This is a genomic window from Marinomonas sp. 15G6-16, assembly GCF_055809555.1.
On sequence record NZ_CM147916.1, the window covers coordinates 1,153,431 to 1,384,116 of the forward strand.

Annotated in this window: 218 protein-coding genes, 13 tRNA genes and 1 pseudogene (1 of these 232 running past the window's edge); 85 read left to right on the plus strand and 147 right to left on the minus strand. The window is 42.5% G+C overall.

What is annotated here, in order from left to right; translation table 11 throughout:
- Positions 1–243 carry the 5' portion of an OadG family protein gene (locus tag AC0L46_RS05550; protein ID WP_414681448.1) on the minus strand. 9 nt of this gene lie to the left of the window's left edge, so the window shows 243 of its 252 coding nt (coding positions 1–243); it begins with the start codon at positions 241–243; the stop codon falls past the left edge of the window.
- Between the two features lie 178 nt (positions 244–421).
- Here AC0L46_RS05550 and AC0L46_RS05555 point away from each other — a divergent pair, with 178 nt between their 5' ends.
- On the plus strand, positions 422–1,399 hold the full coding sequence (locus AC0L46_RS05555) for a tRNA dihydrouridine synthase (RefSeq protein ID WP_473506385.1): 978 nt from the start codon (positions 422–424) through the stop codon (positions 1,397–1,399).
- 23 nt (positions 1,400–1,422) lie between these two features.
- On the opposite strand, the gene AC0L46_RS05560 is transcribed toward AC0L46_RS05555, so the two are convergent.
- The 9 genes from AC0L46_RS05560 to AC0L46_RS05600 all read right to left on the minus strand — a co-directional run bounded on the left by AC0L46_RS05560 (position 1,423) and on the right by AC0L46_RS05600 (position 8,802).
- Positions 1,423–1,499, minus strand: a tRNA-Arg gene (locus AC0L46_RS05560).
- A 59-nt stretch (positions 1,500–1,558) separates the two neighbouring features.
- Positions 1,559–1,635 (minus strand) — tRNA-Arg (locus tag AC0L46_RS05565).
- Between the two features lie 52 nt (positions 1,636–1,687).
- Positions 1,688–1,764, minus strand: a tRNA-Arg gene (locus AC0L46_RS05570).
- Positions 1,765–1,827: 63 nt separating this feature from the next.
- Positions 1,828–1,917, minus strand: a tRNA-Ser gene (locus tag AC0L46_RS05575).
- A 70-nt stretch (positions 1,918–1,987) separates the two neighbouring features.
- Positions 1,988–2,176, minus strand: a complete 189-nt coding sequence (csrA, locus tag AC0L46_RS05580; protein ID WP_473506387.1) for a carbon storage regulator CsrA — start codon at positions 2,174–2,176, stop codon at positions 1,988–1,990.
- A gap of 142 nt (positions 2,177–2,318) precedes the next feature.
- On the minus strand, positions 2,319–3,563 hold the full coding sequence (locus AC0L46_RS05585; protein ID WP_473506389.1) for an aspartate kinase: 1,245 nt from the start codon (positions 3,561–3,563) through the stop codon (positions 2,319–2,321).
- Positions 3,564–3,607: 44 nt separating this feature from the next.
- Positions 3,608–6,226: an alanine--tRNA ligase gene (gene alaS, locus AC0L46_RS05590; protein WP_473506391.1), complete on the minus strand. Its 2,619-nt coding sequence runs from the start codon at positions 6,224–6,226 to the stop codon at positions 3,608–3,610.
- Between the two features lie 209 nt (positions 6,227–6,435).
- A complete protein-coding gene (alr, locus tag AC0L46_RS05595; RefSeq protein WP_473506393.1) occupies positions 6,436–7,536 on the minus strand; it encodes an alanine racemase in 1,101 nt (366 codons plus the stop codon).
- Between the two features lie 9 nt (positions 7,537–7,545).
- The gene (locus AC0L46_RS05600; RefSeq protein WP_473506396.1) at positions 7,546–8,802 is read right to left on the minus strand and encodes a D-amino acid dehydrogenase; all 1,257 of its coding nucleotides are present in this window, start codon (positions 8,800–8,802) and stop codon (positions 7,546–7,548) included.
- Positions 8,803–8,997: 195 nt separating this feature from the next.
- Here AC0L46_RS05600 and recX point away from each other — a divergent pair, with 195 nt between their 5' ends.
- Positions 8,998–9,453, plus strand: a complete 456-nt coding sequence (gene recX, locus AC0L46_RS05605) for a recombination regulator RecX (RefSeq protein WP_473506399.1) — start codon at positions 8,998–9,000, stop codon at positions 9,451–9,453.
- Positions 9,454–9,472: 19 nt separating this feature from the next.
- Here recX and AC0L46_RS05610 read toward each other — a convergent pair whose 3' ends face one another.
- The 4 genes from AC0L46_RS05610 to AC0L46_RS05625 form a co-directional block, all read right to left on the minus strand.
- A complete protein-coding gene (locus tag AC0L46_RS05610) occupies positions 9,473–11,029 on the minus strand; it encodes a hypothetical protein (RefSeq protein WP_473506401.1) in 1,557 nt (518 codons plus the stop codon).
- A 42-nt stretch (positions 11,030–11,071) separates the two neighbouring features.
- Positions 11,072–12,469 (minus strand): GGDEF domain-containing protein, encoded by a 1,398-nt coding sequence (locus AC0L46_RS05615; RefSeq protein ID WP_473506403.1) that lies wholly within the window; start codon positions 12,467–12,469, stop codon positions 11,072–11,074.
- 330 nt (positions 12,470–12,799) lie between these two features.
- Entirely contained in the window at positions 12,800–13,852 is a 1,053-nt protein-coding gene (recA, locus tag AC0L46_RS05620; protein ID WP_473506405.1) for a recombinase RecA, read from the minus strand.
- Between the two features lie 94 nt (positions 13,853–13,946).
- Positions 13,947–14,441, minus strand: a complete 495-nt coding sequence (locus AC0L46_RS05625; RefSeq protein ID WP_473506407.1) for a CinA family protein — start codon at positions 14,439–14,441, stop codon at positions 13,947–13,949.
- Between the two features lie 115 nt (positions 14,442–14,556).
- On the opposite strand from AC0L46_RS05625, the pseudogene mutS reads away from it, so the two are divergent.
- Both mutS and fdxA read left to right on the plus strand, forming a co-directional pair.
- Positions 14,557–17,120: pseudogene (gene mutS, locus AC0L46_RS05630) on the plus strand (DNA mismatch repair protein MutS).
- 150 nt (positions 17,121–17,270) lie between these two features.
- Complete coding sequence (gene fdxA / locus AC0L46_RS05635; RefSeq protein ID WP_414681429.1) at positions 17,271–17,594, plus strand: ferredoxin FdxA; 324 nt, start codon at positions 17,271–17,273, stop codon at positions 17,592–17,594.
- Positions 17,595–18,075: 481 nt separating this feature from the next.
- Here fdxA and AC0L46_RS05640 read toward each other — a convergent pair whose 3' ends face one another.
- Positions 18,076–19,296, minus strand: a complete 1,221-nt coding sequence (locus AC0L46_RS05640) for an EAL and HDOD domain-containing protein (RefSeq protein ID WP_473506410.1) — start codon at positions 19,294–19,296, stop codon at positions 18,076–18,078.
- 149 nt (positions 19,297–19,445) lie between these two features.
- Between AC0L46_RS05640 and ilvD the strand changes: the two genes are divergently transcribed.
- The 3 genes from ilvD (at position 19,446) to AC0L46_RS05655 (ending at position 23,481) form a co-directional block, all read left to right on the plus strand.
- A complete protein-coding gene (gene ilvD / locus AC0L46_RS05645; protein ID WP_473506412.1) occupies positions 19,446–21,293 on the plus strand; it encodes a dihydroxy-acid dehydratase in 1,848 nt (615 codons plus the stop codon).
- Between the two features lie 97 nt (positions 21,294–21,390).
- Positions 21,391–22,233 carry a 23S rRNA (adenine(2030)-N(6))-methyltransferase RlmJ gene (locus AC0L46_RS05650; protein WP_414681426.1) on the plus strand — a complete coding sequence of 281 codons (843 nt, stop codon included), beginning with the start codon at positions 21,391–21,393 and terminating at the stop codon, positions 22,231–22,233.
- Between the two features lie 24 nt (positions 22,234–22,257).
- Positions 22,258–23,481: a sensor domain-containing diguanylate cyclase gene (locus tag AC0L46_RS05655; protein WP_473506414.1), complete on the plus strand. Its 1,224-nt coding sequence runs from the start codon at positions 22,258–22,260 to the stop codon at positions 23,479–23,481.
- A 71-nt stretch (positions 23,482–23,552) separates the two neighbouring features.
- On the opposite strand, the gene AC0L46_RS05660 is transcribed toward AC0L46_RS05655, so the two are convergent.
- The gene (locus tag AC0L46_RS05660; protein ID WP_473506416.1) at positions 23,553–23,972 is read right to left on the minus strand and encodes a secondary thiamine-phosphate synthase enzyme YjbQ; all 420 of its coding nucleotides are present in this window, start codon (positions 23,970–23,972) and stop codon (positions 23,553–23,555) included.
- Positions 23,973–23,978: 6 nt separating this feature from the next.
- A complete protein-coding gene (gene folA / locus AC0L46_RS05665) occupies positions 23,979–24,488 on the minus strand; it encodes a type 3 dihydrofolate reductase (RefSeq protein WP_473506418.1) in 510 nt (169 codons plus the stop codon).
- A gap of 117 nt (positions 24,489–24,605) precedes the next feature.
- On the opposite strand from folA, the gene AC0L46_RS05670 reads away from it, so the two are divergent.
- Complete coding sequence (locus tag AC0L46_RS05670; RefSeq protein ID WP_473506420.1) at positions 24,606–25,457, plus strand: thymidylate synthase; 852 nt, start codon at positions 24,606–24,608, stop codon at positions 25,455–25,457.
- 63 nt (positions 25,458–25,520) lie between these two features.
- Here the strand turns inward: AC0L46_RS05670 and AC0L46_RS05675 are convergent, their stop codons facing one another.
- On the minus strand, positions 25,521–25,841 hold the full coding sequence (locus tag AC0L46_RS05675) for a DMT family transporter (protein WP_414681420.1): 321 nt from the start codon (positions 25,839–25,841) through the stop codon (positions 25,521–25,523).
- Positions 25,842–26,211: 370 nt separating this feature from the next.
- Here AC0L46_RS05675 and pseB point away from each other — a divergent pair, with 370 nt between their 5' ends.
- Genes pseB through pseI form a run of 4 tightly spaced genes read left to right on the plus strand, consistent with a single transcriptional unit; the run spans position 26,212 to position 30,168 of the window.
- Positions 26,212–27,225 carry a UDP-N-acetylglucosamine 4,6-dehydratase (inverting) gene (pseB, locus tag AC0L46_RS05680; RefSeq protein ID WP_414681419.1) on the plus strand — a complete coding sequence of 338 codons (1,014 nt, stop codon included), beginning with the start codon at positions 26,212–26,214 and terminating at the stop codon, positions 27,223–27,225.
- Between the two features lie 6 nt (positions 27,226–27,231).
- Positions 27,232–28,395 carry a UDP-4-amino-4,6-dideoxy-N-acetyl-beta-L-altrosamine transaminase gene (gene pseC, locus AC0L46_RS05685; protein WP_473506423.1) on the plus strand — a complete coding sequence of 388 codons (1,164 nt, stop codon included), beginning with the start codon at positions 27,232–27,234 and terminating at the stop codon, positions 28,393–28,395.
- Positions 28,395–29,090: a pseudaminic acid cytidylyltransferase gene (gene pseF, locus AC0L46_RS05690; RefSeq protein WP_473506425.1), complete on the plus strand. Its 696-nt coding sequence runs from the start codon at positions 28,395–28,397 to the stop codon at positions 29,088–29,090. Before pseC ends, pseF begins: the two co-directional genes overlap by 1 nt.
- 25 nt (positions 29,091–29,115) lie before the next feature.
- Positions 29,116–30,168 carry a pseudaminic acid synthase gene (gene pseI / locus AC0L46_RS05695; protein WP_473506427.1) on the plus strand — a complete coding sequence of 351 codons (1,053 nt, stop codon included), beginning with the start codon at positions 29,116–29,118 and terminating at the stop codon, positions 30,166–30,168.
- A gap of 34 nt (positions 30,169–30,202) precedes the next feature.
- On the opposite strand, the gene lgt is transcribed toward pseI, so the two are convergent.
- Genes lgt through AC0L46_RS05710 form a run of 3 tightly spaced genes read right to left on the minus strand, consistent with a single transcriptional unit; the run spans position 30,203 to position 33,842 of the window.
- Positions 30,203–31,000, minus strand: a complete 798-nt coding sequence (gene lgt, locus AC0L46_RS05700) for a prolipoprotein diacylglyceryl transferase (RefSeq protein ID WP_473506429.1) — start codon at positions 30,998–31,000, stop codon at positions 30,203–30,205.
- Between the two features lie 20 nt (positions 31,001–31,020).
- Entirely contained in the window at positions 31,021–33,306 is a 2,286-nt protein-coding gene (gene ptsP / locus AC0L46_RS05705) for a phosphoenolpyruvate--protein phosphotransferase (RefSeq protein ID WP_473506431.1), read from the minus strand.
- A gap of 32 nt (positions 33,307–33,338) precedes the next feature.
- Positions 33,339–33,842 (minus strand): RNA pyrophosphohydrolase, encoded by a 504-nt coding sequence (locus tag AC0L46_RS05710; protein WP_317005042.1) that lies wholly within the window; start codon positions 33,840–33,842, stop codon positions 33,339–33,341.
- A 135-nt stretch (positions 33,843–33,977) separates the two neighbouring features.
- Between AC0L46_RS05710 and AC0L46_RS05715 the strand changes: the two genes are divergently transcribed.
- Positions 33,978–34,634, plus strand: a complete 657-nt coding sequence (locus AC0L46_RS05715) for a histidinol-phosphatase (RefSeq protein ID WP_473506433.1) — start codon at positions 33,978–33,980, stop codon at positions 34,632–34,634.
- Positions 34,635–34,690: 56 nt separating this feature from the next.
- Here the strand turns inward: AC0L46_RS05715 and AC0L46_RS05720 are convergent, their stop codons facing one another.
- Positions 34,691–35,887 (minus strand): class I SAM-dependent rRNA methyltransferase, encoded by a 1,197-nt coding sequence (locus tag AC0L46_RS05720; RefSeq protein ID WP_473506435.1) that lies wholly within the window; start codon positions 35,885–35,887, stop codon positions 34,691–34,693.
- A 122-nt stretch (positions 35,888–36,009) separates the two neighbouring features.
- Here AC0L46_RS05720 and AC0L46_RS05725 point away from each other — a divergent pair, with 122 nt between their 5' ends.
- Positions 36,010–36,876 (plus strand): HDOD domain-containing protein, encoded by an 867-nt coding sequence (locus AC0L46_RS05725; protein WP_473506437.1) that lies wholly within the window; start codon positions 36,010–36,012, stop codon positions 36,874–36,876.
- Positions 36,877–36,898: 22 nt separating this feature from the next.
- Here AC0L46_RS05725 and AC0L46_RS05730 read toward each other — a convergent pair whose 3' ends face one another.
- The 19 genes from AC0L46_RS05730 to ffh all read right to left on the minus strand — a co-directional run bounded on the left by AC0L46_RS05730 (position 36,899) and on the right by ffh (position 57,465).
- The gene (locus tag AC0L46_RS05730; protein ID WP_473506439.1) at positions 36,899–37,966 is read right to left on the minus strand and encodes an ABC transporter ATP-binding protein; all 1,068 of its coding nucleotides are present in this window, start codon (positions 37,964–37,966) and stop codon (positions 36,899–36,901) included.
- A gap of 8 nt (positions 37,967–37,974) precedes the next feature.
- Entirely contained in the window at positions 37,975–39,639 is a 1,665-nt protein-coding gene (locus AC0L46_RS05735) for an ABC transporter permease (protein ID WP_473506441.1), read from the minus strand.
- Positions 39,640–39,669: 30 nt separating this feature from the next.
- Entirely contained in the window at positions 39,670–40,743 is a 1,074-nt protein-coding gene (locus AC0L46_RS05740) for a Fe(3+) ABC transporter substrate-binding protein (RefSeq protein ID WP_473506443.1), read from the minus strand.
- Positions 40,744–41,211: 468 nt separating this feature from the next.
- Positions 41,212–42,039, minus strand: a complete 828-nt coding sequence (locus AC0L46_RS05745; RefSeq protein ID WP_473506445.1) for an HDOD domain-containing protein — start codon at positions 42,037–42,039, stop codon at positions 41,212–41,214.
- A 93-nt stretch (positions 42,040–42,132) separates the two neighbouring features.
- A complete protein-coding gene (locus AC0L46_RS05750) occupies positions 42,133–43,338 on the minus strand; it encodes a UbiH/UbiF/VisC/COQ6 family ubiquinone biosynthesis hydroxylase (RefSeq protein WP_473506447.1) in 1,206 nt (401 codons plus the stop codon).
- 41 nt (positions 43,339–43,379) lie between these two features.
- Positions 43,380–44,684, minus strand: coding sequence for an aminopeptidase P N-terminal domain-containing protein (locus AC0L46_RS05755; RefSeq protein ID WP_473506449.1), 1,305 nt, complete (start codon positions 44,682–44,684; stop codon positions 43,380–43,382).
- A 40-nt stretch (positions 44,685–44,724) separates the two neighbouring features.
- On the minus strand, positions 44,725–45,330 hold the full coding sequence (locus AC0L46_RS05760) for a UPF0149 family protein (protein ID WP_473506451.1): 606 nt from the start codon (positions 45,328–45,330) through the stop codon (positions 44,725–44,727).
- Between the two features lie 83 nt (positions 45,331–45,413).
- On the minus strand, positions 45,414–46,256 hold the full coding sequence (gene folD / locus AC0L46_RS05765) for a bifunctional methylenetetrahydrofolate dehydrogenase/methenyltetrahydrofolate cyclohydrolase FolD (RefSeq protein WP_414681402.1): 843 nt from the start codon (positions 46,254–46,256) through the stop codon (positions 45,414–45,416).
- A 121-nt stretch (positions 46,257–46,377) separates the two neighbouring features.
- The gene (gene recJ / locus AC0L46_RS05770; protein WP_473506453.1) at positions 46,378–48,108 is read right to left on the minus strand and encodes a single-stranded-DNA-specific exonuclease RecJ; all 1,731 of its coding nucleotides are present in this window, start codon (positions 48,106–48,108) and stop codon (positions 46,378–46,380) included.
- A gap of 69 nt (positions 48,109–48,177) precedes the next feature.
- Positions 48,178–49,287: a GGDEF domain-containing protein gene (locus AC0L46_RS05775; protein ID WP_473506455.1), complete on the minus strand. Its 1,110-nt coding sequence runs from the start codon at positions 49,285–49,287 to the stop codon at positions 48,178–48,180.
- Positions 49,288–49,410: 123 nt separating this feature from the next.
- The gene (locus tag AC0L46_RS05780; protein WP_473506457.1) at positions 49,411–50,130 is read right to left on the minus strand and encodes a 16S rRNA (uracil(1498)-N(3))-methyltransferase; all 720 of its coding nucleotides are present in this window, start codon (positions 50,128–50,130) and stop codon (positions 49,411–49,413) included.
- Positions 50,131–50,218: 88 nt separating this feature from the next.
- A complete protein-coding gene (thrC, locus tag AC0L46_RS05785) occupies positions 50,219–51,604 on the minus strand; it encodes a threonine synthase (RefSeq protein ID WP_473506459.1) in 1,386 nt (461 codons plus the stop codon).
- A 13-nt stretch (positions 51,605–51,617) separates the two neighbouring features.
- Complete coding sequence (locus AC0L46_RS05790; RefSeq protein ID WP_473506461.1) at positions 51,618–52,919, minus strand: homoserine dehydrogenase; 1,302 nt, start codon at positions 52,917–52,919, stop codon at positions 51,618–51,620.
- 148 nt (positions 52,920–53,067) lie between these two features.
- Positions 53,068–53,787 carry a thioredoxin fold domain-containing protein gene (locus AC0L46_RS05795; protein ID WP_473506463.1) on the minus strand — a complete coding sequence of 240 codons (720 nt, stop codon included), beginning with the start codon at positions 53,785–53,787 and terminating at the stop codon, positions 53,068–53,070.
- Between the two features lie 101 nt (positions 53,788–53,888).
- Complete coding sequence (gene rplS / locus AC0L46_RS05800; RefSeq protein ID WP_414681395.1) at positions 53,889–54,251, minus strand: 50S ribosomal protein L19; 363 nt, start codon at positions 54,249–54,251, stop codon at positions 53,889–53,891.
- Between the two features lie 69 nt (positions 54,252–54,320).
- On the minus strand, positions 54,321–55,073 hold the full coding sequence (trmD, locus tag AC0L46_RS05805; protein ID WP_473506465.1) for a tRNA (guanosine(37)-N1)-methyltransferase TrmD: 753 nt from the start codon (positions 55,071–55,073) through the stop codon (positions 54,321–54,323).
- A gap of 22 nt (positions 55,074–55,095) precedes the next feature.
- Positions 55,096–55,641 carry a ribosome maturation factor RimM gene (gene rimM, locus AC0L46_RS05810; RefSeq protein ID WP_414681393.1) on the minus strand — a complete coding sequence of 182 codons (546 nt, stop codon included), beginning with the start codon at positions 55,639–55,641 and terminating at the stop codon, positions 55,096–55,098.
- Positions 55,642–55,656: 15 nt separating this feature from the next.
- Positions 55,657–55,905 carry a 30S ribosomal protein S16 gene (rpsP, locus tag AC0L46_RS05815; protein ID WP_191595974.1) on the minus strand — a complete coding sequence of 83 codons (249 nt, stop codon included), beginning with the start codon at positions 55,903–55,905 and terminating at the stop codon, positions 55,657–55,659.
- Between the two features lie 177 nt (positions 55,906–56,082).
- The gene (gene ffh, locus AC0L46_RS05820; RefSeq protein ID WP_473506467.1) at positions 56,083–57,465 is read right to left on the minus strand and encodes a signal recognition particle protein; all 1,383 of its coding nucleotides are present in this window, start codon (positions 57,463–57,465) and stop codon (positions 56,083–56,085) included.
- A 128-nt stretch (positions 57,466–57,593) separates the two neighbouring features.
- Between ffh and AC0L46_RS05825 the strand changes: the two genes are divergently transcribed.
- From AC0L46_RS05825 to AC0L46_RS05835, 3 genes are all read left to right on the plus strand, one after another.
- Positions 57,594–58,361, plus strand: a complete 768-nt coding sequence (locus AC0L46_RS05825; RefSeq protein ID WP_473506469.1) for a cytochrome C assembly family protein — start codon at positions 57,594–57,596, stop codon at positions 58,359–58,361.
- Between the two features lie 82 nt (positions 58,362–58,443).
- A complete protein-coding gene (locus AC0L46_RS05830) occupies positions 58,444–59,700 on the plus strand; it encodes an HlyC/CorC family transporter (RefSeq protein WP_473506471.1) in 1,257 nt (418 codons plus the stop codon).
- 9 nt (positions 59,701–59,709) lie between these two features.
- A complete protein-coding gene (locus tag AC0L46_RS05835) occupies positions 59,710–60,258 on the plus strand; it encodes an NUDIX hydrolase (protein ID WP_473506473.1) in 549 nt (182 codons plus the stop codon).
- Positions 60,259–60,272: 14 nt separating this feature from the next.
- Here the strand turns inward: AC0L46_RS05835 and AC0L46_RS05840 are convergent, their stop codons facing one another.
- The 9 genes from AC0L46_RS05840 to dinB all read right to left on the minus strand — a co-directional run bounded on the left by AC0L46_RS05840 (position 60,273) and on the right by dinB (position 67,496).
- On the minus strand, positions 60,273–61,118 hold the full coding sequence (locus tag AC0L46_RS05840; RefSeq protein WP_473506475.1) for a DUF72 domain-containing protein: 846 nt from the start codon (positions 61,116–61,118) through the stop codon (positions 60,273–60,275).
- A gap of 14 nt (positions 61,119–61,132) precedes the next feature.
- Positions 61,133–61,642, minus strand: a complete 510-nt coding sequence (greB, locus tag AC0L46_RS05845; RefSeq protein WP_473506477.1) for a transcription elongation factor GreB — start codon at positions 61,640–61,642, stop codon at positions 61,133–61,135.
- Positions 61,643–61,762: 120 nt separating this feature from the next.
- Entirely contained in the window at positions 61,763–62,593 is an 831-nt protein-coding gene (locus AC0L46_RS05850) for a mechanosensitive ion channel family protein (RefSeq protein ID WP_473506479.1), read from the minus strand.
- 30 nt (positions 62,594–62,623) lie between these two features.
- Positions 62,624–62,935, minus strand: a complete 312-nt coding sequence (locus AC0L46_RS05855; RefSeq protein ID WP_473506481.1) for a hypothetical protein — start codon at positions 62,933–62,935, stop codon at positions 62,624–62,626.
- Between the two features lie 56 nt (positions 62,936–62,991).
- Positions 62,992–63,453, minus strand: a complete 462-nt coding sequence (locus AC0L46_RS05860; protein WP_473506483.1) for a DUF2489 domain-containing protein — start codon at positions 63,451–63,453, stop codon at positions 62,992–62,994.
- Positions 63,454–63,530: 77 nt separating this feature from the next.
- Complete coding sequence (locus AC0L46_RS05865; protein ID WP_473506485.1) at positions 63,531–64,346, minus strand: inositol monophosphatase family protein; 816 nt, start codon at positions 64,344–64,346, stop codon at positions 63,531–63,533.
- Positions 64,347–64,369: 23 nt separating this feature from the next.
- On the minus strand, positions 64,370–65,038 hold the full coding sequence (locus AC0L46_RS05870; protein WP_473506487.1) for an alpha/beta hydrolase: 669 nt from the start codon (positions 65,036–65,038) through the stop codon (positions 64,370–64,372).
- A gap of 348 nt (positions 65,039–65,386) precedes the next feature.
- Complete coding sequence (locus AC0L46_RS05875) at positions 65,387–66,367, minus strand: hypothetical protein (RefSeq protein ID WP_473506489.1); 981 nt, start codon at positions 66,365–66,367, stop codon at positions 65,387–65,389.
- 76 nt (positions 66,368–66,443) lie between these two features.
- Entirely contained in the window at positions 66,444–67,496 is a 1,053-nt protein-coding gene (dinB, locus tag AC0L46_RS05880) for a DNA polymerase IV (protein WP_473506491.1), read from the minus strand.
- Positions 67,497–67,846: 350 nt separating this feature from the next.
- Between dinB and AC0L46_RS05885 the strand changes: the two genes are divergently transcribed.
- From AC0L46_RS05885 to AC0L46_RS05915, 7 genes are all read left to right on the plus strand, one after another.
- A complete protein-coding gene (locus AC0L46_RS05885; protein ID WP_473506493.1) occupies positions 67,847–68,500 on the plus strand; it encodes an LPP20 family lipoprotein in 654 nt (217 codons plus the stop codon).
- 11 nt (positions 68,501–68,511) lie between these two features.
- On the plus strand, positions 68,512–69,696 hold the full coding sequence (locus AC0L46_RS05890) for a flagellar assembly protein T N-terminal domain-containing protein (RefSeq protein WP_473506495.1): 1,185 nt from the start codon (positions 68,512–68,514) through the stop codon (positions 69,694–69,696).
- A 55-nt stretch (positions 69,697–69,751) separates the two neighbouring features.
- Complete coding sequence (locus tag AC0L46_RS05895; RefSeq protein WP_473506497.1) at positions 69,752–69,982, plus strand: cell division protein ZapB; 231 nt, start codon at positions 69,752–69,754, stop codon at positions 69,980–69,982.
- Between the two features lie 3 nt (positions 69,983–69,985).
- On the plus strand, positions 69,986–70,456 hold the full coding sequence (locus AC0L46_RS05900; RefSeq protein WP_473506499.1) for a hypothetical protein: 471 nt from the start codon (positions 69,986–69,988) through the stop codon (positions 70,454–70,456).
- Positions 70,457–70,461: 5 nt separating this feature from the next.
- Positions 70,462–70,629, plus strand: coding sequence for a hypothetical protein (locus tag AC0L46_RS05905; RefSeq protein ID WP_473506501.1), 168 nt, complete (start codon positions 70,462–70,464; stop codon positions 70,627–70,629).
- A 12-nt stretch (positions 70,630–70,641) separates the two neighbouring features.
- Positions 70,642–71,601, plus strand: a complete 960-nt coding sequence (locus AC0L46_RS05910; RefSeq protein WP_473506503.1) for a ProQ/FINO family protein — start codon at positions 70,642–70,644, stop codon at positions 71,599–71,601.
- A gap of 51 nt (positions 71,602–71,652) precedes the next feature.
- Positions 71,653–71,736: transfer RNA gene (locus AC0L46_RS05915), tRNA-Tyr, on the plus strand.
- Positions 71,737–72,175: 439 nt separating this feature from the next.
- Here the strand turns inward: AC0L46_RS05915 and AC0L46_RS05920 are convergent.
- The 9 genes from AC0L46_RS05920 to AC0L46_RS05960 form a co-directional block, all read right to left on the minus strand.
- Positions 72,176–72,251: transfer RNA gene (locus AC0L46_RS05920), tRNA-Lys, on the minus strand.
- A 27-nt stretch (positions 72,252–72,278) separates the two neighbouring features.
- Positions 72,279–72,355, minus strand: a tRNA-Pro gene (locus AC0L46_RS05925).
- A 1-nt stretch (position 72,356) separates the two neighbouring features.
- Positions 72,357–72,432, minus strand: a tRNA-Asn gene (locus tag AC0L46_RS05930).
- Between the two features lie 35 nt (positions 72,433–72,467).
- A tRNA-Lys gene (locus tag AC0L46_RS05935) sits at positions 72,468–72,543 on the minus strand.
- A gap of 14 nt (positions 72,544–72,557) precedes the next feature.
- Positions 72,558–72,633: transfer RNA gene (locus AC0L46_RS05940), tRNA-His, on the minus strand.
- A 23-nt stretch (positions 72,634–72,656) separates the two neighbouring features.
- Positions 72,657–72,733, minus strand: a tRNA-Pro gene (locus tag AC0L46_RS05945).
- A gap of 1 nt (position 72,734) precedes the next feature.
- A tRNA-Asn gene (locus tag AC0L46_RS05950) sits at positions 72,735–72,810 on the minus strand.
- A 42-nt stretch (positions 72,811–72,852) separates the two neighbouring features.
- Positions 72,853–72,943: transfer RNA gene (locus AC0L46_RS05955), tRNA-Ser, on the minus strand.
- Positions 72,944–73,005: 62 nt separating this feature from the next.
- Positions 73,006–74,070, minus strand: coding sequence for a polysaccharide deacetylase family protein (locus tag AC0L46_RS05960; RefSeq protein WP_473506505.1), 1,065 nt, complete (start codon positions 74,068–74,070; stop codon positions 73,006–73,008).
- A gap of 169 nt (positions 74,071–74,239) precedes the next feature.
- On the opposite strand from AC0L46_RS05960, the gene nudC reads away from it, so the two are divergent.
- Positions 74,240–75,043: an NAD(+) diphosphatase gene (gene nudC / locus AC0L46_RS05965; RefSeq protein WP_473506507.1), complete on the plus strand. Its 804-nt coding sequence runs from the start codon at positions 74,240–74,242 to the stop codon at positions 75,041–75,043.
- Positions 75,044–75,119: 76 nt separating this feature from the next.
- Positions 75,120–76,031 (plus strand): glutaminase B, encoded by a 912-nt coding sequence (glsB, locus tag AC0L46_RS05970; protein ID WP_473506509.1) that lies wholly within the window; start codon positions 75,120–75,122, stop codon positions 76,029–76,031.
- A 60-nt stretch (positions 76,032–76,091) separates the two neighbouring features.
- On the opposite strand, the gene ppnN is transcribed toward glsB, so the two are convergent.
- The 6 genes from ppnN to AC0L46_RS06000 all read right to left on the minus strand — a co-directional run bounded on the left by ppnN (position 76,092) and on the right by AC0L46_RS06000 (position 85,927).
- Positions 76,092–77,465: a nucleotide 5'-monophosphate nucleosidase PpnN gene (gene ppnN, locus AC0L46_RS05975; protein WP_473506511.1), complete on the minus strand. Its 1,374-nt coding sequence runs from the start codon at positions 77,463–77,465 to the stop codon at positions 76,092–76,094.
- Positions 77,466–77,809: 344 nt separating this feature from the next.
- Positions 77,810–80,707 (minus strand): M16 family metallopeptidase, encoded by a 2,898-nt coding sequence (locus tag AC0L46_RS05980; protein WP_473506513.1) that lies wholly within the window; start codon positions 80,705–80,707, stop codon positions 77,810–77,812.
- Between the two features lie 97 nt (positions 80,708–80,804).
- Positions 80,805–83,513, minus strand: a complete 2,709-nt coding sequence (locus AC0L46_RS05985) for a TonB-dependent receptor plug domain-containing protein (protein WP_473506515.1) — start codon at positions 83,511–83,513, stop codon at positions 80,805–80,807.
- 113 nt (positions 83,514–83,626) lie between these two features.
- Positions 83,627–84,619 (minus strand): FecR domain-containing protein, encoded by a 993-nt coding sequence (locus AC0L46_RS05990; protein WP_473506517.1) that lies wholly within the window; start codon positions 84,617–84,619, stop codon positions 83,627–83,629.
- Positions 84,620–84,636: 17 nt separating this feature from the next.
- On the minus strand, positions 84,637–85,149 hold the full coding sequence (locus AC0L46_RS05995) for a sigma-70 family RNA polymerase sigma factor (protein ID WP_473506519.1): 513 nt from the start codon (positions 85,147–85,149) through the stop codon (positions 84,637–84,639).
- A gap of 112 nt (positions 85,150–85,261) precedes the next feature.
- A complete protein-coding gene (locus tag AC0L46_RS06000) occupies positions 85,262–85,927 on the minus strand; it encodes a glutathione S-transferase (RefSeq protein ID WP_473506521.1) in 666 nt (221 codons plus the stop codon).
- Positions 85,928–86,596: 669 nt separating this feature from the next.
- On the opposite strand from AC0L46_RS06000, the gene AC0L46_RS06005 reads away from it, so the two are divergent.
- Complete coding sequence (locus AC0L46_RS06005) at positions 86,597–88,300, plus strand: purine-cytosine permease family protein (protein ID WP_414681364.1); 1,704 nt, start codon at positions 86,597–86,599, stop codon at positions 88,298–88,300.
- A 17-nt stretch (positions 88,301–88,317) separates the two neighbouring features.
- Complete coding sequence (locus AC0L46_RS06010) at positions 88,318–89,805, plus strand: mannitol dehydrogenase family protein (RefSeq protein WP_473506523.1); 1,488 nt, start codon at positions 88,318–88,320, stop codon at positions 89,803–89,805.
- Between the two features lie 73 nt (positions 89,806–89,878).
- On the opposite strand, the gene AC0L46_RS06015 is transcribed toward AC0L46_RS06010, so the two are convergent.
- The 17 genes from AC0L46_RS06015 to urtA all read right to left on the minus strand — a co-directional run bounded on the left by AC0L46_RS06015 (position 89,879) and on the right by urtA (position 108,186).
- Positions 89,879–91,447: a putative bifunctional diguanylate cyclase/phosphodiesterase gene (locus AC0L46_RS06015; RefSeq protein WP_473506525.1), complete on the minus strand. Its 1,569-nt coding sequence runs from the start codon at positions 91,445–91,447 to the stop codon at positions 89,879–89,881.
- Between the two features lie 261 nt (positions 91,448–91,708).
- Positions 91,709–92,128, minus strand: a complete 420-nt coding sequence (locus AC0L46_RS06020; protein WP_414681358.1) for a hypothetical protein — start codon at positions 92,126–92,128, stop codon at positions 91,709–91,711.
- Positions 92,129–92,384: 256 nt separating this feature from the next.
- The gene (locus tag AC0L46_RS06025; RefSeq protein ID WP_473506527.1) at positions 92,385–93,299 is read right to left on the minus strand and encodes a response regulator; all 915 of its coding nucleotides are present in this window, start codon (positions 93,297–93,299) and stop codon (positions 92,385–92,387) included.
- Between the two features lie 24 nt (positions 93,300–93,323).
- The gene (locus AC0L46_RS06030; protein ID WP_473506529.1) at positions 93,324–96,767 is read right to left on the minus strand and encodes a hybrid sensor histidine kinase/response regulator; all 3,444 of its coding nucleotides are present in this window, start codon (positions 96,765–96,767) and stop codon (positions 93,324–93,326) included.
- A 46-nt stretch (positions 96,768–96,813) separates the two neighbouring features.
- Complete coding sequence (locus AC0L46_RS06035; protein WP_414681355.1) at positions 96,814–97,398, minus strand: HupE/UreJ family protein; 585 nt, start codon at positions 97,396–97,398, stop codon at positions 96,814–96,816.
- Positions 97,399–97,433: 35 nt separating this feature from the next.
- Positions 97,434–98,081 carry an urease accessory protein UreG gene (gene ureG, locus AC0L46_RS06040; RefSeq protein WP_473506531.1) on the minus strand — a complete coding sequence of 216 codons (648 nt, stop codon included), beginning with the start codon at positions 98,079–98,081 and terminating at the stop codon, positions 97,434–97,436.
- A gap of 49 nt (positions 98,082–98,130) precedes the next feature.
- The gene (locus AC0L46_RS06045) at positions 98,131–98,808 is read right to left on the minus strand and encodes an urease accessory protein UreF (RefSeq protein WP_414681353.1); all 678 of its coding nucleotides are present in this window, start codon (positions 98,806–98,808) and stop codon (positions 98,131–98,133) included.
- On the minus strand, positions 98,789–99,232 hold the full coding sequence (gene ureE, locus AC0L46_RS06050; protein ID WP_317005105.1) for an urease accessory protein UreE: 444 nt from the start codon (positions 99,230–99,232) through the stop codon (positions 98,789–98,791). The genes AC0L46_RS06045 and ureE overlap by 20 nt, the downstream gene beginning before the upstream one ends.
- A 35-nt stretch (positions 99,233–99,267) precedes the next feature.
- Positions 99,268–100,980 (minus strand): urease subunit alpha, encoded by a 1,713-nt coding sequence (gene ureC, locus AC0L46_RS06055; RefSeq protein WP_473506533.1) that lies wholly within the window; start codon positions 100,978–100,980, stop codon positions 99,268–99,270.
- Positions 100,977–101,300: an urease subunit beta gene (locus AC0L46_RS06060; RefSeq protein ID WP_317005107.1), complete on the minus strand. Its 324-nt coding sequence runs from the start codon at positions 101,298–101,300 to the stop codon at positions 100,977–100,979. Before AC0L46_RS06060 ends, ureC begins: the two co-directional genes overlap by 4 nt.
- A gap of 38 nt (positions 101,301–101,338) precedes the next feature.
- Positions 101,339–101,641 carry an urease subunit gamma gene (locus AC0L46_RS06065; RefSeq protein WP_067013674.1) on the minus strand — a complete coding sequence of 101 codons (303 nt, stop codon included), beginning with the start codon at positions 101,639–101,641 and terminating at the stop codon, positions 101,339–101,341.
- A 22-nt stretch (positions 101,642–101,663) separates the two neighbouring features.
- Entirely contained in the window at positions 101,664–102,509 is an 846-nt protein-coding gene (locus AC0L46_RS06070; protein WP_473506535.1) for an urease accessory protein UreD, read from the minus strand.
- Between the two features lie 2 nt (positions 102,510–102,511).
- Positions 102,512–103,219 (minus strand): urea ABC transporter ATP-binding subunit UrtE, encoded by a 708-nt coding sequence (urtE, locus tag AC0L46_RS06075; RefSeq protein WP_317005112.1) that lies wholly within the window; start codon positions 103,217–103,219, stop codon positions 102,512–102,514.
- Positions 103,216–104,082 carry an urea ABC transporter ATP-binding protein UrtD gene (gene urtD, locus AC0L46_RS06080; protein WP_473506537.1) on the minus strand — a complete coding sequence of 289 codons (867 nt, stop codon included), beginning with the start codon at positions 104,080–104,082 and terminating at the stop codon, positions 103,216–103,218. The genes urtE and urtD overlap by 4 nt, the downstream gene beginning before the upstream one ends.
- A complete protein-coding gene (gene urtC, locus AC0L46_RS06085) occupies positions 104,079–105,212 on the minus strand; it encodes an urea ABC transporter permease subunit UrtC (protein WP_473506539.1) in 1,134 nt (377 codons plus the stop codon). Before urtC ends, urtD begins: the two co-directional genes overlap by 4 nt.
- Entirely contained in the window at positions 105,209–106,816 is a 1,608-nt protein-coding gene (gene urtB / locus AC0L46_RS06090; RefSeq protein WP_473506541.1) for an urea ABC transporter permease subunit UrtB, read from the minus strand. Before urtB ends, urtC begins: the two co-directional genes overlap by 4 nt.
- An 86-nt stretch (positions 106,817–106,902) precedes the next feature.
- Positions 106,903–108,186, minus strand: a complete 1,284-nt coding sequence (gene urtA, locus AC0L46_RS06095; RefSeq protein ID WP_473506543.1) for an urea ABC transporter substrate-binding protein — start codon at positions 108,184–108,186, stop codon at positions 106,903–106,905.
- Positions 108,187–108,450: 264 nt separating this feature from the next.
- Between urtA and AC0L46_RS06100 the strand changes: the two genes are divergently transcribed.
- From AC0L46_RS06100 to AC0L46_RS06115, 4 genes are all read left to right on the plus strand, one after another.
- Complete coding sequence (locus AC0L46_RS06100; protein ID WP_473506545.1) at positions 108,451–109,329, plus strand: AEC family transporter; 879 nt, start codon at positions 108,451–108,453, stop codon at positions 109,327–109,329.
- A 63-nt stretch (positions 109,330–109,392) separates the two neighbouring features.
- A complete protein-coding gene (locus tag AC0L46_RS06105; protein WP_473506547.1) occupies positions 109,393–109,578 on the plus strand; it encodes a hypothetical protein in 186 nt (61 codons plus the stop codon).
- 81 nt (positions 109,579–109,659) lie between these two features.
- Complete coding sequence (locus tag AC0L46_RS06110) at positions 109,660–109,926, plus strand: hypothetical protein (RefSeq protein ID WP_473506549.1); 267 nt, start codon at positions 109,660–109,662, stop codon at positions 109,924–109,926.
- Between the two features lie 117 nt (positions 109,927–110,043).
- Positions 110,044–110,967, plus strand: coding sequence for a homocysteine S-methyltransferase family protein (locus tag AC0L46_RS06115; protein ID WP_473506551.1), 924 nt, complete (start codon positions 110,044–110,046; stop codon positions 110,965–110,967).
- A 114-nt stretch (positions 110,968–111,081) separates the two neighbouring features.
- Here AC0L46_RS06115 and AC0L46_RS06120 read toward each other — a convergent pair whose 3' ends face one another.
- Together AC0L46_RS06120 and AC0L46_RS06125 are read right to left on the minus strand one after the other, a co-directional pair.
- Positions 111,082–111,597: a hypothetical protein gene (locus AC0L46_RS06120; RefSeq protein ID WP_473506553.1), complete on the minus strand. Its 516-nt coding sequence runs from the start codon at positions 111,595–111,597 to the stop codon at positions 111,082–111,084.
- Between the two features lie 220 nt (positions 111,598–111,817).
- A complete protein-coding gene (locus AC0L46_RS06125) occupies positions 111,818–113,194 on the minus strand; it encodes a glycine--tRNA ligase (protein ID WP_414681327.1) in 1,377 nt (458 codons plus the stop codon).
- Positions 113,195–113,450: 256 nt separating this feature from the next.
- Here AC0L46_RS06125 and AC0L46_RS06130 point away from each other — a divergent pair, with 256 nt between their 5' ends.
- The 3 genes from AC0L46_RS06130 (at position 113,451) to AC0L46_RS06140 (ending at position 115,154) form a co-directional block, all read left to right on the plus strand.
- On the plus strand, positions 113,451–113,897 hold the full coding sequence (locus AC0L46_RS06130) for a DUF3429 domain-containing protein (protein WP_473506555.1): 447 nt from the start codon (positions 113,451–113,453) through the stop codon (positions 113,895–113,897).
- Positions 113,898–113,983: 86 nt separating this feature from the next.
- A complete protein-coding gene (locus AC0L46_RS06135; RefSeq protein ID WP_473506557.1) occupies positions 113,984–114,367 on the plus strand; it encodes a thiol-disulfide oxidoreductase DCC family protein in 384 nt (127 codons plus the stop codon).
- A gap of 1 nt (position 114,368) precedes the next feature.
- Entirely contained in the window at positions 114,369–115,154 is a 786-nt protein-coding gene (locus AC0L46_RS06140; protein ID WP_473506559.1) for an SDR family NAD(P)-dependent oxidoreductase, read from the plus strand.
- 36 nt (positions 115,155–115,190) lie between these two features.
- On the opposite strand, the gene AC0L46_RS06145 is transcribed toward AC0L46_RS06140, so the two are convergent.
- Both AC0L46_RS06145 and AC0L46_RS06150 read right to left on the minus strand, forming a co-directional pair.
- On the minus strand, positions 115,191–115,664 hold the full coding sequence (locus AC0L46_RS06145; protein WP_473506561.1) for a hypothetical protein: 474 nt from the start codon (positions 115,662–115,664) through the stop codon (positions 115,191–115,193).
- A 40-nt stretch (positions 115,665–115,704) separates the two neighbouring features.
- A complete protein-coding gene (locus AC0L46_RS06150; RefSeq protein WP_347983971.1) occupies positions 115,705–115,965 on the minus strand; it encodes a DUF5062 family protein in 261 nt (86 codons plus the stop codon).
- A gap of 330 nt (positions 115,966–116,295) precedes the next feature.
- On the opposite strand from AC0L46_RS06150, the gene AC0L46_RS06155 reads away from it, so the two are divergent.
- From AC0L46_RS06155 to AC0L46_RS06195, 9 genes are all read left to right on the plus strand, one after another.
- Positions 116,296–116,982 carry a GntR family transcriptional regulator gene (locus tag AC0L46_RS06155; RefSeq protein WP_473506563.1) on the plus strand — a complete coding sequence of 229 codons (687 nt, stop codon included), beginning with the start codon at positions 116,296–116,298 and terminating at the stop codon, positions 116,980–116,982.
- A gap of 28 nt (positions 116,983–117,010) precedes the next feature.
- Positions 117,011–117,910, plus strand: a complete 900-nt coding sequence (gene prpB / locus AC0L46_RS06160; RefSeq protein WP_473506565.1) for a methylisocitrate lyase — start codon at positions 117,011–117,013, stop codon at positions 117,908–117,910.
- 77 nt (positions 117,911–117,987) lie between these two features.
- The gene (prpC, locus tag AC0L46_RS06165) at positions 117,988–119,115 is read left to right on the plus strand and encodes a bifunctional 2-methylcitrate synthase/citrate synthase (protein WP_473506567.1); all 1,128 of its coding nucleotides are present in this window, start codon (positions 117,988–117,990) and stop codon (positions 119,113–119,115) included.
- 41 nt (positions 119,116–119,156) lie between these two features.
- Entirely contained in the window at positions 119,157–120,644 is a 1,488-nt protein-coding gene (gene prpD / locus AC0L46_RS06170) for a 2-methylcitrate dehydratase (RefSeq protein WP_473506569.1), read from the plus strand.
- A gap of 105 nt (positions 120,645–120,749) precedes the next feature.
- The gene (locus tag AC0L46_RS06175; protein WP_473506571.1) at positions 120,750–121,784 is read left to right on the plus strand and encodes a tRNA(Met) cytidine acetyltransferase TmcA domain-containing protein; all 1,035 of its coding nucleotides are present in this window, start codon (positions 120,750–120,752) and stop codon (positions 121,782–121,784) included.
- Entirely contained in the window at positions 121,763–122,830 is a 1,068-nt protein-coding gene (locus tag AC0L46_RS06180; protein ID WP_473506573.1) for a GNAT family N-acetyltransferase, read from the plus strand. Before AC0L46_RS06175 ends, AC0L46_RS06180 begins: the two co-directional genes overlap by 22 nt.
- Positions 122,831–123,127: 297 nt before the next feature.
- On the plus strand, positions 123,128–124,120 hold the full coding sequence (locus AC0L46_RS06185; RefSeq protein WP_414681317.1) for a TRAP transporter substrate-binding protein: 993 nt from the start codon (positions 123,128–123,130) through the stop codon (positions 124,118–124,120).
- Positions 124,121–124,290: 170 nt separating this feature from the next.
- Positions 124,291–124,968 (plus strand): TRAP transporter small permease, encoded by a 678-nt coding sequence (locus tag AC0L46_RS06190; RefSeq protein WP_317002726.1) that lies wholly within the window; start codon positions 124,291–124,293, stop codon positions 124,966–124,968.
- A gap of 15 nt (positions 124,969–124,983) precedes the next feature.
- Positions 124,984–126,597 (plus strand): TRAP transporter large permease, encoded by a 1,614-nt coding sequence (locus AC0L46_RS06195; RefSeq protein WP_473506575.1) that lies wholly within the window; start codon positions 124,984–124,986, stop codon positions 126,595–126,597.
- 81 nt (positions 126,598–126,678) lie between these two features.
- On the opposite strand, the gene kduD is transcribed toward AC0L46_RS06195, so the two are convergent.
- From kduD to epmA, 5 genes are all read right to left on the minus strand, one after another.
- Positions 126,679–127,437 (minus strand): 2-dehydro-3-deoxy-D-gluconate 5-dehydrogenase KduD, encoded by a 759-nt coding sequence (gene kduD, locus AC0L46_RS06200; RefSeq protein WP_414681315.1) that lies wholly within the window; start codon positions 127,435–127,437, stop codon positions 126,679–126,681.
- A gap of 78 nt (positions 127,438–127,515) precedes the next feature.
- Positions 127,516–128,250: a GGDEF domain-containing protein gene (locus AC0L46_RS06205; protein WP_473506577.1), complete on the minus strand. Its 735-nt coding sequence runs from the start codon at positions 128,248–128,250 to the stop codon at positions 127,516–127,518.
- Positions 128,251–128,462: 212 nt separating this feature from the next.
- Positions 128,463–129,821 carry a sigma-54-dependent transcriptional regulator gene (locus AC0L46_RS06210; protein ID WP_414681313.1) on the minus strand — a complete coding sequence of 453 codons (1,359 nt, stop codon included), beginning with the start codon at positions 129,819–129,821 and terminating at the stop codon, positions 128,463–128,465.
- Between the two features lie 21 nt (positions 129,822–129,842).
- Entirely contained in the window at positions 129,843–132,122 is a 2,280-nt protein-coding gene (locus AC0L46_RS06215; protein ID WP_473506580.1) for an ATP-binding protein, read from the minus strand.
- 27 nt (positions 132,123–132,149) lie between these two features.
- A complete protein-coding gene (gene epmA, locus AC0L46_RS06220) occupies positions 132,150–133,127 on the minus strand; it encodes an EF-P lysine aminoacylase EpmA (RefSeq protein ID WP_473506582.1) in 978 nt (325 codons plus the stop codon).
- Between the two features lie 211 nt (positions 133,128–133,338).
- Here epmA and AC0L46_RS06225 point away from each other — a divergent pair, with 211 nt between their 5' ends.
- From AC0L46_RS06225 to AC0L46_RS06235, 3 genes are read left to right on the plus strand one after another with little or no spacing between them, the layout of a single operon-like run.
- Complete coding sequence (locus AC0L46_RS06225) at positions 133,339–134,688, plus strand: CobW family GTP-binding protein (RefSeq protein ID WP_473506584.1); 1,350 nt, start codon at positions 133,339–133,341, stop codon at positions 134,686–134,688.
- Positions 134,689–134,724: 36 nt separating this feature from the next.
- Complete coding sequence (locus AC0L46_RS06230) at positions 134,725–135,240, plus strand: hypothetical protein (protein WP_473506586.1); 516 nt, start codon at positions 134,725–134,727, stop codon at positions 135,238–135,240.
- Positions 135,234–135,419, plus strand: a complete 186-nt coding sequence (locus tag AC0L46_RS06235) for a DUF1289 domain-containing protein (RefSeq protein ID WP_414681308.1) — start codon at positions 135,234–135,236, stop codon at positions 135,417–135,419. The genes AC0L46_RS06230 and AC0L46_RS06235 overlap by 7 nt, the downstream gene beginning before the upstream one ends.
- Position 135,420: 1 nt before the next feature.
- Here AC0L46_RS06235 and AC0L46_RS06240 read toward each other — a convergent pair whose 3' ends face one another.
- A complete protein-coding gene (locus tag AC0L46_RS06240; protein ID WP_473506589.1) occupies positions 135,421–136,062 on the minus strand; it encodes a LysE family translocator in 642 nt (213 codons plus the stop codon).
- Positions 136,063–136,090: 28 nt separating this feature from the next.
- Complete coding sequence (locus tag AC0L46_RS06245) at positions 136,091–136,975, minus strand: EamA family transporter (protein WP_473506591.1); 885 nt, start codon at positions 136,973–136,975, stop codon at positions 136,091–136,093.
- A 138-nt stretch (positions 136,976–137,113) separates the two neighbouring features.
- Here AC0L46_RS06245 and AC0L46_RS06250 point away from each other — a divergent pair, with 138 nt between their 5' ends.
- Complete coding sequence (locus AC0L46_RS06250; protein ID WP_473506593.1) at positions 137,114–138,559, plus strand: aminotransferase-like domain-containing protein; 1,446 nt, start codon at positions 137,114–137,116, stop codon at positions 138,557–138,559.
- Here AC0L46_RS06250 and AC0L46_RS06255 read toward each other — a convergent pair.
- The gene (locus tag AC0L46_RS06255) at positions 138,531–139,091 is read right to left on the minus strand and encodes a cysteine hydrolase family protein (protein WP_473506595.1); all 561 of its coding nucleotides are present in this window, start codon (positions 139,089–139,091) and stop codon (positions 138,531–138,533) included. The two genes, AC0L46_RS06250 and AC0L46_RS06255, sit on opposite strands and share 29 nt — an antisense overlap.
- Positions 139,092–139,206: 115 nt before the next feature.
- Between AC0L46_RS06255 and AC0L46_RS06260 the strand changes: the two genes are divergently transcribed.
- Entirely contained in the window at positions 139,207–140,115 is a 909-nt protein-coding gene (locus AC0L46_RS06260) for a GlxA family transcriptional regulator (RefSeq protein ID WP_473506597.1), read from the plus strand.
- Here AC0L46_RS06260 and AC0L46_RS06265 read toward each other — a convergent pair.
- From AC0L46_RS06265 to AC0L46_RS06280, 4 genes are read right to left on the minus strand one after another with little or no spacing between them, the layout of a single operon-like run.
- On the minus strand, positions 140,112–140,327 hold the full coding sequence (locus AC0L46_RS06265) for a permease (RefSeq protein ID WP_473507106.1): 216 nt from the start codon (positions 140,325–140,327) through the stop codon (positions 140,112–140,114). The two genes, AC0L46_RS06260 and AC0L46_RS06265, sit on opposite strands and share 4 nt — an antisense overlap.
- Before the next feature lie 17 nt (positions 140,328–140,344).
- Positions 140,345–140,566: a hypothetical protein gene (locus tag AC0L46_RS06270; RefSeq protein WP_414681301.1), complete on the minus strand. Its 222-nt coding sequence runs from the start codon at positions 140,564–140,566 to the stop codon at positions 140,345–140,347.
- Between the two features lie 3 nt (positions 140,567–140,569).
- A complete protein-coding gene (locus AC0L46_RS06275) occupies positions 140,570–141,319 on the minus strand; it encodes an FRG domain-containing protein (RefSeq protein ID WP_473506600.1) in 750 nt (249 codons plus the stop codon).
- Entirely contained in the window at positions 141,309–142,214 is a 906-nt protein-coding gene (locus tag AC0L46_RS06280; protein ID WP_473506602.1) for a helix-turn-helix domain-containing protein, read from the minus strand. The genes AC0L46_RS06275 and AC0L46_RS06280 overlap by 11 nt, the downstream gene beginning before the upstream one ends.
- A gap of 482 nt (positions 142,215–142,696) precedes the next feature.
- Here AC0L46_RS06280 and AC0L46_RS06285 point away from each other — a divergent pair, with 482 nt between their 5' ends.
- A complete protein-coding gene (locus tag AC0L46_RS06285; protein ID WP_473506605.1) occupies positions 142,697–143,689 on the plus strand; it encodes an NADP-dependent oxidoreductase in 993 nt (330 codons plus the stop codon).
- A 101-nt stretch (positions 143,690–143,790) separates the two neighbouring features.
- Here the strand turns inward: AC0L46_RS06285 and efp are convergent, their stop codons facing one another.
- Positions 143,791–144,366: an elongation factor P gene (efp, locus tag AC0L46_RS06290; protein ID WP_414681297.1), complete on the minus strand. Its 576-nt coding sequence runs from the start codon at positions 144,364–144,366 to the stop codon at positions 143,791–143,793.
- Between the two features lie 158 nt (positions 144,367–144,524).
- Here efp and epmB point away from each other — a divergent pair, with 158 nt between their 5' ends.
- Positions 144,525–145,538 (plus strand): EF-P beta-lysylation protein EpmB, encoded by a 1,014-nt coding sequence (gene epmB / locus AC0L46_RS06295; RefSeq protein WP_473506607.1) that lies wholly within the window; start codon positions 144,525–144,527, stop codon positions 145,536–145,538.
- A gap of 4 nt (positions 145,539–145,542) precedes the next feature.
- On the opposite strand, the gene AC0L46_RS06300 is transcribed toward epmB, so the two are convergent.
- Both AC0L46_RS06300 and AC0L46_RS06305 read right to left on the minus strand, forming a co-directional pair.
- Positions 145,543–146,865 (minus strand): ribonuclease J, encoded by a 1,323-nt coding sequence (locus tag AC0L46_RS06300; protein ID WP_473506609.1) that lies wholly within the window; start codon positions 146,863–146,865, stop codon positions 145,543–145,545.
- Between the two features lie 81 nt (positions 146,866–146,946).
- Positions 146,947–147,312, minus strand: coding sequence for a DUF1304 domain-containing protein (locus tag AC0L46_RS06305; RefSeq protein ID WP_473506611.1), 366 nt, complete (start codon positions 147,310–147,312; stop codon positions 146,947–146,949).
- Between the two features lie 181 nt (positions 147,313–147,493).
- Here AC0L46_RS06305 and AC0L46_RS06310 point away from each other — a divergent pair, with 181 nt between their 5' ends.
- The 3 genes from AC0L46_RS06310 to AC0L46_RS06320 all read left to right on the plus strand — a co-directional run bounded on the left by AC0L46_RS06310 (position 147,494) and on the right by AC0L46_RS06320 (position 150,062).
- Complete coding sequence (locus tag AC0L46_RS06310; protein ID WP_473506613.1) at positions 147,494–148,456, plus strand: hypothetical protein; 963 nt, start codon at positions 147,494–147,496, stop codon at positions 148,454–148,456.
- A gap of 26 nt (positions 148,457–148,482) precedes the next feature.
- A complete protein-coding gene (locus tag AC0L46_RS06315; RefSeq protein WP_473506615.1) occupies positions 148,483–148,959 on the plus strand; it encodes an NYN domain-containing protein in 477 nt (158 codons plus the stop codon).
- A gap of 290 nt (positions 148,960–149,249) precedes the next feature.
- The gene (locus tag AC0L46_RS06320; RefSeq protein WP_473507108.1) at positions 149,250–150,062 is read left to right on the plus strand and encodes a GGDEF domain-containing protein; all 813 of its coding nucleotides are present in this window, start codon (positions 149,250–149,252) and stop codon (positions 150,060–150,062) included.
- Between the two features lie 22 nt (positions 150,063–150,084).
- On the opposite strand, the gene AC0L46_RS06325 is transcribed toward AC0L46_RS06320, so the two are convergent.
- Entirely contained in the window at positions 150,085–150,303 is a 219-nt protein-coding gene (locus AC0L46_RS06325) for a VF530 family protein (protein WP_473506617.1), read from the minus strand.
- A gap of 164 nt (positions 150,304–150,467) precedes the next feature.
- Here AC0L46_RS06325 and AC0L46_RS06330 point away from each other — a divergent pair, with 164 nt between their 5' ends.
- Positions 150,468–150,755 (plus strand): HlyU family transcriptional regulator, encoded by a 288-nt coding sequence (locus AC0L46_RS06330; RefSeq protein ID WP_473506619.1) that lies wholly within the window; start codon positions 150,468–150,470, stop codon positions 150,753–150,755.
- Between the two features lie 31 nt (positions 150,756–150,786).
- Positions 150,787–151,785, plus strand: a complete 999-nt coding sequence (locus AC0L46_RS06335) for an alpha/beta hydrolase (RefSeq protein ID WP_473506621.1) — start codon at positions 150,787–150,789, stop codon at positions 151,783–151,785.
- A gap of 2 nt (positions 151,786–151,787) precedes the next feature.
- On the opposite strand, the gene AC0L46_RS06340 is transcribed toward AC0L46_RS06335, so the two are convergent.
- Both AC0L46_RS06340 and AC0L46_RS06345 read right to left on the minus strand, forming a co-directional pair.
- On the minus strand, positions 151,788–152,621 hold the full coding sequence (locus AC0L46_RS06340; RefSeq protein WP_473506623.1) for an SDR family NAD(P)-dependent oxidoreductase: 834 nt from the start codon (positions 152,619–152,621) through the stop codon (positions 151,788–151,790).
- A gap of 34 nt (positions 152,622–152,655) precedes the next feature.
- Positions 152,656–154,164: an MATE family efflux transporter gene (locus AC0L46_RS06345; RefSeq protein ID WP_473506625.1), complete on the minus strand. Its 1,509-nt coding sequence runs from the start codon at positions 154,162–154,164 to the stop codon at positions 152,656–152,658.
- A gap of 41 nt (positions 154,165–154,205) precedes the next feature.
- Here AC0L46_RS06345 and AC0L46_RS06350 point away from each other — a divergent pair, with 41 nt between their 5' ends.
- From AC0L46_RS06350 to AC0L46_RS06360, 3 genes are all read left to right on the plus strand, one after another.
- Positions 154,206–155,126, plus strand: coding sequence for a LysO family transporter (locus tag AC0L46_RS06350; protein WP_473506627.1), 921 nt, complete (start codon positions 154,206–154,208; stop codon positions 155,124–155,126).
- Between the two features lie 525 nt (positions 155,127–155,651).
- On the plus strand, positions 155,652–156,344 hold the full coding sequence (locus AC0L46_RS06355) for an FKBP-type peptidyl-prolyl cis-trans isomerase (protein ID WP_473506629.1): 693 nt from the start codon (positions 155,652–155,654) through the stop codon (positions 156,342–156,344).
- Positions 156,345–156,510: 166 nt separating this feature from the next.
- A complete protein-coding gene (locus AC0L46_RS06360) occupies positions 156,511–157,332 on the plus strand; it encodes a hypothetical protein (RefSeq protein ID WP_473506631.1) in 822 nt (273 codons plus the stop codon).
- A 469-nt stretch (positions 157,333–157,801) separates the two neighbouring features.
- Here the strand turns inward: AC0L46_RS06360 and AC0L46_RS06365 are convergent, their stop codons facing one another.
- A complete protein-coding gene (locus AC0L46_RS06365; RefSeq protein ID WP_473506633.1) occupies positions 157,802–159,085 on the minus strand; it encodes an O-antigen ligase family protein in 1,284 nt (427 codons plus the stop codon).
- A gap of 678 nt (positions 159,086–159,763) precedes the next feature.
- Here AC0L46_RS06365 and AC0L46_RS06370 point away from each other — a divergent pair.
- Entirely contained in the window at positions 159,764–160,945 is a 1,182-nt protein-coding gene (locus tag AC0L46_RS06370) for a CDP-glycerol glycerophosphotransferase family protein (protein ID WP_473506635.1), read from the plus strand.
- Between the two features lie 68 nt (positions 160,946–161,013).
- On the opposite strand, the gene AC0L46_RS06375 is transcribed toward AC0L46_RS06370, so the two are convergent.
- From AC0L46_RS06375 to AC0L46_RS06440, 14 genes are all read right to left on the minus strand, one after another.
- A complete protein-coding gene (locus AC0L46_RS06375; RefSeq protein ID WP_473506637.1) occupies positions 161,014–162,495 on the minus strand; it encodes a phosphomannomutase in 1,482 nt (493 codons plus the stop codon).
- A gap of 6 nt (positions 162,496–162,501) precedes the next feature.
- Positions 162,502–163,902 carry a mannose-1-phosphate guanylyltransferase/mannose-6-phosphate isomerase gene (locus AC0L46_RS06380; RefSeq protein WP_473506639.1) on the minus strand — a complete coding sequence of 467 codons (1,401 nt, stop codon included), beginning with the start codon at positions 163,900–163,902 and terminating at the stop codon, positions 162,502–162,504.
- Between the two features lie 542 nt (positions 163,903–164,444).
- On the minus strand, positions 164,445–165,461 hold the full coding sequence (gene galE / locus AC0L46_RS06385; protein ID WP_473506641.1) for a UDP-glucose 4-epimerase GalE: 1,017 nt from the start codon (positions 165,459–165,461) through the stop codon (positions 164,445–164,447).
- Between the two features lie 410 nt (positions 165,462–165,871).
- A complete protein-coding gene (locus AC0L46_RS06390; RefSeq protein WP_473506643.1) occupies positions 165,872–167,203 on the minus strand; it encodes a sugar transferase in 1,332 nt (443 codons plus the stop codon).
- Positions 167,204–167,315: 112 nt separating this feature from the next.
- Positions 167,316–167,744: a capsular polysaccharide export protein, LipB/KpsS family gene (locus AC0L46_RS06395; RefSeq protein WP_473506645.1), complete on the minus strand. Its 429-nt coding sequence runs from the start codon at positions 167,742–167,744 to the stop codon at positions 167,316–167,318.
- Positions 167,745–167,788: 44 nt separating this feature from the next.
- Entirely contained in the window at positions 167,789–168,301 is a 513-nt protein-coding gene (locus tag AC0L46_RS06400; protein ID WP_473506647.1) for a hypothetical protein, read from the minus strand.
- A gap of 171 nt (positions 168,302–168,472) precedes the next feature.
- The gene (locus AC0L46_RS06405; protein WP_473506649.1) at positions 168,473–169,330 is read right to left on the minus strand and encodes a glycosyltransferase family 2 protein; all 858 of its coding nucleotides are present in this window, start codon (positions 169,328–169,330) and stop codon (positions 168,473–168,475) included.
- Between the two features lie 157 nt (positions 169,331–169,487).
- Positions 169,488–170,195, minus strand: a complete 708-nt coding sequence (locus AC0L46_RS06410) for a hypothetical protein (RefSeq protein ID WP_473506651.1) — start codon at positions 170,193–170,195, stop codon at positions 169,488–169,490.
- Between the two features lie 282 nt (positions 170,196–170,477).
- Positions 170,478–170,981 carry a polysaccharide pyruvyl transferase family protein gene (locus tag AC0L46_RS06415; protein WP_473506653.1) on the minus strand — a complete coding sequence of 168 codons (504 nt, stop codon included), beginning with the start codon at positions 170,979–170,981 and terminating at the stop codon, positions 170,478–170,480.
- 38 nt (positions 170,982–171,019) lie between these two features.
- Positions 171,020–171,577: a polysaccharide pyruvyl transferase family protein gene (locus AC0L46_RS06420; RefSeq protein WP_473506655.1), complete on the minus strand. Its 558-nt coding sequence runs from the start codon at positions 171,575–171,577 to the stop codon at positions 171,020–171,022.
- A complete protein-coding gene (locus AC0L46_RS06425) occupies positions 171,574–172,965 on the minus strand; it encodes a Coenzyme F420 hydrogenase/dehydrogenase, beta subunit C-terminal domain (protein WP_473506657.1) in 1,392 nt (463 codons plus the stop codon). The genes AC0L46_RS06420 and AC0L46_RS06425 overlap by 4 nt, the downstream gene beginning before the upstream one ends.
- A 1-nt stretch (position 172,966) precedes the next feature.
- Positions 172,967–173,404 carry a hypothetical protein gene (locus tag AC0L46_RS06430; RefSeq protein WP_473506659.1) on the minus strand — a complete coding sequence of 146 codons (438 nt, stop codon included), beginning with the start codon at positions 173,402–173,404 and terminating at the stop codon, positions 172,967–172,969.
- A gap of 19 nt (positions 173,405–173,423) precedes the next feature.
- Complete coding sequence (locus AC0L46_RS06435; RefSeq protein WP_473506661.1) at positions 173,424–174,506, minus strand: MATE family efflux transporter; 1,083 nt, start codon at positions 174,504–174,506, stop codon at positions 173,424–173,426.
- A gap of 166 nt (positions 174,507–174,672) precedes the next feature.
- The gene (locus AC0L46_RS06440) at positions 174,673–174,993 is read right to left on the minus strand and encodes a MarR family EPS-associated transcriptional regulator (RefSeq protein ID WP_473506663.1); all 321 of its coding nucleotides are present in this window, start codon (positions 174,991–174,993) and stop codon (positions 174,673–174,675) included.
- 296 nt (positions 174,994–175,289) lie between these two features.
- Here AC0L46_RS06440 and AC0L46_RS06445 point away from each other — a divergent pair, with 296 nt between their 5' ends.
- Positions 175,290–176,744, plus strand: coding sequence for an MBL fold metallo-hydrolase RNA specificity domain-containing protein (locus AC0L46_RS06445; protein WP_473506665.1), 1,455 nt, complete (start codon positions 175,290–175,292; stop codon positions 176,742–176,744).
- A gap of 101 nt (positions 176,745–176,845) precedes the next feature.
- On the opposite strand, the gene AC0L46_RS06450 is transcribed toward AC0L46_RS06445, so the two are convergent.
- Positions 176,846–177,484 carry an RpiB/LacA/LacB family sugar-phosphate isomerase gene (locus tag AC0L46_RS06450; RefSeq protein WP_473506667.1) on the minus strand — a complete coding sequence of 213 codons (639 nt, stop codon included), beginning with the start codon at positions 177,482–177,484 and terminating at the stop codon, positions 176,846–176,848.
- 96 nt (positions 177,485–177,580) lie between these two features.
- A complete protein-coding gene (locus AC0L46_RS06455; protein WP_347984019.1) occupies positions 177,581–177,916 on the minus strand; it encodes a cupin domain-containing protein in 336 nt (111 codons plus the stop codon).
- Positions 177,917–178,117: 201 nt separating this feature from the next.
- Here AC0L46_RS06455 and AC0L46_RS06460 point away from each other — a divergent pair, with 201 nt between their 5' ends.
- On the plus strand, positions 178,118–178,780 hold the full coding sequence (locus AC0L46_RS06460) for a hypothetical protein (protein ID WP_473506670.1): 663 nt from the start codon (positions 178,118–178,120) through the stop codon (positions 178,778–178,780).
- Between the two features lie 78 nt (positions 178,781–178,858).
- On the opposite strand, the gene hepT is transcribed toward AC0L46_RS06460, so the two are convergent.
- The 5 genes from hepT to AC0L46_RS06485 form a co-directional block, all read right to left on the minus strand.
- The gene (gene hepT, locus AC0L46_RS06465) at positions 178,859–179,287 is read right to left on the minus strand and encodes a type VII toxin-antitoxin system HepT family RNase toxin (RefSeq protein ID WP_473506672.1); all 429 of its coding nucleotides are present in this window, start codon (positions 179,285–179,287) and stop codon (positions 178,859–178,861) included.
- Between the two features lie 10 nt (positions 179,288–179,297).
- Positions 179,298–179,699 carry a type VII toxin-antitoxin system MntA family adenylyltransferase antitoxin gene (gene mntA, locus AC0L46_RS06470; RefSeq protein ID WP_473506674.1) on the minus strand — a complete coding sequence of 134 codons (402 nt, stop codon included), beginning with the start codon at positions 179,697–179,699 and terminating at the stop codon, positions 179,298–179,300.
- A 29-nt stretch (positions 179,700–179,728) separates the two neighbouring features.
- Positions 179,729–181,555 carry a glutamine--fructose-6-phosphate transaminase (isomerizing) gene (glmS, locus tag AC0L46_RS06475; protein ID WP_473506676.1) on the minus strand — a complete coding sequence of 609 codons (1,827 nt, stop codon included), beginning with the start codon at positions 181,553–181,555 and terminating at the stop codon, positions 179,729–179,731.
- Positions 181,556–181,669: 114 nt separating this feature from the next.
- Positions 181,670–183,031 carry a bifunctional UDP-N-acetylglucosamine diphosphorylase/glucosamine-1-phosphate N-acetyltransferase GlmU gene (glmU, locus tag AC0L46_RS06480; RefSeq protein ID WP_473506678.1) on the minus strand — a complete coding sequence of 454 codons (1,362 nt, stop codon included), beginning with the start codon at positions 183,029–183,031 and terminating at the stop codon, positions 181,670–181,672.
- A gap of 188 nt (positions 183,032–183,219) precedes the next feature.
- A complete protein-coding gene (locus AC0L46_RS06485) occupies positions 183,220–184,137 on the minus strand; it encodes a LysR family transcriptional regulator (protein ID WP_473506680.1) in 918 nt (305 codons plus the stop codon).
- Positions 184,138–184,303: 166 nt separating this feature from the next.
- Here AC0L46_RS06485 and AC0L46_RS06490 point away from each other — a divergent pair, with 166 nt between their 5' ends.
- Positions 184,304–184,903 carry an FMN-dependent NADH-azoreductase gene (locus AC0L46_RS06490; protein WP_473506682.1) on the plus strand — a complete coding sequence of 200 codons (600 nt, stop codon included), beginning with the start codon at positions 184,304–184,306 and terminating at the stop codon, positions 184,901–184,903.
- Positions 184,904–184,992: 89 nt separating this feature from the next.
- Here the strand turns inward: AC0L46_RS06490 and AC0L46_RS06495 are convergent, their stop codons facing one another.
- Together AC0L46_RS06495 and AC0L46_RS06500 are read right to left on the minus strand one after the other, a co-directional pair.
- Positions 184,993–186,591: a helix-hairpin-helix domain-containing protein gene (locus AC0L46_RS06495; protein WP_473506684.1), complete on the minus strand. Its 1,599-nt coding sequence runs from the start codon at positions 186,589–186,591 to the stop codon at positions 184,993–184,995.
- Positions 186,489–187,154: a Tex-like N-terminal domain-containing protein gene (locus tag AC0L46_RS06500; protein ID WP_473506686.1), complete on the minus strand. Its 666-nt coding sequence runs from the start codon at positions 187,152–187,154 to the stop codon at positions 186,489–186,491. The genes AC0L46_RS06495 and AC0L46_RS06500 overlap by 103 nt, the downstream gene beginning before the upstream one ends.
- Positions 187,155–187,514: 360 nt before the next feature.
- On the opposite strand from AC0L46_RS06500, the gene AC0L46_RS06505 reads away from it, so the two are divergent.
- The gene (locus AC0L46_RS06505) at positions 187,515–187,922 is read left to right on the plus strand and encodes an H-NS histone family protein (RefSeq protein WP_317002585.1); all 408 of its coding nucleotides are present in this window, start codon (positions 187,515–187,517) and stop codon (positions 187,920–187,922) included.
- A 71-nt stretch (positions 187,923–187,993) separates the two neighbouring features.
- Here AC0L46_RS06505 and trmB read toward each other — a convergent pair whose 3' ends face one another.
- From trmB to AC0L46_RS06530, 5 genes are all read right to left on the minus strand, one after another.
- Positions 187,994–188,722 (minus strand): tRNA (guanosine(46)-N7)-methyltransferase TrmB, encoded by a 729-nt coding sequence (trmB, locus tag AC0L46_RS06510; protein WP_473506688.1) that lies wholly within the window; start codon positions 188,720–188,722, stop codon positions 187,994–187,996.
- A 174-nt stretch (positions 188,723–188,896) separates the two neighbouring features.
- A complete protein-coding gene (locus AC0L46_RS06515) occupies positions 188,897–189,313 on the minus strand; it encodes a DUF423 domain-containing protein (protein ID WP_414681264.1) in 417 nt (138 codons plus the stop codon).
- 3 nt (positions 189,314–189,316) lie between these two features.
- A complete protein-coding gene (locus tag AC0L46_RS06520) occupies positions 189,317–190,300 on the minus strand; it encodes a WD40 repeat domain-containing protein (protein ID WP_473506690.1) in 984 nt (327 codons plus the stop codon).
- Complete coding sequence (gene rsd, locus AC0L46_RS06525) at positions 190,272–190,742, minus strand: sigma D regulator (RefSeq protein WP_317002580.1); 471 nt, start codon at positions 190,740–190,742, stop codon at positions 190,272–190,274. The genes AC0L46_RS06520 and rsd overlap by 29 nt, the downstream gene beginning before the upstream one ends.
- Positions 190,743–190,891: 149 nt before the next feature.
- On the minus strand, positions 190,892–191,404 hold the full coding sequence (locus tag AC0L46_RS06530; RefSeq protein WP_473506692.1) for a disulfide bond formation protein B: 513 nt from the start codon (positions 191,402–191,404) through the stop codon (positions 190,892–190,894).
- 141 nt (positions 191,405–191,545) lie between these two features.
- Between AC0L46_RS06530 and AC0L46_RS06535 the strand changes: the two genes are divergently transcribed.
- The gene (locus AC0L46_RS06535) at positions 191,546–191,968 is read left to right on the plus strand and encodes a flagellar basal body-associated FliL family protein (protein WP_473506694.1); all 423 of its coding nucleotides are present in this window, start codon (positions 191,546–191,548) and stop codon (positions 191,966–191,968) included.
- 64 nt (positions 191,969–192,032) lie between these two features.
- Here the strand turns inward: AC0L46_RS06535 and AC0L46_RS06540 are convergent, their stop codons facing one another.
- From AC0L46_RS06540 to AC0L46_RS06555, 4 genes are read right to left on the minus strand one after another with little or no spacing between them, the layout of a single operon-like run.
- A complete protein-coding gene (locus tag AC0L46_RS06540; protein WP_414681260.1) occupies positions 192,033–192,317 on the minus strand; it encodes an oxidative damage protection protein in 285 nt (94 codons plus the stop codon).
- 60 nt (positions 192,318–192,377) lie between these two features.
- Entirely contained in the window at positions 192,378–193,556 is a 1,179-nt protein-coding gene (gene chrA, locus AC0L46_RS06545; protein WP_473506696.1) for a chromate efflux transporter, read from the minus strand.
- 30 nt (positions 193,557–193,586) lie between these two features.
- On the minus strand, positions 193,587–194,639 hold the full coding sequence (gene mutY / locus AC0L46_RS06550) for an A/G-specific adenine glycosylase (RefSeq protein ID WP_473506698.1): 1,053 nt from the start codon (positions 194,637–194,639) through the stop codon (positions 193,587–193,589).
- 37 nt (positions 194,640–194,676) lie between these two features.
- Positions 194,677–196,923: an AsmA family protein gene (locus AC0L46_RS06555; protein WP_473506700.1), complete on the minus strand. Its 2,247-nt coding sequence runs from the start codon at positions 196,921–196,923 to the stop codon at positions 194,677–194,679.
- Between the two features lie 237 nt (positions 196,924–197,160).
- Here AC0L46_RS06555 and hisB point away from each other — a divergent pair, with 237 nt between their 5' ends.
- From hisB to gshA, 4 genes are all read left to right on the plus strand, one after another.
- The gene (gene hisB, locus AC0L46_RS06560; RefSeq protein ID WP_317002572.1) at positions 197,161–197,754 is read left to right on the plus strand and encodes an imidazoleglycerol-phosphate dehydratase HisB; all 594 of its coding nucleotides are present in this window, start codon (positions 197,161–197,163) and stop codon (positions 197,752–197,754) included.
- A gap of 37 nt (positions 197,755–197,791) precedes the next feature.
- Positions 197,792–198,454, plus strand: coding sequence for an imidazole glycerol phosphate synthase subunit HisH (gene hisH, locus AC0L46_RS06565; protein ID WP_473506702.1), 663 nt, complete (start codon positions 197,792–197,794; stop codon positions 198,452–198,454).
- A 56-nt stretch (positions 198,455–198,510) separates the two neighbouring features.
- Positions 198,511–199,284: an imidazole glycerol phosphate synthase subunit HisF gene (gene hisF, locus AC0L46_RS06570; protein WP_473506704.1), complete on the plus strand. Its 774-nt coding sequence runs from the start codon at positions 198,511–198,513 to the stop codon at positions 199,282–199,284.
- A 207-nt stretch (positions 199,285–199,491) separates the two neighbouring features.
- Complete coding sequence (gshA, locus tag AC0L46_RS06575) at positions 199,492–201,084, plus strand: glutamate--cysteine ligase (RefSeq protein WP_473506706.1); 1,593 nt, start codon at positions 199,492–199,494, stop codon at positions 201,082–201,084.
- 88 nt (positions 201,085–201,172) lie between these two features.
- Here the strand turns inward: gshA and yihA are convergent, their stop codons facing one another.
- Positions 201,173–201,817 (minus strand): ribosome biogenesis GTP-binding protein YihA/YsxC, encoded by a 645-nt coding sequence (gene yihA / locus AC0L46_RS06580; protein WP_473507110.1) that lies wholly within the window; start codon positions 201,815–201,817, stop codon positions 201,173–201,175.
- A gap of 359 nt (positions 201,818–202,176) precedes the next feature.
- On the opposite strand from yihA, the gene AC0L46_RS06585 reads away from it, so the two are divergent.
- The 8 genes from AC0L46_RS06585 to tatC all read left to right on the plus strand — a co-directional run bounded on the left by AC0L46_RS06585 (position 202,177) and on the right by tatC (position 208,684).
- Positions 202,177–202,797: a thiol:disulfide interchange protein DsbA/DsbL gene (locus tag AC0L46_RS06585; RefSeq protein ID WP_317002568.1), complete on the plus strand. Its 621-nt coding sequence runs from the start codon at positions 202,177–202,179 to the stop codon at positions 202,795–202,797.
- Positions 202,798–202,810: 13 nt separating this feature from the next.
- Positions 202,811–204,343: a diguanylate cyclase gene (locus AC0L46_RS06590; protein WP_414681251.1), complete on the plus strand. Its 1,533-nt coding sequence runs from the start codon at positions 202,811–202,813 to the stop codon at positions 204,341–204,343.
- Positions 204,344–204,461: 118 nt separating this feature from the next.
- A complete protein-coding gene (gene ubiE / locus AC0L46_RS06595) occupies positions 204,462–205,217 on the plus strand; it encodes a bifunctional demethylmenaquinone methyltransferase/2-methoxy-6-polyprenyl-1,4-benzoquinol methylase UbiE (protein ID WP_414681250.1) in 756 nt (251 codons plus the stop codon).
- Positions 205,218–205,219: 2 nt separating this feature from the next.
- Positions 205,220–206,863 carry a ubiquinone biosynthesis regulatory protein kinase UbiB gene (gene ubiB, locus AC0L46_RS06600; protein WP_473506709.1) on the plus strand — a complete coding sequence of 548 codons (1,644 nt, stop codon included), beginning with the start codon at positions 205,220–205,222 and terminating at the stop codon, positions 206,861–206,863.
- 16 nt (positions 206,864–206,879) lie between these two features.
- Positions 206,880–207,212, plus strand: a complete 333-nt coding sequence (locus AC0L46_RS06605; protein ID WP_414681248.1) for a phosphoribosyl-ATP diphosphatase — start codon at positions 206,880–206,882, stop codon at positions 207,210–207,212.
- 46 nt (positions 207,213–207,258) lie between these two features.
- Positions 207,259–207,474: a Sec-independent protein translocase subunit TatA gene (gene tatA, locus AC0L46_RS06610; protein WP_414681247.1), complete on the plus strand. Its 216-nt coding sequence runs from the start codon at positions 207,259–207,261 to the stop codon at positions 207,472–207,474.
- A gap of 3 nt (positions 207,475–207,477) precedes the next feature.
- Complete coding sequence (gene tatB / locus AC0L46_RS06615; RefSeq protein WP_473506711.1) at positions 207,478–207,864, plus strand: Sec-independent protein translocase protein TatB; 387 nt, start codon at positions 207,478–207,480, stop codon at positions 207,862–207,864.
- 49 nt (positions 207,865–207,913) lie between these two features.
- Positions 207,914–208,684 carry a twin-arginine translocase subunit TatC gene (gene tatC, locus AC0L46_RS06620; protein WP_473506713.1) on the plus strand — a complete coding sequence of 257 codons (771 nt, stop codon included), beginning with the start codon at positions 207,914–207,916 and terminating at the stop codon, positions 208,682–208,684.
- 34 nt (positions 208,685–208,718) lie between these two features.
- On the opposite strand, the gene AC0L46_RS06625 is transcribed toward tatC, so the two are convergent.
- Positions 208,719–209,642 carry a LysR substrate-binding domain-containing protein gene (locus AC0L46_RS06625; protein WP_473506715.1) on the minus strand — a complete coding sequence of 308 codons (924 nt, stop codon included), beginning with the start codon at positions 209,640–209,642 and terminating at the stop codon, positions 208,719–208,721.
- A gap of 109 nt (positions 209,643–209,751) precedes the next feature.
- Here AC0L46_RS06625 and AC0L46_RS06630 point away from each other — a divergent pair, with 109 nt between their 5' ends.
- Complete coding sequence (locus tag AC0L46_RS06630; protein WP_473506717.1) at positions 209,752–211,746, plus strand: CocE/NonD family hydrolase; 1,995 nt, start codon at positions 209,752–209,754, stop codon at positions 211,744–211,746.
- 27 nt (positions 211,747–211,773) lie between these two features.
- Positions 211,774–213,288, plus strand: coding sequence for a BCCT family transporter (locus AC0L46_RS06635; RefSeq protein ID WP_473506719.1), 1,515 nt, complete (start codon positions 211,774–211,776; stop codon positions 213,286–213,288).
- A 110-nt stretch (positions 213,289–213,398) separates the two neighbouring features.
- Here the strand turns inward: AC0L46_RS06635 and dtd are convergent, their stop codons facing one another.
- The 3 genes from dtd to thiI form a co-directional block, all read right to left on the minus strand.
- Positions 213,399–213,833 carry a D-aminoacyl-tRNA deacylase gene (gene dtd / locus AC0L46_RS06640; protein ID WP_473506721.1) on the minus strand — a complete coding sequence of 145 codons (435 nt, stop codon included), beginning with the start codon at positions 213,831–213,833 and terminating at the stop codon, positions 213,399–213,401.
- A gap of 166 nt (positions 213,834–213,999) precedes the next feature.
- Complete coding sequence (gene typA / locus AC0L46_RS06645) at positions 214,000–215,820, minus strand: translational GTPase TypA (protein WP_414681230.1); 1,821 nt, start codon at positions 215,818–215,820, stop codon at positions 214,000–214,002.
- A 249-nt stretch (positions 215,821–216,069) separates the two neighbouring features.
- The gene (gene thiI / locus AC0L46_RS06650) at positions 216,070–217,524 is read right to left on the minus strand and encodes a tRNA uracil 4-sulfurtransferase ThiI (RefSeq protein WP_473506723.1); all 1,455 of its coding nucleotides are present in this window, start codon (positions 217,522–217,524) and stop codon (positions 216,070–216,072) included.
- A 328-nt stretch (positions 217,525–217,852) separates the two neighbouring features.
- Here thiI and glnA point away from each other — a divergent pair, with 328 nt between their 5' ends.
- The 5 genes from glnA to tsaC all read left to right on the plus strand — a co-directional run bounded on the left by glnA (position 217,853) and on the right by tsaC (position 223,209).
- The gene (glnA, locus tag AC0L46_RS06655; RefSeq protein ID WP_414681228.1) at positions 217,853–219,259 is read left to right on the plus strand and encodes a glutamate--ammonia ligase; all 1,407 of its coding nucleotides are present in this window, start codon (positions 217,853–217,855) and stop codon (positions 219,257–219,259) included.
- A 207-nt stretch (positions 219,260–219,466) separates the two neighbouring features.
- Complete coding sequence (gene glnL, locus AC0L46_RS06660; protein WP_414681227.1) at positions 219,467–220,552, plus strand: nitrogen regulation protein NR(II); 1,086 nt, start codon at positions 219,467–219,469, stop codon at positions 220,550–220,552.
- Complete coding sequence (gene ntrC, locus AC0L46_RS06665) at positions 220,549–221,985, plus strand: nitrogen regulation protein NR(I) (RefSeq protein WP_414681226.1); 1,437 nt, start codon at positions 220,549–220,551, stop codon at positions 221,983–221,985. The genes glnL and ntrC overlap by 4 nt, the downstream gene beginning before the upstream one ends.
- Positions 221,986–222,135: 150 nt before the next feature.
- Positions 222,136–222,513 carry a DUF3461 family protein gene (locus AC0L46_RS06670; RefSeq protein WP_317002523.1) on the plus strand — a complete coding sequence of 126 codons (378 nt, stop codon included), beginning with the start codon at positions 222,136–222,138 and terminating at the stop codon, positions 222,511–222,513.
- Positions 222,514–222,651: 138 nt separating this feature from the next.
- Positions 222,652–223,209 (plus strand): L-threonylcarbamoyladenylate synthase type 1 TsaC, encoded by a 558-nt coding sequence (gene tsaC, locus AC0L46_RS06675; RefSeq protein WP_473506726.1) that lies wholly within the window; start codon positions 222,652–222,654, stop codon positions 223,207–223,209.
- Positions 223,210–223,306: 97 nt separating this feature from the next.
- Here the strand turns inward: tsaC and AC0L46_RS06680 are convergent, their stop codons facing one another.
- The 5 genes from AC0L46_RS06680 to AC0L46_RS06700 form a co-directional block, all read right to left on the minus strand.
- Complete coding sequence (locus tag AC0L46_RS06680; RefSeq protein WP_473506728.1) at positions 223,307–224,335, minus strand: divergent polysaccharide deacetylase family protein; 1,029 nt, start codon at positions 224,333–224,335, stop codon at positions 223,307–223,309.
- Positions 224,336–224,390: 55 nt separating this feature from the next.
- Positions 224,391–225,668, minus strand: a complete 1,278-nt coding sequence (locus tag AC0L46_RS06685; protein ID WP_473506730.1) for a S41 family peptidase — start codon at positions 225,666–225,668, stop codon at positions 224,391–224,393.
- 119 nt (positions 225,669–225,787) lie between these two features.
- Positions 225,788–226,927: a murein hydrolase activator EnvC family protein gene (locus AC0L46_RS06690; RefSeq protein WP_473506732.1), complete on the minus strand. Its 1,140-nt coding sequence runs from the start codon at positions 226,925–226,927 to the stop codon at positions 225,788–225,790.
- Positions 226,928–226,934: 7 nt separating this feature from the next.
- Entirely contained in the window at positions 226,935–228,464 is a 1,530-nt protein-coding gene (gpmI, locus tag AC0L46_RS06695; RefSeq protein ID WP_473506734.1) for a 2,3-bisphosphoglycerate-independent phosphoglycerate mutase, read from the minus strand.
- 101 nt (positions 228,465–228,565) lie between these two features.
- Entirely contained in the window at positions 228,566–229,483 is a 918-nt protein-coding gene (locus tag AC0L46_RS06700) for a LysR substrate-binding domain-containing protein (protein ID WP_414681220.1), read from the minus strand.
- 251 nt (positions 229,484–229,734) lie between these two features.
- Here AC0L46_RS06700 and AC0L46_RS06705 point away from each other — a divergent pair, with 251 nt between their 5' ends.
- Positions 229,735–230,538, plus strand: coding sequence for a 2-oxoadipate dioxygenase/decarboxylase family protein (locus AC0L46_RS06705; protein ID WP_473506736.1), 804 nt, complete (start codon positions 229,735–229,737; stop codon positions 230,536–230,538).
- Positions 230,539–230,686 lie beyond the last annotated feature (148 nt).

The window sequence follows — 230,686 nt, forward strand, 5'->3', positions numbered from 1 at the left end:
CTTATTGTTTCTATGGTGGTGAACTGCTGCCGTAATTGCTTCCGCAATCTTCGGATCAACACTACCTGCTGCAGGTGCAGCAACTGGCTTCGCGCTTGGCGCAGCGACAGAAACATCTGGAAAAAATTGGTTCAGTAGACGAGACATAAAACCCGTCGCAACGATTAATATACACAGGAAGAGAAAGACAAAGCCCATCCCCAATACCATTAACCCAAAGCCATCTCCGAGCAACCCGTTCATAACATCAATACCCTTGCTATTATCTTGTTTGTGCCGATCGAATATGATCAGATGCACCCCAAATAGAATAGTTTCTTTTTAATGGGTAGTTTTTTACCACAAACCAGAACAGTTTCATATTTTTTTGCATAACAGTTATACTTATTTCGTGAACAATTCAGTAGAAAGCACCCTTATTTTGAATAAATTAGTACAGAACAATCCAGTCACTCTTGCCGTCGCACCTATGGAAGGCGTAATGGATCACACCATGCGCGAACTACTTTCAAGTATCGGAGGCATGAACTACCTTGTATCAGAGTTTGTGAGAGTCACTCAGTACCCAATTCCCACCAGCACATTCCAACACCTAGTACCAGAAAATAGAAACAACGCCCAAACTGCATACCAACATCCAGTACACACTCAACTGCTTGGTAGCAATGCGGAGCTTATGGCTGAAAGTGCGATCAATGCGATTGAAGCTGGCGCAACTCATATCGACATTAACTTTGGCTGCCCAGCAAAAAGGGTAAACGGTCATGGAGGCGGCTCTGTCTTACTACAAGACCCAAATACGCTTCACACAATTATGAAGACCATTCGAAACGAATTACCCGAAAACATACCTGTCTCAGCAAAAATACGCTTAGGCTATGAAGATGAAGCCTTACTTTTTGATAATGTTGCCGCGATAGAAGCGGCTGGAACGAACAAACTAACCGTGCATGGCAGAACAAAAAAAGACGGCTATAAGCCACCAGCTCGATGGGAAAAAATAGGCGAAATCCAAGATAGAACAAAAATGTTAGTCGTCGCCAATGGAGACATCACAGACGTAACATCACTATTAAAGTGCCAATCTATTTCGGGATGCAGCCACTTTATGATTGGTAGAGGGTCTTTGAATAACCCCTTTGTATTTCAAGATATATTAGCTGAGCTAAGTGGGGAGACTAGAAACAAGCAAGAACATGAGCTATTTAACCTCTTCTCCATCTACACAATGAAACTACAAGAAAAATACGACGAAGTTGCCACTCTAGGAAGATTAAAGCAATGGTGCGGTCATTTACGATTTGAGCATGCAAGCATAAGAGACAACCTAACAACTCTAAGAAGAAGCAATAGCGTCATTGAGTTTCTAAGAAACATAGAAATAGTTCTGAAAGGGTAAAGCAAGAATTGAGAGGTAGTAAATGGTGCACCCGAGAGGATTCGAACCTCTGACCGCTCGGTTCGTAGCCGAGTACTCTATCCAGCTGAGCTACGGGTGCTCAATAACATTAAGAAATGAAATACTTTTGAAGAAACAATTTGGAATGTGTTTTAGAAATGGTGCACCCGAGAGGATTCGAACCTCTGACCGCTCGGTTCGTAGCCGAGTACTCTATCCAGCTGAGCTACGGGTGCTCACTATAATTTCTTTGCAACACTTAAAGAAGAATCTAAAAGCTTTTATGGATGGTGCACCCGAGAGGATTCGAACCTCTGACCGCTCGGTTCGTAGCCGAGTACTCTATCCAGCTGAGCTACGGGTGCATAATCACATATCACGATGTCTTTTTTTATTAAGAAGGATAGTTCTTAAAAGACATACTTGAATGGCGGAGAGTGAGGGATTCGAACCCTCGATGAGTTTCACCCCATACTCCCTTAGCAGGGGAGCGCCTTCGGCCACTCGGCCAACTCTCCAAACAAGTGCGGCGTAGTATATACTGCCTAAAAAACATGTAAAGACTTTTTGGAAATTTTTTTAAAAAAATTATTCCGCAGTGTCTTGTCCATCTTGTTCCTGTTGAATACGAAGATAAATCTCTTCACGATGTACAGAAACGTCTTTAGGTGCATTGATACCAATACGAACCTGATTTCCTTTAACACCTAATACAGTAACAGAAACCTCATCACCAACCATCAAGGTTTCACCAACACGACGAGTTAAAATAAGCATAAAATTTTTCCCTGAAATTAATTATCACATTCACCAAGATGAATTCCCCGACAACTTTGTAGGGGAAATCCTACAAAACGAATTGTAGCTTTTTGGCAAATATTTAACCATCAAAAATTTTATGACTTTATGTATCCAATTGTTACGCTTCGCTAACCCCTAATGCACCGTCGCTTAACTTGAACGCAGAGTGCAAAGTACGGACAGCTAACTCCATGTATTTCTCGTCAATAATCACTGACACTTTAATTTCTGATGTAGAAATAAGCTGTATATTAATTGACTCTTCCGCCAACGCTCTAAACATACTACTTGCTACACCGGCGTGTGAGCGCATACCCACACCCACGATAGACACCTTCGCAATTTTAGCGTCAGAAAGCACTTCTGTGGCACCTAACTCTTCAGCGATACCATTCAGCGTAGACAATGCCTGATCATACTCATTACGATGCACAGTAAAAGTAAAGTCTGTTGTACCATCTACAGAAGAGATATTCTGAACAATCATATCCACTTCAATATTGGCATCACTGATTGGCCCAAGAATTCGCGAAGCAACACCAGGAATATCAGGCACACCTTTTAATGTTAACTTTGCTTCGTCTCTATTGAACGCAATACCAGAAACCGCTGGCTGCTCCATATTCTCGCTCCCCTCTGTTGTAATCAACGTACCTTCACCTTCAACAAAACTAGACAGTACCCTTAATGGCACTTGATATTTACCAGCAAACTCTACTGAACGAATTTGCAATATTTTTGAGCCCAAGCTCGCCATTTCCAACATTTCTTCAAATGTAATTTTATCCAAACGTCGAGCGCTATCCACAACACGAGGATCCGTTGTATAAACACCATCCACATCAGTATAAATCTGACATTCATCCGCTTTTAAAGCCGCAGCCAAAGCAACACCCGTTGTATCAGAGCCACCTCGACCTAGCGTTGTAATATTGCCGAACTCATCCGCACCCTGAAAACCCGCAGCAACAACAACACGACCTGCATCTAAGTCCGCTCTCATTGCTTCGGTATCTATCTTCTGAATACGAGCTTTACCATGAGCGTTGTCAGTTGTAATACGAATCTGAGAGCCTGTATAAGAACGAGCATCAAGACCACGCTCCATCAATGCCATAGACAACAAAGCGATGGTTACTTGCTCACCAGTTGAAAGCAAAACATCCATCTCACGAGCATTAGGCGAAGGCATGACACTTTTCGCTAACTCAATCAATCTGTTTGTTTCGCCACTCATAGCAGATACAACGACAACAACGTCATCGCCTTTTTGCTTATGCTTATAAACTCTATCTGCAACCGCCTCGATACGTTCAACCGTACCAACAGAAGTGCCACCGTATTTTTGAACTAACAACGCCATAATCTATTTATTACCTACATCAAAGCTCAATAGAGCCGATCAAATTAAACTCTTTCAGCAACCCAACTAGGAACCAAAGCAAGCGCTTCTGGCAATCCATCAGGATTATTACCACCTGCTTGAGCCATATCTGGTCGACCACCGCCTTTACCGTCGACCAAAGGTGCAACCATCTTAATAAGATCGCCCGCTTTTACCTTTTTGGTTAACTCTTTTGTCACACCAGCAATTAAACTCACTTTGCCATCATTAACCGCAGCTAAAAGAATAACGGCTGACTCTAGCTTACTTTTCAGCTCATCTAGCAAATCACGCAATTCTTTTGGATCAGCCACATCAATCTGAGCAACCAATAACTTGCCACCTTCAATCGCAACCGCCTGAGACGCCAAATCAGCACCTGCGAGAGCAGCCATTTTACCTTTAAGAAGGTCTAACTCTTTTTGCAAACTACGAGCGTGGTCATTTAACGCCACAACTTTATCAAAAGCGTTTTCTTTATTGCCTTTTACCAAGCCAGCCACATTGCTAAGCAAAGCTTCAATGTGTCGAGTGCTATCAATCGCGGCTTTACCCGTTAACGCCTCAATTCGACGCACACCAGCTGCGATGCCGCTTTCCGCAACGATTTTGAATAAACCAATATCACCTGTACGCTTAACATGCGTTCCACCACAAAGCTCAATGGAGTAATCCGCACCCATTGTTAGAACACGAACTTCACTGTCGTACTTCTCACCAAACAGCGCCATAGCACCTTTCGCTTTTGCTGATTCAATATCCATCAGATCCGTTTCAACAGGACGATTTAAGCGGATCTGCTCGTTTACCATATCTTCAATCTGCTCAATTTCTGCGGCCGTTACACCCTCAAAGTGAGAGAAATCAAAACGCAAACGCTCTGGATCAACCAAAGAACCTTTCTGAGTAACATGATCACCTAGAACACGACGAAGCGCTTCATGCAATAAATGCGTTGCAGAGTGATTTAATGTGGTCGCCATACGCAAAGAACGATCCACTTCACCTGTTACCAAATCGCCTACAGAAAGACGACCTTCTTTTAATTCACCTTGATGCAAATGGGCTTTTGATTGCTTTGTTGTATTGGACACTTTAAAAGCACCAGCACCACGCAACCAGCCTTTGTCACCAACTTGACCACCGGATTCACCATAGAAAGGCGTGCTTTTTAAAATCACAGCAGCAGATTGACCCGCTTCGATAGAATCAACAGCAACGCCATCAACCAAGATAGATTCCACTTCACATTGGCCATCTAAATTGTCGTAGCCTGTAAATTCAGTAACACTGTCAATTGTTAAGCCACCAGACATATCCATTGAGAAGTTACTAGCAGAACGGGCACGATTACGCTGCTCGTCCATCGCTTTTTCAAAGCCAGCTTCATCAATTTCCAAGCCATTTTCACGGGCAACATCGTTCGTCAAATCCGCAGGAAAACCAAAAGTATCGTAGAGTTTAAAAACGGTTTCGCCTGGAACCACTTTCTTATCGCCAAGCTGAGAAATCGCTTCTTCAAGGATCTTCATACCTTGATCAAGAGTTTTCGCAAATTGCTCTTCTTCTTTTAGCAAGATAGAGGTCACTCGGTCTTTAAGTTTGCGTAACTCTGGATACGCATCGCCCATTTCAATATCAAGCGCTTCAACCAACTTATGGAAGAAAACACCTTTTTGACCCAATTTATTACCGTGGCGAACCGCGCGACGAATAATACGACGCAAAACATAACCGCGCCCTTCATTGGAAGGAATAACGCCATCCACAATCATGAATGAACAAGAGCGGATATGATCGGCAATAACGCGCAATGACTGAGAAGCTAAATCATCAGTACCAACGGCTTTTGCGGATGCTGCGATCAAATTTTGAAACAAGTCAATTTCGTAGTTACTGTGAACACCCTGCAAAATAGCAGCAATTCGCTCAAGCCCCATTCCTGTATCAACAGAAGGCTTAGGCAATGGAGCCATAGTGCCATCAGCAGAACGATTAAACTGCATGAAGACGACGTTCCAAATTTCAATAAAACGATCGCCATCTTCTTCTGGAGAGCCTGGAGGCCCACCCCAAATATGCTCACCATGATCGTAGAAAACTTCAGAACAAGGACCACAAGGGCCTGTATCGCCCATCGCCCAGAAGTTATCAGATTGGTAACGACCACCTTTATTGTCGCCAATGCGTATGATCTTTTCCTTCGGCACACCTATCATGTCATGCCATAAATCAAAGGCTTCATCATCATCTGCATAAACGGTTACAAGCAGTTTTTCTTTCGGCAATTTCAAAACAACCGTCAAAAACTCCCAAGCGTAAGAGATAGCGTCTTTTTTGAAGTAATCACCAAAACTGAAGTTACCCAACATTTCAAAGAAAGTATGGTGGCGCGCTGTATAACCTACGTTTTCAAGATCGTTATGCTTACCGCCTGCACGGACACAACGCTGAGACGTAGTTGCTCGCGTATATGGGCGTTGATCTTCACCCAAAAATACATCCTTAAACTGAACCATACCCGCGTTAGTAAACAACAAAGTCGGATCGTTACCAGGAACCAGAGAGCTAGAATCAACAATCTGATGCTGCTTACTTTCGAAATACGATAAAAATGACTGGCGTAACTCAGAACTCTTCATAATAAGGTGCGTCTCTATCTCTATTTTTCAGGACGAATTGGGTTGCGTGAACGGCATATTAATAAGCGCCTATTCTGTACAACGAAAAGCACAAAATAGTACACGCAAAGGATGGGTGTTTTCAAAAGAAACCGTAGAATTTTAAGGTTATTTTGTACAATTCTTAAACTAAAGCCTCTTTTCGCTAAGAATCGAGGCTTTATAGGGGGTTACAATTTGATTTCGTTAAGGGCTTGATAACGATAATTAGGGCGGGAGGTCATTCTAGTGACGAGTTCATAACCAATGGTGCCAGCAAACTCCGCCACTTCTTCTACAGGGACTTCTTCTCCCCATAAAACCACCTCTTGCCCAATTTCGAGCAATTGATCTGAGTTAGACAGCTTCACTGTGATCATATCCATAGATACTCGACCCGCCAATTCGCCCGGTCGCCCGTTAAGCTTAACAGGTGTGCCATGTTGAGCATGCCTAGGATAGCCATCACCATAACCAATCGCGACTGTTGCTAATTGATGATCTTCCTTAGCAACATAAGATAAACCGTAACCAACTTTTTCACCTTGCTTCAAAGACCGCACAGAAATCACTTTCGACGACAAAGTCATGGCAGGAACCAACCCCAACTGCTGTCCCGTCAGACCTGCAAAAGGGGAAATTCCATACAACATAATGCCTGGGCGAATCCATCCACCTTCAGGAACAGACCATTTCATAATGGCTGCAGAATTCGCAACACTGGCTTCGATACCACCAATAGAGCGACGAGCTTGCTCGAAATAAGTAAGCTGCTCCATCGTTGTAATATCAGACAAATCATCAGCACAAGCAAAATGCGTCATTAACAACACCTCGCCTACTTGACCACTTTCCTTCAATTTCTCCACGAGTAACTTGGCGCCGTCTTTATCTGTGCCTAAACGATGCATTCCCGTGTCCAATTTAACAAAAACCTTTTCAATTTTTGCTTCGCTGTCCAATAGCCATTTAAGCTGAGTGTCGTTTTCTATTGCAGCCCAAAAACCGTGCTGCTCACACAACGACCATTCCTCAGCTTCAAAAACACCTTCCAACAACATAACAGGTGATTTCACATCAGCTTCTCGAAGAGACATTGCTTCTTCAATAGCCGCAACAGCAAAGGCATCCACTTCTTCATCAAGGTGTTTTGCGACTTCAATGGCACCATGACCATAAGCATTACTTTTCACAACAGCAAAGGCTTTACAGGTTGGCTGAAGTTTTTTTGCGTAACGATAGTTATGTAAAATTGCATTCAGATCTATCGTTGCAGTGAGTGGTCTTGCCATTTCTAATCCTTACTTTTTATAACGTTCAGCAGATAGATCCTGAGAATCAATATCTGTTTTGTCACCCGCTATGATATCCGCAATCACCGCTGCAGAACCACAACTCATTGTCCAACCAAGAGTTCCGTGACCTGTATTCAAATACAAACCATCGATACTACTTCCGCCAACAACTGGCGTTCCATCCGGTGTCATCGGACGTAAGCCAGTCCAGTATTCAGCTTCAGCCAGATCACAGCCTTTACCAAATAAATCTCCTACCACATGACTAATGGTTTCAGTTCTGGATTTAGGGAGATCTAAGTTATAACCGGTTAATTCAGCCGTTCCAGCAGCACGAATACGATTACCAAGGCGAGTAACGGCCACCTTGTACGTTTCATCCATAACAGTAGAAATAGGCGCAAAATTCGTGTCTGAAATAGGCACTGTTAATGAGTAACCTTTTACCGGATAAACAGGAATGTCCACGTCACAGGCTTTCAACAACTCTTTCGAGTAACTGCCCAAACAAACGACAACATTATCAAATTCCTGAAGACCTAATTGAGTCACTACACCCTTAATTTTATTCGCTTGAACGCTCAAAGACTCAATATCAGAGTTAAATTGAAAGGTAACACCCAGCTCTTCACAAGTGGTTTTAAGCGACTTGCAAAACAAATAACAGTCCCCTGTTTCATCACCTGTTAGGCGTAAACCGCCTTTTAGCTTATCAACAACAGAACTCAACCCAGGCTCAACCTGAATAATTTGCTCCGGCGTCAGCAATTCATGCGGCACGCCCAACGCTTTAAGTACTTTGATATCTTTTTCAGCGGCATCAACTTGCTCTATTTTTCTGAACAATTGCAATGTACCACCCTGACCGTCTTCGTACTGAATACCAATCTCTTTTCTCAGCTCGATAAATTGGTCTCGGCTGTATTCCGCCAACATCATCATTCTGGATTTATTAGTGTCATAGGCACCATTGGTGCATTGCCCCAACATTTTAATCATCCAATCTATTTTCTTAAGCTCAGGCTCTAAACTCACCTTTAACGGGGCATGCTTTTGCATTAGCCATTTAATCGCTTTTAAAGGAACGCCCGACGCAGCCCAAGGAGCAGAATACCCAGGAGAAATCTGCCCAGCATTAGCAAAGCTTGTCTCCAAAGCGACATCAGCCTGACGATCAATCACCGTCACTTGATACCCTTTTTTCGCCAAATAATACGCAGAAGTAAGACCAACAACACCAGCCCCAAGAACACAAACACGCATAACAATGCCCCAAACTTAATGAATAGTTATATCACCTATATTCACATAAGATTTTCAGTTTTATCATCTTATTTTTTATAAAAAATAAAAATAAAAAACCAATAAATAAACATATTATAGATTTTTATAAAATCAGTGTGAGAGTCATTTTCAACTGCTAAAATAGACACACAAAAAAGCAACAAGGAACACAATATGCAAAGCCAAACACTCTCCACTTTCGATCAAGCTTTATCACTATTAAGCCATAGAGAGCATGGGACAAAAGAGCTTGCTAATAAATTAAAGTTAAAAGGACACACAGAGGAAGACATTGCTTCTGCTATAGAGCAACTACAAGATATTAACTACCTAAACGATGAACGTTTTGCTGAGATTTTCGTCAGAAGTCGTGTCAGCAAGCCACTTGGTGCCAATCGTATTCTGCAAGAGCTTATTCAGAAAGGCATAAACAGCGCATTAGCAAAAGAAGCCATTAATAATGCTGAAGCCGATTGGTTTGAATTAGCGAAAACACTAAAAATTAGAAAGTTCGGCGAAGAGGTCGCCACAGACTTCAAAGAAAAAGGCAGACAATCTCGCTACCTTCAATACAGGGGGTTTAATTTTGACGAAATAAAATACGCCATTTCATCAGAGGACGAATATTGAGCTTTGTCACTCAACCTTTCTATTCATCCTCTTTGGCCATTAAAGCTGTCAAATAGCGCTCTTCCATTTCAACATACTTGGCTTGAACTGTTTCAATCTTCTCATCAAGCTCTTCAACTTTTTTCTCTAAATCATTAAATGACTGAGTCTGATCCTGGCTTTCACTTAACTCAGCCATTAAGCGTTTTCGCTCATTAGCAAGCTCTTCATTAATTTCACTTAAATTTCGAGCTTCTTCCAAGTCGCGAGCGGCTTCACTCTCATCATAAGTCGATTCTTCTGGATGAAGCAGTTTATATTCTAAGTTCTCCCGTAATGCTTTCGCTTTATCTAAATCTTTTTCTAGCATTTCCACATAAAGCTCAGACTCATTTACCATGGTTCGCAAAGAATTCAGTTTAGAGGCCTGCTCATTGGCAAACGCATCAGACTCTTCTGTAAAATCGCCTTGGTGAAGCAAATCCTCCATGTTTTGCATGGTACTTCTTTCTTCATCCAAAACATTGTAAATATCTATTCCCTGAACAGACTTACCCGCCTCACCTTCCAATTGGGCTTTTTTCTCTTTCAGAGCCTCATCACGCTTCATCATATCGATATTTAGGTTGTACTTTACCAGCTGAAGGCTTTCCAATTTACTCTCAAGACGCTTCACTACATGACTGCTCTCTAACAAAGCCTTTTCAAGACGAACAATGGCAATATCGTAGGCTCCAATATGTTTTCCATCGCCTTCTTCTCCACCCTTGGCTTCGCGTACTTTTTCTTTTAAGTCAGCAATAATTTCTTTTTGATGCTCCGCTAGCAGCTTAAGATCGGCTACTTTATTATCAAGTTCAGAACGCATAGAGTTCAGGAAAGTAGACTCTTTTGCTTCATCTAAGAAGGTTTCTAACGCATCAATATATTGCGCACTGCCCTCTTCATCTTTCACCGTATCAAGGTGCAGTTTCAATCGCTCAGCGAACTCACATAAACTCGCCATTTCAGCTCGCAACAGTGCTAACGAGTCATCTAAACTCGCCTCATTTTTTAACTCGTTATGCAGTTTTTCTAGTTGAGCATTTAATTCTGAGGTGATGTTAACTTGCGCAGAAACCTTATCGCTGGCCCGCTGAATAATTTTATTAAGCTCATTCAAGATGGATTGATTAACTTTTAAAGATTTGAAAAGAGCGTCGATTTCTTGTGCCTTATCGATTTTCGACAAAAGACTCTTAAATGCATCCAGCAAACCCACAACCTCAGAATGAGGCACGGACTGCTCGATGATTTTTATTTCAACATCTAAAAATATCGACCAACAAGACAACGCAGCCTTGTTTTGGAAATCGGAGGCAGGAACATTACTAAGCAGTTGAGCACAAATGCTTTTTTGCTCTTTAAGCAAACCTAACCATAGCTCTTTTTCTTCAGCAGAAACATCATCACTATTCCCACCCTTAGCGTTATCATTTTTCTCAGAGTCCGGACCGTTAGCCTGCTTTTTTAAAGATAGATAACGTAAAAAAGTGAATATGAGCACAACAAAAAGCACCGCGCTTGATGCAATCAGCCCCCATTGCCATATCAACATAACCACCTCTCTTTTCTCAATTATCTATCTCTCAAAATACTGTTACGCTGCAAACATAACTCTATTTCGACCTTCGCTTTTCGAACGATAAAGAGCTTCATCAGCCAACTTTAAGCCATATTCTACATCATTACCCTGATTAGCCGCTCCACATCCTATTGAAGTTGTAATACAGCCATGAACATCTGTGTAACCAGGAACCACCATAGACTCAACAGATCGCAGAATCGTCTCAGCTATTTTCTCAACCTTATCCTTACTCGTAGAGGGCAACAACAAGGAAAACTCTTCGCCACCTAAACGACACAATAAACCTTGCGCCCCAACAGCTCGTTTTAGCGTTTTACCAAACTCAACTAAAACACGATCTCCCATATCATGACCTGCAGCATCATTAATTTTTTTAAAATGATCGATATCTATCATCAAAAACCAAGAAGCCAATGAGCTTCGAGCCCTTTGCTCCTCTAATTTTTCAGCAGCTGCCTGCATAAAATAACGACGATTTGGCAAAGAGGTTAATTCATCTGTCATTGCCGATACTTTTAATGCCTTCTCCATTTCTCGGCGCTTTCTATCCACCTGCTCTTGCACTATCGCACTAATAACAACGAGCAGTGCAATAAACCAACAAATGGCGACAACATAAACCCCAAAAATACTATTTTCGTTTGAATTAACCAAAGATCTAACAACCAAATAGCCAATCAACAAAGGAACGAAGTACCCTAGCAACATCTGCATTCGCGCAATTCTTCCTCCGATATAAGGAGACAAAACAGCTTTTACGCCACCTTTATTGGCAGTAATAGCCAAAGCACTAACACACAAAAACACGCCAAATGTCGTCGATAATATAGACATCGCACCATAAAAAGCCGTTAAACCATAAGCATAGCCCGTAATGGAAACCATTGGGATGCATAAAGAAGTGAAAGACAGTAGCTGCGAGTGAATTGGAAACTTGAAAATATAAAGCAATAAAGAAAAGGCTAATAAAAGCAACATGACCGTGGTGTTCAAGCCCATCGAATTATCTTTGCCTGACAATAGATCCTGCTCAACCACATTCGAGAAAAGCATAAAGTATTGCGAGAAATCATTACCAACAACAAAACCGATAAGATGAGTACTGCAAATCAATACAGCCAACAGCGCTAAAACTTTAGAATATAACTTCTGTTTAGCCCGAACACTCAACTCCAATCCTAAAGCCAAAAACAAAACAACAATCGCTGTTAAAGGATTTGTTGCAGGCTCACTTGCTATCGGCCTATATAAGAACTCAATATTGAATGCATAACCTAGCAAAGTGAAAGCACTTAAAAGAACAGTTATTGCACTTATTTTATGCCCTACTTTTCTAACAAATCTATGCAATGATTGATCTGTTTGTAGCTTTTCATTTAGCACTAACATGGTTTCATTTCTCTTTGTCATATACATCTAGCCATTTTATGTATCTAGATTCCTGACTAGATAAAAAACGACACCTAATTATCACTTTCTAATGAGACCTGAATTTATTGATTTTATTAAAGGACGCCATCAACAGAATAAGTAAACCATAAAATGATCACTTATATCCTTATAACCGCAATGATAAACATATTTTATAAAAGGTATAGGAGCGCAACACTTCTTAAAGCAGCTTGAGATGATCTTTACACTCAAAGTAATTCCATGAAAAACGAAATCACTCCATAAAAAAAACGCCCAATACAATGCATTGGGCGTTTCTTAGAACGTTTTCTTATACAGCTTTTTTTACTAGATTAGCTCGTTTGGCTCTTCCATTTCGTTCGCTTTTTCTGCTGTAGGTTTGCCTTTTGGCAATAAATCTTCACGAACTTTTGCTTCTATCTCTTGAGCAATTTCTGGGTTATCCGCTAAGAATTGCGCTGCATTTGCTTTACCTTGGCCAATTTTGTTTCCTGCGTAGGCATACCAAGCACCCGCTTTATCAACAACACCCTGCTTAACACCTAGATCAATAATTTCACCCATGCGATAAATACCAGCACCGTAGTGAATTTGGAACTCAGCCTGTTTAAACGGAGGCGCAATTTTATTCTTCACTACTTTGACACGAGTTTCGTTACCAATAACCTCTTCGCCTTGCTTCACCGAACCAATACGACGGATATCCAAACGAACAGAAGAGTAAAACTTAAGTGCGTTACCACCAGTTGTTGTCTCTGGGCTACCGAACATAACACCAATTTTCATACGAATTTGGTTGATAAAGACCACAAGACAGTTAGCATTTTTAATAGAGCCTGTTAGTTTACGCATCGCTTGTGATAATAAACGCGCTTGTACACCAACAGATGAGCTACCCATTTCACCTTCAATCTCAGACTTAGGAACAAGCGCAGCAACCGAGTCAACAATAACAACATCAACGCTGTTTGATCGAACCAACATGTCAACGATTTCAAGCGCTTGCTCACCTGTGTCAGGCTGAGAAATCAAAAGATCTTCAATATTTACACCCAATTTTTCAGCATAAGCCGGATCTAATGCATGCTCAGCATCAATAAAAGCACAGGTTTTACCTTGCTTTTGCGCTTCAGCAATAACACTCAATGTTAGTGTTGTTTTACCGGAAGACTCAGGCCCGTAAATCTCACAGATTCGGCCATAAGGAAGACCACCCGCACCCAGCGCAATATCCAAACCTAGTGAACCGGTAGAAACTGTTTCTATATCCAGTTTAGTACCTTCACCCATCTTCATGATGGCGCCTTTACCAAATTGACGCTCAATCTGAGAAAGCGCTGCGTCTAGGGCTTTTTTCTTGTTGTCTGCGATAGATGACATAATGAAATCCTTGTGGCTAATTTTCGTTGGAGTAACTCTATCGCTTTTTTTAATAAGCTCAAGAAATACTGTATATAAAAACAGTATTATTTTTTCACGCATTTTTTAAGACTTCAGCCACACCTTCCAGCGCCGCCAAAACAGTTGCTTCTCTTATTGCTTGTCGATCACCAGAAAACTGATGACGCTCCACTTTCGCCTCCTGACCTGCAATTTGCCAACCTATGTATACACAACCAACTGGTTTTTCTACAGAGCCACCACCAGGTCCTGCTACACCACTCACGGCAACAGAAACATTTCCACCTAAATGCAAAGCACCCGCACACATTTCACGTACAGTTTGCTCAGACACAGCACCAAAAGCCGCTAACGTGTCTTCTTTCACTGCCAAACCCTGCATTTTCGCTTCATTGGCATAACTAATGACACCGCCATAAAACCAAGCAGAACTACCAGCGATCTCGGTACAAACCGCACCAATTAAACCACCAGTACAGGATTCTGCTGTTACCAATAGGTAACCCTTTTGTTGCAGTAGCTCGCTAAGTTTCTGCGCCGCCTGAGTCATATTTTGCATTTGATTCATTGGTCTTATCTCTTAAATACTGAATGAATATCCCGTAGAATAACGCTCTATTTTTTAGATCACAATCGAGCACACCCAAATGAGCAAAACAACAGCAGATAATCACACTCCTATGATGCGCCAATATTTCGGGCTTAAATCTGAGCATCCAAATCAGCTGCTATTTTATCGAATGGGTGACTTTTACGAACTCTTCTACGATGACGCAAAACGCGCTTCTCAATTGCTTGATATTACACTAACGGCTCGCGGACATTCTGGCGGCCAGCCAATTCCAATGGCAGGCATTCCTTTTCACGCCGCCGAAAACTACATCGCCCGTTTAGTTCGTATGGGCGAATCTGTTGTCGTTGCCGAACAAACAGGCGATCCAGCCACAAGCAAAGGTCCAGTGGAACGAAAAATCGCCCGAATTGTGACACCTGGCACCATTAGTGATGAAGCTTTCTTAGAAGAAAAACGAGAGAATCTCTTACTGTCTCTCGCTCATCAATCAAGAAAAGGTTTAGATGTCTTTGGCTTCTCATACCTCGACATGGCAAGTGGCCGATTCTGTTTATTTGAGGTCGACGGGCACGAAGCGCTTTCGAGTGAATTACAACGATTAGCCCCCATGGAAATCTTAATATCTGAAGACTTTCCTGCTCGTGACCTAGTAAAACTAGAGAAAGGTGTTTCTGAACTTGGCCCTTGGCATTTTGATTATGAATCCAGCTACCGCCAATTAATTCAACAATTTAACACTAAAGATTTATCTGGCTTTGGTTGTGAAGCATTGACCGCTGCGATTGCGTCAGCAGGCGCACTGCTTCAATACGCAAAAGATACTCAACGTTCAGCCTTACCTCACATTCAATCCATTATGGTTGAACACAAAGATGATTCTGTACTCATCGATGGCGCAACACGTCGCAACTTAGAGATTGATATCAATTTAACGGGTGGTACAAGTAACACTCTTGCCGAAGTGCTAGACGAATGTGCAACGCCAATGGGAAGTCGTTTATTAAAGCGTTGGTTACATACTCCTATTAGAGATGTCAAAGAAATCCAAGCTCGACAAGAGGTGGTTGCAGAGCTGAAAAGCCATCAAGCTTATTACGCTTTTCAAGCGCCATTAAAAAAGGTTGGTGACTTAGAACGAATCCTTTCCAGAGTCGCATTACGATCAGCTCGACCAAGAGACTTGCTGCGTTTGAGATTCGCCTTAGAAGCCATCCCAGAAATAAACAGCCTGTTAGAGAATGCAACCTCCCCCGTCTTCTGGAGCTTAATCAACGTATTCTTGCGCAGCCAGAAATCACCAGCACTTTAACGAAAGCCTTAGTTGAAAACCCACCTTCAGTTGTTCGTGACGGTGGTATCTTTGCAGAAGGATACGATGAAGAATTAGATGAGCTTTTCTCGCTTTCAACTAACGCGTCTGACTTCCTAGCGGAAATGGAACGCAGCGAAAAAGAGCGCACAGGTATTAGTTCATTAAAAGTCGGATTTAACCGAGTTCATGGTTATTACATCGAGATAAGTCGATTACATTCGGAGCAAGCTCCAGTTGAATATATTCGCCGTCAAACATTAAAAAATGCTGAACGCTTCATCACCCCTGAATTAAAAGCTTTTGAAGACAAGGCGTTAAGTGCAAAATCAAAATCCCTTGCGCGAGAAAAAGAACTTTATGAAGCACTGTTGGATCAACTCAATGAGATTTTGGGAGAACTGCAAACCACCAGCCAAGCCCTCGCTCAATTAGACGTTCTACACAACTTCGCAGAACGAGCTGATACATTGAATTTTGCTTGCCCTGAACTTCATAACAAAGGCGGAATCGAGATATCCGGTGGACGTCATCCAGTTGTTGAATCTGTAATATCAGAACCGTTTGTTCCTAACGATCTTCAACTGGACGATAAACGCTCATTATTAATGATCACAGGCCCAAACATGGGTGGTAAATCCACTTATATGCGCCAAATAGCTTTAATCACATTATTGGCACACACCGGCTGCTTTGTACCCGCTGAAGCCGCGTCGATTTCAGTAGTAGATCGTATTTTCACACGCATGGGGTCTTCAGATGACCTCGCCGGTGGTCGCTCAACCTTTATGGTCGAAATGACAGAAACCGCGAACATTTTAAACAATGCGACCAAAAACAGCTTGGTTCTAATGGATGAAGTAGGACGAGGCACAAGTACCTTTGACGGATTATCTTTAGCTTGGGCTGCCGTGGACTATTTAGCGAAAGAATTAAAATGCTACGTGCTTTTTGCCACTCATTACTTTGAGCTAACGACGTTAGCCGACCAATTGGATAACGCAGCTAACGTTCATCTGACCGCGACCGAATACGAAGATGAAATTGTGTTCATGCATAAGGTTCATGAAGGGCCTGCAAGCCAATCTTATGGACTTCAGGTAGCTCAGCTTGCCGGCGTTCCGCGAGATGTCATTGGCCATGCAAAACAAAAGCTAAAAGAACTAGAAGTGGTAACAGGTGTCGCGGAACAAGAAAAGACGTTCACCTCAAAACCTATTCAGACTCAACCTCAGCAAACAGACTTATTTGCTTTCGCAGAACAGGACAAATTAAAGAGCAGCATAGAAGAATTAGATTTAGACAACATGACGCCATTAGAAGCGATGAATGCCCTTTATCGACTAAAATCTCAGCTTGAATGAGAGCGAGTCTCAGTCAAGCACCTAGATTCATGCAGGATATAAGCTAATATCAGATAAATGTAGGGGATTGGCGATTGTCGCTTGCCGCGAAATAGCCTATACCTCTAAAATAGTGCGCAATTATTTTTATAGCTTGTAAGGAGAAGTCGAATGGCTTTCATCGTTACCGATAACTGTATTCGCTGCAAATACACAGACTGTGTTGAAGTTTGCCCAGTTGACTGTTTTTACGAAGGCCCAAACTTTTTGGCCATCAATCCTGACGAATGCATTGACTGCGCATTGTGTGAACCAGAGTGCCCTGCTAATGCGATTTTTTCTGAAGACGAATTACCGGAAGAACAAGAAGTCTTTGTAGAGCTAAACAGAGACCTTGCTTTAATTTGGCCAAACATTTCTGAGAAGAAAGACGCCCTTTCTGATGCTGCTGAATGGGATGGTGTCGAAGACAAACTAGAGCACCTAGAACGCTAGTTGGTAGAAAAATTCCACAAAAAAGGGCGACTTCAAAGTCGCCCGCTTTTGTTTACTTCCCTTTAAACCACTCTTCCTATGAGTAAACTTCACTGTTGGCTTAATAATTAAGCGCCCAAACCTTTTTAATACCATAGTCTGATCCATTCAACTATGTCGTCCATTCGAGCAATCCTTTACTCACGAACATCCCAGTTCAATCCATCACACCGTCTATGGTGTTGTATTAATTTTCATCCGATCTACATCCATGAATGTCGTTTGGATATAGATAATTTATCAGCTTTGAATTTATTTGCAAAAAAACACAAAAAGACCAAAACTGACAAATTCCCTTTTAAAATCAATACTTTAAAAACAAACTACAACAAAGATGATGATTATCTACAAAACAAACAGCAAACACTGACAAGCATGTAGGAAAAAGATGACAAGACAACAGGAAATACAGTCATCAAACCCAGCTAATCCAAGCTTTCACCTATATCACAGCAATAAAATCATCAGTCCATTTGATTGCATCTAGGTAGGTGGACTTTAAATCTTCGAGATCTTTGACGTCATTAATGGCCAGACCATTACTATAACTCTCTACCAAGCTTAAAGTGTTTCCAACTCTTCCAGAACGATGCACAATCGCATTAATAAACTCTACGGGCAAAGGCAATTCTCCGAGCACCGCTTCTAGTTTCATCCCAGTACAAACATCCATCATAGATAACATGCCTGCTAGGAAGTATTTATCTTGATTACCATAGCCACGCGTTCCAGCAAGCAACTCAGCGTGTTTTGCTCTGACCATAATATTTTCTAACAAAACATATTTGTCACTGACCATTTCAGACATTAGCAAGATATTTGTGAGAGACTTAAGGTGCTCAATACCAACCAACATAATCGCCAACCGCACAGAATCCACCGAGGCGACAAGGCCCGTTATAGGAGAATTCAAATAGCGCAGCAGTTTATGAACTAGACCTGCATCTTGACTAATAATGCGCTCCAACTCATCAATACTCATATCAGCTGCATTTAATAATGAGGACATCAGCTGCAACAATGTCATGCTGTTAACTTTTGACGTCTTACTAGACATGACTTCCGGCTTTTCAAAGAAATAGCCTTGAAAATACTCAACACCCAAGAGTCGGCAAAATTGGTAGTCTTCCCAAGTCTCTACTTTCTCAGCGATGATTTTGACGTCAAAGCCTCGTAAAGCCGCTACTTGCTCATGAAAACTATCATGACCTAAAGCCAGAATATCCAACTTCACATATTCAGCTAATTCAACGAAAGGCGTCAATTTACTTTCAAAAACAAAGTCATCCAAAGCAATCGAGCAGCCTGCTTTCACCCAACGTCGTAACGAGGACAACAAAATAGCGTCGTAGCCAGAGTTCTCAAGTACCTCAACAACCACATTATCCTTGTTAACAGGCATGCTTTTTGAGTTCAGCAGATAGGCTCTTGGGTAGTTAATAAACGCCTTATTGGAACCGACAATATTTTCCATGCCCAATTCCAAAAGGCTAGCGGAAAGCACTTGTGCCGTTGCTCCCACCTCATCAAAAACATCAGCCTCAATTGCGTCTGCACTTTTCCTATACAGCAACTCATAACCCATAACAGCCATCCGACTATCGATAATCGGCTGTCTAGCTAATGAAATATTAAAATGGGCTGATACTTTATTTTCCGTCATCTTTTTCATCCAGGATTGAGACACCAGTTTCGTATTTATATAGTGTCTCAATATTGCCTTAAAATTGCCATTGGGCGCGGCCAATAAACTTGCTAATATAAGCAGCTATATATAGAAAAAATAAAAGCATAAATCTGCGGGGAAAAACAATGCCAGTATATCGTTCCAAAACAACCACCTCAGGCCGTAATATGGCGGGTGCTCGTGCCTTGTGGCGCGCAACAGGAATGAAGGACGATGATTTTCAAAAACCAATCATTGCCGTCGCTAACTCTTTTACTCAATTCGTACCAGGTCACGTTCATCTAAAAGACATGGGGCAGCTTGTTGCTCGTGAAATTGAAAAAGCCGGCGGTGTTGCTAAAGAATTCAATACTATCGCTGTTGATGACGGTATCGCAATGGGACACGACGGCATGCTTTACAGCTTGCCATCACGAGATTTGATCGCTGACTCCGTTGAATACATGGTAAATGCCCATTGCGCAGACGCATTAGTTTGTATCTCCAACTGTGACAAAATCACACCTGGAATGTTAATGGCTGCGATGCGCCTTAATATCCCAGTTATTTTTGTATCTGGCGGCCCAATGGAAGCAGGCAAAACTAAGCTTTCAGAACACAAGCTTGACCTAGTTGATGCCATGGTTATTGCCGTTGATTCAGAAGCGAGCGATGAAAAGGTTGCTGAATACGAGCGTTCTGCTTGCCCAACTTGTGGCTCTTGTTCTGGTATGTTCACTGCAAACTCCATGAACTGTTTGACTGAAGCCCTTGGTTTAAGCTTGCCTGGTAACGGTACAACATTGGCAACTCACGCAGATCGTCGCCGTTTATTTGAAGAAGCGGGCCATAGAATCGTAGACATCACTCGTCGTTTCTATGAGCAAGATGAAAGTCATTGGGCACCAAGATCTATCGCCTCTTTCCAAGCTTTTGAAAACGCAATGACTCTTGATATTGCGATGGGTGGTTCTTCTAACACCATTCTTCACTTGCTTGCTTTGGCAAATGAAGCGGGCGTTGACTTCACTATGAAAGACATCGACCGATTATCTCGAAATGTTCCACAATTTTGTAAAGTAGCGCCGAACTCTCCGCTGTACCACATTGAAGATGTTCATAGAGCTGGCGGGATTTTCGGTTTGTTAGGTGAAATAGATCGTGCAGGTTTACTGCATAATCAAGTACACACAGTACATTCAAAAACCATGGAAGAAGCGTTAGAAAAGTGGGACATAATGCGCTCACCAACGCCTGAAGTGATGGAATTTTACAAAGCTGGCCCTGCAGGCATTCCAACACAAACAGCATTCAGTCAAGCGACTCGCTGGCCAACATTAGACGGCGACCGCGAAAATGGTTGTATCCGATCTATCGAACATGCCTTTTCTAAAGAGGGCGGTCTGGCTATTCTTTACGGAAACATCGCCCTAGACGGTTGTGTTGTAAAAAGTGCTGGCGTTGATGAATCTTGCCTTGTATTTGAAGGCCCTGCCCACATTACTGAATCTCAGGATGAAGCGGTTAAAAACATCTTAGACGATAAAGTAAAAGCGGGTGAAGTGGTCATCGTGCGTTACGAAGGACCGAAAGGCGGCCCAGGTATGCAGGAAATGCTTTATCCAACGTCTTACATAAAATCAAAAGGTTTAGGCAAAGCCTGTGCCCTATTAACAGATGGTCGTTTCTCTGGCGGCACATCGGGTCTGTCCATCGGACACGTTTCCCCAGAAGCCGCTTCTGGTGGTGCTATTGGTCTTGTTGAGAACGGTGACATTATTCGTATCGACATCCCAAATCGTACTATCGATGTGTTGCTTTCAGACGAAGAGCTTGATGCTCGTCGAGCGGTAATGGATGCCAAAGGCAAAGCAGCATGGAAACCTGCTGAAGTACGACCAAGAAAAGTCACACCAGCACTAAAAGTGTATGCCCACTTTGCAACCAGTGCTGACAAAGGCGCAGTACGTAACTTGGACTTACTAGAAGATTAAGTTCATTTAGTCAGCACAAAAACGTAACAGCACTATAAAATGGCTATGGAACACCTCGTTTCATAGCCATGTTTTTTTCATTATTTAAAGAGAATTTATGCTTAGCTATCGCCATATTTATCATGCAGGCAATCACGCCGATATATTGAAGCATTTGACTGTGAGTCAAATATGCCGTCATCTAATCAAGAAAGAGGCGCCTTTTTTCTACTTAGATACACATGCAGGCATTGGACAATATTCTCTTAATTCTGAACAGGCACAAAAAAATAAAGAGTTTCATTCTGGTATTGCTCGTCTATTAACAGAAGACAATTTACCTGAACCAATTGATGCACTACTCGATATCGTTAGAGAGATGAATCCTAATGATAATTTAGAGTATTACCCTGGTAGCCCAAAGATTGTCGATTACTACGTACGCCAAAAAGATAAGCTGCATCTATGTGAGTTACACCCAAACGATTACCCAACATTAGCAGCCTTATTTCCAAATAAGCGAAAAGCGAATGTAGTAAAAGAAAATGGATTCGGCGCAGTAAAAGCCATGCTGCCGCCACCACAAAAGCGCGGTTTCGTATTGATGGATCCACCTTATGAAGTCAAAAAAGACTATCAGTATGTGGTTCAAGCGCTAGAAGATGGGCACAAGCGCTTTCCTCAAGGTACTTATGCAATTTGGTATCCAGTATTAAATCGTAAACAAGCAAACGATCTAATACGAGACGTGAAAAACACAAAAATTCGCAATGTACTTTTACTTGAGTTATGCATTAGAAACACAGAGAACGAGCGAGGCATGGCAGGAAGTGGCATGATCATCGTCAATCCACCTTGGACACTCGAAAAAGAAGCCCAAGAGTTTTTACCTGTACTCAGCAAACTGTTAGCAGAAGACCATGAACCAAGCTTTCAAGCCACTTGGATCACACCTGAGTAATCTACACTACACAAGGAGAGCGTCATGAATACCCCTTTTGAACTGGCCTTTAAACACATGCCAACGCCTGCTTTTATAGTAGAAAGTAGTACAGGTAACTTGCTCTCGTACAACCAAAACTTTGCGGCTTTTTTCGATAAATTTCACGCCACACCTGCAATGACATGGGACACTCTGTGCGAAGATGCCTCAACATCTAGTAACTGGCAAAGCCTCAATGAAACCATTAAAACAGGAAAAATTGATCGCTGTGAAAGCTTAATTCGAGTCGGTGACAAGCTTGTTAATATGCAACTAGAATTGCAGCATCTTGGAGAGTCCGTACTCGTTTGCATATATGACACAGACCACATGGATCTTTCTGTTGCAGAAAACACCTTACTGAAATTTGCCCTTACTGAATCATCTGCCGGCCTTTGGATTTGGGAAACACATTCCGATCTAATTTCCTGCTCCAAATCTATCGCCACACTACTTGGCTGCACACCAGAAGAAACACCAAGGTCCACTCTCGACTGGCATAACCGTGTTCATCCTGATGATGTGAAGAGACTAGATAAATTGGTAAATGAGCACATTGACCACAGCCAAGATTACTATGAAGTGGAATATCGCATCCGCAAATATGACCAAAGCTACCTTTGGGTTAAAGAGCGAGGTCGAACCTATACGCGAAATGCAGATGGAAAAATCAAAAAGATCATTGGTTTTATTGTCGATATTAGCCACCAAAAGGCATTGGAAGAGCACCTTAGAAACCAAGCGACTTTTGACGAATTAACAGGTCTATTAACAAGAGGCGCTGCGATTACCCATTTCACCAAACAATTAGGCTTAGCAAAGCGCCAATACACGCCATTAACCATGGCTAAAATACACCTTGATTCCAATAACCGCCTGTCAGAACTGCCGATGGAAGAACGTAATATTGCGATTCAAACCTCTGCCAGACACATCTACAAAAAGATCAGGGAAGCCGATGTTTTAGCTCGCGTGGAAAGTGACAAACTACTGCTGCTTTTACCCAACACAAGTGTCAGAGATGCCAAGCAATTGCTTAACCATATAATCAATCCGAATGAAGAAGAGCTGTCCATCTTATTAAATGGGAATGCTAACCCAATGGACTTATGCATTGGTATTGCGACCTTCCCAGAAGATGGTGAAAACATTGAAGAGCTTGCATTAAGTGCGAACCAAGCAGTAGAAGAAGGCCAAGCCAAACAACAAAAAATTGTTGTTAACTAAAACCGGATGGGTAACGCCATAATCTATATGGCGTTACCCTCTAGAATAATGATTGACTAGCAAAAATCGACTCACTCTCCCTGTAGCGTTAAAACCATACGTCTAGCGCCACCATAATCTCGATGCTCTCCGAGATAAATCCCTTGCCATGTGCCTAGGCGTAATTCGCCATTTTTAATAGGAATCGTCAAAGATGAGCCAAGCATGCTGGCTTTGATGTGCGCTGGCATATCGTCACTACCTTCATAAACATGCTCATAGTAAGGCTGATCTTCAGGCACCATGTGCGAAAAGTGACGCTCCATATCTCGGCGAACAGAAGGATCTGCATTTTCATTGATGGTTAACGAAGCAGAAGTATGAAGAAGCTGTATATGCAATAAACCAATCGATACTGGCTTCATATCGTCCAACGCCTTCTCTATTTGCCCAGTAATCAAATGAAAACCACGATGCATCGCTGGTAATTGAAGTTCAACTTGTTGCCACATTACTCGTTACTCTGCACTAACACGTTGATATACGGAAAAACGGTAATCGTAAGGATTAGGTTCTTGCGCAGCAAAAGCCTCTTCACCTATTAAGGAGTAAGACGACCAATCTACTTCTGGAAAAAACGCATCACCTTCTACATTTGCATCCACATGAGTGATGTAAAGACGATTCGCTTTTTCTAATGCCAACTCATAAATTTGTGCGCCACCAATCACCATAACTTCTTCTTGCCCATTCACCAGACAAATGTCTTCACCAAGTGAAATAGCATCTTCGAGCGATGTCACTACATCAATACCTTCTGCCTGATAAGATGGGTCCCGACTAATCACTATATTGCGTCGACCAGGCAAAGGCTTACCAATGGATTCAAATGTTTTTCGCCCCATTACAATAGGCTTCCCCATGGTCGCTTGTTTGAAATACTTGAGATCATTCGGCAAATGCCAAGGCAACGAGTTATTGATACCGATAGTTCGGTTAGTAGACATGGCGACAATAAGTGAGAGCATATAAAGGCCTTATTTCGAGTTTCAATTCTGGTATAGTTGGAACCATTTTATTATACCTATCGCGAGTCAGATTGCATTTGCTCTATCTGCCACATTCGCACTCAGAAGAGGCATCACATGAAACAATACTTAGACTTATGCCATCGCATCATCAATGAAGGCGAATGGGTAAATAACGAGCGCACTGGCAAACGTTGTCTCACCGTTATTAATGCTGACCTAACCTACGACGTTGGCAAAGGGGAATTTCCTCTCGTAACGACTCGAAAAAGTTTTTATAAATCTGCCATTGCTGAAATCATAGGTTATTTAAGAGGCTACGATAACGCCGCAGATTTCCGTGCACTTGGCACAAAAACATGGGATGCGAACGCGAACCAAAACGAAGTCTGGTTAAACAATCCTTATCGCAAAGGTGAAGATGACATGGGCCTTTGTTACGGTGCCATTGGGCGTAACTTTCCAAGGCCGGATGGCGGCCACATCGATTTATTAAAGCAGATCATCGACGACTTAAGTCGAGGTGTGGATAACCGTGGGGAAATCCTTACTTTTTATCACCCGGGCGCATTTCACATGGCCTGCTTACGTCCTTGCATGTACAGTCATCACTTCTCACTGCTTGGCGACACATTGTATCTAAACAGCACTCAACGAAGCTGTGACGTGCCTTTAGGCTTAAACTTCAATATGGTTCAAGTGTATGTGTTACTGGCTATTGTGGCTCAAATTACAGGAAAGAAAGCAGGTCAAGCTTTCCATAAGATAGTGAATGCACACATTTACGAAGACCAACTAGAATTGATGCGTGACGTTCAACTTAAGCGTGAGCCTTATCCTTTGCCTAAACTCAAAATAAATCCTGAAATAAAAACGCTAAAAGACATAGAAACTTGGGTCACAATGGACGATTTCGAAGTCGAGGGTTATCAACACCACGAAGCCATTGCTTACCCTTTCTCAGTATAAGAAAAGCCGCTAAATCAAAACAGCCCCAAGAAGGGGCTGTTTTTTTTATGCGTTCTGTGAAGATCAACTCTCACTAACTAACTGTAATCCAACAACACCGCCAACAATCATACATAAGCAAACAATCCTAGCTACACTTGCAGGCTCGTTCATAAATATCATACCGAACAGCACCAAAGCCGATGCACCAATACCAGTCCACACAGCATAAGCCGTCCCGACTGGGATGGTACGCATTGCTAAAGAAAGCAAAACGAGGCTAACCACAATTAATATGGCACTGATTATGGAAGGCCACAGTTTAGTAAAACCATCACTCTGCTTTAACCCAATGGCCCACAAAAATTCCAGTACACCCGCTATCACCAAATACACCCATGACATAAACTTTTCCTTAGTATTCTATTTACATTAAATCTAAGCATTCCCATTTAGATGATATTATTTCAGAGAAAAGCCAAAACACCCTTGAGAATATTTCTTTCCTATCAAGAAATGCAAAACATTGGCCAATCTGCTTTTAGAGGCTATATTTTACAAATAGGACAATGAAGTGTCTGAAATTAAAAAGATTTTTGTCTTTGTAAGATTATTAGTTCTACAAAGCAAAAAGCCATAAGAGATAAAGTAGCTAAGTAAGCGCACTTAACCAGAGCATAAGCAGCATTTGTGCTCTCTACAATTCCATTTGAAATTGCACTTCTCAAGGGAATAAAGGAATATAAGAAAATATTGATCATCAGGTAAGTACTATATGTTGAATGGTAAAACGGTATTAATCACTGGCGGCACAGGTTCGTTTGGTAAAAAGTTTATTGAAACGATTTTAGACAGATACCCTGACGTCAAAAAAATTATCATTTACTCCCGTGACGAGTTAAAGCAATTCGAGATCAAACAAAAATACCCTCATAATGAGTTCCCACAATTACGCTTTTTTATCGGCGATGTACGTGACCGTAATCGCATGATTCAAGCTTGCGAAAATGTCGACGTAATCATTCACGCAGCAGCCATAAAGCAAGTCGATACCGCCGAGTACAATCCAACTGAATGCATTAGAACCAACATAGACGGTGCTGAAAATGTCATTCAAGCTGCGTTATCTTGTGGCGTGAAAGATGTTGTTGCTCTCTCTACTGACAAAGCCTGTGCACCGATCAATCTATATGGTGCCACTAAGCTAGCATCAGACAAGCTTTTCGCTGCTGCGAACAACATCAAGGGTTCTAAAGACATACGTTTTAGTATTGTTCGTTATGGCAACGTCATGGGCTCTCGCGGCTCAGTCATTCCCTTCTTTATGGATAAAAAAGCAGAAGGCGTTTTACCCATCACACATGAAGAAATGACACGTTTCAATATCTCTCTGCAAGATGGCGTAAACATGGTGATGTACGCATTAGGACATCATTTAGGTGGCGAAATTTTCATTCCAAAAATTCCATCTTATAAGATTTTAGACATTGCAGAAGCCATTGCACCAGAGTGTGAAATCAAAGTGGTCGGTATTCGTCCAGGTGAAAAGCTACATGAAGAGATGATCACAGACACAGATTCTCTTAACACCATAGATTTAGGTAAGTACTACGCTATCTTACCTTCCGTCTCCTTTGTGTATAACGAAGAAGATTACATAAAGCACCACAAGGCAGAAAAAGTGCCCTTTGGTTTTCACTACAGCTCTGGCACGAATACCGAGTGGGAAACAATCGACAGTTTGAGAGCACAAATCAAAGAACATGTTGACGCCAATTTTGAGGTGTAAAAAAGCATGATTCCATACGGCAAGCAATCCATAACTCAGCAAGATATCGATGCTGTTGTTCAGGTTTTACAATCTGACTTTTTAACGCAAGGCCCACAAGTTCCCGCTTTTGAAAAGGCCCTAATAGCATCGACGGGAGCAAAACATGCTCTTGCGGTAAACAGCGCAACCTCTGCCTTGCATATTGCTTGCCTTGCCCTTGGATTAGGGAAAGACGATATTCTCTGGACCACGCCAATTACCTTTGTGGCTTCCGCCAACTGTGGCTTATATTGTGGTGCTAAAGTCGATTTTGTCGATATTGACCCTCATACATACAACTTATGCCCGAAGAAACTGGAAGAAAAGCTGATCGCGGCGGAAAAAGCAGGAAAATCACCGAAAGTTGTCATTCCAGTTCACTTGTGTGGACAACCTTGTGATATGCAAGCCATCTCTTTTTTGAGCAAAAAATACGGCTTTAAAATTATAGAAGATGCCTCACACGCCATTGGTGGCCGTTACTTAGAAAGCCCTATTGGTGCCTGTAAATATTCTGACATTACTGTTTTTAGCTTTCATCCTGTCAAAATCATTACCACGGCCGAAGGTGGCGCCGCGTTAACCAATGATACAGACCTTGCAAAAAAGATGAATCTATATCGCAGTCATGGTGTCACTCGTGATGACCAACTGATGGAAAATACACCTCATGGCGGATGGTATTACGAGCAAGTGGCTCTGGGCTTTAACTACCGAATGACCGAGCTACAAGCCGCATTAGGTGTTTCTCAAATACAACGACTGGCTGAATTTGTCAGCGCACGCCACCAGCTTGCCGCTCGATACAATTCCGAGTTAGAAGCGCTTCCCATCACACTCCCTTTTCAGCTTGATGACACATACTCTGGCCTACATTTATATGTTATCCGACTCCAACTCGATAAGATAAACAAAAGCCACAAACAAGTGTTTGATGAATTACGAGCAAACGGCATAGGCGTCAACCTTCATTATATTCCTGTACATACTCAACCCTATTATCAAAAACTTGGGTTCAAGCAGGGAGACTTTCCAGAAGCAGAAAAATATTACACCGAAGCCATCTCAATCCCTCTTTTTCATGGCATGACGAAAGGTCAACAGAGCGAAGTCATCAAGCAACTGACACAGGTATTGGTAGAGCGCTAATGAACATAGCCATCATTCCTGCACGTGGCGGAAGTAAACGAATACCACGTAAAAACATTAAACTTTTTCATGGTAAGCCGATGATAGCTTACTCAATTGAGGCCGCAAAAAAGTCAGGCTGTTTTGATCGCATTTTGGTTTCTACTGACGATGAAGAAATTGCCAAAGTAGCAAAAAAATGGGGTGCGGAAGTCCCTTTTATGCGACCTGAACATATTGCAGATGACTTTGCCACAACAATGGATGTCATGAAGCACGCCGTTGATTGGTGTGTTGAAGCAAAATGGCAGGTTGATAAAGTGTGCTGCATCTATGCCACCGCACCTTTCCTATCCAGTGCGGCATTACAAGAAGGCTTAAGCAAACTAACAGACCCAAATGTACATTATGCTTTTAGCGCCACCACGTTCGCCTTCCCTATTCAACGTGCGCTACTGGTAAATAAAAGCGGCCATGTTGAAATGATACAACCTGAACATAAAAACACGCGCTCTCAAGACTTACCAGAAGCCATCCATGATGCCGGACAATTTTATTGGGGACAAATGAGTGCTTACCTCCAACAAAAAGCGTTTTTTGGTGAGTCTTCAAAGGCTGTTATTTTACCGAGAAAGACTGTTCAAGACATAGACACTCAAGAAGATTGGGAACTGGCAGAAGCCTTGTTTTCAGCCATGAAGTTGGAATCTTGCTAACCATTATTGCTGAGCTGAACCTACTATGAATCCATTTATTACGATAGATAATCGAAAAATTGGCGCGGACTTCCCGCCTTATATCATTGCGGAATTATCCGCCAACCATAACGGTGATATTGAACGCGCTTTCGCTATCATGGAAGCCGCGAAAGCCGCTGGTGCTGACGCCATTAAATTACAATCCTATACTCATGAAACCATTACCATTGACGGTGAAGGTGAAGAGTTTCAAATTCATGGTGGTTTATGGGACGGACAAAGCTTATATGACCTTTATAAAGGCGCTCACATGCCATGGGATTGGCACCAACCTTTATTTGAAAAAGCCAAAGAACTCGAGATAACCATTTTCAGTTCACCTTTTGACTTTAGCGCTGTTGATTTATTAGAAGAACTGAACGCACCAGCCTATAAAATTGCCTCGTTTGAGCTTGTAGATTTACCTCTGATCGCGCGTGTTGCCAAAACAGGCAAACCAATGATCATGTCCACAGGTATGGCGAATCAAATCGAAATTCAAGAAGCCATCGATACTGCGCGTGACAACGGCTGCAGCGAATTAGTCGTATTGCATTGCGTTAGCGGCTATCCCGCACCTGCTGACCAGTATAATTTAAGAACCATACCTGATATGGCGTCGCGCTTTAATGTTCTTGCAGGCCTTTCTGATCACACCATTGATAATGCAACAGCCGTTGCCTCTGTGGCACTTGGTGCTTGTTTAATAGAAAAGCACGTCACATTGGATCGCACTGGCGGCGGGCCAGATGATAGTTTTTCCCTTGAGTCAAAAGAGCTAACTCAATTATGCCAAGACACGAAAACCGCATGGCAATCACTGGGCCAAATCAACTACGAAAAAACCGAAGCCGAGAAAGGTAATATTAAATTCCGCCGTTCACTGTATTTTGTGCAGGATATCAAGGCAGGTGAAGTCATTACCGATAAACATGTCAGAAGCATTCGTCCAGGCTACGGACTCGCGCCAAAACATTTAGATGACATACTGGGAAAAACAGCCTTGCAGGATGTCAGCTTTGGCACACCAGTAAGTTTTGATATGGTGAGAAAGTGAAAAAGAGATAATCACTCTCTTTTTCACTTACCTATTAATTAGTTGGACGTTTATTATACTTAAAGCCTAATACAACTAAGGTAATCCCAGCTACAACCATAGGCAAAGACAACAACTGCCCTTGGGTAAACCAATCAAAAGCAAGATATCCGATTTGCGCGTCTGGTTGACGAACAAACTCTACAAGAATTCGGAAGATGCCATAACAAAGTAAAAACATTCCGGAGACACAGTAACGAGGCTTGGTCTTTTGAGAGAAAAACCAAAGAATAGCGAAAAGTGCGACACCTTCTAATGCAAACTGATAAAGCTGCGACGGATGACGCGCCAATTGCAAAGGGTCATTTGGAAAAATCATCGCCCAAGACACATCCGTTGGCTTGCCCCACAGCTCTCCACCAATAAAGTTACCTAAACGCCCAGCACCAAGCCCTACTGGCACAAAAGGTGCTAGAAAGTCAGTCACATCAACGAGGTGTTTATTGTAGCGTCGAGCAAAAATGGCCATAGCAACAATGACACCAATTAGCCCGCCATGAAAAGACATACCGCCTTCCCAGATTCTGAATAAGCTTAAAGGGTCAGCAATCAGACCTGAGAATTGATAAAAGAACACATAACCAATTCGACCACCTAAAATCACACCTAAAGCGCCATAAAAAATGGCATCGCTAACCATTTCAGCAGTCCACAATCCACCAGATTTTTTAGCTCTATAGTTACCAAGCAAGTAAGCACTTGCAAAGCCAATAAGGTACATAATGCCGTACCAGTGGATGGAAATTGGTCCAAGTGATACTGCAATAGGATCAATATCTGGGTAAGCAATCATGTACAAGCCTTAAATAGAAATTATTGTATTGTCGTTTTAGTTGGACGAATTAAGCGCTCAATATTGGCTTCGCGCATTAATCGACTCATGGTTTGCGTTACTGCTTCAGCATGGGATAAATTCATTACTTCATTCAACATGCTTTGCGCCTGCTCCAAAGTAATGTTGCGTATGACAGCTTTCACTTTTGGCAAACTCGTAGAGCTCATAGATAGCACGTCATAACCCATTGCCATCAACAAAATAGCGCCCATTGGATCACCGGCCATTTCACCACAAACGCTCAGCCCTACACCTTCGTCTCTCACCTGATCAACAATGCTGTACAAGGCTCTTAGAACGGAAGGGTGAAACGAGTTGTATAAATCTGCAACCCGAGGATTATTACGGTCAACCGCCAACAAGTATTGAGTTAAGTCATTACTACCAACGGATAGGAAGTCCACGAAGGCTGCAAGTTCTTTGACTTGATAAACCGCTGCTGGCACTTCTATCATCACACCAACGGTTGGCATTTTGACGTTGTAACCTTCCTCTTTCACCTCAGCATAACCACGGCGAATAAGAGCTAAGGCTTCTTCAACTTCTGCGACATTAGAAATCATTGGCAACATGATTTTTAAATTATGCAGATCCGCGCTAGCTTTTATCATGGCACGAATTTGTGCCATAAATATTTCCAAATGGTCGAGCGTTACTCGAATACCACGCCAACCTAAAAATGGGTTTTCTTCTTGAATAGGGAAATATGGCAAGGCTTTGTCACCACCGATATCAAGCGTCCTTACCGTAACTGGACTAGGCGCAAAGCCTTCCAATTGCATACGATAAATCTGCACTTGCTCCGCTTCAGTCGGGAAACGGTCACGGACCATAAACGGCACTTCTGTACGATAAAGACCAATTCCTTCTGCACCACGATCCAATGAACGTGCAATGTCGGCAGATAACCCCGTATTTACATACAAGGCTAAGCGATGGTTATCTAGCGTTTCACAGGGTAGATCTTTGAGCGTTTCATACTCTTCTTCTAGCAAACGCTCTTCATCAACGATTTGTTGGAAGTTTTCTTTCAGCGCTTCAGAGGGCGAGGTGAAAATCTGTCCCAGATAACCATCTACAATAAGCTCAACTTTATCTAATTGAGCATAAGGTAAATCCAGCGCCCCCATCACAGTAGGAATCCCCATAGCACGAGCTAAAATAGCCACATGAGAGTTCCCCGATCCCATAACAGAAACCAGACCTTTGATTTTATCAATTGGAATTTCACCCAACATAGACGCAGTGAGTTCTTCCCCTACGATAATCGAAGGTTCACTAAAACGTTCAACCAGATTAGGAGCTTTTTCTTGTAAATGGGACAAGATTCGGCGACCAAGGTCACGCAGGTCAGATGCTCGCTCGCGTAAATATGGGTCATCCATACGATTGAACTGACTTATATGAGCTTGAATAACTTGTCTTAATGCACCTTGCGCCCAGTTACCGTCCTGAATCTTACGAACTACTTCTCCTGCAATAGAGTTGTCGTCCAAGATTTTAAGGTACACGTCAAATAGTGCTTTTTCGTCAGCTGAAAGATGCTGGCTAATACGGTTACTTGCCTTACGAATGTCCTGCCTAACAGCCTCTAAGGCTTGATAGAAGTCTTCAATTTCACCATCAAAATCGGTAATTAATCGATCTGGGATAACATCTAAGTCAGCAGGAGGAAACACCACAACGCCACGACCAATGGCCACACCAGAACTGCCTGGCACACCTTTGTAGCGGAAATCTGCGCCGCCTTGTATAGTATTCGCACTAAGACTCGCAATGGCGCCTGTCGCCTCAGCATGAGCAATAACACCTGCTAACTGCGCGGACAAAGTAATAAGAAAGGCTTCTTCCCCTTCGTCAAAGCGTCGCTTGTCTTCATGTTGAACAACAAGCACACCTAAAACTTGACGATGGTGAATGATTGGCACACCAAGAAAAGAGCGATAACGTTCTTCCCCAGTACCACTGAGATAATGGAAAGAAGGGTGAATATGTGCGTCTTCTAAGTTAACAGGCTCTGCTCTGCGGCCAACCAAACTTACCAAGCCTTGGTCCGCTTTCAAACTAACGCTGCCAGCCACGTTTTCATTCAAACCGCGCGTTGCCATTAAAACGTATTCGGATGTACTGCTGTCTACTAGATAAATAGAACATACTTCAGCACGCATAGATCGGCGAACACGGCGGACAATAATATCCAACGCGGCGGACAAAGACTCCGCAGCCGTCACTTCTTGCGTAATACGTCTTAACAAACTTAACATAGTTTTCCTGTCAATTTATAAACCCAAAGGGATTAGGTCCTTGGCTTTGTCCGCTTATCTAACCAGCTGTGTGCGCTTGGGATTAACTCTTTTAATGCCCTTCTATACACATCTTTTTTAAACGCCACCACTTGGCCTAGCGGGTACCAATAACTCACCCAACGCCAACCATCAAATTCTGGACATTCTGTTCCATCTACGCACACAGAAGCATCAGGGCAACGAATAGACAAAAGAAACCACTTTTGTTTTTGCCCTATACATAAAGGCTTACTATTGTGTCTTAGCATACGTTTAGGAAGACGATAACGCAGCCAACCGCGAGTTTTCCCTACAATTTCTACCTGATGAGGATCCAGCCCTACTTCTTCTTTTAATTCACGAAATAAAGCTTCTTCAGGTGTCTCGTCTGATTTAATGCCGCCTTGGGGGAACTGCCATGCGTTTTGTCCAACACGCCTCGCCCAAAGAAGCTGACCACGCTCGTTCATCAGAATGATGCCCACATTCGGTCTGTATCCGTCTGCATCAATCACGAGCTTTTACCTTCCAATATAAGAATAAATTAGATTCATTGTTCCATAATTCGCCCACTCGCACAATTAAGACTAATGTTATTTATTGTCGTCAGGGCTATAATCTATGCATATTTGAAGAATTGAGGAAAGCTTGTGACACTTGCAATATTTGATCTAGATGGCACTTTATTGAGCGGCGATAGCGATTATGCTTGGGGACAATTTTTAGTTGAAAAAGGGTTGGTTGATACGCAAGTTTATCAAGAAGCCAATGACAGATTTTTCTTAGAATACCAAGCTGGCACATTAGACATTCATGAGTACCTCGCTTTCAGTCTGGCTCCATTGACTCAATTTACCAGAGCACAACTCAATGAACTTCATAACACCTTTATGGAAGAAAAAGTTCGCCCTATGATGCAAACAAAAGCCGCGGATTTATTGAAGTACCATAAAGAGCAAGGGCATTTCTTGCTCATGATCACAGCAACAAACCAATTTGTTACTCAGCCAATCAGCGACGCACTAGGCATGGATCATATTATTGCGCCAGTGCCTGAAATTGTTGATGGTTACTACACAGGAAAAATCGTTGGTGTACCAAGTTTCCAAGGCGGCAAAGTCACACGCTTAAATGATTGGCTAGCCGAAACAGGACATTCGATGGAAGGCAGTTATTTTTACAGTGATTCACGCAATGACCTACCATTACTAGAGCTTGTTACTCATCCTGTTGCGGTTGATGCAGATGACACTCTGTCTAAGCTAGCCGAAGAACGAGATTGGCCACATATTTCTTTACGTAATTAAAAGCGAATCTAAAAAAAGGGAGCTGATTTATATCGGCTCCCTTTTTTGTTTTGCCGCTACAGCCCCATATTGTTATGGATTCTGTAAAACAAGGCTTTTAAATACTCAGTCTCATCAATGGCTGGATGAACAGGATGATCTGGCGCTTGTGTGCCACGATAAATCAATTGAGAAAAGCGTTCTAATTGACGGCTGTTACTGCGAATAATTTCGTGTAAACGCGCCGTTTCCAAGTGCATAGAACATGAACCTGTCACCAAGATGCCACCCTTCGCGACCAATCTCATCGCCAATTGGTTTGCTCGGTGATAAGCCCCTTCTCCTGCTTTAATGTCTTTTCGACGAGCAATAAAAGCTGGAGGATCCATCACCACAACATCAAATCGCTCTTTATCTTCAATCAAAGACTGCATCGCTTCAAACGCATCGCCATGCATTAAGTTTGCATCGCCTTCGTATTGGTTTAGCTTTAGATTTTCATCAACATGACTTAATGCGCTTTCAGAAGCATCGATGAAAGTTACATCTGTTGCACCTGCGGAAGCAGCCTGAACCCCCCAACCACCAACATAAGAAAACACATCCAACACGCGCTTACCATCACAAAAACCTTGCATGGTTTTGCGATTTTCTCTGTGATCATAAAACCAACCTGTTTTCTGACCATCCCAAACTGGCGCTTGGAATAAAACATCGTTTTCCTGTAAGAAAACTGTCTCAGGCACGGTTCCGAAAGCTTCTTCTACATAGCTTTCCAAACCTTCTATTTGGCGCATCTTGCCATCATTTTTCATAAGAATAGCGGATGGTTTCACAACATCTTGCAGTGCTTCGATGATTTCGTTTTTAACGCGCTCCATACCAGCGGTTGATATTTGAACCACCAAAATGTCGGCAAAGCGGTCTACTACCAATCCAGACAAGCCATCAGAATCACCAAACACCAAGCGATAATAAGGCGCAGCGTAGGTCATTTCACGTAACGACAACGCAATTTTAAGACGGTGAACCAAAGTCGACTTATTTAATACTGTGTCTGTGCTACGACTAATAAGGCGTCCACAAATCAATGCATTCGGGTTAATCGTCGCAATACCAAGCGGTTTGCCTTGTGCTGTTTCAACCACAACCTGATCGCCTGGGGTAAATTGTTTTAATGGCGTTTCTGAAGTATTTACTTCATTACTATAAATCCATTGATGCCCAGCTCGAATACGACGATCAGCCTGACCTTTTAGTCGAATAACACTCACAATTATCACCCAGTAAATTAAAAAAACGTTATTATAGTGACTCTATACTCAATTGCTACGAATTACATACTTAGTGTAAAACTAGTTAAAGAACAGTTATTGGCTTTGAACGACGTATCTTTATGACAAACCTCTTAAACGAAAGCGAACTTAAGCACATTCTGCAAGGCATCAGCATTCCACCTCAGCCTCAAATCTTGGTGGATTTGCAAATGGAGCAGGCTATGCCAGATTCCGATATGGGCTTTATTTCGTCCGCCATATCGCAAGATGTTAGCCTTTCTGCTGCTGTTCTTAAGTTCGTCAATTCAGCTCATTTTAATCTTGAGAAAAAAATCACTTCCATCCAACAAGCCGTCATGATGCTAGGAGCGGATAGCTTAGCAAGCATATTGAATAGCATTGCGGTGAAAAGTGAGTTATCCGACGACAACATAAAGTCATTACATAGCTTTTGGGATACAGCAACAGACGTCGCAACAATCAGCGCCAGTATTGCCGATCAACTCAACTTCAAATTCAAAGACGAATGTTACGCGCTAGGATTATTCCACAACGCTGGTATTCCTTTGATGCTAAAACGCTTTGACGGTTATAAAGAGGTTTTACAGCAAGGTTACCAAGATCCAAATTTCTTACTAACGGATCTTGAGAATCAAGCCTTTAAAACCAACCATTCTGTGGTTGGCTATTTTCTGGCGAAGTCTTGGGGATTACCAAAAAGCTGCTGCTCCGTTATTGCAAAACACCACAGAATAGATCGCCTATTCAACAACAGAGTACCTGGCGATGGTCTTTATCTCACTTTTGCAGCTATCCTAAAAATGGCGGAACACATTGCTTCTGTGCATAAACACATAGGAGAAGCCAATGAAGACTACGAGTGGCAACAAATCGGCCACTACGCCTTAGATCACTTAGATTTAACAGAATATGACTTCGAAGGGATAATAGAAGTATGTCACGAGCAAGGCATAGGAATAGCCTAAAAAGCTAGCAACAGAATTGGCGCTAGCGGGGAAACATCACAAGATGGTCAAGGTGTACCGTCAAACCAATTTCTTGCCCTACATGATGATTGTGATGTGACGACGCGAAACAATACACAACCTTGCCAGAAGACAGCTTTACTCGATACAGAAAGTGCGACCCTCTAAACCACTTACTCACAATAACACCAACAAACTCACTGTCGTCATCATGCAAAATATCATCTGGTCGAATCAATAAATCCACATCCGTATTGTCGGCAAAGCCATGATCTAAATCTCCATGAATGTTGCCTAAATCAGAATGCACGCAATCTGGACCACAAACCGTCGCGGGTAAAAAGTCACCGTGCCCAATAAAGCTCGCCACAAAACGCGTTTCTGGCTGATGATAAACTTCATAAGGTGAACCTGTTTGATGTATTTCACCAGCATCCATGACAGACACTTGATCCGCCATTGCAAAGGCTTCCATCTGATCGTGCGTTACCAACAATGCACTCATCTTTTCATGCTGCAATATTTCACGAATATCTGGCACTAGCTCTTCTCTCAGCTTGGCATCAAGACCAGAAAAAGGCTCATCCATCAAAAGTAATTTGGGCTTTGGCGCCATAGCACGAGCCAAGGCCACACGCTGTTGCTGACCACCTGAAAGAGAATGCGGGTAACGAGCTTGAAAGCCAGATAAACCAACCAAATCTAATAAATAATCCACTCGCTCGTTGGCCGCTTTCTTTGGCCAAGCTGTCAATCCAAAAGCAATGTTCTGAGCAATCGTCAGATGAGGAAATAAAGCAATATCCTGAAACACCATACCAATACGGCGCTCTTCCGGATTGGTGGTAATAGATGGGCTGGAAATAATCTCTCCATCTATTTTGATTTCACCAGTCATCAAGGGCTCGAAGCCAGCAATAGCACGTAATAATGTCGACTTTCCGCAACCGCTCGGGCCAAGCAAACAACCAATCTGACCTTCTAAAAGTTGAAATGACGCCTCTTTAACAATCGAGTCACCATCATAACCCACAGTCACATTGGTTAAGGTCATTTCTTTTAATTTCTCATGGGAAGGTAACGACGTCATATACAAACCTATTTAGAAAATTCAGCACGAGAGGAAATGGAACGGCTCAAGAGTATGACTGGCGCCAGTCCCACCAGCACTATCATTAAGGATGCCGGTGCAGCATCGATTAATCTTTCATCCGACGCCAATTCAAACGCCCTAACAGCCAAGGTGTTAAAATTAAAAGGTCGCAACACCAAGGTCGCAGGCAATTCTTTTAATACATCAACAAAAACAATCAACATGGCCGTGAGTACAGAACCTTTCAGCAAAGGAACATGGATTCGAGCCAATACTTTTGCGGGCGTCATACCTAGTGATCGCCCAGCCATATCCATACTCGGCTTAATCTTACCAAGTCCATTTTGTACAGCACCTAACGACACCGCCATGAAACGCACCGTATAAGCAAACAAGAGCGCAACTAATGTGCCAGAGAAGATCAGACCGACTCTTTGGTCTGTATACTGCTTCATGAAATCAATAATTCTATGGTCAAGCCAAGCCAATGGCACAATTGTGCCGATTGCGATAATGGTTCCAGGTAAGGCGTAGCCCATTCCAGCAATACCAATAGAGGCTCTAACACTCACACCTCGGTTTAGACGTATTGCATAACTCAAAACCAATGCAAGCCCTACGGCAATCATGGCGGCTAAAGCAGCTAAATATAAAGAGTTCCACGCCAGCTGAACAAATTTTGAGTCAGGCACTTCGGCCTTAAACAGCGCCCAATACAACAGAATCCCCACAGGAATAAGGAAACCAAACAAAATAGGTAACCAACAAACAAAGTAGGTGAAAAAGACACGGCTCCCTGTCAATTGAATCCGTCGATTACTGGCTTTCCTTAACCCCGAAGCATGATAACGAATACGTCGACGTGAATGCTTCTCTAATAAAATCAGCACAATCACAAATAGTAGCAAAATACCCGCTAACTGAGATGCCGCCATTACGTCACCAAAGCCGTAGAAAGTACGCAGAATTCCCGTCGTAAAAGTATTCACACCAAAGAACTGAACGGTTCCGTAATCGGCCAATGTTTCCATCAACACCAGAGTAAGTCCTGTCACAATGGCTGGACGAGCAAGAGGCAATGCCAACTTAAAAAACGCGGCTCGACTTGAATAACCAAGCGTACGACTCACTTCTAAAGTGTTTTCAGATTGCTCTAAAAATGCCGCGCGACTCATCAAATAAACGTAAGGATACAAAACCAAAGTAAGCATGACGATCGCACCACCTAAGGAACGAACTTCAAAGAACCAATATTCTCCGTAACTCCAACCAGTTACAGAACGAATAAAAGTTTGCACTGGTCCAGCGAAATCAAAAATTCCCGTATAGGTGTAAGCAATAATATAAGCCGGCATGGCCATTGGCAGAAGCAAAGCCCAAGACAAGAGTTTACGGCCGGGGAAATCGCACATACTGGTTAGCCAAGCGCAAGGGACGCCAATTGCAAAAGCGCCAATCCCCACACCTAACATTAAGAGAAGAGAGTTTTGAATGTAGTCAGCTAGAACCGTTTCATAAAGGTGACGCCATACATCGCCATTACCGATCAGGACATTCACTAATACGACTAATATAGGTAATGCTAAAATCGCCGCAATCGAAACTGCAGCGATTTTTAACCAGTTACATTTAAGCCTGCGGGCTGCACTGGGAGAAGTGGAGTCAACCATTAATAATATAAGCTCACTTTAAAGAGGACGTTATTTCCAACCGCCTAGATCCATTAACTCAACTGCCGCTCGGTTATTCACACCCAACGTGCTCAGCGAAATCGTATCTGCACGGAACTCGCCAAATGGTTCTAACATTTCTGGCGCACTTGCTCCTTCCACAACAGGGTATTCATTGTTTACATGAGCATACCATTCTTGTGACTCATGGTTGGTTAGAAACTCTAGCAATAGAGTTGCATTCTCTACATTCGTTGCCGCCGCAGTTAAACCAGCACCACTAACATTCACATGAGCGCCACGATCGTCTGCCGCTTGATTAGGCCAGAATGGTTTAACGTTTTGATAAACTTCTCTTTCGCTTGCATCTGTACTTTGACCAAGACGGCCATAATAGTAAGTGTTCGCTAACGTCAGATCACAAACCCCAGCATTAACTGCTTTCAGAAGGTCAACATCACCACCGAATGGAGGGCGAGCCAAATTAGACACCAAACCTTTAATCCAAGCTTGTGTTTTTTCTCGGCCATCCACTTCTAACATGGAAGCAACCAAAGATTGGTTATAAATATTTGCCGATGAGCGAACACAAATACGCCCTTTCCATTTTGAGTCAGCAAGATCTTCGTATGTAGAAAGGTCTGCTGGAGAGACTTTTTTAGGGTTATAAAATATCACTCGAGCACGTTGTGATAAGCCGTACCAATAACCATCTACATCACGTAAATGACTCGGAATGTTAGCATTAAGCACGTCACTGTTAATTGGCTTCAACACACCGGCTGTTTTCGCTCGGTACAAACGCCCTGCATCAACCGTAATAAATACATCGGCTGGGCTAGCATCGCCTTCTGCTCGTAATCGGCTAAGCAAGGCGTCCGCAGAACCAGTAATAAGATTCACAACAACGTCGTGTTCTTTTGAAAAGGCATCTAAAGCCGGTGCAATCAACGACTCTTTACGAGCAGAATAAACATTCACTTCACCTTGAGCCTGAACATTGGCAGAAAGCACTAAAGAAGATGTAAGAGCAAGAAAGCCCATACTATTTCGAAAGGATGTAGAACTTATTTTTTCGACTATTGCGCGTAACTTTGTTGGCATAAAAACTTTCCACCTAGCTCAAGATCCACCCCAGAATTGAGCCTTTTAAAGGCCAATTAGGAGTGCGTAAGTCATTAAATTTGAGACAAGAAATTAACACAGGCTAAGAATGAACACTAGCGATTCTCATTTAAGAATGAGGAAAAAAATGTTGTTTTACTGTATTCAAAATTTGAAGATAAAAGCCTCTTAATTACACAGTTAAGGAAGGTGCGAACAAGTCTTCTGAGCTTCAGTCTTATCAGAGAAACGGTCTATCAAGGCAAGAGTGAGCAGGAATGTTAATACCTTTCAATCACTCTTAACGCAGAGAGGCCGTTTCTCTAAAAGACCCGAAGGGCGTGGGCTAAACGCTTTTTATTCTTTGTTAAGCTTCTTGCCAATATGTTCATATTGGACTGCGAAGCTTACCTCGAATAATAAAGGTTTATCCACACGCTGAAGCCAGTGGACTTGTTCGTACCTTCCTTAATCAAGCAACTGATTCAACCCATCACTGATAATAAGCGCATCATCAAGCTCGTAAATAATACCTTCTGAAAGACCTGCCGCCTTTGCAACAGCAATCGGAAAACCTTCACGAACCAGGTCCGAATCACGTTCCGCTCGAATACAGGCATTTAAATAGCAAGCCAAATTCAAAACACACGCTAAAGGTTGTGGAGGATCAAGTTCAAACGGTCTTGGGTGATGCTTCACCGCATCGCCAATTGAGGCTGGGAACTTCCATAAATCCATCAATGCTTTACCCGCATCTTGAGAAGTAAAGCCCAACAAATCTAGCTCGGCTTTCACAAAGCCAGCCTTACGATTCACAACCAGCTGTCGAATTTCTCGTGCAGTGTCTGGAACAGTAAGGTGCAACAATAAACGCCCGATATTATGAACGATACCTACCGTAAAAGCCTCATCCGCTTCAACCAAAGAAGTACGTTTAGCAAACCATTGAGATAGTTCTGCGACACGGAACGAATCCGCCCAAAACTCTGGTAGCTTAATGCCATCTACTTTTGCTACAGAATTTGAGAAGCCAGACGCAATAACTAAGGTTTTAAGCTTATCAATTCCCAACAAAACCGTTGCTTCGTCAATCGATGAAATTTTTCTCGATAAGCCAAAATAAGCAGAGTTCACAACACGCAGAACTTTCAAGGAGATAGTTTGATCATGAGTCACTTTTTCTGAAATTTCTGCATACTTAACATTAGGGTCGTTAAGCATTTGAATCAATTCACGCACAACATCCGGTACATTAGGCAACTTATCAGTGTTCTTTAAAAGTTCTTGGACTTGCATACTTCTGCACCTTTGTTTTCATTGGTTTCATGTCAAAAACGCGATTGCTTTATTCTGCCAAATACCGCGATTAAATACTTTATTTAATTTACGTCATAAAAAAGACGCTAAACCTGCAGCACGGGCAATCAACTTTTTCTTCAAGGATGTGTTGCAATCGAAGCTTTTCATTCCGGTATTTCTCAGCTGAACGACAAATGGATGCTGAGTCGAGAACAAACGTTTAAAGGTTTCCATTCCTGCAGCCATGACAACATTATCCAACATACGCGCTCGCTGATAGCGTCTTAAGACTTTGCTTGAGCCAAGGTTCTCACCTCGTTTATGCGCTTTACTTAGAACATCCACCAAAGCTTTCACATCTGAGAAGCCCAAGTTCGCTCCTTGCCCTGCCAGCGGGTGAATGGTGTGAGCCGCATCACCAATCAAAGCAATACCGGATTTAACATATTCTTTCGCGTGTCTTTGACGAAGAGGAATAGCTTGGCGAGAGCGCGTGATCGACAGCACATTAAAACGCCTGTTAATAGCGTAGTGTACGCGTCGACAAAATGCATCATCCGATAACGCCTTGAGAACACTTGCTTCTTCAGGTGGCACACACCAAACGATTGAAACAAAGTGTCGGTTATCCACGGCAGGCAGAGGCAAAAAGGCCAACACCCCCTCTTCACCAAAACTTTGCCATGCAGTGTTGTTATGAGATTTATCTATTTCAATGGTTGCAGCAATCGCGGTATGGCCGTAATCCCATTCTACTGTCGAAAAGTCATTTTCTGAACGCAGTTTGGAACCACCACCATCGGCAGCGATTAACACTTGCGACGTCAGTCGATCACCCGACTGTAAGTCTACTTCTGCTCCGCTCTCACTTAATTCATGCGATACCAAAGCATTGTCAAAATACAAATCGATATTTTGATTGTCTTGTATTTGCACCATCATTTGTTGACTCAAGACGGTGTTCTCAACCAAGTCGCCTAGCTCAGGCATGGCAGCAGAACCAGCGTTGAAATCGATATAACCTGAACCCAATCCGTCCCAAACCACGATATTGTCGTAGGTGGCCACTCGCCCTTGAGGAATGTTTTGCCAGACGTTAGCGGATTCTAATAAAGCTTTTGATTGACTAGAAATGGCACTTACTCTGGCATCGTAAGCTGGCGGAACCGACAAAGTGTAATCACCGTTGTGTTTATCAATCAACGCCACTCGCAAAGAAGATTTAGCCAAAAGAATCGCCGATAGTGCGCCAACCATTCCAGCACCAACTATGATTACATCGTACGATTTAGCCATGTGTCTAACACTCCACTCTATTTTTTCACAAGCCAAGACAGTTAGTCTTGCGCCATTAACGCCTCAATGTCTGCAATCTCTTTTGCTAGCCCATGAGTTAAAACATACGGACCTTCAGCGCGAATAAGCACATCGTCTTCTATCCGAATACCAATGCCACGCCATTTTTCGTCTACAGATTCATTATCAGCTGACACGTACAAACCCGGCTCGATGGTTAACACCATGCCTTCTTCAAGCAAACGCGATTCGCCAGCCACTTTATAAGCGCCACAGTCATGAACATCTAAACCTAGCCAATGACCTGTATTATGCATATAAAAATCTCGATAAGCCTTGCTTTCGATCAGCAAATCCACATCGCCACTTAATAAACCGTGAGTAACTAAACCTTCTGTTAACGTTCGCACTGCCGCATTATGAAAGGCTTCATAAGGCGCACCAACGACAAGTTTTTTCATACCCGCATGATAAGCGTCGAGCACAACTTGATACAAAGCCGCTTGAGGTTCACTGAACTTGCCATTGGCAGGAAAAGTACGAGTAATGTCTGCGGCATAACAACCGAGCTCAGCACCCGCGTCGATAAGAATCAAATCACCGTCTTCAATTCGTTCATCATTTTTAATGTAGTGTAAAACACAAGCATTACTTCCTGATGCGACAATGTTGTTATACGCAGGTTGGCGCGCGCCGGATTTCATAAAGACGTAATTCAATTCGGCTTCTAGCTGATATTCCATCATGCCAGGTCGAACTGACTTCATGGCTTGTTTATGAGCTTCTACGCTGATTTGCGCAGCCGCTTCCATAATGGCAATTTCTTCTTTGTCTTTGATTAAACGCATTTCAGCAATAATAGGCCCAGCGTCAATAAACGACGTTGGTGCAACGGCTCCCGCTCTTGCACGAGCAGACAGTTTATCGCGACACTCAGCCACTTTTTCACGCAAGACACCATCATCGAACAGATAAGCCACATTCGTTGCGCCATCTAAAGCAGAAAACAAAGCGTCGTCTAATCCATCAAGATCTAACGCATCCGTTGCTCCGAAGCTCTGCATAGCGCCTTCTGAACCAAAGCGGAAGCCTTCCCATTGCTCCTTTTCAGGATCTTTCGGCAAGGTTACCAATGTCATTTCACCACCAGCACGAATAATGGCGTACGCACTTGGCTCAGGAAAACCAGTCAAATAAAAGAAGCTGCTATGAGGCCGAAACTCGTATTCACAATCATTATTGCGAGTCGACAGCTCGCCAGTACGGATAACCACCACACTGTTTTCAGGTAAAGATTGCATCAAGCGCTCGCGGCGCGCTTGGTAAGTTTGAGTTTCAATTTTCATAAAATGCCTCACTTAATGCCAACAACTGCCAATGTAGAAATTAGTGCAATGGATTTTTCTTTGTATGATCGGCGTCTGGATTTACATCATGGTGTTCTGAATACATCATCATGGCAGACAATCTAACATATTCAACCAACTCTGTGAGATCGGCTTCGTTGTCATTGTTGTCTTCCAGAGATCGCATTTCAGCTTGCATACCAGAGATATTGGCGAAATCACGAAGAATCTGTTTTGTCTCATCCGAAAGTGTATTTTTCTGGCCAGACAAACCATAACCCGCTAGGAAACCATGCGCCCATTGGGACAAGGTAACGCCTCTTTCACAAAGCTCAGCATCGTCGTCAGAAATACTCGGCACCAATGCGTATTCGCCATTCTGAAATAAAGTAAGCGTTGCTGTGTAAAGCTCAACAATGGCAGCACGGCTAGCCTCTTCTTTCCAACCTTCTATGTCGCAAAATTCAGCTACCATAGTCAGCCAGTCTTCTAGTAACAAAGTCACACCAGAGGCAAGATAACCACACAGTTGGCCGTGTAGCTCAGCAGGCGATGCCGTAATAGATTCAGAAACAAAAACATCGGCGATTAAATCAAAGTCCAATGCGTCTTTTAACATTTCTGTGGACGTAGCCGTTCTGGACATAGTCTTCCTACCTAATCTTGTTCAATTCGTTATAAAAAAGAAGCCGCACCTAATGGTGCGGCTTTTCGTTTCAATCTTAACAATTAGCCTAATTGCTTCAGGCCAGACTCCAAGGTTTGTAAAATCAGAGTATTGATTGTCATTGGCCCAACGCCACCAGGAACGGGCGTGTAAGCAGCAACACGCTCTGTTAACGGAGCTAGCTCGATATCGCCAACACCACCTGGGTGATAACCAGCATCAACAACAACCGCGCCATCTTTAATCCATTCTGCTTTAATAAATTCTGGCTTGCCCACAGCACCAACAACCACATCCGCTTGTTTGATCAAGTCAGGTAGGTTTTTAGTACGCGAGTGACAAATAGTAACGGTTGCATTCGCATTCAGCATCATCATTGCCATTGGTTTACCTAAAATTGGACTACGCCCAACAACCACAGCATGTTTGCCTTCTAGGTTTACATCGTATGCTTCAAGTAAACGCATAATCCCTGCTGGTGTTGCCGCGCCATACGCTGGCTCTTGCATCGCCATACGACCAAAGCCAAGACAAGTAACACCGTCTACATCTTTGCGCGCTTCAATGGCATCGAAACAAAGACGTTCATCGATTTGCTCTGGCACTGGATGTTGCAATAAAATACCGTGCACATCAGGGTTAGCGTTTAACTCTTCAATTGTGTTTAGCAGCTCTTCTGTCGTAGTGGTTTCTGGTAGCTCAATCGCTCTAGAATCCATACCAACACGGCGACAAGCGTTGCCTTTCATTTTTACATAAGTGGCTGAGGCTGGATCAGCACCAACCAAAATAGTCGCTAAAATAGGCGTACAACCGGTACGTTCTTTAAGCTCGGCAACTTGAGCTTGTAAGCGGTTTTCAGTTTCTTTGGCGCAAAGTTTGCCGTCAAGAACCAATGCAGTCATGAAAGAGCTCCAATAATAATAGAGTGATATATGAGGGGCGGATATTGTACCTCAAGTTTTGATTCGATAGGCACTTTGAAGCGCAATTTGTTCTTCAAAACCACACTAAAAGCCTACAATTTTAGCTTGCAACTGGCTCCAAATAATCCACAAGAAGCTGTAAGTTACGCTGCCCACGAAATTCATTAATATCCAGTTTGTATACTAAGCGAACCTTTTCCGCCTTATCATTTGGCCATTTAGCTAAATCAACAAAGAAGCTAATCGCATCCAAAAGCAGCCCACTGCTTGGCTCGCGTACCATAAGTTTCAGATGTTTTTCGCCAACCAAACGCTGTTGAAGTACATCAAAAACACCATCAAAAATAGGCTCGGGAAAGGCTTGTCCCCAAGGGCCAGATAATCTTACCTGCTCAGCAAAACTCAAACTGAAGTCCTCCGCAGCAAGAGGACCATCTGTCAAAATTCGCGCTTCAAGTTGTTCTGGCGTCACCCATTCCGTGATGATAGCATCAAATGCCAAACGAAAAGCCTCATAGTGAGATTCTCGAATCGTCATTCCAGCAGCCATCGCGTGACCACCAAACTTACTCAATAATTGTGGATAACGTTTGGCCAATAAATCCAAGGCATCACGAATATGAACACCGGCAATAGAACGAGCCGAGCCTTTTAATTCGTCTTCGCCAACTCGAGCAAAGGCAATAACAGGTCGATGGCACTTTTCCTTCATTCGAGAAGCTAAAATACCAATAACCCCTTGATGCCAATCTGCATCATAAAAGCACATGCCATTTGGGATTTCTTGTTCATCGTCCAACAAGTCTTCCAATACTAGCTCTGCCTGCTCTTTCATGTCGGACTCAATGGCTTTTCGCTCACGATTAAATTGATCGAGCCGTTGCGCATACTCGCGCGCCTGATGAGGATGAACGGCAAGCAAGCACTCAATGCCAATCGACATATCATCAAGTCGTCCTGCGGCATTTAGCCTAGGGCCAACAGCGAAACCTAAATCAGACGCTTTTAACTGCGTATGATCTCGATGCGCAATATCCAATAAAGCCAAAATACCCGGTCGTGCCAATCCAGCTTGGATGCGCTTAATCCCTTGTTGCACAAGAATGCGATTATTCGCATCCAAGGGAACAACATCTGCTACGGTTCCCAAAGCCACTAAGTCCAAATAATCAGCCATTTTAGGCTCAGGAATATGCTGTTCAGCAAACCAATTGCGTCGATTTAATTCCGCTCGCAAAGCCGACATTACATAAAAAATCACCCCAACACCCGCTAAATTTTTACTTGGAAAACCACATTTTGGATGATTAGGGTTCACGATCGCATCGGCTTCTGGCAAGTAATCACCGGGTAAGTGGTGGTCTGTCACCACGACTTTCATTCCATAGAATTTAGCAGCCAGAACACCATCAATACTGGCAATTCCGTTATCCACCGTCATTAATACGGCAGGCTCTTTTTCCTTAGCAACTTCGACAATCTCTGGGGTTAAACCGTAGCCAAATTCAAATCGATTGGGCACTAAATAATCAGGGGCAACTGCGCCCATCGCCTCTAACGCCAAAATACCAAGACTGGTACTAGTTGCACCATCGGCATCGAAATCGCCAACGATTAGAATCTTTTGACCTGCCATTATGGCATCCGCAAGAATAGAACCCGCCGTTGTGAGATCAAATAAGGAGTCTGGACGGAGTAAGTGAGGAAGACGGTAATCTAAATCCGCTTCAGACATAACACCGCGAGCCATAAAGACTCGCTGCAATGTCGCGGACATATTGTTCGGAAAATGATTTTCTTCGGTAGGAAGTATCCGACGTTCAATGCGCATATAAGATCTCAGGAATCAAAAAATGAATCGAGAAAGGATACCACGAATTAGAACATCTATTTAAAAATGCTAGCCTGTACAAACTTGGTTACGGCCTGAATGCTTTGCAAGATACAATCGGCTATCAGCCAAAGTAATGGCTTCCCTTAAAGTCACAGATGACGTCGTACTTGCCACACCCACACTGAGCGTTACACTAAAAGCTTGACCCTCATAAGAGAACTCATAACTTTCTATACGCTTACGTATCAACTCAGCTAACTCATTGGCTTCTTGAACACTACCTTCAGGCAGCGCCATTAGAAACTCTTCACCGCCCCAACGCGCAGCAAAGCCGTGCTCAGGTAAGGAGGTTTTAATAATTTCTGCTATTTTTGTTAGCGCATAATCCCCAACATCATGACCATATTGATCATTGATACGCTTAAAAAAATCCACATCTGCCAATAACAAATGAATGATTTCCTGTTCTTTGGCTTCTAAGCGCTGCAACATACCTCGACGATTTAACAACTCAGTCAAGCTGTCAATATACGCCAATAACTTTAACTTGCCTGTCGTCTTTTTTAATTCATCGTTAAAGCGAGACATGGAGTATTCATAAATACCGGATAAGAAAATCACCACCATAAAAGAAAATAGGATTCTAGACGGCAGTGTTTCGTGATGACCAAATTCAGAGAAGTGGTTATCGGTAAAGAACATAACAATAATTAAAACTGCAGTAAAAACACCCAGCTCAATTAACCCTTGCTTCATGCCATGCAAAAACAAAGACACAGCAGGAACACAAAAAATCCATACATGCCCCGTACCGTTCATACCACCAGTATAAACAAGGTAAATCATCAAGGCATAAAGGGGATAAATAACAAAACTGCCAGAAAGGGAGTGATTATGGGAAAATCGAAGAAAAACATGGTTCATCGCATACAAAACCGCGATTAAAACCAAACACAAACCTAGTGTAGTTCTACCTGTAAAGAGAGAAATAATTCCGAGTGGAAGTGTGAAGCAAATACCAACAATGGTAAAAAGGTTAATAATAAGAACTCGACGAGCGTTTTCAGAAAAAGGCTCATCTTCGACCCCGACATAAAAGAACTTTAACCAAGCCGATTTATTTTGTGTTTTTTTATTAGGCTTCGCAATTTGCTTAGCTTTATTCGATTTGTCCATAGTTCTGACCCAGAAGCTATCAAGGCTATTTAATAACCAAACTTTACACTAAAACATAAAACGACTCCCTAAATATTGTCAAATCGTTACAAATAACAACATTTAGCGCTTCCCAAAAGCCTTTTAAGCTGGATATAGACGAGACAAAAGCACAGGAACCACCGTTTCTACTTTCAAAATTCGCTCACCTAGATGCACAGACTCCATTCCCGCCTCTAACCATTTACTCACTTCGAATTCATTCCAGCCACCTTCCGGCCCCAAAGCCAACACACAAGGTTCTTGAATATTAATCGGGCAAGGTTTGGCCAGATAAGGGTGCGCTAATAAGCCTATTTTATTTTCTAAAAGATCCGGTAATTGGTCTTCAACAAAAGGACGAAATCTTGGTATCAAAGACCATTTTGGCATCAAGGTATCTTTCGCTTGTTCAAGCCCTTGCATAAGGCATTCATTAATAGAATCCGTTTGCAGAACAGGACTTTGCCAGTAGCTTTTCTCAACCTTGGCAGAATGGATCAAATACAGCTCCTTCACTCCCATTGCCGTAATATTCTGCAATGTACGTTTCAGCATATTTGGTCTAGGTAATGCCATTACCAAGATCATTGGTAGTGGCTCAGGCGCAGATAAAGATAGATTCAAGGAATGAATATAGCCTGGCTGATGATCACTCGGTGGCTCGTATATTCCCTCACCTATTTTGCCGTTCAGCACACCGACTCTTAATACATCTCCCTGCTGAGCCTTGATTACTTTAGACACATGAGTTTGCTGACGATCTGTTAACGTGTATTGATCTGTACCTAATGTGTTTTCAGGGTCAAGCAGAATAAGGTTCATAAAAGTAGCGCTTTAAAAAGAAAAAATGGGAGGACAAACAGAAACGGCCAATCATGGATTGGCCGTTTCATTGGTTCAATAGACTTAGTTAGATTTTCTCAGCAACAAAGGCCTGAACATCACTTAAGCTATTTTCCAAAACAGAGTAGGACTCTTCACGTTCGAAAAGGTCTTTCATATGTTCAGGTAATTTTGGTGATTCACAGCCCGCTTTTTCCACTGCTTCAGGGAATTTAACCGGATGAGCGGTCGCCAAAGTGATCATAGGAACAGACTTATCTTTCCAACAATTACGCGCTGCTTCTAAACCAATTGCTGTATGTGGATCAAGCAAGTATTGCGTCGATGCAAAAACATCAGCGATGACTTCACATGTCTTCTCATCATCCACTTTATAACTATCAAAGTTCTCTTTTACAAAAGACCAAGCGTCATCATTCAAAGAAACATCACCTTGATTAAAGCGCGCCATTAGATCGTCAATTTGAGCACCATCACGGCCATGAGCATCAAACAACAAACGCTCGAAGTTACTGGATACCATGATGTCCATACTTGGCGACAAGGTCACATTCAATGACTGACGGCTCATATCATTCTCGGCAATGACACGGTGTAATATGTCATTTTGGTTCGTAGCAACAACCAACTGATCGACAGGTAAACCCATTCGTTTTGCTAAGTAGCCAGCAAAAATATCCCCGAAGTTACCAGTAGGAACAGAGAAAGACACTTCACGATGCGGAGCACCAACAGACAAAGCTGAAGAGAAGTAATAAACAACCTGAGCCATAATTCGCGCCCAGTTTATTGAGTTTACGGCACCTAATTTAGCGCCTTTCAAGAAAGACTGATCAGCAAAGCTTGATTTCACCATACCTTGGCAATCATCAAAGTTACCTTTCACTGCAATATTGAAAACATTATTGTCGATTACTGTCGTCATTTGACGACGCTGCACTTCAGACACTCGCTGGTAAGGGTGCAAAATAAAGATATCTAGATGTTCTGAGTGACGGCAACCTTCAATTGCGGCAGACCCAGTATCACCCGATGTAGCACCTAAAATAACCAATTTTTCTTTACGCTCAGCCAGAACGTAATCCATCAAACGACCAAGCAATTGCAAAGCAAAATCTTTAAACGCCAAAGTCGGGCCACGGAATAACTCAAGAATCCACTCGTTATTACCAACCTGAACCATAGGAGCAATAGAAGAGTGATTAAAGCCAGCGTAGGCTTCATCAATCATTTTCTTGAAAGCTGCTTCAGGAATGTCACCTTCAACAAAAGGCCACATCACTTTAAACGCTAACTCTTGGTAAGAAAGATTCGCCCACGAAGCGATCTCTTCTTTACTGTAATGAGGCAAGCTTTCTGGCACGTACAAACCGCCATCATTCGCCAAACCAGCCAAAAGCACGTCACCAAAAGACAATGCAGGCGCTTTACCTCGAGTAGAAATATATTTCATCTTTGACTCTCTCTTATGCCAAGTTTTCGACACGGATTCGTTGAACAGTACCCGCAACATCCGGCAAGGCTTCAATTGCCGCAATAGCAGCATTCATATTACGTTCTTTCACATCATGAGTCATAACGACAAGCGGCACTAAATCACTGCCTTCTCTCTCACGCTGAATCAGAGACTCGATGCTAATGCCATTCAAAGACAAGATTTGAGTAATATTGGCTAATACACCTGCACGATCTTGAATCGTCATATTTAGAAAGAAACCGCACTCAATCTCTTCAATCGGCAACACTTCCGTATCAGACAAAGCGTCTGCTTGGAAAGCCAAATGAGGCACTCGATTGGTTGGATCTGCAGTAAGCGTACGAGCAACATCAATCACATCAGCCACAACAGAAGAACCTGTTGGCAAAGCACCTGCGCCTGCGCCATAGCTTAACGTTGGTCCAACAACATCACCTTGAACCATAATAGCGTTCATCACACCATTTACATTGGCAAGCAACTGCTTATGAGAAATCAAGGTTGGGTGGACACGTAATTCGATACCACTCTTAGTGCGACGAGCAATACCAAGGTGTTTAATCGAGTAACCAAGTTGGTCTGCAAAAGCCACGTCTTCAGCTGTAATTCGGCTAATGCCTTCTGTGTAGGTTTTTTCAAACTGTAGAGGAATACCAAATGCGATAGAGGCAAGGATGGTTAACTTATGAGCAGCATCAATCCCTTCTACGTCAAATGTAGGGTCGGCCTCAGCATAACCAAGCACTTGAGCTTCAGCCAAAACATCGTCAAAGTCGCGCTTCTTCTCACTCATTTCTGAAAGAATAAAGTTACCAGTACCATTAATAATACCAGCCAACCAATCGATCTGATTGGCAGATAAGCCTTCACGCAAGGTTTTAATGATCGGAATACCGCCAGCAACTGCCGCTTCAAAAGCGACCATAACGCCTTTTTCTTGGGCTCTAGCAAAGATCTCATTGCCATGCTCCGCAATAAGCGCTTTATTGGCTGTTACAACATGCTTGCCATTCGCTATAGCCGTTAAAACCAAGTCTTTTGCAACCGTAGTACCGCCAATTAGTTCCAGTACAATATCAATCTCTGGATTGTTAGCAACGTCGAAAATATCACGTGTAACATTCATACCGGTGGTGTCGCACATATCATTATCACGACGAGCGCCAATTTGCTCAATCACAATGCTGCGACCAACACGTCGTGTAATTTCTTCCGCATTATTCCGAAGAATGTTAAAACTGCCAGACCCAACAGTTCCTAGCCCACAAATTCCGACTTTTACCGGTTTCAAAACAATACCCCACAGAGATGATTTAATTTTTATTTATAAGTAATTCAATTAAATGTAAAACCGACACATTATACCGAGAGAACGGCGCAAACCCAACGCACAAAAGGCTGAAGTAGGCCTATGTTTGGTGAAATATTTTGCGATAAGGCTATAACCCAAGACGTTCAACCAATTGCGCAGCAGGCAAATACCCTGGCAAAAGCGTACCATCACCTAAAATAATACTCGGTGTACCACGCACACCAACTTCATTACCTAAGTTATATTGATCTGCAACTGGATTCACACATTTATTAGCTGGGACACTTTTCCCTAGTTTTGCATCGGTAAGCCACTCTTTCGGATCATCTGAACACCAAACACTGACCATTTTTTGATAAGACTCTGAACCGACTCCAGACCTAGGGTAAGCAAGATAACGCACCGTCACACCAGACTCATTTAACTGAGCCACTTCTTTATGAAGCATACGACAGTAAACACAATCAACATCCGTAAAAACAGTAATATGCGCCCTTTCGTTAGGCGCTTTGTAAACGATCATATCCGACTCTGGTATCGCTTCGACTTTTGCCAATTTGGCTTTCTCTGTTTCATTCTCCAGCAACTCACCTTCGATACGATACAAATCACCCGCAACAAAATATTTGCCGTCCTGAGTGACATGCAACACAGGCCCACCAGCCAGAGTCACAACATATAAGCCAGCACCATTATGCAATTCGACACTTTCTATTTCATATTGAGGTAAAGCAGCTTGAATAGACGACAAAACAGTCGCCTCATCCGCAAAAGAAACACTAGACAACGAGAACATCACCGCCCCCATAACAAAACGATGAGCCAGTGAACTGAAAACTTTATTCATGAAGGACCTCAAAGACAGAAACAGTCTCTATTAGGCCATATAGAAGGGCGTTAGTTCCATAAAAAAAGGCGACTTGCGTCGCCTTTTTTAGGTAGAGAATATTAACGTTTAGTTAGTTTCTCTTTAATACGTGCAGACTTACCAGAACGATCACGTAGGTAGAAGATCTTAGCTTGACGCACGTCACCGCGGCGTTTCACTTCAATGCTCTCAACTAGAGGACTGTATGTTTGGAAAGCACGCTCAACACCAACACCGCTAGAAATTTTACGAACAGTGAATGCTGAGTTAAGACCGCGATTACGCTTAGCAATTACAACACCTTCATAGGCCTGTAGACGCTCGCGTGAACCTTCTTTAACTTTAACTTGAACGACAACAGTATCACCAGCACCGAATGCTGGAACTTCTTTTGTCATCTGTTCAGCTTCTAATTGCTGAATCAGTTTAGTTTTATTGCTCATGGATGTGACTCCTAATGATATGGTTTCTTATCAGTGCGAAGGTTCTTCTTTCTGATAAGCTCGCAATTCCTACTCTGCCGAGGTTGAATCTTCAGTTTCGCGAATAAACTCTTCTAACAACTTCTGCTGTTCCTTGTCCAACTCAAGTTCTTGCAGAAGGTCTGGCCGGCGCTGAAAAGTTCTTACGAGCTTTTGTTTTAAACGCCAACGTCTAATCTCCTCATGGTTGCCACTAAGTAGTACAGGCGGCACAGGCACACCATTTAATACTTCTGGGCGAGTATAATGCGGGCAATCCAACAAACCATCGGCAAACGAATCTTCGTCTGCGGAGGCCTGCTTTCCTAACACTCCTGGAACCATACGAAATACAGCATCCATGAGCACCATAGCCGGCAACTCACCACCACTTAGGACAAAATCGCCAATCGACCATTCTTCATCAACCTCAGATTGAATCAAACGCTCATCGACTCCTTCATAACGACCTGCTACCAGAATAAATTCTGCTTGTTTAGCAAGCTGTTGCACGCCTTCTTGCGTTAGCGTACGCCCTTGAGGGGATAGATAAATAACTTTTGCATTGGGCACCATTTTCTTGGCACACTCAATCGCATCTTTGAGAGGCTGAACTTTCATCAGCATCCCAGGGCCACCGCCATAAGGACGATCATCTACAGTCTTATGTTTATCATGAGTAAAGTCGCGAGGATTAAAAAAATCCACTTCAACCAACCCTGATTTAATGGCTCTGCCTGTTACTCCATATTGAGTAATGGCCTGAAACATTTCCGGAAAGAGCGATATAACGCTAACCTTCACGTTGTGACCTCAGCTTATCTGTTTAAAATTCGGGATCCCAATCTACTACCATTTCCTGCTGTTCTAAATCAACGTTCAAAACATAAGTTCCTGGAGCATACGGAATCAATCGTTCTTCTCGATCAAAACTGCCTTCACACGCACGGACAACAACAACATCATTCGCACCGGTTTCCATAAGTTGAGAAACCTTCCCCAAGAGGACACCCTCTTTGGTTATAACCCTTAGACCTTCCAACTGACTCCAGTAATAATCACCTTCATCTAATGCTGGTAGATCCTTGCCATCAATGTAAATGTCCATACCACAGATTTCTTTAACTTGATCTCTGTCGGTATAACCTTTCACCGATGCCACCAAACCACGCCCTTGCAAACGCCCTTGGCTTAATTCTACGGTTTTCCACCCACTAGGAGTTTTCAACCACCAACGCGCATAATCAAAGATTCCTTGCATTGGGTCAGTGTGTGAATATAACTTCACCCACCCTTTAACACCGTAAACTGATGTAATGCGTCCAACAACAAGGGCTTGCTCAGGAGCGGCCGCTTGTTTCAATTTAGACATAGCACTACCTCAGTATTAAGCGTTTTTGCTAGCATCTTTTACAAGCTGCGCAGCACGGTCAGAAAGTTGAGCGCCTTGGCTAACCCAGTGATTTACGCGATCTAAGTCGATGCGTAGACGTTCTTCTTGACCACGAGCAATAGGGTTAAAGAAACCCAAACGCTCGATGTAACGACCATCACGTGCACGACGGCTATCAGCCACGTTCAAGTGATAGAATGGGCGCTTTTTAGAGCCACCACGAGAAAGACGAATAGTTACCATTTGATTGGCTCCTTATTGCTTAACGAAACCCTCTTGCCGAGTCGAATTTTGGACTCATACTACAAGAAGGCGGCATATTCTAGTCGATAAACTAGAAAAACAAAAGGGCGATTTGCTCGCCCTTTCAATTAAAGTAGTAGTTTTTTAAAAACCACCTGTAAAAACAGCTAATTAGCTCTACATTCTAGGGAAACCACCACCGCCTGGCATACCGCCACCCGGCATCATTCCACCTAATCCGCGCATCATTTTCTGCATTCCGCCCTTAGAGCTGAATTTCTTCATCATTTTTTGCATTTGTTTATGTTGTTTCAACAAGCGATTCAAATCTTGAATCTGCAAGCCTGCACCGGCTGAAATACGCTTCTTACGAGAGCCATTTATCACATCCGGATTACGACGTTCCGCTGGTGTCATAGAATTAATCAAGGCTTCCATTTGAACGAACATTTTGTCATTCACTTTATCTTGAATATTACCCAGCTGCCCCATACCTGGAAGCTTATCCAACATAGAGCTCATTCCGCCCATGTTTTTCATTTGCTGAAGCTGCTCTTTAAAGTCTTCTAAATCAAAGCCTTTACCTTTTTTAAGCTTACCAGCTAATTTTTCAGCCTTATCCTTGTCGATTTTTTGCTCAGCTTGCTCTATAAGAGAAAGCATATCGCCCATACCAAGAATACGAGAAGCTAAACGATCAGGATGAAATGGCTCTAGTGCGTCAACTTTTTCACCAACACCTAAGAACTTAATTGGCTTACCAGTAATATGACGAACAGATAATGCCGCACCACCACGGGCATCACCATCCGTCTTCGTTAAAATAACCCCTGTTAGCGGCAACACATCACCAAAGGCTTTCGCTGTATTCGCTGCATCTTGACCTGTCATCGAGTCAACAACAAACAAGGTCTCAATTGGGTTAACAGCTGCATGCAACTCTTTGATTTCCGCCATCATGGCGTCATCAACAGATAAACGACCTGCCGTATCAACAATCAATACATCTTTATGCGCTTTCTTAGCGTAATCGATAGCACCATTTACGATGTCGATTGGCTTTTGAGATAAATCACTCTGAATGAAGTCAACACCGACTTCACCCGCAAGCGTTTCAAGCTGTTTAATCGCAGCCGGGCGATATACATCAGCACTAACGACAGAAACAGATTTCTTTTCGCGCTCTTTTAAATATTTTGCCAACTTAGCCGCAGAAGTGGTTTTACCCGCCCCTTGTAAGCCCGCCAATAAAATAACCGCTGGACTTGCAACACGAAGGTTCAGGCCATCATTCGCCTGCCCCATTACGTTTTCAAGCTCTTGCTTCACTATCTTAAGGAAGACTTGGCCAGGGCTTAGGCTTTTTGATACTTCAGTACCAATTGCTCGCTCTTTTACAGCGGCAATAAAATCTTTTACAACAGGCAACGCGACGTCAGCCTCAAGGAGCGCCATACGTACTTCACGTAAAACATCTTTTACGTTTTCTTCTGTCAGTTTGGCTCGACCTCGAATATGATCAAGCGAGGAAGTTAAGCGATTCGATAAATTGTCGAACATATTGCCCTCAAATTTGGTTCTAAATGGAAAAAACCTACGGTTTCAGTTTATCCAAGGTGAAATTGGCTCTATTATAACGGATAAATGTTTTTCACCCTATACCTTTACTCAGCGGAACCTTTAGTTTCATGATTCAATTATCGCTTTGGCTTGCCTGTCTCGCTTCTATAATTGCCGGCGCAGCTTATTTCGCCCGTCCGCAAAGCCGCTTCACACAGCACATTGGCGCATTAGCTCTCGCTACCCATACATTTTCTTTGATCCAACTTTTACTCAATAAAGACGGTTTTAATTTTTTAACCATCGGCCTTTTAATTGCGTTTATTGGCAATAGCCTACTTTGGTTTAGCAATCGCGATAAAGATCTCTCTCTATTATTAGGCGTTGCCTTCCCTCTTGGCGCCATCATTATAGCCCTCAACGCCATAGAGCCTTGGGACCTAATGCAACTGCATAGCAACTCTTGGGGCACCAGCGCTCATATATTAATTGCTTCCGCTGCTTATAGTTTGTTTACTGCCGCTTGCGGAGTTGGCATTTTGCTGGCAATTCAAGAATACCAACTCAAACATCACAAACTAAAACAGCTATTAAGAGTGCCCCCTCTGCAAGTTTTAGAACAGCTTATGTTTGAGTTCATTTGGGCCGCTTTTGTATTGTTAACCATAACAATAGCGACAGGTTTTTATTTCATCGAAGACATGTTTGCTCAACACCTTGCTCATAAAACCTTCTTCACCATTATGTCTTGGTTTGTTTTTGCAGGACTTTTGTTAGGTAGGCACATTGTAGGGTGGCGCGGACAACTAGCCGTAAAACTTACGCTAAGTGGCTTTTTTCTGTTAATGCTTGGCTACTTCGGTAGTCGTATTGCATTGCAAATTTTGCTTCATTAAACACAATTAGATCAAAGTAGTTTGACAGTCAGATCTTAAGAACTAATAATCCATTTATCTAAATAATTGAGGCGATCCCTTTTTGAACGAAGTACCCTTAGGTATTCTTGGTGGAATACTTTTTTGTCTTATCTTACTTTCCGCTTTCTTTTCGAGCTCTGAAACAGGAATGCTGTCGATTAATAAATATCGCCTGAAGCATCTCGTTAAAAGCAAGAACCGATCTGCAATCAAGGTAAACACCCTTCTTGAACGCCCTGATAGACTCATTGGCGTTATTTTAATTGGTAACAACTTTGTCAACATTCTAGCTTCCGCAATAGCAACCATTATTGCTGTTCGCTTATGGGGCGATGCCGGTGTAGCAATAGCCACAGCGGCACTTACTATGATCGTATTGATTTTTGCCGAAGTTACGCCGAAAACATTAGCCGCTATCCACCCAGAAAAAATTGCCTTCCCAGCCTCTTGGGTGCTTGCCATTTTATTAAAAGCACTCTACCCACTTGTATGGTTAGTTAATGGCTTATCTAATGGCCTGTTACGCTTAATTGGCGTTCACGCCTCTCAAAACAAACAAGACACATTGGATTCCGAAGAATTAAGAACGGTTGTAAACGAAGCCAGTGGGCTGATTCCTGCTGCCCACCAAGAAATGTTAATTTCCATTCTTGACCTGGAAAAAGTTTCTGTTGAAGACATTATGATTCCTCGAAACGAAGTTGTCGGCATAGACATTGAAGACTCAATCGAAGAGATCATCGAACAAATTTGCCAAAGCAGACACACCCGAATGCCTGTCTACAACGGCGAGATCAATAAAATCATTGGTATTCTTCACGCACGACACGCTGCAATGTTCTTGCGCGACCCCACACCATCCAAAGCCGCATTATTAAAGGCAACACTTGAACCGTATTTCATCCCTGAAAGCACCTCTCTAAACACAGTGCTTCTCAACTTCCAAAAAGACCATCAACAAATGGGCGTAGTGGTGGATGAGTATGGTGATGTCCAAGGTATTGCCGCTCTAGAAGACGTACTAGAAGAAATCGTTGGCGAGTTCACTCCACCAACTCAGGATGAAGAAGAAGAGATACAAACGCTAGACGATGGCTCCTTCCGAATAGAAGGCTCCACTCACATCCGCGAGATCAACAAAACACTCGACTGGCACCTGCCTACTGATGGCCCCAAAACACTAAACGGCCTAATCATAGAAACATTGGAATTCATCCCAGAACACCCTATCAGTTTATGGGTTGGCCACTATATGATTGAAATCCAAGAGATCGAAGACAAAGTTGTGAAATACGCTAAGCTCCAACTAAAGCGATAAGGAAACATAATGAGATTTTGTTCCCAGTGCGGCCACTCAGTCAACATGACGATACCGGCCGGAGACAACCGAATGCGGGCAATGTGCCCAAGTTGCGGGAACATCGATTATGACAACCCAAATCTTATTACAGGCACCATTCCTCTTTATGAGGGAAAAGTTCTGTTGTGCCGACGCAATATTGAGCCTCGTCTAGGGTTTTGGACTTTACCAGCTGGCTTCATGGAAAACCAAGAAACCACCAGCGAAGGCGCACTAAGAGAAACCCTAGAAGAAAGCGGTTCAGTCGCTAAATGCTTACAACTCTTTAGCATGATAAGCATCCCTCATATCAATCAGATTCACCTGTTCTATTTAGCCGAATTAGAAAAAGACGACTTCCATCCGACAGAAGAAAGCTCGGAAGTAGCACTGTTTGAATTAAAAGACATCCCTTGGAATGAGCTTGCGTTTAGCAGCGTTAGCAAAACATTAAAGCTCTTTATTCAAGACCATGAAGCTGGGCACTATGGTTTTCATGACGACGTCATTCTAGTCGATCAGCTTTGTTCAAAGTAAGAAGCAAACATCCCCTACCAAAGCGCAATTTGTTCCTGAGAGTCTGGCAATAACAAAGCTGGCTGATAATCAGGGACAAGCAAATTTACCTTTTCATCCAGTCTTGCAGCTAATGTTGGCGCAGCAATATTATCGGACGAGTGAACAAACACAAACGGCTGTAATCCTTCTTTCAACCATTGAGACAATTTTAGCGCCCATTGATCTAGCCAGACCTCATTTAACGATAAGTCTGGATGACCAATAAAACGCACAACTGGATGTTGAGCGGTAGCAACTGGGTGGCAAGGCACCCTTGGCTTCTTTTTCTGAGCATCAACCAAACTTTCACAATAGGCTGGCGTGGAAAAAATAGGCCTTGAGTCCATCACTACTCGATTAACACCTGCATTCGACAACCCTGCAAGTAGCCCCTTCTCAACCACTCCTTTATCAAAGAACGACAAATGCCGAACCTCAACAGATAAAGGCGTCTCTAGCTTCCACAAATCACACAGAGACAATATCTTTTCCAGCGATTCTCCGGCATAAGACGAAGGAAATTGAAGCATAGTAGGGCCTAGCTTTGACTGCAAAGGTACAAGCGATTCCATAAAGCTCAACCAATCTGCAACAACCTCTTCCCAAGAACGCTCATTTAAACGATGAGTTATCTCTTGAGACACTTTAAAACAAAAGCGAAAGTTGTCACTCACCATTTCATACCAACGCTGCAACTGAGCCTGATCGACTTTTGTGTAAAAAGTACTACCGACTTCAACGGTGGAAAAAACGTCTGAATAGCGCCCTATTCTTTCAGAGGCAGGAAGCGAACTTGGATAAAGCCAGTTTGTCCACGCAGGGTGCTGCCACTGCGCCATGCCATAATGAATTCTCACGACTCTATAGATCGATATTCAATCGCCTCAATAAAATATACTTTCTCTCCTGCTGCAAGACGAATGGCCACCTCATCCCCTTCTTGCTTCTTTAGTAAAGCTCGAGCCACAGGCGAATCAATACTAATGTAGCTAGCATGATGATCTAACTCATCAGGACCAACAATACGATATTCTTTAATTTCGCCACTTTCGTCTTCTAAGGTTACCCATGCACCAAAGAACACTCGACTTTGATCACTCGGAAAACGATCAACGACCGTACAGGCATCTAGACGTTTCTCAAGATAGCGTACTCGCCTATCTATCTCACGTAGCTGCTTCTTGCCGTAAATGTACTCAGCATTTTCAGAGCGGTCGCCTTGCGCAGCCGCCTCTCGCACTGTTTCAGTAACCGCCGGACGCTTCTCTTTCCACAAATACTTCAGTTCAGCCAACAGAGCCTGAGCACCTTCTTGGGTAATATAAGCTGATTTTGGGGAGGATGGTGGACGATAGCGACTCATTAGCAACAACCTAAAAAAATAGTTTTTTAATCGAAAGAAAAGCAGCTTTCTTGAAAAACAAAAATGCCGCCAAGCAATGATAATCACTTGGCGGCATTTTGAAAGCAAAGAGCCTAGATATTACGACTCTTGCTTGTGAAGATGAACATCCATTTGAGGGTAAGGAATACCAACACCACGCTCATCAAATGCATATTTCACTTTTTCTAATACATCTGCACGAACAGTCCAATAATCTGCCGCATTCACCCAAGGGCGCACAACAAAGTTAACAGAACTGTCAGCCAATTCAGATACTGCAATAGTGCATGCAGGGTCTTTTAAAATACGTTCATCAGCAGCGATAATTTCTTCCATGATTTGCTTAGCCAAACGAATATCTGCATCGTAACTAATACCAATAACCAAGTCTACACGACGAGTTGCTTCACGAGAGAAGTTAACAATTGAGCCACCCATTACCGCTGAGTTCGGAATAATCACAACACGATTATCTGTTGTTTTTAAATAAGTGTGGAACAATTCAATACGATCTACCGTACCCATTTGACCAGCGCCATCGATAAAATCGCCACTTTTGAAAGGGCGTAAGATAATAATCAACACACCAGACGCGAAGTTAGATAGTGAGCCTTGCAATGCCAAGCCAACCGCTAAACCTGCGGCACCAAGAATCGCGATAAAAGAAGTAGTTTCAACGCCAACTTGACCTAATGCCATTAAAGTAATCGCAGCAAACATCAAGGCATAAAGAATACTTGACGTAAAACCCGCCACTGCTTTATCAACAGAAGACTTCAACATGCGGTTTTCACACCACTTAGCTACTTTAGAAGCGACAAATTTACCAATAAAGAATATAACTAAACCAAAAAACAGGTTAATTAACCCTTCAGTAATAAGTGGCAACCACTTGGCACCTTGATCCAGTAGATCTTGCATATCATTCATACTATTAACTCCTTCACTATATAAAACATATTAGGCTACATAAGACACTTTATGGCGCCACTCATCCAACAATTCCTGTAGCTGCGATTTTGCCTCATCATCAAAAGCCAAACACTTTCGATTGTGCAATAAATGCGTACGTTTTACACAATATTCATCGATAAATAAACAGCTTTTTCGTAACTTTTCTAATTCCTCATCCCCTCTCAAAGCCATGCCTATAAAAGCATGCCACTCATGCTCTAGCAGCTCACCCTTTATTGCCTTCGCTAAAAACTCAATACAATCTTGGGGCGAAAAAATATAATAAGGTAGTTTTGTAGGGCGTTTTACATAAAACAAAACAAGCCCCAACAAGAGCAAGCACAAAAGAACGGCTGAGACGATAAGCTGAACAATCATCGGGAAAAGGAATAAGAACTCAAGCTTTTCTGAGCTCGCAATAAATGCTCGGCATTATCGGCTTCGCATTTTGCCATTTCATTACGGAATTTCTTTTTCGCCTCTTTAGGCAACAAATTCCATTGCTCATGGGTTGGAATATGCATCGTACTTTCAGTCACTATATAAAAAGCTGAAATGTCTTCATGATCAGATAAATCAACGCCCAACTGATCTAGAAGGTTTTTAATTCTAATACTGGCTTCAATCCATCCCATCTCATCTGTATTAGCTACTTTCAATAAAACTTCAATACTATCAATTCTCTTCTGACGCTCAGCAATGATCCGAGCTTCACCATCAAGGATGCGCTGCTTACGCATTTTATTAAGTTTAAGCTGACGAAAAATAAACCAAAGTGACACCGCCATGATACTGACAGCTATAAAAAGAAAAACAAAGAACACTGTTAAAGACATAGTAAATTCTACTCACAACCAATATATCAAGCGGTTAAATCCACCTAATTTTATAAAACAACAAACTTACCCCTTTATTACAGCGAATACTCAGGCTGTAATAAAGCATATAAGTCATCATATAGAGCCGGTGATGACACCAATAACGAGTCACCATTGATCGCTTCTGGCCAATCATTCTGAGGTACAGAATAACGCCCAACTTTTGCACCAGCTTCCTGTGCAATAAGAGCTCCTGCCGCCATATCCCAAGGCTTTACCGTCTCAAAGTACGCATCTAAACGACCCGCTGCGACCCAACATAAATCCAACGCAGCAGAACCATTACGTCGCACATCCTGACAAGCATGCAAAATACGCGAAACACGTTCAAGTATCGGTTTCAAAGCATCTTTTTGATAAGGAAAACCTGTTGCAACCAGCGAGTTACGCAATACTGAATTACCAGACACACTCAGCAACTCATCATTGCAATACGCACCATGAGACTTTCTAGCCCAATAACATTCATTAAGAAATGGGGCATTCACCACACCAACAACTCGCTCTCCATTTAAATACAAGCCAATTGAAACAGCGACATGTGCATGACCATGAGCAAAATTCACTGTGCCATCAATCGGGTCAATTACCCAAACAGGTGTATTGCTGGAGGTGAATTGAAGATCCGGTGAAGACTCCTCAGATAAAATAAGATGTTCTGGATAACGCGTTGCAATACTCGAACATAAAAACTGATCAATCGCTAAATCCGTACTCGTCACGAGTTCGTGATCACTTTTATAATCACGAACAAACGCCGCTTTATTTCTCGCCTCAATCATCATTTCGCCAGCGCTTACAGCAAGCGACTTAGCAAAATTTAACCATTCGATATCAGAACCACTGATCATAAGATCCACCCAGCTTTTTTAAGTTAAGCCAATCTTTCATTAAGCCAGACTGAAATATCGTCAACCTGTTCAGGGCACACCGAATGAGGCATTGGATAAGATTGATAGGAGACACTGAAGCCTTTTGAGACTAATAAATCCCTCGCTTGTGTACCTAAAACAGGCGCAACAATCGGGTCTTGCGATCCATGGTGAATTAAGATCGGAGTTTGGCCATTAATACATTCTGCTGATTCAGGCACAGCATCACCATTTACCAGGTAAGTCGATAAGGCAAGTACACCTGCCAGTGTGTGTTTTGTGCGTAACATTGCTTGATAAGCAATAACACCGCCCTGAGAAAAGCCTGCAACAATGATACGATCAGCCGAAATACCCTGTTTAATCTGATCTTCAATCAAGGTTTCAATCTGCTGATAAGATTCATCGATATTAGCCATATCCACCTTGCGCTCTAGTGTCATTTCATAAATGTCATACCAAGCGCGCATTTCCATACCACCATTAATGGTTACTGGACGCTTAGGGGCATGAGGAAACACAAATCGCACACCAAGATCTGGCAATAAAGACAAAGCAGGCGCTAAAGACTCAAAGTCATGACCATCCGATCCAAGGCCATGCAACCAAATAATCGCGGCATCAGGTTGAGGGTTGGTTTCTACGATGACAGAAGGCAATAAATCAGTCATTCTTTCTCTCTCCAAAAAAATAGGCTATGTCAATCGCCATAGCCTATCACAATGAAGTTTCTCTCTCGATATATCTAGGGAAGATGAGAATAAGTCTTCTGAGCTTCAGTCTTATCAGAGAAACGGTCTATCAAGGCAAGAGTGAGCAGGAATGTTAATACCTTTCAATCACTCTTAACGCAGAGAGGCCGTTTCTCTGAAAGACCCGAAGGGCGTGAGCTAAACGCTTTTTATTCTTCGTTAAGCTTCTTGCCAATATATTCATATTGGACTGCGAAGCTTGCCTCGAGTAATAAAGATTTATCCACACGCTGAAGCCAGTGGACTTGTTAACACCTTCCCTAGACACTAATGCTCAGTTGGATAGCGCGTCTTAATCACTTCTTGAGCCTCACTTAAAGTAAAAAGCACATCGGCTTGGTCTGGCATAACAGCCAATAAATGGCGAGTAAGGCGCTCGTAATATTGCATGAACCGCTTCAACTCAGCTTCAGACATGACTTTTAAATCAATTGTATCCAGTAAAATGCCATGAATATCGTGAAGATGGCTTTCCAGCATGCGTTCCTGCTTATTGCGCCAGTTATATACCACGTCGTAATGAGGCGCCTGCATCCAAACCATTAAATCAATTTTAGAAAACAACTCTTTATAATCTTGTTTCAAACGCTGGTTCATCGTTTTTCGCCATAAACCATCCGTATCCAATTCTTCTTCAAGTGAATTAATTGGATGATTTAGCCCCTCTTTCATCGGAGGAGCACCCACGCACCAACCTTCAAACAACACAACATCAACTGGCCCCTGAACCTCTTGCCACAAATGAACCGCTTTACGATCATCGATCGACTTATCAAAACAAGGCAGTCGCATCACCTCTCCTTCTTTAAGGTTCTTTAAACGCTCAAAAAGAATCATGGCTAGCTCAATATCATGGGTACCTGGCACACCTCGGACGGAAAACAGATTTGTTGTTTTATTAGCGAACTTAAGTCGATCATATCGAGTGCTGTATAAATCATCCAAACTCAAAACCACACAATTCAAGTCAAACCCTTTGTGCAAAACTCGACGAACAACACTACAAAAAGTCGTTTTACCACAACCTTGCGCACCTCCAACACCAACAAACAAAGTACCTTGCCCTGCACTGGCTTTTTTATTAATCCAACTCGAAAAAGGTAAATACAAACTATCAAGTAAATCTACTAAGGAAGAATCGGCATATAAAGAAGACAAAGTTTGCTCAACTTCAAAGCGCAGTCGATGAGACAAAGAGTCAGGCTGACTCATATGGACGTAATTATATTTATTATGCTGCTTAAACATTTGAACACCTCCCATAGAAGTTATTCTAATGAGTATAGTCAGCCGTACGAAAAATGATCAATATTTACACTGCACATCAAAATTCAAAATTCAATTGCAGCGGTTTTGGAGGGGAAAGCCTATAACCAACACCAATTAAGCGCACTGGACGTAGAGACCGAGAGCAAGCCTGCGCAAGCAAAGAAAAAAAGATTTCATCGGTTAATTTGCTTTTAATCGGCTGCTCTATTGTCGTTTGCTTAAAGTCATCAAACTTCAATTTTAAATAGTACTTACTTAACTGAGAATCAACGCCTTTACCCATCATCCGCCTTTTTAACTCAGCCAACAACATAGGTAGAACATCTCGACATGCTTTCATATCCGACAAATCTTTATCAAAAGTGCGCTCGACTGAAATGCTTTTTCTTTCTCTAGAAACCACAACAGGGCGTTCATCTACTCCCAAAGCAAGCTGAGACAATCGAAACGCCATACTGCCGAATGTTTTCTGTAACACAGAAAATTCCTGCTTTTGTAAATCTGCACAAGTATACACACCAAGCCCAGCAAGCTTTTCTTGTGCCACTCGCCCAATTCCAGAAATAAACTTCACAGGGGTCTCTGACACAAACTCAAACTGCTTCTCCGGCGAAACAACCGTTAAGCCATTTGGTTTTTCCCAGTCAGAAGCGACTTTGGCAATAAATTTGTTAGTGGCAACACCAGCAGAAACAGTGATTCCAACCTCTTCAAAAATCCGGGCTCGGACCTTTTCGGCTATTCGAGTCGCACTACCTTGAAAATGCTCTGAGTCCGTCACATCAAGATAAGCTTCGTCTAAGGATAAGGGCTCAATAATATGAGTAAACTCACGAAAGATGGCCTGCATTTGCTGCGAAGCTTCTCGGTATTTCGCCATATTTCCAGGAATAACAAGCAATGAAGGGCAAAGTCGCTTAGCTACAGAGGTGGGCATCGCCGATCGAACACCGTAAACACGGGCAGCATAATTTGCCGTCGCCAAAACACTACGACGATCCACTGGCCCACCAATAGCAATGGGAATATCTCGCAAACTAGGATCATCACGCATTTCGATCGCCGCGTAAAAGCAGTCAGCATCTATATGGATAATTTTTCGGGACATTGGCATTGCAACACCAAGAACAACTGTATAAAAAAACAGTATACACCCATTAGTCTGGTAATTTACATAGCCAATAAAAGTAAACAAACCTTCTCATTAACACCTTATTAATACAGAAGATTGTTAGCTAATGTTAAAAAAAACTCCTTCAAATGATTTTTTTTGTGCCGAAAGCCAATAAAAGCACCTTTTTACACGAGCAAACATGGACGCTGGAGCGTAAAATGGTTTACATTTTATTGAGCAAATTAAAGATATTGAAAAGCAAAGGTATTTTTAGAATAATTTATTTATGATGAATACCTGTATAGTCACATTTGCAGCAAGGACTTCCATTTAAAGGGCACACAATGACACTATCACTACGAATTTTATTAATAACCATGGGTGCAATCATCCTTGCCGGCTGCCAAAACCTAAACCAGCAAGGCTCAACTGGAGAATGTACTTCTGTTGCACCTTGTAATGGCAATACAGTTGGTAATTTTGGCACCACAACTACTGCTAATACTTACAATACGCCAACCACACAAAATGGTGCAGCAAACGCAAACAACACTATTGCTGTTATCAAGCAAGAACCAATTGTCGTAACAGCGACAGGCTACGCGGCTTTAACAACCAACAAGCGTTTATCTAAATCTCAAGCTCGCATAATGACACTTCGTAGCTCTATGCTGGATGCCTATAGAAACCTATCAGAGCGAGTTTATGGTTTGAAAATCGATGGCTCTAGCTCCTTAAGCAACATGGTTATTCAAAATGATGAATTAAGAACGTATGTAGACGCTTATCTCGTAGGTGCAAAAGTAGTCTCTCAACGTGAACATGAAGATGGTACATTTGAAACCGTAGTCGAAATGGCACTGCAAGAAAACTTCCGTCAATGTGTGACTTCCTCCCAAGGCATCAATACGGACCCTAATTGCCAAGTCACTCCAGGCTACCGAGCAATTAATGTGGAAAGTTCTCCGCCAACAACAAACTTCTACAGCATTGATTAACGGTATTGATCTTGAAGCATGCTCTGTTTGTTACATTAGGTCTCTTAATCTCCATTAACATTTTTGCGGAAACTGTTGATGTTGCAGGTGAGGCCATCATCTATAATGATGACATTGCCGATGCAAGATACAGAGCCACTCAACAAGCCATAAAACAAGCCGTTCTTGAATCAGGCTCTCGAGTAAATGTAAAAGATGAACTCAATAATGGAGAACTCGAATCCAATATAGAAATTCGAAGCTCTGGCCATGTTCAACGGGCACGCATTTTGTCCGAAGAGATTAATGGAGACTTTTTATCTCTTATTGCGCGTATAGAAGTTACTCCTGATTCACAGTGCAGCAGCGGCCCAACAAGTTATTATAGAAAAACAGTAGGCGTCACAGGATTTGAATTACAGAATCCACAGCAAGCAAGACTGGGCGAACTCAGCAACATCGCAAGAGAACTCCCAAAGCACCTCGCTGACGAAATCAACAAACAAGGTTACGTTAGAGCAATTACAGCAACTAACATCGCCATTTACCCTGATCTTATCAACGCCCCTTCTTCAACCAACTTCGATGGCTCTCTCACAAACGTTACTAGGATAAGCGAACAACTGGGTGTTCAGTATATTGTTAGTGGCGTTATCAGAGACATCAGTGAAGTCTACCTCAGACAGCCAAACAATAAAGACGCAAAAGACCTTTTAGATGAAGATATAGATAAAGAAAGAAACTTTGTGGTCGATATTTATATATACGATGGTTTCAGCGGCGCCCTACTTTTTGAACATAGATACAATGAAATAGGTAATTGGGATATTTCAGACCACGCCAGAATAGGTTTTGGTAGTGCAAAATTCTGGACAGTTCATTATGGTAGAGTCGTACAACAAGCATTAAAAGAAAGCGCATTAGACACTAGCGAACAATTGCGATGCCAGCCATTCATGGCCAATATTTTTCGTACAGAAGGCAATAGAATACATATAGCGGCCGGCTCATTATCAGGCATAAAGCAAGGCGACACATTTAATGTCTATCGTCGCTATGAAGTATTCAACCAAAGACAGTCGACGCAAACTCAGCTGAACAATGCCAACATCAGTGTTACAATCAAACAAGTTCAGCCTAATTTTTCAATTGGTGAACTCGTTGTCGACGCTCACATATTAAACGTACAACAACAGGATGTAGTTATTGCTTGGTAGATTACACCCCCTTGCATAACACGAATTAATAACCCATATTTTTAGGACAAAACCAATGAACAACGAATTATTACAGCACTTAGAACAACGCATAAATGCAGCTGTAGCTGAAATAAGCTCTTTGAGAACAAAAATTTCCGAGCTAGAAATGCAAAACTATGAACTTGCGGAAGAGAAAAATGAGCTTCAAAACACTTTAACACAAACAAAAGAACAGCAATCTAACTGGGAATCCTCCCTATCTCAGATGCTAAACAAACTAAATCAAATAGATAACGGACAATAAACAATGAAGTCACTTGCGCTTGCGGTTTTAATGTTAGTCAGTATCAACGCCTTCGCAGAGGGACAAATTGCGACACTTATAAATTATGAGTCCACCGCTGCTCGCCCAGCCAATCAAGACGACAACAACGTCACATCTATTGTAAATACCTCAATAGAATACACACTTCCTGTTAACGTTTCTTTTTATGGAGGCTTTTCCTTCGTACTCGGCGAAAAATTTGAGAGTGGTGTTACTTTTGGCTCGAGATATTACAGCTCAACACCTCTTTTTCAAGCATTCACTGGTGTCCCCGTTTGGTCATACATTGGCGGCGGTATATCCTTCCTTGAAGACTCAGTATACTACCCAGAAGCAGGTTTTCGCATAGCCCTATCCAATGCCTCTAGAGTAGATGTATATATGAAAATCCTGAACAGCTCCAATGACACGTATGACAATCACGTAATGATTGGCGCAGGACTGACATTCTAGACATCATGAAAATAGCACTCTACTTTATGACCGCTCTATCCATACCTGCGTTGTATTTTTGGTGGCAAAGCAATCAAAGCGTACTCATCACCCTACCAAGTGATTCTCAGCTAAATGAAATGGTTGGCTTACATAACACCCCAACCATTCCACTAACAACAACGCAAAACTGAGCCTTGTGTTTTATGGACCAACTTATAGAAAAACTTGAAGCGCGCATTAACCAGCTAACTCAACAGCTAGAAAATGCCAACGAAGAAATACTAAAGCTAAAGGAAGAATATCAAAGCCCCGTTGAATGCAGCGCCTCAATGGATCTATTACAACACATGACAGACCGACAACCAGAAGATCAAGTACAGCTTTATATAAAAGACTCTCTTGGTTTATTGGAAGGCGACTCTCCAAACCAACAACCTAAGAACGCAAAGCCAGTTGAATATCAGCTGAATTTTGACTTATTGCACGAGCATGCTGATATGAATACCGAAAATACTACAACCACGACAGAACAGATTAATGATATGAGCACACAACAGCCTGAGTCTCAAAACTCACCAGAAGACACAACAACAAATGAAAGCCACATAAGCACACCAAAGGCTAATGACGCTTCAGCAGAGACAGTAACGTTGACGCCAGAGCAAAAGAAGCGCCAAAAAAACCAAAAGAACAATCGCCGCCTGATAAAGATGCTTGAAGATCGCTATCCAAAAGCATTCGACTGGAATCAGCCAAAGCCTCTTAAAGTCGGTATAGACCAAGACATGGTTTTAGACGACGACTTTAACGCTAGCAAACAAAAGCGCGCCTTGGCTGCATACACTCGCTCAGACAGATACAAAAAATGCTTACTATCAGGTCAACCAAGAGTTGATCTAGAAGGCGTTGCTGTTAATAACGAGCCAGCCTTGCCAGAATCAATGATTCCAGCAAAAACCAAAGCAACCAACACCAGAACAACTAATAGACCGACCCGCGAAAAAGGCACACAACAGCCGAGAAAGCCCAAACCAAAAAATCAAACCAGGGCTAAGCAGAACAACAAAACCACAAACACACCTCGCCAAGATGATGTTTATGACAACCTTTCTCCAGAAGAGCGTATGAAAGCAAAACTGGAAAAATTACTAAATAAATCATAAAAATTTGTTTACATATCTTAGCGCGGCATATAATATATGCCGCGCTGCTGTGGAGGGGTTCCCGAGTGGCCAAAGGGAGCAGATTGTAAATCTGCCACGAAAGTTTCGGTGGTTCGAATCCACCTCCCTCCACCATTTCTACTTTCCTTGTAGAAACAATCACTTATCGCACTACATCCAAGATAAAAAACCTTCCAATTAAAAATAATCTTACATCACACAAACCACTTACACGCAATATAAGCTACCACTCACACCAAAAACACATCCACATCACTCAGGCACTATCACGCCCATAAAACCCACACAAGACACAACCAACCCAACCCAGAACAACACCCATCAAAAAACCAAACACACGCCAGCAACACCACACCAAACTCTGCACAAGCAATTACAAGCAGCAAACTTCAAGACAAACAAATATCGATAGCAGATAGCAGATAGCAGATAGCAGATAGCAGATAGCAGATAGCAGATAGCAGATAGCAGATAGCAGATAGCAGATAGCAGATAGCAGAAATTAAAATTTAGTGAAAAAATTGCAAAAAGAAAAAGAAGGAATTACTAAGAATGGTGGGTCGTACTGGATTCGAACCAGTGACCAATTGATTAAAAGTCAACTGCTCTACCAACTGAGCTAACGACCCGCTCAAAGACAATACTAACAACACTGATGGTCGGAGTAGAGGGATTCGAACCCCCGACATCCTGCTCCCAAAGCAGGCGCGCTACCAGACTGCGCTATACTCCGATGGCTCCTCGAACTGGACTCGAACCAGTGACCCAATGATTAACAGTCATTTGCTCTACCAACTGAGCTATCGAGGAATTAATCAGAAATGCAGAATTTTAGCATTGGATAGTGGTGGGTCGTACTGGATTCGAACCAGTGACCAATTGATTAAAAGTCAACTGCTCTACCAACTGAGCTAACGACCCAACTATCAGAGTAATGGGGTGGACGATGGGGCTTGAACCCACGACCGCCGGAATCACAATCCGGAGCTCTACCAACTGAGCTACGCCCACCATTACAAGGTGACGATAAAAAATGGTCGGAGTAGAGGGATTCGAACCCCCGACATCCTGCTCCCAAAGCAGGCGCGCTACCAGACTGCGCTATACTCCGATGGCTCCTCGAACTGGACTCGAACCAGTGACCCAATGATTAACAGTCATTTGCTCTACCAACTGAGCTATCGAGGAACTAATTTTATCTTGTTCGCAACACACTCCCCTTAAGGAAGATGGCGGAGGAGGAGAGATTCGAACTCTCGGTAGGCTATTAACCTACGCCAGTTTTCAAGACTGGTGCATTAAACCGCTCTGCCACCCCTCCGTTGCGAGCGAGGTGTATATTACTGATTTGAAATTTCAGTGCAACATTTTTTTGTAAAAAAATTAACTTTTTTCACTTATATAGCCTTGTTCAGCCGAAGCGCGTATCCAAACATTGGAATACCAGTAATATTGGCGACCAGAATTATCCGGCATAGTGCAGTTAATACGACCACGACCTGTATTAAATGCCTTACTTGCCGTAGCAACCACTTCCGTATCAGACACCCACTCTAACGTCGCCTTACCTTGACCTGACACATAGCACGCCAAGTCTTTTAAGCGATATTTACCTTGTTTAAAGGTTAAACTGATAGAAACAGGCTTGTCCGTTGCGAAATCACCGCCTGTCTTCTCAGAGATAAGCGGCATTGGCTTCGAATTAAGTTTCGTTTTTAGAGTAGATAACTTTGCATAAGCACCGGACGCAGGAAAACGAGGTAGGTTCTGAAAATCGGAGTCCGCACTTACCACACCAGATTGTTGACCAAATGCCACAATCTCTCTCTCTTTCAACATATTGCGAAGGGTAATATTAGACTCACCATAGGGATACGCTAGCATCTTTGGTGAATGACCAAGCTCTTTAGTCAATAAGTCTTCTACATAATCCACTTCATTTTCCATTCGAGACAACCAAGCGCCATCAGATTCCCCTTCTTCTTTACGCAACATATAAGGGTGATTAATTGTATGATTTGCAAACACGCCACCAGCTTGCTCCATCTCTTTCATTTGCTCCCACGTCAAAGCATTGCCACGCAACGCTTCAACAGGCTCGCTATTAATGAATACCGTAAATGGGTAATCACGTTCAGATAGAATAGGAAAGGCTCCGCTATAAATATCACGATAGGAATCATCAAAAGTAATTGCCACCGCCTTATCAGGCAAATCCTCCCCCAACTTCAATTTATCTAAAGCAGTACGAAGATCCACAACTTCGAATCCAGCACTTTCTAAATAATTCATGTGTTCGGTAAATTCAGCTTCCGTAAGAGAAGTTGATCTAGGTGTCGTAGCACTCACATGGTGGTATTGGAGAACAGGCAAATAATCTTGAGCCTGCGCCAAAAGACTAGCACTCAACGCCCCCATCACAATTCCGTAGCGAACCTTAGATAACATACCTCTTCCTCTTTGTTTAATATTTGTGCTCATTCTACGCGACTAACTAAGTCGATGACCAGATTAGAAGCTCTAAAGCGGTCTCATCTAAAATTAAATCTATTTGAATATTGCGTCTCGTAAGCGATCGCGTTAGCGTAATTCTTTTGGACGCAAACAGAGTAACAACATGTTAGAAATTGGCACTCAGACTCACCCTCTTCCTAATCAAGATGCCCTTTATATCTTATTGCATCGAAATCAAGTTCTGGTTGAGCAAGATAATCAATTTTTAATTCCTTTTACTCACTTTCAGCCCAACGCCAATATGAACGCAGTATATTGCGGTCAATGGCATGGACAAAACATCTTTGTTTGCCGTTTTAAGTCAGTTCCAAAAGGCTTTAAAGAAATGGATCTGAGGGAGCTGCTTTTCCTCCAAGACCAAGACAGCTACATTCTACTCAGCAGAGCACATCAATTATCGACTTGGGATAGAGATCATCAATTCTGCGGGCGATGCGGCACCGCTATGGAAGAAAAGCATGCGAAGGAACACACCAAGATATGCCCGTCATGTAATCTTCGTCACTACCCACGTATCTCTCCTTGTGTGATTATTTCGATTCGAAAAGACAATCAAGTATTGCTTGCCCGTGGTCTGCATGCACCAAAAGGAAAATTCAGTAACATTGCAGGCTTTGTTGAAGCCGGCGAAACATTGGAACAAGCCGTTGCTCGTGAAATACGAGAAGAGGTTGGAATTGAAGTAAAAAACATACGTTATGCGAGCAGCCAACCTTGGTCTTTTCCACATCAACTTATGGTTGGTTTTTTTGCCGATTACGAAAGTGGTGAAATCACTCCAGCTCCGGGCGAAATAGATGAGGCCGATTGGTATCCTATTGATAACCTACCTCATATTCCGAACAGCGTGACGATTTCAGGGCAACTCATCCTGAACCATATAAAACACATAAAAGAACAAAAATAGTCACTCAATTTTATTTAGACTATTCAATATTTTTTTATATGATCTGACTTATTTATATTACCTTAATGAGAACTATGTGAACGAGTTACTGGCATTAATAGAACAAAAAGTACGTCCACTAATAGGACAAGGTAAAGTCGCTGACTACATTCCCGCTCTGGCAAACGTCAACCCAAACCAATTTGGTATTGCTGTGTACGGAAATGACGGCACAACATATCATGCGGGACAAGCTCATACCGACTTCTCTATCCAAAGTATCTCTAAAGTCTTCAGCTTAACACTTGCCATGAAACATTATGGTGAAACCATGTGGGAACGTGTTGGGCGAGAGCCATCCGGTAACCCCTTCAATTCCTTAGTACAACTAGAATACGAAGCAGGCATCCCCAGAAACCCCTTCATTAACGCAGGCGCTCTTGTCGTCAGTGATATGAATCAATCTCGCTTTGCTTCTCCCCATTACGCAATGAGAGAGTTTATTCGTCGACTAGCAGACAATCCGAATATACATTCGGACAAAATTGTTTCTACCTCAGAATACGAATTCCGCGCTCGAAATGCTTCGATGGCTTATTTAATGAAAGCGTTTGGCAATTTCGAAAATGATGTAGAAGACGTTCTGCGTAACTACTTTGACAATTGTGCCATGCAAATGAACTGCATTGACCTTGCCAAGGCATTCAGCTTTTTAGCTAACAAAGGCTACTCAAGGCACAATGACGAGCAAGTTTTAACCGCCAGGGAAACCACTCAAGTCAATGGTTTGCTAGCCACCAGCGGACTATACGATGAGGCAGGCAACTTTGCGTTCCGAGTAGGGCTACCCGGTAAAAGTGGCGTTGGCGGCGGCATTATCGCTATTGTCCCTAATCGCTTCTCTGTCTGTGTATGGTCCCCTGAACTCAATAAATCAGGAAACTCATTAGCAGGAATGGCGGCCTTAGAAGCCCTATCTGAAAGCATTGGCTGGTCTGTGTTTGGTTAAGAAACCACGACAAATAAAAAAGGCCTCATGATGAGGCCTTTCACGTTTTATCAATTCACATTATTCAGTGATGACTTTATAACACGGCACATATGCGCTTCCCGGAAGCTTCATACGCTGCTGATCAACAAAGGCTTCTAACAGAGAATCAAGCTTTGCCAGTAAAGCCTTATCGCCATGAATTTCAAATGGGCCAAACTCTTTAATATGAGCCACTCCCTGCGCTTTCACATTCCCCGCCACGATAGACGAAAAAGCACGACGTAAATCGGCCGCTAATAAATGCGTTTCTTGACCAAAATGAAGGTTCAACTCGCGAACATTTTCATGAGTAGGCTCAAATGGATGCTGAAACTCCTCTGGAATATGCAACTTCCAGTTGTAATAAAAAGCATCTTGATGCGCTTTGCGATACTGACGCACCTCTTCCATCCCCTGTTTCATTACTCGAGCGACTTCCACTTCATCTTCGATAATAATGCGATATTTACTCTGTGCTTCTTCACCTAACACCTCACCAATAAAAGCATGAATTTGTTCGAAATAATCTGCACTTTCTTTCGGGCCGGTAAACACCAAAGGATAAGGCACATCAGCATTTTTAGGGTGTAATAAAATCCCCAATATATAAAGAATCTCTTCTGCTGTGCCCGCACCACCAGGGAATACAACAATGCCATGACCAGCACGAACAAAAGCCTCAAGGCGCTTTTCAATATCCGGCATAATGACCAGCTGATTCACAATTGGATTAGGTGACTCAGCAGCAATAATACCCGGCTCAGTTAACCCTAAGTAAATGCCATTTTTAATCCGTTGCTTAGCATGAGCAATCGCAGCACCTTTCATTGGTCCTTTCATTGCACCAGGGCCGCAGCCAGTACAAATATTTAATTCGCGGAGACCTAACTCATGGCCAACTTTTTTGGTGTAATCATATTCATGACGTGCGATTGAATGCCCACCCCAACAAACAATCATGTCAGGGTTTTGAATACGACGGAACACATCTGCATTGCGTAATAACTCAAACACGACATTGGTTAATTTATCCGAGCTTGCGCCCTTCAAGTTGCTCGCGAGATTGTATTCATGCTGGGTAAAAATAATGTCACGCAACACACTAAACAGCATTTCTCGAACACTGCTGATCATCTTACCATCAACAAACGCACTGCCAGGGGCATTCTTCAGCTGCAGCTTAACGCCGCGCTCCTGTTGAATCACTTGAATATCAAAATCTTTAAATTCATCCATCACGGCCTGTGGATCGTCAGAGTCACTACCGCAATTCAAAATAGCCAAAGCACAACGATGAAATAAATCATGTAACTCACCTGTTTCTTCTGACAAACGAGTAATTTCATCATGGGACAACATTTCCAAAGCACCTTTAGGTGCCACTAACGCATCAACGCGATCTTCATACTGCATGATCGCCCTCCTTACTATTATTTCATTGGTTTCTAAGGGAATTGTTTTTTCATTCTCATCTATCATATTGGTTGCTAGCTGCGTATTTATCAAGTGCAGGCTTATAAGACATGGAAAAAGACTCAGAATAAAATCAATTATTTAGCCGGAATTAGCGACATAAGGCTTTATCATAAAACGACTTTGTTGCATTTGAACGTCGGGATTTTAGAAAGGAAGAAATCAAAGAAAGCATCACTGCAACAAGAGCTTTAATACTTACTGAACAAAACACAGCCTCTTTAAGGTAATCATCTTAAAGAGGCTGTTTAAGTATAAAAAATAACAAGGAATAGACTAAATGATCAATTAACCAAGGGGCGATAGAAGCCTTTCACTCTGTTCTCGAACGTCAGACGCTGCGCTAATGCCTTAAGCTGCTCCTCTTCTAACCCTTCCTTCAATTGCTTCATATCTTTAAGGTAACGGGCATCACCATAATAGCTTTCACTTAGCTCTAAACGATGCATCAAAGTTGCTTCAAATGAGTTTCTTAAACGATTCTGCTCTATATCGACAAAACCGTCATAAGCCTGCTCTACCCATTCAGGTGTAATGCTATTAGCGTATGTAGCCAAAACATCATCAGTCATAGCAGCCAAATCATCTAAACGCGATGGGTCACTTGAATATTGAATAGATAACTCTGCTCGGTCAGTATCTTGATTAAGCTCCAATACAGCCCTAACACTGTAAACACCTTGCACTTCACTGCGTAATCGTTTCTGCAGTTCGTCTTCCAGTCGCTCACCTAAATACAAGAGCTGAACCGCAGCTCGAGGAGACCAAGGTAACGACTGATAAGCATGTAATCGATATTCCGCCTTAGGCTCAGGGTTTAAGGCAACATCAACCACTCTCTGCCCAGGTAGCTGCAAAACTGGTGCAGTATTTTTCTTGGTAATAAAGCGCTCTTGTGAGTCTTTGTAGTCCTTACTCGAAGCTCTTGGGATAGTCGCTAGATAATGAGCGGCTAACGCGAGAACTTGAGCCTCCTCCATATGAGACACAATAAAGTATTGTGTTGGCAAACTAACTTGCTGCTGCCTAACTTCCTCTAAATACTCATGGGTCAGCTCTTGTAGATCCAACAAAGTAGGCACCATTGAGTCCTTGCCACCAAATCGAGCTTTTGCCAACTCACGAGAAAACGCCTCAATTGGACGAACGACAGAAACTCCAGCCGACCTTTTTAAATCCTCCATCACTGAAGCATAAACATCTGGCGCAATCCCCGTCACAGCATGGCCTTGATAATACAATCCAAGCATTTTTTCTAAACCTTTATCGCGGACACTTCCTCGATAAATGAGACTTTGTGACTTTTGCGTGGAGGATAAGAAAACATTGTTATTACGACGCCACTGCTGAAACTCATCATCGCTCCAACCATATACACCGGAAGCTTCAGACATTTGTTGTGCAATTTGTTGAGCCCAAGTAGAGCCTGTTTGCACTTGATAACCAGCAGAAGATAACGCAGAAAAATAACTGAATTCGTCCTCTATATTCGCTTCTTCTCGCGCCTCTATTTCTTCTGACTCATATGAACCTGACAATACGCTTGGATTTAAAAATAATAGCTGATCACCATTAGATAAACGCCACCTAGACAAACCAATCGTTTCATCACGAGATAACAACTCAACCGAGCCTTTTTCTTTCACTTTAGGCAACTCTTTTTCCGTAACAACGGTTTTACTTTCTAGACCGTCTAATGAGGATTTACGAGCCATTTCAAAAACAGCGCCAACATCTTCAGGTGAGCCAAGGTCAACACTTTCACCGCCCACTGCCTGTGTATATAGCACTCTATCAGGAGACGACAACCACTCCCGAAGACGAGTGTTCACATCCTCTAGAGAGACTGTTTTTATCAGTCTGAGTGCTTGATCATTGCTTTCCTCGGGGTCTGCTAATGGTTTTCCTAAAGCCACCGCTTCAACCATTTTAATTGACCAAATATTGCCCCGCTCTTTAGACACGCGTTTATTTCTTTCCGTTGTCTCAATAACTTGCTCAAACAAGGTTTCAAAATCTTCTTGAAAGAAGCCGTAACGCTTTAGACGCTCTATCTCTTGGGCAAGTACCATCAGCCCTTTTTTATGAAAACCACCATCAACGTTGACAGAGAAACCGACAATATCTACGTTTTCTGTTAGCTCTCCTTTCGTGCTAGTCAATGCCCGCACGTGCTCAGGTAGGTTTTCTCTTTGACGTCTAACTTGTTGGGTTAATAATCGACGCGTCATGTAGTTAATCAAACCATCACGTCTGCCTTCGTCAGTGTTAACAAACGCCTTATCAAATCGGTACAAGAAAGCCACACGATTAATTTTACTGCCAGAATCTATGAGCTGCCCCATTTTAATATTAGAGTCTAAAACAGGATTTTTAGGATGGCGTTGAGGAAGCGTTCTAGCTTTCTCCTTACTAAATATTGACTGTATTTTAGCTTCTAAAGCTTTCATGTCGGTCGGAGCAAAAATGATCAACGCCATGTTATTGGGAGCATACCAATCACGATAAAACGCTTGTAGGCGCTCAGCAGGAGTGTGCTGTATTGAATCTTGAGTGCCGATTACTGGTCGTTCTGGATACAAGGATCCAACACGTAAAATCGCTTTTTTGTCCTCATTTATACGGGAGCGATGGCTTAATTTCCCACGCCACTCTTCTTCAATAATTAAGCGTTCTTTGACTAAGGACTCCGCTTTAATTTGCGCTTGAAATGCCATCTGCTGATAAATATTTAAAAGTGAGTCCAGGTTTTCAGGAGTAGTATTCCGCAAATTCACCATGTAGCGAGTATTTTCACTATTCGTCATGGCGTTAAAACCTCGACCTTGCTTAAGACCTAAATCCGTTAGAGCCTTTCGAACTCCATCGGGCAAACCATTACTTTCATGAAATACCATATGCTCAACCATATGGGCAACACCTAATTGATCCTCTTCCTCATCAATCGCACCAGCTAAAACCAGCAAGTTTGCGATTGTTAACCCTTCTGTAGAGGTCTCATCCTGCCTTGAATCAAACAAGTAATAACGAAATCCATTTTCTAATGTGCCATTAACAACTCGTTTATCCCACTCCAACTTTCCATCAGTAGGGGCCGCTAATACAGGTGACAGCCAACAAAATAACCATGATACACAAACAAAACTAAGCAGTTTTCTACGAGACGACATAAATAAAATCACAACAAAACCTTCAACAGGTAAAGCAGAAGCTCATTCATCAAATGAGCTTCTGTCTTCAAAAATTTATAAAAAGTACCAATTTAGGAAAAAGAAAAGATTAGAAATAGGCTCCAAAAGCCAAACTGATCGAACGACCAGCCGTATATGAATAAGTGCCTGAACTAGTAGACATATCTACAACATCATCAAACACATTATTTACAGAGACTTCTATGCTGCCTGAAACCTCTTTGAATAATTGAGGTTTCCACTCAATTGAAGTATCTAATGTAATTAGACCGTCAAAGTCTAAATCGGCATAAATGTCGTAATCAACGCCTGCACTATCTGTGTAGTCTTCATATGTATTTTGAGCAACCTTACCGCCAAATTTCACATTCACTCTATTAGACCAAACAATATTCCAGTCTGGTATTTGAGTCGTTGTCGAAAAGTCCACTGCAAAGGGGATGTTATAGTCGACGGAAGGCAGCTGGGTTAGATAAACCACTTCTCCATTGTAGTAAACCTGGCTTGATGAAATCTCATCCTCATAAGATACATCGCTCGTCACGTTAGAATCACTTTCCTGATAACTTACAGCGAAGGTACCATAAGTTTTTGTGTTTCCAATCTCGATTGGCTCACGAGTTTTTAGCTCTAAGGAGATATTAAAAGACGAGCTTTCACCAAGGTTATCGTAGTAATCTAAGCCATCGTCGGTTTCTGCACGCGTCACCATATCCTTACTTTCTCGATTTACAAACGTCAAGCTCGCATCTATGACACCAAACCTTTGTATAGCACCAATCATCAACTCATCAGAATAAGGCGTTTTTAAATCATAATCAGATAAAGAATCGTCTGAGTATTCGGTTGTGCTGTATACACTGCCATCTGAGTTGTATCTGGTAAACGTTCGCCATGAGCGTAATGTGCTATTCACTTCATAGCGGAAAAAGCTGCGCCCATAATATCGACTGGCACCTGTTATCAATTTGGTACTGCTATCACCAAAAAGATCCCAAGTAACATTTGCTCGTGGAGACAAATCAAGGTTTTCTAATATAGAGTTATAATCAGCACGCACACCTAGGTAATAGTCAAAATCTCCTACCGTAAAGTTATCAGATAAATACACACCTGCAGAGTAGCCAGAAACGTCTAACTTGTTCTTCTCAACTTCACTAGTGGAATACAAATATTCATCGTCACGATCAGTACAACCAGTTGTTTCACATCGATAGAAAGAATAGGAGATATCATCTTCAACTTCATAAAACATTGTTTCGTAATCTAATTTAAGACCCGTTTTAATAATGTGATCTGCATTAGCGAAGGAGAATGTATTTTGTATCCAATCTAAAGATAACTCGGTGGTATTCTGCTGTTGATTAATGTCGCCATAACCACCTTCATAAGGCCAACCCCCAGCATAATAATCAGCTTGGTGATAGGTATAGAAAGAGTCATCTGAGTCTAAGTTATCGCTGGACTCACTATAAGAAATTTTACCTTTTAGTGTTCCGTTTTCAGCAAGATATTCAGCATCGATACCAATACCATTAGATTGGTGAGACTTAACAAAACCGGACTCATAAGAAGCCGAAGTCAAACCATCGTGATAACGGTTCGCGTACAATATCGACATACCAAGATCAAGCTTGTCATTTACCTTGTGATCTACACGTCCCATAAAGTTGTCAACCGTATCATCGTATTCAATGCCCTGCTGACCATAAATGGTTGAACCTATGTTTTTGACATAACTTTGAGAAAAATTAGAAGTCGCTCTTGAAGCGGTAAAGGTGACCCCAGTATCTTCAGTAATGCCTTTTGCACCAGAGATAGTCAGTCGCTGTTTCAAAAAGTCTGGTGTATATGAGCCATCAATCAAATCACCATCAGAAAAGTCTTCTTCTAATGACTCATCCACGTGCATTTCGGTCCACTCATCTTTTGATATAGCGTACTTGATAGATAGAGAATCCTCTCCGTCATAGCGCTTTAATGTTGAAGAAACAACGCCCCCAAGAAAGCCGCCAAATTCAACCGGAACATTAGAGTCATAAACTTCAACAGACTCCAAGGCATCTGGATCTACATAATAAGCCTGAGATGAACTGCCACCCAACATACTTAAGTTCGTCGGTGTAATAGGATTCGTGTAAGTATCCTCTGAATCTCCAGGATTCAGGTCATTATTCGCTGAAATGCCATCAATAATATAAGCGTTCTGATAATGAGATTGGCCATGGATAGATATTTCATCAGGTCGCATGCTTGCACTATTAGCAGAAGAGCTTGATGTCAAACTATATCGAACCGCACCATTCCCTTGCAGCAAATCAGTTAGATTTCCATCCCCACCCGCCATTGAGTCAATTTCACTGGCATCTAAAACGCGCTTACCTATCACAACCGCCGTAGACTCGCTGTCTTCAACTAACAAAACAGGCAAATTCACACCGTTTTCATCTTTTATGATCTCCTCTTCAGAAAGGATCATAACCGTACCTTTATCATCCACTTTAAAGGTCAACCCAGTGCCTGCGAGTAACTGACTTAAAGCCATTAGCCCAGTCGCACTACCCGATACTCCAGCCGTATTTTTATTGCTCAATAAAGCAAAGTCTGCCGATAAAAACACACCAGTCTGAGCCGCAAATTGATTTAACGCAACAGAAAGCTGTCCAGAAGCAATATTGTAGTTTTGGATTTCATTTAGATCGTCAGCAAGAGAGCATGAGCTATAGATAGCAGACGCCATAATCGCAACTTGCACTACTTTCGCGACGCGAGTTTTAGTAAAAATAGAAGTCGACATAGATATATTCAGCCATTAATAAGAATGAGTCTTACTTCTATACCGAACGAAGGGGAAGAAAAGGGACACAATAAAATCAGTATTTAAGAAAAAATATTTTTTATCCTGAATACTTAAGCTGAAGAGACACTTGCCCACCATGGCAAGGACTGCTTCACATGAATAGGGAACGAGTTTTCTAGCATATTGATCACAAGATCAAAGTCATTAATTGGGTAGGTTCCTGTCACTTTTAAATTCGCAACACTTGGATCAATATTAATGTAGCCGTATCGATAGCGACCAATTTCACTTAAGAACTCAGATAAAGGCATCCCATCAACAATTAACAGTCCCTTCACCCAAGATTCGTACATTGCTTCAACCGGACGCAAAGCCGTCATGGAGTGCGCCGAAAACCTTACCTCTTGCCCTGCATGCAATGTTTGGATTGAGTTAGCATCTAAGGGCGCCAAAGAAACCACACCCTCATAAACAGCCAGCACGGCTTGTTGATTGGATAAGTTCCGCACAGAGAAACGTGCCGCTTCTTTACCTGCATTCATCACAGCATTATTAGAAGATACGGTGAACGGCCTACTGTCCAAAGTAGGCTGAGTCTGAATAAGTATCTCACCTGCAACCAATGAGACATTACGAAATTGAGTATCATAACTATGATTAATAGCACTGTTGGTATTCAACCAAACATTGCTGCCATCTTCTAAACCATAAGAAGAAACCTGCCCAACGTGCGTACGGAAGTCAGCATTCCAAGAGGACGCCAGAACAGGTAACTTTGTGTGTTCCCAACTGAACCAACCCAATGCAGCAACACCCGTTAACCCCATAGCACCTTTCATAAACTGTCGCCTATTAAGGCTTCTCGTATACTGCTCTTCCATCACATATCGAGCAGATTGATTGCTTCCTGCATCTTGGAAAGAAGAAAACATATCCCCTATTTCAGTGACTTTTTTCCACGCGTCACGATGCTCTTCGCTCATCGCCAACCAATCTTGCCATGCTGAATAATCAGTTTCTGAAACAGGCTTATCAGATAACACAACAAACCAATCGGATGCGGCTTCCAATGCTTTAAAACTTGTGGATTTAGAAGAGATCATGACAAGACAAACTTATACTATAAATTGGATTTAAATAAGGCACATTGCAACATAGCTTGAGCCATATATCGCTTTACCATACGCTCTGAAACAGACAGCCTTTCCGCGATTTCACGATATGTCAGACCATGCAGTTGAGATAAAATCAACGTATTTGCTACTTTCTTAGGAAGGGAAGAGATCATAGCATCGAGTTCACACAGCAACTCAATCATTACATTGGTGTGCTCAGCAGAAGGTGTATATTGCTCTTCATTATGAGTTAAGGATTCTAGCCAAGCTTGCTCTATTTGTTTACGACGCCAATGATCGACACATAACCCTTTAGCAACGGTACTCAAAAAAGCTTTTGCTTCATCCATGTTTGAAAAATACTTTGGCTTTTTAAGCAAACGAAGAAATGTATCTTGAACAACATCAGCAGCTAACTCATGACAGCCTAAGCGATTACGGATCCATCCTGTTAACCATCGGCTGTGTTCCACATACAGCTCTTCAACATTATGGGTCGTTTGACACTTAAGACTCATTGCTCAGCTAAACCTCATTTAAATAGAAATTTGAAAGTGAGCAAAAAATACACTAAATGAGAATCAATATCAAACAAAGAGATTAAATTATAGCCACTTAAAGCGCCTTATCTCACAAAGTCGTAAACACGCCTCCTTTCTTAATGGCTTTTTGATAGGAAGGTTCTTTTTCTACCTGTTTCAAGAAGCGGCTAATATTTGGAAACTTTGTCAGATCCATTCGAGTGCTTGCCGCTTGTAAAGGGAAGCTCATTTGAATATCGGCTGCGGTTAATTTGTCACCTGCAAACCAGGTTTGCTGATTTAGGGTTTCCTCAATAAAACTCATCTGAGGCTCAATTCGCGGGTTAATGAATTTCTCTTGGACTTTGCCTGTGATCATTTTGGCAATCGGCTTAATGAAAAAAGGCATGGGATTTTGAGGCACTTTCATCATAACCAACTTCATGACGAGAAGCGGCATTAAAGAGCCTTCCGCGAAATGCAGCCAATAACGATAATCCAATAAAGCTTGCCCTTCTGTAGGCCTTAAACGCTTTTCCGTATCGTATCTGTCTAATAGGTATTCAATAATCGCACCGGATTCTGCAACCGTAAGTTCGCCATCAGCAATAACGGGGGACTTGCCCAAAGGATGAACCGCTTTTAGTGATTCAGGGCCAGAGGCTGTTTCTGGGTCACGTTTGTATTCTATTACTTCATAATCCAACTCAAGCTCTTCTAACAACCATAAGATGCGCTGAGAACGTGAGTTTTCTAAATGATGAACTTTAATCATAAGGGGCTCCCTTGTATTCACTACCTTGGTAACAGGTTAAAGCTCATAGGACAAAACACAAGACAAGCTTCTCAAAAGTCAGCAACACTTTGACTACTCACAAACAATACACCGTAACTAACAAAAGAAAACATATCTGTTTTCTGAACAACCAATAAACAGCAAAAAAGTATCACAACCAATCAAGTCAATACAAATAAAGACTAAGTTCACAATATTTGCACATTTTGCCGCACTCTTTACCCAATGTACCAGTATCACTACGAAAAAAGGGCTGATATAGTTCAGCGCTATTTTATATTAGAGCCAATTTAACTATCAGAAAATAATTACTGATACCTATTGACTATCTTGATGTAAAAATAATTAAACATTTTTGCTGCTTGTTTTATATGCGTTCTGCGAAGCTGGGAACTGATTTCATAAGAAACAGGAACATTAAATCAGTGAGTTTATATAAATAAACCCTCTATTTTGTATGTTTCAAATTCCATGATTTCACTTCCAACCAAACGCCTCTGCACTGCAAAACAGCAATACTCTTTTCAGCATTACCTCATACATCGAGTTTGTTTGAGTCAATGACTGAAGAATACGCAATTTTCGATGTTGCCTAGAATGGATTTCTATCAATAAACCTTTGGCAAAAAAAAATAATGAGATAGCAAGATGAATTTCAAACAACTAGAGAATGTCAGCGAAGAACAGCTGCCAATAGCAAAACATAAACGTCATGGCTGGAAGCATTTCCTAGGCCTATATGCAGGCGAGCATGTTGCCGCAACAGAATTTGTTATCGGTGCAACTTTTGTTGCGCTGGGCGCAAAGACAATGGATATATTACTCGGTCTTTTAATCGGTAATATTTTGGCGATTTTAAGTTGGACGCTAATCACTGCGCCGATCGCCACTCAAACACGTCTAAGCCTTTACACTTACTTAGATAAAATTGCGGGTAAATCCATGACCAAGCTCTATAACTGGGCTAACGTGGTGATATTTACCGTCATATCCGCCGCCATGATCACGGTCTCCAGTACCGCTGTCAGGTACTTATTCAACATTCCCGCTCAGTTAAACTGGTTCCCAACAGACCCTTGGTTTGTCCTAGTTGTACTCGCTGTTGGTATCGTCGTGGTATTTGTTGCCATGTACGGATTTAAAGCCGTTTCTGAGTTTTCTGGTATTTGTGGCCCTTGGTTATTTGTGATGTTCGGTTCTGGCGCACTTGTCATGATGCCTGCACTTGCCGACTCTGTTCTTGGCACAACATCACTACACAGCTTCAAGGACTTTATCACCATAGGCGACCAGTCAATTTGGACTGGCATCAATGCTCAGGGGGAACCCGGAATTGGCCTGCTTGAAGTAATCGGTTTCGCTTGGGCAGCAAACACAATCACCCACTTCGGTCTTATCGATATGGCGTTGTTGCGTTACGCGAAAAAGCCAATTTACGGCCTTTCTACCAGCTCAGGTATGCTTTTCGGTCACTTTATTGCTTGGATCTCTGCCGGCATCATGGGTGCAGGTACCGCTGTTTTGGTTAAGAAATCCATCATTGAGCTTGATCCAGGTGATGTGGCTTTCCAAGCATTAGGTCTATCTGGTTTCGTCATTGTTATCATTGCAGGTTGGACAACCGCAAACGCGAACTTGTATCGCGCTGGTTTGGCTGCTCAAGGCATTTTCCACCGTTACTCAAGAAGACAAACAACCCTTGCAGTTGGTGTCGTAACTGTCATCGTGGCGTGTTTCCCATTCGTTTTCAGTAAGATTTTGCCACTACTAACTTACGCTGGTTTGTTGGTTGTTCCTGTTGGTGCAATCGTTTTTGCAGAACACGTTATCTTCCCAAGAATTGGCTTCAGCCGTTACTGGGTTAGTTACCAAAAGCTAACTCACAGCACGCCAGCGGTTGCGTCTTGGGCGATTGGTCTCGTGTTTGGCTTTGGTTTAAACGCGCTTGATGTGATCTCATTTTACTACCTATTCTTACCGACATGGGTTGTGACTATTGTCGTTTATACCTTGCTTGCAAAACGCTATGGCGCAGACAAAAAGTACCCAGAAGAAAAAGCAGAAATGGCAGAGCACAACAAACTGGTTGCCGCTTTCCATGAGCAACAAGCAAAAGAAGAAAGCCCAATAGTAGAAGACAATTCTCTATTGTCTACAGCGCTAAAAGTCATTGCTTGGTTGAGCTTAGGTGTCACCTTAACTCTTGCTTCCATCACCATGTTTAGCAGTGCTGACATGGCAGCGTATTTAGAAAACCGTGACACTTTCTATTTTTATGGCTTTATCTGTACTGTCGTCTACTTCGTAGCGGCTTATTGGGTATTGCGTCGGAAAAAAGCGCTACAAGCGTAATTAATCATTCGAGAATCATGATGACAACATTCATAGCATTGAATCAAAGTAACCTACCGCACTTGCCAGAGTCTTTCGTTCGTCCGACGTACGACCGAAGCAAACTCAAGGCTGGAATCGTGCACATTGGCGTAGGTGGATTTCACCGATCTCACGAGGCTTATTACACAGATGAGCTTTTAGCAAACACCCAATCAACAGAATGGGGCATTTGCGGCGTTGGCTTACGTGAAGCTGACCGTAAAATCGGTGATGTTCTTAAACAGCAAGATTATCTTTATACCTTGATCGTCAAACACCCTAACGGACAAATAGAAAATCGAGTGATTGGTTCAATCATTGATTTCATGCTGGCAAGCGATGATTCTTCTGCTGTGATTAACAAAATGGCGAACGAAGAAACCAAAATAGTCTCATTGACGATCACAGAAGGTGGCTATCACTTTAACCCTGTGACCAATGAATTCGACTTTGATCATCCTGACGTTCAGCACGATCTAGCCAATCCAGCTACACCAAAAATGGTGTTCGGTTACTTGACTGCTGCATTGAAAAAACGTCGTGATGCAGGTTTGCCAGCTTTTACTGTTCAGTCTTGCGACAACATCCAGCACAACGGTGACATGACACGCAAAATGCTATTGGCATTTGCTCGTAAACAGGATTCTGACTTAGCAACGTGGATCGAAGCAGAAGTTCGCTTCCCGAATGCCATGGTAGACCGCATTACGCCAGTCACAACACCTGCTGATATCGCAACATTAAAAGACGCCGGTGTCGATGATGCTTGGCCTGTCGTTTGCGAACCATTCCACCAATGGGTCATTGAAGACACATTCTCAAATGGTCGCCCAGAATGGGAAAGTGTTGGCGCGCAATTTGTGCCTGACGTAACTCCTTACGAAACCATGAAGATTCGCCTTCTAAACGCAGGTCACTCTGTTTTAGGTTTGTTGGGTTCCATTCACGGCCACCAAACAATTGACGGCTGTATCGCAGATCCATTGTTCGCAACTTACTTACGTCAATTCATGGACGTTGAAGCCACTCCGGTTCTCGCGCCAGTTGAAGGCATTGACTTGGAAGAGTACAAAAGCACGCTAATCACACGTTTTGGTAACCCAAATGTGAAAGATAACCTAGCGCGCATTTGTCTAGAAAGCTCAGCAAAATTGCCAACTTTCTTAATTCCAACCATCGCAGAAAACCTTAAAAAAGGCGGTAGCGTAAAATACGCCGCTTTGGTCATCGCGGCTTGGTGTTATTACTCAGACAAAGGCACAGACAAAAATGGCGTCGCGCTCGACATCGTCGATGCAATGAAAGCGGAATTACACGAAGCGGCAGCAAACACAGCGAAAGACAAACTGTCCTTCCTGAAGCTTGATGACATCTTTGGTGAATTGGCTCAAACGGATGCATTCACAAGTGAATACACTCGCCAGCTTGATGCGCTTTACGCAAACCCAGACATTGCAGTCTTAATGCAAGAAATCATCAAATAGCCTCAAGTAACAACGGCTATTAAAAAGCCCGATAAACTCGTATTAAATCGAGTCTATCGGGCTTTTTTATTCGCTAAGCGGTAATGAATTTATCAACAAACTTTGTCAAAGGTATCGCTCGGCTGTAATGGAAGCCTTGCATATAATCACATTCTAAGTGACTTAGTTCTTGTCCAACATTTTGATTTTCTACCCCTTCCGCCACCACACTGCAGTTTAAGCTTTTGGCTAAAAACAGTGTGGATTTTACTATTGAGTGATTGACGGACCCAACACTCATATCCGTAATAAATGAACGATCAATTTTTATTTGATTAACTGGAAGCTCACGTAATAAAGAAAGAGAAGAAAAGCCTGTGCCGAAGTCATCAATACTGAATCGAAAACCTATTTCACTTAACTTAAGCATCATCTTCTTACCAGCATACAGGTCTTTCATCATGGCGCTTTCTGTTATTTCAAACACTAGCTGGTCCACGCAGGATGGGTCTTTTTCACTAAATTTCAGGGCCAATTGATACACAGCGTCATTTTGTAAATCTTGAGCAGATAGGTTGATATGCAAGCAACCAGTGAAGCCACCTTTTTTCATTTCCTGTAAATCTAAAAACGATTTATTCAAAACCCAAGCCGTAATTTCACCAATCAAAACGCTCTGCTCGGCAATGCCAATAAATTTATTCGGCGAGATGTAACTGCCGTCCGTTTGAGGCCAGCGGATAAGTGCCTCTGCACCATAAATACTGTTATCTGGGTTCACAATAGGCTGATAATGCAGCTCAAACTCTTCCCTTTCTAGTGCTGCTTTTATACCTGTAGAAATAACAAGTTTTTCACTTCCACCAGCATTAAACTCATCCCTATAAAGTACATATTTTTGACGATGCTTTTTAGATTCGTACATAGCAATGTCTGCTTGTTTCAGTAACTCATCTAATTCGGTCGCTTGGTTCGGGAATAGGCTAACACCAATACTCAGATACACATTGATGTCATAGCCCATTACTTGAAAAGGCTGTTTTAAGGTGTCGTGAATAAGGTCCACGACGTGAAGATAAGCTTTCTCTTCATTGGTGTTCACAATTAAAGCAAACTCATCACCGCCCATACGGGAAACAAAAGTGTTAGAGGGTAAAAGCTCTCTAAAACGAGCCGACACTGCAATTAATAATTCATCGCCATAATGATGGCCTAAAGCATCATTTACCTGCTTAAAGTTGTTTAAATCAATCGACAATAAAGTGAATGGTGTTTGGCTTTCTGCATATTCCGTCATGCGCTGCAAAATATGCTTTCTATTGGGCAAATCGGTCAAACTGTCATGCAAGGCGTTGTGGCGTTCTACATCAGCGACTTCTTCCAATTTGATAATGCTTTTATGGCTCAACTTACTCACCACAAAAACAAACATGCCACCACCACATAAAATACAAGAAATGACAGCATAAATCAGACCTGTCGCTGGCTGGCTAAGCTGAAAATAAAGCATCCCGCCATAACCAAGAATAAAAAGGACAATTAAAAAAAGTAGGATATTCCAACCTAAGCCCTTATCCCTAGAGCAAATATCATAGGTAGGCCTCAGGCTTAACACCAACGCCACCATGCCCAGCAAAATCAACGAGATATAAATCCAACTCATGACACTATCTATCCATAATAAGAATTTATGTTCTATTTTAAACTAACATTAATTAATAAACGATCAATTCAGGGCAAGACATAATAACTTTGTATAAGTTATGAGTTTCCTTCCATTTTTTACATAATACTCTTTTCCTTATCTACGACATTTTGCCGTCGTTAGGAGAAATAGTGAAAGATCAATTAGGACTATGAATAAAAAATAGCGCCTAACTTAGGCGCTATTTCAGTAGAAACAAAAGAGGATAGAGAGCTTGATTTACTTTGAGATCGAGAACTTATTGTCAAATTCACGGAGCAAATACAGCATCACGATCGCAGCTAACATCGGCCACGCTGCGAAGAAGAGAAGATTTGATGGCCCCCAAGGATCCATATAGCGACCGAATGACACCAAGGTCGAACTCAAATGCATGATCAAAATGACCAGTGTGACCCAACGTTTTTGGAAGCCAATCAAAAAACTCAGTATAAGAGCCAACTGCAAGCCGCCCAGTAAATAAGAAACGCCTGAGCTTAACTCTGGAATAGAGTAAAAAACTTTAAACACAATGGCTGCGTGTTCAGGGTTAACGAATTTATCCAGTGTCCACATTAACAAGACAATAAATACCCCTAGACGTAACCCTAACAAACTCCACTCTAGCTTCTCTCGTGGTACTGCGACATCATTTTTCATGAATAAAGCCTTTCTTTTAAATATGCAATTTGAGAGGTAACAACTATAGAAGAATCAAAAGCATGCAAATTGCTTCTTAAAACCTCTATCAATCACCTCAAGAAAGGTTTCATGGTAAAAATAAAAGAAGATCGAAACAATTAGCCACAGTTCATATGAACATTCTTATCTTGTTCAAGAGTTTGTGAATAAATTGATACTAAAAAGGAAGAATATGTCATATACATATCTAGTTATATTAAAGCGAGCTGAAATATTAATGATCAATTGCCAAAACGCGTAACGCCACTCCCGCCGCTGATGTTCGATTTTCAACGCCCAACTTTGGAAAGATTTGCTCTAAATGCTTATTCACAGTACGCGGGCTCATTTCAAGAATCTCAGCCACTTCCCGATTGGTTTTACCGTTTGCAATCCAATGCAAAACTTCTGATTCCCGATCCGTCAGTCCAAGCTCAAGCTTCAACAATGTTGGCCCCGTGGGTTTATTACCATCTTCCAATTTCAAGAGCACTTCTTTCTGCTCTGTCAGCCCCATCATTTTCAGCGCTAAGGGATAGTCTAATCCAGTTAGCTTCAACACATTACCAACAGCCGGCTCATGGGCTAGCCATAAACGAATTTGTAACGCCATTTCGCTCTGCTGCCAATCATCACTGACTCGCGCCTTGGCGAGCAAGGCATAAGTCTGAGGAGTCGCCCAGGCAATCACACCTGCATGAGTGGTTGTCATCAAATGCTGCCCCATGCTGTCGAGCGCCGATTGTGCGTTGTTGCTTAACCTCGCATTCGACAAATGCACTCGCATCCGAGCAATCAATTCATTGGGTTGAATGGGCTTGGTTAGATAGTCCACGCCACCTGCCTCTAACCCTCGGACAATGTCATCCGTCTCACTCAAACCTGTCATAAAAATAACAGGAATAGATGCCAAGCTAGGATCCGCTTTAAGTTCTCGACAGGTCTCGAAACCGTCCATATTCGGCATAATGGCGTCGAGCAAAATAATGTCTGGGCGAATACGTTTCGCAATGGTTAAGGCTTGCCTTCCTTCTAATGCAACGAGAACATCCATATTAGCTGTTTCCAAAGTATCGTGAATCAGGCTCAGCGCATCTGGCGAGTCATCAACCACTAATACAATGTCGCTCTTACTGTTGGGTTTCATCATTAGACTTCCGGTTTAAAAAGCACATCATAAAGAATGTTGTTTTAAATATTGGACAATACCGTCGAACTGAAAGCTTTGGTACAAACTTTCCAATTGCTGCTTATGTGCCAATGCAATCACGTCCGATTTATCCATTTGATCAAGCACACCTCGAACCCCTTTTTTGTATCCCATTTCCGCAAAAGCCATAAGTTCTCGAACACTTTCATGATCAGGAATTTTCGCCACAACCGAAGTTTCCTCGTCATCTTGAAAACTGCTTTCCGAACGTAAAATAGGTTCTTCAGAAAAAGCGATCGAATCTATCTCCTGATAATCCCATTCAAGGCTCAACAAATATTGAATGGTTTCAAGCAGCATACTATTACTAATAGGTTTCACTAAATATCGATCAAATGCAGCTTGTTCATCTGGCTCACGCTGGTTCTCTTGTGCATCAGCAGACAGCATCACAATAGGTACAGAAACACCTTGATCACGCAGCTTCTTCGCCAGCGTCAATCCATCCATACCTGGCATAGAAACGTCTAAAACAAACAAATCAGGAGCAGCAGTTTCCAACTCTTCCAAACACATTTGAGCGTCATTCGCTTCCAATACATTAAAGCCAAGAGGCACTAAAATATCCGATAAAAGACCACGAACAACAGGATCATCATCCACCACCATTAAAGTACGTTGATAACCTCGATAGCTCACAATGCGCTTATTTTCCGATGCAAAAGACTCGCCTTGGCTCACCCAAGGCAACATTAGACTCACTCGAAACTCGCTACCTTGGCCAACCACAGACTGTGCTTTTAAATCACCACCCATGATTTCAGTAAGCAATTTCACTATCGTCAGCCCTAACCCAGTACCGGGTAAATTCCCTGTACTAATGTCACGCACTCGCTCAAACGGATCAAAAATACGCTGTAAATGTTCTTGTTTTATTCCTAGCCCAGTATCGCGGATAACAAAATCGGCCACCTGATTACGATAATTCACTTCAAACAAAACTGTGCCTTTTGGTGTGTATTTCACCGCATTTGACAACAAGTTAATCAATATTTGACGAAGTCGCTTTTCATCCGTCACCACATATTGAGGTAAAGGCGCAATGATCTTCGACTTGAACTCAATGCCTTTTGCCTGAGCTTGCATCGCAAACATGCTGTTTAATTGGTCTATCAGTTTTGGCAAATCGACCGTATTGCGATACAGATCAAAACGACCCGCTTCAATTTTTGAAATATCCAGCAAACCTTCAATTAAGTTTGCCAAATACAAGCCACTGCGTTGAATAATATCCAATCCATTTTGGTGACCTGAAGGCGTATTTTCCTTTTTCAGTAGCAACTGAGCATAGCCAATAATCGACTGTAACGGAGTGCGTAATTCGTGACTGATCCCTGTGAGGTAACGGCTTTTTGCTTCGTTTGCTTTTTCAGCTTGCTCCTTCGCATCCTGCAAGGCTTTATCTGTTTCTTGGTGAGCATCAATCTCACGAATCAACTTACGAGTTTGACGATTCGACTCTTTCTGAGCGACCACTCGACTTTCATGGGCAAGTAAGAACAACCAAGACAAAACACCTGAAACAATCAATAAGGTGAAGAACAAGGCAAACATAGTATCTTGCAATAACGCCTCGCCTTCGACTGTACTGGGTGCCATTTGTCGGTAAATCAACATCATTAAAGCCGCATTTATGATGTTAATCCCCGTCAACAAAGACAAAAATCGGCCGAACCGAGACTTCAATGCTTTCACCAAATCTCTAGGCAGAAACAGCTTAAAAAAGTAATCACTTTGCTGGCTAATACTGGCTTGTGGCTTGCAACTGTCTAAACAACGCACATCCAAGGAGCAACACAAAGAACATATCGGCAGCATATAAGCTGGGCAAAAACTCATGTCTTCTGTTTCAAAATCGTTTTCACAAACCCCACACGTCAGCGTCACATAATTAATCTTGGTTTTCTCAGCCAACTCCACCATAGGAACCAGTTCTGGGCTTTGACGCGCTAGATAATATTTCCCCTTGGTAAGCCAAGCAATTAAAGGAACAAATACAAAACAGCTACCAAGGGAAATAAAGTGACACAAGCTTTTTGCCACTTCACCAAAGACACCCAAATAGCTCACCAAACCCAATACAGTCGCAATCAACATAGAACCCGTGCCAACAGGATTTATGTCATAAAGGTGAGCCCGTTTGAACTCCACATAATTTGGGCTCAAACCCAAAGGCTTATTGATAAGTAAATCCGCTGACAAGCTGCCCAACCAACTCACTGCACTAATGGCAAACACGCTCAATATGGCACCAAGCGCTTGATAAATACCGAGTTCCATCAGCAACAAAGCAATGATCACATTAAAAACTAACCACACTACTCGACCTGGATGAGAGTGAGTTAAACGAGAGAAGAAATTGGACCAAGCAATCGAGCCCGCATACGCATTGGTCAGGTTAATTTTCATCTGACAGACAAACACAAAAACCGCGGCCAATATCAATGCGCTTGTCGGAGAATTGGTTAGAAAATAAAAAACGCGCTGATACAAATAGGTTGGATCTGTCGCCTGTATCGCCGTTGCACCGTCCGAAATGGCTAAATAAGCCAAAAACGACCCTAAAAGCATTTTAATTGCGCCAATAAACACCCAACCAGGACCCGCTAAAATGAGCCAAAACCACCAGCGTTTCCGATTTTGCTTCGTCTTTTTCGGAAAGAAGCGCAGGTAATCGACCTGTTCGCCAATTTGCGCCATCAGAGCGAATAACACAGAAGCGGCGGAACCAAACAAAATCCAATCAAATCCAATGTTGGCGGATAAATGTTCAGGAGTGTATTCCGTCCAGCCTTCAAATTGCTGGTATTCCTGCACAACCTGAGAAAGAACAACGCCCACTGCGGCAAACTGAAGAACGAACCAAATCCATTGTGTACCATTTTGAAAGCGACTAATGGCTCGAATTCCGTGCGTCACGATTGGAATCACAAACAAAGCAGAAAGCGCATAACCAATCTGCAAAGGAATACCGAGTAGTACCTCCATAGCCGACGCTAATATGGCCGCTTCTATGGCAAAAAAGATAAAAGTGAAAGTGGCATAAATAAGCGACGTAATGGTTGAACCAAGATAACCAAAACCCGCACCACGAGTCAGCAAATCAATGTCTAACCCATGTTTCGCCGAATAATAAGCAATCGGGAAACCAGTAACGAAAAACACCGCCAACACAATAAGAATGGCGGCGACCGCATTGGTAAAACCGTAACCTAAGGTGATAACCGCCGCCAAACCTTCTAACGCCAAGAAGGCGGCGGCGCCAAGCGCAGTATGCCCGACCCGCTCAATACTCATGGTGTGACCTTGCTTGGAAGTGTAACGCAATGCGTAATCTTCCATAGTTTGGTCAGCAACCCACTTATTGTAGTGGCGTCGCACTTTAAAGATTTTCTGCGCAGCGGGCATATTTACTCACGATTAAAAATGAAAACACCAAAGTGAAGACGAAAAATTACGCAACACTCAATAGCAAACCTGTCGCCGCAATCATAGAACCACTAACACGAAGCATCATAGGTGACGCAAAGCGTGTCATCAGTTGTCCTAAACCAAGCCCAAGAGCATGCAATCCCGTTGTTGCAACGACAAAGCCCAACGCATAGTGAGCACTGTTGGCATCAACCGGCATTTCTACTCCATGAGCTGCACCGTGGAACAAGGCAAAGCTACCCGCAACCGCCACACAAGCGATAAATGGCAAACGCTTAGCAGCGAACACCAAGGTGCCTAAAACAATCACAGAAAGCAGAATGCCTTGCTCAACAAAAGGCAAATTCAAACCGGCAAGCGCTAAGCCACCGCCAGCCAACATAGTCAGCACAAACGCCGTCGGTACAGCCCACAAAGCACGACCTTTCATACTGGATGCCCACAAACCAATCGCCAGCATCGCCAAAAGATGATCTAAGCCACCCAAAGGATGAGACAAACCACTCATGAAACTAGAAGTATGTTCGTGCCCAGGATGCGCAAACGTCATGCTAGAAACCAATAGAAGTGCCGCTGCTGTCATACCTTTATACATCAATGAAACCATCGTTTTCTCCTAATCATTCTTTTCTTAAATAATCTTTAAACGACTGCTTTTGCAGGCGGTAACTCTTTTACTTCTAGCATGCCTTCAGCCACAATAAACTGGATAATGTCATCCAGACCTTGCGCTTGTTTCAGGTTAGAAAAAACAAAAGGACGATCGCCACGCATCATTTTTGCATCACGATCCATGACATCCAATGAAGCGCCTACCAAAGGTGCCAAATCGGTTTTATTAATGATCAATAAGTCCGACTTAGTAATACCTGGTCCACCTTTACGAGGAATTTTATCCCCTGCCGATACATCAATAACGTAAATAGTTAAGTCCGATAATTCAGGGCTAAAAGTCGCACTCAAGTTATCACCACCGGATTCAACAAACACCACATCCAGTTCACCGTGACGCGCTAATAATTGGTCAATCGCCGCCAAATTCATCGACGCATCTTCACGAATGGCTGTGTGAGGGCAACCACCCGTTTCAACACCGAGAATACGGTCTGCATCCAGAGCCTGATGCTCTGTTAGGAACTTTGCATCTTCTTGGGTGTAAATGTCATTTGTCACAACCGCAATATTGTAATGCTCGCGTAGGGCAGAACATAAAGAGCGTAATAAAGCTGTTTTGCCTGAACCAACAGGGCCGCCCACTCCAACGCGTAAAGTTTGTTTTGGTTTACTCATACTGTCTTACTCTCATGTATTGTTACTCTAAATTAATTTGCTGTTATCTTTATGAGCGAAACAGCCTTGAATACTGTGTTTCATGCTGGGCGCTGGCAATGGCAATCATGGGTAATCCAGCGCCAATACGATCTTCTTCAATGGTCAATGACAGTGAAATCGCTTGGTGAATATCTCCCTGCAATTCCCCTAATAATTCTTGTGCTTGAGTCTGCCCTAAAGGCACGAGTTTTGTCGCCGCTGCAATTTGATTTTCTAACCAAGACCAAGAAAACCCCAATGCCGCAACATCGAATTTTAATGTCCAATGAGCTGCCGCAATCGCAAATAGAGGAACAAAACTCATCACCTCGCCACGCTCAAAAGGCGTCTTTATGTCCAAACTTCCCATCAGTCGAAACAAGGCTTCACCCATTGCCGTATCATTCAAGCGCAACTCTTTGGTTTCTCGACAAGCCAAAACGAGGTCATTCAGTTCTTTTAATCGTACTGAGTCTTGTTGTTCTGCTGCCAGCATACAAAGGCGCAAGACAGGCAAATCGACCCGAGCCACAGATTGTTGCATTTGCAAACCGACCCAATCTAAAACATCGGCTTTACGCTTCACCCAACCTCTATCAATGGCATATTCCATGCCTTGTGAAAACGCATAACCGCCCACAGGCAAGCTCACACTGCTTAGCTGTAAAAGACGTAATATGCTGGCGTCAGTGGTGACTATGGCCATGACTGTAGGCTCCAGATTCAGGAATAAACACCGCTTCTTCGTGGGTAACTACCAAGCCTAACAAGTGCAGCATATCTTCTAAAACGTGGTCAGGCTTAATACGCAACCAACGCTCACCAACTTGAATTTTGGTGTGACGATTTCCTAAGTGATAACAAGCTTTGGAAAACGCCAACCAATCATCACAACTGGCGTGAGCCACCGCTTCGACTGCGCCTTTAACCTGAACGATTTTGCCGCATTCAGACTTTAGAAACTCCCCAACTAAAAGAGGCTTCCCGCGCTCCAAAAACACTCGCACTTCTTCCTTGTTTTCACCCACTAACTTAAGGCGCCCACGATCTCGTTGTTCGTGCGTTAAGGTCACAGTCGTGTAGACTTCATCATGGCAATGGGTGCCTAATCGTTCGTATATATCTAGCATTTCAAGCTCCAAAAAAGCCTTGGTAAAAGGCCTTTCTAAAAAAGAGTATAAAGCTGAGCAAGCGGTAAAGTTTCCGCAGGCTCACAGGTTAATAGCTCGCCATCCGCACGTACTTCGTATGTTTGTGGGTCCACAGTAATATCTGGCATCCACGCATTATGAATCATGTCTTTTTTCGATAAGTTACGAGTGTTTTTGCATTCCACCAAAGTGCGCTCTAACCCAAGACTTTCTTGCAAGCCATTATTCAATGCAGCCTTAGAAACAAAAGTCACAGAGGTTGCTGCTGCAGCTTTCCCCATGGCACCAAACATAGGTCGATAATGCACGGGCTGCGGCGTAGGAATGGACGCATTTGGATCACCCATTGGTGCGCTCGCAATCATGCCACCTTTGATAATCACGGAAGGTTTCACCGCAAAAAAGGCCGGTTTCCATAAGATCAAATCCGCCAGTTTACCTGGTTCAATCGAGCCAACTTCGTGGCTAATACCATGAGTGATCGCTGGGTTAATTGTGTATTTGGCGATGTAACGCTTCGCTCTAAAGTTGTCTGCGCCCAGCTCTTTATCTTCTGGCAATAAACCAAACTGCTGTTTCATTTTGTGAGCCGTTTGCCAAGTACGCGTCACCACTTCACCCACTCGCCCCATGGCTTGAGAATCAGACGAAATCATCGAAAACGCACCACGATCATGAAAAATATCTTCCGCAGCAATGGTTTCCTTACGAATACGAGAATCGGCAAACGCCACATCTTCCGCAATATTGCTATCAAGGTGATGACATACCATGAGCATATCTAAATGCTCATCTACTGTGTTGTGAGTGTAAGGTCGCGTTGGGTTGGTAGAAGAAGGCAAAACATTGGGAAAGCCTGCCGCGCGAATAATATCTGGTGCGTGGCCACCGCCCGCGCCTTCCGTGTGATAAGTGTGGATCACACGGTCTTTAAACGCTGACAATGTGCTGTCAACAAAGCCAGATTCATTCAAGGTGTCTGTATGTATCGCCACTTGCACATCATAAGCTTCCGCAACAGACAGACAGCAATCAATGCTGGCTGGCGTGGTGCCCCAATCTTCATGCAGTTTTAGACCACAAGCGCCGGCTTCTAACTGTTCTTCTAATGCTTCGGGTAAGCTAGCGTTACCTTTACCAAGAAAGCCGAGATTCATTGGCATATCGTCTGTCGCTTGGAGCATTTTGCCAAGATACCAAGGTCCCGGTGTACAAGTAGTGGCTTTCGTGCCCGTCGCTGGCCCTGTTCCGCCACCAATCATTGTCGTAACACCCGAGGTTAACGCTTCTTCTACTTGCTGAGGGCAAATAAAGTGAATGTGCGCATCTATACCACCCGCGGTGAGAATCGAACCTTCACCGGCAATGACTTCCGTTCCAGGGCCAACAACGATATCAACGTTGTCTTGAACGTCGGGGTTGCCTGCTTTACCGACTTTGGTAATGCGGCCGTTTTTGACACCCACATCCCCTTTTACAATCCCCCAATGATCTAAAACCAAGGCATTGGTAATCACCAAATCTACGGCGATATCATTGGTAACTTGGCTTTGCCCCATACCATCTCGAATGACTTTGCCGCCGCCGAACTTTACTTCGTCGCCATAAGTAGTGAAGTCTTTTTCTACTTGAATCCAAAGATCTGTATCGCCCAAACGTACTCGGTCACCTGTGGTTGGGCCAAACATTTGTGCATAACTCTGTCTGTCCATTTTCGTCGTACTCATTGGGCGTCCTCCGTCTCAAGTTTTCCCATCACATCACCACGGAAGCCATAAATGGTTTTCGTGCCAGCGTATTCCACCAGTTCCACTTCACGACCTTGGCCTGGCTCAAAACGAACCGCTGTGCCAGATGCGATATTTAAACGAAAGCCTTTAGTGGGCTCACGATCAAACGTCAGCGCAGGATTTACCTCATAAAAATGGTAATGGGAGCCGATTTGAACTGGGCGATCACCCATATTTTCAACACGGACTTTAAGCGTTCTGCGGCCTACGTTCAGTTCAATATCACCTTCCGCAACCTGTATTTCACCTGGAATCATGATGTTTCTCCTTCTCTTTTCAGGAATCAAAAAAGGAACTAATTGATCGGGTTATGGACTGTTACCAACTTAGTGCCGTCTGGAAATGTCGCTTCTACTTGTACTTCGTGAATCAAATCCACCACGCCATCCATCACTTGGTCTGCACTGAGCAAGGTTTTACCGTAACTCATTAATTCAGCCACGGTCTTTCCGTCACGAGCACCTTCGATAATTTCCATGGTGATGTACGCCATGGCTTCAGGATAATTGAGCTTAAGCCCACGATTTAAGCGACGTTCAGCCAATAAGGCGGCTGTAAACACCAATAATTTGTCTTTTTCTCTTGGAAGCAATTCCATATTGTCACCTTCAGAAACGAAATTAAGTTGCCCAGATTCTAGGCTCACACGCTGTTTTTCCCGTCAATACTGGGCGAATGTCTCGCCAACATTGAATAAATAACTGTTTCATTTGCTCAGAATCATCATGCACACTTCGCACCATAATGTATTCGTCTACCAAGCTTGCTCCACTTAAAGAGACGTGATTCGTACAATGTGTGCGGAGTTTATCAATCAACTCATCATGATTTGCATTTGCATCAAATGGGCCGGCGATCATCAGACCGTTAATTGGGTTACCATCCAAGCCAGCTTTAGCATGAAAAATATCTTGGCTGTCTTTGTCTATCACAAAACGCTCACGCACTTTCAAACGGCCGTTTTGTCGAATTTGAAAACCCTGTTCAGCATGCCCTTCTCCAAAACTCGCTTTGTTAGCAGGCAATCCAAAACAAGTAATTTCCCAGCCAATAAACTGTGCGTTTTCTTCTAGGTCGATGCAATTTTCAAGTCGGGTATGCGCATTAGGGTAAAGAATGGTTTCCTGTGGAAGCCATTCCATCAGGCTATTTTTCCCCACATTTAATTGAGTAATTTGGTGCTGTAAGGTTTTGTCTTCACGAGCTCGATACACTCGTCCAGCACCGGGAGTGGTTATCAGAACATGAGTATTTTCAGCCAAATTCGCAGTAATCGTTAAACGATCACCTGACACCAAACCACCTGGTGGATGCAATAAATACACATGAGCTGTCTCAGCGCCTTCAGGATAAAAAGGCTTTTGTACATACAAAGGCCCTTTATGATCGCAAGTTTTTAATACTGTACCGCGTGCTGTCTTACTAAAGCCTAAAGTAAGAAAGGCATGCCATTGGGAAACCGTCAAAGCTATACCGCCAAATATTGTTTTATCAAAGTATCATTCAAATTTTCCATTTTATCTGATGCAACAATACGTCCTTTTTCCATTAATCGAAACTCTTTGCCCACTCGTCTTGCGAAGCCAAGTTTTTGTTCAACAAGAATTACCGTTAGGCCTTCCTCTTCATTGAGCTTAAGAATAACGTCACCAATTTGTTTCACTATATTCGGCTGAATACCTTCATTTGGCTCATCAAGAATCAATACTTTCGGCTCTAACACCAAGGCGCGGCCAATCGCCAGTTGCTGCTGTTGACCACCCGATAAATCCCCACCGCGACGATGCAACATGTCTTTTAGCACGGGAAATAATTCAAAGATTTTTTCAGGAATGTCCTTTGGGCTGTCATCTGTTCGCTTACCACGGACAGGCAAACCAATGCGCAGGTTTTCCTCTACCGTCAGCATAGGAAAAATATCTCGCCCTTGAGGCACATAACCAATACCAGAATAAGCACGCTTCTCTGCACTTTGCTTATTCAACTCAGCCCCTTCCATAGTAATTGCACCACTTTTGATGGGTAACAATCCCATAATGGCTTTTAGCAAGGTGGTTTTCCCAACACCATTACGCCCCATGATGCAGGTAATCGAGCCTGCTTCGATCTCTAAATCTAAGCCCCAAAGAATTTGAGTACCGCCGTAAAGTTGGTCAACATTATTAATTGAAATCATGCGTTTGCTCCCTCTTCTACCGCTTCTTCTCCTAGGTAAACTTCTATCACATCTTTATTGCTTTGGATTTGATCCATAGTGCCTTCCGCCAATACAGAGCCCTGATGCAACACAGTTACGGTTCTTGCAATACTACGAACAAATTCCATATCGTGCTCAACCACGATAACAGTTCGCTCACCAGCAAGAGAGGTTAGCAGCTCAGCTGTTCGCTCTGTTTCTTGTGCTGTCATCCCAGCAACAGGCTCATCAATCAATAACAAACGAGGGTCAGCCGCCAATAACATACCTATCTCTAACCATTGTTTTTGACCATGGGACAAAGCTCCTGCCAACATAAAACGGTGTTTCGCAAGACCAATGATTTTTAACACTTCATCGATGCGATCAATCTGAGTCGGCGTTAAACGAGAAAACAAAGTCGGCAATACACCCTTGTCCGTTTTTAATGACAATTCCAAATTATCAAACACCGTTTGTTCTTCAAACACAGTCGGCTTTTGGAATTTGCGACCGATTCCCAGCTGAGCGATAGCAGCCTCATCTTTGTTCAACAAATTATGGTTCTGACCAAAGAAAACCGTGCCAGAGTCACATTGTGTTTTCCCTGTAATCACATCCATAAGCGTGGTTTTACCCGCACCATTAGCACCGATCAAACAACGTAACTCACCATCATTCACATAAAGGTTAAGATTGTTCAGCGCTTTAAAGCCATCAAAGCTCAAATTCAAATCTTCCACGTATAAAATCATCTGATTGTCTACGTTTACCTTACTTTGAGCTGGCGCTAAAAATGGCCAAACTTGGTCACGACGAAACGTTTCACGAAAGCTCTCAACTGTGTTTTCAATTGCACTCATGCTTCAGACTCCTGTGCTATTTTCGGGCGACGTTTAGCCATCATTTGTGCGTATAACCCCATCAATCCTTTTGGCAAATACAAGGTCACCAAGACAAACATGGCACCCAATGCGAACAACCAAGCATCAGGTAAAATAGCGGTAAATCGTGTTTTAGCGTAGTTCACTAGAATTGCACCAATCACAGCACCAATCAAAGTGCCTCGACCACCCACTGCCACCCAAATCACCATCTCGATGGAGTTGATTGGCGAGAATTCCCCCGGATTGATAATGCCAACTTGCGGCACATACAAAGCACCAGCAATACCAGCGATCACAGCAGAATAAACAAACAACCAAACTTTGTAGCGGTCTGTGCGGTAACCAATGAAACGCGAACGGGATTCTGCATCGCGAATGGCTAACACCACTTTACCGAAGCGAGAAGCCAAAATGCGCTGACTCACAACAAACAGTACTGCCAATAAGAAAGCTGTAATCATAAACAAGCTCACTCGAGTCGAATCCGCTTGCAGGTCAAAACCGATAATCTCTTTAAAGTCGGTCAATCCGTTATTGCCACCAAAGCCCATTTCATTGCGGAAAAATGCCAACAACAAAGCGTAAGTTAGCGCTTGCGTCATAATCGATAAATACACACCCGTCACTCGTGAGCGGAAGGCTAACCAACCAAACACAAAAGCCAATAAACCAGGCACGGCTACCGCCATTAACATAGCGAACCAGAATTGATCCATGCCTAGCCAAAACCAAGGCAACTCTTTCCAATCCAAGAACACCATAAAGTCTGGTAGCAAAGGGTCACCGTAAACACCACGGTCACCTATCTGACGCATTAAATACATTCCCATTGCGTAGCCACCGAGCGCAAAGAAGGCTCCGTGACCTAGGCTCAAAATGCCACAGTATCCCCAGATAATGTCCACTGCTAATGCCAACATGGCATAACAAAGATATTTACCCAACAAGGTGATGGTGTAAGTACTCACATACAACGCGGAGTCTTCAGGTAAAAACAGATTCGCCGCAGACGCTAACAAAGAAACCACTAACAGAATCACTACAAACGGCAGCGTATGTTTGCCCGTTGAGCGCCCTGCGGAAAACCATTCTTTAAGACGTGTCATTCTGCCGCCCTCCCTTTTTGTGGAAAGAGTCCTTTAGGACGTTTTTGAATAAAGAGAATAATAAACACCAAGACAATAATGGCTGCGAGAACGGCACCCGTTGTTGGCTCTAGGAACTTGGTTGCAATACCTAAAGAGAACGCCGCTACTAATGTTCCCAATAAGTTACCAACACCACCAAACACTACTACCATGAAAGAGTCGATGATGTACGCCTGACCTAAGTTTGGTCCTACGTTGGTTAATTGGCTGAGAGCAACGCCCGCGATGCCTGCAATACCCGACCCAAGGCCAAATGTCATCGCGTCTACCCAATGGGTTTTCACGCCCATGGCTTTTGCCATGTTTCGGTTTTGCGAAACCGCTCGAACATTCAGCCCCAAAGAGGTTTTGCGCAAGACGATAACCAAGGCAATAAACACCAACAAAGCAAAGGCTAAGATGTACAAACGATTCAGAGTCAAAGATAAGACAGGGTTAATTTCCCATGAACCACTCATCCAGCTTGGCGTAGAAACCTGACGGTTCAGTGGAGAGAAAATGGTTCTCACCAACTGCTGTAAAATCAAACTGATACCAAACGTTGCTAACAAGGTTTCTAATGGTCGGCCATGCAAATGTCGAATAACCAGACGTTCAATCAGTACACCCATTAAACCGGATACAAGAAAGGCCGCTGGAATCGCCACCCAGATAGAGTAATCAATGTAGTTCGGCATAATCAGCTGAACCACATAAGTCGTGTAGGCTCCCAACATGATCATTTCGCCATGAGCCATATTAATTACGCCCATCACACCAAAAGTAATCGCTAAACCAATAGAAGCAAGTAAGAGCACTGACCCTAAGCTCAAACCGAAAAAGAGCTGATCAACAAATGCAAAACGCTCTGCTCGTTGTGCAATTTTATCTAATGCCGTCGTCGCGGCTTTTACCACCGCTGGGCTTTCATCTTTTGTTAACTTAGTTAGAAGGTTTCGAACATCGCCTTCTAAACTTGAAGACAAACGCTCGATCGCCGCAACTCGATTTGAAGCGGCCAATTCTGTAGAAGAAGCAGTATGCATAGACAAAGCTAAGCCCATTGCTTCTTTTACCTTGCTATTCGTTTCATTCGCGTACAAAGATTCAATTAAATCAACCGTGTCAGAATCCAGCTTAGATAAAAGCTCTCGCACTGCTGATTCTCGTACAGCTGGCGACTTTGCTGTTAATTGAATCTGCGCAATGGCATTACGCAAGTAGCCACGTAACGTGTTGTTTACACGAATTTTCTTTACGTCCCGTGTACTCAAATCAGGTACAACTACTTGGCTAAATACGTCTTTATAAACGGTATCGCCCTGTTCGTCTGATTTACCGACCAAAGACTTATCTGCTTTTATGTAGTACAGATCGCCACCTAATAAGGTATAGAAAAGCGGCAATACCGCCTCACCTTGAAGCTCAGCTAGCTGATCTAGAATCGGTGCCATTTCTTTGAATTTTGCGTCTGTAAGCGCAGTAAGCAAAGTTTCTTGTTGGCTAACTTCAGCGGCCTGTACTGAAAAGGATAAGAGCCCAAAAAGACAGCAGCAGAGTGCAATTAAATGTCTCAAGGTCATACTCCATGTATTAAGAAAAGGGGGAACAAAAAAGGCTCTCAGACCCTATAAGGTAGAGAGCCAATGTTTGCTGGGAAGCAAGTAACTTAGTAGTTCTGACCAGAACACGCTTTGGTTTTCGTGTTGTAGTTACCGCACTTGATTGGCGCAGTCCAATCAGAAATTAAGTCTTTAGAACCTGGTAAGAAGTCAGACCAAGCATCACCTGGAACAACACCGTCCGTTTCCCAAACCACTTCAAACTGACCGTCATCTTGGATTTCACCAATCAGAACAGGTTTGCTCAAATGATGGTTTTTGTTCATCACCGCAATGCCACCAGTTAAGTTTTCTGTTTCTTGGCCAATCATGGCTTGTTCAACTGCATCTACGTCAGTCGTACCAGCTTCAGTAACCGCATTCGCCCACATTTTGAAACCAATATAAGTCGCTTCCATTGGGTCGTTGGTTACGCGATCTGGATTATTCGTGAAGGCTTTCCACTTCGTGATAAATTCTTCGTTTTCATCACTCTCAACACTTTGGAAGTAGTTCCATGCCGCTAAGTGACCAACCAAAGGCGTCGTATCTAAACCGGACAACTCCTCTTCACCAACAGAGAAGGCAACAACTGGAATGTCTTCCGCTGAAATACCTTGGTTACCTAACTCTTTGTAGAAAGGTACGTTCGCATCACCATTAATAGTAGATACAACGGCTGTTTTCTTACCTTCGCTACCAAACTTCTTCACATCAGAAACAATCGACTGCCAATCAGAGTGACCAAAAGGCGTGTAGTTGATCATGATGTCTTCCGCCGCCACACCTTTTGCTTTCAGGTAAGCTTCAAGAATTTTGTTGGTTGTACGTGGGTAAACATAATCCGTTCCCGCAAGAACAAAACGCTCAACATCCAATTCATTCATCAAGTAATCAACCGCTGGGATCGCTTGCTGATTCGGCGCAGCACCTGTGTAGAAAACGTTTTTAGAAGACTCTTCCCCTTCGTACTGAACTGGATAGAACATCAAGCCGTTTAATTCTTCCAATACAGGTAAAACAGATTTACGTGATACAGATGTCCAGCTTCCGAAAATCACGTCTACTTTTTCTTGCGTCAAAAGCTCACGACCTTTTTCCGCAAACAAAGGCCAGTTCGATGCAGGGTCAACCACAACAGCTTCAAGTTTCTTACCCAGCAAACCGCCTTTTTTATTTTGCTCTTCCACCATCATTAAGACAGTGTCTTTCAATGTCGTTTCAGAAATCGCCATGGTGCCAGACAAAGAGTGCAATACACCTACTTTAATGGTGTCAGCCGCCATGGAAGGAAGTGCGATCAAGGTTGCACCGGAAAGTGCTATCGCAGAAGCAAGAGTCTTGATTTTCATAATTGAAGCCGTCCTATTGTGATTTATAATTTGTATTGAGTAGTGATAGAAAGTCCCAAGCGGATTAAGTACCGTCGAAACATCAATATCAGTCCATTCAGTATTCAGAAATCACAATAAGAAAGGTATGCGCGAAATGACCTAGAGGTATACGTCATTTGACGTATGTGAACAATAATCGAGAATTCCACACTTCATGACTATTAAATAGTAAGCAGTCGAAGGATAATCGTTACATTAACTAACAATAATTTAAGGAAGAGTATGTTTAATCAAGTTGTCAGTATTTTGTTTCCAATACTAGGATTAGCATTCGCAGGCTTATGTGTAGGACGTTGGATTAAGCCGGACTTCCGACCTATCAATCGAGTGAATATGGACGTTTTTGTCCCTGCACTGACCTTCTCTTCTCTTGTTGTTATGCCGCTTGATATAAGCCAAATACCTCTATTAAGCGCCTCACTTTTCGCTGTTATCATTCCGGGTGTATTGATGATACCGGTATGCTACTTCCTCAAGATCAGGTACAAGGTGTGGGCGCCGCCGCTGATGTTTCGAAACAGTGGAAATTTAGCAATTCCTCTGTTCACGTATGCTTTTGGTCAAACGGCTGTCGCGCCTGCCGTTATGTTATTTGTCGTGTCATCTTGTCTTCACTTCAGTCTTGGCTTAGCCATTGTTAGCAAAGGCATTTCGCTTTTACAGCTCATTCGCATGCCAATTTTTGTCTCCGCTGTTTTGGCTCTGACACTCAACTTGATCGGCGTGGGAATTTGGGAACCTTTACTGAATGCAACCACTTTACTAGGACAAGCCGCCATTCCTATTATGCTTGTGTCTTTGGGCGCTCAAATGTGCAATATGCGCTTGAGTGGACTAAAGACAGGTCTAATGTGTACCGGATTATCTCTGGTGACGGGCGGTATTTCATTTGGATTAATTTACCTGTTTATCCCGCTCTCTACGCTACACCTTCAAATGATGCTGCTTTTCACTCTTTTCCCACCAGCCGTACTCAATTACATGCTGGCAGAACGTTTTGATTTAGAGCCTGAACGCGTCGCGTCCATGGTGTTATTCAGTAACTTTTTTTGTGTCATAACACTTCCCGTTATGCTGGCAATAGCTTTATCATTCAATTAGGTAAACCACTACACAAATAAGGTATGCGCAGTGTTTTTTACATCCTTCAAAAATGTCATTTTTATGCTGACACTTGTACTAATGACAGGATGCTCAAGTTTAAATATCAGTTGGTCAGACTGGGCAAAGGACATTGCCAAAGAAGATTGTGATGCTTACAACCGTGGAACAGCGCAATTTGATGAGTGTTCCGAACGTGTTGATATGCTTTACGAAGAACATTACTCTATCAAAAGCCAAGATAAATGAGCCCTTAAACCTCTCGATATTCAATAATAGCTTGAGGTTAACATTGAAAAATCGATCTGCGCTCAATCATAAGGATGTAATATGAAGCTTGTTAATTTTTTGACTGCACTGTTTCTTATCATTTCAGCACCAGCACTGAAAGCTGAAGGCAATCAACCCACTCAAATACAAAGCGTACAAGGTACTGTGGCATCTTCCCAAGCTAGCGCTCTAGCAGCTTCAGCCGGTGTGATAGGAAACACCCTCACCATTGCTGTGCTTGTCAACGCCTCCGCTATCATCGTCACCTCAGCGATTGCAACATCAGAAGACGACTCAGGCGTAAACGTAAATACAACGACAAGATAAAAAGCCGCCATTCATTACTATGATTCAATTTCCCCGAATCATGACCCAATTTCATTACCTTTCTTGCGCCATTATGTTTGAATAGCGCGATCTCAATTTCACTATACAAAGACCATAATGAAGCACTCAACTTTATCAAATCTGACCTTGTTAGATGGCGGCATTGGTCGCGAGCTTAAACGTATTGGCGCGCCTTTTTCGCAACCACTTTGGAGCGCGCAAGCTCTACTTGAAGCGCCGGAGTTTGTTGCCCAAGCTCATCAAAACTTCATCGCAGCGGGTGCAGAAATCATCACAGTGAATAGCTATGCTTGTGTGCCTTTTCATCTTGGTGAAGAGCTCTATAAAGAACAAGGTGCTGCTCTTGCAGAGCAAGCGGCCATCATTGCCAAAGACGTTGCCAGTAAAGCCACTCAAACTGTACAGGTAGCAGGTTCGCTTCCACCACCACTTGGTTCTTATCGACCAGACTTATTCGAAAAGAAAAAAGCTCATGACATTTTAACGACGCTGTATGAAGCTCAAGACGAATACGTGGATTTATGGATAGCTGAAACCATCGCCAGTATCAAAGAAGCCAGCGTCATAGCCCATGTTTTAAAAGACTCCGCCAAGCCTTGTTATTACGCTTTCACATTGAGTGATGAAATAGGTGAGACTGCCACATTGCGTTCAGGAGAATCGGTTTCTGATGCCATAGAAACACTCTTAAAAGAAGCGCATTTGAGAGGAGGAATAGACGGCATTTTCTTCAACTGCTCCATTCCAGAAGTGATGAAACAAGCCATTCTCGATACGAAAAGCGTCTTAGAAAAGCATACAAAAACACTCAACATTGGCGCCTACGCCAATAGCTTCAAGCCCATAGTCCAAGGCCATGAAGCCAACCTCAATATACAAGGCTCCCGCGATTTATCACCGAAAGAGTATCTAGACTACGCGAAAGAATGGCACAAGCTTGGCGCCAATATCATCGGTGGTTGCTGTGGGATTGAGCCGAGCCACATCAAAGCGCTCCAAGAATGGAAGCAAAAGCTTTAAAGCAACGCCGTACAAGAAGCACATGAAAAAGCCTAGCATGCTAGGCTTTTGTTTCTTTCTTTAACCAATCATAGATTTAGAAGCTTAAACTACAAGCTTACTCGCCTGTCATCATTAAGCTGGAATGGGAGAGTCCATATTGGAACTCTCAGCAATGAAGCTTACCGCAGGATGCTCTTTCAGCTGTGAAATGATTTTTGGACTCTGATCATGAGTCACATCGATAATGACAATGACTTCACCATTATCTAAGTGTCGATCAAAGACACTTTTAAAGTAAGCGTCATAAGAATCACAAACTATAGCCGCCAGTACTTTAGTTGCGATGAAAGCAACACCGCTCACCAAAGCCAACCACAATAGATTCTGTATTGTGATTTCCATTACTCCAAGTCCAATAACAAGAATCAGTGCCAGTACGCAAAAAGCAAATAAACCTGCACGACTACGAGAAGTGAGTAGCTTTGTATTTTCAAAACTATTGCCACCATGAAGGTGGTGGGAAAGAATTCCTTTATCATCCCGAGATAAGACAAAAAAGTGTTCATCATCAACACCTTGCTTATGAACCTCATCAGATATCAACTCTGCATCATCAAGGTCATTCGTGCTATAAAATAGACGTTTCATAGTACCCTCCCGACATTCAGCCATTTGGAATTTTTATTAGCTGGGTAAATTTAGTCTGGTCGATAATCAGGGTTTTGCAATTATTTTGTTTAAAAATTAAACAGAGATAACATTTCTTTTCAAAAGGGTGGATAGGAATATCGACTCTCCAAAAACAAAAAATCCCTTTAAGACTCTCGCCTTAAAGGGATTCTAAAACGCTTTTTATGAACCAAAGAAATTAGTCTTGGTTGATAAAGTAGTTAATCACGTAAGCTGGTAATTCTGCCGCAGGAACAACGATTTGTTCCATTGTGTCACGGTCACGAACGGTAACTGGTGCGCCTTCTTTCTCGATAGAATCAAAGTCGACTGTCACACAGATTGGTGTACCGACTTCGTCATGACGACGGTAGCCTTTACCTACGTTACCTGTGTTTTCATAAAGAATACGACCCAAGCCCAGTTTTTGAAGCTTGTTTTTAAGCTCTTTCGCTAAAGCAACAATCTCTGGCTTGTTCTTTTTAAGCGGCATAATCGCTACTTTAATCGGCGCTAGATGTGGCTTGAATTTAAGAACAGTACGAGTCGAGCCGTTTTCCAACTCTTCTTCTGTGTAGGCTTCAGTCATGACAGCCAACAAACCACGGTCAAGACCAGCAGAAGGCTCGATACAGAAAGGCACTTCCCACTTGTTCGCTTCTAAATCACGAACCGCCAACTTAGACGTTGAGTGTTCATTCTTCTTAACCTTTGCAGACAGGCCGAATTCTTCTTGAGCTTTGGTGTGAGAACCCAAATCGTAGTCTGTACGGTTGGCAACACCTTCTAACTCTTCAAAACCATGTGGAAACTTGTACAAGATATCCACAGTTGATTTTGAATAATGGGCAAGATCATCACCTGTAACGTATTCAAACTCGATATTTTCTTCCGTTAGACCTTGATCCAACCACCATTGCTTACGCGTCTTCACCCAGAATTCGTGCCATTTTTCGTCTTCACCCGGCTTACAGAAGAATTCCAATTCCATTTGTTCGAATTCACGAACACGGAAGATGAAGTTACGTGGTGTGATTTCGTTACGGAAAGACTTACCAATTTGCGCAATACCAAAAGGCAAAGAACGAGAAGTCGAATCCACAACGTTTTTGAAGTTAGTGAAGATACCTTGAGCCGTTTCTGGACGAAGATAAGTGTAAGACTCTTCATTCACCATTGGGCCAACGTTGGTTTTGAACATCAAGTTGAAATCGCGAGGTTCCGTTACTTTGTCAGAACCACAGTTGTCACAGATTTTGATGTCTTTCATGTGGTCGGCGCGCATACGAGATTTACACTCGTGGCAATCAACCATTGGGTCAGTGAAAGTATCTTCATGACCAGAATATTTATAAACGTTTTTGTTTTGGATAATCGCAGCATCCAAACCTTCTACGTCGTCACGTTCGTAAACCATCGAACGCCACCAAGCCGCTTTTAGGTTGTTTTTCAACTCAATACCTAACGGACCGTAATCGTAAGCACCTTGCATACCACCGTAGATTTCACTGCCTTGGAAAATAAATCCGCGACGTTTACAAAGAGAGACGAGTTCATCCATTGTTTTAGCTGGCATTTCTAAACACACCTTAAGCAAAATTCGTTAAAAAAGACGTAAAACCAAGCGATTCTACGTTCAAGCAATCGTTATAGCCGTACATTGTACTCTTTGCCCGTATTTCGCTCAATGGCGATTCATCTAGCAGATAGAGGGTAAAGCTATGTAAAAAGCACAAGAGAAGACGATATAAGCTGGCATTTATAGAATAATTCGTATAAAACTCTTTCATACACTATATTTGCACATTGTTTTAATACTGGATTTTCTTTTCATGCGTACGTCTGCTTCCACACACCCTATTGTTCTCGCTTCCTTTGGGGTCGTCCCTTTTGTCTTTGCCACTTATTTGAGTTGGTCAAACGGCACCTTATTCGGCGTCTCTGGACTAGAGCTATTCATCACCTACAGTGCCATCATTCTCAGTTTTATGGCAGGGACTTTGTGGGGGCAACGTATCCATAAAGACATTAATTCCTTGAGCAAATATGTACTGATCTCAAGTAACATTATTTCTCTTGGCGCTTGGCTTTCTCTATTAATTAACGTTCCGGTTCTTTCCATCGCGTTATTATTTTTAGGCTTTATTAGCTTATTTTGGGTCGAAGCTAGGTCATTAAAACAAAGCGAATCCTCTGATGCTCGCTATCTAAATATGCGGTTTTTCCTGACTATCATAGTCTGCGTTTTGCACCTACTTGTGCTCTACCCACATCAATAAATCCAATCAAATTTGATCTAACTTTCCTTTGGTCGCGTATCAATACTCTCTGATCTAAACAAATTAAAGACGATAGAGTATTGATCATGCTGACGATTTTTTATGATGGTTATTGCCCACTTTGCACAGCAGAAATGAACTTGCTGCGGGATTTAGATAATCAAAAAAAGCTTATACTTGAAGACATTCACGCTGCTGATTTCTCCGAACGTTTTCCCCATATTGATCCAATCCAAGCCGATAAAATACTTCATGGACAACTGCAAAACGGTGAATTGATAAAGGGTTTAGAGGTTACTTGTTTGGCTTGGAAATTGGTTGGAAAGCACAAATGGATGCAAGTGTTACGTTGGCCTGTGATTCGTCTTTTTGCAGATCTTGGCTACCTATTTTTTGCCCGTTATCGCCACTCTATTTCATCCTTTGTCACTGGTAAACCACGCTGCACATCCTGCCAAAAGGAGCTTTAACATGTCATCTTTTTACGCCCTCATCATTGGCGCTGGCAGCACTATTGCTCAAGCAGCCATAGAGCAATTCGAACAAAACCCAGATTGTCTTGGTGTGTTTGCGGTAAGTCGATCTTTACCCCATGAAGATAGCGACTCAGCCAAAGTCGAGAAAAAAGTCCGCTGGTTCATCTGCGATAATTCCGAGTCGAGCATCCAAGACGTCGTCCAACAGATCAATCTACATTCCCCAAATATCACGAAAGTACTGATCTGCAACGGCGTATTACATGGTACGCAGCAGAATAACGAAACCATGATGCCTGAGAAAAAACTAGAAGATATTAACGCTGAACAATTGGAAGCCGTTTTCCATGCAAACACCGTGGTTCCTATGCTTTGGCTCAGTAAACTTGTGCCTTTAGTAAAAGGCAAAGAAGCAACACAAGTGGCATTATTCAGCGCCCGAGTTGGCAGTATTTCAGACAATAAATCGGGGGGCTGGTACAGTTATCGCGCCTCCAAAGCTGCATTGAATATGCTGATTCAAAACAGTGCTATCGAATACGCTAGAAGAGCCAAAAACGTCAAACTCATTGCTTTCCATCCGGGCACAACAGACACGCCATTATCCAAGCCTTTTCAGCGTTCAGTACCTAAAGACAAGCTCTTTACACCTGAATTTGTGGCTTCTCAGCTATTAGCCATTATGGATTCTGTCGAGATGAATGCCATTGAAGGGCACTCCATTGAAGGGAATAAAAATGCAGCGTTTTTAGATTGGAATAACCAAGCAATCAATTGGTGATTGCTTGGTTTCTTCATCGAGCGTTGTCAGGAAAGATTAAGCTCTGTAACGACGAGTTGGATCAGACGCTTTCGTCGTTTGGTATTCGTTAATCGTTAGCTGCTCAAGTGCCACCGCAATCCAACCACTCACCAACATATCAAACCAAGGCTCAACGCCACTACAAGCCACAACAATGTTGCCGTAAACAAATGAGCCGTAGAACAACACGTCGCCTTCACGCAAAGAAGAAGGGTGAAGCGTTTGATGATCAATATTTGAAACCGAATCACGCCATGCTTGTGCCGCTTTATTACGTGCTAATTCATCAAACGGCGCTGGCCAATTTTCTGGCGTACCAAAAGTACACTCGTGCAAAATAGCGTCTTCGAAAGGGGCTTCCCACGGCTTAAGCTGTGGATTCATAATGACAATATGCAATTCTTTGCGGCATGTTTTATTGAACAGCTGATCAATCGCCGGCTTTACAAGGTTTATGGCTTCGATTGCCAAGGCTTTATTATCCATCATTTTTTCCTTTCTAATCAGTAATGTAATCTTTGCTTTAATTTTACTTCAGCAAAGGATCATCTTTTGGTAAGAGTTTTTGAATCCACAAAGCCAACTTATGCTTCATGCTAGGTAAATCTTCTTTATCTGGTGGTAACGCCACAACCAACTTATCCAATACCAAAAGACGATAAATCGCTTCGGTTTTTTCATTGGCCGACATGGTTGCAGAGAAACCATCGTAGCCTCGTTTCAGTGCGTAATTTTCACCAACTTGGATGGCTTTTTTACTAAGCGCCGCCTCATTCTTTATTTTTTTCATGTTTTCCTCATCTTTTGGCTTATTGAATACTTGCCTATGGAAGCACAACTCACGCAATAAGATTGTCGACACACGGAATAAAAACGCGATTAGGACTCGGTTTCAGACTCTATCAGTTTTTTAGAAGTTGCTGAATCTTTCTCACAATAGAAATCCAAAAAACCGCTATAAAACCCTACTCTAGCAGGAAAAGAAACTATTTCAGTATTGGTATATACGACTAAAGGATAAGTGTAAAAACAGAAAAGTGTCGACAATCTATCTTGATAATCGTTTAAAACAGGACTATAAAGAATAATATTGTCAACAATTAAGCTATAAGTCGATTTTATGAGTAACCTTGTTTCTATCAAATCCGCGACCTTGTCAGAAGATCTCGCACAACAGCTAACTAATGCGATTGTGCAAGGCGAAATCCCCCAAGGCAGCAAGATTTCTGAACCGGAACTCGCCAAACAATATGGTGTGTCTCGCGGTCCACTGCGAGAAGCCATCGTCAAATTAGAAGGTTTAGGGCTGGTGACTCGCACTGCAAATGTTGGCGCACGGGTAATTCAATTAAACACTCAAGACATGCTCGACACCTTTACTATGCGCGAAGCATTAGAAGGCATGGCAGCAAGATTGGCGGCAACCACAATGCCAGCCGAAGAAGTGAGCAGCTTGTATGATTTACTCGACAAACACCAAGCCTATCTTGATGACAACCAAGACGAACATTATCTGCAACAAGGCGGCAACGACGACTTTCACTTGCGCATTATTCACGCCAGCGGCAACGCCAAACTCATTCGTCTACTTACCGAAGAATTGTATGCCGTCATTCGTATGTATCGACGTCACACCGCAGACCAACGCAGCGACCCTCGCCAAGCATTACGCGAACACAGAGCCATTTTAGATGCGATCGCCAACCATGAAGGCGACTTGGCTGAATTATTAATGCGACGCCATATTAGTCGCGCAAGCCACTTGTTACAGCAAGCCATGGAGCAAATCGCCCTGGTCTCACCCTAACAAAACCAATAAAAAAGAGAGAACAACGATGACAGCAGATTCTGCAGGCGCTCGTTTTAGACAAGCCGTCGCAACACAATCCCCCTTACAAGTGGTGGGAGCAGTAAACGCATATTGCGCCATGATGGCGGAACAAACCGGCCATCATGCGCTTTATTTGTCTGGTGGTGGTGTTGCCAACGCCTCCTATGGACTACCAGATCTTGGCATGACAGACCTTCACGATGTTTTAGAAGACGTACGCCGTATTACCGCCGCCTCTCAATTGCCTTTATTAGTCGATATCGACACAGGATTTGGCGGCGCATTCAACATCGCCAGAACCATTCAACAGATGGAAAAAGCAGGCGCAGCGGCGGTTCACATCGAAGATCAAGTGCTGCAAAAGCGCTGCGGTCATCGCCCTAACAAAGCCATTGTTAGCCAAAGTGAAATGGTCGATCGAATCAAAGCCTGTGTGGATGCTCGCGTGGATGACAACTTTGTCATCATGGCGCGTACTGATGCTCTCGCCGTTGAAGGCATGGAATCCGCGATAGAAAGGGCCATTGCTTGCGTCGAAGCGGGCGCAGATATGATCTTCCCTGAAGCCATGATCACCTTGGAACAATACCAAGAGTTTGTCGCAGCCGTTAACGTTCCCGTATTAGCAAACATCACTGAATTTGGTGCGACTCCGCTATTCAGTAAAGAAGAGTTAGCCAGCGTAGGAGTAGATCTCGTGCTGTATCCATTAAGCGCTTTTCGCGCCATGAACAAAGCGGCGCTAAACGTGTATCAACATCTATTAAACGATGGCCACCAGCGTGACGTAGTAGACGCCATGCAAACCCGCAACGAGCTTTATGAATTTCTCAACTACCATGAATACGAAGAAAAGCTAGATGCGCTTTTCACTGAACAAAAAGGCTCAGGAAGAAACAACTAAAAGATAGCCAAGATATAAAAAAAGAAAGCAAAACATACTCAGCTGATTTCTCAAAAAAAATAATAAGAGGATAGAAGATGACGAAGATACTTTCTGGCGCTGGCCTGCGTGGCCAAAGCGCAGGTGAAACCGCACTCTGCACCGTTGGCAAAGCCGCGTCAGGCTTAACTTATCGTGGCTATGGCATCGATGTTTTAGCCAGTAAAGCCAGCTTTGAAGAAGTGGCGTATTTATTGTTGTATGGTGCACTTCCAAACCGCGCTCAATTAACCGCCTATGAGGAAAAACTCATGGGATTAAGGTCGCTTCCCGAAACCTTAAAAAAAGCCCTAGAGTTGATCCCGAAAAACGCTCACCCCATGGATGTCATGCGCACCGGTTGCTCTTTTTTGGGTAATTTAGAAGCTGAAACCAACCTTGATCAACAACATCAAGCCGCCGATCGCTTGATCGCCACCTTGCCAGCCATTGTTTTGTATTGGTATCGCTTTAGTCATGACGGTGTTCGTGTCGATACATTGAACGCTCACGTTCCTTCTTTGGCGGGGCATTTCTTAACCATGCTTCATGACATTGAACCGAGTCAATTACACACCCAAGTCATGGACGCTTCTTTGATTCTATATGCCGAGCATGAATTCAACGCGTCCACTTTCACTGCGCGAGTGTGCGCGTCCACCATGTCTGACATGTTTTCCTGTGTCACTGGCGGTATCGGCAGTTTGCGTGGTCCACTGCATGGCGGCGCCAACGAAGCGGCAATGGAAATGATAGAACCTTGGATGACTCCAGACCAAGCCGAAGCTGAATTGCTAAAAAAACTCGCCAACAAAGAAACCGTCATGGGCTTTGGTCACGCTATTTACAGTGAATCCGATCCGCGTAACGAGATCATCAAACAATGGTCGAAAAAACTCAGCGAAGAAGCAGGTGACACTCACCTTTACGCCGTTTCAGAGCGTTGTGAAGCGGTTATGTGGCGCGAGAAAAAACTCTTCTGCAATGCCGATTTCTTCCACGCCAGCGCTTATCGTTTTATGGGCATTCCAACCAAATTATTCACGCCAATTTTTGTGTGCTCACGCGTCACAGGCTGGACAGCGCATGTTATGGAACAAAGAGCCAACAACCGAATTATTCGTCCAAGTGCCGATTATACAGGGCCAGATCATGCGGATTGGGTTGCTATCGACGAACGACCATAAGTCTAATTTCAATCTTTGAACTTTACCTAAAGGACACAAAAATGAGCACCAATGTAGATGTAAATAATCGTCCAGATTACGACCAAGTCATTCAAGACATCGCTGACTATGTGATGAATTTTAAAGTCGAAAGCCAAGAAGCGTTAGACACAGCGCGTAACTGTTTAATGGACACACTTGGTTGCGGCTTACTCGCCTTACGCTTCCCAGAATGCACGAAACATTTAGGGCCAATTGTTCAAGGCACGGTCGTTCCAAATGGTGCGCGTGTTCCGGGTACGTCTTTGTCGCTCGATCCAGTGAAAGCCGCGTGGGATATAGGTTGCATTATTCGCTGGCTAGACTACAACGACACTTGGCTTGCGGCTGAATGGGGACACCCTTCTGACAACCTTGGTGGCATTTTGGCAGTGGCCGATCACCTTTCTCAAGTTCGTTTATCCAATGGCGAAAGCCCTCTTACCATGCGAAAAGTATTAGAAGCCATGGTAATGGCTCACGAGATTCAAGGCGTGATTGCTTTGGAAAACTCCTTTAACCGCGTTGGTTTATGTCATGTTTTATTGGTTCGCGTCGCGTCTGTGGCTGTCGTCACTAAAATGATGGGGGGTGACAGAGAGCAAATCATGGCGGCGATTTCTCAAGCTTGGGTGGACGGCTCCGCCCTAAGAACCTATCGCCATGCGCCCAATGCTGGCTCACGTAAGTCTTGGGCGGCAGGGGATGCGACATCTCGAGCAGTGCGTTTAGCTGATATGTCTATGCGTGGCGAAATGGGTATTCCAAGTGTTTTAACAGCGCCGCAATGGGGCTTCTATGACGTGTCTTTTTCAAAAACCAACAAAGACCAAGCCATCAAACCCGATGCGCAACGCCAGTTTTCTTTCCTTCAGGATTACGGAACTTATGTCATGGAGAACATCTTGTTTAAGATTTCTTTCCCGGCTGAATTTCATGCTCAAACGGCTGCCGAAGCGGCTGTTACCTTGCATCCTCAAGTCAAAGATCGTTTGGCAGAGATCGACAAAATCGTCATTCGTACCCACGAATCGGCAATTCGCATCATTTCCAAATCTGGCCCCTTAGCAAACGCAGCCGATCGAGACCACTGCTTGCAGTACATGGCGGCCGTGCCATTAGCCTTTGGTAACTTGGTGGCTGAACATTACGAAGATGATTTTCATGCGGCGAACCCGATCATTGATGAGCTACGCGACAAGATGGAAATCATCGAAGATAAACGCTTCACTGCCGAATATTTGGAAGCAGACAAACGCTCTATTGCTAACGCCATTCAGGTTTTCTTTAAAGATGGCAGCAGCACAGAAGAAGTGGCCGTCGAATATCCTGTTGGTCACCGCCGTCGTCGCGCGGAAGGCATTCCATTGCTAGAACAAAAATTCAAAAACAACTTGGCAACCCGCTTCCCGAATCGTCAGTGCCAAGCGATTTTCACCTTGTGTAAAGATCAACAAGCACTGGAACAAACACCTGTTAATCGCTTTATGGATTTATTCGTCATTGGTTAAAAGGTATTTTAAAATGCCAAGATGACCTTAAAACGAGGTAAACGACACATAATATTTGCGCAACTTTATGATCTCAGTATGATACTGGGATCATAAGGAGACGTTATGTATTCACCTGATAATTCGACCGTCAATTTAGTAGGCCAGCATCGCCACTGTTTTTTATTGAAGGGCTCAACTAATGAGGTTTTGTCAGATTTCTTACGTTTAACTGAAGCGTTTTCCGCCCCGCTCGTTTGCGCTTACGATGTCAGCGCTTATGACGCACTTATGAATCCATCAACGCCATTCCTCACACGAACTTTCAAACAAGTTCGTCAAGAACTCGGTAGCACTCATGACGCTGTCTTAGTCGATTTAACTCAAGGTATCTCCGCCAGCGTATTGGCTATCTTGTCTGGAACAGTTCGCGGCAACGGCATCTTTGCCATTGCGCTTCCTAGTGATGATTGGCTGTCTTTGGTGGATCAGGATTTGCCTCGCTACTTACCTTGGCCTTATAAACCAGAGCAAATTGATTCCAGCTTTAAACGCTTTTTCTTAAATCATTTAGAAAGCCCAAACTCGCCTTTCCAATCGATAAGCCGAAAAACAATTACAGCCTTACCTGCCCTCATATCTGTTGATGAAAATGCTCCTCTCACCAAGGAACAGGCTCACGCTCAAACTAGCTTGCTAGATCAGCAAGCAGAGTCTTATGTCCTTATTGCTCCTCGCGGGCGTGGTAAATCGACCTTGCTTGGAGACAGCATTGCCAAGTTACTAAAAGCAGGAAAGCGAGTTGCTGTAACTGCACCGAATCAAGCTGCTATCAGCACATTGAAAGCTCGCTTTGAGCATACAGCTCAATCTATCGATCTAAGCCAGAATTTACCGTTTTTCGCCCCTGATGCGTTATTGGCCGATGAAAACCAATGGGATTATTTATTCGTTGATGAAGCTTCAATGATTCCTGTGCCTTTACTCATTGCGCTCAATCAAAAAGCAAAACACAGTGTTTTCAGTACCACAGATTATGGTTACGAAGGCGCAGGAAAAGGCTTTGGAATACGTTTTTGCCAATACTTGAAACAGCTTAATTCGTCATTAAAAGAGCTTTCTTTACAACAGCCGATTCGATGGGGGGAAATGACCCACTAGAGAATTGGATCAATGATTGCTTCTTTTTAGGCGCCATCAACCAAGCCGCTACAGCCCATAATTCAACAGGCTCGAACGAATACCAACAACTTGTAGGCAAGGAATGGCTAGGTAAGACAGAATTATTGGCTCAAACCTTCCAACTTTTAGTGAGTGCTCACTATCAAACTTCGTCCGATAATTTGCGTTGGATATTAGACGATCCTTCTGTTTCCACCTTTTTGTCGTTACAAGAAGATGCGCTGAATAGTGTGGCTATCGTCACGGAAGAAGGCGATCTTCCTGATGCGCTTTGCCTTGACGTCATGCAAGGCACTCGACGTCCAAGAGGACATCTCGTTCCTCAGTCTTTATTGGCTCATGAAGGCATAGCAGACGCAGGGCAATATACTTATTGGCGAATCAGTCGTATTGCCACAGAACAAGCGCAACAAAACCAAGGTTTGGCCAGCGAGCTAATTCGTCATATCGAAGAAGTTGCTAAAGGGCAGTGTGATTTTCTTTGTACCAGCTTTGCAGCAACCGCGGATGTAGTGGCTTTTTGGCTCAAAAATGGTTTTATCCCTGTTCGCCTCGGTACAGGGAAAGACCAAGCCAGCGGCTGTTATTCCTTAATGATGGTCAAACCCATGCACGCCAAAGCCTGCGGTCTCGCCTCATTATGGCACCAGTATTATTGTGCGAACCTCAGTCTCAATTTGTCTAGAGACTATCAAGACCTCTCAGCCGATCTTGTAGAAAAACTTGTTCAATCCACACAAACAACCGGCCTTACAGAAGAAAGCTTGTACCAGAAAGATGTACTCGACCTTACCTTATTCACTCAACATCACCGACCTTATCCAACCATTCGAGCGCAACTAACACGACTTGTTCAAAGTGTCATAGCAAGTGGTCAGCTGACTAAAACACATACTGAATACAACTTACTAAACACCGTTGTTAGTCAACCACATGACAAAATAAACTTTACGCACTTCGGGCTAAAAACGAAGAAGCAAGTAGAGAAGCATTTGAAACAGGTCGTAGGCGAATTGCTTCTTTAAGATGTGGGTGGAATTCCGCCCATTTGAATTTTTTCTATGTGTGTAATCTCCCCCTTTTTTAGCTTTCCATTCAATTCTCACAAACCTTAAAACACCCAATATACGAATATTTTCTTTTTAAATCATAAGGTTGAAATAAAAGTGAAACATTTGGCACGTTTCCTGTAATGACTGAGGACCAAAGCAAATCCGCTTTTATGGTTTGTTTCAGGTGCCGTCTATCTTTTTAGATAGCGCCCAATGAAACTGAAAAAGCGGCTAAACAATAATAAATTCGTTTTTTGGAGTCATATAACAATGAAAAAAATCAGCCTTACTCTGACCTCTCTAGCTCTTGCTCTAACTGCAGGAACGGCTATCGCCAATTGTGATCCAGGCGAGCGCGTTGTTAAATTCAGCCATGTAACAGGCGGTACAACTCACCCTAAAGTCGTTGCAGCGAATAGCTTGGCAGAGCGTGTCAATGCTGAAATGAACGGTAAGCTGTGTGTAGAAGTTTATCCAAACTCAACACTGTTTGGTGATTCTAAAGAGCTTGAAGCTCTTCTATTAGGCGACGTTCAGCTACTTGCACCTTCTCTTTCTAAGTTTGGTTCTTACACTGACAAACTGGGCGTATTTGACTTACCTTTCATCTTTAAAGACATGGATCACGCGATCCGTTTTACCAATACTCCAGCAGGTAAAGACCTTCTTAACGCAATGAAAGACGACATCGGCTTTGTTGGCCTAGGCTACTGGATGTCTGGCATGAAGTACTTCTCTGCGAAGAAACCACTGCTTGTTCCTAGCGATGCAGAAGGCATGAAGTTCCGCGTTCAAACATCAGACGTTTCAAAACAGATGATCGATGCAATGGGTGCTTCACCACAAGCAATGGCGTTCTCTGAAGTTTACGGCGCACTACAAACCGGCGTTGTGGATGGTCAAGAAAACACTTGGTCTAACATCTACACGAAGAAATTCTACGAAGTTCAAGACAGCACAACAGAAACAAGTCACCAATTATTGGCTTACTTGTTCATGACGTCTTCTGAATTCCTAGACAGCCTATCTGACGAAGATCGCGCGCAGTTCTTGCAAATTGCGGACGAAGTGACTCAAGCAGCAAACTTACACGTGAAAGCAGCTGAAGCCGCTAACCGTGCAAACATTCTAAAAGCAGGCGGTAAAATTAATACCTTAACGCCAGAACAACGCCAAGAATGGGTGGATGCAATGGCACCTGTTTGGAAGCAATTTGAGCGTTATATTGGTAAAGATTTGATTCAAGCTGCTGCTGGCGCTTAATCACTTTTTACCCAGCAGTGAGCTGACCTTGTTGCGTTAAAGCAAGGTCAGCTTTTGTGGTTTTACTCTGTGACCTCTCGATATCCATCTTTGTTAGATAGATTCAAAAACACCAGACATTCCCCTTCACTGCTTTGATCTGTTAAGACGCATTTGATTTAGGAGTTCCCATGGCACTTTGGCCGCATCTTTATTTATGTATTTTTATTCTTATTCTTTGGATACTCGAACGCTTATTTCCTAAGGCGATGAACAAAGCAGAAGAAAACCTACTCGTTCTTGTCATTTTTTCCATTATGGCGGTGTCGTTCGGACAAGTTATCGCCCGTTATGGATTCAATACAGGCTGGGATGCAGCACTTGAGTTCAATACGATTGCTTTTTCATGGTTGATTTTATTGGGCATGAGTTACGGCATAAAAACCAATTTGCACCTTGGTGTCGACATCGTTTTGAACGCTGTACCAAAAGGCATAGCGAAAACACTGTCTTTGATCGGCGCAGCTGGCGCCATGCTTTATGGCCTAATCCTATTGGATTCTACTTGGTTGGCGCTATTAGGTATTGATGTAAATGGTGGCGCCATTGCTTACTGGTCGAAGATGTTCAAAATCGGCATAGGCACAGAAGAACTGCGCTACCCTATTTTCATACAAGATATGTTTGACCTACGTCCACGCGTTCAGCGTTGGTTAGTACTGGTTATTCTACCGATAAGCTTAGCCCTGCTGACTTATCGCTCTTTACAAGCCTTTATCGACATCGCTCGCGGCAAACGTTCAAGATTGATCAGTGGACATGAAGCCGAAGACCTTGTGAAAGAAAACCAAAACGTACTAAAAGACTAACGCAGGAGCTTTATTGTGCATTCAATCATTCTATTTTCTATGGTTCTCACCCTGCTGTTTATCGGCTTGCCTGTGGGCATCACGTTGGGCTTATCGTCCATTTTATTCATTACTTTTTTCTCCCATGACTCTTTGTCTTCTGTGGCGATTTCTTTATTTGGTGTCGGTAATCACTACACCTTATTGGCGATTCCTTTCTTCATCATCGCGTCGTCTTATATGTCGACCGGCGGTGTGGCAAAACGTCTGATTAACTTCGCGATCGCCAGTGTTGGTCATTTCCGTGGCGGCTTAGCAATGGCGTCTGTCTTGGCGTGTATGATGTTCGCAGCCTTATCTGGTTCATCACCAGCGACTGTGGTTGCGATTGGTACTATTGCTATCGCAGGCATGACACAAGTAGGTTACTCAAAAGAATTCGCAGCCGGCATCATTGCCAATGCAGGTACGTTGGGCATCTTGATTCCACCTTCTATCGTCATGGTGGTTTACGCGGCATCAGTTGACGTTTCTGTTGGTCGTATGTTCTTGGCTGGGGTTATTCCAGGCTTGATGGCTGGCGGTATGTTAATGTTGGCGATTTATGTTGTTGCTCGTATCAAGAAGCTTCCTGCTGAAGAATGGAAAGGCTTTGGTAACCTAATTCGTGGTGGTAAAGAAGCGGGCTGGGGCTTGTTCCTTATCGTTATCATCATGGGCGGTATTTACGGCGGTGTATTCACACCAACGGAAGCGGCTGTGGTTGCTGCTGTTTACTCTATGTTTATCGCACTTTTTGTCTACCGTGATATGGGACCATTACAAGGTCACGCTTGGGTCAATGAAGACGACGCACCTCATGCTCGTGTTGGGTTTAACGGACTGGTTTATGGTGTCTCTTTCTTCCTTATCTGGGAAATTATGTCCTTCTTTATTTGGGCTGAAAGCGAAACCATAACTGGCGGAGATCGCGCAACATGGGGCGCAATTCTCTCTGTCGCGTTGAGCATTTTCTATGTCTATAAGCGCTCTAGTAAGTTAGACGAATCCATCTTAACTTGTCTTGCGGCTGGCTTCCCTATTTGGGGACGCAACCTGTCTCTTATGACACGCAAATTCTTCCCAACTATGTTTGGTAATGAATCTCGTAAAGTCATGTTGGAAGGCACAAAAACCACCATTATGCTGATGTTCATCATCGCCAATGCTTTGTTGTTTGCTCACACGCTTTCAGCAGAGCGTATTCCGCAAATGATCACCGAATGGATGCTAGGCGTTGGCTTCAACTGGTTCACTTTCTTGATTGCCGTGAACATCTTGTTGTTGATTGGTGGCCAATTTATGGAGCCTTCCGGTCTTTTGGTTATCGTTGCGCCAGTGGTTTTCCCAATTGCGATGGAACTGGGTGTTGACCCGATTCACCTAGGTATCATCATGGTGGTTAACATGGAAATCGGCATGATCACACCGCCGATTGGCCTGAACCTCTTTGTAACATCTGGTATCACAGGAATGAGTTTGGCTCGCGTTGTAAAAGCCGCAATGCCATTCGTTGCTGTCTTGATGGTGTTCTTGATTCTAGTGACTTACATTCCAGCGCTTTCTACTGCCTTGCCTTACAGCATCATGGGACCAGAGATTGTTCAGTAATAACTGAGTGTTTATTCTCAGCTGAAAGCAAAAAAGCGCCGACTGGCGCTTTTTTTACTTCTAAATCAAGGTGTTGAAAAACTATCGAGCTAACCAACCACCATCAACCGCTATGGTGTAACCATGTACATAACGGGAAGCATCAGACGCCAGAAATACTATCGGACCCGCCATATCGTCAGGCGTTCCCCAACGACCAGCAGGAATTCGTCCTAGTATTTCACTAGATCGGTTTTCATCCGCTCGCAATGCTTCGGTATTGTTGGTTTCCATGTAACCCGGTGCAATGGCGTTAACATTAATGCCTTGTTGCGCCCATTCATTGGCTAAGGCTTTGGTTAAACCTAACACACCGCTTTTTGAAGAAGTATAAGATGGCACTCGAATGCCGCCTTGATAAGACAACATAGACGCAATATTGATGATGTTACCTGTACTTTTCTGAGAGATAACTTGTTTCGCAAAAGCTTGAGACATAAAAAAGACCATTTTTACATTCAGGTCCATCACGTCGTCCCAATCTTGTTCCGTAAAATCAATGGCATCATTACGGCGAATAATGCCGGCATTGTTTACTAAGATATCGACTTTACCAAAGGTTGAAATGGCTTCTTTTATAGCAAGATCAGCCGTTTCTATTTTGCTCATGTCTGCAATAACACTGTGAAAACGACGGCCTGTTTTTTCTATCAGAGCCTCGGTTTCAGAGGGCACACTTCTATTTACACCCACGATGTCTGCCCCTGCTTGCGCAAGTGCCAACGCCATACCTTGTCCTAGTCCTGTATTGCAGCCAGTAATAATGGCGACCTTACCACTTAGATCAAACATGTTATTCATCGTGTCTCCTAACTTGTGCAAATAAACGGGCGGGGAATATTAAGTAACGAGGGGGAGCAATAAAAAAGGGCTTACTTTTTAACTATCTCCCTCATAAATAACATATCCGTTCCGATTCGATTTTTTAACCTCATATAGGGCTGCATCGGCCATTTTTATGGCTCTTTCTAACGGCTTTTCATTATTCATATTTATAAAAGCAGCACCAATACTAACAGTAAAATGATGATTTTTACCTTCAACATCTACTTCATGTGCTCGAACATCCTTTAATATTGAGTTTATTAAGTGTGCTAGATCGACGGAATTGGTTTGTTTTAAAAACACCACAAACTCATCACCACCAAAACGCCCAACCAAATTGGGCTTTTTAATAAAATCACTCAATATAGAACTCAAAGCCATTAAGACATTGTCTCCACCGACATGCCCTAACTTGTCATTAATAACTTTTAAATCGTCTAAATCTAATAATAAAACCGCAGATCGATTTGCTGTTTCTTCGGTTGTCTGTGAGGCTGATGTAGTCGATAACCCAGCAAGAGTTCGCTTACTTTCTTGGTAGAAATAACCTCGGTTATATACTTGAGTTAAGCTGTCTATGCTGGCCAACTCAGCCATTTTAATTTCCAAAGAATCAATCTTGAAAAATAAGCCAATTAAAAACCAAGATAAAAGAGGTGTTACAGTAAAGGTGATACAGGTAATAAGCACGATGTCTTCTAATAAAACATCAGTGAAATGAAAAGCTTTAACAAGAAGGTAATTAATCAAACAGGCCAAGACTGTAGCCAACACAGTCAAAATAGACACTAAGCCAAAACGCCCTAATTTTCGCAGCATAGATCTGATTAAGGATGTCATAAGACCGCCACGAAATAATGCTTTTTAGGAGAGCTGTTCATGTCCATTTTCTTGACCTTGAATGCAATTATAAAACGCCTGTCCTTTTAAACGATTCAATGAGAGTATTCATTGAAAAACATACTCTCGATTGTATTACAGTTATATTTCTAACCAAAGGGTTATAATTTAAATATGTCCTTATCTAGGCCATATTTTCGCATTTTGTCGTAAAGGGTTTTTCTTGGTAAGCCAAGTGCATCCATCGTCCCTTTTATAGAGCCTTTTTGGCGCATCAACTCTTGTTCTAACAAGGTTTTCTCGAAGCGTTCCATCTGCTCAGGCAAGGTCATCACACCTGGATTATTTTCATTGGTAATGATCTCATCAAACTCAAAAGAGCCCGCTTCCCCCATCAAGACATAACGCTCAGCAAGATTTCGTAACTCACGAACATTCCCCGGCCATTCATAGCTTAATAAACTGTGCATGCGTGCCGCAGAAAGAGGCTCAGATTCACGCTTATATTGCGCAGTCGCCACCAAACAAAAGTGCTGCCATAACAATGAGATATCATCTTTTCGTTCACGCAATGGTGGAATATCCACACGTACTACATTCAGGCGATAATAAAGGTCTTCCCGAAACGTACCGCCTTCGCTTAACTGTTTTAGATCCACTTTGGTGGCCGCCAAAATACGCAAGTCCAAATCAATCGATGTGTTTGAGCCTAAGCGCTCCAAACGACGCTCTTCCAACACTCGCAGTAAGCGAATCTGCATCGACATGGGCATGCTTTCAATTTCATCAAGAAACAAGGTACCGCCATTGGCGTGTTCTAACTTACCAATACGCTGAGTTTTAGCATCGGTAAAAGCGCCTTTTTCATGACCAAAAAGTTCAGATTCCATAATAGAATCCGGCACAGCACCACAATTAATCGCCACAAAGGCATGGCCTCGGCGAGAGCTATGCTCATGAATATAGCGAGCGACTAACTCCTTCCCTGTACCGGTTTCACCTTGAATTAAAATATCCGCGCCCGTATCCGCCACATGCAATAACGCTTGGCGCAAACGATGAATGCCAGCTGTATTACCGATAATACGAGGTCCTGGCGCATTTTGAGCGACTAATTCAAGACGTAAGTTTCTGTTTTCTAAAGTTAAGTGACGTTTCTCTGTGGCACGTCTGACCACTTCAATAAAGTCTTCGTTGGAAAAAGGCTTTTCAATAAAATCGTAAGCACCATCTCGAATTGCATTCACCGCCATACTGATATCGCCATGACCTGTTATAACGATAAAAGGGATCTCGGCATCAATTTTCTTCACCTCTTCAAACAGCGCTAAACCGCTTTTTCCGGGCAAGTTAATATCACTGACAATAACGCCTGAAAAGTCTAGAGAAAGACGTTCAATAACCCCCTGAGCACTGGAAAACTCAGCCACTTCAAAATCTTCTAGCTGCAAGGTTTGAGAGATTGCCATACGAACGGCTTGCTCATCATCAATTAATATTACCTGCTTGTTATCTAGCATGAATCTTCCTTTTGAAAAGCATTATGACTTAACGTCATGAGTCACGGACGATGAATGAAAACGCGGTAGCCTAACACAAAATTCAGCTCCGCCAGCGGGCAGGTTACTGGCACTAATTTGTCCGCCCATGGCGTCAATAATTCGCTGACTGATAGACAAACCTAATCCCAACCCTAAACCTGACGATTTCGACGTAAAGAAAGGCTCAAAGAGATTTCGCACTGCTTCTTCACTCAAGCCATCCCCCGTATCTTGAACGCAAATAATCACATCGTCTGCGGTGGCTTTTTGCTCAATACAAACCCGTCGTTCAGAGCCAGAGGACTCCAAAATAGCGTCTGCAGCGTTAGCCAATAAATTCACCAAAACTTGCTCTAAAAAGACCATGTCGCCATTCACGATCAAGTCTTTATCGTCCGTCACCACAAGCTCAATTCCCACTTCTTTGTAGCGAGTCCCCATGATTTTAATCGCGCCCATAATGGCGGTCTGAACGGCTATTGGCCCTTGATGAACATCGCCTTTTCGCGCAAACACTTTAAAGCGAGCAATGATGTCGCTCATGTGCTGACCTAATTGGCTAATGTGTTGCAAATTTATCTGCGCCTGATCATATTTTCCTCGATCAAGAAACTTCAAACCATTCCCAGCAAAAGCTCGAATCGCGGTTAATGGTTGATTTAATTCATGATTTAACCCAGCACTTAGCTGACCAAGTACCGCCAATTTAGCTGTTTGAATAAGCTCTCGCTGAGTACCTTTGTGTTCTTCAATTTCCTGACGAAGACGAGTGTTCGCCCCTTCCAGTTCATAAGTCCGCTCTCGAACGCGCTCTTCTAAGTCGATCCGCGCCTGAGTGATTTCTTGCTCATAACGCTTCCGCTCTGTCATATCATGGAAGGTCACCAAATAGCTTAAGCGATTAGGCAATTGCATCTCACACAAGGTCATTTCCACTGGCACAGACGCTTGATCTGGATAACACAAGCTGCCTTCCCTCGTCAGTACTTTAACCCCAAGATTATTAATAGCGTCAAACAAATCATCCGAAGAAAAAGGAGAAGAACCTTCTTTTTCTGTTCGGAACAGCTGACATAAAGGCTGACCAACCAAAGGCGCTAACGGTTGCCCAACGAGCCTTTCAACCGCTGGGTTAAAGGACTCAATTTTGTGGTTGTCGTCTAACGTCACCAAACCCGCCTGTGTATTTTGAATGACTTCACGAATATACGCCTGATTGTGACGAGTCATTTCATTGGCGTCAGATCGCTCCCGCAACATTCGTGTGCGCAGCATGGCTAAGCCAAATAGCAAAGCCGTAATTGTCACACCACCAGCAAAAATTGCGCGCCATAATGCGATGTCTTCATTAATGGTTTTTAGCGGTGCCAATATGGATATTTGAAATTCTAATTGGCTAATGGGAAGGCTCATCTTGAGATAAGACACGCGATTCAAATGCTCGCCATTATTTATATTGCGACTCTCAACAATATCGACGATGGACGCATTTTCATCGAACGGCTTTTGATAAGTAATGGCTAACTTTTCAATCACCTTATCACCGTATCGCTGAGAATCAGCAATACGCTTTAGCTCTTCATGGGAGAGCTCTCCTAATACTCGATAGAGCCAGCTAGAGCGGGAACCACTGAACACAACATTATCTGGATCCAACAGCACAAATTCATAATGCTGATTAGCAAAGCGCTTCTCAAATTGCGTCAAATCGACTTTGACAACCGCCACACCAATAATGGAATCACCCTCATAAATCGGATACGAAAAATAATAGCCACGGCGATTCGACATAATACCCAGCGCATAATAACGCCCCGGCTTGCCTTTAATGGCGTCTTTAAAATAAGGGCGAAACACATAATTACTGCCGACAAAACTGCTTGGGCCAGCGTAGTTTGAAGCGGCGATGGTCAAGCCATCTGCGTTCAGAATATAGCTATCTGAAGCTTCAGTGATACGGTTAATCTGTTCTAATTCACGGTTGAGCTGATGAATGTCAGATTCAAAACCATCCCTAAGTGCTTTTCTCACTCGGTCATTAGAAGCCAGCAAGGTTGGCATGTGTTGGTATTTGGCAATCGCACTTTCCAAAACGCTAGCCAATTGACCAAGCTGCTCAAAAGAGTCCACTTCCAAGGCTTTTATCTGTTGGTGGCGCAGTGCTTCACCGCCTTTCCAGATCAGCAAAAACACAACAAAAAAAGCACAGAGATACATCAAAGCAGACCGCTTTGGTGACAGTAAACCCTGTATGTTCAAGCCAACTTTCTCTCTCAACACTTTCACCTTTTTATTATTATCAAAAACCTAAGAACGCGAATGAGCAAACGGCATCACTTCTGCAATGTGCCTTTTTTCACACATTAACATCAACAATCTGTCTATTCCCAAGGCCACACCAGCGCATTCAGGCATGCCGCTTTTTAAAGCACTGAGTAAACGCTCATCGAATTGTCTATCAGCCAATTTCATCTCATTGCGAGACGCTTTGTCTTTCTCGAAACGATGCGCCTGTTCCTCAGCATCAGTTAATTCGTGATAACCATTGGCCAGTTCCATGCCTTGCCAATATAGCTCAAAGCGCGCGGCAACCCATTGATCATTATCATCCATATGAGTTTTCGCAAGAGCCGCCTGAGACGCAGGGTAGCTGTGAATAAAACAAGGTTGCTCTGTTCCAATTGCAGCTTCTACAACGCTGGCGAAAATTAACTCCAGCAAGGTGTCTCTATCTGTTTCCTGCAAGCCATACTCTGTGTGTTTGTGAGCACACTCTTGTAATTCACTCAGACTCGCAGACAAGGGATCCAACCCAGTATGACGCAAAAAAGCATCTTGGTAACTTAACCGCTCGCACACCAAAGTATCATCATCCAATATGTGAGCGAGCAAAGCTTGAATTTCATCCATCAACTGCCAATGATCAAAACCCACTCGATACCATTCCAGCATGGTGAATTCGATGCTATGACGACGCCCAACATCTTCCGCCCGAAACACTTTCCCCAATTGATAAATAGAACCGGAGCCTGCACAAAGTAGGCGTTTCATAGCGTATTCAGGGGACGTTTGCAGGTAATAGGTTAGGTCTTCGCCTTGCGAGCGAGTCTGGCTAGTTAAGACTTCGATATGTGGGTCAGAAATACTTCCCAAAGACAAACAAGGCGTATCCACTTCCATCACACCGCGAGCATCAAAAAAAGCACGAACTGCTTTTAAGAGTTGGGCTCGCTTTTTTAAAACAGGAAGGTCTGCACTGGGTTGCCATAAGGACGCATTGTACATAGTAAAAGCTCTGTAAAAATAAAATCCATCATAGCAAATACTGAGGTTCCATGGTGAGCGCTGAAGCCTATTTGCTTCATTGAGTGACTAAAACACGCACTTCCTATCTGTATAAAAAATACTGGCGGCTAGAGCACTTATTAAAAAGTACTTATCAGGCAAAGATACGTTATAATATAACAATATTTTATTAATCCCTTAGGAGAGCAACATGTCTAACCCCATCCCCGTTACCGTACTCACTGGCTTTCTTGGTAGCGGTAAGACCACCTTGCTTAACCGTATATTGTCTGAAGATCACGGCCTGCGCATTGCGGTGATTGAAAATGAATTTGGTGAAATTGGCATAGATCAAGACCTAGTCATCAATGCTGACGAAGAAATATTCGAGATGAATAACGGCTGCATTTGCTGCACCGTACGTGGCGACTTAATTCGCATCCTTCATGAATTAGCAGAACGTAAAGACAAATTCGATCGCGTGATTCTGGAAACCACTGGCATGGCAGATCCTGGCCCTGTGGCACAAACCTTTTTTGTTGATCCTTCGATCAGCGAACAATATGAACTGGATGGCATCATCACTCTAGTAGACGCCAAACACGTCAGCACTCACTTAGATGAAAGTACCGACGAAGTCATGGCACAAGTAGCCTTCGCTGATCGCATCATATTGAACAAAGCGGATTTGGTCACAGAAGATGACATGCTCAACCTGAAAAAGCGCCTAAAAAGCATGAACCAAATGGCGGGCTTCTATTCTGCAACCATGGCTGATGCACCGATTGCAGAATTACTGGACATTGGCGGATTTAACATTCAGCGCGCCATAGACATGAAACCCAACTTCCTAGAGCCGGAGTACCCATTCGAATGGGGTGGAGTTTGGCAACTGCCTGCTGGCCAATACCGTTTCAAAATGGCCAACGGCCCAGATCCTGATATGGCGTTTCTTATCAGTGACATTAAAAGCACAACCGAAGCGACTGTATTGGATTTAGCAGAAATCGTCTTTGTGGAATTCTCCAAATCTGGAGAGCCTATTTCTCATGGGCAAACACTAAGCGAAAGAAACCAATGCTACCGCCTACAACTTGAAGGCCAAGATCACTATGAATTTCACTTAGAACTGGCCACGAATCAAGACATCGCCGTGTTCTCTCAACACACACCGGAAGAGTTTGAATTGGCACTCTTAGACAAAGACAACGCCGAGCATTTCCCTGTGGCAGAACACTATTTTAATGCAGAACATGAACATAACGACGCGGTTTCCTCCATTTCCATCGAGTTAGCAGGCAGATTTGACGGTGACATCCTTAATGCTTGGATGGGAATGTTTCTACAAGAAAAAGGCGTCGATGTGTATCGTATGAAAGGCGTACTTGCTATTCATGACGAAGAACATCGAATTGTCTATCAAGGCGTTCACATGCTATTTGGCGGACAACTTGAAAAACCTTGGGGAGATGAAACACCCACCAACCGCATGATCTTTATTGGCAAAAACCTTGATGAAGACTACATTCGCGGCTCATTGGAAAGATGTTTATATAAATAACACTTCCGCCCTTAGTGATATAAAATAGAGCATTAGGTGGAAGCAAAATCACTCATTGCTCTCTCCATCTCAAATGACCAATACGACTTTAATTCTATGAAAGATATAAAAAATGTTTTCCGTAATCTCGAAAAGCTATTAAGAGACGCTAGCTGGTTTGACGATGACTGGGAAATATACAACCGTGGCCCTTACCTGCAACTCTACAAATCAAATTGGCACAACCACAATCAAGGCGGAGTTCATTTCGAGACCTTCATTGAAGCACCACAAATCAAACAAAAGTCGTTTCCTATCTGCATGCACGCCGAAGAAGACTGCCCTTCACAACCAGAATTCATTGAAAAATTTCTTGAACTAGAAAACGACCGCATAAAAAGCTGGAAAGGCTACCAAACTATCGGTAAGGGCTACCACATCTGCGAACGCACCATGCCGCTTAACTTCAAAAACCTAGAGCAACGTATCTTTGAAGAACTGAACCGACTGCGCCAACTGGCAGACAGTATTGAACAAGCACTTGACGAAGTGAAAGGTGAGCCCGAATGGTAAAGCGCCAGAAAAGTCCCTGCATCGACCTTTGTGATTTTTCAGGGCCAAAAGGCTGGTGTTTGGGCTGCGCTCGTACTCGTCCAGAATGCAACCAATGGCAAAAAATGAAGCCTTATGACAAAAACAAAATAGAAAAAGAACTACAAAAACGTATGAATCAAATTAAAAAAACAACATGAATCATGAGCTCAATTTGCTCATCAATATTTTGACTCCCGCCAGCCCAAAGAAAAACGCAAAAACTCCATCAAAAAAGCGCTTCATTCTAAAATACCCTTGGCGAATACTTTGGTTTGAAAACAAAAACGCATACCCAAAAAACACCACACTACTTTGAGCAGCAAGCATAGCGATAATGGACAATAAACCTTCAACGGTAATCGTACTAGGAACGCCCAGAGTATATAGCGCACTGAAAAACAAAATCGCCTTAGGGTTCGTAAGATGAATCGCTAACCCTTTCAAATAAGCCGAACCCAGTGACACACCAAGAGTATTATTAAGCGCTAATGTCATGTCCGAGCTCGTATTTTTAACAAATAATGAACGGGCCGACTTGTAGGCAAGAAAAAGCAAATACCCACCTCCCACATAACGCAACATTTCAAACAACCAAACATTCGCATACAGCACAGCCCCTAAACCAAACGCAGCCGAAAAAGACCAAAACAACGACCCAGAAAAAACGCCCGCCGCCAATGCCGAACCATGCAAACGCCCATGATTCATCGACATACCCGCAATCGCCAAAGTCGCAGGACCTGGGCTTGCCACACCAAGAAACGCCGCCATTAAAATCAAACCGTACTGAATCTCCTGCATAGCCACTCCTTTTACATGAAACATGTTTCTAATCTTTTACGATTACTGCTTTTAAAAATCGGGGCAACGTCATTTGCCCAATGAACAACCCAGCGAGAATCAACACAGTTGCCACCACCTGATTCACACCAACCACTTCATCATAAAACACAGCGCCACCCAAAATGCCAAACACAGGCACCAATAATGTCATGGGTGCGACACTTGAAACACCGTATTTCATAATCATCTTATTCCAAAACCAGTAACCTAAAAGTGTCGTTGGATACGCCTGAAACAAAACAGAGAACAAGGCCCACTCAGTAAACTGAGTCGGCAAATTCGTCAGCGTTTCTGTACCATGAAAGGTAATGGCCAACAGTAACAAAGGCAAAGGTGCAAACAGCATCCCCCAAATATTAAAAGCGAAGATGGATGTGGTATTGGCTCTCTTTACAATCAAACCATTCACACTCCAAAACACCGAAGCGGCCAGAACAAGAACCAAGCCTTTTATCGTTACAGCGCCCCCTTCTGAATAAATGATCAACACCAAACCGAACAAAGCCAACACAGTGCCCAATAACTTATTTCGAGTAATCTTCTCATTAAAAAAATACCAACCGACAAATACGCCACTCACTGCACTCATATCCAACAACAAAGACGCCATACCAGCCGATAAACCCGCTCCGATCGACAAGGTCGTCATACCCCAAACGCCCACACCAAAAGACACGCCATAAGCGATTAAATAACGCCACGGCACATCTGGCTTTTTAATAAAAAAGATCAAAGGAAAAACCGCAAAACTAAAGCGCAATGCCGTCAGCAAAAAAGGGTCAATCGTATTCACTCCAAGCTTAATCACACTAAAGTTGAATCCCCATAACGCCATTAAAGCGAATAATAACCCCAAATCTCGTAGTCTCATTTTTTCCGTTAACCTGTTGTGAGTAAAAAGGCCACCAGTATCAACAAAAAAACAAAAAGAGTGCAGATTCAATTTTTAACAAAAACTAGAGTACAATTTAAAAATAACACTCTCGCTCACTCAGAAAAAGGCCACCCAATGCCACTATACGAAGACCTCGCCAACCAATTTATTGCCGACATAAAAGCGCAAAAATTACCCGTTAGTTCCCGTTTACCGGCCTTGCGTACTATGGCAAAACAACACCAAGTGAGCATGACAACCGTCACAAAAACCTACGACTACCTACAACAAACAGGCTGGATATACGCACAGCCTCAATCAGGCTACTTTGTTACCAACCAACACGTGGCTGGCCAATCCAGCCACTCTATTTTTCCAACCATTCAAATAAACAACATAGAGCAGCGAGACCCAAAAGCCTTTGCCCCAGACAACGGCTACAACCCAACATCCACACTTTTCACCCCACTGGGCACCTCCATGATTGCCCCAGAATTACAACCCATCCAAGAGCTGCAACGCTGCATAAAACGCGTCACCAGAAGAGCCAGTAAACAACTTTTCGAATATCCAGACGCACAAGGTGAACAAGCCTTGAGAAACGCCCTAGCAAGCCACTTTCAACATGAACACTTTGGTTTTTTAGGGGATGAATTGGTCATTACCAACGGCTGTATAGATGCAGTACGAACGGCCATAGAAACCGTCACAAAAGAAGGCGACACCATCGCCATAGGCTCACCCTGTTTCAGTGGCTTGCTGGATTTACTGGTAGGACTTTCTCGTAATGTGATTGAAATTCCAGTGCAAGAAAATGGGATCGACCTAGACTACTTTGAATCTGTATTGCAACAAGGGCTCGTCACCGCCTCGCTTTTCAGCACCTCAAACATCAACCCAACAGGACTAACCTTGCCCGCCAAACAGAAACAAGCACTGGCACAATTGGCCGAAAAATACCAAACCCCAATGATCGAAGACGACATCTATTTCGAACTCAGCCACCAAAAACAACAAGATCTACCAACCAAACATTGGGACAAAGAAGGCTATGTACTCTGGTGCGGCTCGGTATCAAAAACACTAGCCGCCGGATTACGTCTTGGCTGGTGTTTACCGGGCCGATATTTCGATGACTATCTGGCCGGATTTGGCGTCAATGGCCTCATGCAATCCGCCTTGGCCGAATTCATCAACACAGGAGATTACCGTCGTCATATCAACAAGACCCGCTTAATGCTCATCAAACAAGTGAACCAATATCGCCAATTTCTGATCAAACACTTACCCAGCAATGCCAAAATCAGCCTGCCACAAGGTGGCGTTGTACTCTGGATTCAGATGCCAAAATTGAACTGCCTAGAACTTGAAAAAGCCGCCCTAGAAAAACACATCGACATGCGCAGCGGAGCCTGCTTCAGCACCCACGATTACTTCCACGACTGCTTCCGTATTAATTGCGGTTGGCCACTGTACGATTCACTTTGCGAAAGAGGTGACAAGGCTGTTAATAAGACAGAGGTTTATCAACAGCTAATGTCTTTGTGTGAGATTATCTCAGAGATGATATCAACCCGTTAACTGCTGCGGCTTTATGGAATGTGACGAAACTGGCGATTTCTGCCAACGCGGTTTTATGTACTGTGTTTGCAGAAATGGTTTCTCCATCAAAAACGAGATCCCGTGTGGCACAAGCATCGTCCACCACAATCACCTTAAATCCACGTTCCATTGCGGCTCGAGCGGTGGCACTGACGCACATATGCGTCATCATGCCAGTAAGAAACAGTGTGTCCACTTGCATGGCGTGTAAGGTTTCTTCCAATGCCGTCTGCCAAAAACTGTTGGGGAATCTTTTCTCTATAATGGTTTCGTTTTCTAGTGGTTGAACACTGGTATGAATCTCTGCACCTTCCGTTCCCTCTACAAGAAAAGGTCGGCTACCTTGTTTACTCAGGTGTTGTATGTGAATAACGGGGTACGACTTTTCTCTAAATTCAGCCAACAATGGCAGCAATTTTTCTACAGCCTTATCTGGTGCCTTCAGTTCACATGCCCCCTCAGGGAAGTAATCGTTTTGTACATCAATAATGAGTAAAGCACATTGCATCATCAGTCTCCTAATCAGTGCGATATAAAATGAAGACGCTAGATTAGCGGTTTTTATACTGGCCTTTTATGTCTAAAATAGACAAATTTAAGTCAATTTATGACACGAGATTTACACCATGAAATGCCACTTTTTTCTCTTAGATTTTCCCGCTGCGATGGGAGCCGCCCTCGTTGGCGTGGAAGATATTCTGACATTGGCAAATCGTTTCAGTGACGAGGCAAGCTTTCTTAGTGAACGTGTCTGTGTGGGCAATTATCCAACCTTATCTGAAAACGTTAACATACTGTTTTTACCCCCTTGTATGACGCCTTTTAGCGATACGATAAAACCGGAAGGTCTGACAGATTACCTTAACGAATGGCAGCAAAGAAACGCCATCATAGTGGCCTGTTGCGCAAGTGTTTTCTGGTTGGCAGAAACCGGACTATTAGACGACAAAATGGCCACCACACATTGGCGGCTCTTTGAACCGTTATCCCGACAATTCCCCAAGATTAAAGCCATAGAAAAACAAGATGTGGTGGTCGATGAAGGAAGTGTGATAACAGCAGCTGGCTTGTTCGCCTACCAAGATTTGATCTTGCACCTAATTGCAAAATTCACCAGCTTTGACATCGCTAAAGAAGTCGCTGACTTCGCCATGTTAGAAATAAGTCCACGTTTACAAAGCCACTATCAGCACTTTCAACCTAATTACCATCATGGGGATCCATTGGTTCTCAAAGCTCAACAGTTTTGCGATACCTCTGATATCAAGAAGCTCACGGTAAAACGCCTTTGTAAACATGTGTCTATGACAGAGCGAACCCTAATGAGACGCTTTAAGCAAGTACTGCACCTATCCCCCAGTCAGTATATTTTGCAAACACGCATCGAACAGAGTAAACAAGCTCTAAGCCTTAGCCTGCAAAGCATAGAGCAAATTGCTTACCAACTTGGTTATAACGATGTCAGCAACTTTAGCCGAGCTTTTAAGCTGGTAACAGGCATCACACCTGCAAACTATCGTAGCCGAGGTTTTTAAAAATTGATAAAATGCTCAAAACCCAAAGCGTGTAATACAAAACCAGAAAACAAAGAGACAAACACGGCAAGAGACGCGTATAACAGGGCCACCTTAAAGCCTAAAATGGGCACGAAGAGCGCCATCACAATAGGGTTCAATAAAGAAGAGGTAAAAAGAAAAGTCATTGTCGGACCAAAGCCTGCCTTTGCTTTTAAAAGCCCAATGAGCATGGGAATGGAGGACAAGATCAATATGACTTCTTACTGACCCTAGACACACCTTCCCTAGCTGTCATTAAGGTATTACATTCAATCGCTAGTGTTCCTGTAATGGTTTTAATGCGGTTTTGTTTACGTAATTGTGACGAAGTATTTAAGACACTGGTATTTAACCGACCCACTTGCTCACTAATTTCAGCTACTAGGTTAAGAATATCGGAGGTGATAATAAAAGGTGGTTTATAACTCATAGATCATTTTCCCTCGACACGTACTTCAGATTGCCAATTTATATATTGGCATACCCCTTCAAGATCAGGAAATATCGTTTGATAACTAATACCAAGCGTATCTAAATCTTTTAAAATTTTATTTTTATTATCAGGGTTGATTTTAATTTTAGTCATGCCTTCTGCATGATGTTCAAGCTCGCCTAAAGGTATAAACCTCCCATACTTTTTCGATGGTGAATGCACTGTGAACCAGCCATCTTGAGCAACCACTCTAGTATCTTCTAATTGAGTCCTCAATATGGATATCCCATTATGTTGATTTGTTTCTAAAATCGTATCTCGGTCTAAATAATCAATATCCCAATGAGGTAATAAAATATAAACATGCGGATTATCATTAGACTTTAGATCACTACAGGCAAACCACATCGCAACCAAAGGATTTTTTGTCCAATCTAATAGCCTAGTAGCAAGCCCATAATGCTGAGCTAACGTTAACATCCCCCAAACATCCAGTTGAGAAATTTCTCGATGTAATCTCCCTCTAACTTTAAATTCAGAAAGCAAATACGATTCTTTAATTAATGGATTTTGGTAACTTTCGCCTCTAGCAATTTTCGGAAGCAGTGGAAAGTCTTGTCCTTGACCACGATATAAAAGGTGACCTTCTTGCTTAACATCATATTTATACTTTGCATCAAAATGCCTAGCATTTATCTCTTCCACCAAACATAAGAATTCGGTCACAGAGTTAACCGTCTCAGTTTGCATTTTCATCTTCCTCGAAATATCCCTCTTCCCTAATGTATTGATCTACACACCTTTTAGGCATATCAATTAACGCCACATTATCGCTGGGAATATAAAAATCAAAGTTGTCATTACTCAGGTTTAATATCATTACTGATTCCCCTATGTCAGCACTAAACATGAGTTCAGATAATCTAGATCCATCAACAATATGAGAAAAAGTCCTACCCTCTAGATTATAAATTTGTGTTTCTAGAACAAGCTCCGCTACTTGTTCAAGGTCTAAATCATGGATATCAGTAAAAGACTCAACAGCCGCTTGAACATTTTTCGCAACAGTATACTCACCTTCACAACCAATAGATGACCAATAGTACTCTTCTAACCCTTTATAGAACTCACTGGGGTTACCTGAATAACCGTCCCAAGGAGGATTCCAATCTCCCATAGGCTGATCAGCATCATCATCCAGAGTCCACATACGGCTTACCATAGTGGGCCTAAATAGTAGAATTCTATTATTCAATGTCTCTACCGTTAGCCACTGATCTCTTGAGCTCATATTGTCTAAGGCATTCGATATCCTATTGGCCTGTCCTAATGTTATTGGAAACCACTTAGAATCTTTTTGCCCATTAAGACATAATCCAAAATGCCCCCACCAACCACTTTCTTCATCTTCAGCGAAAATATAATGTGTATTCGTCATGATATAAGATTCATTGCCTGCAAACATATCCTGAAGTTCTTCCGAACTTGAGCCAAAATAATATGCAAGACTACTAAGCCCATCTTTAGAAATACAACTAGCCTCTTTCTCCCAGCTTTTTATCTCGTCAGAGGACACTCCTATTTGATTAGCTAATTCAGAGTGACTTAGGTTCCTTGACTCCCTCAATTTTTTAAGTAACGACATTTAATATCCTATATTGAGTTGCTATTTAACATTCTTTAGAGTTAATTCAATCTCTTTTTAAAATAGAAAGCTCTAAGCTTACTTCTTTCCGCTGTAGCATAAAATGATAGAAGCTCTTGCATGTAGTTATCTTAAGGTGAGGTTGAAGTGTTCTTGTAGATCTTTAAGGATGTTTAAGATCTGCGCTTGTATAGAGACGTCGAGTGCACAGGTGAGTTCAGCACAGAATTCATGATATCTATTGGTGCTATTAAGTTTTGTTCTGGTCTCTCGGTAAAAATACATGGTGTATACAAAGCAGATAAACACCCTCATAAGTGATTAAAAGTGTCTTTTATATCTTCTAGAGAAGATGTGAATAGCCCAGCCTTATTTACCGCTTGTCTAGTCTGTATAATTCATATTTTCTCCTCAATAACGCCGCCAATCCGATAGAAAGAATACGTTAAAATGCCACCACATTTTTTATAGGAATTCAGGTTATGACTTATCGCCAAATCAAGCTTATTGCGCGCCCTGAAAAGGAAATCACAGCAGACATTTTTGAAATCACCACTCAAGAGATCCCAACGCCAAACGAAGGCGAGTTTGTGGTTAAGCTGTCACACCTTTCTCTCGATCCTGCCATGCGTGGTTGGATGAGCCCAGATCCAGAAAGCTACATTCCACCTGTAGAGCTTGGTCATGTAATGCGTGCCAGCGGCATTGGCGAAGTGGTTGAATCCAAAAATGAAAGCTTCCCTGTTGGTAGCCGTGTAATGGGGTTAATGGGAATGACTGAATACGCTTTAACGGATGGCAAAGGTATTAATCTGATTCCAAAAGAGCTACCAGCCGAAGCGATTCTGTCTGTCATTGCCCTACCAGGCATCACCTCTTACCACGGTTTATTTGAAGTATTAAAACCAGAAGCAGGACAGACCATTGCTATCACAGCTGCTGCGGGCTCTGTTGGCTCCCTCGTTGGTCAAATGGCGAAGAATCTTGGTTTAACCGTTGTTGGTGTCGCAGGCTCTGAAGAGAAATGCCAGTGGCTAAAAGACGAATTAGGCTTTGATCACGCACTTAATTACAAAGACGCAGACTTCGCTGAACAGCTGACTCAAGCGACCCCAAAGGGCATTGACTTGTTCTTTGAAAATACCGGCGGTGCTGCACAAACACCCATTTTCGAGCGTATGAACGCCCATGGTCGAATCGCGGTTTGTGGGTTAATTGCAGAATACCAAAAAGAAGTGCCAGACCTTGGCCCAAGCTGGTTAAACATCATTAAAAAGCGTTTAACCATTCAAGGCTTTACTATGCCAGATCATTTCCACCGCATTCCAGAATACGGTCAAGTACTTGGCGGCATGCTAATGAAAGGCGAATTGAAGTATCGCGCTCATGTTATTAAAGGATTGGAAAGCGCACCAAGCGGTTTAAATCTTTTATTCGACGGTAAAAATACAGGCAAATTAATTGTAGAGCTTTAAGACGATTAAACTCTGAAACGAATAGCAATAAAAAAGCCTTCGATAGTATTCTATCGAAGGCTTTTCTTTGATTTGCTTGCTTCGGCTAAGAAGCCAAGAAATTACTTACCAGTTGCGCGGGAAACGTATTCGCCACTGCGTGTATCAATACGCAGTACTTCACCGATGTTGATGAACAGTGGCACACGAACCATGGCACCAGTCACCAAGTAAGCAGGCTTAGAACCGCCGTTTGCAGTATCACCTTTTACACCTGGATCCGTGTCTTTCACTTCAAGTTCAATGAAGTTTGGTGGCGTTACAGCAAGAGGTGCACCGTTGTATAAAGTCACAACGTATTTTTCTTGCTCTTTCAGCCAATTTTTCGTGTCAGAAATGGCATTTTCGTCTGCAGCGTGTTGCTCGAAAGATCCATCAACCGCCATGAAGTGCCAGAATTCGCCGTCGGTGTACAAGTACTCCATATCGGTTTCCATCACGTCAGCAGCTTCAAGAGATTCGCCTGATTTAAAAGTACGCTCCCAAACGCGGCCTGTTTTCAAGTTGCGCAATTTTAAACGGTTAAAAGCTTGGCCTTTACCTGGTCTTACATGTTCGTTTTCTAAAACAGAACATGGGTCGCCATCAACCATTACTTTCGCGCCAGTGCGCATATCGCTAGTAGAAATATTAGCCATAAATCCTCACGGTATAAATTTAGAGAAAAGGCTCCGACTGGCGTATCATGTCAGTCTAAAGGTCTTTTATAAGATCTTTAAAAGCCATCAGCCTACGAAAGGCCAAAAAAGTTGGCGCCATAATAACCCAAATCAACAACATTTTGCAGATATTTGACGTGATTCCCATTAAAACACAGAACACAACAAGCTGGTCCCAACACCTCACACAGGCAATCACCTCTCTGAATGACCTTATTGAAAGCCTTGGTTTGCCCAAAGAACTCATCACTCAAGGCCAAGACGCTCAACACAGCTTCAAACTTCTGGTGCCACGACCTTATTTGTCTCGAATGGAATACGGCAATCCGAACGATCCTTTATTACGCCAAGTCATGCCAAACGCAGCAGAAATGCTGAAAGTAGCAGGCTACAACAAAGACCCATTAGAAGAAGCCGACCACAATCCGCAAAAAGCCATTGTGCATAAATACAAACGCCGCTTGCTGGTTATCACCACAGGAACCTGTGCGGTAAATTGTCGTTATTGCTTCCGCCGTCACTTCCCTTATGGCGACAATCAACTGGCTCAAGCAGAATGGCAGTCCGTGATTGATTACCTAATCGCACATCCAGAGGTCAACGAAGTAATCCTGAGTGGTGGCGATCCATTAATGATGAAAGACACTTTACTCGCTAATAAAGTCCGTCAAATCGAGGCTTTGCCACAAATCAAACGCCTGCGCATTCACTCCCGTTTACCTGTGGTGATTCCTGCTCGTGTGTGTGATGACATGCTGGATTGGATAAAACAAAGCCGCCTAGACATCATTATGGTTTGGCACATAAATCACGCCAACGAAGTAGATGAAGAGCTTGCCCAAGCCGCATTCAAACTGAAGCAAGCGGGCGTTATCTTGCTCAACCAAGGCGTGATTTTAAAAGGGATAAATGACAGTGTTGACGCTCAAGTGAACTTAAGTGAAGCGGTATTTTCTGCAGGCATTCTGCCTTATTACATGTTCACGCTCGACCCCGTAGAAGGCGCAGCGCATTTTGATGTATCCATTGAAGAAGCGCAAAAATTAATGGGTAAAGTGGCCGCAGAATTACCCGGTTATTTAGTGCCTAAACTCGCGAAAGAGATTCCGGGGCAAACATCAAAAACCGTGTTCGCACCGACTTTTTCATAAATCACTAACGCGATAAAGCAATACGTCCGACTTTCACTTGCTCTCGAAGGATTTTTACACTGGGAGCAAGCTGATAAAGGTCGCCATTACGGCCTACTAATTGATTCGGCACATGGCTCAACTTCGCAACGTCGCCATTGGCAACAAGGTGCTTTGGCTCACCATGAACCGGAATCGCCAGCTGCGGCTGAACCCAGGTATAAAGCTGCTTAAGTTCCTCTCTGCATGGATGCCCGCTGACGTGAATGGGCAGTTCTGTGTCTTGTTGCTGCAAGGTGCGAATTTTCTGGCCTTTGAATTGTTCCACCAAACGCATAATGGCACCTTCGTTACCGGGTATCATCATGGCGGAAAAAATCACCATGTCGTCCGCTTCCAACGTTAAGTCGAAACAGTTTCCTGCAGCAAGGCGATTCAAGGTCGCTCGAGGCTCCCCTTGGCTTCCAGTAACCACTGCAAGCACTTCTTCTCGCGGCAAATACCCAAGATGCGCCGCATCAATTAAAGGCAAATCATCGGGCCAATGTCCTGTCGCCTTGGCCGCACCCACCATGTTGGTTAAAGAGCGGCCAATCAGCGCCAAATAGCGCCCTGTTTCTTGAGCCACGCGACCGAGCGCCACCAGCCGAGCCACGTTGCTGCTAAAGCAACCGACAACAACACGGTTTTTCTCTGTCGAAATGGTTTTTAATAAGGCTTCATAGCAGTCCGTTTCTGAAACTGAATGACCCTCTTGTAACGCATTCGTGGAATCACACACCATGGCAAGCATGTTTTCTTTCGCAAGTGCTTTGAAATTTGCAGGAGAAAAACCTTCGCCAATAATAGGCTTCTTATCAATTTTCCAATCTCCTGTGTGGAAAATTCGCCCTGCTAGCGTATCAATGGTCATGGCAAAAGGTTCTGGAACAGAATGGGTCAAGGCGAGCCAAGTGACGTTAAACACGCCGATTTTTTGACTCTCATTTTCTTTCACCACAATGACAGGAACCTCGTCTGCTAAACCCACTTGAACCAGTTTGCGACGTAACACTTCGGCAGTAAAAGCCGTGGTGTAAACAGGACATTTGAAACGACGCCAAAGAAAAGGCAAAGCGCCCACATGATCTTCATGGGCGTGGGTAATGACAATGCCCGCGAGGCGCTCTTTTTGTTGGGTAATAAAAGTAGGATCGGCACAAACCACTTCTGCAGTATGAATGTCATCGGCCTTTAAAGGCTCATTAAAAGAAACGCCGCAATCTATCATCAACCATTTGCCGTCATGGCCATACAGGTTCATATTCATACCGATTTCGCCCGTGCCACCCAATGGCAAAAACCACAAATCGTCTTGTCCTGGTATCAGAAATGAAATAAGTCACTCCTTGTTAGTATTTATAAAAACTGAACTATATGGAACAAGCTATTAGCCGAGTAGCAACACACTCAAAAGCGCTAAAGCTGCCGGCAAGCCTTGAATAAAAATAATGGATTTCTTCACTGTCAGGCTGCCATAAATTGCTGCGACAACAACGCAGGACAAGAAGAAAACTTGCAGCTGCATAGCAAAAGCTTCGTTACCATGCATTAAACCAAACACCAAACCCGCCGCCAAAAAGCCATTATAAAGTCCTTGATTTGCCGCCATGGCTTTTGTTTGTTCAGCCAAAGCCGGATCAATACCAAATACTTTTAAGGTTCTTGGCTTAGTCCACATAAACATTTCCAATACCAAAATATAAAAATGCTCGACAGCGACTAAGGCAACTAGAATAAAAGTGAGTGTGTGCATGTTTTGGATGAGTCCATCAAAAGTGAGGAGAATTGATTATTTATAACATAGACAGGGTGCGGCCACACTTTATCCCTCTAAGTTTCTTTTATCCTTCAACTTTTCATTGCATCCCCAATACAAGGCACTTAACCTAACTCACCATAAATTTCTCTCATCTTTTTAGTTATGGATTAATGCATTGAGCCGTTTTATAGCAAACATTAAAGACAAAAAAGTCGGCATTCTTGTGTCGCTTTTCGTGGTTTTCAGCCTAACTGTTTTAGGTCTCTACGCCATCAAATATTTTGGCACACAATACACGGAAGAAGCCCTTCAAAAACAACTCGACGATGCTGGTTTAACGCCTTTTGTTCATTATCAAACCGTGCACTTTAACCCTTTTACACTGACGCCATCTATCGAAGAAGTGAGCTTTGGCTTCGAAAACTCGCCTTGGTTGCAGTTCAGCCGAATTTCGCTAAACAGTTACCCATTAACCTACCCTGATTTAGATGTGGATTTCTGGATAAAAAACAGCCCAGCAGAAAGCCTTTCCGATGACACAAGGCGTCTAATGAAAATCGCTGGCATCACCACATTGCTAGGCAAAGGCTCTTTATCTTCTACAATCAATGAAGACCAAGTAACTTCCCAATTCAAGCTCGACATTAAAGACTTGGGCATATTATCGACTTCTAGTCATATTCGTTTATTGAACAACGAGCTATCCATGCACGAGATACGTACAGATTTACTTGCATCTATCGCCATGGGGCAACCTTTAGGGCTCTTCTTCATTCATGGTGAGGCTTTGGAAATTAACGATTTGGACATTCGCTATCAGGATTCAGGGCTTGTTACTCGGCTGATTCCTGAGACACCCAAAAGTCAGCAGGAAGAAAATCAACTGGCTAGCTTACTGAAGTTTCTAAGCCAAAGCCTAGGCGTCGCGAAAGCGAACTCAGTGGAAGCGGATGAAATTGCCAACACCATAGTCGGTTTTTTGAAACCTTCTCAAGATCCATCATCAAACACTCAAGCAAGCAAAAAGCAACTACGCTTAGAAATGTCGCCTTCCAAGCCGCTCAGTTTGCAGGAACTGGCGCTAATGGCTCATGAAACGCGCTTATACAAAGACAGCAACATGCGGTTAACCCACTAACGTCACAATTGACCATCAGGATTGCCATGGAAAACGTCACCATTTTAGTGGACGTACAAAACGTCTATTACACAACGAGGGATACTTTTAAACGTCCTTTTGATTACAACGCTTTCTGGAAGCAAGCCACAGAAGGCCGAAACGTGGTGAAAGCCATCGCCTACGCCATAGACAGAGGTGATGAGAAACAACGACAATTTCAAAACATACTGCGAGCCATTGGCTTTGAAGTGAAATTAAAACCTTTTATTCAACGCTCCGATGGCTCTGCCAAAGGCGATTGGGATGTGGGCATTGCAATTGATGGCATTGAATACGGCAAAGACAGCGATGTATTGGTGTTGGCCTCCGGTGACGGGGATTTTGCCTTGCTGGCGGATACGCTTCGGGAAAAATACCAAACCAAGGTAGAAGTCTACGGCGTGGAAGCTTTAACTGCACAAAGTCTCATTCACTCTGCCGATCACTTTATTCCAGTTTGTAACAAATTGTTGCTCACATAAGCTTTATTGAATACAAATGATTACAATATGGCATTGCAATTCTTTTCATAGCGTTGAATTTACATGCAAAGCATTCAAACTGACATACAATTCGTTAAAACCAAAGCTGTATTGCACAGACGCCTTAGCCTAATTACTGGGCTAATCGTGCTGGCGTTCAGTGTTATAAATCTCTATCTTCAACAGTTTGATATCGCTTTCCTAGAAGCCGTTCTCGGAGCGCTAAATGTTTACTTTTTTGGTCTGCAAAACGCACTGGTACAGTTAACGCTCGTCGTATCAATTTTCTACTGTTTTCCATTTCAGCGGTCATTTTTTACACCTTCAGCATGGTGGACTTAAGAACAGGCATCAGTTATTGGTTGCTTATTCTGCCTCCTCTTTACTGCATTTTCTTAGGACCCCAAAAAGGCCTGATTTACTCTATTCTGGTGTTGATTCCAACACTGTATTTGATCATCACTAAAAGTGACACAGAGCAAATGTTCGCTTATCGCTCTGCCTTGAATTTCACTGGCGCTTATTTTTTAGCTTATTCAGTCTGCTTTTTATACGAGAACCAATACATTAAAAACAGCCAAATACTCCATCACATGGCTTATAAAGACCCGCTCACAGAGGCAAAGAATCGTCATGCCTTAGAAATTTTCTTCGAGGAATTTAATTCTTCGAAAGATAACAATGCCAAAACAACCCAGCTTTTAATTTTGGATGTGGACTACTTCAAAAAGATCAACGACCAGTTTGGTCACGAAGTGGGCGACCTCATCTTAGTAGAATTTTCTAGCCTTTTAAGAAAGCACGTTGGCAAAGACAACGCTTACCGGATTGGAGGAGAGGAGTTCTTAGTCACTTTACAAAACACCTCTCCATTAGACGCCTGCGAGTTTGCAGAAAACCTTCGTGAAAGCATTGAAAAACATGAGTTTAAAGTCGCGGACAACACCATCACGTTAACTGTGAGCATTGGTATATCTGAGTTAAAAAGAGGAATGGAATTCAACGCTTTCTTACGAAACGCAGACCAAAACCTCTACCTTGCTAAGAACCAAGGCCGAAACATCGTTCGTCATGATGGCGGCCTTTGCCCTGAAATGAGCTAACACTCAACTTTTTACAAGGTCATCAAAAGAAGGTTTCTAAGAACAAGCTCTCGACTTTATCTCTCGCCCAAGGAGTTTTACGCAAAAACTTCAAACTGGATTTGATAGAAGGGTCACTTTTAAAGCAATTAATGTTGATGTGCTCAGCCAACTCTTCCCAACCGTAATGATCAATCAATTCTATCAATATCTGCTCTAACGTAATGCCATGCAACGGATTATTGGCTTGTGTTTCATTCATTTCTAATCTGCCCTATTCATTAATTCATACTAAGCTGAAGTATACAGCAAGCAGGAATAAACTCACTGACTCTGCAATATACTCACATTGGTATTTGACTAATGACGCCGTTCCCAGAAGAATAGCTTCAAACAGAGTATTTATTCATCATTAGGAGCACAACAATGGGAATCTTATCAGGCTTAAAAAGTTTATTTGCCGGAGGCGAAAGCACACCAGAGCCGACAGAAGAAGCTATCGAATACAAAGGCTTTATGATCACCCCAGCACCAATCAAAGACGCAGGCCAACTGAGAGTCGCAGCGACCATTACCAAAGGCGAAGGTGAGGAACAACAAGTACACAACTTCATTCGTTCAGACCTCATTCCAAGCCGTGACGAATGCATCGAAGTGACATTACGCAAAGCCAAAATGACAATCGACCAACTTGGCGACAACATCTTTGGTTAAACACACAAACTAGAAAAATAAGAAGGTCATAATGAGCGCACCAATAGGACAACACTGGACACAAGTCAGCCAAGGTGAAGACTTATTGGGCGCAGACTTCATCTCCCGCACTTTCGCATTTCCTGGGCCGAAAACGCAAGTACACACAACATTGGTTCATCATATCGGCCGACCAAGAACCGCCAAAGCCATTCTTTATGTTCATGGATACACAGATTACTTTTTTCAAAAAGGCTTAGCAGAACACTTTATCAAGCTTGGTTATCGCTTTTACGCCGTGGATTTACAGGGTTACGGTCGCTCGATTCGTCCATCTACGCCACCAAATTGGTGCGATTCCATCGAACAATACGGGCAAGATTTAGACATAGCGCTCGCGACAATGCGACAAGATGGCGTGAAACAAGTGGTCATCATGGCACATTCAACAGGCGGGCTTATTGCGTCGTCTTATCTTGCGCAACCTTACGCACTTCCCGAAAGAGAAAGCCATTACAACAAAGCTTTTCCAGAAGTCACAGGACTCATACTCAACAGCCCATTTCTGGCTCTGCCATTCCCACCAGCTCTGCTTAATCGAATCAGCTGGCCAATACGCGCTTTAGTATCGATATTTCCTTTTGCTTTTTTACGAGCTAAGAAAATCACTACTTACGCTAAAACTCTGCACACGCGATTTGGGGGCGAATGGGATTACCGATTAGATTGGAAACCCGCGGAAGGTTTTAATTTATCCTTCCATTGGCTAAAAGAAATTATCCGTGCGCAACATAATCTCGCGACACAGAAAATAGACATTCCTACCCTGCTTTGTCGTTCGGAAATCAGCACAATTGGCAAAGAAACGATAGAAGAAACTCAACAAGGGGATGGCGTATTAGACATAGACAGCATGGAACAAGCGGCGGAAAAGACTTTTTCGAATCTAGACAAAGCCGTGATTCCAAAAGGCTTCCACGACCTTTATCTGTCTCACAAAGAAGCGCGTGAAGCCTATTTGTCCGCCATATCTAAATGGCTTAAACGCTGACATCAAGCACCTTGACGACGCATCCCCCAATCCAACAAACAAGTTGGTAGAACTCGTCTCATTAGGACAGCTCCGTAAGTAGGTAAGGTCACATAATAACGCGCCCTTGGTCGTGGCGACTCCAACGCATGAATTAACTTGTTCACTACCGCACTCGCTGGCAATGTTTGAGAGGACGTTGCGCCTTCCTTACTTAAACGGGCAATTGCCTCTTCATAGCCTTTCTTATGACGGCTGTTTTCCATATCAATATTTTCTTTGAGTGCCACCAAAGCATTGGCACGAAAACGGCTCTCAATCGGGCCTGGCTCAATCAAACTTACTTTAATTGGTGTATCTGAAAGCTCCAATCGCAAGGTATCTGTCAAACCTTCTAAAGCAAACTTACTGGCGTTATAGGCGCCACGGAACGGCGCAGCCACCAAACCTAATACTGAACTGTTGTTCACAATACGTCCATAACCTTGCACCAACATCAGCTTCAATACTTTTGTTGTGAGTTCATGCGTGCCGAAAAAGTTACTTTCAAACTGAGTTCGTAACGCTTCGACTGGCAAATCTTCCACGGCACCGGGCTGCCCATAAGCGCCGTTGTTAAACAAAGCAAACAACTTGCCCTGAGTAATCGCCAAGGTATCTTCTAAGCCTTGCTGAATAGAAGCCGAATCCGCCAAATCCAACTGAACAACGTGTTTAATACCTTGTTCTTTTAGTGCTTCCACGTCTTCCTTTTTTCGACAGCTGGCCACTACTAAGAAATTGCGCTCTTGCAACATCTTCGCGGCTTCCAAACCTATCCCAGAAGAACACCCAGTAATTAGAACGGCGTATTGCATGCTTGTCTCCTATTCCACTTTCACTCGTACTTTATTAAGCCACTTCTCTTGGCGACCCAATGCGTTTGCCTTTGTAACGCTTCAACACTATACGGAAACGCAAGACGAGGATAGTCGCCAATAAACACAAACCAGCACCTAAGCCGATATAAAAGCCGCGAACAGACAAGGTTTCAGACCAAGGGCTGTAATGAGATAACCAGTAACCGAATGGCATACTCAAGCCAAACAAAGACACGCCAAAAGCAATCATAGAAGAACGTGTGTCACGGAAACCACGCAAAGCACCAGTAAAAACCGCTTGTAGCATATCTGGGAATTGATAAAAGGCCGAGATCACCAAAATACCCGCTGCCAAAGCCACAACCTCTTCGTTATTGCTGTAGATATAAGGAATATGATTGTGGAAAAGCTGAGTCACCATAAAACAAGCCGTCACGTAAGTTAGACCAAGTCCGACAATGACACGAACCCGTTTGATAACACCTTCGACGCCTTCCTTAGACATGGCTTTCGCCACCACAATGGCCGTCACCGCACTCATCGCCATCAAAGGTGTGAACAAGAAGGATGTATAAGACATGACAATTTGTCCGCCGCCTAACGCCAAATCGCCAAAGGAAGAAATCAACCAAGTCATTGAAGAGAAAAGACCAACTTCAAAAGCAAAGGCAAAACCCGCTGGCGCACCAACGTTTAACAAAATCGAGAACTTACGTGTGTAACGCCACACTAATCGAGTAAATAACGGCGTTTTATTAATAAAGCGGTCGTACACAAAGAAGATGCTTACAGCCAAATACAAAGACAACAAAGACGCGACCGCCGCACCTTCTGCGCCCATTGCTGGAAAGCCAAATTTACCGAAAATAAGCACATAGTTAAAAAGAACATTCAGCACTAAACCCGTGCTCGCAACAAACAAAGGAAAGCCAGGACGGCCTGCGGCTTCAAATAGGTTTTTGTAGGACGTCATCAACGCCAACATAGGCAAAGCAGGCGCGAAGATATACAAATAATTCACCGACACTCGACGCGTTTCTTCCTCTGACGCCATCATGCCAGCAAAATGTGGCAACACAAAAACCACCAACAAACTCGCCAACACCCCCAAGCCGACAGACAAACCGACAGCTTGAGACATATACAAATTTACCAACTTAGGTTGACGACCATGCAAATGACGCGTCACCAAAGGCGTGATTCCAAACGTCACCCCAATCAAAAAGCACCCTACTGGCAACCAAAGACTCGACGCCAATCCAACCGCTGCCAAATGCAACGCACTGTAATGCCCCAGCATGATGGTATCTACCACACTGATCGACAACTCCAAGGTCATCGTGAGTACCATAGGAAACAATAAATGGAGAACTTCTTTCAAAACAGGAAAACGCTTAACCACACAACACCGCCGACTATCCATAGAACACAAAAAACAGCCGAGCAATTTACCACCTATCACCCAACAATGCACAGAAAACCACCAAGGCCAAAACACACTCGCTTGCATCATTGTATTTACTGGAAATTCTCGCGACAATAACGCGCCCTAAAAACTCAATTATGGACGATCTTTATTACATGACTATTCTCGCGACACTCGGCCCATTACTTATCTCATTACTTTTCGGTTATTGGGTGAATATAAAGGTATTTTCTCCCGCTCGAGTAGCGAAATGGCTAGAACAGTTGGTGTACCTTATTTTGGGTTTAATCGGCTTCAGCCTTGGTGCGCTCGACAACCTTGCAGAAAAGCTACTGGTTGCTGGATACCAAGCTGTCGTGTTCTTTGTGCTCGTTAGTGCGATCAGTTTATTCGGGCTTTATTTGAGTGGAATGCGTTTCGGTGGCACACATTCAGAGCATTTATCACAGAACCCAGAGGGCAAACAAAGCCATGCTTTAATGGATGCCGCGAAATCCATAGCTTGGGTCGTTGTCGGGATCATTGTGGGATTTTTTACCAAAAATTGGGTATCCGGCATCGATGAAATGGTGACCTTTTTACTCTACTTCTTATTGTTCTTGATTGGCTGCCAGCTAAGACAAGGTAACTATCGCCTACGCAAACTCTTCTTAAACTCTCAAGGCGTTATTATTGCGCTGGTTACCATCATCACAACCTTATTCGCTGGCTGGTTAGGTAGCTTAGTATTAGGCCTCAGCTGGCACCAAGGGCTTGCGGTTGTCTCTGGATTTGGTTGGTACAGTCTATCGGGCATTTTAATCACCGGACTTGGTGATCCCGTACTTGGCACCACCGCCTTCTTGCTTGACCTCAGCCGCGAAATCCTTGCTCTGATGCTTATCCCGTTTCTTGCTCGATTAAACAGCCACATGTCCGTTGGGTACTCTGGCGCCACGGCAATGGACTTCACCTTGCCTATGCTAGGGAAATTTCATGGCGCGCAAATCGTCCCTGTTTGCATCGCCAGCGGATTCATCATGAGCATACTCTGCCCAATCTTGATTCCGCTTTTTATTGGCATCAACCCAAACTAAGTAACCACAACCAACAATGAATAATACGTAGGTCGAAATTTATTTCGACGAGGTCGATATACATATCGGAGATGCACAGAGCTCAACAACAAAAGAAAGCGTCAAAAATTCGTAAAGATCGAATTGTAAAGAAACGACCTTTAGCAAACACCGTCATGCTTGTGTAAAAGCGATTGTCTCCCATAAGAACTGCAGATTAACCTCATAGCATGCTTTGTCCTTTGCGGGGCCGCTTGAAAATGGAAGAAAGATCTTTTGGAACTCAAACAAAGTGTGCAGGTGAAGGGGTCGCTTTGGTAAAAACGCTCGAACATAAAATTGGCATAAAACACCTAGCTTATGTTAGAACAGATACCAACGGATCTGGCTCCGCGAAGCACAAAGCGTATTAATATCTGAATTTATATGTTTCTAATTTTTTTCCGCTTGATAAAATGCTGAATCGAAACGCTATGCGAACTGAACTCTGTCTAAGTGCTTAGATCACTCAGTGATAACTTTCAAAATAATCATGGAACACTTTTTATGAAAAAATCTCTTATTGCAGCGCTGGTTATGTCTTCAGCGTCTTTTTCCTACGCAGCTGACACGGTCACTCTGGATTCAAAAGAACAGCGTCTTGGTTACAGCATAGGCACAATGTTTGGTTCACGTATGTCACAAGACTTCTCTGAATTGGATATGGAAACTTTCATGGCGGGCTTCAAAGACGCATTTGCTGGTGAAGAAGGCCAAATGACACTGGATGAAGTTCAACAAACTATCCAAGCCTACCAGCAAGAGCAGGCAGAACTTGCTCAGATTGAGCAAGAAAAACAAGCCGCTGAAGCAAAATCCGCAAGCGAAGCTTGGTTGAAAGAGAAAGAAGCTGAAGAAGGCGTAATGAAAACGGAATCTGGCTTGTTGTATAAAGTCATCACCGAAGGTACAGGTGAGAAACCAGCGGCAACAGACACAGTAGAAGTAGACTACGAAGGCAGCCTAATTGACGGTACTGTATTCGATAGTTCATACCAGCGCGGCGAATCCATCACTTTCCCGCTAAACGGTGTTATCCCTGGCTGGACAGAAGGCCTACAACTTATGCCTGTTGGTTCTAAGTACGAGCTATACATTCCAACAGACCTAGCCTACGGCCCTGGCGGCACAGGCCCAATTCCTCCATACGCTGCACTTAAGTTTGTAGTGGAATTACATGGTATTCAAGCTGCAGAGTAACTTTCTTTCTCTGTCGCTACACTAACGAGAAAAACGAAAAGCTGTTTCAGGTTTCCTGAAGCAGCTTTTTTATTCCTCTCAAACACACAATAGAAAGCTATTGAAGAAAGCAAGCGACTAAAGGAGAATAACGGCTAACTCAGAACTTGCTAGAAAAGGGAAAGACGTGAAACTTAAAGAATACATACCTTCATTCATAAATATCATCAAACTAAGAAGTCTCCCTCTAGAAAAGCTAAAGTCAACAAATGCCCCAACACTTCCAGTAATTGTCACTTTAACCTCCATCCCTTCCCGCTTGCATATTATTGACATTACGATTCGCAGTATTTTAAGCCAACCTCAGAAGCCGCAAAAAATTGTACTTTGGCTGCATGAGGAGCTGCAAAACCAGCTTCCCAAAAAGCTAACTGATCTTGTAGGTGAGATATTTGAAATACGCTTTCAAAAAGAGCTTACTTGCTCACATAGAAAACTGATTTACTCTCTAAAAGAGTTTCTAGATACAGCTCTTATCACTTGCGACGACGACCTAATTTACCGCCCAGAATGGCTTGCTTCACTTTACAACGACCACCAAACCTACCCAAACAGTGTCATTGCAAATGAATGTAGAATGATTACATATGATGAAAGTGGAGAGTTATTACCATACAAACAATGGACATATCTAAAAACACCAGGTGTTGTCGATAAAAAATTACTTCCTATTGGATATGGTGGTGTTTTATACCCTAAAAATGCTTTACATGAAGATGCAACCAATCCTGACCTTTTTTTAAAACTAGCACCAAAGGCAGACGACTTGTGGTTCAAAATGATGTCCCTACTAAAAGGAACAGCGGTAAGACGGTCATCACATCCGTGTCAAAAACCTATTCCAATTGCGGGCTCACAAGCGATATCTTTAAAGAAAACAAATATTAGAGAGGATAAAAATAGACTACAGTGGTTGGCACTTTGCGAATATTACGACATAAAGCCCTAAATAGACGATAACCAAACGCATAGATCATTTAATTGAGCTACGCGCTTTCTTTTGTGCTAATAAAAATGATATATAGCGGTAGATAAAAGTAGTAGATACTTTATCTTGGAGAATTAGCTTATTTAAAGAAATTCCCCATTCTACACAAATGAGCTCGACTACTTCCAAAACTGAGAGCAAGACATCAGCTTTTAAAGATCAGATTTCTTTAGCTAATTGAGTGAGGGATCGAATCTTAAGTTCTTAATAAGCTGTATTTTTTAGATAAGATTCCGTTGAACCACATCTATTAATTTCCCCCAAAAAATCATAAAGGCATTTATCTTTATTCTAGAATCAAATATCTTATACTTTCTATTCCTTCTTAAAAACATGTCATTAAGTTATCTCATCAGTGGAAGTTATTCTTTTACTAGCACGACTTCTATTTCGATTAAATCTACGCTTAATCTACAGTGCTTTAATAACCTCAAGGTGGAGTCACTTCAGAGGCACGTCGGTTCAAAAGAGATAAAATGCTTCCCAGAAGTATCGAAGTAAATGCTGAATAGGCAATTAGTGTCACTTTTTGTTCAAAAGGAACATCCGTTAATCCAGTGATGGCATAACTTACAACAATGAGACACCCAGCTAACGCAAGACTTCTAACGCCTGGATCGTAAGATGATTTCAGGTACTTGGCAAATAAGAAAAAATGAATCGTCAAAATTAAAATGAGACAGATAAAACCCAGAATACCTTTTGTTAATAAAGTATGAATATATTCGTTGTGAGCATGTTTGTGCTTCATTGTCGCTAATCCTTGGTATGCATCACTATTTTCAGCCGCGTATTTTTTCATTTCACGCTTGAAACTACCGGTTCCTGTGCCAATAAGCTTGTTGTCTGAAAATATACTCAATGAGGTTTTCCACATTTCAATTCTCAAACCCACGCTGGTTCCTCGATCACGCTCAGACTCCATGCCGACCATGTAGGGCGTCACTTGTTCAATGGCCTTATCAACTCGACTCTGGACTTGAGGGACAAAAAAATAGCTAGCTGAAGGGAGGACTATCGAAGCAAGTAAAACAAAAACCACCTTGTAAACTAAGGAGATTTTTTTAAAATAAAAAAAGACGCTTGCAGCAAAAATAATTGGAAGAACAATCCATGAACCTCTAGATTGAGTTAAAAATAAGGCTAATATGCCAAAACCCAAAGGGACTACAAATAGTATCGCTCCAAATTGGAATGACCGGAAAAACTCTAAACTAGCTAATGACACACTAATAAACCCCAATGTGATAATAGCAAATAAGATAGGGTTGTTATCACCCGTTGCACGACTAACATTGAAATAAGAAACATCAATGATTGCTACCACTCCTGCCGAGAGGGCTGCGAAGGCGAATGTTAGCCATATACACGACGTGCTTGTATATCTGTGAGCATACAGATGAAGCAATGGTATTGAAGCTAGTAATACTGTGTATCTATCCGATAGGATCGATGGCCCTCTCGAAGTCATGTCATTCAAAAAATATGAAACGCTTGCTACGATAAAAAACAATATCATAGGGAAAGCAAACCATAGCTGCTCCTTGTACCATTTTTGTTTTAATTTCACTGCTGTATATACACCAATGGAGAGCAAGATGACCAACAACGAACGGCTGAAGTCTTGTACCCATAAGATAGTTGAAAAAAGAGTCATAGTTATCAAACAAACTAATGCTTCTAGGCGAATGGGCTTTAAATCTTTTATTCTCATATAGTCCTAAATTCAAATAATAAGGTGCGGCACTGCTACCAGGTAGAAGAAGTCAACTGTTCAAGTTGGCACACACCTTTTCACCACAAAATTAAGCACTCCCAACATCAAGTATTAGCAGTTGACAGAAAACAAAAGATACCAGATTTTTGCTCTTTTAGGGCAAGAAATATCAGTGAAAAATATTACACGAACACTGAATCGCAATAGAACCAGGCTTTATCGTGAATTAAAGCAAAGGATATACGCTAAATATCGTCAATCATCAAGGGTAATGGATTTTGCTCGTATTTCACATGAAATCGACCAGCATCCTGAGCGAGCCTCTAACACATAAAAACTCTGATGTTCCTGTTATCTTAGTCATAAATAGATCTGTCAACATATCCATGATAACAAAGGAGCACTTTACCGTCATTAGAGACAAAGAAAAGAGCCTAGTTTTTTATCAGGCATACACAACTAGACTCCCTCATATAACTTGCTAGAATGTGGCACGAACAAAAACAGCAACGATACCTAAAGGAACAGTTCTCCGAAACATTGCAGTGAAGAAAATAGACTTCGGAATTGAATATAGGAATACAGAGGTATACCTACGCCGTCATTCCTATTTTTTGAAAGTTACGTTAGTATGCCCTCTTTTGATTATGTAAAGATCTATTTTGGGGATATTTTGTGATTAAGTTTCTATTTTTTTATTATGTTCTTCGTCCCATTTTTTTATACCTGAACCGTCATGATGATAGCTCAATATGGGTGATTGGAGGCCATGCTGGTAAAGCATATGAAGACAATTCTGCTGCTCTTCATTCCTTCATAACAAAACACACAGATCAAAAAGTAATCTGGATTACCAAAAGTAACGCAGTTTTTGAGAACTTAAAAAAGCAAGGGGCCCAAGTTCTAAGAAAAGACAGTCTTGCAGCGAGAATGGCTATAATAAAAGCAAAGGTTCTAATATTTTCTCACGGACATGCAGATCTAGATAAATACATAGGGAAAACAGTTAAGCCTTCAGGCTTAATCATTAATTTAAATCATTCCATGAATTATTTAAAAAGCGGGCACCTATACAACCCTTTATTAGAAACCATGTCAAATCGCCAGTTAAAAAAAGTTAAACGAAAAATATACCAATTTGACTTTTTACTATCATCTTCAAAACTTGAACAAGAGAACTTTAGACTTTCTTTGCCTCACATGAAAAACAAAATTATTCTAGGTGGCGGTGCACATCTCGATACATTAAGGGAAATGGGAATCAACAATAGTGCGAATAGTAAGGTGATACTTTATTTCCCAACATGGAGAGATAAAAAATTAAATCCTAAAGAAACTGTATCTGAGATTATAAGAAAAATAGTATCTAACCAAGAATTAATTCATTGGTTAAAAAAATCAAACTATACTTTTAAAATTTGTTTCCACATCAACGTCAAAGAATTGGAAGACTTTAGTGAAATTTCTAATGTATTTGAAATCATTAGCATCGATAGTCTGGCACACACTTTAACGAATAGCGACTTACTAATTTCTGATTATTCAGGAGCTATTATTGATGCCTTATATATGAAAAAACCAGTATTATTTTTCCCTTTTGATCTGGAGGACTATTTAAAATGTCGCCATTTATATGTGGATTACAATAAGTTTGCTTTTGGTGACATTGTAACTTCAGTTGACGAGCTAGTAGATAATATAGTGTTATCTAAGTGGGCTGATAATTCTAGTTACCAGAAAATTATAGAAGAGCACTACAAAAATATGTTTTCTTATAGCAAAACAAGTTTTTCTGAGCGTTCATATCGAGCGATATGTGATTTGCTTGCAGGAGTACCTCCTGAAGATATTCTTTGAATCCTAAAGTTCACAGTTTTATAAACGATGTAAAAATTCAGATAATAAGTGCACCACTCATGGTTGAATTAGGGAGTGGTGCGCTTCGGCATTGAATTCTCTCCAATACATTTAATACAACTTTGCATCATTACCTTATGTTTACTCCATCCACTACTCTCCACATAACACCTCAGCTCTGGTGCATTCCCTGAAGGTCGTAAGTGGACAATATCGCCGCTGTTTAGCGTCATACGTAATCCGTCGGTTTCATCCATAGAAACCACTTCCAGTACTTCACCTTCTTCTGCTATCACAGACAATAGCTCAGCTTGTTTCGTTGTGCTGTTTCTTAGCTCGGCAATAAGCTGTTTGCTGGTTTGCGTTGGAATATTTTGAATGCGGTCGCTTGCGGTATAACGAGCAGGATAGTCACTTGTTAATTCGCTAATTGGGCAGTGTTTCTCATGAGCCATCGCTAGCAAGATCAAAGCAGGCAGAACAGAGTCACGAGTCGGTAAGGCATGAAGTGTTTGACCATTCACCTCAAAATCTGAGCCTACCAAAAAACCACCATTGGCTTCGTAACCCACAAGGCGTGCATCAGGTGTTTGCTTTAATAAGGTTTCCATTCCAGCAATCACATAAGGCGAGCCAATTTTAGTTCGTAATGTTTTACGTTCCAGGCCTTGTAATTCGCCTCTTAATTCGAGAACGGTATTCACATTCACTGGCGCGGCAACGTGGCTGGCTTTTAAATAATCCGCACACAACACACCAAGAATATCACCACGTAACCATTCGCCTTTTTCATTGGCGATTAATGGACGATCACCATCGCCATCGGTAGAAATAATGGCATCCAATTGATGCTCTTGAGACCAAGCCAGACCTTTGGCAACGTCTTCTGGCGACACCGCTTCAGTATCAATGGGAACAAAAGTGTCTGTACGCTCTAGTGACACAACTTGCGCACCAAAATGCGCTAACAGTCGCTTAATCACATCACGAGCCACACTGGAATGTTCATACACACCAACTTTTTTGCCAGCCAGCATGTCGCTTGGGAATAATGCTTTATAACGACCTTCAAAGGTCGTCATGGCATCGGCATTAATATTTGGAAGCAAGGTATCAGGAAACGCATCTGGCAAGGTGACAAAACCGTCCATAATAACCGCTTCATCTGCTTTGCTGATTTCACCATCAGGACGATAAAACTTAATGCCATTACGATCAAAAGGAATATGACTGCCCGTAATCATCACGGCAGGCATTTGGTGTTGCATGGCATAAAAAGCCAATGCAGGCGTAGGAATAACACCACAATAAACCGCTTCTGCGCCGCTGGCTTCAATAGCCGAAATACAAGCCTTAGCGATTTCAGGACTGCTAGGGCGCAAATCCAAGCCAACCGCAACTCGTTCAGAGCCAGAGCAAACGCCCTGCAAAAAAGACGCAACAAAGGCAAAGCACAATTCTGGCGTGAGATCCTTCACCAAGCCACGAACGCCGCTGGTGCCAAACGCCACGCCCAATTCTTCACTCAATACTTTTACTTGCTTATTCATCAGCGACTAACGTCCATAACGGTCTGAGAAACGGACAATATCGTCTTCACCCAAATAACTACCAGACTGCACTTCCACCAGCTGTAATGGAATTTTTCCTGGGTTTTCCAGAGCATGAACCACGCCCACAGGAATGTAAGTCGACTCATTTTCCGTCAGTAATATCTCGTTGTCACCGTTTTGCACTTTCGCTGTACCAGAGACGACAACCCAGTGTTCAGCTCGGTGATGATGCATTTGCACGCTGAGTTTTTCGCCCGGTTTCACCATAATGCGTTTCACTTGGTGGCGATCGCCTAGATCGACCGTTTCATAACTTCCCCAAGGACGATGAACCGTTGTATGGAACATGTGCTCTTCGCGGCCTTCTGCTTGAATGCGCTTAACAATCTTCTTAACGTCTTGAGCGTTGTTTTTGTCCATCACCAAAACCGCGTCGGCGGTTTCAACAATCACAAGGTCTTTCACACCCACAGCCGCTACAAGGCGAGACTCAGAGCGGATCAAACAATTTGATGCGCCTTCGGCCATCACATCACCTAACAGCACATTTTGATCTTGGTCTTTGTCTGCGTAATCGTACAAAGCGTCCCAAGCGCCAATATCGCTCCAATCACCAGCGTATGGCACAACCTTAGCGTTTTTGGTTGGCTCCATAACCGCATAATCAATGGAATCTTCAGGGCAAACAGAAAAAGCCTCTGCATCCACACGAACAAAGTCCATGTCTTCACTGCGCTGTTCATAAGCTAGGCTGACTGCTTTAAATATATCTTGTCGGTGGGAAGACAGTTCGTCTAAATACACTTGAGAACGGAACAAAAACATACCGCTGTTCCACAAGTAGTCACCAGAAGCCAGATACTCTTGTGCGGTTGTTAAATCAGGCTTCTCAACAAACTCGGCAACGGCGTAATCCTCACCACCACGAATATAACCATAGCCAGTTTCAGGTCGTGTTGGCTGAATACCAAAGGTGACAAGCGCATTGTCTTTTGCCAGCTCTGTGGCTTTTACTATCGCTTTTTCAAACGCCGCCACATCACGAATCACATGATCTGCAGGCAAAACCAACAACAAAGTATCTTCTTGCTCTTTATATTTAGCTTCCAACGCCGCCAAAGCAATGGCTGGCGCGGTATTACGACCTTTCGGCTCCAGAATAATACTAGCGTTTTTCACACCAATTTCTTGTAACTGTTGAGCAATAAGGAATCTGTGATCTTCATTACACACCACAATTGGTGTACTTACGTCTAACAACGCGCCAGTACGCTTCGCGGTTTGTTGTAATAAACTGAATTGAGTGTCAGTAAGAGGAAGGCATTGCTTAGGGAAATGTTCGCGAGATAAAGGCCAGAGGCGACTACCAACACCACCAGACAAGATAACAGGTATAATTTTCACACTAGATCCTTTGTATGCAACAGAAATAATCTTGCAAGTCTATCAAAACAAGGAGACACAGCATACAAAGCAACAAAAAGTATTCAAGAAATATGGCTACATCGGTCGGGGAGCCATAACTAAAAATCCCCTCCTCTTTTGTCTTCCAAGGGGAGGGTTAGGGAGGGGTTAATCTACCCCCTCCCAGCCTCCCCCTTAGCAAGGGGGAGCTCTGGGGAGGAGCAGACCTAAACGCCTTTTCGGCTTACCTTTTACAGGGGAGTTTGGGAAAACAACAGACTAAAAATCCCCTCCCCTTTTGTCTTCCAAGGGGAGGGTTAGGGAGGGGTTAATCTACCCCCTCCCAGCCTCCCCCTTAGCAAGGGGGAGCTCTGGGGAGGAGCAGACCTAAACGCCTTTTCGGCTTACCTCTTACAGGGGAGCTTGGGAAAACAACAGACTAAAAATCCCCTCCCCTTATCTCTTCCAAGGGGAGGGTTAGGGAGGGGTTAATTTGGCAACCTCAGCACTTCATGACTAACAACCAAATCATAAACCAGAATCTACTCCGACACATATCCATTCGGGTTATTCGATTGCCAACGCCATGAATCTTCACACATACGAGACAAATCAAATTCAGCTTGCCATCCTAAAAAATCCTTCGCAAATTTAGGATCAGCATAACAAGCCCCAATGTCACCTGGACGACGATCAACAATTTTGTAATTAATCACCTGACCCGAAGCTGCTTCAAAAGCTTTCACCATATCCAAAACTGAATAACCGTTACCCGTGCCTAAATTCACAACAAAGTGACCAGACTGAGCAAGCACCTTTTCCAATGCACAAACATGACCGCGAGCTAAATCGACAACATGTATGTAATCACGAACACCAGTTCCATCAGGTGTTTCATAATCATCACCAAACACACTCAAACAAGCCAATTTCCCCACAGCAACTTGGCTAATATAAGGCAATAGATTATTAGGAATGCCTTTTGGGTCTTCACCAATCAAACCCGACTCGTGCGCACCAATAGGATTAAAGTAACGTAAGGTAGCTATATTCCATTCGCTATTAGCATAAGCTAAATCCGTTAACATACCTTCCACCATCAATTTGCTGGCCCCATACGGGTTTTGGGTAGAAGTGGCAAAGTCTTCGCGAATCGGCACAGATTCTGGCAAACCATATACAGTCGCAGAGGAACTAAAAATCAAATTACGTAGCCCAGCTAACTCCATTGCCTTTATAAGGTTAAGCGTGCCAGAGACATTATTTTCATAATACAAAAATGGCTTTTCAACAGACTCGCCAACGGCTTTTAAACCAGCAAAATGCATAACAGCAGAAAACGTATATTGACTAAAAATACGATTAAGAAAACCGATGTCTAAAACATCACCCTTGAAGAAATCAGGACGTTTACCAGTAATGGTTTCAATACGATCTAAAACGATCTCACTGCTATTAGATAAATTATCAACAATGACAGGAGAAAAACCCGCTTTAATCAACTCAATAGAAGTGTGTGAACCAATATAACCAGTCCCACCAGTCACCAAAACAAACATTTAATACTCCAATCGCATAATCAACGCTCCCTCCCTTTTCTCTTCCAAGAAAAGCCTGAGGAAAACAACAGACTAAAAACCACCTCCCCTTTTCTCTTTCAAGGGGAGGGCTAGGGAGGGGTTAATTTAGTAACAGTAAGTTCGGGGAAACTAAGAACATTTACCCTTACCTCTTCCAAGAAAAGCCTGAGAAAAACAACAGACTAAAAGTTCCCTCCCCTTATCTCTTTCAAGGGGAGGGCTAGGGAGGGGTTAATTTAGTAACAGTAAATTTGGGGAAACTAAGAACATTTACCCTTGCCTCTTCCAAGAAAAGCCTGAGGAAAACAACAGACTAAAAGTTCCCTCCCCTTATATCTTCCAAGGGGAGGGCTAGGGAGGGGTTTTGAGTTCGACAGTGAGAAGGGGTACTACAACCCCTTCCGCCCCAACACAACAAACGCCGTCCGAATCAAAGTTTCAATCTCTAACCAGATAGACCAATGCTTTATATAATAAAGATCATACATAAGTTTCTGACGAGCATCTTCTGTATTTGCACCATAAGGATACATAACCTGGGCCCAACCTGTAATACCAGGACTAACTAAGTGGCGTTCATTGTAGTAAGGAATTTCCTCCTCTAATTGATCTGTAAAAACCTTACGCTCAGGTCTTGGTCCTACAAAATGCAGATCACCTTTAATTACATTCCAAAGCTGCGGCAATTCATCAATACGAGTTTTACGCATAAACGCACCAAACTCATAAGCTCTAGGATCATCTTCAGTGGCAAACTGAGCACCATCTTTTTCAGCGTCCAAATGCATAGAACGAAACTTATAAACAGTGTGCTTCTTACCAGAAAAGCCAACCCTTTCTTGTGAAAAAATAACAGGGCCTGGAGAATCACGTTTAATTTTCAGCACTGCATATAGCATGACAGGAGAAGTGAGAACAGCAAGAGTCACGGACGCTGAAATATCAAAAAACCTTTTTAAAAGAAAATCAATTCGATTATAAGAGCTAATTCGATCTAAGTAACTCAATCCTATAGATTCATAAGGGATGTAGCATTTCCGTAAAAAACTTTCCATAAAACGATGAAGAGCAAGTAAATGAACACCTTTAAGGTCTAAATGAGTCAACTCTTTAATTAACCTAGGCTCCGCGGCTTTATCTAGATTAATGACGATAAAATCAGGGGATTTAGAATCAATCATCTGTGTTATAGAAGCGACATCGTAATCCAACATAGTATGTAAACGGATGTTATGTCTTTCCAATTGAGCCTGCTCAAACTCGTTAAAGGAGTAACCATTACCCAATACAAGTACATCCGTGCTGCCACGAGAAGTGGAACGACTTTTTCGGTTTATGAAGAACTTCAATAAGAAAACAATCGAAGGAGTAACGACGATCCAGGTAAGAATCACAGATCGAGCAAAACTAAAAACGCTATGATCAAGATAAGACAAAAAAGAAAGAGCAAGCACACAGGCAGCCCACGCCTTGAAGGTAATCTCAAGCTTCTTCGCTATCGAGCGCTCAAGAAATCGACTATAGCCACCTAAAAGCTGAGTAAATAAGACAAACAATACGCCGCTAGAAAAACCAAGCCAAGAATAAGCATCTTTCCAAGGATTAGAGCTCAAAAAAGGCTGTATGCAGAGCAATAGAAGCAAGGGAAAACACAAATCAACAATGCCATAGGCCCAAAGCACTTGTTTTGATTGATATCGGGGAATATTTTTTTCTATCACTGAAAACCTTCTATTGAAGCCATTAATATTAAAGAGTCATCTTACTATTATAATGAGCAGGAAAAATTTAAAACAAATCAACCAATTAGATATGGATTTGCTGTCATAATATTTACACCAAATCTTCCAATACTCCCTTATAATACTTAACTACATCTTTTGGAGACCACCCTTCATAGAAGGTGTCTCCGAAAGTAATAACTTCCTTATCAAATAGAATAGAATGCACACCTCCTGTGGAATTAATTGTCATAACAAACTCTGCATACTGAACAGATTCTAATAGTGCCCCTGAATTATTAATTTCTATTCTATGAAGTTGACAAAACTTAACCATAGACCTAAGACTAAATAAATCTTTTTCTCCAGGGTGTAATCTGACAATTAACCGAACACCTCTTTCATCTGCAATTTTTTTGGCTTTTTTAAGAGCAGATATTCCAACCTCATTAGATTGAAATACAGTTTGTGTATCATATTCTACTTGACCAATAAACAAACAGTATTTGTCATCGCTAAAATCGTAATTAACTTTAGACAATCTTTTAATCATTTTTCTAGAACGAACAGCATTTAAAGCGATACTTAAATAGGAAAAAAAGAAGGTTCTGGAAATAAAGTTTTTTTAACGATACTACCTAACTTATTGATTATAGATTCAAGCGCTTTAGAGCTAATTTTCTTTGAAACATGAGGAGGTCTAAATGTTAACAACAACTCCTGTAGATCTTTTATATCAAGATCCTTAACATCTTCTACTTGGGAAACCCTATATCCATAATCTGAGTTTGCGTTTACCCCTTTAACACTCCATTGATACTTATTAGGGAAATTACCAATCTCAAAAAAAATAGCCTTCCCCTCAGGAATAAAACTCTCTATGCATCTATATGAAAACTGAAAACCAGAAAATATAAAGGTGTAATCAGACTCTGAAATTCTTTTATTTATAATAGAAACCAATGATTTGGATAATTTATTTTTTATTCGACAACCAAGTTTTAACTCATCAATTGATAGTGACTTGTAATTATCAGTACTTTCTTTTGTAAGAAGAATATGCTCTTCTTCAGAAGAAACATTACGACTTGATTTCAAAAAACCATACAATGAAGAATGAAGAAAAGTAACAAAACGAGCTTCATTTTTAGATAATATTTTTTAAAAAATAAAACCTGTTCAATATTATCGACAAGAATACAAAGAGTTTTCCCAGAAACAAATTCGTTAACTTTCATTTCAAAACATTTCCTCACATAAAATTAAAATTTATTTTTTTATGAAAAACAACAACAAAAAAATTAAAAATTTCTCAAAAAAACCACACCTAATTATTGGAGCACCATTGATACCATTTTTTATCAATAATGAAATTTTCATTTTAAATAAAGCAACCCTATCAAAAAAAGAAAGTTTATATTTTTCAAATATAAACCCTCTCATAATAAAAAAAGCATTAAGACCTTCAATATAATCCCGCTTTCCCTTTAAATCTGTAATTTGACCAAAACCATGAGACTTATTCCACAGAGCAACAGGCTCGTTAAAATAAAAAACTTTTATGCTTTTATTAACTATAAACTCAATGTGAAGCTGAGTGTCTTGATATTTTTTCAATTCTTCATAAAAGCAAACACTATTAAATATCTTTATATCAATTAAGGAGCCATTTGTGTGCATGGCTGGGAGTGCAAAAATAGAATTAATAGCACATGAGTCTTTAAGAAAGAAGCTTTCTCGAATATTGCCATCAACACTAACAGAGCCAAACGCGACAGACAAACCAGGTATCTCTAAAAATTTATTATACAAAAAAAGTAATTTATTTTTAAAATACAAATCATCATCATCAAGAAAACAAATATAATCCCCACTAGACTCTGAAACTCCTATATTCCTAGAAGCACCACCACCTAAGCGTTCTTCATTACGTATAATAATAATATCTCTTGAAAAATCATGTCTATTAATTGAAACGGGGGCATCGGAGAAATCATCAACAACAATAATTTCAATATTTGGGTAAGTTTGCACCTCAACAGACTTGATTGCATCTAGAAGCATTGAATTACGATTTAATGTAGGAATAATAACACTAATCAATGGATAATCAGCTAAGTCATTCATTATGAATCCATATAAAAATAATTATTTTTCAAGAATTTCAAATACATTAGACTACATCTACGCGGATATCCCTCAAGAAGCAAACTACTCTAATATATTTCCTTACAATTTCAGGCTTACTTTTTCATTAAAAATCAAATCCGCTTTTATAAAATTCTTACTTTAAAACTCTCATCCAAAAGGGCAGTAAAACATAGTTAGAACATCTTTTTTGGGCTGAGTCTATTACATTATTACGATCATGTTTACTTAATGCCTGACGACATTCATAAGCTATATCCCGATACTCAAATCGGGTCACATTAGCAAACCAACCACGAATATACTCATAAAAAGAGCTATCTCTCATCATTATCGAACAACCATGAGACACAGCATGATAAAATGCCCCTGAAACAATCATGCTTTTATTTTTATGTGGTAAAATCACAACTTTACTTGATTTTAGATATTCATCTAATTCCACATCCTTTAAAAAACGTTTATCCCAAAAGACATCCAGTTTTCTTTGAACAATGATTTTTTCTATTTTCTTCTCTAAATCACGGTCAGTACACATACCTGCTATAGTTAGGCTAATATTTTCTGGCCAAAATTTAAGGATAGATTCAATTCCTTTATATTTTTTTATTGTCCCGAATATTAAAAAATCCCTACTCTCTTTGAGGTCGCCATAAATTAAACTTGGATATAAAGGATGGTCAATAACTCTCCATCCTTTCCCCTCAAAAATAGAATGAGTAATTCTTTCATCCGAAAAAAAACAAATAATCTTACAGAGCAAAATAAATAAAAACGGAGAACTACCTTCCTTTAAATTATGAGGCTTATAGTTATGCCTAACCCAAACCAGCTTCTTAGACATAAGCTTGAGTAAAATAAGAAAAAAAACCTTTTAAAGAACATATAAATACTTGTAGTCCCTGTTTCCGGATTTACAACTCCATCCTCCAACCAATTAATTATTGATATATTATTTCTTCTTTCGAAAAATGACTTAAAATTAAGGTGCCGAAAAGAAATAACATCAAACCCCAGTTCTTTCCAAAGCCCTTTTTGTATTTCAATATAGCGATTTGTTTTCGACTCAAACGGATAGCAAATTATTTTTTTCATAAAAAGCATACTCCAATTAAATTAAAACTCATCAACACAAATTCCTCTTCAAGAAACCAATAGACTTCGCCCTTTCGATATCCAGTTTTTTATTAACCGCATCCCAGTCTATTTCTTTTTTAAAGATATTTACTGTGTCATCTGAGAAATTTGAAATCAATCTGTCTTCCAAACCAAACAAAGATAAAATAGACTCAAACCTAGCAAGCCCTCTCTTCATATTCCCATAAACAATAAAAGGCTTGTTAAATATTATCGAAAAAACACACCCATGAAATGAGTCAGTAATAACAAATTCCGCATCATCAAAACCTTTTAACCAAGCAGTGACTTTTGGATAAACCATATCCTCAAGCTTATGACTATTTTTCGATTTTGCACTGACACTAAAACAATTATATGAAAAAAATTTTGATGCTTTTTTAATTAATATATTTTTATCATCAGTTTCATCTAATATATAAACAAGCAACTTATCTTTATTTTCTACTTCTTTTTCAGATGTGATTAATTTTTTATAATCAGACTTATCCAATAATACAGTAGGGTCTAAAACATGAGTTGCTTTTACATTTAATTTTTTTCACAAAGCATCACTCCAGACTCCTCCCGAACAGAAACAGCTTTAAATCGCTTTATTTGTTTTTTATACTTTACTGTTTCTTCATCTGAAAAAGTCCAGCAATCTACACCAAAAGACGGTGCATACGACATTAAGATTGGAGAATCACTTGCAACAAAACCAAAAAAAGCATAGTCAATATATTTATAAAGATCGCGTCTCCAAACCTGGTCACTACCAACTATATATGCATCATAATCATTATCTACAATTCTTATAAAATCACCTTCTTCAGATAATGGTTTTGTTTTAGGGTTTATATATTTATCTATAAAATTAAAGTTATTTTTAAATATGATATTTTCATATTTAATAAAATTATACCTATCAGTAAAGAGTGATAAAACCCTTTTCTTAATAAATGATTTCCAATTCTTGCTATACTTAGTCTGGATATATAATAGCTCTGGCTCATGATTAAGTTTTTTTAACACACTCATTAAAGCATACGCTTGAAGCATTCCACCATAATTCTGCCCTAGATTATAAGTAAGTATTGCAATTTTCATTTTTTCCTCAGTATCTTTTCTACTACGCGCTGTGAAAAGTGTTTTAACCCCATCCGTTTGAAGTGGTTGATTTTTGTAGCCAATTTTAACATTAGTAACGGTTTTTTCATTTTTTCATCAAATACCACTGCTGATTGAGTTTGCCGCCAGACATCTAAGCTTTTCTGCCTGATTTTTCTTCTCAACTTTTGTACTAAAAGCACATCGAGTGATACGATTTTTTTCCCATATCGTTTTTGAGAAATAGCTATCCCCTTTTTTTGCATCTCTTTAACGCGAACATAAAGACCGTCATGTCTATGGTTATAGCTACCTCTCTGAGAGTCACGCATCATGTCAGGACTAATAGATTCAATAAAAATAGCCGAGCTATTAGCGCCTTCTTGTATAATCTCTTCCGCTAAAGGGCTTCGGGTAATAACCACGCTGGTACCACGTCCATCTTGTCTATATGGCTCTAACCAAGCGTCACCTAAAGAAATATCAGCTAGCTCAGTAACTACGTCATCACAAAAATCACAAGCATTCGATTTAAAAAGACCTGTCCCCCACATGTCACCAACTTCCTGCATTTTTATTCTTTTATATTCACCACTGGAAACATCTTCACAGCCGAAGGCATAATCACTTGATGAGCTAGAAATATCTTTTATTCTAAAATCAGGTTGCTGAATTTTCTCAGGATTTGCTCCAGCCTTTGATGCCAAATATTCAGTAAAAAACTTACTTTTAACACCTCCACAAATAATACCGGCCACAAAAGGGATTTTTTCTTTTAAAGCGGAGTCATGGTACTGAGCTAAGCGAATAGCCTTTACAAAACATGCAACACCAACAATGGCGATTTTGCCTTCTAGTCTATTTAATTCGGGTAATACTGTTGCCAAGGTTACTGGATAGTATTTAGTCTTAGCAGAGTCTCTTAATTCCGACTTATTACTTGCGACTTTATACTGATAATGCGAACCGGTTCCAGCCGACGAACGAACTGAAAAAATATGATCAACAATACTTTTATCAAGCAATTGATCGAAAACATAAGTTGCAATTCCACCAGACGAAGATGTTTCGCGAAACGCCTTAGAATATGCAGCATAAATACCAATCAAATTACCTAATTTTTTCTCGGTTTGTGTTTCTTTGGAAAGAAAAAGATCAGCTAATACACTTTCATTCTTTACAACCTCAAGTGGTTCTGGATTAAACGGACAAACACTAATACAAGCAGCATCATTATCACAAGAGCCTGTCAACTCAGGAACCAGAAAACCATCCTTGCTCCACCCCATAGTCAGTGCATCAGATGTACACTTATATGTACAAAGACCACACCCTGTACACATATCATTATCAACTACTTGCACTATAACCTGAGGTTTTATTGTCATATCACTTCCATATCCTATTCTTTATATTCAACAACACTCGACTTAGTAAAGCACGCTCGTTTCGCTTTAGACCAAAAACTAAAACAGTAATAACCACTAAAAAGAATGACTTCACAACAGAAAATAAGAAATCTAAGAACGAAACTACCACGTAGTTATCAATGAATTTATTGAGTGCATAAACTAAAATAGAGACAAATAGTACCGGAAAAACTGCCTCAGTTATATATTTAGACTTTTGCATATTTACTAATTTTGAAATTAAAATAATTCGAAAAACTAACGCTATAAAAGACAATAAAATTGCAATATAAAAAACTGCCTGTGGTGCAGCACCAAATTTTAAAATAACGTAAGAGAATGGAACGTTTAACAATAAGATTCCACCTATTACAAACTGATAAAGCTTAATCCGCCCTGTGGCTTGTGCTGCAGTCATTAATGAAGGAGAAAGGCTGTCAATTAAAATAGTATAAATTACAAGTTTCGCAACCCCCTGCGTTTTCCGGAACTACACCTAACCAAATAGAAAGAATTTCTTCCGTATTATTTAAAACAGGGAGAGATAATAAAAGTAGTACAAAAAAATTATATTTTGCACCATAGCAAACCAGTTGATGCATATAGTACATATCACCTGCAGCATAAGACTTAATAATTTGCGGATTAATTGCCACTTGTAAATTTTGAACAAAACTATTTAACGCGCTAGAAACCTGCATAGCAATAGCTCTAGCGGCATTTACAGTTGGACCAAAGAAAACATTCAATAAGACATTTACACCTTGCCCACTCATCACTGCAGCAACATTCCCCCATAAATTCCAGCCAGTATAAAACAGCATAATTTTGAAAAGCTGTTTATCCCAATACAGTTGAAAACGAGATTCAGTAAATTGTGCTTTACAGTAACTGCGATACACAATAAATATAATAAAAACGACGGCTAAGCTCAGTAAGGCATACAAAATTAACTTATCTATACCGAACCAAGCTAACATAAACACGATCAACAACTTGAGTAGCACATCAATAACACCAACCCAAGCAAATACATTCATACGCTCATGGGCAATAATGAGAGCGTTATAAGGAACACTAATAATTGTGACGACAACCGACAGCAGAGCAAAATGGAAAACCCATTCTGCGGCATTTAACCTATCAACTGGAATGGTCATCTGAGTTCTAACAAACCAGAGGCCAACAGTTTCTCCTAACAGGACCACAAACACAGCAATAAGCACATGTATATTCAAACTCATGCTAAATATTCCGTGCATATTTTTAACGTCTGATTTACCTAACTCAAATGCGAGGAAACGCTGGGTAGCTGAAGACATAGCACTGTTTAAAAAGCCCAACATAGTAACAAAGCCAGCAACTACGCCGTGGATACCAAAATCATCCACTCCAAGAGTCTGTAGAACAACTCTTGAAGTATATAAGGCAACAGCCATCGTCAGCATCATACGGATGTATAACATACCTGCGTTTTTTGCCATGCGCTTGTAATTTTGGTTAGTCGTATCGGATGTCACTGACTTTGGTTACCTATAGAGGTGTTGTTTATAATTTCCATTAATTTTCTACCTACATTCAATATTTTGCGCCTAATTAATTTTCTACCTACATTCAATATTTTGCGCCTAATTAATTGTCTGATTACACTTCGTACCTCGCCTTATCCGATCTACCACTTAATTGCTATAATTTTACTTCTTCACGAAGTCGTTCTATCTCTTTTTCTAGCTCTTCATGCTCTTTTAGCTTTCGCTTCAGAAAGCTCTTGGTGAGCGACACCTTGTCTTCAATACCTTTTGGTGTAAGCAAGTATAAGTACTTCACTTTGTTGGTATTGTTTTTGAAATTTTCAGCTTTGACTAAGCCTTTTTCGATCAATGCTTTTAAGCAAAAATTGGCTTTTCCTAGGCTAATACCTAAGCGTTTTGCCAATTCCCGTTGGCTTATGTCTGGGTCTTGCTGTAATTCCTTAAGAATCTTGTAGCGATATTCCTCTGTTAACACAGAAACTTACCTTTTGATTGGCTTAACGGGTGAATTAAGAAGTATTGTTGTTGTGTTCAGTGAGTGAACAATACTAGATTAAGATATTTGAAAATGCAAAAAATGTGTAGGAATTGATGTCACCCCCTCCCAGCCTCCCCCTTAGCAAGGGGGAGCTTTGGGGAGCAGCAGCCCCTAAAGTTCCCTCTCCTTGTTTCTTCTAAGGGGAGGGTTAGGGTGGGGGTAGTCTCTTAACTCGACTTTCTCTGATTTTATGTTTCAATAAAAACACCACAATTAATACAGAGGGATTTTGTATGCTAAGAATAAAACACCATGGTGCGGTGCAAGGTGTAACTGGGTCTTGCCACGAGCTTTTTATCGACGACACACATTCGGTTCTCATCGATTGCGGTTTATTTCAAGGAGCGGAGGTTTCGGGTTCTGGAGCGGGTTCCAACCATTTAGAAATTGACTTTGATATGACTGCGATTCAAGCCTTGCTTGTCACCCATGTTCACATTGACCATGTTGGGCGTTTACCCTACTTACTCGCAGCTGGGTTCACTGGCCCCATCTATTGTTCCAAGCCCAGTGCCGAACTCTTGCCTTTAGTAATCGAAGACGCGTTAAAAGTTGGCGTCACACGTAATGCCAGCATCATAGAAGCTTGTTTAAATCGTTTAGCCAAACAACTACACCCTATCGATTATGGTCACTGGGTAGATATTCCTATTGATGACTCAGATAAACAGTCTGACACCAAGGTTCAGCTTAAGATACAAAAAGCTGGTCATATACTTGGCTCGGCATTTGGCGTGTTTCGCGTTGCAACACCTGCACTCAAAGCGCAAGGCAAGCGTTATCATGATGTCTTGTTTTCTGGGGATTTGGGCGCGCCCTATTCACCTTTATTGCCCTCACCAAAATCACCTTATCGAGCAGACCAACTCATTATTGAAAGCACCTATGGCGACCGTAACCATGAAGATAGGTCAATACGTCGCCACAGGCTACAAGAAAGCTTAGAACATGCCTTGAGCGATTCCGGTAGCGTGCTCATTCCGGCATTCAGCATTGGCCGCACTCAAGAGCTTTTATACGAGCTAGAACATATAATGCACCAGAACAAACAAAAAGCCGTGAGCAAAACTCGTTCCGGCAAAACACTCAACTGGGAAGACATAGACATTATAATCGACTCACCACTGGCGAGCCGCTTCACTAAGGTGTATCAAAAACTAGAAAACTACTGGGATAACGAAGCAAAGAAACGCGTAAAATCTGGCAGACATCCACTGAGCTTTGAGCAAGTCACCACCATCGACAGCCACAAAGAACACCTGCAAACCGTCGCTTACCTACAAAGACAAACTCGCCCAGCCATTGTTATCGCCGCATCAGGCATGTGTTCTGGCGGTCGGATCGTTAATTACTTGAAAGCTTTATTGGGCGATGAGAAAAACGACGTTTTGTTTGTGGGTTATCAAGCAGCAGGTACGCCAGGGCGAGATATCTTGCGCTATCACGACAAACCCAATGGTTATGTCATGTTTGATGACGAGCGTTATTTTATTAACGCGAAAGTACAGCAGATAAGTGGATATTCTGCTCATGCAGGACAAAATGATTTATTGAATTTTATAAAGCGCATGCGGGTGAAGCCACAACAAACCCGCATCGTCCACGGCGACAGCAACGCCAAACAAACACTCAAAGAAATATTGGAAAGAAAATACCCAGAAATGGACGTGATCATACCGGAAGACTAACCTCCTCCCAGCCTCCCCCTTAGCAAGGGGGAGATCTGGGGAGGAGCTAAGACCTTAAGTTCCTTCCCCTTTTGTCTTTCTAGGGGAGGGTTAGGGAGGAGTTAACCTAATAAGCTTTTAACGTAAGCTTCGATTTCTGGGCTTTGGTTATTTTCAAAGAAGCATTGTTGAAAACGCTCACCAGATACCGCTGTTCGAACCAGTTCTTGGTCGATGGTTTTTAATGTATCTAGGTAGTTTTCTTTGATAACAGCCGCTTTCACATCATCAAGGATGCTCGCATTGCGAACTTGCGGTTCTTTACGTTCTTGAGGGTAGCCTTCACCACGAGGGCCGCTGAAGGCTTTCTCAAAGATATAACGTACATTTAGCTCGGCGCCCCAGCCGTAGCCTTTTGCAAAGGCTAGAGCTAAAGCGTTGCCGTTATTAATTTGGTTAAACAAGAAAGCATCGGAAGGTTCAAGACAGTAACCGCACACAACACCAGGGTGAACATTTAAAGACATCATTGCGCCTTGTCCTGTTCCACAACCTGCCACGACAAAATCTACTGCTTTAGAGTTCAGTAAAATACTTGCCATGATGCCCAAGTGAATATAGGTAAGGTGGTGATCATTACTATCACTCATTCCTACATTGTGAACATCGTGATTAAGAGGAAGCGCTACTGTATTAAGTTGCTCTAACACCACGGCATTTTTATCTGCCTGGCTATTTTCCATCATGAGTGCGATTTTCATAACTGTCTCCGAGTTTTTATGTTTATTAGAGAGATGGTAAAAATAATTTACTAAGTCATCTTAAGACCTTTGCACGTGAAAGCACAAAGAAAAATCCTAATAACCTTTTGTTTCTAGAAAATCTTTACGCATTGGAGTGAAGTTATCAATCAATATACCTTTTTCAATGCACTTACAGCCATGCATGATATTTGGCACTTTGTAGATGGTGTCACCCTCTTGCACAAGTCGAGTGTCATCACCAACGGTAAATTCGAATTTACCAGACTTAACATAAGTTAATTGCTCATGCGGATGGTTGTGCATTGGCGCAACGGTGCCTGTTTCAAAGTGAACTTCTACAGTCATAATGTTCTCAGAATACTGCATCACTTTACGTGATAAACCGCCGCCCAAATCTTCAAGTTCTACGTCTTTATTAAATGAAAACATAATTATTACTTACCCTGTGAATTTAATGTTAATACTATAATACTATAACAGGCCTCCAAAATAGCATTCAAGATTTAATGGGGCTTACAGAGGCATATTGACTATTTCTCAAACACTTTTTCAAAGCTCACTAAAGCACTGATAATCATTATCAAAAGTACGATATTATTAAGCTGATTTTTATTTAGACAGGACGATTAAATGAAACCTTTACTCTTTTTCCTCACCCTACTTTTTAATATGGAGTTGCACTCTCAAAACTTAACCATGGCCACGGTGACGCCATTGAAGTTATCCAAACAAGAACTCCTTTCTTTACCACTAAGTGATCTAAAATCCATTGAGAAGTCACTTCTAAGCCAATACTCTGTGATGACAAAGTACATTGAACTCACAAACGACAAGGTGATTAAGAAACCCTACATAAAGATTTCTTACAATAAGACAAGTTACATAGACAATATTTTAAGTGCGCAAAAGTGGATTAATAGCAATGCAGATACAGTGAACAACACCATTAAGATAGCTTCATCTAAAGCTCAGCCTGTGAAGATTTTTATCTCTAAAACGAAACTCAAAGACGATGTATACGAATGTGAAGCTTTACCTATTCTAATTAACATGCACCTTGGTGAAATCCATCGCTACGCTCTGTCCTGTGATACCGGTAATAGAGCTAAACCACAGCTAGAAACCACGCTAATTCTAGGTTATTCATTGAACTATAAACTCAAAAACTTGAGTACAAAGATCATGGATATTAATCCATTATCGATTGATGCAGAAATTATCCAGATGGATTTAGACAATACAAATAAGATTGATTTGAACGCCACCATTAGCGTGATAAATCAACAGAGATAAAAAAGCCTCTTTTGCAGTGTTAATGATAAAAGAGGTTTGATGTTTTTTGTTTAATTGATTTACATTAAATCAAACGTCCTACTGTGTTTGCTTTTCTAAAGCGGAAAGCCCTTTTTCAATGAAGCTGAAAATATCGGTGAAGTAGGTGTTTGAAACAATGGAACGGATGATTTCAGGGTCTATGTTTAGGTAATCGTGAACCAGTGCATTTCTTAAGCCGATGACTTTGTGCCAATTTATCAGTTCGTCTAATGTCAGTTGCCCGTTCTGAGAAAGTAGTTCAAAAGACAAATAGGCTTCTGCTGAACTCCTACCTGTCATAGATTTAGTCCAATGCTTGGCCACCCCAATGGCGGTTTCGATACTGACTTGAAGGTTTCGTTCACAGGCTCGGTATTCAAAGGTCGATAAGTTACGTTCTTGGAGTATTTTACTAAGCTCTTCGAGTTCCCATTGATAGTTTTGTACGTTGGAACGAACTGAAGAAATATAATATGAATCTGCCATGAATATCGCCTTAGTTATATTTTGAGTGGTGCAGATAGTCTAATTCAGCTTTCGACATAATAATGCCTTCTGCGACATATCGTGCACTGTGATCACCACAGTATAGAAGTTTTCCTGATATAGCATTCATGACCAATGGGACGGGGGCGACTTGAATATCGATGACACTAATATCTCGCTCCTCTAACTCAAGCTCTTTCGCCCAACTCAATGCAAGCAGTTCAGGGCGTAAACGACGCTCTAGAGGATCGTCTACGCGGCTGAGAAAAAGCACGGCCAGATCGTAGTCACTGCTTTTATGGGAAGTCCCCTTCGAACGGGAACCATATAACCATAATGCAGCAACATCACGATCACGAGACGCAAGATTTATGAGCTCGATTAAAACAGGTTCTTTATTCAATTCGTCCAACTATAAATTCCCAATTTTTTATGCTGCCTCTACTCTACCGTAACAGACTTCGCTAGATTTCTAGGCTGATCTACGTCTGTACCTTTCACAACAGCGACATGATAAGACAATAACTGCAACGGAATAGTATGGACAATTGGCTCCAAAATACTGTCAACTTTTGGCACTTCTGTGAAGATAATGTTGTCTTCACTATGAAGGTCTGTGCCTTTATCTGCGAATACGTATAACTCACCGCCGCGCGCTGCGACTTCTTGTAAGTTAGATTTAAGCTTATCTAACATATCGTTATGAGGAACAAGGGCGATAATTGGCATGTTTTCATCAACCAAGGCCAACGGCCCATGTTTTAGCTCTCCTGCTGGGTAAGCTTCGGCATGGATATATGAAATTTCTTTTAACTTCAAAGAGCCTTCCAGAGCAATTGGAAACATGGTTCCGCGCCCTAAAAACAAGGCGTTATGCTTGTTGGCAAAGCGATCTGCAACTTTTTTGATATGCGCATCTTCTGCTAAAGCTGCGTTCACATAAGCAGGAAGAGAGCGCATCGCTTGAACCAATTCTTTTTCTTTCTCTGAGGACAAACCATTTTCAACCGCAATCGCGACACTGGTAATCAGTAAAGCGGTAAGCTGTGTGGTGAAAGCCTTTGTAGAAGCAACGCCAATTTCTGGGCCTGCGTTAGTTAATAAAGTAAGTGCTGACTCACGCACAAGCGTACTGGACGGCACGTTACAGATGGCTAATGTGGTCAAGTAGTCAAGTTCTTTGGCCATGCGCAAGGCCGCTAGAGTGTCAGCCGTTTCGCCCGATTGAGACAAGGTTAAAAACAAGGTTTTCTTTGGTACAGCTACTTTACGGTAACGATATTCGCTGGCCACTTCGACGCTGCACGGCAATCCAGCAAGGTCTTCGATCCAATATTTCGCCACCATTCCAGCGTGATAACTGGTACCACAAGCAACGATATGGACGTTTTCTATGTCTTTTAAAAAGGCAGAGTCTGCACCAAAGCAACTGGTTAATACTTTACTTTCACTGATGCGACCTTCCAAACAAGCGCTGATAACTTTTGGTTGCTCGTAGATTTCTTTCATCATGTAATGACGAAATTCGCCTTTATCTGTAGCGTCTACACTGTGATTAAACACGCTAACAGGACGATCTTGCACTTCGCCTTTGTCGTTATAAATGGTGACTTGATCACGAGTAACATCAACTACATCACCTTCTTCTAGGAAGATAAATTGGTCTGTCACATGCAACAATGCAAGCTGATCTGATGCGACGAAGTTCTCTTCAATACCAACACCAACAACGAGCGGGCTACCTTTTCGTGCTGCAATAAAACGCTCGTTATCGTCATTTTGCACCACACCAATAGCAAATGCGCCTTCCAACTTTTCCAAGCTAGCTTGAACTGCTTTCAACAAACTTGACTCTGTTTTTAGTGCATCATGAATAAGGTGAACGATCACTTCCGTATCCGTTTCAGACTTAAATTCATAGCCTTTTGCTTTAAGCTCGCGACGCAACGGTTCGTGGTTTTCAATAATTCCGTTGTGTACTAACGCAAGATCATCACCCGAAAAGTGAGGGTGAGCATTGGCTTCTGTTGGCTTGCCGTGAGTCGCCCAACGGGTATGAGCAATACCGATTTTTCCATCTAAAGGCTGTACTGCAAACTTATCTTTTAAAGCTTGTACTTTACCAACCGCTCGGTGTGAAAAAACACCATTCTCGTTGTTAATCGCCACACCTGATGAGTCGTAACCACGGTATTCAAGACGACTAAGACCTTCGATTAAAATCTTTGATACATTACGGCGCGCTATAGCACCCACTATTCCGCACATGGGAGAATCCTTCTTTGAGTTCACAAAAAGGGGTCAGATCCCTTAAAAAATAGAGTTTTCATTTGATTTAATAGTATTCATTTAAGGGATCTGACCCCTTTTATTATTCGAGTCTTATTTTTTAACTGGTCGAGGCCAATTATCTTTGTTTGTTTGGCGCGCTCTGGCGAAGGCTAATTGCTTCTCGCTAACGGCTTTTGTAATGGTTGAGCCAGCCGCGATAGTTGCACCTTCAGCGACCTTCACTGGCGCGACTAATGATGTGTTCGAACCGATAAAGACGTTATCGGCCACTTGGGTCAGATGTTTATTCACCCCGTCGTAGTTACAAGTAATGGTTCCTGCCCCTACGTTTACATTGGCACCCATTTCTGTGTCACCGATATAACTCAGATGATTCACCTTACTACCTTCGCCGATAAGCGCTTTTTTGGTTTCAACAAAGTTGCCTATTTTGGCTTTGTTCGCTAATTGGGTGCCAGGACGCAAACGAGCGAATGGACCAATGTCACAAGCTTCACCAACTTGGCTCTCATCAATTAAAGTATTGCTTTTGATAATGGTATTGTCGCCAATGGAGCAATCTTTTAAGTGGCAGTTTGGTCCAATTTCTACGCCATTCCCCAACACAACCTTGCCTTCAAAAACACAATTCACGTCTATGGTGACATCTTGTCCTGTGGTTAATTCGCCTCGTACGTCTATGCGAGATGGGTCCAATAAAGTCGCACCATTTTGCATTAAGGTAACAGCTTGTTGATTCTGTAATTCACGTTCTAATGCCGCCAATTGCACTCGATCGTTTACACCTGCCACTTCGGCTTCGTTTTCTGGATTAACCGTAACGATCTCGACGCCATCTCGCGCTGCCATAGCAATAATATCAGTTAGGTAATATTCGCCTTGAGCATTATCGTTGGTTAAGTCTGCCAACCAAGTTTGTAAATGATTATTTGGAGCAAGCAAAATACCAGTATTAACTTCTTTGATCGCTAATTCATTTTCTGAAGCGTCTTTTTGTTCAACAATGGCGGTTACTTTGTCAGTTTCATCACGCACGATACGTCCATAACCGGTTGGATTATCCAAAGAAATGGTAAGCAAAACTAATGTGTTTGGTGTCGACAAAGCCGACATTTTTTCAAGAGTGCTGGCGCGAATCAAAGGCACATCGCCATAAAGTGTTAAAGTCGCTCCGTCTGCTTGTAAAAAAGGCGCAACGCGACGTAATGCGTCACCCGTTCCTTGCGGATCATTTTGCCAGACTACATTGGCTGAAAAATCCTGACAATTGGCTTCGACCTGCTCACCTTGATGACCAACAACAAGATGTAATTTTGCATTGGTAAGGGTACTTGCTGTGGCTAATACGCGGTTTACCATAGGTACACCGCCAATCTTATGAAGTACTTTTGAGAAGCGTGATTTCATTCGACTGCCCTTTCCGGCAGCGAGGATTACTATGTCCTGAGTCATGAAACGTCCTTGTGTTGGCGTTTGAAAATAAGAAGAAAATTAGAATAGTCGCTATTAGATCTTTTTCGCCAAAACACCACAAGCCAACTTGTCACAAAAAAAATGACAATTTTTCATAAAACCTCATAAGCTGATGATTTTTAGTCATTCCAAAGACAGAAAGTAAAAAAATTGTCAGAAAGAATCTTCTAAATTCCACCACTAACACTTGGTTTAGGACAGACATTACATTCAGCTTGTAACAGATCGACAAGCAACCTTGTAGCAGGTCCTGTGCGCTCACCTTTTCCGAAAATAGCGTAAAGATAAAAGTTGCGATCACCACCTGAAACAAGATCTAACTTTTTTAATTTGCCGCTATTCAGTTCATCGAAAATATCAGCCTTAGGCAACCAAGCAAAGCCGATTCCACTGACGACAATTTCCAGAGCCGATTGCACGCTAGACACAGTCCAACGACGTTCAGTGCCAAGCCAACCAGCGTCCACTGAGCTCTCTACGGCGGAATCTCTAATGACAAGCTGCAATTCATGACTTAAACGTTCGTTATTAATTGGACCTTCTTCTTGAAATAGAAGGTGATCTGGAGAAGCCACCGCCATCATTTCCACTTCTACAATAGGATCAGCAAGATAGCCTTTGGGAACAATAGAACTAAGCACCAAGTCAGGATTACCAAGAGTGAGAGCTTCCGTTCCACCGCTTAACACCACCTCTCGTAGCTGTACTTGAGTACCTTGGCTTTGTGGTTCAAAGGCTTTTAATGCGCGCAGTAACGCAGGTGTCGGGAAAACTTGGTCAACTACCAACTCTAACTCTGGCTCCCAACCTTGCCCTAACGTATGAGCCAGCTGCTCTAATTCCACAGCTTCTTTTAACAAATGACGAGAGCGACGCAACAATACTTCGCCTCTTTCCGTTAACTGCGCTTTACGGCCTTCAATGCTTAATAAAGGATAACCTAACTGCTCTTGCAGCTTTGCCACCGTGTAACTCACAGAAGATTGGCTTTTATGCAACGCCTCTGCCGCTTGAGCAAAACCACCTTTATCGACGACAGACTGCAATACTCGCCATTGTTCCAATGTAACTCTAGGGGCTTTCAATGTTTATTTCCTTCTGACGCGGGCATAAGACTTCTTTAAAAATATCGTATTTTTCGATACTTATCTTCTAAAAAATTCACTTTTTTATCTAATAAACTAATCATAGGATATAAACATCTTAAAACATCGAGCTGATCAAGCTCACATCTGCTACGGAGAATTTTTAATGGCTACTTTATTACGTATTGATTCCAGCGCTTCTGGAGATAATTCAAAGTCTCGTCAGCTAGCAAACGAATTTGTTGAAAAATGGTTACAAAACAACCCAGATGGCAAAGTCGTGACACGCGATGTGGATGCAAACCCATTACCTCACTTCACTAATGAAACTTTGGGGGCTTTATTCACTCCAGAAGAAAGTCGTTCTGAAGAACAGAAAGCCATTGTTGCGATAGGTGATGAGTTGATCGACGAGATTGAATCAGCTGATCTTGTGACAATATCAGCACCTATGTATAACTTCGGGATTCCTTCAACCCTGAAATCATACTTTGATTATATTGCTCGTGCAGGCCGCACGTTTAAATATACAGAAACTGGCCCTATCGGTTTGCTGAATAAAAATGCGTATGTATTTGTTGCCAGTGGCAGCTTCCTAACAGATTCCCCAATGGATCACCAAGTTCCTTACCTCAATACGTTTTTAGGTTTTGTAGGTATTGAAGTGAAACAAACGTTTGTTGCTGGCGGGCAAGCAATGGGCGAAGTTGGTGAAGAAGCGTTTAACAAAGCGAAAGCACAAATAGCAGAACTGACTGTCTCGTAGCTGCTTCATTAATAAAATTAAGCGCAATCCAACAAGGTCTCGTATCTCGTTGGATTGCCTTCTTGCCTCACCATCTAACCTGTGTGAATTTATAAACCGTTGGCTTTTAGGCCGATACGTTTACGTCTTACATCCACTTCTAACACTGTCACACTGACGACCTGACCGACACGTACAAGGTCTCTTGGGTCTTTTACAAACCTATCAGCTAGTTGAGATATGTGAATAAGCCCATCTTGATGAACCCCCAAATCCACAAAGGCACCAAATGCGGCCACGTTTGTCACCACACCTTCTAATGTCATACCTTCTTGCAGGTCTTCAAGTGTCTGTATGCTTTGATCAAAAGCCGCATAGCGAAACTCAGGGCGCGGATCTCGACCGGGCTTGGCCAGTTCATTCAAGATGTCTGTATAGGTGAAATCGCCTGCCTGTGCGAAGTTAGGAGCAAGCTGTTTCAGCTGCTGCAAAGCGCCGCTGTTGTTTAGTAACTCGTTGGCTTTTAACGCGAGATGATCGGCCATATTTCGCACTAATGGATAAGACTCAGGGTGCACACCAGACTCATCGAGAGGCTCTTTGCCATTGAGAATACGAAGAAAACCCGCGCACTGCTCGAAGCATTTATCGCCAATGCCTTTGATTTTTCGTAATTCCGCCCGAGACTCAATACGGCCTTTTTGCTGTCTATGGTCCACGATATTTTGCGCTATTCGATTCGTTAAGCCTGAAACATAAGAAAGCAAAGACACAGACGCCAAGTTAATATCCACACCAACTCGGTTTACACAGTCCTCAACGACATTCCCTAACGACTTACTAAGTTGAGTCGCTTTGACATCATGCTGATATTGTCCAACACCAATGGCTTGTGGGTCGATTTTAACAAGTTCAGCCAGTGGGTCTTGGAAGCGACGTGCAATGGAAATTGCTCCTCGAATAGTGACATCCAAATCAGGGAACTCTTGTATCGCAATGGGAGAGGCCGAATACACGGACGCGCCCGCTTCACTAACCACAATCGCTCGGCAATCTAAATCTGCCTGTGCGATCAGTTCTTTCATGAGTGTTTCTGTTTCACGAGATGCCGTTCCGTTGCCTATGGCGGCCCAGCCAATTTCGTACTGCTTAATAAGCTTGGTTAATAATGCACACGCTTCTTGCGTGCGATTTTGCGGCCCATGAGGGTAAATAACACCGTGATCTAACAAGTTACCTTGTTCATCGATAACAGCTAGTTTCACACCATTTCGAAAACCTGGGTCCATTCCTAGAACTCGAAAAGCGCCTGCTGGCGCAGCCATTAATAAATCCTGAAGGTTGTTTGCAAAAACTTGAATAGCGCCTTCTTCTGCTCTCTCTTTTAATTGTGCTAATACATCACTTTCTAGTTTGGCGAGGAGCTTATGCTCCCATATGATGTTTAAATAACGCCATTGAACAGAGCTAAGGTTGTGGGATATTTGAGCATTCGAGTCCAATAATTGACTCAGATGAGGAAAAACAAGGCTTCTTGGATAACCTGCCTCACCCATTAAATGAATGCTTAATTTTAATATGGTTTCTTTCTTTCCGCGAAGTAATGCTAAAACCCTATGATCTGGTACTTTTTTGACAGGTTCTTGATATTCAAAGTAATCTCGGTATTTTTCGCCCTGCTCTTTTTTCCTCGTAAAACTCGGCTGCATAATTGCCCATTGTTTAAAAGCTCGATTCTACCTTGCTTTAAAACCTCACTATCACTTGAAACTGCTTCGCTCAATATTTCAACAACACCTTCTAAAGCGGCTTCAGGTGTTATATTCACATTATGCTTACGTAGCCATGCCTGCACCGCAGATGTGCTGTCTGTATAGTCTCCAGACCAAATAGCCAATGCCAAAGGGTACAACCCTTTATCCTTAGCATCATCCGCTTTACTTTTTCGGGTTTTCTTGAAAGGTGCGTATAAATCTTCTAATTCATTTTTTGTTTTCGCATTTCGGATTTTTTGTTTTATCTGTTCTGATACAGAAGATTCTTTTACTAATAAGCCAAGAATACTTTCTTTGCGCTTATTTAATTCAACAAGATATTGCCATTTATCATAAAAAGAACGTAAATCCATATCACTCATGCCACCAGTACTTTCTTTTCTGTATCTGGCGATGAAAGGAACCGTTGATCCTTCCTCAAATAATTGAATGATGTTGTCACTGTATTTCATTGAAATGGAAAAATCGGTACTCAGTTCTTTTGATATAGCATCCATTAATTGTCCTATTGTTTACACTTTTATGGCGTTTAAAACACATTTTTTCATTAGCATGTTAAGATTTTTTTCATTAGAATTATTTAATGGAATTATGAAAAACCATAATGTCATGCAACATTATAAAATCATACTAAAATGCACTGATAGTAATTTAAGTATCTTTCAAAATTAAGAGTTCATATTATAACCAACAGACAATATTTAATTTGTCTGACTTATAAGCTCTTGCCTGAATACTACCGTTTTATACAATCGGTTAAAAAAGTTTTAGGGTTGAATTTTAACACTTTTTACTGAGCATAAGGGATCTCTTCGGTGCAGGGTAGTACCCATTTTAAAGATAACTAGGAGAAATCAATGAGTTTATTATTAGAGTTAGCTGGCAACAAAGCAAAAGCTCGAGCGGCCGCTAAAGAACTAACTATTCCACAACTTGAAAACCTAATTGAAGGTTTTACAAATGCGCTAGAAAAAGCAAAAGCGGAAGAAGCAGCACTAGCAGCGGAGCAAGCAGCAAAATCAGCTCGTGCAGAAGAAATTGCAGCGCTAATCGCAAGCAGCGGTTTAACAATGGAAGAAGTAGCGTTATTAAGCGTTCCAAAAGCAAAGAAAGCAGGCGCTACAAAAGGAAAAACTGTTGCACCTAAATACCGTCTTGTTGTTGATGGCGAAACACACGAATGGACTGGCCGTGGCCGTACTCCTAAAGTATTCCAAGAATACTTTAACGCAGGCAATAGCCGTAAGAGTGTTGAAATCAAATAATTCACACTTTTATTGTTCGCATAAAAAATGGCGCATTTAAATGCGCCATTTTTTTATCTCACGATCTACTCTTAGTTCATATTTTTTGTATAAATCAAATCCCAAACACCGTGCCCTAAACGCTCACCACGCTGTTCAAACTTTGTCAGTGGTCGCCATTCTGGGCGAGGGTGATATTCTCCCTTCCCTGCTGCGTTTGTGTAATTAGCTTGTGCTTCCATCACTTCCATCATGTGCTCGGCATAAGGCTGCCAATCGGTTGCCATATGAAAGCTACCACCTTCTTTTAATACATCCGCTACTTGTTGAGCAAACAAAGGTTGAACGATTCGACGCTTGTTGTGCTTTTTCTTATGCCAAGGGTCTGGAAAGAATAATTGAAAACCACTGGCCGTTTTTTCAGGCAAACATTTTGCCATTACTTCAATAGCATCATCACAGTAAACTCGAAGATTAGTCACGCCTTCTTCAGCAGCCAACATCATTAATTTGGCAACACCAGGAGGATGCACTTCGATACCAATAAAGTCTTTCTCTGGGGCATTTTTTGCCATTTCGACCAAAGACGCGCCCATACCAAAACCGACTTCGATCACCACATCGGATTCACGACCAAATACGTCTAGATAATCAACTCGACCATTTTCAAGTTCCAAACCATAGACAGCCCAATTCGTGTCATAGTTTTTTTGCTGCCCTTCCGTCATACGACCACCGCGGACAACAAAACTACGGATAGTACGTTTTTTAAAAGGTTCTTTTTCGGTCGCTTCTTGGCTTTCTGTTTTTTGCTCTGACATGTTTTTGTATCGCTTCGTTTGTTCTCTATTAATAAGCCAAGCAATTAACTGCTTATTAGGCCTAATCGATGATTGTTCGTCTATATTGTTTAAATAATTGGCGCGCTATCCTACCTGAAAAACTGAATCCTGTCCTTCTTTGTCTACATCACATTAAGGAAGGTTAAACACCTTCTACGGCTTTTTATAACGCCATAGACTCCAGACTAAATAAAACCAAGCAATCACATAACAGGTTCCGCCCAAAGGCGTGACAGCCCCCAATATACGAAAGTCGGTTAGCGACATGATGTATAAGCTTCCTGCGAATAAAATATTACCCACAAAGAAGAAGCGTAAAATTGTTTTGAGAGAAGGTAAATAATGCAACAGAGAGGAAGCGATTAAACCTGCTAAGGCGTGATACATAAGATATTGGCTGCCTGTATGCCACCAGCCCAATGCGCTAGCGTCCAAAGCATCTGCTAGAGCATGAGCGCCGAAAGCGCCTGCGGCGACAGAAAGAGCGGCTTGGAAGGCAAATGCCGCGGACCATTTTGTATAAGAAGTAGCGGTATGTTTTTCTACAGATGGATACTCAGGCGCCGACATAAATTATTCCAAAACATTGAGATAGCCATTGCTGCCTATCGCGTAATATCGATTGCCAAGAGCATAAGCAAGTGCTAAAACATTGGTGCCAGATGGTCGGTTTTTCGCAGCGTAAAGATCCCATTCTTTTTGCACAACACCAGTACTGGTCTGAATAAGTGACACTCGGCCATTGGCTTCACCCACTAAGATACTTCGATCCTTGGTTGAAAATACCGCTTGGCTAATCGTCACGTTACGGTACTTCAAGGAGCCTGTATCAATGGTAGACAGCTCTACACCGGTCAAAGTAGACCATATTTTAGCAGTCCCAAGATGCGCAGCGCCAAAAGCGTATTTCCCATCGGCTGATAATGCGACAGTGGAGATCTTATTCCCTAGATTCCATTGATGTTTCTGTTCGCCTGTTAAGATATCCCACAAAATCACATTGCCGTTGTCATCGCCAGTTAAAGCAAATGTCACATCAGGCGTTACATCAACGGCACGAACGGTCGAATTAGTTCTGAAAGTTTGTTTGATGCCACCTCTTTTAATATCAAAGAAGCGAGCTGTTTGGTCATTTAAACCGAGTAAAGCATAATCACCATTTTGGGTGAGCTTTATTGATTGAATATCACCAGGTGTTGTCCAAAAGCCATCTAATTTTCCTGTTAGTGCGCTCCATAATACAAGGGTACGCGCGCTACCTGTCGCCGCAAACTCACCACTTGGATCGATGTCTACACTGGTTAATGTGGTGTATTCGCCTGACGCATGATTCCAATTAAAGCTACGTTCGTTTCTGGCGTTTTTCCAATAGCTCCCACCATGCTGAATGGAACCGACAACTGAAGAAGATCCGTCATCGCTCAATGCAGCCGAGTGCAAACCTTGAACTGCATATTGCGCAGTACGCACAGGCGCTTCCGCGGAACAAGACAATAACGCCGCCGCAGAAGTAATTAATAAGCCAAATTTAAGCGCTTTTTTCACTGTGCGCTTCATGCAATTCCTCAATCAATTGATCTTCATGTTGGAACCTTTCTGCCATCACAAGCATTAATGCCTGCAACGAAAAAGGCAAAGCTTCTAACTGAGCATTACAGTGCTCTTTTGTGTCGTATTTGTCGTTGAATTCTATGGCAATTTCGGTGGTGCTTTCAATCTGTGGCAGCAATTCACCTAATAAGATAACCGCGCCATCGTCATGGAATTCTTTTGCTTCTAACGCCAACTGCTCATAGACGGTAAAATGGCCAGCAGAAACATAGTCCACTAGCATTTCACAGGCTGATTGAATTTTTGGTGTATCCGTCGGGGTAAGATCGCCACGTTCCCGTATATAAACTAGGGCTTCGATTAGCTGGCGGCGCTGCTCTAACCAACGGTCAATGATGTCATGTACACCACCCCATCTTTCTTGTGCTGTTTTACAACCTTCTAGCATTATACAAACTCCCATTAGAGTTAGGCGATAATTGTTATTGAATACCTAGTTCAAGCATATTCCGTTAACTTATCACCTGCAAGGCAATCACATATGAGGATTTGTAACCGTTCTTTTTGAAACGTTATTCCAGAGCATCACCCTTAATACTATCGAAATATATGTTTTCGCTTCTTAGAACGTAAGGCAATAATCACATTAATGATGGCCATAGAAGCAAACACAACCAATGTCCAGCCAGGAATACTCAAGCCTAAAAAGGTCCAAACCACATCACCACATTCCCCTGTTCCCATAATCATGGCTTGCATAATTTCTTGCCATGGGAAAACTTCAAACATGTAACTTAAACCCGGTAAACAAGCAGGAAGTTGATCCGCAGGAATGTTCTGTAAATACAAATGGCGTATCGCTAAAGCAGCGCCAGATAAAGATAAGATCACCACTATCCAAGCAATAAAGCGACGAACACCTAGAGAGCCAGTTAAAGCAGATAGTAGAGACACCACACCGATGCAGAAAAACACAATGCGCTGCAGCATACATAACGGGCAAGGCTCTAGCCCCATTTGATATTCCATATAAAAAGCCACAGCAAGCAATGCAAAAGAAGCCACAGCAACAAGTCCATGAAAACGACGAGCAGTTAACAAAGAGAACATATTTAAAAATTCCTAAACGAAATAAGTTAAATGTAAAACACGATCAATTAACAGATATATAAGAAAGTACAAATTCCTACTGACAGCAGGCTTTAATGGCAGTTAGTATACTGTTTATTGGAATAAATATGAGAGTCTAACATGTCATTGATGATACCTTTGCGCAATAAGCTATTGCTGTTTTTTTTATTCTTATTTAGCAACCTAATAAATTCCCATGTTTTTGCAGAAGATGTTGACCCTGCATCAACCGCTTATATTGAGCTAAAACCAAGCTTCGTTGTTAATAATATTAGTGACGGCTCCAAGCTAACCTATATCAAAGCCGACATCAGCCTTAGAACCAGCGAAGCACAACGAGCTTTAATTGAGGCCAATATGCCATTAGTACAAGACGCTTTGGTGATGTTTTTAAGCTCTCGCACCAATGCACAGGTAACAGGCGCTATCGCAAGAGAAGCAACCAGAGCCGCTGGCGCAGTTGCCGTCAACGAAGCACTACAAGCAGAAACGGGAACGTCACCCATTCAAGACATTTTATTTTCGAGCTTTGTTACTCAATAAAGTTCACCAAGAACCAATAAAAACGCCCTCTTGCAGAGGGCGTTTTTATTGGAAGCTCTATAGTCTAGAGTTCAACCATATCATCAGGGCTGACATAGCCAGATAACTTATCTGTTGCTTCGTTATTGAAGAACTTCTCCATTTGCTCCATCACATACTTTCGAGATTCTGGCTGCATCAGATTTAGCTGCTTTTCATTGATCATCATAGTTTGCAGAAGTTGCCATTCTTGCCATGCCTGCTTAGAGACAGTTTGAAGAATCTCTTGGCCTTTCGTGCCTGGCAAAGGAGCACGTTCTAATGCTTCCATGTCTTTCTGGTATTTCTTACAAAAAACAGTATTCGACATAATAAAGGTCGCTCTTAATTCAAAAAGGATGTCTTCATAATGGCGCTAAAGCAGCAGAAATCAAGCCCTAACCATCCCGACGAATATAAATCCAGTAATCAGCCAGAAAATGGATGGCCTTTTATACTTTAGCCAAGCAAAACCCGCCACAACCAATAAAAGATCCAAAACACTTTGCAGACTCGAGGTGCCAATAGGATGATATAAAGCCGCCAACAATATGCCGACCACCGCCGCATTCAAGCTGCCGACAATGGAACGAAAACGCGCATTATTAGACAGCTTTCGCCACAGACTCTGCGCGCCCAACATAAGCAATAGGCCAGATAAAAAAACACCCAACGTTGCAACACCTGCCCACACCCAAAGACTTGCACCTGCCGGCACCGCCGACGCTCCGAGAAAACTCGCCATAGTAAACATGGGGCCGGGAACAGCTTGTGCCGCCGCATAACCAAATAGTAAGTTGGATTCAGAAACGCTATCCGACACAAAAGCCGACAACATTGGCAAGACAACATGGCCACCACCAAATACCAAGGCACCAGCTTGGTAAAAATTAGCGAATAAGCCACTCAGCCCATTGGTTAGCCAGAAGCTCGCGCCAAATAAAACAAGCGCGATAAGCAAATACACACCAGAAAACCGCACTTTAGGTAAGGTTTCATTATTCTCTGAATCAGTACTTGGGAGCATAAGGCCAACACCTGCTGCCAGACATAAAACAATCAAGCTAGACAAACCGAAGGAACTAAACGCAATAAAAAACGCACTGAAAAGCGCGATACAGGCTGTAGCTTTACTTTTACAAAACGAGCGCCACATACTAAGACAAGCATCGGCCACGACAACGACGGCTAAGAGTTTTAACCCATGAACCACACCATCAAACCACGAACTTCCTTGCCAAGCCTCACCAAACATGGCCAATAACACCATGAAGACAAACGACGGCAAGGTAAAACCAACAAACGCCGCTAAGCCACCAACCAATCCCGCTCTATGATACCCAATGGCAAAGCCTACCTGACTCGACCCAGGTCCTGGGACAATTTGGCTTAATGCAACCCACTGAGCATATTGGGACTCTGTTGCCCACTTTTTCAGCTTGATAAATTCTTGATTGAAATAGCCTAAATGTGCAGCAGGACCACCAAAGCTGGTAAAGCCTAAAAGGAAGAAAGCCACAAAGACTTCACTAAGACGTTTCAAATAAGAAGGTGTACGGCTCTGCGACATGTATTTTCCAGCTCACGCGATTCATTCAGATTATGAATTGATACTTTCTAAGATACTCCGAACAGGGGCCGGCAAGCCGAGCGTCAAAGCATCTTGTTGGCTAAACCATTGATACTTATCACCTTCCATCACAACACCAAGAGCATCGATTGCAACATGGCTTGGGGAAATATCCAAATGGTAGTGACTAAAAGTATGTCGGAAAGATGACAAAGGTGTGACAGTTTGCACTTGCGTGGCAAATCTTTGTTCAATATGCATCACAATGGAATCGTCAGAAGCCAGTTCAGGCAAGCTCCATAATCCCCCCCAAATACCAGTGTGCGGGCGTTTTTCTAATAACAACTGACCTTGATAATTCACCAACACCAACAGTTGAATACTCTTTTCTGGTTTTGCGGCTTTTTTCGGCTTTCGAATAGGGAATTGAGTTGGGTCTGGCGTGCGACGCGCTTGGCAGTCGCTTTCTAATGGACAAATCAAACACTGAGGTTTTGAGCGAGTACAAAGCGTCGCCCCCAAATCCATCATGGCTTGAGTATAATCGCCACAACGCTCACTTGGCATATAGTATTCCGCTAAATCCCAAAGTGCGCTTTCGGTTTTTTTCTCACCCGGCCAAGTCGGTACAGCATGAAAGCGACCTAATACTCGCTTTACATTGCCGTCCAAGATGGCAGCTTGAACACCTCGAGAGATAGACAAAATAGCGGCCGCCGTAGAGCGCCCTATTCCAGGCAATTCACACACACCTTCTACGGTTTGAGGAAATTCGCTGTCAAATTCATCCACCAGCATTTTTGCCGCTTTGTGCATGTTTCTGGCTCTGGCGTAATAACCCAATCCGCTCCAGTGAGCCAACACATCATCTTGCTCTGCATTGGCTAACGCTTCGACATTGGGAAACGATGTCATGAACTTATGGTAATACGGGATTACTGTCGTCACTTGCGTTTGCTGCAACATGATTTCAGAAATCCACACTCGATAAGGGGTTTTGTTTTCTTGCCAAGGCAAGCTTTTACGCCCATGTTCGTCAAACCATGCCAAAACACGGGGCGCAAAATTCTCTACTGGCTGCATGTATGTCTCGCGTTTACCACCTGTTTATTTTGGATAATTAAAACAAGTCTTTTAGTTTATTTTTCAGCTTCTCTTTCAAAGCTTCTTCTTCCGCTTCTTTCTTGGCTTCAAGTTCAGCTTTAAGGCGCGCTTTTTCTGCGGCTAGCTTTGCTTCCAACTCAGCTTCTAATTTGGCTTTCTCTTCTTCTGCTTTTAGCTTCAGTTCAGTCGACGCTAGATCCAAGAACAAATCACCAAAACCTTTTAGATCTGGACGGCATAAGCCAGCTGGGTCATCACTAAACTGTCCACGGCAGATAATAGGAAAGGTCAATTCCGCAACTTTCTCATTCACCTGACAAGCATCGTCCAAAGTGCTGCCTGGGAAACCTACGTTGGTTTGATAGTTTAAAGAAGAATCCGTTAAAGAAATAACACCGTCACCCGTGACTTCTATGCCCGCTGAGCGAATTTTCAGTCCAGGCGTAGACACTTGGCCATTTACGATATGAGCAGGGAATGTCATAGCTTCAAAAGGTGTGTCTTCACCAAATTTCGAACTATCTAGCGCGTCTTTTCGAACAGAAGCAATGCCTTCACAAACAGACTTGGTTAGATTAGTTCCGATTAGCGCGCCGTCTTTAATCTCAACCAACAAATCGCCTTGCAATGATGCCATCAAGTCGTCAATACGGTTTCCTTGCATCAAAAGATCACCATTTAAATAAGTCGCACCCGCCACTTTATCCATATCCATAAAGTCGACTAACAAAGGCTGAATTTGAATAGCATCAATCGAAGGCACAAGCGCTATGGTCGGTGTGCTGCTTTGAGCATTAAGATTCGCCGTTGTTGAAAAAGTCCCTTCGTATAACGAAGCTTTCAATGGAGCTACTTTTACAATGCCATTCGACTGGGTGGAATCCAGTTCAATTCGATCGACTTTTAGGTTCTTCACTGTCAGATTGTCGAAAGCAAAACCAACATGACCATTCAATTGGCGAATAAGCTCAACAGGAATCAAATCACCTGCTTCGCTTTCAATCGCTTGCTCTGTATTTTCTGGCGCTTCTTCATTCTCGCCTTCAACAGGTGTTGGCAAATAACGATCAAGATTTAAATTCGCGCCAGCAATACGTAAATCCCAATACAGTGGAGACAAGTCTAGCGCCGCATTGGCTTCGATTTTTGTTTCGTCCAATTGAAGGGACATAGGTTTCACAACCAAGCTATCTAAGCTTCCCTCTACCGACATATTCATTTGCGCACTAGTAAGAGCGGTATCGTCAGACATCTCAGGCAATTCAATATTGAGCGCCGATATGACGTCTCTTGGATTAAACTCTCCTACAGAGAATATCGCCGTAAATTGTGGGTCACTTAATACTTGGTAAGCTTCTAATTTAGCATCTAAATTGACACCCAAAGCGCTTAGTGTCATACCTTCTAATAAGACATTTTCCTGCGGCAAGTCAAAATCAACTCGAATAGCATTTAACTTGGCTTCTAACGGGCTGGCTGGCAACAGGTCACCTTCTACTTTTGCCGACAAAGCCAAAGCATCTACGGAAAAAGCTTCACGCTCTGGAAAAACAGACAAGTTGGCACTTAGCTGCACGTTTGCCTTGATTGGAGAATTGCCCTGCAAATCGCTTTGCGTCAATGCCACATCCATGGCCATTGGCCAAGCTTTGTCCCACTGAACATCGTTGATTTGTACATTTAACGTTGCGTTAACTAATTGATTCGTTTGTTCATCTCGATATTGAAGCTGCGCATTCTCAATGCGTAATTCATCCAGTTGTATCTCCGGAATAACAAAAGGTTCCGCTTCTGTAGCATCATCTTCCGTGCTCGATGCAAGGCTTGTCGTTTCTTCTTCAGACGCTGCTTGCGCCGCTTCAGCAGTGTTTTCTGGGATATCGAGTTCCCAGTTACCTTGGCCGTTTTTGTCTTTATTTAAGCTGGCTTTCAAGTTCACAAGGTTGACCTTATTCACTTGGATTTTTTGCTGTAACAAAGGCTTGATGGCTAAGCCAAACTCAGCACGGTCGAATTGCAGAATTTCCGCATCAGAGCCTAACGCGACACCAATGTCTTCCAGTTCAAGTCCAAGCCAAGGAAAAAACGACCAACTAATATCGCCATCCAAACGTAGATTAACATTCGCTTTTTCCAGGGCTACGGTTTTCAGTTCGTCTTTAAAATCATTTGGATTGACGAATAAAATCACCGACGCCAACAACAGTGCCACAAGAACCAATAGGCCACCGATTAAAATGGATAAACGCTTCAGCCAAACCATGTAAAACTCCTTATAAAAACATTGCCCTGTAAACTCTTCTCTTGAGCGAGGAAAACAGCAAATAGATGGACATATCATAGCACCCGAAGAGGGTGATTATCGATCCAATAGAAACAACTCATTAAAAAACACTCGGTCAAAGCGTAGAAGCCTGAGAGCCCACGTTCTATAATGGGTAACTTATGTCATAAAAGTGACGATCTTTTTACGTCGCAACCACTGTGGAGAAACCAATCAATGTCCGATCGCATTGCTAGCGTAGAGCGAAATACGCTTGAAACTCAGATCAAGGTATCAATTAACTTAGATGGTACAGGTAAATTTACGTGCTTTACTGGCGTACCTTTCCTTGATCACATGCTTGAGCAAGTGGCTCGTCATGGTCTAATTGACCTAGACATCCACGCCGTTGGCGATCTTCACATTGATGCTCACCATACAGTGGAAGACTTGGGTATTACGTTAGGTCAGGCTTTTGAGATCGCTGTTGGTGATAAAAAAGGCATCAAGCGTTACGGCCATGCCTACGTTCCTCTAGATGAAGCGCTCTCACGTGTCGTTATCGATTTCTCTGGTCGTCCTGGATTAGAAATGCACGTGCCTTTTACTCGTGCTTCTGTTGGCGGTTTTGACGTGGATTTATTTTCAGAATTTTTCCACGGCTTCATCAACCACGCCAAAGTGACACTGCACCTAGACAACTTGCGTGGCAAAAACACTCACCACCAAGCGGAAACTATTTTCAAAGCCTTTGGTCGCGCATTGCGTATGGCGTTGGAAGTGGATGAGCGCATGGCTGGTCAAATGCCTTCTACAAAAGGCTGTTTGTAAGATTCTCTCTGTTTAGATAAGTGTGTGAGTGAAGAGTATGAGTGAAGCAAAAAAGTCTACGGTTGCTGTCATTGATTATGGCATGGGCAATCTGCATTCGGTTGCCAAAGCGCTTGAGCACGTTGCCGATGAAAACACTTCGGTAGTCGTGACCAGTGATCCCGCTGTTATTGATGCGGCAGATCGAGTTTTATTACCAGGTGTTGGTGCTATCCGTGATTGTATTGGTGAAATGCACAATACAGGTTTAGTACCAAGCATTCGTAAAGCCATGGCAGAAAAACCGTTTCTTGCCATTTGTGTCGGCATCCAATCTTTAATGAGCCACAGTGAAGAAAACGGTGGCGTCGATTGCCTTAATCACTTCCAAGGCAATGCGCTGTTTTTTGGCGAACAACACAAAGACCACGATGGCAGTAAATTAAAAGTGCCTCATATGGGCTGGAACCAAGTAAAGCAGACCATTAAACACCCTCTTTGGGAAGGTATTCCAGACAATGCTCGCTTCTACTTTGTACACAGTTTTTACGTTGTGCCAGAACATCAAGAAGAAGTAGCTGGCACCTGTGACTACGGTTTGGAATTCTGCGTTGCACTGGCTCGTGACAATGTCTTTGCCGTGCAATTTCACCCTGAGAAAAGTCACAAAGACGGTTTACAGCTTTATAAGAACTTTATTCATTGGGATGGCAAGCCATAGTTTTCTATGGGCTCAGCAGCATATTTCATCATCTCAATCGTTAGTAGGAGCCAAAAATGGGCTTAGCAAAACGTATTATTCCTTGCCTTGACGTGGACAACGGACGAGTTGTTAAAGGCGTTCAATTTGTTGATATCCGTGATGCAGGCGACCCTGTAGAAGTAGCCAAACGTTATAACGAGCAAGGCGCAGACGAAATTACTTTTCTTGATATAACCGCCAGCTCTGACGACAGAGCCACAACGGTTCACATGGTCGAAGCCATCGCCAGCCAAGTGTTTATTCCTTTAACCGTTGGTGGCGGCATTCGTACCTGTGACGACATTCGTCGTATGCTAAACGCTGGCGCCGACAAAGTGGGCATTAATACAGCCGCCGTTTTCAACCCTGAGTTCGTCCGTGAAGCCGCAGAACGCTTTGGCTCACAATGCATTGTCGTTGCTATTGACGCGAAGAAAGTCAGTGCTGAAGGCGAAGCTGACAAATGGGAAATTTTCACCCATGGTGGTCGTAAACCGACTGGTTTGGACGCCGTTGAATGGGCGAAGAAAATGGTCGAATACGGTGCTGGTGAAATCCTCTTAACCAGTATGGATCGTGACGGTACAAAAAACGGCTTCGACCTTGGCGTCACTCGCGCCATCAGTGAAGCAGTTCATGTACCTGTTATCGCTTCTGGCGGTGTTGGTAATTTGGATCATCTTGTTGAAGGCGTGACCAAAGGCAAAGCGGACGCCGTATTAGCTGCCAGTATTTTCCATTTCGGTGAATACAGTATCGAGGAAGCCAAGCAGCGTATGACAGATGCAGGCATTGAGATGCGCTTGTAATCACAAGTTTAAAAGATTATTACGCTGTTTCTGCTATAAAAAACAAAACGCAATATCATTTGATGTTGCGTTTTTGCTTTTTAAATCCGCATACTTTGTGCACTTGGGAACTCTGACTTGCTGAAAAGAAGCTCAGCCTTGTACAATCCTAAGAATTTATTTTTGCATAAGCCTCAAGCCTCGGCTTCATATTGGAAGGATGACTTCTTGACTACTTTAACTGATGCGTTACAAGCACTGGCGAAACACTGCCAACAGACAACTTCATTCTCCGCATTAACCTTCCATCGTGGCGTTGAACGAGAAGCACTTCGAGTCACTAGAGCCGATGGACGCATTTCCCACTTACCACATCCCAAGTCTTTAGGCTCGCCTTTAACTCACAGCTCAATTACCACAGATTATTCTGAATCCTTGATGGAGTTCATCACACAAGTTCACCCAAGTGTCGAAGGCGTTATCAAAGAGCTCGAAGACATTCACAACCTAGTGAATCATGAGCTTTACAAACAAGATGAATGTTTGTGGCCAGCCAGCATGCCGTGTTATTTGAGCGGCAATGAAGATGTTCCTATTGCCTATTATGGCGAATCCAATACAGGCAAGTTGAAGCGTGTTTATCGCGAAGGTTTATCCAATCGTTATGGTCGCATCATGCAATGCATCGCAGGCATGCACTATAACTTTTCTTTCGATAAAGATTTTTGGCTGTTCCTAGAGAACTACAAAGGAAAAACCAATCTTACGCCTTCGCAAAAACAGGCTTTTCAGTCTGAAAGCTACTTTGCTTTAATTCGAAACTTCCGTCGTAGTTCATGGATGCTTTCTTTATTATTTGGTGCTTCTCCTGCCATTGACGAAAGCTTCTTAGCCTCCAAGCCAAATCATTTAGGCGAGTTAAACAAAAACACTTGGTTCGGTGAAAAAGCCACGTCCCTTCGCATGAGTGATCTTGGCTACCAGAATAAAGCTCAAGCGGATTTATACGTTTGCTATAACGAAGTCGACACCTACATTAAAACCATCAAAAAAGCCCTACAAACGCCTTATGAGACTTATCAAAACATCGGCGTTAAAGTGGATGGTGAGTATCGCCAGCTAAACACCAACCTGCTGCAAATCGAAAACGAATACTACAGTGACATTCGCCCTAAACGTGTCACTCAGCCAGGCGAACACCCAAGTGCAGCACTGCAATCCCGAGGTGTGGAATACATAGAAGTTCGTATCATGGATTTGGACCCTAGTTCTTCCATTGGTATGCAGTCTTCTACTTTGTATTTTATTGATGTGTTTTTGCTGTATTGCATGTTACGCGGTGACGAGCATTTAGACATGAAGGAATGCAGCCAACTTCGCAAAATGCAGCAAGAAATCGCTGAGCATGGTCGTGATTTGGAAATGAATTTTGATTTTGGCCAAGGCCCAGTAAAACTAAGAGACAAAGCAGACAGTATGCTGAGCGAACTAACCGAAGTGGCTGCTTTCCTTTCTAGCAAAACTGGAAACACAGCCTATACAGAAGCGGTGGAAACGCAAATTCAAAAACTCAAAGACATCAGCCTACTTCCATCTGCTCAATTATTGGAACGCTGCAAAACAGATCAAGGCTTCCAAAATGCCATGTTAACACTGTCGAAAGAGCAACAAGCCGAGTGGATGACTATGCCGTTATCGGATTCACTGACCAATGAGTTTAAAGCAAAAGCAGAACATTCTTTGCAAGAACAAACCGAAATAGAAGCGGCCGATGAAGTAGACTTCGATACTTTCCTAAAAGCGTATTTAAAGCCCCAATAAGCGAATCATTTAGTAAAACGACAGACATAAAAAAAGCCTTAACAGGCTTTTTTTATGTCGTATTTTCTAAGCGGTTAAGCGTCAAACCTTATGCATTGGGAGAAATTGGAATTTCTTCTAGGTTTTCAAGTACCAACCATTCCGCAAGTTTAATTCTTAATGCATCTACGCCATCACCGTTTAAAGCAGAAAAAGTTTGTACAGAACCTTCAATTCCCTGCTCTTTAATCACTTTCTGCACGCTTAACATGGTCGATTTTGCCGGGCCACGCTTCAACTTATCTGACTTGGTCAACAACACATGCACTTTCATGCCGTTTGCTCGCGCCCAATCCAACATCATTTCATCGAATTCTTTTAATGGATGGCGAATGTCCATAACCAAAACAACGCCCGCTAAAGAGCGGCGATTCATCAGATAATCTTGCATGTGTGCTTGCCATACTTTTTTCATGGCAATTGGCACTTTTGCAAAACCATAACCTGGAAGGTCAATCAATCGACGGTCTTCAACATTCAAACCAAAACAGTTAATAAGCTGAGTACGACCTGGTGTTTTCGATGTTCTCGCCAGCTTTTTTTGGTTCGCTAACGTGTTCAAAGCGGTGGATTTACCCGCATTAGAACGACCAGCAAATGCGACTTCAACTCCTTGGTCTAAAGGACATTGAGAAAGTTTCTCGGCACTTTTTATAAAGTGTGCAGACTGGAAAATAGAGTCAAAAGGCGTCATAAGTTGATATTCGTCAATAGATTGGATTAAGCGGTTATTCGGTTTCATTCATTAGCTGTCTATAATGCCAGTAAATAGGATTTTTTACCACGCTAAACCTTCAGCGAGTAAGGAATAAGTCCCTGACGACGACTCATACAAGCCTCACAAACAGATTGCTGGAAGTTTATTTAACAAAGGCAATGAGTTAGCCATTCACATTAATCTTGAGAAAAAGCGCTAAATAAAAACTTTTTGATGTAAACTTTATGTAAAATTGCAGGAAACACGGAACATTCGCACTATTAGATAATCGTATTCCATAGCGATTCTGTGCATGATGTACGGATACCTGTCATTTATATTATTAGGAGCAATTCATGATCAAGCTGTTCTCGGCCGTGGTACTTTCTTTCTTTATGTCACTTCCTGCTTTTGCAGCAGAATACAGTGATGGGAATGGTTACACGACGATTAAAACCCCAGTTCGCACCAGCGATCCAAGTAAAATAGAAGTCACCGAGATTTTTTGGTATGGCTGCCCGCATTGCAACGCCCTTGAACCTTATGTCAACGCTTGGAAAAAAGACCTAGCCGACGATGTGGATTTCAAATACCTTCCAGCTGTATTTGGTCGTAACTGGTTAGCTCACGCAAAAGCGTTTTACGTTGCTGATTTATTAGGTATTGAAGGAAAAATGCGTGCCGATATCTTTAATACTATTCATGTTGAGCGTCGCGGTCTAAACTCAGAAGATGCACTAGCAAACTTCTTTGAGAACTACGGAGTCAGCGAAGATGAGTTCCGTAAGCAATTTAACTCCTTTGCAGTGAACAGCCGTTTAAGCCAAGCCGATGCAAAAATCCGTGCTTATGGCGCTCGTGGCGTCCCAGGTATTATAGTAAATGGTAAATACCTAGTGTCTGCTCAAACAGCGAACGGTAACCAAAACATTTTTAATGTCGTAAACTTCTTAATAGAAAAAGAAAGACAAAATTAACAAATGAGGCGATATGACGGAATCATCTAGTGATAAACTGATTGAAGCGCTAAGGAAAGCAGTCTCCCGAACCAGTATGCTGGCTGAGGGGAATGATCCAGAATTGGACCCTGTTGTCCGTCATATTCGCCACATTATTGCCAAGGGCGCCAATACTGAAGAAATTCTTGATGCCCTTAGCAATGCAGAACCTCTGCTCATCAAAATTGATGCGGCTCAACATAATAGAGCCAAACAAGTCAGAAGCTCTCTACAAGATTTAATCGACCTACTTGAAAAGCAAGACAATCGGCTTGTCCCACAAAACGAAAAGAAACAATTAGAAGCTCAAATTCGCTCACATTGGCATGCACCCTCTAAATGGCCAGAGCTTTTAAAAGCTTTCCAATCTCTTGCTGAACAAACACTAAACACGCCTATTGATGAAGCTAGCCAAGCTAAAAGCTCTTTCTTTAAACGCTTACTGAATCAAAAACGACAAACTATTCAACAAGCCAATGATAGAGAGCTTATGCTGCAAATTAGCCATGCTCTTTCAGGGTTGATGAATAACTTGCAACTACCCAGTCATTACGATGAAGAAGTTGCCCTATTAAAAAAAGCATTACTGAAGAATGACAACTTACAAAGACTCCCAGAACTACTAGATGAAGTCATTCACTTCATCATGATTATTATTGGTAAAACCCAAGAAAATCTGACTAATTACCTCAGCCAACTAAACAAGCAACTAGCCAGCATTAACGCGACAGTCGTGACAAGCTATCAGTCTCAGAAATCACTTTCTGAAAGTCGAGAAGGCTTGAACACAAAACTTCAACTGCAAGTAGAAGACACCTCTAAAGCCGTTCAAGGCGCAAACAATTTGGACAGCTTGAAAGACTTAATTAACGACCGTCTCACCACCATTTCTGACACTATGACGGAATACCGAACCAGTATGTTAGAAAAGGAAAAGCAAGCGGCTCAGTCCATTACCATGCTAAAAAACAAAGTTACTAGGATGGAAAAAGACACCACCTCTTTGCGCTCACTTTTGCAAGAAAGACTGGCTCAAGCTATGACTGATTCCTTAACAGATTTACCGAATCGCACCGCTTACCAAGACGCCATTTTACCGCTTTGTAAACTCATGCAAAAAAAGCAACAGCCACTTTGTTTAGCTGTGTGCGATATAGATCACTTTAAGCGAGTAAATGATACTTGGGGGCATTTAGCGGGTGATAAAGTATTGCGACTAGTCCCAAAACAAATTCGCACCGTATTAGCAAAAGAGGACTTATTCTTTCGCTATGGCGGAGAAGAGTTTGTACTAGCGTTTCCAAACACCACCAGCGAACAAGCCATGAAACGAGCAGAGACAATTCGCCAAGCCGTAGAAAAGACGCCTTTTAATATGCAAGGCGAGCCCGTTTCTATTTCTGTTTCTATCGGTGTCGCTCAGCTAGCTCCCGAAGAAGACCCTGAATCTTTATTTTCACGGGCAGATAAACAACTTTATTTGGCAAAAGAATCAGGCCGAAATAAAGTCTTAATAGAAAGATAGAAGCAATAAAAAGCGGTACCCGTACTCCACTGTCACGGTTACAATAGCTATTCACATAAAAGCAGTGTTGTTACTTATACACTGTTCTATACCGTCATATAGGATGAAGAAGTAGTTTATGCAAGACGATCAGAATAAAACCACCCACTTTGGCTTTAAAGAAATCCCTACGGATGAAAAGGCCCAAGCCGTTGCACAAGTCTTTCATTCCGTCGCTGCCAAATACGACATCATGAACGATCTTATGTCCGGTGGTGTTCATCGTCTTTGGAAACGACACACTATCAGCCAATCTGGTGTTCGCGCAGGCAACCAAGTCTTAGACATTGCAGGTGGAACTGGCGACTTAACCCTCAAATTCTCTCGCTTAGTTGGCAGTGAAGGCCAAGTAATTCTGGCTGACATTAACGACTCCATGCTGAAAGTTGGTCGCGATAAATTAGCGAACCAAGGTGTGGTTAGTAACGTAAAATTTGTTCAAGCGAACGCGGAAGCGCTACCTTTCCCTGATAACACATTCGACTGCATCACTATTGCTTTTGGCCTCAGAAACGTAACAGACAAATCCAAAGCATTGGCTTCTATGTACCGCGTATTAAAACCTGGCGGCCGATTATTGGTCTTGGAGTTTTCCAAGCCAAAATCAGAAATGCTGTCTCAGGTTTATGACCAATACTCTTTCCGCTTATTACCAGCAATGGGTAAGTTGATCGCCAATGATTCAGAAAGCTACCGTTATTTGGCTGAGTCTATTCGAATGCACCCTGATCAAGAAACCTTAAAAAGCATGATGGATGAAGTTGGCTTCGAGCGCACAAGCTACCAAAACTTAACCGGCGGTATTGTGGCGCTGCACAAAGGGTTTAAATTCTAATTATGTTGACCAGTGTTTTTCGTCTATTGCGGATTATCTTTACGGTAATTCGCTTTCGCCTTGATGTGTTTATTCCCTTTTCGCTCTTACCTTGGTACATACGCTGCACTCTCGGTGTGATTTGTTCTATTGGTCGTAAAAACTCCAGTAAAAACAAGGGCGAACGCTTGCGCTTAGCACTGGAATCGCTCGGCCCTATTTTTGTTAAGTTCGGACAAATCCTGTCTACTCGTCGGGATTTATTAGATGACGACATTGCCGATGAGCTGGCTAAGCTACAAGACAAAGTCCCTGCATTTTCAGGGAAAGTAGCTCAAGGAATCATTGAGCGCGACTTAAAAGCGCCGGTATCTGAATTATTTGCTGAATTTTCTGTTGAGCCTTTGGCATCCGCTTCTATTGCTCAAGTACACACAGCCAAACTTCATTCCGGTGAAGATGTTGTTGTAAAAGTCATTCGCCCAAACATTGAAAAGACCATCGGCAAAGACATCAAGTTGCTTTATACATTGGCGCACTTAGTAAACAAAATAAGCGAAGATGGCCGTCGTTTACGCCCTGTTGAAGTGGTTACAGATTACGAATACACCATTCTTGATGAATTAGATTTAGCCAAAGAAGCAGCAAACACTGGCCTTTTGCAACGCAATTTCACGGACTCAGATTTGCTGTATGTGCCTCAGGTTTATTGGGATTACAGTCATCGTAATGTGATGGTGATGGAGCGCATCTCTGGCATTCCTGTGGCCGATATCCCAGCACTAAACAAAGCTAACGTTAATATGAAATGTTTGGCCGAACGCGGTGTTGAAATCTTCTTTACTCAGGTTTTTTCCCACAGTTTTTTCCACGCAGACATGCACCCTGGCAACATTTTTGTTGATGTAACCAACCCAGAAAGACCAAAGTACATTGCTCTGGATTGCGCCATCATGGGAAGCCTAGACGACGAAGACAAAAACTATTTAGCGCGTAACCTTTTGGCTTTTTTCCAACGAGATTATCGCTTAGTCGCTGAGCTGCACGTCGAAAGTGGTTGGGTACCTAAAGGCACTCCGGTTCATGCTTTTGAATCGGCTATTCGCAGTGTTTGTGAACCCATGTTTGCCAAACCACTCAAAGACATTTCTTTCGGCCAAGTCTTAATTGGCTTATTCCAAACGGCTCGTCGATTCAATATGGAAGTTCAGCCGCAGCTGGTTCTTTTGGAAAAAACCTTATTAAACATTGAAGGATTAGGCCGCCAGCTTTACCCTGACTTAGATCTTTGGGTAACAGCAAAACCCTTCTTAGAGCGCTGGATGCGAGAACAAATGGGGCCCAAACGCGTGATGGAAGAAGTTCGTAAACAAGCACCACAATGGGCTGGACAGCTTCCTCAAATTCCAAACTTGATCTTCTCTGCTTTGTCGCAAATATCTCAGCAAGAAGAACGCATGCAAGCTCAAACAGACGCCATTCATCAGCTTGGTGTTGAAATGAAAAAAAACCGCAGCCGTTTACCGTTAAGGCTGTTAGGTTTATTAAGTTTAGGGGGCGCTTGGGCCATCACAGATCCAAGCTCACTATCTCATTTACAAGCCGCCGACCTAACCAGTTTCGGATTAGTTTTACTTGGCTTATATTTAATTGTATTAAAACCGTAACATTTGAGAGACTATAATGAAAAGCGATGTATTGGCTGAATTAGCGGCAACTCTAGAACAACGTAAAAAGGCTGCAGCAGACTCTTCTTATGTAGCAAGCCTACATGCAAAAGGATTAAATAAAATCCTAGAAAAAGTAGGTGAAGAAAGCGTTGAAACCATTATTGCAGCAAAAGATGCAGCGGTTTCCGGTGATAAGTCTGACCTAGTGTATGAAACAGCCGACCTTTGGTTCCATACTCTCGTTATGTTATCCCATTTAGATATTGGCCCTGATGCCATATTGGATGAATTAGCGCGCCGATTTAACTTGTCTGGTTTAGAAGAAAAAGCCAATCGCACAAAATAATCCATGAAAGAACAGACCACACTTTATTAATAAGCAGGAGAAATGCATGTTAGGTGGAATCAGTATTTGGCAATTGTTGATCGTTTTGGCCATTTTGGTGCTTATATTCGGTACAAAAAAACTTAAGAATCTAGGCTCTGATTTAGGCGGCGCGGTTAAAGGCTTTAAAGAAGCCGTTGATAAGGACACGCCAGAAGATGAAAAAGTAGCTCAGAACAAAGTAATTGATTCTGAAGCAAAAAAAGACGACAAGAGCGCATAATCCGTGTTTGATATTGGTTTTTCTGAACTGGTTGTTGTATCTGTTGTTGGCTTATTAATTCTTGGCCCTGAACGTTTACCACACGCCGCAAAAACGGCGGGACTGTGGGTACGTAAAATCCGTCGCAGCATTAACTCGGTACAAAGGGAGATTAATGCTCAGCTTGATCAAGAAGAGCTGCAACAGAAAATCTCAGAAACAAATCAGCGTATTCTCAAAGAAGGCCAAAGTATTCAAAATACCATTACGCCTATGCCTGAGTCTTATGCTCAGGAGCCAATGCGAGAAACAGCTGACCTTCCTGAACCTGAGAAAGCCGAAGAGACAAATGAGGCGTCTCCAGCACCAGAGAAAGAACCAATAGCAGAGCCAACACAACCTCGTGGTTAATTAGCATCCATTTTGATTTTTCCAACGACCTGCGGATATAGAACGCATTATGAGTACAAGTTCTTCTAACCAAGCCCCTTTAGTTTCTCACCTTATTGAGCTTAGAAATCGTTTATTAAAAGCGGTTCTGGTTATTCTGGTTCTTTTTCTAGGTTTATACTCTTTTGCCAACGAGCTGTATTTGCTTGTTTCTGAGCCATTACGCTTGCTGCTTCCTGCTGGTAGCTCTTTGATCGCAACCGAAGTGGCTTCACCATTTCTGGCGCCTCTCAAGCTAACCTTTGCCGTTGCTGTTTTGTTGTCTGTACCTTATTCATTATTCCAAGCATGGTCTTTTATCGCACCAGCTTTGTATAAGAATGAAAAACGCATCGCGATTCCTTTACTCATTTCGAGTATTTTTCTGTTTTATGCTGGCGTCTTGTTCGCTTATTACGTGGTATTGCCGTTGATCTTTGGCTTTTTCACCACAGTTGGACCAGGCGAAGTAACAGTAATGACAGACATTAACAACTACTTAAACTTCGTTTTAAAGCTTTTCTTTGCTTTTGGTGTGACGTTTGAAATTCCGGTGGCGACTTATTTGTTGATAAAAGCAGGCGTTACTACCGTAGCAACGCTATCCAAAAAGCGCCCTTATATCTTCCTTGGTTGTTTTGTTGTGGGCATGTTAATCACGCCTCCAGATATCTTTTCCCAAACTTTATTAGCCATTCCAATGTGGATGCTGTTTGAACTTGGCCTGATTGCCGGAAGAACAGTAAAAGTCGTCGAAGAAGATGAAGAAAAGGATGAAGCCACTTCCGAGGCGAACCTTTAAGCTGATTTAATAATTAGAAGCTCAATATCAGCTCCTATGTAGAAGAAGCCGTTCCAACCACCCAATCGAAGAAGCAATCTATATTTCTCTGTTTTGCAGGAGACGTTGATCGAGTCAGAAAATACGCATTATTATGAAATTCAACTGGCTCTGTAAGTGTGATCAACTGTCCAGTTTCTAATAAGCTATCAACATGCCAATCCCAAGCAAGAGCAATTCCCGCCCCTCCCATCGCAGCATGAAGCACTGCAATTTGATCTTCCATTCTTAACTCATTTCTAGGCGGGCTATAAGCGATACCAAAGACATTTGCCCAAGTCTCCCAACTTTCCCAAAAATCCGGTGAGTTTCGAAGCCCTAACAAAGGCTGCTGCCAAAGCTGAGACAAGTCCGTTGCATCAGGGTGTTTCTCTAAAAAGCTTGGACTGCACACTAACATAATTCGCTCTTTAAAGAGCTGAACACTACCCTGCTCTTTATTATCGTTAACCGCCTCGTAATAAAAGCTAACATCAGGTTTGGATAGCAATTCACTTTCCGTAGTGCGTCTATTTTCAGTGTAAGTACTGATACTTAACCTAATATCAGGGTGCTTTTCACGAAAATCGTCTAATCGAGGGATCAACCAAAAATGAGAAAAACAGACGCCAACTTCTATGGAAATATCAACTACATTCGCATCATCATTCATACACTCTGAGCTTTCCGCCAGTGTATTCAATACCTGCGTGACTATTTTTAAATAGCTTTGTCCTTTTTCTGTTAACTCTAACCCTGCTTTTTTTCGTAAAAATAAATCGGTATTTAAAAAGGCTTCTAGCAACTTAATCTGCTTACTGACGGCTGTCGGTGTAACACAAAGTTCATTCGACGCACGAGTAAAGGTTCCAAGACGAGCCGCAGCTTCAAACGTAATTAAGCTATTTATAGAGGGGATTGAGCGGTTACGGATAGGCACTTAAGATTCCAATATGAACTTTTAGTTCAAAGCACACTAACAAAATAGCGTTTTACTTACAACGCCAGCTTCCTAGTATGTAATGTGTAAACATTAAGATTAAGGCATTATGAAAACGATTAAGCAAATACACCACAGCATGCTGCCATTACCAGATGGTACTCAATTAGCTTACCGTGCATGGTTGCCGGATGACGCCGAAGACAATCCAGTACCTGCCATTTTAGAGTTCCTGCCTTATCGAAAAAACGACGGCACAGTCATACGAGATGAAATAACCATGGCGCAAACAGCCAAGCAAGGTTATGCCTGCATTCGTGTTGATTTACGCGGCTGTGGGGAGTCTGAAGGCCTCTTTGATGATGAATACTCACAACAAGAACTAAACGACGGCGTTGATGTTATTGCTTGGATTGCTGATCAAACTTGGTGTAATGGCAATGTTGGTATGGTGGGAATCTCATGGGGTGGCTTTAATTCACTTCAAATCGCCGCTCTAAGTCCACCAGCCTTAAAAAGTATTATTACAATTTGCTCTTCTGACGATCGTTATAATGAAGATGTTCATTATATGGGGGGCTGCCTACTTAATGACAACCTTGATTGGGCCGCCTTCTTTTGGGCCTACGCCCAAGGAAGAGCACCAGATAAAAAGCTGGTTGGTGAAAGTTGGTTTGATACTTGGTTAGCGCGCTTACAGGACATGCCATTTTTAGCTAAACCATGGTTAAGCCATCAAACTCGTGATGACTATTGGAAACATGGCTCTATTTGTGAGAACTATAGCGACATCAAAATCCCTGTTTATGCGATAGGTGGTTGGGCGGACAACTACCGAGACACCGTGTTTCGCTTATTGGAAAACCTTGAAGTGCCAACCCGTGGCCTGATAGGACCCTGGGCTCATAAATACCCAAACATCGCTTATCCTAACCCTAAAATAGATTATGTTTCAGAGTCTGTACGATGGTGGGATCGCTGGTTAAAAGGGATTGAAAACGGCATTGATGACGAACCAGTGTTGAACTACTACTTACAAGATAGCGTGCCAGCCAAAGTTGATTATGAACATCGCCCAGGACAATGGATCTCTGAGCCAAGCTGGCCTTCACCTCGCACTAAAAACAAACGCTTTTACCCTAATAGCGGCAGATTAGCGACCGAGCACCAACCAGAAGCACTAGAGCAAAGCATTTGTTCACCGCAATCGTTAGGACTTGAAGGCGGGCGCTTGTGTGTGGGAATTCGTTTAGATATGGAACAACCTGCTGAGCAAAGTCCAGATGATGCTGGCTCATTATGTTTCGACACCTTACCATTAGACGAAGACTTTGCAATTACTGGTAAAGTGATAGCAAATTTAGCTTTAAGCTCTAACACACCAACAGCCAATTTGGTTGTACGCATCTGTGATGTTTCACCAGATAACCAAGCAACACGAATCAGTATTGGTGTGCTAAATCTAACTCATCGAAACAGTCATGAAGAGGTCTGCCCATTAGTACCTGATGAGCGCTATAAAATCTCTTTACCGCTTAAAAATATTGCCTACAAAGTCCCTAAAGGTCATCGAATAAGAATCGCGATATCTACAGCCTACTGGCCACTTATTTGGCCTTCTCCGGATAAAGCGACCATCACAATAGACGCTTCAAAAAGCTATATAGACGTACCGTACCGAGACAACATTTTTACCGAACAAGAACCACCTTACTACGACACACCAGTATCTTATGACGGTTCATCTATGCGGCTATCAGACAGCCAACGCTTTGTGAAAAAGAACTACAAAACAGGCTTAGTGACTTTAGAAACCCATGACGACTTTGGTCGACAGCACTTAAATTCCTGCGATACTGAAATTGATATGAAGATGAGTCAGTGGCAAAACATTCACCCTGATGATCCGCTCAGTGCTGAATCAAAGCTACAATTTGAATTACAAATGGGGCGTGAAGGCTGGTGGACAAGTTTACAAGGAGAATATCACATGCAATGTGACGATAAATATTTTTACGTCAATTGCACATGGAAAGCATTCCGTGATGGAGAGCAGGTGTTCAGTAAAGAGTTTAAAGAAAACATTAAAAGAATCGGCGTATAGTCGAATATCACTCAGAGGAATATAGACATGTTTAAATCACTAAGGCCATTAGTGTTTTTCCCTACTTTTCTGGTATTAGTAGGAGCCCTCATTTTCAGTTTGGTAGATTTAGAGCTGTTTACGGCTTATACCAAATTTGCCAATAACTTTGTGCTATCTCACTTTTCTTGGTTGTTCAGTTTAGGTAGCTTTTATTTATTAGTACTCATAGTTATTACGTACTTCTCCAAACTCGGCGATATCCGAATTGGTGGTGATAACGCCACTCCTAAAGTCAGTAAAGCACGCTGGTTTATGATTGTACTATGTACCACTTTAGCTGTCGGTGTATTGTTTTGGACAACAGCGGAGCCTTTATACCACCTACATTCGGCACCAGAAAGCTGGGGGATCGAGCCAAATAGTGCAGACGCTGTACTGTTTTCTTTCTCTGCCATGTTTTTACATTGGGGACCGACGCCTTATTCCATTTATGCTGTTCCGGCTCTGATTTTTGCTTTAGCCTTCCACAACCTAAAAATGCCATATTCAATTAGCAGCTTATTGCGACCTGTATTCGGCAAGTATGTTACTGGCAAAATGGGCGACATCATTGACGCTTTGGCTTTGTACTCTTTAGTACTTGGCATGTCATCCTCTTTAGGGACAGGCGCTTTAACCTTGCTAGGCGGAATGAATCAATTTATCGACATAGATAAAAATGCTCTTACTCTTGGCATTGTTATTGGTGTCGTTGTCATTACTTTTGTCTTATCTGCCACTCGTGGATTAATCAAAGGAATCGCTCAATTTTCCGCAGTAAACTTTTGGCTGTTAATTGCATTGTTTGTGTTTACATTCATCTTTGGCCCAACTCTGTACATTTTAGGTATTGGTGTTGAAGGGGCCGGCGCTTTCTTGCAAAACTTTTTCCGCTTAAGCCTGTTCACTGGACAAGCAGCCAATGACCCTTGGCCACAATGGTGGAGTGTATTCTACTGGGCTGTGTGGTTTGCTTGGGCGCCAATTACTGCAATGTTTTTAGGTAAAATTGCTCGTGGCTACACTGTGCGTGAGTTCATTACTGTCAATGTTGTCTACCCTAGCTTATTTATTTTGCTATGGATCTCTGTCTTCGCTGGCACAGCCATTTACATGGATCAAACAAGCAACGGCGCTCTATATGCTGTATTGAATGATGGAGGTATCGAAAACCTTCTATATCATATATTCGGTGAACTTCCGATCGGCGCTATTACATCGCTTATATTGGTTTTCATTGCGTTTATATCTTATGTAACCGCAGCCGATTCAAGTACAGATGCTATTGGAGACTTGTGTGTAAAAGGCTTCGACGCAAACTCAAATGAAGGGACAGGGCTACCAATAAAAATTCTATGGGGAACGATCATAGGTTTAGTGGCTTGGATAATGGTCAGTACTGTTGGTATTAGTGGGGTGAAATCTTTGTCTAATCTTGGAGGCTTGCCGGCAACACTCATTATTTTGGCTTGTAGTTTTACCTTAGTAAAATGGATCAAGAATCCATCACACTTAAATTAAGTTTTGCCCATTCATACTTATAAAACAACCAAAGCGTCTGATGTAATACATCCGGCGCTTTGCTTTTTTAAAGGGCCAATCACTCACTACCTATAACCTGATGATTACGTTCAATCCAACATGAAAGTAACAGGGCCGTCATTGGTAAAAGAGACTTTCATGTCAGCTCCAAACTGCCCTGTTTCTACTTTGCTGTATTGTGCTCGTACTTTTTCTACAAAGTCATTAAAGAGACGTTCGCCTTCCGCTGGAATGGCTGCTGTTGAGAACCCTGGACGCAAGCCTTTTTTGGTTTCTGCCGCTAAGGTGAATTGCGACACCAATAAAACACCGCCATTCACTTGCTGAACGTTCAGGTTCATTTTCCCTTCTTCGTCACCAAACATTCGATACTTAAGAAGTTTATCTGCCAAGCGCTGTGTATCCACTTCCGTATCGCCTTTTTCTATACCGACCAAAACCAGTTGCCCGTGATCGATAGCGCCAATGGTTTCACCCTCTACAACCACACTGGCGCTTAATGCTCTTTGTATTAGAACCTTCATAACGGCCTCTTTTTAAATCAAACCTGCTTGCTACATTTCACTTTATCAAATGCCAGAAAAAAACAAAAGCGCCCGAAGGCGCTTCTGTCGCTCCTGAGTTTATTTGCATAAACTCATTTGCTGCTGCTCTTTAAAAGCGACTCGACCAGTCGCTTTAGTGAAGCTCTTACTTACGACCAGCGCGTTTACGCTCGTTTTCAGTCAATAGCTTCTTACGAATACGGATGCTTTCTGGCGTTACTTCTACCAATTCATCGTCTTCGATAAACTCAAGCGCTTGCTCAAGTGTATGCTTGATTGGCGGCGTCAAAGTTAACGCTTCATCTGTACCAGATGCACGCACGTTAGTCAGCTGCTTACCTTTAATAGGGTTAATTGCCAAGTCATTGTCACGAGAGTGAATACCGATGATTTGACCTTCGTAAACTTCAACAGCATGACCTAGGAACATACGGCCACGGCTCTGCAAGTTGAACAAAGCGTAAGCGGCTGTTTTACCAGACAACATACTTACCAACACACCATTCTTACGGCTTTGTACTTCACCGTCTTTCACTGGTCCGTAATGGTCAAATACACTGGTCAAAATACCTGAACCAGACGTCAATGTTAGGAACAAACCACGGAAGCCGATCAAACCACGAGAAGGCATCATGAATTCAAGGCGAATACGGCCTTTACCATCTGGTTCCATGTTAGTTAGTTCGCCTTTACGAAGACCAACTTCTTCCATGATCGCGCCTTGATGCTGTTCTTCAACATCAATAACCACAACTTCAAATGGTTCGCATTTTACGCCATCAATTTCTTTTGTTACTACTTCAGGACGAGATACACCCATCTCGAAGCCTTCACGACGCATTGTTTCGATCAATACAGAAAGGTGTAATTCACCACGACCAGAAACGATAAATTTATCTGGCGTATCACCTTGTTTAACTCGCAATGCTACGTTGTGGATAAGCTCTTGATCCAAACGATCTTTAATATTACGAGAAGTAACGAACTTACCTTCTTTACCAGCAAACGGAGAGTTGTTAACGATAAAGTTCATGCTTACCGTTGGCTCATCTACACTCAATGCAGGCAAAGCTTCAACACAATCAGGATCACACAAAGTATCAGAGATACTTAGTTTATCGATACCGTTGATACAAACGATGTCACCTGCTGTTGCAAGATCTGTATCGATACGATCAAGACCAAGGTAGCCTTTCACGTTAAGTACTTTACCTTTACGCTCAGAACCGTCTGCAGACTTGATAACAACCTGCTGGTTTGGAGACAAGCTACCACGAGTGATACGACCTACACCGATTACACCAACATAGCTGTCGTAATCCAATGCAGAAACCTGCATTTGGAAAGAACCAGCTGGATCAACATCTGGAGCAGGAACACTGTCTACAATCATTTGATACAGAGGCGTCATGTCTTCTGCCATTTCTTCTGGATCAGTACCAGCGATACCATTGATTGCAGAAGCATAAATAACAGGGAAATCTAGCTGATCTTCCGTTGCACCAAGGCTGTCGAACAAATCAAATACTTGATCCATAACCCAATCAGGGCGAGCACCAGGACGGTCAATTTTGTTGATAACAACAATAGGACGCAAACCTTGCTCAAATGCTTTTGATGTTACAAAACGTGTTTGCGGCATTGGACCATCAACGGCATCAACCAATAGACATACACAGTCAACCATCGAAAGTACACGTTCTACTTCACCACCGAAGTCGGCGTGCCCAGGTGTGTCTACGATATTAATACGGTAGTCGTTCCATTTGATGGCTGTGTTTTTCGCCAAAATGGTAATACCACGTTCTTTTTCTTGATCGTTAGAGTCCATGATTCGCTCGGAACCTTCGTCTTTACGATCCAAGGTGCCAGACTGGCTTAACAATTTATCAACTAGGGTAGTCTTACCATGGTCAACGTGCGCAATAATGGCTATATTGCGTAACTTACTAATATCATTAGACATTTATAATTCTCTGCATTTGATTTGAGCAAAAAGATATACCGCCGCTTGACTCGGGCGGGTATGCTCTTCAAGCGTCTCGGATCTTGGTGCGGGGTAAAATTCGCGCAATTGTACCCTTATATTGATAAATATCCCATTAAAGTGAGTAAAAAAATCCACAAAAATAGACCAATCGAGTAATAAACTGCGCTGAATTCAAAACAGTAGCATTCATTTACTACAAAAATGCTACGACTTTTCATTTCTTAATTAAGGTAAATAAACACCAACATTCTCATGGCCTTTACCTAATAAGTAAGAGGCATGCATTCGGCTCATCACGCCTTTACCGCAATAAAGTAAATGAGTGACGTCTTTTTCCATTTCAGCCCAATTAGAATCGAGAGCAAAAAATGGAATAACTTTGACTGGACGTCCACTTACTTTCAATGGGCGATGACTTGCTTCATCTGGATGACGAATATCAATAATCACTTCATCACCAACAGGCATTCTCACCACTGGCACTTCACCTTGATATTGCTTCGCTACGTCATCCATCACGTTTTGGATAGACATAATCTTCGCATTCGCAACGGCTTGCTCAAGCACATCAAAATCAAAGTTAGATTCTTGTTTTTCAACACGGTGCATCTTTGCTCGTGTCGTCGGTTTTACCGAAATAACACCACAGAACTCAGGCATACTCGCCGCAAAGGGCGCCGTACCAATATCAATGGCTTTATCGATAATTTCTTGTTTGTTCATTGTCACCAAAGGACGTAGCACCAGCTCTTCAGTAACTTGATCAATCACTTTCAAATTCATCAATGTTTGACTTGATACCTGAGCAACGCTTTCTCCCGTCACCAAGGCTTTAGCGCCGACCTCTTCCATTACTTGAGAAGCCGCACGTAACATCATACGCTTTAAGATAACGCCCATTTCGGCATTATCGACTTTGGTTAAAATCTCACCCACAACCGCTTCAAATGGAACCGTAATGAATTTTACGTTCAATGAAGAACCGTATTTCTCCCAAATATAATGAGAAACCTGCTTCACACCAATTTCGTGGGCATCACCACCAAGATTAAAAAAGCAAAAATGCGTTTTTAATCCACGACTCATCGTTAGATAAGAGCTCACGGTAGAGTCATAACCGCCAGACATAAGAGACAAAACCGGATCTTGTGAACCAAGAGGATAACCACCTAAACCTTCCACTCGCTGTTCGATCATCCAAACTCTGTCGTCACGAATATCGATAGGTACCAAGACTTCTGGATTTTTCAAACGAACGGCCAGCGCGCCAGAGCGTGCTTTTAAACAACCACCAATATGGCGTTCAGCTTCAACCGAGGTGAAATCGTGATGTTTACCAACACGCTTCACGCGTACCGCGAAAACGGCATCCTTAAGAACGTCGCCATAAGACACAAGCGCTTCATCAACAATGCCATCTAAATCAACAAGTGGAAATTCACGTACAAACTGGAAGTGAGCAATACCGGCTATGTTAGATAAAGCTTCTGTAAATTCTTCACGTAAATCATCGCGCTCAGAAAATATTTCAATAAAATCCCAATTACCGGCAACGGTAACATCGGCATCGTATTTTTTTAGAACCAACTTAACGTTATGTCTGAGTTGCTTGATGAAGGACTTTCTTACAGGGCGACTTTTGATCGTGATTTCTGCAAAGAATTTAACAATAAATTTCATAGGAGTTGCGATATATACCGGAGGTTAGAAAGGCGCACAGTATAAAGAAAAGACAATCGATACGAAAACACTAAATTTGCACCAAAACAAAACAAATTCACAAAAAAATGAACCATAAAAGTGCAAAAGTTATATTTAGAGCGCTATTTATGTTCACTAACCAAGCGGAAATAATATTTATTGGGTCTAAATTATTGTTATAGATAGAATTATTCGATCGCACAAATTTCTGGCACAAGTTGTGCTTTCTATTCTGCAAATGGCGCTTTATATTGAAGCACTTTTAAATAGAAAGTAATTTCGCTTTAACTACGACTGGAGAACAACTATGTCAAACAAGACCCTTGCCTTGATTGCTGAGCATGACGCGAAGTGGGTTGACCTTCGCTTTACCGATTTTAAAGGTAAAGAGCAACACGTATCTATTCCAGCTATTACGGTAGACGAAGAGTTTTTTGAGACTGGTCAGATGTTTGATGGTTCATCCATCGCTGGCTGGAAAGGCATCAACGAATCCGACATGATCATGATGCCTCAGGACGATACAGCTATTATCGATCCTTTCACTGAAGAAGCGACTGTTATTGTTCGTTGTAACATTATCGAACCTTCTACTATGCAAGGTTACGATCGCGATCCTCGTTCTGTTGCTTTACGTGCAGAAGAATTCCTTAAATCTACAGGCCTTGGTGACACTGCATTCTTCGGTCCTGAGCCAGAATTCTTCGTATTTGACGATGTTAAGTGGAAAACTGACATGTCAGGTTCTTGTGTTGAAATCAACGCAGAAGAAGCTGCTTGGGCTTCAAACAAGAAATTTGAAGGCGGCAACATGGGCCACCGTCCAACTGTTAAAGGCGGTTACTTCCCAGTACCACCAGTTGACTCTCACCATGACCTTCGTGCTGCAATGTGTGGCGCAATGGAATCTATGGGCTTGGAAATCGAAGTTCATCACCATGAAGTAGCAACTGCTGGTCAAAACGAAATCGGCGCTAAATTTAACACACTAGTTAAAAAAGCAGACGAAGTTCAAATCCTTAAGTACTGTGTACACAATGTTGCTCACGCTTACGGCAAAACAGCGACATTCATGCCAAAACCAATCGTTGGCGATAACGGTTCTGGTATGCACGTTCACCAATCTTTCTGGAAAGATGGCGTTAACCAATTTGCTGGTGACCAATACGCTGGTCTATCTGAAACAGCTCTTTACTACATCGGTGGTATCATCAAGCACGCTAAAGCGTTGAACGCATTCACAAACGCTTCAACTAACTCTTACAAGCGTCTTGTTCCAGGTTTTGAAGCACCAGTTATGCTAGCTTACTCAGCTCGTAACCGTTCTGCTTCTATCCGTATTCCTTACGTTGCAAGCCCTAAAGGCAAGCGTATCGAAGCTCGTTTCCCTGATCCAACTGCTAACCCATACCTAGCTTTCGCAGCTATGTTGATGGCTGGCCTTGACGGTATCAAAAACAAGATTCACCCTGGCGATGCAGCAGACAAAGATTTGTACGATCTTCCAGCTGAAGAAGCAGCAGCTATCCCACAAGTTGCTGGCAGCCTAGAAGAAGCGCTTAAGTGCCTAAGCGAAGACCGTGAGTTCTTGACTCAAGGCGGTGTATTCTCTGACGACATGATCGATGCTTACATCGACCTTAAAGCAGGTGAAGCTCAACGCGTTGCAATGACAACAACTCCTCTTGAGTTCGAACTTTACTACAGCGTTTAATCTTTAAAACTGCTCAGTAAACACGAAAGCCTCGATTTAGATCGAGGCTTTTTTTTGCACTTAAAAAATGCACACCACATAACGCACCACAATTGTGCGTATTATTTTTTGTTTAAAACAGATACCTTATATATATAAGCCATTTCAAAGTGCCCAATGTTGGTTCGCTTTTTGCACATAGTGAATGGTCAATAAAGAGGCTTTGTTTTGTATAGTTTATTAATCGATCATCTATCTACCGCTATTATTCAAGTGAATAATAAATTAGAGATAGAATACTTAAATCCTGCTGCAGAAATGCTGCTCGCGGTTAGCCGTCGCCGAATTTATGGTAACGACTTAAGCTCTGCTTTTCGTGAAAACGAGAACAGTATCAGTGCCTTATATTCTGCTATTGAGACAGGTCATGCCTTTACGAAACGTGAAGCAGAAATTGAGCGAGTAAATTCAAAAAAGCTTTTCTGCGATTACACTGTGACGCCAATTATGGGGTCATCAAACGCAACAGAAAGCCTCATTATAGAACTCTACCCTCGCGATAGAATGAAGCGAATTTCCCAAGAAGACGAAATTATTGCGAACCACGAAAGCAGCAAAGAATTAGTTCGTGGACTTGCCCATGAAATTAAAAACCCATTAGGTGGAATTCGTGGTGCTGCACAATTAATTAGCCGTGCATTTACTGACGAAGCTTTAAATGACTACACCCAAGTCATTATTGAAGAATCCGATCGTCTACGAGACCTTGTTGATCGTTTGCTCGGCCCAAGACAAATCCCTAAAAACAAGCCATTAAATATTCACAAAGTGCTTGAGCGTGTTCGACAACTGATTTCCGTTGAAACGGACAATAAAATCAAATTGATTCGAGATTATGACCCAAGTATTCCAGATTTAATCGGCGACGAATCTCAGCTGATACAAGCGCTGTTGAACATTACTCGAAATGCCATGCAAGCATTGATGGAAGATCAAGACAGCCAGCAAAAGACAATTCGCATGGTCACTCGTACCTTGCGCCAATTTACTATCGGCTCAAAACGACATCGTCTAGTTTGCAAAATCAGCATTATCGACAATGGGCCAGGCATACCTGAATCCATTATGAAAACGTTATTTTATCCCATGGTTAGTGGCAGAGCTGACGGAACCGGACTGGGCTTATCTATCTCCCAATCGGTTGTTCATCAGCATCATGGCATCATCGAATGCAATAGCCACCCACAACACACCGAATTCAATATATTAATTCCCATTGAGACATCAGTCCAAGGCCAGGAGAAAAACACATGACACAAGATGAAACTGTATGGATTGTTGACGATGATCGCTCTATTCGCTGGGTATTGGAAAAGACTCTAGAACAAGAAGGCATCCAATGTCGTTTGTTTGACTCGGCTGAAAACCTCGTCAACATGATAGACAAAGAACAGCCAAGCGCCATCATCAGTGACATTCGCATGCCTGGCATGGACGGTTTAGAGCTTCTTGATAAGCTGCAAAATGACCACCCTTACTTGCCTGTTATTATCATGACAGCTCACTCAGACCTTGAAAGTGCCGTCGCATCTTATCAAGGTGGTGCATTTGAATATTTACCAAAACCATTTGATGTGGAAGAAGCGGTAAGCCTTGTAAAACGCGCCATGCTGCACCACAAAAATTCACGCCCTAGTACGGACGATATGCCAGAGGAAGAAGCCGTTCCTCAAGTAGACAAAGAGATCATTGGTGAAGCACCGGCTATGCAAGAGGTCTTCCGTGCTATTGGGCGACTTGCTAATTCCAATATCACCGTCTTAATCAATGGTGAATCTGGCACAGGTAAAGAGTTGGTTGCTCAAGCACTCCACACTCACAGCCCTCGTTCAGCAAACCCTTTCATCGCCTTGAACATGGCAGCCATTCCGCACGATTTAATCGAGTCCGAGTTATTTGGTCATGAAAAAGGCGCATTTACTGGCGCAAACACACAGCGTCGCGGACGCTTTGAACAAGCAAATGGCGGCACCCTGTTCCTAGATGAAATTGGTGATATGCCAGCGGAAACACAAACTCGTTTGTTACGAGTTTTGGCCGATGGGGAGTTTTATCGCGTTGGCGGTCACACACCTGTAAAAGTAGATGTGCGAATTATTGCGGCGACTCACCAAAACCTAGAAACCTTGGTGCAAAAAGGTTCGTTCCGTGAAGATTTATTCCACCGTTTAAACGTAATTCGCATTCATTTGCCTAAGCTTGCTGAACGCCGCGAAGACATTCCTAAGCTTGCCCGTCATTTCTTGAGCCGTGCCGCAGAAGAGTTATCTGTTGAGCCAAAAATACTCACTAAAGAAACAGAAAACTACCTTACTCAGCTCGATTGGCCAGGTAACGTTCGTCAATTAGAGAACACCTGTCGCTGGTTAATTGTGATGGCATCTGGCCGAGAAGTGCTCGTTGAAGATTTACCACCAGAGTTGCTGACTTCTGTTCCTCAAGAACAACCTTTTGCTTCTTGGGAAGATGCGCTTAAGAACTGGGTAGACAGCACGCTAGCAACAGGCCAAAAAGGCATTCTTGATCAAGCTGTCCCTAAGTTTGAACGCATCATGATAGAAACCGCTTTGGCGCATACTGGCGGTCGTCGTCGTGATGCTTCCCTTCTATTAGGTTGGGGACGAAATACGCTTACCAGAAAGATCAAAGAGTTGAATATTGATCACGCAGAGCAAGACGAAGATTAATCACCTCCCATAAAGATGAGATAGCATAGACAGGCTTAATACGTCATTGTCTGTGCTATCTCAATTTTCTACGCATTTTGACTTGCTTTTATACGTGCAATCCCATACTAATAAAGTCTGTTAACTGATTATTAATGAAGGGAAATGGTTATGTATCCAACACTTCAATCCATGGGCATCACAAGCATCCAGGATATTGAAAAATTCACGCTTCGCTATGAAGGCGGAAACGACGTTTTAAAAATTTACTACCGCCGCGAAAAAGGCTCTTTGCTTCCAAAAAGCAAAAAGTTCAAATTTGGCCGTTCTACAAAAACCGTACTTGCAGACGGTGGTCAACAAACTTATCGCCAAGTACAAGAACCTTCTTTAACTGTTCTACGAGCAATGGAAGAGCTAGAAAAAATTGTTGGTAGACAGCATGAAGAGAAAGCCACGAAAGAAGATCTAGTGAAAGAGCTTGAACACCTAGAAAGAGTTATGACAAACAAAATTCAAGAAATTAAGGCAAAAATTGACGCCATGTAATTTGGCTCTCTTGAAACATACATACCTAGTTTCTGCTCACATTGGCTGACCAACACAGTCAGCCAATGCCTCACTAGCTCCACTCAGCATATCCCGCTACAATTCCCGTTTTACTATTTCTTTTTGAGTATTACTTTTATGAATCTTGTTCGTTCGCCTTCTGAGCTTGCCACTATTCTCAAACAAGGTGGCGTTATCGCCTACCCAACCGAAGCGGTTTGGGGTCTAGGTTGTGACCCTTTCAATGAATCTGCCGTAAGACGAATTCTGGACCTTAAATCTCGACCAGAATACAAAGGGCTTATTCTTATTGCAGGAGCTGAACAACAACTAACACCTTGGTTAAATACCTTAGAACCCAAGGTTGCCGATCGATTGATTAGTATTAACGAAACACCTACTTCTTGGGTTGTGCCAGACACAAGCATCACTCCAAGTTGGGTCAGAGGGGAACACCAAAGCGTCGCTATTCGTTTGTCTCAACACAAGCCAGTTCAAGCACTTTGTGAAGCATTTCAAGGCGTCCTTGTATCGACATCAGCCAATCCTGCAGGATTAAATCCAGCGATGACAGCGGAAGAAGTAAGTGCTTACTTTGGTGACAAAGTCGATGCTATTTATGATGCGCCGTTAGGAGGTGCTTCCCAGCCGTCACAAGTTCGAGACATCATTTCAGACACACTTTTCAGAGCCTGACATATAAAAAACCTGTGCAAAACAACATAAGTTATTCACAGACATAAAAAAAGCGACATTTTGCTTTGTGCATAAGCAAGATGTCGCTTCGTTTATTCTATTTAGTCGAAGGCTTAGCTAAATCAGGAGCCAGTAGAATTTTAGATAAAGGAACAAGAACAACGCCATCTTGCTCTAAGCTTTCTAAACGCTTTTTAAGATAGGAAGTTGTTTCTGGATAAGGATGACCAATTGCCAACGCGCTACCATGACGTCGAGCAAGCTTTATCAAGCGAGAGAACTGCTTATCAATCGCTTGTTCAGTACGAATATTGTCTAGGAACACATCTCGTGTCACTGTTTTCAAACCATGCTGTTTCGCTATTTTTTCCGCGACACTTTTTGGACTCGTTAAACTGTCGATAAAGAAAAGCGAGCGACCTTGTAACACTTCCATTACCCACGTCATCGAGTCAGCTTTCGTGGTGAGTAAACTTCCCATATGGTTATTAACGCCCTGTATTCCAGGCAAACCATCCAGATCTTTTTTTAGTGTCGCCTTCAACTCTTCTTTTGTCATCTTTGCATATAAGCCGCCAGGCCCAAGCGCCAACTCTCGTTGGTTTTCCATAGGAGCGTGCAATAAGGTAATGCGTTGCTGCTCCTGTGAAGTAACAGCCGTTTTTTGTGCGTAAGGTGTTTCTGGCAAGATCGCGAGCGCGACTTCTTTAGGTAATGCGAGAGAAGCTTCCATACCTTGTCGGTTGTAACCTAAGTCATCAATCAAGATAGCGATAACAGCTTGCTCTGGATAAGAATCCGCCGCTTCTGTTTCAGGAGCAACAACTGGTTCTGGGGTTGAGTCTTGTGTCTTTTCTACCAATGATTTCTCATCAGTCGATTGAGTTTCAGGCAATGCATTTTTTAACGCCTCATATTTCAGCTGCTCATCCAAAAAAGGCACAAGCGCTGGCTGCCAAGGCTTGGCAGTATAAATAATGGGCTCACCAAAAAACTCCACTTCACCTTGAGACTTTTCTATTACAGGGCCAAGCGACTCAGGATGTACAAGAGTAGAGGTTTCATCATTAAATTCTGCGGCGATACAGGTAACAGAAAAAATAAAAAAAGACTCCCCGTAAACCAAGTTTTACAGGAGCTTTTTAACGCGTAGAGAGACATAAATAGTTTTAAATAAGAAATCACTGGATTTGAACTAACTTAGGCAAGGTTTTCAAAATACTAACAGCTTGAAATAACTGAAAATCCGAGTTTGCTAGCTCACCAATCTCAGGTTGAGCGTCAGCGCTGGTGCGTTCTTCACCACCAGTGCCATTGCTTAAGTGACCTTTTAGTTCCGCTTCTTTGACGAAGAACTGACCTTTTTCTACAGACAAAGTCGCCTGCGGCACAATGAGATCAGGCGTAATGCCTTGAGCTTGAATAGAGCGACCATTTGGCGTGTAGTAAAGCGCTGTCGTTAACTTTACAGCATCGCCATTTGATAGAGGAATAACCGTTTGAACGGAACCTTTACCAAAACTTTCTGTACCTAAGACCACAGCTCGATTATGGTCTTGCAAAGCGCCCGCAACAATTTCAGATGCAGAAGCAGAACCTTCATTAATCAAGACAACGACAGGAACTTTCCCTAGTAAGGTGTTCTTTTTAGTGGCCGTAAATTCACTCCTAGAAAGCTCGTGTCTGCCTTTTGTGTAGACGATTAAGCCTTCATCAACAAAAGCATCAACTATGCCCACCGCGCTTTGTAAAACACCGCCTGGATTATTACGAAGATCCAAAACAACCGCTTGAATAGGCTCCTCTTTGGTCATCGTTTTAATCGCGCTAGAAAATTCTCGGCTACTGTCACTTTGAAACTGACTGATACGAAAATACGCAATACCATTACCTAGCCATTTGCTCGACACACTTTCGTCTTCCACCAGCCTACGAGTCAACTCATAATTTTTGATTTCACCCTCACGCTCTATTGCCAATTTCACTTTCGAGCCAACATCTCCACGCATTAAGCCAACAATATCCTGCATGCTTAAATCGGAAATCAATGTGCTGTCGATTCGGACAATAACGTCACCCGGTAAGATACCCGCTTCTGCCGCAGGAGAACCGTCAATCGGAGTGATAATCGTCAAGAGGTTATCTTTCATCTCGACTTCTACACCAATGCCAGCGTAATTCCCTGATGTAAGCTCATCAAAGTCTGCCAGTTCGCTTTTGGTGAAATATTCAGAATGAGGATCAAGGCCGGACACCATGCCTTTCAATGCTTTGTGAAGTATGTCTTCATCAGAAAGGGTCTCAACGTAACCTTCGTGTATGGTTTCAAACGTCTCAACGAAAGACTGAATCTCGGCGGTAGGTAAAGTATCTTTAGCCTGAACACCAGAAGACAGAATAGGCAACAGCATCAGCGCCATGAACAGACTGGAAATTCGTTGACGCAAACTTTTGATCATATTTATACCTATTGCTGTTTATACGTTTCTAGCCAATTAAGCGGCTGCGAATTGTCGAGCACAAGTCTTGCTAAAATAGCTCATCAGACAAATGCCAAATGTATTAGATATGGAAACCGCTAACCAGACACAACCCAAGAAAGAGGCGTTAAAGGTGTTCCATTATGACGAATTGCAAAAAATAGAGCCGAATCTTGTCGTCCACCAGAACTGCCAGCCATAGCAACGACATCATTAGCGCCAACCCACTCACCAACGTCTTTCAGTAAGCTTTGGTTGTAGCCATATAGTGACATATAACCGTCACCATGATCTAAAATTAGCAGAAAACCAAAACCTCGCATCCAGTCAGAGAAAACCACTCGTCCTTGGAAAATCGCACGAACAGGTTCACCTTCTTGCGCCTTCAATGTCACACCACCCAAATTAATACTGCCATCTGAAGGCAAGCGCGTAATCTTATTCAAAGGTCGCACTAACTTTCCTCGCTGTGAAGCAAAAGGCACATCAGGGTCAGGAATTTGAACATCTGCTAACGCTTCTTCCAAGCGTTTTAACATATCTTGTAGGTTTTGCTGATCTTTCAATAGCTGCTGAGAACGTTTATCACCATTTGCTAAATCTTTATTCAATTTAGCCAATAAATTACGTCTTTCTGCTTGTTGCCCTGTCAATCTTGCTCTTTCTTCTTTTAGAGCAACTTCTTCTCTGGCTTGCTGCGCGCGATGACTGCGTATGCTTTTCTCAACGAGGTTTAAATCGCTCACCTCATTTATAAAACCATTTATCAAAGACTGACGAGCCGTGGAAAAGTACCGATTGTATTGAACCAAACGCTCTGAATCTTCCGAGTCATCCCCATTCAATAATAGCTTAATACTTTCTTCATCGCCGGAACGATAAACCGCCCTTAATTGGGCGGCTATTTGTTCGTTTTGTTGCTGAATACTCAGCTGAAGTGACCGCTGCTGAACGCGTAATTCGCTCAGCTGCGTTTCTCCTTTCTTGAGACTTTCTTGAATCGTCTGGATCTTTTTCAGCAGGTCTTGAATCTCTTTTTCTTTGCCTTCAAGTTGCTTTTCTACACTAGATCGCTCTGATTTAAGATCTTTCAGCCACGAATTCAGTTTTTGCAGATCTTTTTGCAAAGCCTGAATTTGCTGTTTTGCTTCCGCGGGCGTTTGTGGCTCACCTGCTGCCCAGCCGAAGCTGGACAACATAATCAAACACAATAAAAAGCCGCGGGCTATAACCTTCATTCTAACCTCATGAACGAGTAAGCAAGCTTACGCCTGTCATTTCAGCTGGCTGTTCAAGGCCCATCATATCCAACAATGTTGGAGCAAGGTCACACAAAGCACCTTCTTTCAAACCTAGACCAGGTGTTGGTGAAACCAATACCAAAGGCACAGGGCCGATCGTGTGAGATGTCAGCGGCTGAGAACCATCTTCACTCAACATTTGCTCTACGTTACCGTGGTCAGCCGTAATCAAACATTGGCCACCATTCACTTTTAGCGCTTCAAGGATACGACCTAGACAAGCATCAACGGCTTCTACTGCTTTAACTGCCGCTTCAAAAATACCACTGTGGCCAACCATGTCGCCATTCGCAAAGTTACAAATGATGGTGTCGTATTTGCCAGCTTCGATCACTTCAACCAATTTATCTGTCACTTCTGGAGCGCTCATTTCTGGTTGTAGGTCGTATGTCGCAACATTTGGAGATGGGATCAATTCACGCTCTTCACCTTCAAATAGAGACTCTTCGCCGCCATTAAAGAAGAAAGTAACGTGCGCGTATTTTTCTGTCTCAGCGATACGCAATTGCTTCTTATCGTTTTTCGCTAGCACTTCGCCCAAAGTGTTACTCAAGGCAACAGGTGGGAAAGCAACGTCTGCTGCAATATCAGATGCAAATTCAGTAAAGGTCACGAATGCAGACAATTTAGGGTAAACAGCACGTTCAAAACCATCAAAGCCTGCGTCTGTGAAAGAGCGTGTCAATTGACGAGCACGGTCTGGGCGGAAGTTAGCGAAGATAATTGCATCGCCATCTTCAACTGGTGCAGATTCACCAATGATGCTTGCTTTAACAAACTCATCGTTTTCATCGCGATCGTAAGCTGCTTGAATGGCTTCTTCAGCCGTTTCAGCATGGAACTCACCTTTGCCCAAAACAATCGCATCGTAAGCTGTTTGAACACGATCCCAGCGATTATCACGGTCCATTGCGTAATAACGGCCAGTTAAAGTCGCAATTTTACCTACGCCCAACTCAGCCAATTTCGCATTCAATTCCGCTGCTGGTGTTTTTGCAGAGCGAGGTGGAGTATCACGCCCGTCAGTAAAGCCATGAACATAAACCGCTTTCGCACCACGTTTAGCAGCCAATTCACACATTGCCATGATTTGTTCGTGATGGCTGTGAACACCGCCGTTAGAAAGCAAACCTAAAACATGAACCGCTTTACCCGCAGCTACGGCTTTGTCTACCGCATTAACCAAGGCTTCGTTTTCAAAAAAAGAACCGTCTTCAATCGCTTTACCAATACGAGTAAAGTTTTGATAAACAATTCGGCCTGCGCCTAGGTTCATGTGGCCAACTTCAGAGTTACCCATTTGACCTTCTGGCAAACCTACCGCCATTCCAGATGTTTTAATCAAAGAATGAGGCTTTTCGCTCCAAAGTGCGTCCCAATTAGGTGTGTTCGCTGCAGCAATAGCGTTAGATGTAGACGTTTCGCTGTAGCCCCATCCATCTAGAATAAAAAGTGCGGTTGTTTGTTTGTTCATGTAAATCTATCCCGTAAATTGATCATGATTATGGTTTGATACTACCACAGGCTTGTAATTTTGTTACAGCACACCGTGCCTATTCAGATTATTAATTTTAGTTATGATGCCTTCATTTTCGCCAATAACCAGTCACGAAAAATCATGACTTGCTCTAAATCCGCTTTGTCAGCAGGGTAAGACAAAAGGTATTCGTGAGGTGTTGTCACTTGCTCGCCAAACGGCGCGACCAGATCCCCAGTCTGTAAGCTTCTTTCAGCCAAAATACTCGGCAAAATCGCAATCCCCATACCATTTTTAGCGGCTTCTAATACCATGTGGAAATGCGCAAAAGATGCACCGGAAAACGACCCGCTTTCTAGCCCTTGCGCCACCATCCAATCAGGCCAAGCATTAATGCGTGACGATAGATGCAGAAAAGGAAACAAGGTAACGTCTTCAACATGCCATTCTTTGTGGTCTTCACCGCCGATTCTCGTTAATAACTCAGGCGAACAAACAGCAACCACTTGCTCGCGTATAAGCTGATGGGAAACAGCTCGCGGCCAATGATCACCGCCATAATGTAAAATGATATCGATATTGTCAGGGTCGATTTTCGCTGCATCATCCAGCGATTGAACTTTGACTTGAAACTGAGGGTGTTCCGCTTGAAACTCAGCAAGGCGAGGCATTAACCAATAAGAAGCTAATGTGGGCAAGGAAGAAATGGTTAACGTGATCTTCTCATCTTCTCGATGCAACATGCGCAAACATGCGCTTTCCATTCCATCAAGCAAAGGCACCACTTCTTTGTAATAAGCCGCGCCCGAACCTGTCAGCACAAGCCTCTTATTAAGCCGAATAAACAAGTCCCGCGCGAGGAACTCTTCCAAGTTACGTATTTGGCGGCTGACGGCACTTTGAGTGAGATAAAGCTCTTCGGCCGCTTTGGTAAAACTCAAATGACGAACGGAGGCTTCAAAACATTTTAAAGCCGTTGATGATGGGATATAGCGGCGCATCCAGACGTTACTCATAAAATCCAATACAGAAGACCACCACTTTATCCTATATTAACTGTATTCCCAACCGCTTAATGGCGCAGGATATGCTCGATAAAACTGGCTCAAGCTCAAAAATAAAAGCACAAATAATCGAATCTTAATTCTTCACTCGCATGCTTTTTACGAATCACATAATGCTTTTATATCTTTTGCACCACTCCACCTAACTACTTTAGAGTGGGTGAATTGTTTAACGAAAACCGCTTTATTGCAGGACTTCTATTATGAAACCGTCTGATTTTTTTAATGCGTTATGGGACAGCTACACTCAGGTGACGCCTCAAGCGCAACGCATTCAGAAATTATTTGAAAGCCATGGCGAGACAGTACTAAACGACCATGTGGCATTTCGTACTTTTAATAATTCCCCTGTTGCATTGGAAAAACTGGAACCTCAGCTTGAAGCAATTGGTTACAAAGCTTATGGCGCTTTTCGTTTTGAGAGTAAGCACCTAAAAGCTCGTTGTTATAAACATGAAACAGATGCGGACTCGCCAAAGATCTTTTTGTCTGAACTCTTAGTTGAAGAACTACCAGAAAACTGTCAAGCCATTATTGCTAAGTTTGTTGATCAAATCCCGGCAGATGCCATACAAAGCCCTGCTGTCTTTTGGGCTGGAAAATTATGGGAAACACCGACTTCAGAAGAATACGCCACATTAGCTGAACACAGCGAGTACGCGGCATGGCTATCTACCATGGGCTTACAAGCAAATCACTTCACGGTTAGCATTAATCATTTGAAGCAGTTCCCAACCATTGAGTCGGTCAACTCTCTATTACAAGATGAAGGCTACGCACTCAACGAAGTTGGCGGGCTAGTCAAAGGTTCACCGACTTCATTTTTAGAACAATCATCGACTATGGCCGATAAAATCACATACACCTTTTCAGACGGTACCGAAAAGAGCATCCCGAGCTGCTTTTACGAGTTCGCCCGTCGTCATGTTCAACCGAATGGCTCTTTATTTGACAGTTTTATTGAAGGTAACGCAGATAAAATCTTTGATTCAACCAACACCAAATAAAGCCTCCCCCGAAAACGAGCTGCAAGGCTCGTTTTCTTTTTCTGCCAGCTTCACTCTCTCTTTCTCGATCATCATATCTTTGTCACCTTAAGTTGAGAGTATGTACCGATTCCGCTTGCCGTGTATAATGCGGTCAGTTTTTAACTAG

Coding starts and splice junctions, on each gene's coding strand:
- csrA (WP_473506387.1), bottom strand. CDS start 2,176: ATGCTTATTTTAACTCGTCGTGTTGGTGAAACCTTGATGGTTGGTGAT.
- AC0L46_RS05585 (WP_473506389.1), bottom strand. CDS start 3,563: ATGGCGTTGTTAGTTCAAAAATACGGTGGCACTTCTGTTGGTACGGTT.
- alaS (WP_473506391.1), bottom strand. CDS start 6,226: ATGAAGAGTTCTGAGTTACGCCAGTCATTTTTATCGTATTTCGAAAGT.
- alr (WP_473506393.1), bottom strand. CDS start 7,536: ATGGCAAGACCACTCACTGCAACGATAGATCTGAATGCAATTTTACAT.
- AC0L46_RS05600 (WP_473506396.1), bottom strand. CDS start 8,802: ATGCGTGTTTGTGTTCTTGGGGCTGGTGTTGTTGGTCTTACTTCTGCG.
- recX (WP_473506399.1), top strand. CDS start 8,998: ATGCAAAGCCAAACACTCTCCACTTTCGATCAAGCTTTATCACTATTA.
- AC0L46_RS05610 (WP_473506401.1), bottom strand. CDS start 11,029: ATGTTGATATGGCAATGGGGGCTGATTGCATCAAGCGCGGTGCTTTTT.
- AC0L46_RS05615 (WP_473506403.1), bottom strand. CDS start 12,469: ATGACAAAGAGAAATGAAACCATGTTAGTGCTAAATGAAAAGCTACAA.
- recA (WP_473506405.1), bottom strand. CDS start 13,852: ATGTCATCTATCGCAGACAACAAGAAAAAAGCCCTAGACGCAGCGCTT.
- AC0L46_RS05625 (WP_473506407.1), bottom strand. CDS start 14,441: ATGAATCAAATGCAAAATATGACTCAGGCGGCGCAGAAACTTAGCGAG.
- fdxA (WP_414681429.1), top strand. CDS start 17,271: ATGGCTTTCATCGTTACCGATAACTGTATTCGCTGCAAATACACAGAC.
- AC0L46_RS05640 (WP_473506410.1), bottom strand. CDS start 19,296: ATGACGGAAAATAAAGTATCAGCCCATTTTAATATTTCATTAGCTAGA.
- ilvD (WP_473506412.1), top strand. CDS start 19,446: ATGCCAGTATATCGTTCCAAAACAACCACCTCAGGCCGTAATATGGCG.
- AC0L46_RS05650 (WP_414681426.1), top strand. CDS start 21,391: ATGCTTAGCTATCGCCATATTTATCATGCAGGCAATCACGCCGATATA.
- AC0L46_RS05655 (WP_473506414.1), top strand. CDS start 22,258: ATGAATACCCCTTTTGAACTGGCCTTTAAACACATGCCAACGCCTGCT.
- AC0L46_RS05660 (WP_473506416.1), bottom strand. CDS start 23,972: ATGTGGCAACAAGTTGAACTTCAATTACCAGCGATGCATCGTGGTTTT.
- folA (WP_473506418.1), bottom strand. CDS start 24,488: ATGCTCTCACTTATTGTCGCCATGTCTACTAACCGAACTATCGGTATC.
- AC0L46_RS05670 (WP_473506420.1), top strand. CDS start 24,606: ATGAAACAATACTTAGACTTATGCCATCGCATCATCAATGAAGGCGAA.
- AC0L46_RS05675 (WP_414681420.1), bottom strand. CDS start 25,841: ATGTCATGGGTGTATTTGGTGATAGCGGGTGTACTGGAATTTTTGTGG.
- pseB (WP_414681419.1), top strand. CDS start 26,212: ATGTTGAATGGTAAAACGGTATTAATCACTGGCGGCACAGGTTCGTTT.
- pseC (WP_473506423.1), top strand. CDS start 27,232: ATGATTCCATACGGCAAGCAATCCATAACTCAGCAAGATATCGATGCT.
- pseF (WP_473506425.1), top strand. CDS start 28,395: ATGAACATAGCCATCATTCCTGCACGTGGCGGAAGTAAACGAATACCA.
- pseI (WP_473506427.1), top strand. CDS start 29,116: ATGAATCCATTTATTACGATAGATAATCGAAAAATTGGCGCGGACTTC.
- lgt (WP_473506429.1), bottom strand. CDS start 31,000: ATGATTGCTTACCCAGATATTGATCCTATTGCAGTATCACTTGGACCA.
- ptsP (WP_473506431.1), bottom strand. CDS start 33,306: ATGTTAAGTTTGTTAAGACGTATTACGCAAGAAGTGACGGCTGCGGAG.
- AC0L46_RS05725 (WP_473506437.1), top strand. CDS start 36,010: ATGACAAACCTCTTAAACGAAAGCGAACTTAAGCACATTCTGCAAGGC.
- AC0L46_RS05730 (WP_473506439.1), bottom strand. CDS start 37,966: ATGACGTCGTTACCTTCCCATGAGAAATTAAAAGAAATGACCTTAACC.
- AC0L46_RS05735 (WP_473506441.1), bottom strand. CDS start 39,639: ATGGTTGACTCCACTTCTCCCAGTGCAGCCCGCAGGCTTAAATGTAAC.
- AC0L46_RS05740 (WP_473506443.1), bottom strand. CDS start 40,743: ATGCCAACAAAGTTACGCGCAATAGTCGAAAAAATAAGTTCTACATCC.
- AC0L46_RS05745 (WP_473506445.1), bottom strand. CDS start 42,039: ATGCAAGTCCAAGAACTTTTAAAGAACACTGATAAGTTGCCTAATGTA.
- AC0L46_RS05750 (WP_473506447.1), bottom strand. CDS start 43,338: ATGGCTAAATCGTACGATGTAATCATAGTTGGTGCTGGAATGGTTGGC.
- AC0L46_RS05755 (WP_473506449.1), bottom strand. CDS start 44,684: ATGAAAATTGAAACTCAAACTTACCAAGCGCGCCGCGAGCGCTTGATG.
- AC0L46_RS05760 (WP_473506451.1), bottom strand. CDS start 45,330: ATGTCCAGAACGGCTACGTCCACAGAAATGTTAAAAGACGCATTGGAC.
- folD (WP_414681402.1), bottom strand. CDS start 46,256: ATGACTGCATTGGTTCTTGACGGCAAACTTTGCGCCAAAGAAACTGAA.
- recJ (WP_473506453.1), bottom strand. CDS start 48,108: ATGCGCATTGAACGTCGGATACTTCCTACCGAAGAAAATCATTTTCCG.
- AC0L46_RS05775 (WP_473506455.1), bottom strand. CDS start 49,287: ATGGACAAATCGAATAAAGCTAAGCAAATTGCGAAGCCTAATAAAAAA.
- AC0L46_RS05780 (WP_473506457.1), bottom strand. CDS start 50,130: ATGAACCTTATTCTGCTTGACCCTGAAAACACATTAGGTACAGATCAA.
- thrC (WP_473506459.1), bottom strand. CDS start 51,604: ATGAAATATATTTCTACTCGAGGTAAAGCGCCTGCATTGTCTTTTGGT.
- AC0L46_RS05795 (WP_473506463.1), bottom strand. CDS start 53,787: ATGAATAAAGTTTTCAGTTCACTGGCTCATCGTTTTGTTATGGGGGCG.
- rplS (WP_414681395.1), bottom strand. CDS start 54,251: ATGAGCAATAAAACTAAACTGATTCAGCAATTAGAAGCTGAACAGATG.
- rimM (WP_414681393.1), bottom strand. CDS start 55,641: ATGTCTAAATTGAAACAAGCGGCCGCTCCTGAGCAAGCCCTTGTTGTT.
- rpsP (WP_191595974.1), bottom strand. CDS start 55,905: ATGGTAACTATTCGTCTTTCTCGTGGTGGCTCTAAAAAGCGCCCATTC.
- ffh (WP_473506467.1), bottom strand. CDS start 57,465: ATGTTCGACAATTTATCGAATCGCTTAACTTCCTCGCTTGATCATATT.
- AC0L46_RS05825 (WP_473506469.1), top strand. CDS start 57,594: ATGATTCAATTATCGCTTTGGCTTGCCTGTCTCGCTTCTATAATTGCC.
- AC0L46_RS05835 (WP_473506473.1), top strand. CDS start 59,710: ATGAGATTTTGTTCCCAGTGCGGCCACTCAGTCAACATGACGATACCG.
- AC0L46_RS05840 (WP_473506475.1), bottom strand. CDS start 61,118: ATGGCGCAGTGGCAGCACCCTGCGTGGACAAACTGGCTTTATCCAAGT.
- greB (WP_473506477.1), bottom strand. CDS start 61,642: ATGAGTCGCTATCGTCCACCATCCTCCCCAAAATCAGCTTATATTACC.
- AC0L46_RS05850 (WP_473506479.1), bottom strand. CDS start 62,593: ATGAATGATATGCAAGATCTACTGGATCAAGGTGCCAAGTGGTTGCCA.
- AC0L46_RS05860 (WP_473506483.1), bottom strand. CDS start 63,453: ATGTCTTTAACAGTGTTCTTTGTTTTTCTTTTTATAGCTGTCAGTATC.
- AC0L46_RS05865 (WP_473506485.1), bottom strand. CDS start 64,346: ATGATCAGTGGTTCTGATATCGAATGGTTAAATTTTGCTAAGTCGCTT.
- AC0L46_RS05870 (WP_473506487.1), bottom strand. CDS start 65,038: ATGACTGATTTATTGCCTTCTGTCATCGTAGAAACCAACCCTCAACCT.
- AC0L46_RS05875 (WP_473506489.1), bottom strand. CDS start 66,367: ATGTTTAAGCAGCATAATAAATATAATTACGTCCATATGAGTCAGCCT.
- dinB (WP_473506491.1), bottom strand. CDS start 67,496: ATGTCCCGAAAAATTATCCATATAGATGCTGACTGCTTTTACGCGGCG.
- AC0L46_RS05885 (WP_473506493.1), top strand. CDS start 67,847: ATGACACTATCACTACGAATTTTATTAATAACCATGGGTGCAATCATC.
- AC0L46_RS05895 (WP_473506497.1), top strand. CDS start 69,752: ATGAACAACGAATTATTACAGCACTTAGAACAACGCATAAATGCAGCT.
- AC0L46_RS05900 (WP_473506499.1), top strand. CDS start 69,986: ATGAAGTCACTTGCGCTTGCGGTTTTAATGTTAGTCAGTATCAACGCC.
- AC0L46_RS05905 (WP_473506501.1), top strand. CDS start 70,462: ATGAAAATAGCACTCTACTTTATGACCGCTCTATCCATACCTGCGTTG.
- AC0L46_RS05910 (WP_473506503.1), top strand. CDS start 70,642: ATGGACCAACTTATAGAAAAACTTGAAGCGCGCATTAACCAGCTAACT.
- AC0L46_RS05960 (WP_473506505.1), bottom strand. CDS start 74,070: ATGTTATCTAAGGTTCGCTACGGAATTGTGATGGGGGCGTTGAGTGCT.
- nudC (WP_473506507.1), top strand. CDS start 74,240: ATGTTAGAAATTGGCACTCAGACTCACCCTCTTCCTAATCAAGATGCC.
- ppnN (WP_473506511.1), bottom strand. CDS start 77,465: ATGCAGTATGAAGATCGCGTTGATGCGTTAGTGGCACCTAAAGGTGCT.
- AC0L46_RS05985 (WP_473506515.1), bottom strand. CDS start 83,513: ATGTCGACTTCTATTTTTACTAAAACTCGCGTCGCGAAAGTAGTGCAA.
- AC0L46_RS05990 (WP_473506517.1), bottom strand. CDS start 84,619: ATGATCTCTTCTAAATCCACAAGTTTTAAAGCATTGGAAGCCGCATCC.
- AC0L46_RS05995 (WP_473506519.1), bottom strand. CDS start 85,149: ATGAGTCTTAAGTGTCAAACGACCCATAATGTTGAAGAGCTGTATGTG.
- AC0L46_RS06000 (WP_473506521.1), bottom strand. CDS start 85,927: ATGATTAAAGTTCATCATTTAGAAAACTCACGTTCTCAGCGCATCTTA.
- AC0L46_RS06005 (WP_414681364.1), top strand. CDS start 86,597: ATGAATTTCAAACAACTAGAGAATGTCAGCGAAGAACAGCTGCCAATA.
- AC0L46_RS06010 (WP_473506523.1), top strand. CDS start 88,318: ATGATGACAACATTCATAGCATTGAATCAAAGTAACCTACCGCACTTG.
- AC0L46_RS06015 (WP_473506525.1), bottom strand. CDS start 91,447: ATGAGTTGGATTTATATCTCGTTGATTTTGCTGGGCATGGTGGCGTTG.
- AC0L46_RS06020 (WP_414681358.1), bottom strand. CDS start 92,128: ATGAAAAATGATGTCGCAGTACCACGAGAGAAGCTAGAGTGGAGTTTG.
- AC0L46_RS06025 (WP_473506527.1), bottom strand. CDS start 93,299: ATGATGAAACCCAACAGTAAGAGCGACATTGTATTAGTGGTTGATGAC.
- AC0L46_RS06030 (WP_473506529.1), bottom strand. CDS start 96,767: ATGCCCGCTGCGCAGAAAATCTTTAAAGTGCGACGCCACTACAATAAG.
- AC0L46_RS06035 (WP_414681355.1), bottom strand. CDS start 97,398: ATGGTTTCATTGATGTATAAAGGTATGACAGCAGCGGCACTTCTATTG.
- ureG (WP_473506531.1), bottom strand. CDS start 98,081: ATGAGTAAACCAAAACAAACTTTACGCGTTGGAGTGGGCGGCCCTGTT.
- AC0L46_RS06045 (WP_414681353.1), bottom strand. CDS start 98,808: ATGGCCATAGTCACCACTGACGCCAGCATATTACGTCTTTTACAGCTA.
- ureE (WP_317005105.1), bottom strand. CDS start 99,232: ATGCTAGATATATACGAACGATTAGGCACCCATTGCCATGATGAAGTC.
- ureC (WP_473506533.1), bottom strand. CDS start 100,980: ATGAGTACGACGAAAATGGACAGACAGAGTTATGCACAAATGTTTGGC.
- AC0L46_RS06060 (WP_317005107.1), bottom strand. CDS start 101,300: ATGATTCCAGGTGAAATACAGGTTGCGGAAGGTGATATTGAACTGAAC.
- AC0L46_RS06065 (WP_067013674.1), bottom strand. CDS start 101,641: ATGGAATTGCTTCCAAGAGAAAAAGACAAATTATTGGTGTTTACAGCC.
- urtE (WP_317005112.1), bottom strand. CDS start 103,219: ATGATTTCAATTAATAATGTTGACCAACTTTACGGCGGTACTCAAATT.
- urtD (WP_473506537.1), bottom strand. CDS start 104,082: ATGAGTGCAATTGAAAACACAGTTGAGAGCTTTCGTGAAACGTTTCGT.
- urtC (WP_473506539.1), bottom strand. CDS start 105,212: ATGACACGTCTTAAAGAATGGTTTTCCGCAGGGCGCTCAACGGGCAAA.
- urtB (WP_473506541.1), bottom strand. CDS start 106,816: ATGACCTTGAGACATTTAATTGCACTCTGCTGCTGTCTTTTTGGGCTC.
- urtA (WP_473506543.1), bottom strand. CDS start 108,186: ATGAAAATCAAGACTCTTGCTTCTGCGATAGCACTTTCCGGTGCAACC.
- AC0L46_RS06100 (WP_473506545.1), top strand. CDS start 108,451: ATGTTTAATCAAGTTGTCAGTATTTTGTTTCCAATACTAGGATTAGCA.
- AC0L46_RS06105 (WP_473506547.1), top strand. CDS start 109,393: ATGCTGACACTTGTACTAATGACAGGATGCTCAAGTTTAAATATCAGT.
- AC0L46_RS06110 (WP_473506549.1), top strand. CDS start 109,660: ATGAAGCTTGTTAATTTTTTGACTGCACTGTTTCTTATCATTTCAGCA.
- AC0L46_RS06115 (WP_473506551.1), top strand. CDS start 110,044: ATGAAGCACTCAACTTTATCAAATCTGACCTTGTTAGATGGCGGCATT.
- AC0L46_RS06120 (WP_473506553.1), bottom strand. CDS start 111,597: ATGAAACGTCTATTTTATAGCACGAATGACCTTGATGATGCAGAGTTG.
- AC0L46_RS06125 (WP_414681327.1), bottom strand. CDS start 113,194: ATGCCAGCTAAAACAATGGATGAACTCGTCTCTCTTTGTAAACGTCGC.
- AC0L46_RS06130 (WP_473506555.1), top strand. CDS start 113,451: ATGCGTACGTCTGCTTCCACACACCCTATTGTTCTCGCTTCCTTTGGG.
- AC0L46_RS06135 (WP_473506557.1), top strand. CDS start 113,984: ATGCTGACGATTTTTTATGATGGTTATTGCCCACTTTGCACAGCAGAA.
- AC0L46_RS06140 (WP_473506559.1), top strand. CDS start 114,369: ATGTCATCTTTTTACGCCCTCATCATTGGCGCTGGCAGCACTATTGCT.
- AC0L46_RS06145 (WP_473506561.1), bottom strand. CDS start 115,664: ATGATGGATAATAAAGCCTTGGCAATCGAAGCCATAAACCTTGTAAAG.
- AC0L46_RS06150 (WP_347983971.1), bottom strand. CDS start 115,965: ATGAAAAAAATAAAGAATGAGGCGGCGCTTAGTAAAAAAGCCATCCAA.
- AC0L46_RS06155 (WP_473506563.1), top strand. CDS start 116,296: ATGAGTAACCTTGTTTCTATCAAATCCGCGACCTTGTCAGAAGATCTC.
- prpB (WP_473506565.1), top strand. CDS start 117,011: ATGACAGCAGATTCTGCAGGCGCTCGTTTTAGACAAGCCGTCGCAACA.
- prpC (WP_473506567.1), top strand. CDS start 117,988: ATGACGAAGATACTTTCTGGCGCTGGCCTGCGTGGCCAAAGCGCAGGT.
- prpD (WP_473506569.1), top strand. CDS start 119,157: ATGAGCACCAATGTAGATGTAAATAATCGTCCAGATTACGACCAAGTC.
- AC0L46_RS06175 (WP_473506571.1), top strand. CDS start 120,750: ATGTATTCACCTGATAATTCGACCGTCAATTTAGTAGGCCAGCATCGC.
- AC0L46_RS06180 (WP_473506573.1), top strand. CDS start 121,763: ATGGGGGGAAATGACCCACTAGAGAATTGGATCAATGATTGCTTCTTT.
- AC0L46_RS06185 (WP_414681317.1), top strand. CDS start 123,128: ATGAAAAAAATCAGCCTTACTCTGACCTCTCTAGCTCTTGCTCTAACT.
- AC0L46_RS06190 (WP_317002726.1), top strand. CDS start 124,291: ATGGCACTTTGGCCGCATCTTTATTTATGTATTTTTATTCTTATTCTT.
- kduD (WP_414681315.1), bottom strand. CDS start 127,437: ATGAATAACATGTTTGATCTAAGTGGTAAGGTCGCCATTATTACTGGC.
- AC0L46_RS06210 (WP_414681313.1), bottom strand. CDS start 129,821: ATGCTAGATAACAAGCAGGTAATATTAATTGATGATGAGCAAGCCGTT.
- epmA (WP_473506582.1), bottom strand. CDS start 133,127: ATGTACAATGCGTCCTTATGGCAACCCAGTGCAGACCTTCCTGTTTTA.
- AC0L46_RS06225 (WP_473506584.1), top strand. CDS start 133,339: ATGTCTAACCCCATCCCCGTTACCGTACTCACTGGCTTTCTTGGTAGC.
- AC0L46_RS06235 (WP_414681308.1), top strand. CDS start 135,234: ATGGTAAAGCGCCAGAAAAGTCCCTGCATCGACCTTTGTGATTTTTCA.
- AC0L46_RS06240 (WP_473506589.1), bottom strand. CDS start 136,062: ATGCAGGAGATTCAGTACGGTTTGATTTTAATGGCGGCGTTTCTTGGT.
- AC0L46_RS06245 (WP_473506591.1), bottom strand. CDS start 136,975: ATGAGACTACGAGATTTGGGGTTATTATTCGCTTTAATGGCGTTATGG.
- AC0L46_RS06250 (WP_473506593.1), top strand. CDS start 137,114: ATGCCACTATACGAAGACCTCGCCAACCAATTTATTGCCGACATAAAA.
- AC0L46_RS06255 (WP_473506595.1), bottom strand. CDS start 139,091: ATGATGCAATGTGCTTTACTCATTATTGATGTACAAAACGATTACTTC.
- AC0L46_RS06260 (WP_473506597.1), top strand. CDS start 139,207: ATGAAATGCCACTTTTTTCTCTTAGATTTTCCCGCTGCGATGGGAGCC.
- AC0L46_RS06265 (WP_473507106.1), bottom strand. CDS start 140,327: ATGCTCATTGGGCTTTTAAAAGCAAAGGCAGGCTTTGGTCCGACAATG.
- AC0L46_RS06270 (WP_414681301.1), bottom strand. CDS start 140,566: ATGAGTTATAAACCACCTTTTATTATCACCTCCGATATTCTTAACCTA.
- AC0L46_RS06275 (WP_473506600.1), bottom strand. CDS start 141,319: ATGCAAACTGAGACGGTTAACTCTGTGACCGAATTCTTATGTTTGGTG.
- AC0L46_RS06280 (WP_473506602.1), bottom strand. CDS start 142,214: ATGTCGTTACTTAAAAAATTGAGGGAGTCAAGGAACCTAAGTCACTCT.
- AC0L46_RS06285 (WP_473506605.1), top strand. CDS start 142,697: ATGACTTATCGCCAAATCAAGCTTATTGCGCGCCCTGAAAAGGAAATC.
- efp (WP_414681297.1), bottom strand. CDS start 144,366: ATGGCTAATATTTCTACTAGCGATATGCGCACTGGCGCGAAAGTAATG.
- AC0L46_RS06305 (WP_473506611.1), bottom strand. CDS start 147,312: ATGCACACACTCACTTTTATTCTAGTTGCCTTAGTCGCTGTCGAGCAT.
- AC0L46_RS06315 (WP_473506615.1), top strand. CDS start 148,483: ATGGAAAACGTCACCATTTTAGTGGACGTACAAAACGTCTATTACACA.
- AC0L46_RS06325 (WP_473506617.1), bottom strand. CDS start 150,303: ATGAATGAAACACAAGCCAATAATCCGTTGCATGGCATTACGTTAGAG.
- AC0L46_RS06330 (WP_473506619.1), top strand. CDS start 150,468: ATGGGAATCTTATCAGGCTTAAAAAGTTTATTTGCCGGAGGCGAAAGC.
- AC0L46_RS06335 (WP_473506621.1), top strand. CDS start 150,787: ATGAGCGCACCAATAGGACAACACTGGACACAAGTCAGCCAAGGTGAA.
- AC0L46_RS06340 (WP_473506623.1), bottom strand. CDS start 152,621: ATGCAATACGCCGTTCTAATTACTGGGTGTTCTTCTGGGATAGGTTTG.
- AC0L46_RS06350 (WP_473506627.1), top strand. CDS start 154,206: ATGACTATTCTCGCGACACTCGGCCCATTACTTATCTCATTACTTTTC.
- AC0L46_RS06355 (WP_473506629.1), top strand. CDS start 155,652: ATGAAAAAATCTCTTATTGCAGCGCTGGTTATGTCTTCAGCGTCTTTT.
- AC0L46_RS06365 (WP_473506633.1), bottom strand. CDS start 159,085: ATGAGAATAAAAGATTTAAAGCCCATTCGCCTAGAAGCATTAGTTTGT.
- AC0L46_RS06375 (WP_473506637.1), bottom strand. CDS start 162,495: ATGAATAAGCAAGTAAAAGTATTGAGTGAAGAATTGGGCGTGGCGTTT.
- galE (WP_473506641.1), bottom strand. CDS start 165,461: ATGTTTGTTTTGGTGACTGGTGGGACTGGTTATATTGGTTCACACACT.
- AC0L46_RS06405 (WP_473506649.1), bottom strand. CDS start 169,330: ATGAATGACTTAGCTGATTATCCATTGATTAGTGTTATTATTCCTACA.
- AC0L46_RS06410 (WP_473506651.1), bottom strand. CDS start 170,195: ATGTCTAAGAAGCTGGTTTGGGTTAGGCATAACTATAAGCCTCATAAT.
- AC0L46_RS06420 (WP_473506655.1), bottom strand. CDS start 171,577: ATGAAAATTGCAATACTTACTTATAATCTAGGGCAGAATTATGGTGGA.
- AC0L46_RS06425 (WP_473506657.1), bottom strand. CDS start 172,965: ATGACAATAAAACCTCAGGTTATAGTGCAAGTAGTTGATAATGATATG.
- AC0L46_RS06430 (WP_473506659.1), bottom strand. CDS start 173,404: ATGACTGCAGCACAAGCCACAGGGCGGATTAAGCTTTATCAGTTTGTA.
- AC0L46_RS06445 (WP_473506665.1), top strand. CDS start 175,290: ATGCTAAGAATAAAACACCATGGTGCGGTGCAAGGTGTAACTGGGTCT.
- AC0L46_RS06450 (WP_473506667.1), bottom strand. CDS start 177,484: ATGAAAATCGCACTCATGATGGAAAATAGCCAGGCAGATAAAAATGCC.
- AC0L46_RS06455 (WP_347984019.1), bottom strand. CDS start 177,916: ATGTTTTCATTTAATAAAGACGTAGAACTTGAAGATTTGGGCGGCGGT.
- AC0L46_RS06460 (WP_473506670.1), top strand. CDS start 178,118: ATGAAACCTTTACTCTTTTTCCTCACCCTACTTTTTAATATGGAGTTG.
- hepT (WP_473506672.1), bottom strand. CDS start 179,287: ATGGCAGATTCATATTATATTTCTTCAGTTCGTTCCAACGTACAAAAC.
- glmS (WP_473506676.1), bottom strand. CDS start 181,555: ATGTGCGGAATAGTGGGTGCTATAGCGCGCCGTAATGTATCAAAGATT.
- glmU (WP_473506678.1), bottom strand. CDS start 183,031: ATGACTCAGGACATAGTAATCCTCGCTGCCGGAAAGGGCAGTCGAATG.
- AC0L46_RS06490 (WP_473506682.1), top strand. CDS start 184,304: ATGGCTACTTTATTACGTATTGATTCCAGCGCTTCTGGAGATAATTCA.
- AC0L46_RS06495 (WP_473506684.1), bottom strand. CDS start 186,591: ATGCAGCCGAGTTTTACGAGGAAAAAAGAGCAGGGCGAAAAATACCGA.
- AC0L46_RS06500 (WP_473506686.1), bottom strand. CDS start 187,154: ATGGATGCTATATCAAAAGAACTGAGTACCGATTTTTCCATTTCAATG.
- AC0L46_RS06505 (WP_317002585.1), top strand. CDS start 187,515: ATGAGTTTATTATTAGAGTTAGCTGGCAACAAAGCAAAAGCTCGAGCG.
- trmB (WP_473506688.1), bottom strand. CDS start 188,722: ATGTCAGAGCAAAAAACAGAAAGCCAAGAAGCGACCGAAAAAGAACCT.
- AC0L46_RS06515 (WP_414681264.1), bottom strand. CDS start 189,313: ATGTCGGCGCCTGAGTATCCATCTGTAGAAAAACATACCGCTACTTCT.
- AC0L46_RS06520 (WP_473506690.1), bottom strand. CDS start 190,300: ATGAAGCGCACAGTGAAAAAAGCGCTTAAATTTGGCTTATTAATTACT.
- rsd (WP_317002580.1), bottom strand. CDS start 190,742: ATGCTAGAAGGTTGTAAAACAGCACAAGAAAGATGGGGTGGTGTACAT.
- AC0L46_RS06530 (WP_473506692.1), bottom strand. CDS start 191,404: ATGTTCTCTTTGTTAACTGCTCGTCGTTTTCATGGACTTGTTGCTGTG.
- AC0L46_RS06535 (WP_473506694.1), top strand. CDS start 191,546: ATGTCATTGATGATACCTTTGCGCAATAAGCTATTGCTGTTTTTTTTA.
- AC0L46_RS06540 (WP_414681260.1), bottom strand. CDS start 192,317: ATGTCGAATACTGTTTTTTGTAAGAAATACCAGAAAGACATGGAAGCA.
- chrA (WP_473506696.1), bottom strand. CDS start 193,556: ATGTCGCAGAGCCGTACACCTTCTTATTTGAAACGTCTTAGTGAAGTC.
- mutY (WP_473506698.1), bottom strand. CDS start 194,639: ATGCAGCCAGTAGAGAATTTTGCGCCCCGTGTTTTGGCATGGTTTGAC.
- AC0L46_RS06555 (WP_473506700.1), bottom strand. CDS start 196,923: ATGGTTTGGCTGAAGCGTTTATCCATTTTAATCGGTGGCCTATTGGTT.
- hisB (WP_317002572.1), top strand. CDS start 197,161: ATGTCCGATCGCATTGCTAGCGTAGAGCGAAATACGCTTGAAACTCAG.
- hisH (WP_473506702.1), top strand. CDS start 197,792: ATGAGTGAAGCAAAAAAGTCTACGGTTGCTGTCATTGATTATGGCATG.
- hisF (WP_473506704.1), top strand. CDS start 198,511: ATGGGCTTAGCAAAACGTATTATTCCTTGCCTTGACGTGGACAACGGA.
- yihA (WP_473507110.1), bottom strand. CDS start 201,817: ATGACGCCTTTTGACTCTATTTTCCAGTCTGCACACTTTATAAAAAGT.
- AC0L46_RS06585 (WP_317002568.1), top strand. CDS start 202,177: ATGATCAAGCTGTTCTCGGCCGTGGTACTTTCTTTCTTTATGTCACTT.
- AC0L46_RS06590 (WP_414681251.1), top strand. CDS start 202,811: ATGACGGAATCATCTAGTGATAAACTGATTGAAGCGCTAAGGAAAGCA.
- ubiE (WP_414681250.1), top strand. CDS start 204,462: ATGCAAGACGATCAGAATAAAACCACCCACTTTGGCTTTAAAGAAATC.
- ubiB (WP_473506709.1), top strand. CDS start 205,220: ATGTTGACCAGTGTTTTTCGTCTATTGCGGATTATCTTTACGGTAATT.
- AC0L46_RS06605 (WP_414681248.1), top strand. CDS start 206,880: ATGAAAAGCGATGTATTGGCTGAATTAGCGGCAACTCTAGAACAACGT.
- tatA (WP_414681247.1), top strand. CDS start 207,259: ATGTTAGGTGGAATCAGTATTTGGCAATTGTTGATCGTTTTGGCCATT.
- tatC (WP_473506713.1), top strand. CDS start 207,914: ATGAGTACAAGTTCTTCTAACCAAGCCCCTTTAGTTTCTCACCTTATT.
- AC0L46_RS06630 (WP_473506717.1), top strand. CDS start 209,752: ATGAAAACGATTAAGCAAATACACCACAGCATGCTGCCATTACCAGAT.
- AC0L46_RS06635 (WP_473506719.1), top strand. CDS start 211,774: ATGTTTAAATCACTAAGGCCATTAGTGTTTTTCCCTACTTTTCTGGTA.
- dtd (WP_473506721.1), bottom strand. CDS start 213,833: ATGAAGGTTCTAATACAAAGAGCATTAAGCGCCAGTGTGGTTGTAGAG.
- typA (WP_414681230.1), bottom strand. CDS start 215,820: ATGTCTAATGATATTAGTAAGTTACGCAATATAGCCATTATTGCGCAC.
- thiI (WP_473506723.1), bottom strand. CDS start 217,524: ATGAAATTTATTGTTAAATTCTTTGCAGAAATCACGATCAAAAGTCGC.
- glnA (WP_414681228.1), top strand. CDS start 217,853: ATGTCAAACAAGACCCTTGCCTTGATTGCTGAGCATGACGCGAAGTGG.
- ntrC (WP_414681226.1), top strand. CDS start 220,549: ATGACACAAGATGAAACTGTATGGATTGTTGACGATGATCGCTCTATT.
- AC0L46_RS06670 (WP_317002523.1), top strand. CDS start 222,136: ATGTATCCAACACTTCAATCCATGGGCATCACAAGCATCCAGGATATT.
- tsaC (WP_473506726.1), top strand. CDS start 222,652: ATGAATCTTGTTCGTTCGCCTTCTGAGCTTGCCACTATTCTCAAACAA.
- AC0L46_RS06685 (WP_473506730.1), bottom strand. CDS start 225,668: ATGATCAAAAGTTTGCGTCAACGAATTTCCAGTCTGTTCATGGCGCTG.
- AC0L46_RS06690 (WP_473506732.1), bottom strand. CDS start 226,927: ATGAAGGTTATAGCCCGCGGCTTTTTATTGTGTTTGATTATGTTGTCC.
- gpmI (WP_473506734.1), bottom strand. CDS start 228,464: ATGAACAAACAAACAACCGCACTTTTTATTCTAGATGGATGGGGCTAC.
- AC0L46_RS06700 (WP_414681220.1), bottom strand. CDS start 229,483: ATGAGTAACGTCTGGATGCGCCGCTATATCCCATCATCAACGGCTTTA.
- AC0L46_RS06705 (WP_473506736.1), top strand. CDS start 229,735: ATGAAACCGTCTGATTTTTTTAATGCGTTATGGGACAGCTACACTCAG.